This is a genomic window from Mesonia mobilis DSM 19841, from assembly GCF_000423405.1.
Classification (GTDB): Bacteria; Bacteroidota; Bacteroidia; order Flavobacteriales; family Flavobacteriaceae; genus Mesonia; species Mesonia mobilis.
This window is the reverse complement of sequence record NZ_AUHX01000008.1, coordinates 1-215,339: the sequence shown is the minus strand read 5'-3', so window position 1 is coordinate 215,339 and position 215,339 is coordinate 1. Positions and strand designations below refer to the sequence as shown.

Sequence of the window (215,339 nt, the reverse complement as noted above, 5' to 3'; positions counted from 1 at the left end):
AAAGCATATTGTTTTTACACAAATAGAGCCTCTTCTCCAAAAATATTGTATTACAAAGATTCGCATTGGGCTACTAGCTCATTAAAATCCCCAACATTTTCTAAAGTAATTCCTCCATAATATTCTTCAAATAGATCATGATAAAAAGAGAAACAGCTTTTTTCTTTCACTTTTGCATTCGCATCTAAACTAGTAAATGAAAATCCAGTTAGTAACACGGTTAAGATTAATAATTTTTTCATCATTTTAAAATTTATGACCTTATCTTTTAAGGTCGGTTGTACAAAATTATGCACATTTATAAATTTAGGTTGTGCAGCCTATTTGTGTCGTTTCTTCGGCATAAAAATTGTACATTTGTAGTGCAAGTTAAACCTACGGTTTTATGCCATGTGGTATAGAGGGCTCCAAATTTTTTGGAGCTTCTCTTTTTTCTAGTTTTAGAACATCATATATTTTTAAGTTGTTTCTCCGAAAGTAAAAAAAAAAAAAACGGTTTAGCCTAATAAAAATGTATTTTATCGATTTTTATTGATTTTGGTCGATAATTTAAATTTTTAGAAATTGGAATTGAGATTGATAGATTTAATTCTAAGACCACTATATAGCATATAGACTAAAAGTTTATCTCGCAAAAGGGATAGAAATGTACATCCTTTTTTTGCTTCGATATATGGCAAAAAAAGATGGCAATGGATAGCCCGGGCCGCAGGCTTTGCCCAAAATATTCTATTGTAAAAAGATCTATAGACGATCGCGTTCTTCTGCGTCGATGCTTCGGTTATTATCTTTTAACCCGTTATTCCCAAAGTTGTATTTAAAACCTACACGCACAAATCTGTTTTCGGGAAGGGCATAATAACCGTTGTCTTGATTAAGATAAGTTGAATTTAATTGCGGAGCGAACTCGTTAAATATGTCTGAGACAAATAATGAAATTTCTCCTTTACGATCCCAAACTTTCTTTTTAAGACCTATAGATACATTAAAACTATCTGCAACCTGATAAGAGCCTTGTATAAAATCTGACAAATAGAATAACGTAAGATTTCCTGAAAATGCTTTTTCTTTAGAGATCATAATTGAGTTAAAAAACATAGCATAAAAACCGTTTACATCGTTAGTGACTTCTGCCAAATTACTCTCTAGCGCTAAAAAAGTTTCTTCTTCGTGAAAACCTGAAAGTACGGCTTGTGCATACCACCAACTTTTTAACGATCGTCCATGAAAAAAATCGACTCCGTAAGATTTACTTTCTAACACATTGGCTTGCACCGATCGTAAAAATAAATTTTCATTATCTTGAAATACTAACTGCGCTACATTTTGCCCATTATTTCGGTAATAAAAATCGAATGAGTATTTATTTTTAAACGTGTAGTTAAGGTTAAATTGATTACTTATAGCAGCTCTTAAGGCAGGATTCCCGGATTGAAAGTTATTTTCTGTAATAAAATATCGAAACGGGTTTAAGCTTTCATACTTTGGGCGATCAATTTTTCGACCATAATCAAAACCAAAACTATGATTTTCTGAAGCTTTGTAATTGAGATATAAACTAGGGAAAAACTCAGTATAATCTCTATTATTAAATTCATTTAAACTCATCGAGCGACCTTCTCTATCGGTATGTTCTACGCGTAACCCTAATTGAGCGCTAAATTTATCCCAATCTTTATTTGCTGAAACGTAAGCCGCATAAACCATTTCGTTATATTGAAAACGATCGGAAAGGTATTGATCTGCAAAAGGAGCTGCATCACTCTCTAATTCATAAAAGTTTAGGAAGCTTTCTGAATTAATATCTGAATATTTTAATCCGGTTGAAAAATTATAGCTTCCGAAAACTGTTTCAAAATCGGCTTGGCCGGCGTAAATATTTATTTTTTGAGCTGAATTGGTAGCCAAGTTATTTTCATCTAACAATTGATCGTCTGGCGTAAAATAATCGGTAAACAACATTTGGATGGTTTGACTGTCGTAATAAGTAGAATGTAAATTGACAGATAAACTGGTGTTTGATTTAAATTGATGATTAAAGTCTAGATCGTAACCCAAATTAGTTAAATCGTTAGCTAGTCTAGCTTCTGTGGTAAATGTTGAATCGAGTATAAAGTTTGGAGAATACGCGCGAGTTCTACCTTCGTTATTGTAAGACATATCGGGAGAGTAAACTCCGTTGGCGCTAAAATTTATAGCGTTCTTCTCATCGATTTTGTAATCTAAAATCACATTTGCTTGATGACTGTTTTCTCGAGTGATTCTATCAAAATCTGTTCGCCATCGGTTAAAAACTTCATTTTCGTTATTGATGTAATTTACATAACTCTCATCTTGCTTAATTTTTTTTGAAGGAGAATAACTGTAGTTCATCAAGACATTCAACTTATCGTTTTTGTAATAATGACTCATCCCTAAATTATACTTCGCATAAATAGCTTGGGTATAACTTGCGTTTACACTTCCCTTATAACCGGGAACGAGCATTTTTGTGGTTACGATATTTATAATAGGACCATCACCGGCATCATATTTTGCTGATGGATTTCTTAAAATTTCTATTTGCTTTACATCTTCAGCAGAAAAACTTTCCAGTAATTGTTTTAATTCATCTGAAGTAAGATCTACCTTTCTTTCATTTATATAAATGGTAGCTGTTGTATTTCTTATTTTTAAGTCATCATTAATGGTGATCACTCCCGGAGCCATTCTAATGGCATCCCATGTATTTCCGCTAGAAATACTTGTGTTTTCGATATCGAAAATTATTCGATCTGAAGCTCTTCTAATTTCAGGTTTTCTGCTCGTTAGGGTAACTTCATCTAAATATTCTGAATTCACCTTTAAAATAATGGCAGGAAGATGAAGGTCTTTGTTTACGTTTAATTTTTCTCGCTGTTTTTGGTAACCCATAAAGGAAGCCTCTAGAAAGTAGTTGCCTTTATTAATTTTAGAAAAACTAAAATCACCTTTTTCATCACTAATTGTTCCTTCAACAAAAGTTGAGTCTTGCTGTTGGTAAAGCGCAATATTTGCATAAGCGATTGCATCACTATCTTTATTAAGAATAGTGCCGTTTATTTCAAATTGAGCTGAAGAAACTAAAGGAAATAGAAATAAAATTGGTAAAAAAAACGCTGACTTCAAATAAGCTAAATTTTATGATAATTATTGATTTTGCCTATAAAATACATATAGCTATTACATGCTTCTGTTTTCGATTTCAAAAAAGCTATATTTGCAAAAATGTATTGATGTCCAAAGCTAATAAAATTTCTTTTTATAAAAGCTTTAATTTGTTAAATATCAATACCAACTATTGAAATTGATTTATGAAGCACATTAGAAATTTTTGCATCATCGCTCACATTGATCACGGTAAAAGTACGCTGGCAGATAGACTTTTAGACTTTACCGGTTCTGTGACAGAAAGAGAAAAACAAGAGCAACTTTTAGATAGTATGGATTTGGAACGTGAACGTGGAATCACCATTAAGAGTCACGCTATTCAGATGAATTATATCCATAACGGCGAGGAGTATGTGTTAAATTTAATCGATACTCCGGGACACGTAGATTTTTCTTACGAAGTTTCTAGATCGATCGCAGCTTGTGAAGGTGCTTTATTGGTGGTCGATGCTGCGCAAAGTATACAAGCACAAACTATTTCTAATCTATATTTAGCACTAGAGAACGATTTAGAAATTATTCCGGTGCTTAACAAAGTAGACTTGCCAAGTGCTAATCCAGAAGAAGTAACCGATGATATTGTCGATCTTTTAGGTTGTGATCCTTCGGAAGTAATTCCTGCCAGTGCAAAAACCGGTCTTGGTATTGAAGAAATTCTTACCGCGATTATTGATCGTGTTCCGGCTCCTGTCGGAAAAGTAGATGCGCCGCTTCGTGCCCTTATTTTCGATTCGGTTTACAATCCGTTTCGTGGAGTTGAAACCTTCTTTCGTGTAATCAACGGAAGCATCAAAAAAGGACAACAAATTAAATTCGTAAATACGAATAAGAACTATTCTGCAGATGAAGTAGGTACGTTAAAACTGAAACAATTTCCGCAGAAAGAAATAAAAACCGGTGACGTTGGTTATTTGATCACCGGTATTAAAGATGCTCGAGAAGTAAAAGTAGGAGATACGATTACCGATGCTGCTAACCCTACCACAGAAGCCGTTGCCGGTTTCGAAGATGTAAAACCTATGGTTTTTGCCGGTATTTATCCGGTAGATACCGAAGATTACGAAGAACTGCGTTCTTGTATGGAGAAGCTTCAACTAAATGATGCTTCATTGGTATTTCAACCGGAAAGTTCTGCCGCTTTAGGTTTTGGTTTTCGTTGCGGTTTCTTAGGAATGCTTCACTTAGAAATTATTCAAGAACGATTAGAGCGTGAATTTGATATGACGGTAATTACCACCGTGCCTAACGTATCTTACCACGCGTATACCAATAAAGAACCCGATGAAGTTATTTTAGTGAATAACCCATCCGATTTACCGGAGCCTTCTAAATTAGATCGTGTAGAAGAGCCTTTTATAAAAGCAACGATTATTACCAAAGCAGACTTTGTTGGTCCGGTGATGTCGCTTTGTATTGAAAAACGAGGTGAAATCGTTAACCAAACTTACTTAACGCCAGAGCGTGTTGAATTAACTTTTAATATGCCTTTAGCTGAAATTGTTTTCGATTTTTACGATCGTTTAAAAACGGTTTCAAAAGGTTACGCTTCATTCGATTATACGCCTATTGGTTTAAAAGCTTCTAAACTGGTAAAAGTAGATGTTTTACTTAACGGAAGTACCGTAGATGCGCTTTCTGCTTTATTACACGTAGATAATGCGTATGATATTGGGAAGAAAATGTGTGAAAAACTGAAAGAATTAATTCCGCGTCAACAATTCGATATTCCTATTCAAGCGGCGATCGGAGCCAAAATTATTGCTCGTGAAACCGTAAAAGCTTTACGTAAAGACGTAACTGCAAAATGTTATGGAGGAGATATCTCTCGTAAACGTAAATTATTAGAAAAACAGAAAAAAGGAAAAAAACGAATGCGTGCCGTTGGTAATGTAGAAATCCCACAAGAAGCCTTTATGGCCGTTCTTAAATTGAACGATTAAAAAACAAAAAGCCTCTGAAATTTCAGAGGCTTTTTTTATATGGAGTAAAGCTATTTTGAAATTTCCATAATTTTTTTAAGTTATAGTTAGAATTTTAAATGAAAAGGAAAAATGGCAGGACATAGCAAATGGGCAAATATAAAACACCGTAAAGGCGCCCAAGACAAAAAAAGAGCAAAACAGTTTACCCGAGCAATTAAAGACATTACTGTTGCGGTAAAAGAAGGTGGTGGGCCAGATCCGGAAGCTAATCCCGGTTTAAGAAACGCTATTGCCAATGCAAAAGGGGTGAATATGCCTAAAGACACCATCGAGCGAGCGGTAAAAAAAGCAAGTGGTGCCGATGCAGATAATTATGAGACCGTAACTTTTGAAGGTTATGGACCTAACGGAATTGCATTCTTTATAGAATGTACAACCGATAATACCAACAGAACCGTCGCTTCGGTACGATCTATATTTTCTAAAAACGGCGGAAGTTTAGGAACCAATGGTTCGTTAGAATTTTTATTTGATAGAAAAGGAGTGTTTACCATCGAAAGAGAAAAGTTTGAAATGCCTTTAGAAGAACTAGAACTTCAACTTATTGAAGGTGGCGCAGAAGATTTTGAAGAAAGTGATGAGTTTATTACGATTTACACCGACTTTACCAACTTCGGAAAAATGGCAGAAACCTTAGAAAACCTCAACATCGAAGTAAAAAATTCAGAATTGCAGCGCATTCCTACCAACACTAATGAATTGCCTTTGGAAGACGCTAAAAAGATTATGAAACTTGTCGATAAATTTGAAGAAGACGATGATGTACAAAACGTTTTCTACAATTTAGAAATCACCGATGAATTAGCAGAAGCTTTAGATGAAGAAGATTAATTTTTCTCTTCTTCATCTTTAGAAACCGTTTCTTCTAGATCTGTGCTGTCTTTCATTTTTTCAGTTTCAATGGTTTTTCCTAAATAAACCAACATATTTCCTTCTTCAATAGAAACCTCTTGACTGTTTGATGGGATAATGCTCAAATCGCCTTCATTATCTTTTACAAATAGCGGAATAATATCGTCATCGGTCTTTGTGATTTCAATTAAACCACTATAATGCTCTTGAGAATTTAATTCGATCTCCTGGATTTTCGGGTATTTACGAGCAACTTCTGTTAGCTTTATAAAGTCGTCGGTGTGTGAGAATAAGCCTTCTTGCGGATTGTTTTCCGGGTCAGACATTTCATCTGCAGAAACGACTCTAAACGAACCGTTTTCTCCAAAGTGTTTCTGAAATTTAGAGATCGCAGTTCTGTTAATTTCAGAGTTTCCGGTTAATGCCATTAAATATCCCACATCGTTCAATTCAATATTATTTCCTAGATCATCAGAATATACACTTCCTTCAATAGCTTCTAAACCTAATTCTTTTGCTTTTCGAATATTGGTTCGGTTATTATCAACCAACACTACGTGACGGTTATTTTTCTTTAAATAAGTTCCTATTAAACGTGAAATCGAGGAAGCACCAATAATTAAAATTCCTTCAGAATTGGTTAAAAATACACCGACGAGTTGTGCAAAACCTCTTGCGGTAGTTGCATTTAATAAAACCGTACCCAATACGATCATAAATACAAGCGGAGTAATATATTCTGCGCCTTCAATGCCTTGACTCGCTAATTTTAATCCAAAAAGGGAAGCAATACCGGCTGCCACAATACCGCGCGGACCTACCCAACTTATAAATAATTTTTCATTAAATTTTAAAGATGAATTAATACTACTTATAAAAACGCCCAACGGTCTTACTAAGAAAACTACTGCTGCAAAAAGCAATAAAGCATTCCAATTATAGATTAATAAAAGATCTTCAATATTAATATTAGCTGAAAGTAAGATGAATAAAATCGAAATTAATAAAACACTCAGCGATTCTTTAAAATAGAGTAGTTCTTTAATATTCGGAAGGTTAATATTCCCCAAAACCATTCCCATTACCACGACGGCTAATAAGCCACTTTCATGCGCAAATAAATCGGCCAACACAAAAACACCTAACACCGTCGCTAGTGTAAAAACGTTTAATAAATAATGCGGAATAATATTTTTCTTAATACAAAAACCCAGTGCGTGAGCAAACGTAAAACCAAACGTAAAACCGAATAATACGATTTTTCCAAATTCTGCTAAGGCGGTTTGTGTAAATTCGTGTCCTTCACCGGCGCTAATAAATTCAAAAACCAAAACGGCTACTAAGGCACCGATAGGATCAATTAAAATACCTTCCCATTTCAGAATAGCTGAAACATCTTTCTTCAGTGGAATGTTTCTTAAGATCGGAGTAATTACGGTTGGTCCGGTCACAATAATTAATGCCGCAAATAAAAATGAAATTTGCCAAGAAAGATCGAAGATAAAATGTGCTGCGATTCCTGCTCCAAAAAAGGTAACGACTACTGCAATGGTAATTAACTTCACAATTACCGGCCCAACATTTAAAACTTCTCCTCGTCGTAAGGTTAAACCTCCTTCAAATAAAATAATACTAATGGCCAGCGATACAAAATAGAATAAACTTTCCCCGGGAAATAAACCGGAGCTTCCATCCCAAATAGGCTCGATAAGTTTCGTGCCATCTTCTGTATAAAAAGTAGCTAAGGGTCCTACGGCAAGACCAATTAAAATTAATGGTAAAATTGCAGGGATTTTAAATTTCCAAGCAACCCATTGAGCTAAGATTCCTAATATTATAATACCTGCTAATTCTAACATTCAATCAATTTTTCTGCAAAATAAGATTTTTAATGATAAAAAACACTTCTTCCAAATTTAGTTTTTTGAAGTTCTCTTATTTATGAAATTCGTTAAAAGCAATGCAATACTTAGCTTAGAAACTAGTAATTTCTTATTTTGCGAGTTATTTTTATAAAAAATCATCATATTATGAAATTATATCCTGTTGAAGCCGGAAATTTTAAGTTAGATGGCGGAGCTATGTTTGGCGTTGTTCCTAAAACTTTATGGAGCAGAACCAATCCTGCCGATCAAAATAATATGATCGATATTGGTGCACGATGCCTACTTATTGAAGACGGTAACCAGCTCACACTCATCGATAATGGGTTGGGAGATAAGCAAAGTGAAAAGTTTTTTAGTCACTATCATCAATGGGGCGATTTCAATTTAGATTCATCGTTAAAAAAATTAGGTTTTCATACAGACGACATTACCGATGTTTTTTTAACGCATCTTCATTTTGATCATTGCGGCGGAAGCATAAAATGGAATAAAGACAGAACCGGTTACGAACCGGCCTTTAAAAATGCAAAATTTTGGACTAACAAAGAACATTGGGATTGGGCTATAAACCCAAACCCGCGAGAAAAAGCTTCTTTCTTAAAAGAAAATTTGTTACCGATGGAAGAAAGCGGTCAACTACACTTTTTAGACCGCGATAAAGGTTCACATTTTTACGAGCATTTAAATTTTGGCGTTTTATTTGTAGATGGTCATACCGATAAACAAATGATACCACATATTACCTATCGAGACAAAACCTTAGTGTTTATGGCAGACTTGCTGCCAACCGTTGGTCACATTCCATTACCTTATGTGATGGGTTACGATACCCGACCGCTATTAACCTTAGGCGAAAAAGAAGCCTTTTTAGAAAAAGCAGCCGATGAAGGTTTTTATCTGTTTTTAGAACACGACGCACATCACGAAATTATTACGGTTAAAAGAACCGAAAAAGGAGTTCGATTAGACCAAACCTATACTTTTAACGAATTATTTAATTCATAATTAATCCTAAATGAAAAGAGCATTTATTAAACCTACTTTAGCAGCAGCTCTAGCTGCAGTATTTGCCGCAAGTTGTGGTACTACAGGGCCAACAATTACTTCAACCCCTATAGAAAATATAGATCAGCAACCCCTAAAAACTTCAGATTTAAATGAAGATCAATTAAAAGCTTGGGCAGGTGCAGATTTAGTGACCGATACCATTCCTGGTATGAGCGTACAAAAAGCTTACGATGAAATTATTAAAGATTTTCAAGGTAAAACGGTAATCGTTGGTGTGGTCGATAGTGGTGTAGATATTGAACACGAAGACCTTAAAAACGTAATTTGGACCAACGAAGATGAAATTCCGGGTAACGGAATCGACGACGATAAAAATGGTTATGTAGACGATATTCACGGTTGGAATTTCTTAGGAAATACCATCGAAGAAAATTTAGAATACGTTAGAATTCTGAAAAATCTAAAACCTAAATACGATGGTAAAGATGCTTCAGATATTGCTGAAGCCAATAAAGAAGAATTCGCACTTTACGAAAAAGCTCAAAAAGAGTATGATGAAGAGTATAGCGAAATCTCTAGAAACGTAAACTATTACAATCAGCTTAGTCAACAAATAGCTTCAGCGAGAGCAGCTGTTTCAGAAAAACTAGGAAAAGAAGATTTCACTAAGCAAGAATTAATGGCAATGGAAGCTGAAGAAACTTCTCTTCAGCAACAAAAAGGGTTACTTCTAAACATTATGAATAACGGTGGGGAAGATTTAGATGATGTTGCTTCTCAAATTCAAGGTGGTATCGATTATTACCAAGGAAGATTAGATTCTCACCTTAATTTAGAATTAGAAGGAAGAAAAACAGGAGACAACCCAGACGATCTTACCGATACTAATTATGGTAATAACGATGTAGACGGTCCAGATCCTAAAAAAGCAGATGCTAAACACGGTACACACGTTGCCGGGATTATTGCAGCAGAACGCAACAACGGTATCGGGATGAATGGTGTTGCTAGAAATATAAAAATTATGGCAGTTCGTGCAGTACCTGATGGTGATGAGTACGATAAAGACATCGCTTTAGGTATTCGCTATGCAGTAGATAACGGAGCAAAAGTAATTAACACGAGCTTTGGTAAATACTATTCTACACATCCGGAATGGGTAATCGATGCCATAAAATATGCCGCTAAAAAAGATGTTTTAATCGTAAATGCAGCCGGTAACGATGCTTTAGATATGGATGCAACTCGTATCTATCCTAACGATCAAACACCAGATAATAACGAAGAAATTGCAGATAACTTCTTAACGGTTGGTGCATCTAATTTCGATTATGGTTCAGATTTAGTAGCGAGATTTTCTAACTACGGGCAAACCAATGTAGATGTTTTTGCACCAGGTACTAAAATTTGGTCAACTACGCCAAACGACGAATACGAATTTTTACAAGGAACATCGATGGCTTCTCCGGCGGTTGCAGGAGTTGCAGCTATGATTCGTTCTTTATACCCAAAACTAAGTGCTGCAGAAGTAAAAGATGTATTAATGAAGAGTGGTTTAGCTTCACCACAAGAAGTAATGGTGGGTGGTAACTCAGACGATATTCGACCATTTGCAGAGCTTTCTGTTTCAGGAAGAATGGTAAATATGTATAACGCCTTAATTATGGCGAGCAAAATGTAATCCTTTTTTAGGATGAATTTTTTAATATCAATTTTTCTTTGAGATGTTGAATTGGATTTATTTTAAATTTTTTGAGTTTTTAGGCAAAAAACGTAGCTATAGCATTAGCTACAGCGAGGCTTTTTAACGCAGAAAATGGGAAAATTTATATAATTATAGATAACATCTTAAGGTGAAATTGGTATAAGGGCGTGAACTGGCTTATCTTAGCAAAGTGAACGCCCTTTATTTTTAACTTAAAATTTAAAATTTAAAATTCTATGAAATTTAAACTTCAAAGTTTATTGTTTTCTCTTTTAGTGACGGGAGCAATTACCGCACAACAACGATCTGGCTATTGGCAACAAAAGGTAGATTACAAAATGGAGGTAGCCATGAATGTAAAAAACTACCAATACGATGGGGAGCAAGAACTTACTTATACCAATAATTCTCCAGATACCTTAACCAAAGTATTTTATCATTTGTTTTTTAATGCTTTTCAGCCGGGAAGCCAAATGGACGCTCGTTTGCAAAGCATTCAAGATCCCGATGGCAGAATGGTGAATAATTTAGGAACGCGTGAAAATCCTGAATTCGAAAGTAGAATTAGCAAGCTTAACGAAGATGAAATTGGCTATTTAAAGGTGAAATCGTTAGAACAAGACGGTAATAAATTAAACTATGAAACCGTAGGAACGATTTTAGAAGTTGAATTACACGAAGCTTTACTTCCGGGAGAAGCTACCACTTTCGAAATGGAGTTTGAAGGTCAAGTACCTGTACAAATAAGACGTTCGGGTAGAAATAATGCGGAAGGCGTAGCACTTTCAATGACGCAATGGTACCCAAAATTAGCGGAATACGATTTTGAAGGTTGGCATGCAGATCCTTACATCGGACGCGAATTTCACGGCGTTTGGGGAGATTTTGATGTAAAAATCACCATCGATAAAGATTATATTCTTGGCGGAACCGGTTATTTACAAAATCCACAAGAAATTGGTTACGGTTACCAAGAAGAAGGTCAAAAAGTAAAACGTAAAGGCAAAAAGATCACTTGGCATTTTAACGCACCAAACGTACACGATTTTACGTGGGCTGCCGATCCAGATTTTATTCACGATAAATTAAAGGCAGAAGACGGTACAATGCTTCATTTCTTATACAAAGATAATGATGAAATTAAAGAGAACTGGAAGAAACTTCAGCCAAAAACTGCTGAATTATTAGCGTATTACAATGAGCATATTGGCCCATATCCTTACGATCAATATTCTGTGATCCAAGGTGGTGACGGTGGTATGGAATATGGTATGTGTACCTTAATTACCGGTGAAAGAAGCTACGAAAGTTTAGTAGGCGTTACCGCTCACGAATTTGCACATTCTTGGTTTCAGTTTATTTTGGCGACCAACGAATCTCAGCACGAATGGATGGATGAAGGTTTTACCACTTACATTTCTAGTTTAGCTGAAAATGAAATTTTAAATAAAAACAACGACAACCCGTTAAGCGGTTCTTACCGCGGTTATAATTATTTAGCCAACTCTGGGCAAGAACAACCGCTTTCTACGCACGCTGATCGTTACCAAACCAATATGAATTACGGGATCGGCGCTTATAGCAAAGGTTCTGTTTTCTTAGCGCAATTAGGTTATGTAATTGGTGAAGAAAACCTGGCAAAAACCTTAAAGCGTTATTACCAAGAGTGGAAATTTAAACACCCAACGCCAAACGATTTTATTCGCGTAGCTGAAAAAGTAAGCGGAGCAGAATTAAGCTGGTACCTCAATGATTGGACGAGAACAACCAACACCGTAGATTACGGCATTAAATCTGTTGAAGCAGCCGGAAATGGATCAGAAATAGTTTTAGAAAGAATCGGACAAATGCCAATGCCCATTGAAGTGGAAGTAACTTTCGACGATAATTCTACACAAAACTATTACATCCCGTTAGCGTTAATGCGTTGGGAACAAAAAAATAACGGCAACCAATTGGAAGATTGGGATTGGGGACACCCAACCTATTCATTTGAAATTGAAAAAACCGGAATTAAAAAAATAGAGATCGATGCGAGTCAGCATATGGCAGATGTTGATCGTAGCAATAATGTTTGGGAAAAGTAATTTTGTGTTAGGGATAGCAGTGAAAATCCCGCAATGGAGCAAAGCGAAATGAGGAATTGAAACGAATAGCCCGACCCGAAGGGAAACACCCAAAAAACATGACAAAAACCTTTCAATTGTAAGTTGAAAGGTTTTTTTTTGATTATTAATTAATCAGGAATATTTTTTGCAAGCGTCATGCTGAAGTTGATTCAGCATCACATGAAGCTATGAAATTGAATACTGAAAATTGAAAACACATCGACAAGCTCAGTGTAAGAACTATTCTAAATTTCGGAGATTGAATATTAAACAATGAAGCAAACCTTAGGAAAAACCGAAAAGCTCAAAAGCAAAATCGTTATTTCAACCTTGTTTGAAGAGGGCAGAAGCATAAAAAGTTTTCCGTTTAAATTGGTTTATTTACGCTTAACCAATAACGCTACGCAGCATCAAGCGGCATTTTCGGTACCTAAACGCAGCTTTAAATTAGCGGTAGATCGCAATCGTTTAAAGCGATTAATGCGCGAAGCTTACCGAAAAAATAAAACGATCTTGGCCGAAGAAGAACATCGCTATGCACTAATGTTTATTTACTTAGGTCGAAAGAAATTCAGTTTACCGGAGCTGGAAAATTCCATTCAAAAAATATTGACTAAATTTAGGGAGCAAGAACAAACCGAATGAAGATGAAGAAACGAATTATATTACCGATCACTGCCGTGGTTATTTTTTTAACGACCACTTCTTATAAATCAGATTTTTTTGAGATCGCGAAGCAAATAGAAATTTTCACGACGCTTTTCAAAGAAATCAATATGAATTATGTCGATGAAACCAATCCGGCAGATTTGATGGATACGGCGATCACGGCAATGTTGGCAGATCTAGATCCTTACACGGTTTATTGGAACGAGCGGGAAGTGGAGCAGGCGAGAATTCAAAATTCGGGAGAATACACCGGTATTGGTGCTTCGGTACAAACCAAAGACCATAAAATTACCATTATCGAGCCTTACAAAGGTTATCCGGCCGATAAAGCCGGTTTAAAAGCCGGAGATGAAATTATAAAAATTGGTGATGTAGATTTATCACAATTTGAAAATGATGCGGGAGAATTGCTAAAAGGTTCTGCAGGAACTTCAGTTCAACTTACTTTTAAACGCCAAGGCAAAACTAAAACCACACAATTAAAAAGAGAATCGGTAGAGTTGCACGCCGTTCCTTATTCAAAATTAATCGATGGTGATATTGGGTACATCGTGCTTTCTAAATTCAACAGAAAAGCTTCATCAGAAGTCGCTACCGCTTTAAAAGAATTAAAAGAACAAGGCGCAAAAAAAATTATTTTAGACCTGCGTGGTAATCCCGGTGGTTTATTAACCGAAGCCGTAAATACCACCAATATTTTTGTCGATAAAGATGAGGTGATCACCACTACAAAATCAGTGATCGAAAAGTACAACAAAACCTATAAAACTCAGCGTGACCCGATGGATAAAGAAATTCCGTTAGCGGTGTTGATCAATGGTAGAAGTGCTTCTGCCAGCGAGATCGTTTCCGGTGGTTTACAAGATCTAGATCGCGGTGTGGTGATTGGTGCCAGAAGTTTTGGAAAAGGTTTGGTACAACGTCCAAAAAAACTCACCTATAACACACAGATGAAAGTGACCATTTCTCGTTATTACACGCCTAGCGGAAGATGTATACAAGCTTTGGATTATTGGAATCGTGATGAAGAAGGCAAAGCGGTAAGAACGAAAGCTGAAGATTATAACGAATTTACCACACGTAACGGAAGAAAAGTGTACGACGGTGGCGGAATTTTACCAGATGTGCAATTAGAAACTTCTAAATATAGCGGTGTGACGCAAGCCTTAATGGAGAAAAATGCCATTTTCGATTATGCGACCAATTACTATTACAACCATCAATTACCGCAACCGGAAGCCTTTGAGTTTACCGATGCCGATTACGAAGATTTTAAAAAATACTTGAGTTCTTCAGATTTTGATTATACCACCAAAACTGAAAAAGAACTAAAAGAGACGTTTAAAATAGCTAAAGAAGAAGGTTTTAATGATGAAATTAAAAGTCAATACGAGCGACTGCTTAAAGAGATCGAAAAAGCAAAAACGCAAGATCTAGACGAAAAGAAACCGGAAATCGTGAGTTTATTAACCGATGAAATTATCAAGCGTTATTTCTACCAAGAAGGTTTATACGATTACTATATTGAAGAAAATCCGGAGATCATTAAAGCGAAAGAAATTTTAAATAACTCGAACGAATACAATAAGATTTTAGGGAGATCTTAATTTGAAACTTATCGTCATGCTGAACTTGATTCAGCATCGCATTAACAAGATTTACTCGCTTACTAAGATGAGATTCCGTGTTAAGCACGGAATGACGACGACTTTAGAATGTCACTTCGAGCGTAGTCGAGAGGTCTTTATAAATAACAAAAACTAAAATTCTATTTCATCACTCCAACTTCAATACCAAGGTTTTTTAAACACTTTTCCGCTTTGGGAAGGGAAAGACCTATTCGATTTACAGCAATTTGAAATTCCTAAAACCTCAACCACTTTACTTCAAACTGACTTAGAAATTTCGCCCAATTTAGTATTGGGAAAACGTGCGGAAGTTTTTTTTGCGGAAGCGATTAAACAATCTTCTCAGTATGAAGTCATCGCTCAAAATTTGCAACTCATTCACAAAAAGCAAACCTTGGGTGAATTCGATTTTTTTCTGAAAGAAAACTCGACGCAACAACTTATTCATACAGAATTAGTCTATAAATTTTACGTCTACGATCCTCGTTTTGAAAATGAACTTGACCGCTGGATCGGGCCCAACCGTAAAGACACGTTGCTCAAAAAAGTTGAACATTTAAAATCGCATCAATTTCCGTTATTATATCGAGAAGAAAGCACAACATTACTTCAACAACAAGAAATTGAATTAGAAAAAATTGAGCAGCAAGTCTGTTTTCTAGCAAATTTATTTGTGCCAAAATCTTTACTTCAGCAGCAATTTGAATTCATCAATAACGATTGCATCTTAGGCTATTGGTTGCACGAACACGAATTTACCGAAGCCGAATATGGCGAATTTCAATTTTACACTCCTAAAAAGCCTGATTGGCCGGTAGAACCTCAACATCACCAAGATTGGAAACCGTTTCAAGAAATTTTAAAAGAGGTAAATTATTTACTTCAGCATCAAAAAGCAGCTTTGATCTGGATGAAAAAAGACGAATATACTTTTGAACGCTTTTTTGTGGTTTGGTGGTAATTTTAAAAATTAAAACTAGCGTTTATCGGTCACCACGCGGTAGGTAGGATCTTCGATAATATTTACATCGATCACGGCTTCTGCGTTACTTAATAGCTTTCTACAATCGCCACTCAAGTGTTTTAAATGTACTTTTTTGTTCTGCTTAGCGTAAAGCTCGGTAAGTTTATTTAAAGTTTCGATCGCCGACATATCTACGATTCTACTTTCGCTGAAATTGACAATAATTTCTTCAGGATCTTTAACCGCATCAAACTTCGTCATAAATGTGGTGGTTGAACCGAAAAATAATGGTCCGTAGATCTCATAATGTTTTACGCCGTTTTCATCGATATGTTTTCTGGCACGAATACGTTTAGCGTTATCCCAAGCGAAAACCAAGGCTGAAATAATTACTCCGATCAATACGGCTAAAGCCAAGTTATGTAAGAATACAGTAATTAAAGTAACCAATAACATTACAAAAATATCGTGTTTTGGCATTTTGGTAAAGACTCTAAAACTCGCCCATTCAAACGTACCAAACGCCACCATAATCATTACTCCAACTAAGGCTGCCATCGGTAATAATTCGATCACCGGAGCGCCCACAAGAATAATGGTTAAAATGGTAATTGCAGCAATAATCCCTGAAAGTCGAGCACGAGAACCCGAAGATAAATTCACTAAAGTTTGTGCGATCATTGGGCAACCACCCATTCCGAAGAAAAAGCCGTTAGCTATATTTGCCGTTCCTTGCGCTACACATTCTCGGTTACTTTGTCCTTTTGTACCGGTAATTTCATCTACCAAATTCAAGGTTAATAAACCTTCCGTTAAACCAACGGCTGCCATAATTAAACCATAAGGCAAAATAGTTTTAAATGCTTCATACGTAAAAGGAATATCCGGAATATGAAATGGAGGTAACGTACCACTTACAGATGCAATATCTACCACTTGTTTAGTATCAATTCCGAAGAAATAAACAATCGCAAAAACCACAATGATAGCCACTAACGAAGAAGGAATCGCTTTAGTGAATTTTGGTAAAATCACGATAATAGCAATCGTTAAAGCAACTAAACCGGCCATAATTAGAAATGGCGTTCCCGTGATCCATTCTACATTATCGCCGACTCTCACTTTGAACTGTTCGAGTTGAGACATAAAAATAATAATGGCCAAACCGTTCACAAAACCAAACATTACGGGTTGTGGTACAAGTCGAATAAATTTTCCTAATTTGAATAATCCCACAATGATCTGAATGATCCCGGCAATGATCACCGCTCCAAATACGTATTCTAATCCGTGAGAAACCATTAAGGCAATAAGTACGACTGTTGTTGCGCCGGCACCACCAGAAATTAATCCCGGACGACCGCCTAAAACCGCAGTAATTAGGCCCATTATAAACGAAGCATATAAACCAACTAGCGGAGGAAAGCCGGCTAAAATGGCGAACGATAATGATTCTGGGATCATCGTCATCGCTACCGTTAATCCTGCTAAAATTTCGGTTTTATAATCTACTTTTTGTTTAAAGTCGAAAAGATTGAGAACTTTTTTCATGCTTCGCTAAAATTTTAAGCGTGCAAAAGTAATTATAAATGGCGCTTTAGCCAAAAGCTAGGCCTTTAACTTTGTGTGAATTAATTTTTTAGCATCGCAATATGCGGAATTCCATCTTCTAAATAACCTTCACCTATTTGTTTAAAGTTGTGAGTTTCATAAAAATGAGTGAGGTATTGTTGTGCAGAAAGTTTGATGGTGGTTGTTTGATAACGCTGCTGAATTTCTTCTACAGAAGCTTTTAAAATTTGATGACCGTAACCAAATTTTCGTTCGGTTTCTTTCACTACAACACGACCAATAGCGGCTTCTTCAAAATAAATATTAGGAGCAAAACAACGGGTGTAAGCCACGATTTTCCCTTCTTTTTTGCCAAGAATATGAAGTGCTTTTTCATCTTTACCATCAATATCTTGATACACGCAATCTTGCTCGACTACAAAAACTTCAGAACGAAGTTGAAGGATTTGATATAATTCTGAAATTGTTAATTCTTGAAAGGTTTTAGTTTCGAGTTGCAGCATAAATTAATCTTGAACGATGATCGATTTGTTATCGGGTTTATCGAATTCCGGTTGAATATTGATATGGTTAATTCCGTAGGCGTGAATTTCTTTCTCAATTTTCACTAATATTTCATCAAATTCTGAAAGTGTGATGTCTTTATTAAAATCGACGTGCGCTTCAAGATGAACTTCATTCTCATTGAGTTGCCAAACATGAATGTGGTGCATATTTTTTACTTCTTCAATTTCGCAAACTTTAGAAGCAATGGCCTTTAACGGAATTTCGGTAGGAGTAAATAACATTAACACCTTAAAACTATCGCGCAGCAGGTCCCAACCCACAAATATTAAGTACAAAGCAATAATGGCGGTAAGTAAACTATCGACCCAAAAAACTTGGTAAAACTTCATGAGAAGTCCGCCGATTAACACCGCGACAGAAGCTAACATATCGGTTAATAAGTGTAAATATGCCGAGCGCATATTCATATTGGTTTTGCTGTCTTTTTTCATTAATAAGACACTTAAACCGTTACCGGCGATAGCAAGAATTGCTAACCAGATCACCATATTCGATTCGATAGGTTCGGGATGAAAAAACCGAACTACCGCTTCTTTTATTAAAATAATAGCGATCACAATTAAAGAAAGTGCATTAACAAAAGCGGCAATAATTTCTGCACGCTTATAACCAAAGGTTTTATTGTAGGATGCTTCTTTGCCGGCAATTTTATTAGCGATGTAGCTAATGATTAGAGAAACTACATCGCTAAAATTATGTAATGCATCAGATAGTAAAGACAAACTTCCGCTAATAATCCCACCTATAATTTGGGCAACGGTGATCCCGATATTCAACAATATTGAATACCAAAGATTTTTACCTTTTACGGCATGATGCGTATGTCCTGAATGTTGATGCATAGATTTATTGGCAAGCAATTTTATCTACCCGACGTTGGTGTCTTCCACCTTCAAATGGCGTATCTAAAAATGTTTTTACCATTTCTACCGCTTGAGGTAACGAAGTAAATCTAGCCGGTATACTTAATATATTCGCATCATTATGTTCTCTGGCCAATTGTGCTAATTCTTTGGTCCAACATAAAGCAGCTCGAACTCCTTGATGTTTATTAGCCGTCATAGCTGCACCGTTACCGCTTCCGCAGATAATAATACCAAGATTTACTTTTTCTCCTTCTACATCGTTCGCAACAGGATGAACAAAATCTGGGTAATCTACACTGTCGGCCTCATTAGTACCGTAATTTACCACTTCTATATCTCTGTTTTCCAGATACTTTACAATTTGATTTTTGTAGTCTGTACCAGCGTGATCGTTACCGATAGCAATTTTCATGAGATTGGATTTTAAGTTAGGCTGCAAAGGTAAATAATCGCTTATTAACGGGAAGAATTATGCTTGTTAATTAAAATTTTTAAAGTGCTTGTTTTCAAATTTTTAAAAATTAACAGCAAATGTGAATAACTATAAATGAAATCTGACAAAGTTTTTTTGATTATCTCAGAAAAAATTCAATCAGAACAATTTTTCGTATTTACCAAATAAGTTTTTCAGTTTCTAATAAAAAGTTATTCATAGTCGATAACAGGTTATCAACATCAATTTTTCAACTAAACAATTCACTTTTCCAATATCAACAACACATTTCAGAATTGTTAATAACGTGTAAAGACAATTTCATTTACAGCGATTTAAAATTAACAATCACTGTGAATAGCTGTTGAATTTCGTTCGATAATCATAAATCAAAATATTATTTCAACAAATTTTACCGCTATTCACAGACAATCATATATCATCATTTAGATTTTAAAATTTTTAAAAAAAGAATATTTATTATGTATACTGTTAATAACAACTAAGCTTAGGTAATTTTTAAATGAGAGTTGTATTTAAATTCTTCGAAAAGTAGCTTTGCGTTCTCAAATTCTTCGAAAAGTAGCTTTGCGTTCTCAAAGTCTTCGGGATGAACTTTTAGATGAATACCTCCCGAAGGTGAAGAATAAAAAGGAAGTAGACCTATAACTGTTTCGTTCTGAAAAAAGAAACGAATAGCTTCGCGTTCTAAAATAGATTTTAAAATCGCATACTGAAAGGGATTGCTAAACGTAGCTAAATATAAATAGTTGCTCATACCTAATTTGTAAGAATAAAAATACTATTTAATTGCTTAATTACTAGTGACTAACGTGAATGGCAGAAGTTCTAGAAATTAAAATAGGTGAAGTAGTAGATTCTAGTAAACTATTGATTATTAGAAATATAGAAGCGATCCCTAATAGGAAAATACAGATAAATAGAAAGTATAAACGCTTCTGTTTGTACATTTTAGCTTCGAATTATAACTCTAATTTAAGAAATTTTAGGTTTTAATTAACACTTAAAGATGAAGAAAATTTAAATTGTATGTAAAGTTTTTGTAAGCGCTACTTAACAAAACTTTAATCGAAAAGAAATATATTCTAATTATTTAAACGTACTTTTAGAAACAATTGAGAAAAGAATAAATGGCAAAAAGAAGAAGTAAGAGTAAGAAAAAAAGAACTCATAAAATACCAGGTCTTTCTAAAAAAATCTTAGATATACTCAGAAGCAATGCTAACCAAAGCATTAATTACAAACAAATTGCTGCTAAACTTGATGTAAACGATGCCAATAGCAGAAATCAAATTATTAAAGAATTAGCAAAGCTTTCTAAAGGCAAACAAATTATACAAGTAGAATCCGGTAAATTCCAGATCAACGAACGCGTAAATTATTTTACAGGAATCTTAGATATGACCACCCGAAAAGATGGTTATGTTGTGGTTGAAGATCAAGAACAAGATATTTATGTACCCGGTAACAATTTAAATCGGGCGTTAGACGGCGATGAAGTAAAAGTTTACGTGTATAGAAGCCGAAGAGGAAGAAAACCCGAAGGTGAAGTTGTTGAAATTTTAAAACGAAAAAAAGAGAATTTCGTAGGTGTTTTGCACCTCAACGACAATTTTGGATTTGTAGAAATACAGAATCCAAAAATGTATACCGATATTTTTATTCCGAAAGAAAACTTAACGAAAGACGCTAAAAACGGACTCGTAGTTTTAGTAAAAATGGAAGGTTGGCCCGAGAAAAAAGATTCGCCAACCGGTAAGATTTTAGAAGTTTTAGGTGAAGCGGGTGAACACGAAACCGAGATGCAATCGATTTTAGCATCGAATGGTTTACCCACAGATTTCCCAAAAGAAGTGGAAGAATTTGCGAATAAATTAGATACTTCTATTCAAGAAAAAGAAATTAAAAAGCGTCGCGATATGCGAGATACGCTTACGTTCACGATCGATCCAAAAGATGCGAAAGATTTTGATGATGCGCTGAGTTTTAAAATTTTAGAAAACGGTAATTACGAAATTGGTATTCATATTGCCGATGTTTCGCATTACCTGCAACCCGGTACTATTTTAGATGAAGAAGCTTACGAACGTGGTACTTCTATTTATTTAGTAGATCGTGTCGTGCCGATGCTTCCGGAAGTTTTATCAAACAACGCTTGTTCGTTACGACCACACGAAGAAAAATATACCTTTTCTGCAGTTTTTGAAATTAACAAAAAAGCTGAAGTAGTGAATAACTGGTTCGGAAGAACGGTAACTTATAGCGATGCCCGTTTTGCTTACGAAGAAGCTCAACATATTATCGAAACCAAAAGAGGCGAGATCCCAAATAAAATATCCCTTACCGGTAAGCTTTACGAAACTACGCCAGAGATTGTAGATGCAGTACTAACTTTAGATCGATTAGCTAAAAAAATGCGAACCAAACGGATGGCTAGCGGAGCAATTTCTTTTGATAAGGTTGAAGTAAAATTTAATTTAGATGAAGATAACGAACCGATCGGTGTGTATTTTAAAACTTCACAAGATGCAAATAAACTTATCGAAGAGTTTATGTTGTTAGCCAATAAAAAAGTTTCAGAATTTATAGGAAAACAAGAACCACAAAAAACCTTTGTGTATCGTTGCCACGACGAACCGAACGACGAAAAATTAGCAGCGCTAGAGAACGTTGTCGGTAAATTTGGGTATAAGCTTAACCTAAAAGATCGAAAAGCCGTAAGCAAGTCTTTAAACGGACTTTTAAAAGATGTTCAAGGGAAGAAAGAACAAAACATGGTCGATACCTTAACCATTCGTACGATGAGCAAAGCCTATTACAGTACGCAAAATATTGGTCATTACGGGTTGGCTTTCGATTATTATTCGCATTTCACTTCACCTATTCGTCGTTATCCCGATGTGATGGCGCACCGTTTATTGCAGCGCTATTTAGACGGAAAAAATTCTGCCAACGAAGAAGATTACGAACAGCGTTGTAACCATTGTAGCGATATGGAAATGTTTGCGACCAATGCAGAACGTGATTCGATCAAGTATATGCAAGTGAAGTTTATGCAAGATCACCAAAACGAACAATTTTTGGGTGTAATTTCCGGCGTGACCGAATGGGGAATTTACGTAGAGATCGAGCAAAATAAATGTGAAGGAATGGTGCGTTTACGAGATATAAAAGAAGATCATTTTGAGTTCGATCAAGAGAATTTTGCAATCGTAGGTCGAAACTCCAAGAAAGTTTATCAATTAGGAGATGAAGTTTACGTCACGGTAAAAAACGCCGATCTCGTAAAACGTCATTTAGATTTTAACCTGATTGGTGCAAGAGAAGAAGTAGAGGTTTAGGGCGTTACCCTTTGGGTCGGGCTTTCGGCAGTCGCTTTTTAGATAATTAGTTTTATTAACACTAATTATCTAAAAGAGCTCCAACAAAGCCTCAATCCCTAACGCATTAGTCTGTTTTATCTTATCTCTTTTAGTTAAAATGTATTTATTGTAAATATTTAATAATTAGTTTTTTAGATGAGGTATTAAATTTTAATTTTATTTCTTTTTACCGGTTTATTTTGTAGCTCTCAAATTATAAATTGTGAAGAAATAGAGTATTCTAATAAATATGAAAATAAGAAGTATTCAACTTATCATTATGTGAAAAGTAGTTTCAGTAGAAGAAATTTTCAAGTATTTATTTTAAATGATACTATTTTTTCTAAGGTAATTAAAAAAATACCAAAAATCTTTAATGAAAATCCAAGCAGGATGTTACCGATTTTATGTTTTGGGTATTTCAGAATTTAATATTGAAAATATTTCCAAAATCGAAAAAGACTTAATTATCAATTTCATCATTGAGATCAATCAATACAGAAGTTCTAAAAATCTTTTTACGGTAAGTGAAAATTTAAGTGAAATAAAACAAATTCATTATTTTAAATCTTCTGAAGATTTATGTGATTATATGATCTGTAAATAAAATATTGTATTATGAAACAGCTTTTTACCGATGTATGGGGAATCTTAGGACCAATTCTTATCATATTGGTCCTAATAATGTTTATTAGATTTTATTTTCTGTTGACCAAATACCTAAAATTGAAAATTAAAGAATTAGAGAAGAACAGTGAGAAATAAAATTTTTAAGAAACAGTAATCCAATTAGAAATAGCGATGTTTTCACTACCCATTCTAATAGTGCTGAGTAAATTATGTGACATGAAAAACTTAATATTTTATTTAAAAATATCGACAATACTTATTTTATTATTATTTCCTATTCCTGCTGGTAAAGGTATAATTTTACCTTTAGGAGGTATGATGTTTACTTTTATTTATTATCCGGTAATTGATCTTTCAATACTTAAACAAGAATATTTATTTTCAATCGATTTTTTAATATTTTTTTTCTACGTTATTTCAATAGCATTAATTTTTAGTAAAAAAATAATACCATTAATAGGCTATTTATTAAGTATAATACTAATTTTTTATTTGTTATTTAATAGTAAAGTAGACTCTTCAATTACAATTGTTGCATTAATAGCTTTTACAGGAACTAGTTTATTAAATATGTTTTTATTACTTAAAAAGCATAGGTCTATTTTTAATAATTGATTTAATAATAAGTCTATTGATAATCAAAAAGGAACTGTTTCAATTCAGTTCCTTTTTTCGTTTAAAAAATTTGCATTAACACGTTTTTAGAACAAAACCATCATTAAGATTGTATTTTTGTAATAGAAAATAGTCAATTCAACACCTTATGAAAAAGTTATTGTTTTTGTTCTTGCTAAGTTTAAGCGCTTCTGTATTTGCACAAGAAACAGAAATAGCGATTAACGAAGAATTTTCAGAAATCAAGATTTACAGTAAAATTCAGGCGACTTTAATTCCTTCCACAGAAAATAAAATTGTAGCAACCGGTTTCGATAAAGACGAAATTGAAGCGAAAGTAAAAGGCAATACCTTAAAAATTAGGTTAGGCTTAGGGAATATCTGGAGCGAGACCGATACCAAGATCAAAGTATATTATAAAACTGCAGAGGTTGTCGATGCTAACGAAGGCGCTTACGTAGAAATCGCAGAACATGTAGAACAGCCTTTACTTACGTTAAACTCACAAGAAGGAGCGCAAATTATTGCCGGCTATTTAAATGTTGAAAAATTAGAAGTTAAAAGTGTAACCGGTGGTTACGTGCAAACGCGTGGCAATGCAAAAGAGCAAATTATAGAAGTTAAAACCGGCGGCCAATACGATGGCGAAGATCTAGAAACTAAAACTACCGAGGTAAAAGTGCAAGCAGGCGGAAATGCTGAGATAAAAACTTCAGCGTATTGTAAAGCTAAAGTACAAGCCGGTGGTAATATTAATATTTATGGCGATCCTGAAAAAGTAGATCAAAAAGTGACTTTAGGCGGAAATATTAACCTAAGGTAAATTTCAATGATCTATTGCTTACCTTTGTGTAATCAAGATTAGAACACCCTATTTATGCTACAAGACATTTTTGCCGGAATTCCGTTAGGCTTCTTTTTGGCCTTTTTACTGGGTCCTGTATTTTTTGTTTTGCTAGAAACTGCTGCTATTAAAGGTTTTAAGGCGGCTGTTTTTTTTGATATCGGTGTAATTTTAGCCGATATTTTCTTCTTATCGATCGCTTATTTAGGGACTAGCAAACTTCTAAATAGCATAAAAGACGATCCTGCACTTTTTATATTTGGTGGTTGTGTAATGGCAACTTATGGCGTAATAACCTTTGTAAAAGAAAAGAAAGCGATTCCGCATCCCGATGATGAAGATGGTATTCGAAAGTTGAAGAAAGGTGCTTTATTTCAGCTCATGTTCAAAGGTTTTCTACTGAATTTTGTAAATATTGGCGTGCTAGGTTTCTGGTTAGGATTAATCATTGTTTTTGGTCCGCAGTTAGAAATGGATCCAAATCGATTGTTGGTATTTTTTACAACGGTGATCAGTACTTATTTCATCATCGATCTATTGAAAATTTTATTAGCAAAACGTTTAAATCATAAATTAACACCTACCCGAATTTATCGTTTAAAACGAGGGATAAGTATTGTAATTATCGTTTTTGGATTGGTCTTGGTTTCTAGAGGAATTTTCCCTTCAGAATTAGAAGAGTTAGAAAGTAAAGTGGAGCATGTGATCCCGAAGAGTGATAACGACGAATCATAAAAAAAGCCTTTCCATTTGGAAAGGCTTTTTTGTTGAGGTGCCGAGCGGATTCGAACCGCTGTACATGGTTTTGCAGACCACTGCCTAGCCACTCGGCCACGGCACCCTTTATAATTAAGGACTGCAAATGTAATAATTTTTAGCTAAAAGCAAACATTTATCTTGCTTTTGATAATACAATCGTTACATTTTCTACATCGCCTCCCAATGGCGGATTTATTTTAGAAACGGCCACTTCAGCTTGTTCAACCATTTCTAACTCCTCAAAGATGCGATCGATAATACGTTTGGCAACGTGCTCTAAAAGTTTAGCGCGTATAGCCATTTCTTCTTTTACAATTCGGTTAAGATGCACGTAATCAACGGTATCTTTTAATTCATCTGAAATAGATGAAGCTTCCAAAGAGGCGTGAATTTCTAGATCTACGCGGTAATCACTTCCTATTTTTCCTTCTTCAGTTAGACAACCGTGATTGGTGTACACACGTATATTATTCAGCTTTATAATTCCCACAATATTATTTTTTTACGAATATACTATCTAAATTTTGAATTTGCTTAAATTAACAAATGCCCAATAATGCCTACTAAAAATCCTAAATTAGCTCCTAAAGCAGGTACCCAAGTATGATTAAGTTTGGCTTGCGGTGCGATATCTTCAAAAATTAAATATAAAATACCACCACTGGCAAATAACATTAAAGCTGAAGTAATTTCTGGTTGATCTTGTAAAAAATTATAGCCAATTAACGAACCTACAATTCCGCTAAAACTTAAAATGAATAAAAGCGTAAGAGTTTTTTTAGCTGAAAAACCCGTGGATCGTAAATCTTTATAGGAATTGAAACTTTCAGGTAAATTCTGTAAACCAATGAAAACAGCCAGTAAAATTCCTGTTTTGTTATCGGTAGCAAAAACAGCACCCAGCGCAATGGCTTCGGGAATAAAATCCATCAACATCGCTAAAAGTTGAGCAATTTTTCCTCCTTTTTTGGCAATTAATCGATCGAGCATAAAAAAGCAAATAGAACCTAAACTAAACCAAAGAACAACGGGGAAAACAGCTAATTTTTCAATGCCTTTTGGGATCAAGACTAAAGCTAACGCAGAAACAATAATACCGCCACCAAAAGCAGAAATACCGTGGTTAATTTCTTTCATCAATAAACTAGTTGATGAAGATTTTTTTTCAACGAGTTGAGCAATTATTCCGCCAATAAACACAGTAATTCCCGATAAACCTGAATACAGAATTATTTTTTGAAGTTCAGTCATCATTTAGTTTTAGATTATAAAATTATAAAACCTTTTGAAGTTATTCACTACATTTTAATTTTTGATAACTTTGCGGCTTTACAAGAAAAAATTATGGCAGAAGAAAAGAAGTCACTCAATTTTATAGAACAAATTATAGAAGACGATCTAGCGACGGGAGGTTATCAAAAGGAAGATCTAAAATTTAGATTTCCGCCAGAACCTAATGGCTATTTACATATTGGTCACGCCTCGTCGATCAACTTAAATTTTGGTTTAGGTTTACGCTACAATGCGCCGGTAAATCTTCGTTTTGATGATACCAATCCTATTAAAGAAGAAAAAGAATTTGTCGATTCGATCAAGCGTGATGTAGAATGGTTAGGATTTAAATGGGCAAAAGAGTGTTACGCATCAGACTACTTTCAGCAATTGTATGATTGGGCAGTAGAGATGATTAAAAATGGCGATGCTTATGTAGACAGCCAAACTTCTGAAGCGATTGCCAACCAAAAAGGAACACCAACCGAACCTGGTAAAGAAAGTCCGTATCGTGAGCGTTCTGTAGAAGAAAACCTAGAACTTTTTGAAGCGATGAAGAACGGCGATACTCCGGAAGGAGCGCATGTACTTCGTGCTAAGATCGATATGACTTCTTCTAATATGTTAATGCGCGATCCAATTATGTATCGTTGTGTACATAAAGCGCATCACAGAACTAATGACAAGTGGAAAATTTACCCGATGTACGATTGGGCACACGGAGAAAGTGATTTTATCGAATCGATCTCTCATTCATTTTGTACCTTAGAATTTCTTCCGCATAGAGAATTATATAATTGGTTTGTAAATAAAGTAAGCAAACCGGAAGAATTTCAACCTAAACAGCGAGAGTTCGCACGTCGTAATTTAAGTCATACGATAGTTAGTAAACGTAAATTAGCGCAATTGGTAGAAAAAGGATTGGTAGAATCTTGGGATGATCCGCGAATGCCTACTATTTCAGGTTTACGAAGAAGAGGTTACACACCAAATTCTATTAGAAAATTTGCTGAATCGATTGGAGTAGGAAAGCGTGAAAATATCATCGATCTTTCTCATTTAGAATTCTGCGCTCGAGAAGATTTAAATAAAACTGCACCACGAGTAATGGGTGTTTTAGATCCGGTAAAATTAGTCATTACCAATTACGAGAAAGAAGAAGAATGGCTAGAGGCAGAAAACAATCCTGAAGATGAAAATGCAGGAAGCAGACAAGTACCTTTTTCAAAAGAATTATATATTGAAAGAGAAGACTTTAAAGAAAGTGCGAACCGTAAATTTTTCAGATTAACTTTAGGAAAAGAAGTACGTTTAAAGAATGCTTACATCATCAAAGGAGAAGATGTAGTTAAAGATGAAGAAGGAAATATCACCGAAATACATTGTACCTACGATCCGTTAAGTAAAAGCGGTAGTGGTACAGAAGAGTCTAAACGTAAAGTAAAAGGAACCTTACATTGGGTTTCTATTAAACATGCGGTTGCCGCAGAAGTACGTTTATACGATCGTTTATTTACAGTGGAAGCTCCAGATGCAGATAAAGAAAAAGATTACTTAGAATTTGTAAATCCTAATTCGTTAGAAGTCATTACCGGTTATGTAGAACCAAGTTTAAAAGAGGCAAAGGAATTAGAACAATTTCAGTTTCAACGAATCGGTTATTTCTGTGTAGATCAAAGTAGTACTTCAGAAAAATTAGTCTTCAACAGAACCGTAACGCTAAGAGATTCTTGGGCTAAGAAAAAATAAGTTTTTTCAATTTAGCTGATCAAAGCGCATTCAATAATTAAGATGAATGCGCTTTTTTTATGTGGAAATAATTCAGATTTCATTAAGATAATTTTAGCATTGAATTTCAGGATATTAACCGGTTATTAACAACAAGCAAGACCGATAAATGTTAAATTTGAAGGAACTAATCATTAACCTTTAAAAACAAGAATTATGGCAAATAATACAGGAACAACCATCTTAGCTTTACTAACCGGTGCTGCAATTGGTGCAGGAGTAGGTTTACTTTACGCTCCAGATAAAGGAGAAAATACACGTAAGAAACTTAATAAAGAAGCTAAAAAAGCGAAGAAGAGATTAGATGAGCAAGTTAAAGAAACCTCTTCTAACTTATCTGAATCTGCTAAGAGCGCAAAACTTAATTTCGAATCTAAATTAGAAGAAACACTTTCTTCAGCAAGCTATAAAGCAGACGATATTCTTTCTGCAATGGAAGAAAAATTAGAAGCCTTAAGAGAGAAAAACGCAAAATTTCAAAAAGAAGTTAAAAAAGAAGAAGTAAAGACCAATGTTAAAAACGCAACAGCGTAGTCTATGCCTTTAAATAAAGTAACCAACCACATAGACGAGCTTTATAAAAATACCCAAGCGTATATCGAAAGTACGATGGAGTATTACAAGTTGTTCGCTTTTAAAAAGCTTACGGAGAGTTCGTCTATGTTGGTCACTATGCTTGTGGCCGGAAGCATATTTTTAATATTTCTCGGCTTTTTATCTTTTGGGGCAGCATTTTTAATTGGTGATGCTTTAGATAGTTATGCTGCAGGATTTTTTATAGTAGCTGGTTTTTATCTAGTAGTATTCATTCTGTTCCTTCTCTTCGGAAGAAATGTTTTCGACTCATTTATACTTACTAAATTTTCGAAAATGTTCTTTAATGAAAGTACGATCGATGAAGTTTTAGATGAACCTTTACAAACAGAAGTTGACAGCCAATGAAAATTTACGAATCATACGAAGAAATAAACAACGATCTTAAAGTTTTAAAGCTACAAAATCATATCGATAAAGAGCGCATAAAACTTTCTGTAAATAATATTAAAGAAGATTTATCACCCATTAGTGTAGCTACTGGTATTGCTACAAAAATTGCTAAACGAGCTTTTATATTAAAAGCCGTTTCTAAGCTTATCGGTATTCAAAAAGCTAAGATTGTGAATAAATAAAAATTGCTAAGAAGAAGAATTTCAAAAAAGCTCACTGTTAAAGTGAGCTTTTTTGTGTTTATAAACTATACGTTTTGTTATATAATTTATATTTTTAAGTTCTAACATTAACTTATTCAAATGAAATATTCAAACCTTACTGCGCTTTTTGTAGGAGCTTTTCTTGCATTTACGCCCTTTCAGCAAACAAAAGCGCAAAGCAATCAAGATCTTTCGGAAGAAATTCCTTTTAATCCAGAAGTAAAAAAAGGAGTTTTAGAAAACGGACTAACTTACTACATTAAAAACAACGGTAAACCCGAAGACAAAGTAGAATTAAGACTTGTGGTAAATGCAGGTTCAATTTTAGAAGATGAAGACCAAAGAGGTTTAGCTCACTTTATGGAGCATATGAATTTTAATGGTACCAAAAACTTCAAAAAGAACGAACTAGTAGATTACTTACAAAGTATTGGAGTAAAATTTGGGGCGCATTTAAACGCATATACCAGTTTCGATGAGACGGTTTACATTCTTCCTATCCCGAGTGACGATCCAGAAAAACTTGAAAAAGGATTTCAGATTATTGAAGATTGGGCGCACAACGCATTACTAGAAGATAAAGATATCGACGAAGAGCGTGGTGTGGTTTTAGAAGAATACCGTTTAGGCCAAGGTGCCGAGCAGCGCATGCGTCAAGAATATTTACCGAAGATCTTACACGGTTCAAAATACGCAGATCGACTTCCTATTGGTACAAAAGAAAACCTTGAAACTTTTGATTACGAAAGCATTCGTAGTTTTTACAACGACTGGTATCGTCCAGATCTAATGTCTGTAATGGCAGTAGGAGATGTAGATGTAGAAGTTTTAGAACAAAAAATAAAAGATCATTTCGCTCACATTAAAAACCCGAAAGACGAAAGAAAAAGAGAATCTTTCGAGCTCCCTAATCACGAAGAAACTTTAATTGCGATCGAGTCTGATGAAGAAGCAACTTTTGCCAACGTACAAGTTTTATTTAAAGACAAAGGTAATGTTGAAGCAGAAGAAACTTTAGAAGACTATAGAAATTCGATGGTAGAGTCACTATTTGCGCAAATGATCAATAATCGTTTTGATGAATTGAGAAATAGCAATAATCCGCCATTCGTTTACGGTTACAGTTATCACGGTGGTACTTGGTCTAGAACAAAAGAAGCTTACCAATCTTTTGCCATGTGTGACGCCAGTAAGCAGCTTACCGCTTTACGTGCTTTATTAGAAGAGAACGAAAGAGTAAAACAACACGGTTTCACTCAAAGTGAGCTAGAACGCGCTAAAAAAGACATTTTAGCAAGATTAGAACAATCTTTCAAGAATAAAGGTAAAAACGAATCTTCACGTGTTGTTGGAGAATATATTAGAAACTTTCTTGAAAACGAACCAATGCCGGGTATCGATTGGGAGTATAAATTTCATCAAGAACAATTACCTACGATTAATTTAAAAGAGATCAATAGCTTAATTTCAGGTTATATTAAAGATGAAAATAGAGTAGTAGTACTTACCGGTCCAGAGAAAGATGGAGTAGAGCAACCTACAGAAGAACAAGTAAGAGCTTTATTTAAAGAAATTGAAAACAAAGAATTAGAGCCTTACGAAGAAACTGAAGTTGCCGAATCGCTAATGGCAAAAACTCCTAAAAAAGGAAGTATCACTAAAACTGAAACCAATAAAGAATTAGGTACTACAACACTAACCTTAAGCAACGGTGCAACGGTAACTTACAAGAAAACCGATTTTAAAAATGATGAGGTTTTATTTGAAGCATTTAGTTACGGAGGTACATCTTTATATTCTATTGAAGATTATAAAGCTACCACCTTTGCAAATGGTGGTTTAACAGAAGCAGGTGTAAACGATTTTAGCAAAACAGATTTAAGTAAAATGATGTCTGGTAAAATTGTTTCGGTTAATCCTTACATTTCAACGTATAGCGAAGGATTTAGAGGGAATGCAGCACCTAAAAACTTAGAAGAATTATTTCAGTTAACGCATTTATATTTTACCGAATTAAATAAGGATGAAGAAGCTTTTGATTCTTATGTTAATAAGCAAAAAGCATTTTTAGGAAATTTGTTGGCAAGTCCTCAATTTTATTTTCAAAAAGAGTTAGGAGAGTTTATCTATGGTGATAGTCCTCGTTATACAGGATTCCCAACTCCAGAGAAAATGGATGCTGCAGATTACGATTTAGCCTACAAAAAATATCAAGAACGTTTTGCAGATGCAGGCGATTTCCATTTCTATTTTGTAGGTAACATAGATGAAGCAAAGCTTAAAGATTATGCAGCAACTTATTTAGCAAGTTTACCTTCTAAAAATTCAGATGAATCTTATGAAGTTCCAGACTTTAGACCTAAATCTGGATCTCACGAAAAGATTGTAGAAAAAGGTAAAGACCCTAAAAGTTCAGTAAGAATTACTTATCAAGGTGGAGCCAAATACAATAAAAAAGATGCTTACGCTTTAAAAACCTTAGGTGAAATTTTAACCATTAAGCTAGTTGAAAAACTGCGTGAAGAAGAAGGTGGTGTTTATGGTGTTGGTGCAAGAGGTAACATTAGTAAAACTCCTTACGGTTGGTATAATTTTACCATTAGCTTCCCGTGCGGACCAGAAAACGTAGATAAACTTAAAAATGCGGCAATTAAAGAAGTTGAAAAATTAGTTGCAGAAGGTCCTACAGAAAAAGACCTTCAGAAAGTAAAAGAAACGCAATTATTAGAACATAAAGAATCTTTAAAAGAGAACAGATTTTGGTTATCACTCTTAAAGGATGCCGATTATCAGAATGAAGATGCTACTAAAGTATTCGATTATGAAAAGAATGTAGAAAAGATGGATACTTCTTACCTACAGAAAGTAGCTAAAAAATACCTAACCGATGGTTATATTTTAGCGATCCATAATCCGGAAGAAGCTGAATAATTTATCAATTTCAATACAAAAAAAACCCGCTAGATCTTAGCGGGTTTTTTATTTGAATTCAATAAAAATTTTACTCTTCACTTCTATATTCATCGTCATCCATTGGTGGATTTTGTCTCTTTGGTTTCGCTTTTTTAGCAGTTGAAGCAATTCCTTTTACCTTGTTTTGCTCTTTCATTTTCTCACCAATTTGGTTAGAAGCTACAAAAGAAGCGATCATATTATTCAGCATATCACTTCCCGCTTGTGGCGAATTTGGCAATAAAATTAAGTTGGTATCGGTTTCTTCTCCTAAAGATTGTAACGTATCGTAATGCTGGGTAACCACAATTAATGCTGAAGCTTCTTGTGAGTTAATCCCAACATTATTCAAAACATCTACAGATTCTTCTAAACCACGAGCAATTTCTCGACGTTGATCGGCAATACCTTGACCTTGTAAACGTTTACTTTCTGCTTCGGCTCTCGCTTTTGCCACAATTTTAATACGTTCTGCTTCCGCTTCATATTCGGCAGCAACTTTTTCACGTTCAGAAGCGTTAATACGGTTCATCGCTGCTTTTACTTGTACATCAGGATCAATATCGGTCACTAAGGTTTTAATAATATCGTAACCATAATCGACCATCGCATCATTCAATTCTAGTTTTACTGCATTAGCAATATCGTCTTTACGCTCAAAAACGTCGTCTAACTTCATTTTAGGCACTTCTGCACGAACTACATCAAAAACATAAGAAGTTATCTGATCGTGCGGATTTTCAAGCTTATAAAAAGCATCGTAAACCTTCATTTTAATCACTTGAAATTGAACCGAAATCTTTAAACGAACAAATACATCATCTTTCGTTTTAGTTTCAACGATCACATCTAATTGCTGAATTTTTAAATTTAACCTTCCTGCAATTTTATCGAACACCGGAATTTTAAATTGAAGTCCGGAATTTCGAATACTGTTGAATTTTCCAAAGCGCTCAACTACTGCTGCAGTTTGTTGTTTTACGGTAAATATACCGGTGATTAGGATGATTAATCCTAAGAAAATAATAAATCCTGTAAAGAATACTCCCATAACATTTTAATTGATTAATGCTCTAAATATACATGATTAACCGTTAGTTTTTAGATTTCGTTAACAAAAAAAGCAGCTTGAGATCTCAAACTGCTTTTTATGAACTGTTATATTTTTTTATGCTGAATTTATTTCAGCATCTCATCGTATATCTATCCTAATTTTTCAATAGCAAAATCGATACGTTTTAGGGTTTCTTCTTTTCCAATTGAAGTCATAATATGAAATAGATCGGGACCTTTCATTTCTCCAACTAGTGATAAACGGAGTGGTTGCATTACTTTCCCGAAGCCAATTCCTTCATTGGTGATCCATCCTTTTACGTTTTCCTGAAGATTTTCTTGGTTGTAATCTTCTACTTCAGCAATTATATTTTTTACGTTTTGCATAATTTCAGCAGTTCCTTCTTTCCAAGCTTTTTTGGCAGCTTTCGCATCAAAATCTGTAGGAGCTTCAAAATAAAAAGAAGAAAGTTCCCAGAAATCACTTACAAACGTTGCACGTTCTTTAATGGTTTTTACAATTTCTTCGACATAGGTTAGGGCAGGATCAATATTTTTTTCTTTTAAAATTGGTAAAAATTGCTCCGCTAAAACTACATTATCTTGTTCTTGTAAATAATGATGCTGAAACCATTTTGTTTTTTCAGGATCAAATTTAGAACCGCCTTTAGAAACGTGCGCTAAACTAAAAGCTTGGGTTAATTCTTCAAGTGTATAAATTTCTTTTTCTGAACCTTCACCTTCGTTCCAACCTAAGAAAACTAACATATTTAGAACGGTTTGTGGCAAATAACCATCTTCACGGTAACCGGAAGCGATATCTCTGGTTTTAGGATCTTTCCACTCTAGAGGGAATACCGGGAATCCCATTTTATCGCCATCACGTTTACTTAATTTTCCTTTTCCGGTAGGTTTTAAAATTAACGGTAAATGCGCAAATTTAGGAGCTTCCCAACCAAAAGCACGATATAACAAAACGTGTAAAGCTAAAGAGGGTAACCATTCTTCCCCACGAATTACGTGGGTGATTTTCATCAAATGATCATCCACAATATTCGCTAAGTGATAGGTAGGCATTCCGTCACTTTTAAATAAAACTTTATCGTCAAGTACTTTAGTGTTTACTTGTATATCGCCACGAATTTCGTCCTGTAAATCAAGCTCTTCATTTTCTGGAGCTTTAAATCTGATCACATAAGGCTCGCCACTTTCAATTTTTTGCTTGGTTTCTTCCTCAGAAAGCGCTAATGAGTTGTTTAACTCTTCACGATTGTGCCAATTATAGATAAAGGTTTCTTTTTGCGCTTCGTGTTCGGCTCTTTTTTCAGCTAATTCTTCCGCAGTATCAAACGCATAATAAGCATTTCCACTCGCTAATAATTTATCGGCATATTCTCGGTACAAGCCTTTGCGTTCACTTTGGCGGTATGGGCCTGCATCACCTTCTTTTCCCGGGCCTTCATCGTAAGGAATATTTAACCAGTTTAAAGCTTCAACAATATAATCTTCGGCGCCTTCTACATAACGAGTTTGATCGGTATCTTCTATACGTAATACAAAATCACCTTCGTGTTTTTTTGCAAAAAGATAATTGAATAATGCGGTTCTTACTCCGCCAATATGTAAAGGTCCGGTTGGGCTTGGTGCAAAACGCACACGTACTTTCTGAGACATTTTCTTCTGTTTTTTGACAAAGATACAATCTTATCTGTCGAATATTCAACCAAAACGAGAAGATAAAATTGGTAAGAAATTTGTTGAGGTCTTGATGTTAAACTACTTAAGCCATTTAGATAGCTTAAATTTTTATTGTAGTTTTAGAAGTTAACGATTCAGCAAACCTGTTCTCGATGAATAATTACCAACTTATCAAGCATAAGTTAGAAGCTTTTATTAGAAAATATTACTTAAACGAATTGGTAAAAGGAGCAATTTTATTTTTTGCCATTGGTTTTTTATATTTTCTGATCACGGTTTCTTTTGAATATTTTTTCTGGTTAAATTCCCTCGGAAGAAAAATTTTATTCTGGCTTTTTATTGGAGTAGAGGTAGCTTTATTCGGAAGGTTTATTTTGTACCCGCTCGCTAAACTATTTAAACTTTCTAAAGGAATTAATTACGAGCAAGCATCTAAAATTATTGGTGAACATTTCCCGGAAGTAAATGATAAATTGCTGAATATTCTTCAGCTGCATAAAAACGCAAAAAGTAATGATTCTGAATTGTTACTGGCAAGTATCGATCAAAAATCTCTAGAACTACAACCTATTCCATTTCAAATTGCGGTAAATTTTAAATCGAATCTTAGGTATGTAAAGTACGCGATAATTCCCGTGTTTATTTTTTTAGCGATCTATATTTCCGGGAATAGTAATTTATTCTCCGAAAGCTACACACGGGTTGTCAATTACGATCAAGCTTACGAACCACCGGATCCGTTTTCATTTCAACTTAATCAAGAACAACTTCAGGTAAAAGAAAATGAAAGTTTGACCTTAAGAATTTTTACCGATGGTAGTGTAATTCCTGATAATGCTAGTATTCATTACGATGGTGAAACTTATTTTTTAAAGAAGGTAAATCCCGGTGTTTTCGAATATACTTTTGATCGTGTTTCAAAGAATACTGAATTTTATTTTAGTTCGAATGAGGTGACTTCCAAACCTTACCAATTACAAGTGATTAACGTTCCTACCTTGGTAAATTTTGAAATGCAGCTCGATTATCCTGCATATATCGGTAAACAAGACGAAGTTTTAAAAGGAACCGGAAATGCCACCATTCCTGAAGGTACCAGGGTTTCTTGGAATCTTACCGCAAAAGCCACGAACCAAATTCAGTTGAATTTACCCGATACTTTAGAAACGTTTCATCGATCAGAAGATCAGTTTTCGCTTCAACAGCAAATTTTCAGAAACACTTCGTATCAAATTTCAACTTCTAACGAGCAATTAAAAAATTACGAACAGTTGTCGTACCAATTGAAAGTCGTTCGAGATGAATTTCCTGAGCTTGATGTAGAAATGAAACGTGATTCTTTAGATCGTCAAGTAATGTATTTTTATGGTAAAGTAGCCGACGATTACGGTTTAACCAGTTTACAGTTGGTGTATTTTGCCAGTAAAAATCCGAAGGAAACTAAAAAAGTAAACTTACCGGTAAGCACTTCAACATTTGATGATTTTGTGTATTCTTTCCCCGGTGATTTACAATTAGATCGAGGTAAAGCTTACGAATTTTATTTTCAGGTTTTCGATAATGATCAAGTAAATGGAAAAAAGCGAACCAAGAGTGAAACTTTTTCTTTTCGCAAGTTTACCGAAGATGAAGAAACACAAGAACAACTCAACAATCAAGAAGAGACTATAAAAGATATGGATAATTCGTTGCAAAAAATGAAAGAAAGCAACAAAGAATTACAAGAGCTCGATCAATTACAGAAAGAAAAAAAGCAGCTGAATTATAACGACCGAAAAAAATTAGAAAATTACATCGAGCGTCAACAGCAGCAAGAAAAAATGATGAAAGAATACTCTAAGCAGATGAAGGAGAACTTAGAGCAATTTCAGCCAGAAAAAAGTGATCAGTTTAAAGAACAACTACAAGAGCGTTTAGAAAAAAATGAAGAACGTATTGAGCAAAATGAAGAATTGCTGAAAGAATTAGAAAAATATCAAGACAAAATAAACAAAGAAGAGCTTAACCAAAAGATCGAGAAATTAAGCAAACAGAACCAAAATGAACAGAAAAGTTTAGAGCAACTCCTAAAGTTAACGAAGCGTTATTACGTTCAGAAAAAAGCAGAGCAAATTTCTAAAGAGATCAATAAACTTGGAAAAAAACAAGAACAATTAGCTGAGAATGATTCTTTAAATTCTGCGGAAGAACAAGAAAAAATGAATAAAGCTTTTGAAGAATTACAAAAGCAAATGGATGAGTTAGAGGAAGAAAATAATAAACTAAAAAATCCTTTAAAAACTCATCGTGATGAAATAGAGGAAGCATCTATTAAAAATGATCAAAAAGAAGCAAGCGAAGAATTAAAAGGTTCTGAAGAAAAAGAGTCGGAAAATTCTGAACAAAAATCTGGTTCTGAAGAAGAAAATAATGAATCTGGAGACGAACCTTCAGATAAAGAGAATTCAGAAAATTCTGAGCAAAGCCAAGAAGAACAGAATTCTCAACAGCAAAAATCTTCACCTTCTCAAAAAGCCAAACAAAAGCAAAAATCTGCCGGACAGAAAATGCAACAAATGGGGCAAAAGATGATGAATATAATGATGCAAGGAAGCTCAGAGCAAAATCAAGAAGATGCAGAAATGCTTCGGCAAATTTTAGATAATCTAATTACGTTTTCATTTCAGCAAGAAGACTTAATGGAAGATTTTAATGCCATTGAAGAAAACAGTCCGCAATACGCAAAGAAACTGCGTTATCAATATGTTTTAAAAGAGAACTTTCAACACGTAGATGATAGTTTGTATGCTTTAGCTCTGCGAAATCCGATGATTGGCGATCAAATTACTTCGCAACTCACCGACATAGAATTTAATATCGATAAATCTTTAGAAAGATTATCAGAAAATCAAATTAGAACCGGAGTTGCGAGTCAGCAATATGTATTTAAAGGTGCGAATGATTTGGCAAATATGCTTAATGAATCTTTGCAGCAAATGCAGGCGATGTCTATGGGTTCTGGCCAAGGACAGGGTGAAGGTCAACCAAGTCCGGGACAAGGACAAGGGCAGGGAAGAGGTTTTCAATTGCAAGATATTATTCAAAAACAAGGAGAACTTGGGGAACAAATAGGGCAAGGTAAAGGTAAAAAGCAAGGAGAGTCTGGTTCTCCGGGTGAAGGTCAACAAGGTCAATCTGGTCAAGGACAACAATCAGGACAAGATGGTCATTCTGGTTCTCAAGGTGAAAACGAAAGAAACGGTGATGGCGGTCAATCTGGAAGCAATGATAAAGACGGCAACGGTAACCAACAAGGTAAAAACGGACAAAAATCTGCAGAACAATTAAGTGGTGAAATTTATGAGATCTATCAACGTCAGCAAGAATTGCGTAATCAACTAGAAGATATGATTCGTAAAGAAGGTCTAGATGAAAAAGCTAAAAATTTAGTTCGGCAAATGAAGCAAGTAGAAGATGAATTATTGCGTGGCGGAGTTACCGAGCGTACCGAATCTCAAATGAAGAATATTCAGCATCAATTATTAAAGTTAGAAGAAGCTTCCTTACAACAGGGTCAAGATAATAAACGTGAATCTGAAACGAATAGAAAGACGTATCAGAATCCAACTCAACTTCAATTAGATAAGGCGAAAGAATATTTCAACACCACTGAAATTTTAAACAGACAAAGCTTACCTTTGCAACAAAATTTCAAAATAAAAGTTCAAGAATATTTTAAAGCGAATGATTAATTTTTTCAGTGAAAACAATTTTGAATTAGAAGACAATGCAGCTTACGAAAAGTGGTTACAACAAGTCATTATTTCAGAAGAAAAAAAAGAAGGTGATATCAATTATATTTTTTGTGATGATGAATATTTACACGAGATAAATGTAAAGTATTTAAATCATGACGACTATACCGACATCATCAGTTTTGATAATGCGGTAGGAACTATTCTGCACGGTGATATATTTATTAGTACAGAACGTGTGGCTGAAAATGCTGAAAAATTTCAGGTTACTTTTCAGGATGAATTAAAACGAGTCATCGCACACGGATTATTACATTTCTGTGGTTATAAAGATAAAACAGATGATGAAGCGCAACTTATGCGTGAAAAAGAAGATGAAAAAATTAAAATGTTCCACGTGGAACAATAGAAATTTATAAGGTAATGTTTGAGAAAGAATACGATGTGATTGTAGTAGGTGGCGGGCACGCAGGAAGTGAAGCTGCTGCCGCTGCTGCGAATATGGGAAGTAAAACCTTATTAGTAACCATGAACTTGCAAAATATAGCGCAAATGTCTTGTAATCCTGCGATGGGAGGTATTGCAAAAGGGCAAATTGTACGTGAAATCGATGCTATGGGTGGTTACAGCGGTATTGTAAGTGATACCAGCGCTATTCAATTTAAAATGCTGAATAAATCTAAAGGTCCCGCCATGTGGAGTCCGCGTGTGCAAAGTGATCGTATGCGTTTTGCTGAAGATTGGCGAATGATGTTGGAGCAAACTGAAAATTTAGATTTTTATCAAGAAATGGTTTCAGGTATTTTATCTGAGAACGGAAAAATTACCGGAGTACGAACTTCACTTGGTCTAGAAATTAAAGGGAAAAGTGTAGTTCTTACAAACGGAACTTTTCTTAATGGTTTAATTCATATTGGTGAAAAGAATTTTGGCGGAGGAAGATCTGGTGAAAGAGCTGCGACAGGAATTACCGCAGATTTAGTAAATCTAGGTTTTGAATCGGGTAGAATGAAAACAGGAACCCCACCAAGAGTCGATGGACGTTCGTTGGATTTTTCTAAAATGGTAGAACAACCTGGTGATGATATTCCTGCTAAATTTTCTTATTTAGATGTGACCAAGCCGTTAACAAAACAACGCTCTTGCCATATGACGTACACTTCTCCTGAAGTGCATAATTTATTAAAAGAAGGTTTTGATCGCTCTCCCATGTTTAACGGAAGAATCGAAAGTGTAGGGCCGAGGTATTGCCCGAGTATCGAAGATAAAATTAACCGTTTTGCCGATAAAGATCGTCATCAACTTTTTGTAGAACCAGAAGGGTGGAATACGGTCGAGTATTATGTAAATGGTTTTTCAACTTCGTTACCGGAAGATGTTCAATACCGTGCTTTAAAATCTGTTGCCGGTTTTGAAAACGTAAAATTCTTTAGGCCAGGTTATGCAATCGAATATGATTATTTTCCGCCAACACAATTACAACATACCTTAGAAACTAAGTTAGTTGAAGGTTTATATTTTGCCGGTCAAATTAACGGAACCACCGGTTATGAAGAGGCAGCTTGCCAAGGATTAATGGCAGGCATTAATGCTGCGCTTAAAGTTCAAGAGAAAGAAGAATTTGTGTTAAGTCGAGATGAAGCTTATATAGGCGTTTTAATAGATGATCTTATTACTAAAGGTACAGAAGAGCCCTATCGTATGTTTACTTCGCGTGCGGAGTACAGAACCTTGCTTAGACAAGATAATGCCGACTTTAGATTAACAGAGAAATCTTATCAACTTGGTTTAGCATCTGCTAAACGAATGGCGAGAATGGAATCTAAAAAAGATTCTGCAGATGCATTTGTTTCTTTCTTTAGAGAAACGAGTGTGAATCCAGAAGAGATCAATCCGGTCTTAGAAGCTAACAATTCTGCGAGTGTAAAACAAAGTGGTAAAATGTTCAAGATTTTTGCACGACCAAATATGACGATGGAAGATATGCGCAAAATTGAGTCTGTTGAAAAATATATTCAAGAACATCAATTGGATCATGAGGTTTTAGAACAAACTGAAATTCAGGTGAAATATGCTGGTTATATCGAAAAAGAAAAGAACAACGCAGATAAACTTCATCGTTTAGAAAATTTAAAAATTCCATCAGATTTTGATTATATGAAGTTGAAATCAATGTCGATGGAAGCACGTGAAAAATTGAATAAGATTCAACCTAAAACCGTATCGCAAGCTTCAAGAGTGAGCGGAGTAAGTCCGGCAGATATATCGGTTCTTTTGGTTTATATGGGAAGATAATTTTAATGTTCCACGTGGAACAATCCGTATTTTGAAAAAAATAACTTTACTCTTTATAATTGTATTTAGCTTTCAATCTTGTATTCGAGTGCATAAAGCGCCGCGGATTGAAAGCTATAAATTAATTCCTTCGAAGCTAAAAAATGGAAGTACTTCTTACGCATTTCATCTAGATGCAAGCCGAATTTCATTTTATCCAAGAGCCCAGCGATTTTTTGAAATTAAAGAAGATTATTTGCCAGAATCTTTTACTACAAGACTACTTTATCCTGAAGAAGAATTAGAAGTTACTTTTTATTTAAGTACAGATCAAGACAAAAAGCTAGATCTTTTTACAGCAACTTTTAATAGTATCATAGGCTTTGAAAATGGAATTAAGGGAAAAGATATTTCAAGAAAAGGAGAAGATGTTTTTAATTATGTTTATGTTAAAGTAAAAGATTTAGAAGGTAATGATGTTTTTACCGAAGATGATGAACGTAGAAAATCTGTGATTAACATGCTTAATAGTTTTAGAAATTATCTCAATTAAGGTTGAATGTTATAATGGTGAGAATAAAAGTTTTCTTTTTTATAATGATAGTTTCGCTTTCATTTCAATCTTGTTTTTCGGTAAAAAAAGCAAGAGCAGTCGATATTCATGAAATCGATGCTCCGGGAAATGGCGGAGATCTATCGTTTACTTTCGAGTTTAACGGAAATATTGAACTATTTGAGAAACGATCCAGATCATATTTCAATTTAAAAGAAAAGTATTTTCCGTACAGTTTTACTACAAAAGCTTTGTATCCCGATGAAGAATTAACCGTATTTATTTCTATTTTTGAAGACGACGATAAATTTGTACAGTTAGTAACTTTATCAGGTCTGCTCGGTACAAGAGATAAAGAAAAAGAACCGACAGTTAAAAAAACCATGCATCATTATATTTCTATTCAGGTTACCGATGCAGAAGGAAATGATATTTTACAAGAAAAAAGTTTACGCCAACAAACCGTGATGGAGCGTTTACGATTTTACCAAAGAATTATAGATTAATGAAAACCTCTCAAAAAAAACCTTTTTTAACTTGTAAAGATTATACAGTTAGTGGTGAAAGTTTTGAATTGATCTATAACGATCATCAAGATATTTTAATTACGCAACCCCAGCCTTCATCAGAAGATCTTCCTAAGTATTATCAAAGTGAAGATTATATTTCGCATACCGATGCGAGTAAAAAATTTTCAGATAAACTTTATCAAGGTGTAAAAAATGTGATGCTTCAGAAAAAAGTGAAGTTGATCGATTCTTTAGTGAATTCAGAAAATAAAACCTTACTAGATATTGGCGCAGGAACCGGAGATTTTTTAAAAACAGCCAAACAAAGCAATTGGAAGGTTAGGGGAGTGGAGCCAAATTCTGCAGCTAGAAAATTAGCGGAGCAAAAAGAGATTCATTTAATTGAAGATATTTCTTTAATTTCTTCGGAAGAAAAATTTGATCTAATTAGTCTTTGGCATGTGTTAGAACATATTCCCGACTTAGATCTTCAAATAGAAAAATTTCATTCATTATTAAATAGAAATGGATATTTAATTATTGCAGTGCCTAATTTTAAAAGTTACGATGCTAGTTATTACCAAGAGTTTTGGGCAGCTTACGACGTGCCTCGACATTTATGGCATTTTTCAAAAGAAGGAATGGTTAGATTATTGGAATCTCATCAATTTCAATTTCAAAAGACTTTACCTTTAGTTTTTGATTCTTTTTATGTGAGTTTACTTTCTGAAAAATATAAAACCGGAAAATCTAATTTTCTAAAAGCTTTTCGATTAGGAATGAAGAGTAATTTGAAAGCAAAACGCACAAATGAGTATTCCAGCTTAATATATGTCTTCAAAAAGGCTTAAAATCAATTCTAAGCTCTTTTTAGCTTGTTTAACTGTTTGAGTTAATAAATTAGTAGTCTAAAATTTATTTCGCGCTTAAAACTTCTAAAATTAATTCTGTTTTAATAGATTTATTCTATTGAAAATAATAAAATATAGATTTATCTAATTAATAGAGAATTAACCTATTTTTTGAAAATACTTCTTACTTTCGCAACTCTAATTTAAATAAGAAAGAAAAATGAAAAAAATTGCTTTAGTAATTTTTGGTGCAGCAATACTTACTTCTTGTAATCAAAATCAAGAAAAAACAGCTTATGTTGATAATACAGTTTTGATTCAGGATTTTAAAGAAATGAAAGAAACAGAAACTCGTTTCAACAAACGTTCAGAAAAGCTTCAAAAAAGTTTAGATTCTGTAGCAAGAGCATTTCAGGCAGAAGTTCAGGATTACCAAAGTCAATCAGCATCGATGTCTGATGCACAACGTCAAGAAAAAGAACAACAGCTAATGCAAAAACAGCAAATGTTGTCGAGACAGCAACAAATGCAAAGCGGACAGTTAAGAGAAGAAAGCGATAAAATTATCGATTCTTTAATTACAAAGGTGAAAGATTTTGTTGGCGATTACGGAAAAGAAAATGGTTATACTTACATTTTTGGTTCTAACGAATCTGCTAATATTATGTACGCAAAAGAAGGTAAAGATATTACCGATGAGGTTTTAAAAGCCTTAAATGAAGAATATGCTGGAGCTGAAACCACTGCCGAAGAAACTTCAACAGAAGAATAAAAAGTCTTACATATAGATTAAAAAAGCCTCTGAAATTTCAGAGGCTTTTTTTATGCTTTTTTATGTAATAAACGAGTTAGTTTTATCGAGAGATCGGTAAGAACCAATTTAGCATTTACATTACGTTCGATGTGGTAAATAGCTTTTTCTAACTCTTCAGTAATTTCAAGAATATTATTTCCGTGAACAAAAGGAGCAAATTTTTCTAATTGAAATCCTTTCGTAGCCGGTTCAAGATACACCAATTTTCCTTGAGTATAATTTTGCATTAAGGCTTGTCTGAAGAAATTTTGACAATACAACAAAAAGCGTTTTTGCGATTCTCGTCCGACACCGGCAATTTCTTCACTCCAACTAATCAATTCTCGAATCGAAGCTTTGTTGCCTTTTGCTTTAAAAGCGGTTCTTACCCAAGCAATAAACCATTCTTCAAATTGATGATCGTCATCATCGTTATGTAAAAAATGAAGTGCCGTGTTGTAACTACCTTGCGCGCGATTGGCAATTTTTAATGCCTCTGCAGGAGCACAATCGTGATATTTGGTTAATGCATCAGCAATTACTTGCTCTCCCAACGGCGGAAAATGTAAAACTTGACAACGAGAACGGATGGTTTGTAGAATATCTTCTTCATTTTCAGCAATTAAAATAAGAAGCGTTTTATTGGGTGGCTCCTCAATTAGCTTAAGCAACTTATTGGCACATTCGGTATTCATTTTATCGGCGCCCCAAATAATCGAAACTTTAAAACCACCTTCGTACGATTTTAAAGAAAGCGTTTTTAAGATTTCAGCAGCTTCCTGTACGCGAATTTCTCCTTGCTGATTTTTTACGCCCAGCGATTGATACCAATCATATAAACTTCCGTAAGGATTTTCTTTGACAAATGTTCGCCACTCGGTAATAAAATCGGTCGATTTAGGCTTCTTAACGCCGCCCTTTCCCGTAATTACCGGATAAGCAAAATGCAAATCGGGATGCGTGATCGAGTTGAACTTTAAATTACAAGCTTGATTGCCGTTATCATTTTCACCATTACTGTTTTTACACAACACATATTGTGCATAAGCGATCGCCATCGATAACGTACCATAACCGGGAGCTCCCACAAACAATTGCGCGTGAGGTATTCTACCATTATCGGCAGTTCCCGTAAGGTGCTTTTTGATATGTTCTAAGCCAAGAATTTCTGTAAATAACATACCGGGCGAAAATAGTTATTTTAGATTTATTTTGGTTGAATTTACTTCACAAAGCAATAAATAATTAAATTTGAAAAAAACATATTTATGAAAACCATTGAAGACTATAATTTTAAAGATAAGAAAGCTTTAATACGTGTAGATTTTAACGTGCCTCTTAACGAAAAACACGAGGTGACCGATGCTACAAGAATCGAAGCTGCTAAACCGAGTATTACAAAAGTTTTGGAAGACGGCGGCGCAGTAGTTTTAATGTCGCATTTAGGAAGACCAAGCGGCGTTCAAGAAGAATTTTCTTTAAAACATATCGTCAACAAAGTTTCTGAAGTAATTGGCGTACAAGTAAAATTTGCCGGCGATTGCGTAAGTGAAGAAGCTTTTGAAATGTCTAGCAATTTAAAAAGCGGAGAAGTTTTAGTACTTGAAAATCTTCGTTTTTATGAAGAAGAGAAAAAAGGAGATCAAGCTTTTGCTGAAAAATTAGCTAAACACGGTGATGTTTACATTAACGATGCATTTGGTACGGCGCACAGAGCGCACGCTTCAACAACGATCGTAGCACAATTTTTTGAAGAAAAATGTTTCGGTTATTTATTAGCTAAAGAAATTAAGAGCTTAGATAAAGTTTTACATTCAGAAGAAAAACCGGTAACTGCAATTTTAGGAGGAGCAAAAGTTTCTTCAAAAATTACAGTGATCGAAAATATTTTACCAAAAGTAGATAACCTAATTATCGGCGGAGGTATGGCTTATACGTTTATAAAAGCCCAAGGCGGAAGTATTGGAGATTCTTTAGTAGAAGACGATAAGCAAGAATTGGCACTTTCAATTTTAAAGAAAGCAAAAGAGCAAAATACCAATATCGTACTTCCGGTAGATTGTGTAATTGCCGATAAATTTGATGCTAATGCCAATAAAGATACTTCAGCGATCGATAGTATTCCAGAGGGTTGGATGGGCTTAGATGCCGGGCCTAAATCTTTAGAAAACTTAAAGCAAGTAATTTTAGATTCAAAAATTATTCTTTGGAACGGACCTTTAGGAGTTTTCGAAATGGATGCTTTTGCTAAAGGAACCATTGCTGTAGGTAATTTTGTTGCTGAAGCTACTAAAAACGGAGCTTTTTCTCTTGTAGGAGGTGGCGACAGTGTTGCTGCGGTAAAACAATTTGGTTTTGAAGATAAAGTAAGTTACGTATCTACCGGTGGTGGAGCGATGTTAGAATTACTAGAAGGTAAATCTTTACCGGGTATTGCCGCAATAGAAGAAGCTTAGGCATAATTCTTGTTTCAATTTAATAAATCACCTATACTAATATTCTGCAAATTGAGTTTTAGTATAGGTGTTGTTATACCCCATTTTTAACGGGAAAATTAGCTATATGAAGATAAAAAATGTTGTTTTAGGAATCACATTTTGCTCAGGGATCGTTTTTGCACAAACCCCAAAGCAAGAAAAAGATTCTATTGCGGTAGAAGTTGAAGAAACCCAAGAAGAAATAGATTTTACCAAAAAAGCTGAAAGACATCCCGGTTTCGACCGAGTGATCGAGCCTCAATTTACGGCATTTTCACGCTCTTCGAGTTTTTTAAATGAAGAGGTGCTGTTTGGTTTACGCGATTATCATCAACCCGCTTTAATCGATTCTATTTGGCAGCAAACACTCTTAGATTCTCGTTTATACGACGAGATGCAAGAAAGCATTGAAAATATTCCTTATAACGATACGGTTAACAAAGCTATTTCAACAGAAGTTTTAAAAGAACGTCTAGCGCTTTTAAATGCAAAAACTCCTTTTAATGTTACTTATAACGAGTCTTTAGAAAGCGTTATCCAATATTATTTAAAGCGCGATAAAGAAGTGATGGAGCGTTTAATGTCGTTAGGGCATTATTATTTTCCGTTATTTGAAGAGAAACTCGATAAATACGATATTCCTCTAGAAATAAAATATTTAGCGATTGTAGAATCAGCTTTAAATCCGCGTGCTAAATCTAGAGTAGGAGCGACCGGTCTTTGGCAATTTATGTTTGCCACCGGTAAAATGCACGGTTTAGACGTGAGTAGTTACGTAGATGAACGTATGGATCCGGTTTTAGCTACCGAAGCTGCTTGTCAATACTTATCTAATTTATACAAAACTTTTGGCGATTGGGATCTGGTGTTGGCTTCTTACAATTCTGGACCCGGTAACGTTTCTAAAGCCATTCGTAGAAGCGGCGGAAACACCGATTATTGGGAACTTCGCAATTATTTACCAAGAGAAACCGCAGGTTATGTGCCGGCATTTTTAGCTACGATGTATTTATTTGAATACGCCGATGAGCATGGTTATCAACCTTACCAACCGGAGATCACTTATTTTGAAACCGATACCGTGAAGGTAAAACAGCTCATTAAATTTGATCAAATTACGCGTGTTACCAATATTGATACCGAATTATTAGAGTTCTTAAATCCGAGTTATAAGCTTAATATTGTTCCGTTTATTAAAGATGAAGAATACTATATTCGGTTGCCTTTAGTGGAGACCGGTATTTTTGTGGCCAATGAAAATTTGATTTACAATTATGCTGAAGAAGCCATTTTAGCTACTGCGGAAGAAAAACCACTACCAAAATACTACGAAGCCGACGATAAAATTAGATACCGCGTAAGATCTGGAGATTACTTAGGAAGAATTGCTGAAAAATTTGGTGTTGGTGTAAGTAAAATCAGACGTTGGAATAATTTACGAAGCAATAATATTCGCGTGGGGCAATATTTAACCATTTACCCCAGAAAGCCGGTCGCGAGCAATCCGGTGAATATTCAGAAGCCCACTTCAACAAAAAACACTTCTGTAAAAACTTCAGAAAAGTATTATATTGTAAGAAAAGGAGACTCGCTGTGGAGCATCTCTAAAAAATTTCCTGGGATTACGGTGCAAAACATTCAAAAGTGGAATGATATTAGCGGGAACAAGTTAAAACCGGGAATGAAATTAAAAGTTTCTAACGGTTAAGCACTAATCAAAAGTCAAACAAATGAAAAAAATTGCCGTTTTATTCTTCAGCATCGTGTTACTCATCGGGTGTAAAGAATCTAATAATAAAAACGAAAAAATACTTTCAGAGTCATCCGGAAGATTAAATAGTCTTTCTATCGTGATCGATAACGAATTATGGGAAGGCCAAGTAGGGGAGAATTTAAGAGAAAAACTTGCCGCTCCGGTAGATGGTTTACCACAGCAAGAACCTTTATTTTCGCTTAATCAAATTCCGCCGAAAGCATTTTCTGGTTTTGCCGCAAGAAACCGAACGTTTTTATACATTAAAAACAGTCAGTCGGCTAATTTTGAAGTTGTAAAAGACACGATGGCGAAACCACAAACCGGTATTTATATTTCTGGAGCAACACCTTCAGAAATTAATAAAGTAATTAATGAAAATACCGAAAAGATCATTCAGACCTATATAAAAGCTGAATTAAAAGAGCAACAACGCAGAATTTCAAAATCTTTAAAAAGCGATCAAAAACTAGAAGAATCTTTAGGCGTGAGTATGAAGTTTCCTACAGCATATCGTTATGCGAAGACCGAAGACGATTTTTTCTGGATTAGAAAAGACATTAAACACGGTAGTATGGAAATTCTGGTTTATGAAGTACCTATGCAAGTGATCGATAAAGACACGAATGTAATTGGTAATATTATTAAAATGCGTGACTCCATTGGTGAGCAACACGTGCCGGGACCAAATGAAGGTTCTTTTATGATTACCGAAGAAGCTTATGCGCCATATTTATTTGAAACTAAAATAGATGGTAAATTTGCTTACGAAACCAAAGGAACTTGGGAAGTAAAAGGCGCTTTTATGGCGGGACCTTTTATTAATTATGCGGTAAGAGATGAAGAGAATGACCGCTATTTAGTGCTAGAAGGCTTTGTATTTAAACCTTCAAATACCAAACGAGATAATATTTTTGAGCTCGAATCCATCTTAAGATCTGTCAAGTTTCAATAATAAAAAAGCCCGATGAAAATTTCATCGGGCTTTTTTATTTCAAATGGTTTTTGTCGAATAAACTTTTATGATTGTTTATTGTCTTCAACTTTTTTGTCAGTAGTTGGTTCATCTTCTTTTGAAGCATCTTTAAATTCTTTTATTCCGCTTCCTAATCCCTTCATTAATTCAGGAATCTTTTTTCCGCCAAATAAAAGTAAAACAACTACACCAATGATAATGTATTGCCAGGCTCCAATTACTAAAAAAATACCTAATGACATAATTTAATGTTTTAATGTACTACAAACATAATAATTAATATTTAATGTTTGCGTTAACATCTTAATAAATAAGCTCACAATAATAGATTATTCTATATTTGTATTGTAATTCGCTTGTATGGCAAAGAAGAAAAATAAAGAAAAAAAACTTGCAAAAAAGCTACTTCATAAATACCGTTTAGTGGTATTAAATGAAGATACTTTTGAAGAAAAATTTGCATTTAAACTCACCCGACTTAATGTATTTGTAACTGTGGGAGTTTCGATGTTGGTACTAATTATTTTAACTACCTTATTCATTGCATTTACGCCGTTAAGAGAATACATACCGGGTTATTCTTCAGCAAAATTAAATCATCAAGCCACACAACTCGTCTTAAAAACAGATTCGTTACAACAAGTTATCCATAAACAAAATCAATATTTCAAATCGATTAGCAATGTATTAAGCGGAAAGGTTTCTGTAGAGAATTTTAATAAAGATTCTATACTTAATACTAATGAAAATATTGCTGAAGTTACTTTAAACCCTTCCAAAGAAGATTCGCTACTTCGAGAACAAGTAGAACAAGAAGACAAATATAACGTGATCGATGTTGCGGTGGATCGTACCGATTTTAAATTATTTCCGCCGGTAAAAGGGCAAATTTCTGAAGCTTATAATGCAGAAGAAAATCATTTTGCAGTCGATATTGTGACTACAAAAAATACACCTGTTAAAGCCACCGCAGAAGGAACCGTAGTTTTTTCTGAATGGACGGCAGAAACAGGATATGTAATTATCATCGAACATCGTTACGGTTTAATTTCGGTTTACAAGCACAATTCCTCTTTAGCAAAAGAGCAAGGAGAATTGGTAAAAAAGGGAGAAGTGATTGGGATGGTTGGTTCTACGGGAGAATTAAGTACCGGACCGCATTTACATTTTGAATTGTGGAGTAACGGTAGACCGGTAAATCCAACAGATTTTTTAGAATTCGAATAGTATGAGTTTAAAGTCTTTTGCTGCAAAAATTTTTGCTAACTATATCAAACATCAAACGCAAAGTTGGGCTTCAAAACCGGTTGAAACTCAGCAAAAAGTATTTCAGCAGCTTATTCAGCAAGCTAAAAATACAAGCTTTGGTAAAGATCACAGCTTCGATAAGATTCAATCTACGCAAGATTTTGCTCAGCAAGTTCCTATTCGTGATTATGAAGAGTTAAAACCTTACGTAAATCAAGTAGTTGAAGGAAAAGAAAATATTTTATGGCCGGGTAAACCGCTCTATTTTGCTAAAACTTCAGGGACGACAAGCGGAGCAAAATACATTCCGCTTACCAAAGAATCGATGCCAACGCACATTAACGGAGCGAGAAACGCTATTCTTAATTATATTGCTGAAACCGGAAATGCCGATTTTGTTGATGGTAAGATGATCTTTTTGCAAGGGAGTCCGAAATTAGACAGCAAAAACGGAATACAATTAGGTCGACTTTCTGGGATCGTGGCGCATTTTGTGCCTTCCTATTTGCAGAAAAACAGATTGCCCAGTTGGGATACCAATTGCATTGAAGATTGGGAAGATAAAATTGAAGCGATCATAGAAGAAACGCTAGCGGAAAATATGACCGTAATTAGCGGAATTCCTTCTTGGGTGCAAATGTATTTTGAAAAGATCTATCAAAAAACAGGAAAGAAAGTAGGCGAAGTTTTCCCTGAGTTTGATCTGTTTATTTACGGTGGCGTTAATTTTGAACCTTACCGAGCAAAATTTGAAAATCTCATCGGTAGAAAAGTACCAAGTATCGAGCTTTTTCCCGCTTCTGAAGGGTTTTTTGCTTACCAAGATAAGCAAGACGAGAAAGGAATGCTCTTGCGTTTAAATTCCGGTATTTTTTATGAGTTTATAAAAGCAGAGGATTTTTTTTCTGAAAATCCGCAACGATTAACCATTGGTGAAGTAGAAACTAATGTGAATTACGTGATGGTAATTTCTACCAACGCCGGTTTATGGGCTTATAATTTGGGAGATACCGTTATGTTTACCAACACAAAACCTTATCGGGTTATTGTTTCAGGTAGAATAAAACATTTTACTTCAGCTTTTGGAGAACATGTGATTGCTAAAGAAGTGGAAGCTGCGATGAGTGAAGCAACCAAGGAGTTTAACTTTCAGATCGCAGAATTTACCGTGGCGCCACAAATTAACCCAAAAGAAGGTTTGCCGTATCACGAATGGTTTATTGAGTTTGAAAAAGAACCGGAGTCATTACCAAAACTTTCCGCCTTTTTAGATCGACGTTTACAAGAGCAAAATTCGTATTATAAAGATTTAATTGAAGGAAATATTTTAAAACCTTTGGTGATTTCAACCGTAAAAAAAGAAGGTTTTCAACAGTATATGAAATCGATCGGAAAATTGGGCGGGCAAAATAAAATTCCGCGTTTAGCCAATGACCGAAAAATAGCCGATGAGCTTGAAAAACTTCAGCAATAAAAATTATTATATATTTATCACTTCATGAGTAACCTTATAAATACAGGAAGAAACCGAGCCCAAGAAAGCTCTAATGCGATCGAACGAATGTACATCACGATGCGTCACCTTTTTAATCGTGGGTTTTATAAACCTATGGGCGTTTCCGGAGAAACTTTAAGAGAAGCTTTACTTATTTTAAGACCCGAAATTTATGGTTCTGTTGCTGATGAAAAATTAGAACTTCACGGGTTATTATACGTAATCGATCGTTTACCTATTGGTATTGAAGAATGCCGATACATCAACTTAACCAGCGATGAAGGTTATGGCGATTCTCATTTTACACCCATCGTGCCGCCAAAAAGAAGAAGAAATTGCTATCGTATAGACGAAGAGCAAATGAATATTGAAATTACTCGCGGGCGATCTGAAATTTACGATATTCTAACGCATCTTACCTTTTTATTTATCGAGTCTCATAAGATTATGAAACGCGTAATTATCGATGAAGAAGGAAGCGTAAACAGAGATTGGCAAAAGTTAGAAGCTGCCGTACAACAAAAAGAACTGAGTAAAGCCGAGCGTGAGATCGCACTTACGCATACCGCAAATATTTTAGGAAGAACGTTTAAAGAAGTTTCTCAAGTACATCCGTTATTTAGTACCTCGAACAAGCCCGAACGTTTTTTACATATTATTTACAATTTAGGTCGTCTAGCGATCGATGAAGCGCTGAGCAATAACAAACGTATTGTCACATTTACGCCGGTGTTACGAGAACGGTTAGGACATCATATTCACGGTGAAGTTTGGGCAGATAAAATAAAACAAACCTTATCTGAGAATGGTTTGCTGCAACGGCAACTTCATATTATTAGCGCCAATATGCATAGTGTGATGAATACACTTTATGCGCCAATCGCTTTAAAAACGGAGCTAAAAAAGAAACCTATTAATGCTATTTATGAAGATTTAAGTAATAGCGCTAACGGTAAACTTCGTCAAAAAGTAACGAAAACTGCTTTAGATAACGGAATGATTTATATTGAAGATAAAAGCGGAGCAAATATTAATGTGCAGCTCTTCGATACTTCAAAAATAGATCATCCGGACGAGAAATTTTCAACTTCAAAAGATGAAAATGCTCCTGTAATTATTGTGATGGATTATGCGTTTGGAGAGCAAGCTTATGAAACGATTGATGAGCTGCTGAAGCCTTTTCAATTAGGAGAAACAAAAATTCATTTAGATGTTGATTCTATTTCAATTATGGGAAAGGCAGGAATTTTAGAAGGAAAAAAAGGAGATATTATGATCCCAACTGCTCATTTGTTTGAAGGAACAGCAGATAATTATCCTTTTAAAAATAAGTTGAAGAAAAAGCACCTAGAAGGTCACGGGATCGATATTTATGATGGAGCGATGATCACGGTTTTAGGAACTTCACTTCAGAATAAAGATATACTTTCGTTCTTTCACGATTCGACTTGGAATGTGATCGGCTTAGAAATGGAAGGTGCGCACTATCAAAAAGCAATTCAAGCAGCTTCTAAATTGCGAGGCAGCATCAAACCAAAAGTAAAAGTGAGGTATGCTTATTATGCAAGTGATAATCCGCTCGAAACCGGAAGCACCTTAGCATCAGGAGGTTTAGGAACGACAGGAGTAAAACCTACTTATTTAATAACTGAAAAAATTTTAGAACAAATACTAAACGATTAATGAGTCAGCATCAAAAAAATAACAATGAAGAAATAGATTTAGGCGATTTATTTCGATTACTTAAAAAAGGAGTTCAATATATATTGAATCTATTTTTAAGGTTTATCGCTTTTATATTAAAGCATGCAATTGTTTTGGCAGTATTAATTATTATTGGAGCTATCGTGGGGTATTTTCTTCAAAAGAAATCTGGAGAATTGGTGAAAACTGAAATGATTATTGCTTCTAATTTTGGAAGTTCTGAATATGTTTTTAATTCAATAAATCAAATCTCGTATCAAATTGGTCATAAAGATACGTTAGCCTTGGAAAAGTTAGGAATTCCTCTAGATGCAGGAGCTTTAAAACTAGAAATTAAACCAATTGTAAATATTTCTAGATTTTCTCAAGAAGAAGAGACTTTTTTAGAACTTGTTTCAGAATCAAACTTTATCAATGAAGAGGAAAAAGCTAAAATGTTTGCTAGGTATTTTAGGTATTATAAAGTAATTCTTTCACATCCAAAAAAAATAAATTCAGCAAAAATATTAAACAGTATTCTTCAGCAGCTTAGAGACAATCCTTATTACCAAGAATATAATAATGTTAATCTTAGTTTCTTAAATAATCAAATTAAGGCAAACGAAAAATTAATTTCAGAAATAGATAGTTTAGTAGGTAATTACTCTAAGGCAATAAATAAACAACAACAAGCCTCTTCAACATTCTATAACTCTGCGAATAACTTAGATCTAGGTGTGGTTATACAAAACAGGAATCAGGTTCAAGATCAACTACAATATCTTTATAGAGAAAAAGTAGCTAACGCTGAGTTTTTGAGATTAGTAGATTTAGGAACTCCCACTGAAATAAAAGAAAAAGGAATTACATATTATAAAGTTATCTTAATTCCATTATTATTGGTCTTAGGTTATTTTGGATTAATCATATTTGTAAAAGTGGTGCAAAAGGCACGAAAATTAGATTAAATAATGAAAAAAATATTAGTTACCGGTGGTGCTGGTTTTATAGGAAGTAATTACGTTAACTATCAAGTCGAAAAAGGTGAATATCATATTATCAATTTAGATAAGTTAACCTATGCAGGTAACTTAGAAAACATCAAAAATCCTGAAGCTGAAAACTATACATTTATTCAGGGAGATATTTGCGATCTAAAATTTATTCAAGATTTATTTGCAGAATATCAATTTGATGAGGTCATTCATTTTGCGGCAGAGTCTCATGTAGATAATTCGATTTCAGATCCTTCAGCGTTTATAGAAACCAACATTAACGGAACCTTCAATCTTTTACAAACCGCTTATAAACTTTGGATGAATGAGCCATTCAGCATCAAAGAAGAATTTAAGAATTCTCGTTTTCTACACGTTTCTACCGATGAAGTTTATGGCACCTTAGGCGATGAAGGTTTATTTACAGAAGAAACACCATATGCGCCAAATAGCCCGTATAGCGCATCGAAAGCATCTTCAGATTTATTAGTCAGAAGTTACTTTCATACTTACGGAATGCCGGTAGTAACAACGAATTGTTCTAATAATTACGGTCCGCATCAACACGATGAAAAATTAATTCCGACCATTATAAGAAAAGCGATCCACGAAGAAAATATCCCTATTTATGGCGAAGGGACTAATATTAGAGATTGGTTGTATGTTCTTGATCATTGTAAAGGTATTGAGTTGGCAGTAGCAAAAGGTAATTTAGGAGAAACTTACAATATTGGCGGACGCAACGAGCGTAAAAACCTATACATTGCCGAAAAAATCTGTTCCATTCTAGATGAAGAAAAACCAAGGGCAAATCAAAAAAGTTATAGTGAATTAATCACATTCGTAAAAGACCGTCCGGGGCACGATTTCAGATATGCGATCGACGCCACTAAAATTGAAGATAACTTAGGCTGGAAAGCAGAAGAAACTTTTGAGACCGGTATCAAGAAGACCATTAAATGGTATTTAGAAAAATACAGTAAATAAAATCAACCAAAAAAAAGATTTGTTATGAAAGGTATTATTCTCGCAGGAGGATCTGGCACAAGATTACATCCGTTAACCATCGCGGTAAGTAAACAGCTTATGCCGGTTTACGATAAACCTATGATCTATTATCCGTTAGCTACGTTAATGTCTGCCGGAATAAAAGAAATCTTGATCATTTCAACTCCAAAAGACTTACCATTATTCGAGCAATTGCTAGGCGATGGGAAGAATTTAGGTTGTCATTTTCAATACGCAGTTCAAGAAAACCCAAATGGTTTAGCAGAAGCATTTATTATCGGAGAAGAATTTATAAGCGACGATAAAGTAGCGCTTATTTTAGGCGATAATATCTTTTACGGTTCAGGGATGGATGAACTTTTGCAAAGCAACAACGATCCTGATGGCGGAGTTATTTACGCTTATCACGTTCACGATCCCGAACGTTACGGAGTGGTAGAGTTTGACGATGAAGGAAAAGCTATTTCTATTGAAGAAAAACCAAAACAACCTAAATCCCGTTATGCTGTTCCCGGAATTTATTTTTACGATAATGAAGTGGTTGAAATCGCTAAAAATATCAAACCGAGCGATCGTGGTGAGTTAGAAATTACCGATGTGAATAATGCTTACCTAAAAAAAGGAAAACTTAGCGTAAGTATTCTCGATAAAGGAACCGCTTGGTTAGATACCGGTACTTTTAAATCGTTGATGCAAGCTTCAAATTTTGTTGAAGCGATCGAAGAGCGTCAAGGACTAAAAGTAGGTTCTATAGAAGAAGTAGCTTATAAAATGGGTTACATCACCAAAGAAGAAATGAAAAAGCAAGTAGCCTCCTTATTAAAAAGTGGTTACGCAAAAAATTTACAATATTAAGATGCAGATAGAAAAGACACCTTTAAAAGACTGCTTAATTATAAAACCACGCGTTTTCGAAGACGATCGTGGTTCTTTTTTTGAAAGCTTTAATAAAGAAACTTTCCAAAAAGAAACCGGTTTAGAAGTTAACTTTGTGCAAGACAATCAATCCATTTCTAAAAAAGGAACTTTACGAGGTTTTCATTTGCAAAAAGGAGAGCACGCGCAAGCAAAATTAGTGCGAGTGATTAAAGGTGAAGTGATGGATGTTGTGGTCGATCTTCGAGAAGATTCAGAAACTTTCGGTGAAACCTTCAGCATTATTCTAAATGAACAAAACAACCATCAACTTTTTGTTCCCAGAGGGTTTGGTCACGCTTTTATCACCATTTCAGACGAAGCTATTTTTGCTTACAAATGCGATAATTACTACAATAAAGCTTCAGAAGCAGGAATTATTTATAGCGATGAAACTTTAAATATTGATTGGCACTTGCCTAAAGAGCAATTAATTCTTTCAGAAAAAGATCAAGAATTACCAACCTTCGAAGAATTCAAAAAGTCATGAAAGTTTTAGTAACCGGTGCCAACGGACAATTAGGACAATGCATTAAAAAGCAAGCTTCCAACTTTTCAGAATTAGAACTTCACTATTTTTCTTCTGTCAATTTAAATATCACTGATGCTGAAAAAGTAACCGAAGCTTTTAAAGAAGGAAATTACGATTGGTGTATAAATTGTGCTGCCTATACAAATGTTGAAAAAGCCGAATCTGAAGAAAAGAAATCTTTTTCTGTTAATGCTGAAGGTGCCAAAAACATAGCTAAAGCTTGTGCAGAATTCGGCGTAAAGCTTATTCATATCAGCACAGATTATGTGTTTGATGGCGAAAAAAATTCAGCTTATGTGGAAGAAGATCAAGTGAATCCCATCAATGTTTATGGAGCGTCAAAGTTGAAAGGAGAAGAATACATTCAGCAGAATTTAGCTGAATATTTCATTTTAAGAACCTCTTGGTTGTATTCAGAATTTGGTCATAACTTTTTCAATACCATGCTTCGAAAAGCAAATGAAGAAAACTGTGTGTTAAAAATTACCACAGAACAAAAAGGAACACCCACTAACGCAAACGATTTGGCATTTGCAGCACTGCAAATAGTTTCTGAACAAAAAACCGCTTATGGAGTGTATCATTTCAGTAATGAAGGCGAAGCCACTTGGTACGATTTTGCAAAAGCGATCTTTACCAATGCTAATAAACTGAATGATGTTGAATTAATAGCTTCCAACGAATATAAAACCATCGCCAAAAGACCAAATAACAGTGTCTTATCAAAAGAAAGAGTGAAGCATAAATTACAGCTCGATATTCCTTCTTGGGAAGAGAGTTTAGCGAATCTTCAAAATAATTTATAAATGAAGAAAAATTTAATCGTATTTGGCACGCGCCCGGAAGCTATTAAAATGGCTCCATTAGTAAAGGCTTTTCAAAAACATCAAGATATTTTCGAAACGAAAGTTTGTATCACGGCTCAGCATCGAGAAATGCTCGATCAGGTGTTAGATTTTTTTGAAATTACACCCGATTACGATTTAGATTTGATGAAACCTAACCAAAACCTCTATTCATTAACCGCAGGAATCATAGAAAATATGAAACCGGTGTTGGAAGACTTTCAGCCGGATTATGTTTACGTTCACGGAGATACCACAACTACAATGGCTGCTGCTTTAGCGGCTTTTTATAGTGGTGCAGAAGTTTGCCACGTTGAGGCAGGACTTCGAACTTTTAATAAACGAGCTCCTTTCCCTGAAGAAATTAATAGATCGATAGCCGGCAGGTTGGCCGATTATCATTTTCCACCCACAGATCGTTCAAAAGAAAACTTAGTTAACGAAGCAGTTTCTGAAGAAAACATTACTATTACCGGAAATACGGTGATCGATGCTTTATTGTTTAGTGTCGATAAACTTCAACAGCAAAATTACACAGATCAAGAGATTGAAATGGTTCAACAAGAAGTTGATACCACAAAGAAAATAATTTTAGTTACCGGTCATCGTCGTGAAAATCACGGTGACGGGTTTATTAATATCTGTAAAGCCTTAAAAGAAATAGCAGAAAAGAATCCCGATTGTCAGTTGGTCTATCCGGTGCATTTAAATCCGAATGTGCAAAAACCGGTGTACGATTTACTTTCAGAGATTGAAAATATAAAGTTGATCGCTCCGCTTAATTATCCGGCATTTGTTTGGTTAATGGAAAAATCTTACCTCATTATTACCGATAGCGGTGGCGTTCAAGAAGAAGCCCCAAGTTTAGGAAAACCGGTTTTGGTGATGCGAGAAATTACCGAACGTCCCGAAGCCGTAAAAGCAGGAACGGTAATTTTAGTAGGTACAGATGCTGAAAAGATCACCACAGAAACTCAAAGATTATTAGACGATTCTAGCTATTACCAAATGCTAAGTAAGCTTCATAATCCTTATGGCGATGGTAAAGCGAGCGAACGAATAATTTCTTTTATGAAGGCTAAGGCTTAGTCGTTGAAAATCTTATTTTTGCAGATTGCTTAAAGAAATAAATGTATGACACCAAAAGTAACCACCGTAGGTTTAGGATATATAGGTTTACCCACTTCAGCGTTAATTGCCAGTAATGGCGTTAAGGTTTTTGGCGTAGATATTAATCCGGAAGTTGTTGAAACCATCAACCAAGGAAAAATTCATATCGTAGAACCCGATTTAGGAGATGCCGTTGCGCAAGCTGTAGAAAAAGGTTACTTAAAAGCCGGAACTAAAATTGAAGCAGCATCAACTTATTTGGTGGTGGTTCCCACACCTTTTAAAGGGAATCATGAACCCGATATTTCTTATGTAGAAGCTGCTACCAAAGAAATTATTCCGCATTTAAAAGAAGATGATCTATACATTATTGAGTCGACTTCCCCGGTAGGGACGACAGAGAAAATGCGTGATTATATTTATACTGAAAGACCAGAATTAGAAAATAAAATACATATTGCTTATTGCCCGGAGCGAGTTTTACCGGGTAATGTGATGTACGAATTGGTGCATAACGATCGCGTAATCGGCGGAGTAGATGAAGCGTCGACCCAAAAAGCAATAACCTTTTATAAAGATTTCGTAAAAGGTGAATTACACGCTACCAATGCGCGTACGGCAGAAATGTGTAAGCTCACTGAAAATTCATCAAGAGATGTACAGATCGCTTTTGCAAACGAGCTTTCGCTTATTTGTGATAAAGCAGGAATTAATGTTTGGGAACTGATCGATTTAGCCAACAAACACCCGAGAGTAAATATTTTGCAACCCGGTTGTGGAGTAGGAGGGCATTGTATTGCGGTAGATCCCTATTTTATTACGTCAGAATTTCCGATGGAATCTCAAATCATAGGGAAGGCAAGAGAAATTAATAATTATAAATCGTTTTGGTGTGCCGAGCAGGTCGTAAAAGCTAAACAAGAGTTTGAATTAAAGCATCATCGTAAGCCTTCAATTGCATTAATGGGCTTGGCGTTTAAACCGAATATTGATGATTTAAGAGAATCTCCGGCCAAGTATATCGTTCAGCGTGTTCTTCAAAATGCACAAGACGAAGATTATTATATTGTAGAGCCTAATGTAGAAAGTCATCAGGTTTTTAAACTTACCCATTATGAAGAAGCAACTAAGAAAGCAGACATTATTGTATTTTTAGTAGCTCACAATGAATTTAAAAGTTTAGAGATTTCAGATGAAAAAGTAGTGTTAGATTTCTGCGGAATCTATACATAGTTCTTTGTTTAAGGATAGATGGAAGAGAAGAATAGGAAGGTAAAAATAGCACAAAAGCGTCATATTGCGAAGGCCGTCACTTGGCGGACTTTAGGGACGTTGGATACTATTTTCTTAGGTTCGGTGATCGATAATTCTGAAACCGGAATGATGTTAGGTACGGCGGAATTGATCACCAAACCGGTACTGTATTATTTTCATGAACGCATTTGGGCAAAAGCAGATCTTAACAAGAAAAAAGAACTCTTAAATAGTAGAAAACGCCACATAGCCAAAACTATTACTTGGAGAATTATAGGCACTTTAGATACCACTTTGTTAGGTTGGGCAATTTCAGGTGATCCTTATATCGGTATGAAAATAGGAGTAACTGAAGTAATAACTAAGATGATTTTATATTACGTTCACGAACGTTTGTGGTATAAAACTAATTTCGGGATTACGTATTATGAAGAAGTTAAAACTTCAGCAAAAAATAAAGAAAATGAATAAGAACGTTATTCAGCAAGATTATAATGTAAGCGTTGAGCATCGTAGAAAACAAAATAAACATAACAGTTTATTAATTTGGTTTACAGGGCTTAGCGGTTCAGGAAAATCTACTTTAGCCAATCAGGTAGAAGTGGCGCTGCACGAGCAAGGTTTACGAACCTATGTTTTAGATGGCGATAATATTAGAAGAGGTTTAAATACCGATCTAGATTTTACGCCGGAAGGTAGAAAAGAAAACCTTAGACGAATCGCAGAAGCTGCAAAGTTGTTTATCGATGCAGGAGTTGTTACCTTAGCGGCTTTCATTTCTCCCTTACAAAAAGACCGAGAAAAGATCAAGCAAATTGTTGGTAAAGAGAACTTTATCGAAATTTATGTAAAAGCAAGTGTAGAAGCTTGTGAAAAGCGTGATGTAAAAGGACTTTACCAAAAAGCCAGAAACGGAGAAATAAAGAATTTTACAGGAATTAGCGCTCCCTACGAAGAGCCTGAAAATCCTGATGTAATTGTAAATTCTGAAAAAGAAACCATAGCAGAATCCATACAAATTATTATGGATCAAATTAAAACAAAACTAGAATTGCCAAGTCATGAGTAAATATTATTTAAATTATTTAGACGAATTAGAATCGGAAGCAATTTACATATTGCGAGAAGTTTACGCACAATTTCAAAATCCGGTGATCCTTTTTTCCGGAGGAAAAGATTCCATTTTAGTAACTCATTTGGCAAAAAAAGCATTTTACCCGTGTAAAATTCCATTTGCGTTAATGCACGTAGATACCGGCCATAACTTCCCGGAAACCATCAAATTTAGAGATGATCTTATTGAAAGTTTAGGCGCAAGATTAATCGTAGGTTCGGTTCAAGAATCGATCGATAAAGGTCGCGTTCAGGAAGAAAAAGGAAAAAATGCAACGCGTAACGCTTTACAGATCACCACGCTTTTAGATGCGATTGAAGAGAACAAAATAGATTGTGCGATTGGTGGTGGGCGTCGTGATGAAGAGAAAGCACGAGCAAAAGAACGCTTCTTCTCACATCGTGACGATTTCGGGCAATGGGATCCTAAAAACCAGCGTCCGGAACTTTGGAACTTACTCAACGGAAAACATTTTGAAGGTGAACACTTTAGAGCTTTCCCAATTAGTAACTGGACCGAGATGGATGTTTGGAATTACATTCAGCGTGAAAACATTCAAATTCCTTCTTTGTATTTAGCACACGAAAGAGAAGTGGTGATGAGAAACGGTTCTTGGATTCCGAATTCAGAATTCTTGAAGTTAGAAGAACACGAAGAGATCGTTACTAAGAAAATTAGATTTAGAACTTTAGGAGATATTACCATTACCGGTGGTATTGAAAGTGATGCCGATACGTTAGAGAAAGTTGCGTTAGAAGTTTCAACGATGCGTCAAACCGAGCGTGGAAATCGTTCTGATGATAAACGTTCTGAAACCGCAATGGAAGACAGAAAAAGAGAAGGTTATTTCTAGAAAATTGCCTTTTTTGTTTTGTGAATATATTATGATTAATTGATAAAGTTTTTCAAAAAAAACACCTTTTTACCAATAGCTTGTAGAGAAACAATAATTTCGAGATCACTGCAAAATTGGTAAGCTTAAAATTTAAACCAATGCAAATAGATAAAAACCAATTACTAAGATTTACAACTGCCGGGAGTGTAGACGACGGAAAAAGTACCTTAATCGGTAGACTTTTATACGATTCAAAATCTATTTTTGAAGATCAGATCGAAGCAGTAGAAAACTCTAGTAAGAAAAAAGGTCACGAAGGCGTCGATTTAGCCATGTTTACCGATGGTTTAAAAGATGAACGTGAACAAGGGATCACCATCGATGTAGCCTACCGCTATTTTACGACTCCTAAACGTAAGTTTATCATTGCAGATACTCCGGGACACATTCAGTATACCAGAAATATGGTGACTGGAGCTTCAACAGCAAATGCAGCGATTATTTTAATCGATGCGCGTCACGGTGTTATAGAACAAACTAAGCGTCATACATTTATCGCTTCTTTACTTCAAATTCCGCACATTATTGTATGTATCAATAAAATGGATTTGGTAGATTATTCAGAAGAAGTATATAATGATATCGTTGGTCAGTTCGAAGAGTTTTCATCTAAATTATTGATTAAAGACGTACGCTACATACCGATTAGTGCGTTGCTAGGAGATAATGTGGTGAATCGTTCAGAAAATATGAAATGGTACCAAGGTTCACCTTTATTGCACGAACTAGAAACCCTTCATATTAGCAGTGATATCAATAAAGTAGATGCGCGTTTTCCTGTACAAACCGTATTAAGGCCACAACGCGAAGGTTTTATCGATTTTAGAGGTTATGCCGGAAGAGTTGCCAGTGGAATTTTTAGACCAAAAGATGAGGTAACTATTTTACCTTCAGGATTTACTTCAACCATCAAAGCAGTACATTCAGACGAAGGTGAATTAGAAGAAGCATTTGCACCAATGTCTGTGGCTATTACGTTGGAAGATGATATTGACATTAGCCGTGGAGATATGATCGTGAAAACGAATAACCAACCGGAACCTAAACAAGATATCGATGCGATGTTATGTTGGTTAAATACAGATGAAGCGAAGCCGAGAGCAAAATATACGGTCATGCATACTTCTAACGAGCAACGAGCGATGATTAAAGAAGTAGTGTATAAAATCGATATCAATACCTATAATAGAAATACAGAAGACAAGTCATTAAAAATGAATGATATTAGTAGAGTGAAATTAAGAACTACTAAGCCATTAATGACCGACGATTACCGAGAAAACAGAAATACCGGAAGCATCATTTTAATTGATGAAAGCACCAATGAAACGGTTGCTGCCGGGATGATTATATAAGAAGAAAAAAAAAGCTATGGAACTAAAAGAATATCTCCCAATTATAATAGATGCAGCGAGGGATGCAGGAATAGAAATCTTAGAAGTATATAACTCTGATGATTTTAATGTGGAAAAAAAGGGAGATGATAGTCCGTTGACTAAAGCAGATCGCTTAGCACACGAGGTGATTGTCAAAAAATTAGAAGAACATACCGATTTTCCTATTTTATCTGAAGAAGGAAAAGACATTCCTTACGAAGAGCGAAAAGACTGGGAATATTTCTGGATGGTCGATCCTTTAGACGGTACTAAAGAATTTATCAAACAAAATGGTGAGTTTACTGTAAACATTGCGTTAATACATAAAAATGAACCTATTTTAGGAGTCGTTTATGCACCGGTTTTAGATAAACTTTATTTCGGCGGAAAAGATCTTGGAGCCTATATGGGTGAAAATATGGATCCGCAGCATAAATTAGAGCTTATAGAGAACGAAACAGACACAGTTCGTATAGTTGCGTCAAGATCACACTTAAATGACGAGACAGCTAATTATATTGATAAATTTGATAATGCGCAGACCGTATCGATGGGAAGCTCTTTAAAATTTATGTTGATCGCAGATAGTGAAGCCGATATTTACCCACGCTTCGCTCCAACTATGGAATGGGATACTGCAGCAGCTCATGCGGTTTTAAAAGGTTTAGACTTAGAAGTGATCAATATGGAAGACGATAAACCGCTTCGTTACAATAAAGAAAATTTACTGAATCCACACTTTTTGGTGAAGCGATAAGATTAAAAAATATAGATTGATAAGTGTAGTAATAAAAAAAGTAGAAAAGAATTTAAGTATAGTTGATCAAGGTCTACTATCATTACTTAATTTTGGATCTATCTTTGTTTTGTCATCTGTTTTAGAAAAATCACTATTTAGTGATTTTGTAATATTATATAGTTACAGTGTGTTTTTAACATTGTTTACTTCAATTACAATTTCCTCACCAATATTAATTTATTATTCAAAAAAATGGTCAGGTCTCGCTAGAAGTTATAGTTCAATATGCCTAATTTTAAATATAATTATAGTTGTTCTATTATCTACAATTATATATTTTTTTATTGAAAAACAAGTAACAGCAACAAAACTTTATAGCTTTATTTTTTTGAGTTTTGGGGTATCTTCTTATGATATCTTGAGGAGATTTTGTTATTCTATAAAAAATGGATTAATTTTTAGAAGTTTTTTATCAACAATAATTTTAAACCTATTTTTCTTTAGTTTAATATTTATTTGTAGGCCGCTAAATATTAATATTATTTGTAATATTTATGGAGTTTCGTTCATTATTCCTGCAATTTATTTGTTTTTTAACGTTTATTATTACAAATCAAATTCAATAAAACCTAAGCAAAAAAGTATTTCCATTCGTTTAGTATCAGATATTCACTTTCAATATTCAAAATGGTTAGTTATTGGAGGAATATCATTTTGGGCATATAATCAAGGGATTTATTTATATGCAAAATTTCTAAATTTTTCAGATTTAGCTATTGGAAAAGTAAGGATATTACAAAACCTCATGGGAGTTTTTACAATCTTAACTATAACCTTAGAAAACTATTTTAAGCCTATATTCTCAACATCAAATGACGTGACAGAATTAGTAAGAAAAATTTACAAGAAAAAATTTCCAATAATTTTGTTTTTGTTTATTGCGGCATTTCCAATAGGTTTATTCTCTTACAACTATATTTATGCATCTAAATATGGTAGTGGTTTATACGTATATATTTTTATGTTTGCTGTGCAGATAATTTTAGTATCCACTAAGCTTTTTTCTGTGGCTTTAAAGTCTAGAGAAATAACAAAAACTATATTTGTTGGTCATATTTTAGCATCTTTAGTGATGTTGATATCAATTACAATTTTAAAAAGCTTTAATAATCAAGATCTAATTATAGCTATGTCAAACTTTTTTTCAACTCTTATCTTTTGTATATATATATTCTATAATTATAAAAAACTAAAAAGATAGTGGCAGTTTTAGAAAAATTAAATAAATATTTATTTTTATTAGGTCTTTTTTTTATTCCCTTTAATTCTTTCGAAGGAGTCAATTATTTAGGTGAATTTAGAAATGAATCTGCAGCTTATTTTTTTTTTAGTGGTTTCATCTTATGTATTCTGAAGGTTCTTTTAACATTCAAAATTTCAATTCCATATAAAAATTTCATTTTTCAAATTATCATTTTTTTTCTTTTTTGGTGTTTATTAGGAACTGTATTAAATATTCCTAGCGTTTTAGAAAACTATTTTAAAAAGACATCTGGAAGTAATCGATTTATAAGGCAATATGGTTCTATTATAATATCTTCTTTTTTCTTTCTCTTATTTTATTGGGCAGTTTTATCTAAGATGACAATAGAATCTATTTTGAAATCTATAAGAAAAGTTTTTACTATTTCATTAATATTTGTTTCTATCTATGGGTTTCTCGAAATTCTATTAGTGGTTTTTAAAATTTCACAAGTTAGACCGGTTTTAAATTTATTCAGTTATTTCCCATTTTTAGAAGTAAAAGTTGTTTCAGAACGAATTTCTGCCGTATCTTATGAGCCACCTTTTTTAGCAATTTATCTTATTAGTATAGCGGGTTGGATGTTTAGCTATATAATCACATCTAAAGGTCTACTTAAATACTTACCTACAGCTTTAATTTTAGTTTTAACCTTTTATTCAGGTTCTAGAACAGCATTGGCCGTAGTTAGTTTTCAATTTATATGCTTTTTATTTTTTTTATTTTCTAACCTGAAAAATATAAAATATGCAATCGCAATATTACTTGGTATATTTCTAACTTCATTTTCATTGATAATTATTTACCCTAATAGGGTATTAGATTCTGTTGAGGAAAAAATAAATTCCTTAGACTTTAAACAAAATCTTACCGAATCGGTCTCAAATAAATCTAGATTAGGTATTCAGTACGCTTCATTACAAGTTGCAAAAAGAAACCCTATTTTAGGAGTAGGTTTTGGACAACAGGCTTATCATAATAGGTTTTTTTATCCTAATTGGGCAACTAAAGATAATTACGAGTTTGAGTTAATGTATAAGAATGAAAAATTAGAGTCTTTTCCTCCAGGTTACAACTTATATATCAGAATATACACAGAATTAGGTTTAGTTGGTGCATTGATTTTCTTGTTATTAATTGTATCCATTTTCTATTCGCTGTTTAAAATTTATAATAGTACTGAAGGTATTTATAAAGATTTATCTATTATTCTAATAATATCTTTCATAGGACTTTGCATTAATTTTCTACAGATAGATACTTTTAGAATATATGCTTTTTGGATAAACATTGTTATCTTAATGTGTATAATAAACAATTTAAAAGAGAGAAGTAAATCTGTAAAGTTTATTAAAAAATAAATTATATACTTTTATTAATCAAAAAGAGTTTCTGTAAAATTTTTTTTAGCTAAATCCATAGTTAGTTTTATATTTTTCGGGTAAATATAATTTTCAAAGATGGCTCTTGAAATTATACTAAAGGCTTCATTAGGAGAAATATCAGCATCGTATAATCTATATTTTTTCGTTTGACCTACATCATCTAAAAAATCAGCACATTTCCGGTGGTATTCTATCAAAAAAAAAGGAATTTTTGCATAACATGCAAAAATGCTGGCGTGCAATCTAGTAGAAATCATGCAATCACAAGAGGATATTTCTAACCAAGTTTTTTTTAAATTTTTTTTGTAGTTAACGATGGTAACTCTTTCTGATGGAATATTTCTAATTAATTCATTACTGATTTTTCGGTCTCCAAGAGTAGGGTGGTCGTTTATAATAAAAACCTTAAAAATTATATTTGTTTTGTGTGAAAAGAGCATTATAAGTTCCTCAAAAAAAAGGTTTCTTTTTTGTTCTTTGTTAATATCTCCCATACTATAACTTTCATAATTGCAGATACTAATTCCTAAAACTTTTTTTTCACTGAATTCATTATTTTTTGGTTCATTGTAATTGTAAACTAATGGCAATAATGCAGCTAAGTCGAAAGCTTTAATTGGGACGTATGGTAGATTATCAATACTTTTAGCATAATTGTAAGAAACTGTATCTCTTAATGACAAAAAAGAAAGCGACCTAAGATAGTCTTTTACAATGTTTTCCTCTTTAGAGTTTTTGAATGGTCCTAAAGAAACACCCATTGCCCCTAATTTAGTTTTAGAAAAATCCGAATAAAATTTCGCTAATGATTTATTAGAATGATATGGTATTTTTGAAAATGTAGATCCTCCTGCAGAAATTATAAAGTTTGCTTTGTTGAATGCTAAAAACATTTTTAACCTATCTAAACCTTTAAGGTATGGAATTTTATTTTCTGTTTTTATATTATTTAAAGTTTGCGGAAGGTCTTTACCTACAAAAAAATTATTTTCACAAGACCAATATTTTTTTGCCCCCCACGCACAAACTTCTACAAAGGAATCATCCCCCGCATTTTTATATCCATAATAACCTTCATATACTATTTTCATCAAAAAACTTTAAGATAATTTCACGCAAAATAAATTAAAAACTATACAATCTGAAAATTAATAGTTTTAAATCTAACTACGAATAATATATTTGTTAAAAAAAGATCTATGAATGAATTTGTAAGTGTTATTTTGCCAGTGCATAATGCTCAAAACACAATTAACGCTACGTTAAATTCTATTGCTATTCAATTATATAAAAATTTTGAAATAATTATAGTTAATGATGGATCTTTTGATAAATCAGAAGAAAAAATTTTAGAATTTAAAAAACTACATCCAAATTTAGATATAAATTATTTCAAACAATCTAACCAAGGAGTTTCTAGCGCGAGAAATTTTGGATTAAAAAGAGCTAAGGGTGATTATATAGCTTTTATAGACAGTGATGATGTTTGGAAAAGAGAAAAACTTCTGCGACAGATGGAAGTAATGAATAAATCAACATCAATTTATATGCTTGCTTGTAATCGAAATAATGAAAAATTTAATTATTTTTTTAAATACAAATTCGAGAGATTAAATAAAATTTCTATAAAATTATTTTTACTAAAAAACTTCATGATAACTCCAACTGTAGTTTTTAGAAAAGAAATAATTAATAAAGTAGGATATTTTAATGAAAATTTAAAATATTCTGAGGATTTTGAATATTTCATGAGAATTATTGCAAACTATAATGCATATTTATTGAATGAAAGTTTAGTAATAACAGGTGGTGGAAAGCCAACATTCGGACACTCAGGCTTGAGCTCTAATCTGTTTAAAATGGAACAGGGTGAATTGAAAACTATCTATTTTGCGTATAAGAAAAAATTCATAAATGAATTTGAATTTGTTAGTATTTACTTTTTTTCTTTATTAAAATTTTTAAGAAGATGTTTTTTAACGTACACAAATTTTCAACGATAACTAACAAAAAAAAATTGTTTAAAAAAAAACAAAATTTTTACGATTTTTTGTGTGGTTTATTTTTGTTTTTTATTCCAATCTCAGTAGCACTACCTAATATATTATTGCCATTTCTTGGAGTTTTATTTATTCTAAATTTTAGAAATATAAATAAGATTATACCAAGATATTTATTAATGTTTTTTTTTACAATAATGATCATTTTTTTAAGGTCATATTTTTTCAGTAATAATATAGATTCCAGTATTTTTTTAAAATTTTCAATGATATTTGTGATTTTTATATTTTTTACTCAAGCTAAAAATATAAAATACCTAGAATATGCTTTTTTAGGTGGCATTTTTACTGCCGTAATAGGTTCTTCATTAGAAATATGGTTATATATTTTAGAACATCCAGACTTTTTATTAGCAAACGGAAGTTTGGTAAATGAGTTATTGTGGTTAGAGAGACCTTATTTTGGTTTTTTGAATACATTGGGATTGTATATATGTTTAAATAATGCTAGAAAATCTAAAGGGCGTTATGACTATTATATTTTGGCTATTATTTTATTAGCATTTAACATATATATATCGGCGAGGCTTGGTATTCTGCTATGCGCCTTAATAATGTTTGTTTTTTTAATTAAAAACCATAACATAAAAAAATATCATAAACTCGGTTTCGGAATTGCTGCAATAGTAACAATTTTTATTGCAATGGGCTTAAGCGATAATCTTTTAGAGAGAATGAAAATCACTAATGATATTGATAAAACTAAACATCTATTAAAAGTTTATGAGCCTAGATTTGTAATATGGCCATGTTCATATGAGATAGTTTCAAATAAAATGAATCTTTTTATAGGATTAGGGAATTATAAAAATGTTGAAAGTGAGTTGGCTAATTGTTATTCCTCAACAATTAAAAACCCTAGTAAAAAAGAATATTACCTACTTAAAAGATTTAATACACATAATCAATTTTTAGATTTTTTGTTAGTGGGAGGTATTATTCCATTTATACTTTTATTAAGTGTCTTTTGGATTGGTTGGTTTTCTAATGGAACCTTCGAAGTAAAAGTTATATTAATTCTTTTCTTTGCATTTTTTATGGTAGAAAATGTTTTACACAGGCAGCTTGGCTGTTATTTGTTTGGTATTTTTACAGCTTTATATAGCAGAAGAACATTAAATGGAAAAAACTAAAATTGTTCACATATTACACGCCGTTGGAGGTGTAGATGTATCTTTACGATTAATCCTAGAAAGTATTAACCCCGATAAGTTTGAAAATGTTATCATACATGGTATAGAAGATACAGATAAGCCATATTCCGATAAAAATAATAAGACAATAAAAACCTATCGACTTCCTATTTTAAGAAATATATCTTTGATTAAAGATTTTAAATCTTTAAGAAGAATAAAAAAAATTCTAAGTTTAGAACAACCAGATCTAATTCACGCTCATAGTGCAAAGGGTGGTGTTTTAGGCAAAATTTCGGGTTTTATGGTAGGAATACCAGTTTTACATACCCCACAAGCTTATTCATATTTAAGCGCACAAAATGGTTTCAAAAAGGGAATATTTCTTTCAATAGAAAAATTAGCCGCGAAGCTTAATAATAAAATACTTGCTTCATCATATTCAGAAAAGAACCGGGCAATTGATGAGGTTGGTTATCCTGAAAATAGAGTAGAAGTTTTCAGTAATTCAATTAAACCAATAAATTCTGTACAAGATTTAACAATAGAAGAAACTTGGCCTAAAAATTATATTTGTTCTGTAGGGCGCCCTTCGTATCAAAAGAATATTGAGTTCATGGTAGAGGTGATTGCAGAAGTAAAAAAAAGCATAAAAGATATTCATCTTGTTTTAATGGGAGTGGGCTTCCATTCCCCAAACTTAGAAGCTGTAAAGCAAAAGATAGAAAGTTATCAACTTAAAGACAATATCACTTTGTTAGAATGGACAAAAAGGGAAGATATTTTTCATATTATTAAAAATTCAAGTCTATATATTTCAACAGCTAGGTATGAAGGATTACCTTATTCAATTATAGAGAGTTTAGCTTTAAGTAAAGCTTGTGTGGTTACCGATGCAGATGGAAATAGAGATTTAATCGAGCACAATCAAAATGGTTTTGTTATTTTTGAAAATAACGTTCAAGATTTTAAAGAAAAAATTATAACAATTCTCGAAAATGATGATTTAAGAAAAACTTTTGAGAAAAACTCATTCCAAAAGTTTAATCAATTCTTTAATATTGAAGTAACTATAAAAAAATTAGAAAAAATTTATATTAATAATAGAAAAAGATAAATGGAAGTTAAAAATATTTGCTGTATCGGTGCAGGTTATGTAGGAGGTCCAACCATGGCTGTAATTGCTCAAAAATGTCCGCACATCAACGTAACTGTGGTCGATATTAATGAAAAAAGAATAGCCGCTTGGAATGACAAGGACCTAAGTAAACTTCCGGTTTACGAGCCTGGTTTAGATAAAGTGGTAGAAGAAGCACGTGGTAGAAACCTATTTTTCTCTACAGCAGTAGATGAAGCCATCGATAAAGCAGATATGATTTTCATTTCGGTAAACACACCCACCAAAACCTACGGAAAAGGTAAAGGGATGGCAGCCGACTTAAAATACATCGAACTTTGTGCAAGACAAATTGCACGTGTTTCAAAAAGCGATAAAATTGTAGTTGAAAAATCTACACTTCCTGTGAGAACCGCTTCAGCGATAAAAAGTATTTTAGACAATACAGGAAACGGAAGTGATGTAAAGTTCCAAATTCTTTCAAATCCAGAATTTTTAGCTGAAGGTACCGCTGTTGAAGATTTATTAGCTCCAGACCGTGTTTTAGTAGGTGGCGACACTTCTACTGAAGAAGGAAAAGAAGCTATGGAAGCACTGGTGAGTGTTTATGCTAATTGGGTATCAAGAGATCATATTTTAACTACGAACGTTTGGTCTTCAGAATTATCAAAACTAACTGCCAATGCATTTTTAGCACAACGTGTATCTTCAATTAATGCGCTTTCAGAATTATGTGAAAAAACCGGAGCCGATGTAAATGAAGTTGCCAGAGCAATTGGTATGGATTCTCGTATCGGACCTAAATTCTTAAAATCATCGGTTGGTTTTGGAGGTTCTTGCTTCCAAAAAGATATTTTAAACCTTGTTTATATTGCTAAAACGTATGGTTTAAATGAAGTTGCCGATTATTGGGAGCAAGTCATCACGATGAATGATCATCAAAAAAGACGTTTTGCTCATAATATCATAAGCACTCTTTTCAATACAGTTTCAGGTAAAAAAATTGCATTTTTAGGATGGGCATTCAAAAAAGATACTAACGACACTAGAGAATCAGCTGCTATTTATGTGGCAGATGAATTATTAAGTGAGCAATCTAATGTAGCAGTTTACGATCCTAAAGTTTCAGAAGAACAAATCTATGCCGATGTAGATTATTTAAATACACGTTCTTCTGAAGAAAATAGAGAAGGGATTACTGTTTATGAAGACGCATACGAAGCTTGTAAAGATGCTCACGCCATTGCTATTCTTACCGAGTGGGATGAATTTAAAACCTACGATTGGAAAAAACTTTACGACCAAATGCAAAAACCTGCATTTTTATTTGACGGAAGAGGTTTACTAAATATTGAAGAGTTAGAAGAAATTGGTTTTGTTTGTTATAAAATAGGAAGCGGTAAAGAATAATAGTTAAGCAAGCAGAAAAGAAAGTTCATTTAAAAACAAGAAGTATGTCTAAACGAATTTTAATTACGGGAGCTGCAGGATTTTTAGGTTCACATCTTTGTGATAAGTTTATTGCTGAAGGTTACGAAGTCTTAGGGATGGATAATCTTATTACCGGCGACTTAAAAAATATCGAGCATCTTTTTGGCAACGAAAATTTCGTTTTTCATCACCACGATGTCACCAACTTTGTGCACGTTCCCGGTCAATTAGATTACATACTTCATTTTGCTTCTCCTGCGAGTCCTATCGATTATTTAAAAATTCCTATTCAAACCTTGAAAGTAGGCTCCTTAGGAACACACAATCTTTTAGGTTTAGCAAAAGAGAAAAATGCAAGAATACTTATTGCAAGTACTTCCGAAGTTTATGGAGATCCTTTAGTGCATCCTCAAACCGAAGAGTATTATGGTAATGTAAACACCATTGGTCCGCGTGGAGTTTACGATGAAGCTAAACGTTTTCAAGAATCTATCACGATGGCTTACCATCGCTTTCACGGTTTAGAAACCAGAATCGTACGTATATTTAATACTTACGGACCAAGAATGCGATTAAACGATGGTCGTGTAATTCCTGCATTTATCGGGCAAGCACTTCGAGGTGAAGATTTAACTGTTTTTGGCGATGGTTCGCAAACACGTTCATTTTGTTATGTAGACGATCAAGTAGATGGGATTTACAGACTGCTTTTAAGTGATTATTCAGATCCGGTAAATATTGGTAATCCACACGAAATCACTATCAAAGATTTTGCTGAAGAAATTATTAAACTCACGGCGACCGATCAAAAGGTGATTTACAAACCATTACCAAAAGACGATCCTATGCAAAGGCAGCCAAATATCACAAGAGCAAAAGAAATTCTAGGATGGGAACCAAAAGTAGATCGCGCAGAAGGGATGAAGATAACTTACGAGTACTTTAAAAGCTTAACTCCAGAAGAGCTTAATAAAAAAGATCACAAAGATTTTTCAAAACATATTAGAAAGTAGCAATGCTCATTAAGCAAGGTCGGTATTCCGGTTACTTAAGGCCGTTGGCTTATCTTATTGATTTAGCCATTATACTTTTATTTGCAGTTCAATTTAAATTTGGGGTAATTGATTATTTCAATTATGCTATATTTATTTCAACAGGTTGGTTAATACTTTCAATTAAATCTCAGTTTTACGAAATTTATAGATTTACGAAAGTTATTAAAATAGTATCGCTTAGTTTTTTGCAAGCAGCACTTTTTTCTTTACTGGTTTTTGCTTTCTTTGGGATTTTTGAAGAGCTAAGCCGTCCAGCTTATCGTGTTTTAATTTATCTAGTAAAATCATTCACGCTTATTATCGCAGCTAAGCTCACCGTTTTTTATCTTTTGAAAAGATACAGAAAATGGTTAGGCGGTAATTATAGAAGAACCGTAATTTTCGGAAATAACAAAAGGTCCAAAGAACTATTCAACTTTTTCAAAAACAATCCTGAATACGGTTATCAATGTAAAGCAGTATTTAAATTAAATCACGAAGAATCCTTAGAAGATTGTTTTCAGTTTATTATAAATGAAAATATTGATGAAATATATTGTTCGGTATCTTCACTAAAAAATAATGAAATTAACCAGCTAGTAGATTTTTCAGATAATAACCTTAAAGTACTCAAATTTCTTCCCGATAATAAAGAAATATATACGCGGAAGTTAAAAATGGAATATTACGGTTATTTACCCATATTATCATTACGAGATATTCCTATTGAAGATCCTTTAAATCAGTTCGTAAAGAGAATCTTTGATATCATTCTATCTCTTATCGTAATTATAGGTTTACTTTCTTGGTTATCTCCGATCTTAGCGCTTTTAATTCGATTAGAGTCCAAAGGACCGGTATTTTTCCGTCAAAAAAGAAATGGATTAGATTATCAAGAGTTTTATTGCTATAAATACCGATCGATGCGAGTAAACTCTAATGCCCACATAAACCAAGTTAGAAGAAATGATGTTAGAATAACAAAAATCGGTAAATTCTTAAGAAAAACCAGTATCGATGAGTTGCCTCAGTTTATTAATGTACTGTTCGGAGAAATGTCTGTTGTCGGGCCAAGACCTCATATGGTGAGCCATACACACATGTATGCCGAACGTATCGATAAATTTATGGTTCGCCATTTTGTGAAACCTGGTATTACGGGTCTAGCACAAACCAGTGGTTATCGCGGAGAAGTTGAAACAGAAAATGATATTATAAACCGTGTAAAGTATGATATTTTTTATATAGAAAACTGGTCTTTACTTTTAGACATTAAGATTATCTTTCAAACGGTATTTAACGCCTTAAAAGGAGAAGATAAAGCGTATTAAATTTCAGCTAAATTCAGGCTTAATTCATCTAGTTGAGTTTCAATATTAAAATTTTTGGTAGCGGTTTCTTTAAGGTGTTGTTTCAGTTGAAAAATTTCAACTAACTCTAAATTTTTGATTAATTCATTTAAGGCTGAAAAGTCTCCCGGTGTTACCACATATCCTAAATTATTATCTTGTATAACTCCTTCACCTTCGCCACCGGCAAAGTAAATTATAGGCAAGTTGTTATGTGCCATTTCATAAATTTTTGAAGGTGTCGAGCCATAAATACTTCTCACTAAAGGCACGATCGCAAGATCAAAATCGTTGAGCAAAATAAGGAGTTCATCACGTTTTACTTCGCCGTGATAGATAATTGGTTTTTTAGAAGAAGCTAAAAAAACTTCTAGTTTTTCTTTTTCTGCTCCGGCACCATAAATATGTAATTCTGCTCCGTCAAGTTCAATTTCTTCACAAAGTTTTAAAATACCCTGAGCGATACCTAAAAGTCCAGCATAAATGATCTTAACAGGTTTTTCTGCTGAAACTTTTGCCGGTTGAGGTTCTTTCGGAGGTTGTGGAAAGTTTCGATAAAGAAAAGTTTCTTGCTGCGGAACCACGCTTTTTACACGTTCTAAAATTTCTTTAGATTGCCCTAAAACTAGTTGAGGTTTTTGGTAATTATATTTTTCAATTTTTTCTAAAATATCGTAAGCTCTACCTTTTTGGATGGCGCCGAGTTCATAACCTGCAGAAGGCCATATATCGGAAACATTTAAAATCAGGTTTCTTTTCTTTTTAGAGAGAAAACGTAAGGCTGCGTGCGCTATAATTAATGGCGGACTTTGAATTACCACCGTTTTTGCAATCTTTCTATTTTTAAATAAGCCGAAGATAAAGAAACTTATTGAGAAAGAAACCATTCCCAATAAACGCTTAAACTTATTTTCAGAATTATTGGCATAAACCCAAAGTCGAATCACTTCAATACCTTGATAATTTTCTGTTACAGAAGTTTTTCCTTGATAACCTTCAAAAATTTTCCCTTTAGGGTAATTGGGTAAAGGGCAAATTACCGAAACTTTAAAGCCACGTTCTTGTAAACCTAATGCTAATTTCGCAATTCGGTTAGAGGCGGCACCGGTTTCTGGAGGAAAATAATTGGTAATGATGGTAATTTTTTTCATACTAAAGATTCAAATTGCTTCAATTTGCCACTTTTTTTACGTTGTAAAACATCAACTCTTTTCAATTGAAGACTTAAGCCTTTTTCAAGATATTTTTCAATAGCAGTCTTTATTTCATTTTCTTTTTCTACTGAAATAGTAGCTGAAGCCACATAGGTGATTTCAAACGAATTGGCTTCGGTTTGTTTAATCACAAACTCTTTTACTTCACCACTATCTTCAATAATACTTTTGGTGACGTAATAAAAGGTAAGTCCGGGAACTACTTTTCCGCTAGGTAAGGTGGCGACGTCATTGGTTCTTCCGGTAAGTTTTTGTAAGAATTGTTGCTTGGCAGTACTTTTGGCATCGATAATTCCAATATCTCCCAAATCATACCGAATAAAAGGATGCGCTTTATTGTAAAGAGATGTGACTACTATTTTCCCTTCTTCTCCATGTGGTAAAACTTCACCTTCTTCATTTACAATTTCAATAAATAAGGTTTCGGTGTTGAGCACCCATTGATCCTGCGGATTCTGAAAAGCCAATAGATCGAGTTCGCTTGCTCCATATTCATTCACTACAGGAATTCCGAATTGTTTTTCTAAAAGCGCCTTGGTATCGGGAAAAAGCATTTCACTCGTAACGATGCAGACTTTTAGAGTCGGACAAATATCTTTCAAAATAATATTTTTCTTCTGAAGAAATTTAGCGAATAATTCTATAGAACTTGTGTAACCATTAATATAGTCGAATTTCTTTTTGTAAAATTCAGCTAAAAAACTTTCGAGTTTTTCGTCACTTAAATTAAAAATAGGAAAGCGATAGCGAGTCGCCATTTTATCTTTTAAACGCTCTTTATAATATCCGATTTTATCAAGTGGAATGCCATAAAAACGTGCCTGAAATGACGAGTTAAAATCTAACCCAAACCAACCAAATCGATCAAATATTACCGACCAGGTAAGTGCGTGACAGAATTTATCTTTGGCAAATACAAATGGATGCCCACTTGAGCCTGAAGTCTTATTTACGTAAACATTTTTTTCTGTATAACCTTCACTTAAACGGTTTTTAAGCGGTTGCTGAAGATCTTTTTTGGTAAGAATCGGTAAATCTTCCCACTTTTCAACTTTCTTGTTTTTTAATAAGTCTTTGTAAAATGAATTATGCTGAAGATGAAAATCTAAAATCTCCTGTTTCTTCTCTTCAATATAATTAGCATATTCAGCTTCAGGAATGGCTTGGATTTTCTCTAAATGCTTTTTGGCTTCTTCAATAGGAAAACCTTTTAATTTCAATGTAAAATCAAACCAATTCAATCTACTTATTTTTTATAAAAACATTAGGGCGTCAATTTACAAACATTTATTTTTGGAGCTCCTAATAAAATTTTAAAATATGAATATTCTTGTCTTAGGTTCCGGTGGTAGAGAGCATACTTTTGCTTATAAGATCGCACAAAGTGAACAATGTGAAAAACTTTATGTAGCTCCCGGTAATGCAGGAACAAGCGAAATTGCAGAAAATATTTCGTTAAGCGTAACCGATTTTGAAGCGATTAAAAAAACGGTGCTTGAGAAAGATATTCAGATGGTGGTTGTAGGACCAGAAGATCCTTTAGTACAAGGTATTTACGATTTCTTTCAGCAAGATTCAGCTTTAAAGAATATTAAAATTATTGGTCCTTCTAAAAAAGGAGCTTTGTTAGAAGGCAGTAAAGAACGCGCCAAAGAATTTATGGCGATGCACAACATACCGACGGCAGCATACGAAAGCTTTACCAAAGAAAGCGTAGAAGCCGGTAAAAAGTTTTTAGAATCCTTAAAAGCGCCCTATGTTTTAAAAGCCGACGGTTTAGCTGCCGGAAAAGGAGTTTTAATTCTAGAAGATCTAGCGGAAGCAAAAACAGAATTAGAAAATATGCTTACCAACGAAAAATTTGGAGATGCCAGCAAAACAGTGGTGATCGAAGAATTTTTAGACGGAATAGAATTGAGCGTTTTTGTACTCACCGATGGTAAAAATTATAAGATATTACCAACCGCAAAAGATTATAAGCGAATTGGTGAAGGCGATACCGGTTTAAATACTGGTGGAATGGGAGCAATTTCTCCGGTTCCGTTTGCAGATGAAGCTTTGATGCAAAAAATAGAAGAGCGTATTGTAAAACCAACGATCAATGGTTTACAAGAAGAAAAGATCGAGTACAAAGGTTTTGTATTTATTGGTTTAATTAAGGTGGAAGACAATCCGTATGTGATTGAGTACAACGTACGAATGGGCGACCCGGAAACGGAAGTGGTTTTACCAAGAATAAAATCTGATTTAGTAGAATTATTATCGAAAGTGGCCGATGAAAAATTAGATGAAGCTACGTTAGAAATAGATGAAAGAGCCGCAACGACGGTAATGACAGTTTCTGGTGGTTATCCTGAAGCTTACGAAAAAGGAAAAGAAATTACCGGAATAGATACGATTGAAGACTCCATCGTTTTTCACGCCGGAACAAAAGAAGAAAACGGAAAAGTAGTTACCAATGGAGGCCGCGTAATTGCGATCACTTCATTTGGAGAAGATTACACTAAGGCACTAAAAAAATCTTACCAAAATGTAGAAAAACTTCATTTTGATAAGATGTATTATCGTAAAGACTTAGGAAAAGACCTGAATTAAACTTCAGCGTTTTTTCCTAAAAATCCGTGTGCTTTAGCGTCTCTGTTCTCTTCGTTGTTGTCGTTAAATTTCTTTAACTGCTTCATCCAGAAGATAAAAGCTACAAAAGCGATAAGCATAAACACCCAGTTTAAGGCGTTAGCTGCAAACCAGCTTTCTAATTCTAATTCTCTTAACGCGTGAAACGGTACGAATAAAACGTCTTCAAATAAAGATTGTATAAGTTCTAAAAAGTCTTTCATTAGAGTGAACTTTAATATATTTAGATTACAAAAGTAAAAAATTAGTCAATGCTAGCAAGCTTTTTTAAGAAATCTAAGCCTATCAATTTCGTTTTAGTAGGGCTTTTTATGTCTTTTTATTTTTTGGTAGCCAACTTTTTTATTGCTGAAGCTTTCTATTCGCTTGCAGAAATATTTTTAAAAATAGGTTTATTAGTAGCCTATTTGTTTTTAATGGAACTCATTAATTTTATTGTAAAAAGAAACGAAGTCACCAAAAAAAACACCTTCACTATTTTTCTTTTTGCCGTATTTACAGTCATATTTCTTCCCATTTTACAAGCTGGAGAAATTATCATTGCAAGTGTTTTTATACTCCTGGCTTTACGTAGAATTGTAAGTTTACGCTCAGGTCTTTATATAAAACGAAAAATTTTTGATGCTTCTTTTTGGATCGGGATCGCCTTTCTTTTCTATCCGGAAAGTATCTGGTTTTTGATTCTCCCGTTTATTGGGATTTTATTTTACGCGCTGCAAGATTTCAAAAATTGGCTCATTCCTTTTTTTGCATTGATGAGTGTTTTTATCCTGAAAACGAGTTTTAATTTGCTGGTTTTTGATCAGTTTTTTAACCCGATTTCGTATTTCAGTTATCCTTCTTTAGATTTTACAAGTTATCATCAATTTTCTATTTTAATTCCGTTAAGTGTCTTGTTGGCTTTTACCTTATGGTCGCTTTTCACTTACTTTAAAACTATTCAAAAAGCCACCCGAAAAACAAAATATACGCTTTACATCATCACGATCACCTGGTTGCTTTCGATATTTGTAGTGATTTTTTCAAATGAAAAAAACGGAGCAGAATTACTGTTTTTCATTCTTCCGGTTTGTGTAATCGGCGCTAATTATTTTGAGCAGAAAGGCGAAAAATGGCTGAAAGAAATTTTATTAATATCTTTATTGGTATTAACGCTTATCGTACCGTTTATCGCTTCGTGAATTTAGATCTAGAAAATCTTCAGCATCAATTACAACAACGTTTAGCTTACCCTTACCAATGGGGTAAAAAGCAAAATGATGAATGGGATGCCTATACCAATTTTATCTATAGATTTTCTGACTGGAATGTGGTGGTAGAAGCCATGAAAGCTACTGTTGAAGCTTACCAACTTGATAAACGAGAATTATTTAATTATGCGGCCAATCGCTGGTTTAACTTTTGGAGCGCGATGGCTGTTGAACAAATTTTTACAGAAATTGAAGGCGTAACGCCATCGATAAATCATAAAGATCGACTGGTCGATTTTAATTTACGCGGAATCGATTTTGACCATAAAACCTCGGTTTTTCCTTCAGGTTTTCAGCAAACTTTATACTACGCACAAAACCATCACGAAGAGCTTTTGTATTGGTTGTATAAAAACCAAAGCAAACAACAACGTGAACATTACGAAAATCGTTTGTTTATCATGGTTTATGCAGATGATGGCGAACATTGGAAATTAAAAGCAGAAATCGACCTGTTAAAACAATGCATTCAAAAATATGTTTCTACCTTTGACGCTTCAAAATTACAGCAACTTCAATTCAACGGAAACACTATTGTTTCTGATATAATTTGGGCGATTAAATGAATTACATAGGCTCTAAAAACAAACTTTCTTCTTGGATTGTAGAAGTCGTGCAAAACACGGTAAAGTCGCCATTACAAGAACTTTCGTTTTGCGATCTTTTTGCCGGAACCGGTATTGTTGGCAGAACATTTAAGCCGTTCGTGAAGCAAGTAATGGCAAACGATGTAGAGTTTTACAGTTTTGTATTGCTGAAGAATTATATTGAAAATCATCAAGAAATTGCTTCCGCAGAAAATTATATTCAGCAATTGAATGAATTAGACGGTACAAAGGGATTTATTGCTGAAGAATACGGAGAAAATGGTAAAGCCGAACGTCTTTTTTTCTCACAAGCCAATGCTGAAAAAATCAATGCTTGTCGCCAACAAATTGAACGTTGGAAGACTTCCGAAGAAATTTCAGCAGAACTGTATTACTTTCTGTTAGCCTCCTTATTAGAAAGTGCCGATAAAGTGGCAAATACCGCTTCAGTTTACGGAGCTTTTTTAAAGAAAATAAAAACTTCCGCAGCAAAACCATTAGTCATTCAGCCGGCAGAATTTGTAAAAACGAGTCAGCAAAATCAGGTTTTTCAGGAAGATGCTAATCAACTTATTCAGCAGATAGAAGGCGATATTTTATATTTAGATCCGCCGTATAATGCGCGTCAATACGGAGCTAACTATCATTTGCTTACTACTATCGCAAAATATGATACCTTTGCACCTAAAGGCAAAACCGGATTACGCGATTATTACCGATCGACCTATTGCAAAAAGAGAGAAGTGGCTGCCGAGTTTGAAGATTTGATCAAACAGGCAAAATTTTCTTATATCTTTTTGAGTTATAATAATGAAGGTTTAATGCCGCCCGAAGAAATTAAGGCAATTATGAGCAAGTATGGGAAGTATAGTTTGGCAACCAAAAACTACCAACGTTTTAAAGCCGATAAAACCGAAAACCGAAATCATAAAGCCAACCAAACGATAGAATATTTACACATTTTAGAAAAATAAAAAAATATGTTTTCAGATAAAGCGAATAAAATATTTCAAGAAGTTATAGAAAAATATCATGTGATCAATACGGTAGAGCAGCCGTTCGAAAATCCTTATGATAACGAAACACAACTTTTAGAACATTTGTTATACAGAAAATGTTGGATAGATACCGTGCAGTGGCATTACGAAGATATTATTCGTGATCCTGAAATTGATCCTGTTTCTGCTTTAAAACTGAAGCGCCAAATCGATGCTTCTAATCAAGATCGTACCGATATGGTGGAATATATCGACAGCTATTTTCTTGAAAAATATAAAGCGGTAACGCCAAAAGAAACGGCGACGATCAACACCGAAAGTCCTGCGTGGGGCGTAGACAGGCTTTCTATTCTTGCGTTGAAAATTTATCATATGAATGAAGAGGCTACAAGAGAGGATGCCTCGCAAGAGCACCAAATGGCTTGTAAAGCAAAGTTAGATGTGTTGTTAGAACAACGTGTAGATTTATCGACAGCTATTAATCAGCTTTTACAAGATATTGAAAACGGCGATAAATACATGAAAGTCTATAAGCAGATGAAAATGTATAACGACGACGAGTTAAACCCGGTACTTCGCGGTAAAAAGTAATTTTGCGTCATTCTGTGTTTGACACGGAAGCTCATTTTTGATTTGTGAAAATTAGGCTGAAAATGAGATGCTTGAATCAAACTTTTTCAATCTTCAGGTTTTATAGCAAGATGATTAATTTGATACTATGATAATTTCAAGTGAAATGGGAAATACTTCAAAAAAAAGAAACGCTTCTTCTTTACTGAACGATAAGGAAGAAGCTTCTTTTCATTTATTAGTCATTCGATTTTCTGCCATGGGTGATGTGGCGATGACAGTTCCTGTTTTGCAGCGGTTGGTAAAAACTTATCCCGATTTAAAGATAACGGTATTAACCAAACCTTTTTTTAAACCCATTTTTGAAGAAGTTCCCGGTGTAAAAATTGTTACTGCCAATGTAAAGCAAAAATATAAAAGCATTTTTGGTCTATTTAAATTGGCAAATGAATTGAGTTCACTTCAGCTTGATGCCGTGGCCGATCTTCACAATGTATTACGCACTAAAATTCTGCGTTTATTCTTCTTTTTCTTCGGAATAAAATCTGCAGTAATTCATAAAGGTAGAGCAGAGAAGAAGGAGCTTACTAAACTTCAGCCAAAGACAATTCGACCATTAAAAAGCACGCATCAGCGTTACGCCGATGTATTTGCAGAGTTAAATTTTCCAGTCGATTTAAACCATTCGGTTGTCGTAAATAAGCATCCGCTTCCGCAGGTAATAAAAGAAAAGCTAAAGCAACCTCGAAAATGGATCGGGATTGCACCTTTTGCAGCACACGAGCCTAAAATGTATCCGCTTACTCAAATGGAAAAAGTGATTGCTCGTTTAGATGAAACGAATCTATACGATATTTTACTTTTTGGCGGAGGCAAAAATGAACAAGAACAATTAGAAAAGCTTGCCGAGAACTATACAAATGTTTTTTGTGTGATTGGAAAACTGAGCTTTAAAGAAGAGCTGCAAACCGTTTCGAATTTAGACTTGATGCTTTCGATGGATAGTGGTAACGGACATTTAGCAGCGATATATAATGTACCGGTAATTACGATTTGGGGAGCAACGCATCCGTTTGCGGGATTTGCACCATTTCAGCAAAAACCGGAACAACAGATCTTACCTGATCTAAAAAAACACCCACTTTTACCTACTTCTATTTACGGTAATAAACAAGTAGATGGTTACGATGAGGTGATGAAAAGTATTGAGGTAGAAAGGGTTTTAAAAGTTATTCTGGAAGTTTTATAAAAAAAATCGCCAATCAATTAAGAAAGGCGATTTTCTATAAATTATATGTCTTTAAGCTTTTCGCTACTTACACATCATCATAATCAATTCTAATTGTTGGAGTAGTAGGGTGCGCTTGGCAAGTTAAGGTTAAGCCTTCTTCAACTTCATCATCAGTTAAAATTTGATTTTTTGCCATTTCTGCTTTTCCTTCGGTAATTCTCGCAATACAAGAACTGCAAATACCACCTTGACAAGAATATGGCGCGTCTAGATCTTGATTGAGTACTGCGTCGAGAATTCTTGTTTTTTGATCCATCACGAAGGTGGTTTCTTCATCATCAACCATCACGGTGATCTGCGTTTTTCCTTCGAGAACCGTTTCTACTTCACCTTCTTCGCTAGAGCTAAATAATTCAAAATGAATATTTTCTTTAGGAAGGTTGTTTTCCTGTAAAACTTCAGAAACAAGATCGATCATCTCTTCAGGCCCGCAAAGATAAACGTCGCTAAAATTATGACCTTTAAACTTGTTTTTCATCACAAAATTTACCGTGCTGCGCTCGATTCTTCCGAAGAAAGAATTTTCATTTTGGGTACGACTATAAACAAACTCTACAAAAAAACGATCTGGGTAGCTGGCTTGTAATTCTAAAAGTTCTTTAAAAAAGATGGTTTCTTCCGGAGTTCTATTACCGTAAACCAACACAAATTTGCTGTGTTCTTCTTCGGTTAAAGCCGTTTTTATGATTGACATTACCGGGGTAATTCCGCTACCGGCAGCAAATGCAGCGTATGTTCTGTGACCGGCATCTGCAGATGGAGTAAAGGTGAACTTCCCTTCTGGCAAGTATACTTCTAGGCTATCTCCGGCTTTTAGCTCATTGTTCGCGTAGGATGAAAATCGACCATCGGCCACTTCTTTTACACTAACTTTTAACTCTCCGCTGTTGGGCGTAGAACAAATAGAATACGAACGTCTTAATTCTTCGCCGTCGATTTCTTTTTTAATGGTAATGTATTGACCGGCTGTAAATTTAAAAGTGTCTTTTAAATCTTCCGGTACATTAAAAACGATACTAACCGATTTTGGCGTTTCTCGAACGACCTCTTTTATAGTTAAGGAATGAAAGTTCTTCATGTAAAATTTTTCAGCAAAAATACAAAGTCAGGTGCTTTTTAAAACATTTTACTTAAAAATATAATACCTAAGTTTTTTATGCATAAGAAAATTATGTATGTTTGGGTTGAAATTAAATCGGCAAAATGTCTAATTCAAAATTATATAAAGGGAGTCTTTCAACTATTATTCTGAAGCTGTTAGCAGAAACTCATAAAATGTATGGTTACGAGATTACCCAAAAAGTAAAAGAGCTTACACAAGGCGAATTAACCATTACAGAAGGCGCGCTTTACCCGGCTTTGCACAAGTTAGAAGCCAATGGTTTTTTAGAAGTTGAAATGCAACGAGTAGATAACCGATTACGAAAATACTACAAACTCACGCAAGCCGGAAACCAAGAAAAAGTAAGCCGGATTGAAGAATTAGAGCGTTTTATTGAAACCATACAAGGTATTGTGAACCCAAAACCAAGTTTAGGATGAAAAATCTTTCAGCTGAACAAGTAGTGCGTTTGTACGAGTTTACGCGCCAACATTATGTTGAATATTACGACGTGCAAACCGAGTTGGTCGATCATTTAGCTTCTGCGATCGAAAAACATTGGCAAAAAGATCCTCATCAAAATTTTGAGACACTATTGCAAAAAGAATTCAAGAAATTCGGAATTTTTGGTTTCTCAGATGTGGTAGAAGAACGCCAACAAGCTATGCAAAAGCGCTATTTTCAACTGGTGAAAAAAGAGGCACTTCAGTTTTTAAAGCTTCCGAAGGTAATTATCGTAGCTTTTTCGATTTGGTTGTTTTCTTTTTTACTACTTCAAAAGGAAATAGGGTTTGTTATTGTGGCAAGTATTCTTGTGTTAGAAATAATCTATGTTTTTTACAGGTTGATACAATTACAGAAGATATCGAAACAAAGAAGGAAACAACGTGAAGGGAAATACTATCTTTTAGAACACGTATTTTTAAATATGGGAAGAGGTGTTGGTGGTTTTGTTATTTCACCTTGGCAATGGTATTGGGTAGCAGAGAAGACGCTGCCATATCAATATTTTGCAGTCGTTTTTGCGTTACTCATCACCTTCAGCTTTATTTTACATTATATTGTCTTTAGAATTTTACCGGCGAAAAAAGAAGAAATTTTACATCGCGTTTACCCGGAAATGAAACTAGAAAAAGTGTAACATTTTTGGTTACATTTATACTTATCTATAAACAAACCAATTTTTTATGTTTAAACGCTTTATCGCTCTCGAGTGGAAACAGTTTTCGCGTTCTTCCTATTTTCAAAAAGGAATCGCGATAAAAATTTTACTCGCATTAGGAGCTTTATATTTTATTGGGATGGCGGCCTTTATGGGAGTTGCCGGTTATTTCGGGATTCAAAAATTTATGCCCGATAAAGATCCGATTACCGTGGTAAATAACTTTGTGATCTATTGGTTTTTAGCCGATATGGTTTTTCGCTATTTCTTGCAACAATTACCGGTGCTCAATATTAAACCATATATGGTGATCCCGATTAAACGCAGTACGGTTATTCACTTTTTATTAGGGAAAACCTCGGTATCGTTTTTCAATTTTCTACCCATGTTTTTCTTTTTACCATTTTCTATAACGTCTTTGGTAAATGGAGACTATGCGGTAATCAATGTGGTAGCTTGGTTCTTTTCGATGTTGTTTTTCACCTTATCGATTAACTACCTTAATTTTTTACTGAATAAAAACAATAAGGTTTTTTACGGAATCCTAACCGTATTAGTCGCAGCAGGCTTGCTTCAGTATTACCAGGTGTATTCGATTACAGAACCGGCAGGTTATTTTTTCAATACAATTTATGAAAAGCCTTATGCAGTGATTATTCCGTTATTGTTAATGGTGATGTTGTATCGCTTCAACTTCAAATTTGTTCGAAAAGATTTTTACCTCGATGGCGCTATTTCAAAAGAAACAAAAGAAGTACATACACAAGAGTTAACCTGGTTAAATCGTTTTGGGAAAGTAGCTCCTTTCTTAAAAAATGACGTCCGAATGATCATTAGAAACAAGCGACCCAAGCAAGTTCTGTTTATGTCGTTTCTGTTTCTGTTTTACGGACTCATTTTTTACCCACAAGAATCTTATCAAGATATGCCGGCATTTTTAGCTTTTGCTTCTATGTTTGTGACCGGCGGTTTTTTAATGTCTTTTGGGCAATTGGTACCTTCTTGGGATAGTGAATATTATAAATTATTAATGAGTCAGAATATTCCGTATCGAGAATATTTAAAGTCAAAATGGTCGTTAATGGTGGTTGCCGTTGTCATTTCTTTCATCTTAAGTACGCCTTATATTTATTTTGGTTGGGATATTTTTGGGATGATCGCTGCCGGAGCATTATTTAATATGGGGCTTAACTCGTTTATCACATTGTATGGCGGTGTTTTAAATCAAGTGCCGATGGAGTTAAACGTAAAAGCAAAAGCCTTTAGCAATACGCAGGGTTTTAATCCAACGCAATTGCTTATTGCGCTGCCAAAAATTTTTGGGCCAATGCTCATTTTCTATTTGCCTTATAAGTTTATCAATTTTGAAACGGGAATTATTTGTTTGGCCGTTTCCGGAGTTTTAGGCTTGGCGTTTACTAATTTCTTCCTGAATCAAATTGAAAAAGTGTACCAAAAACAGAAATACAAAACCATCGCTGCTTTTAGCGAGAAAAAATAAATCACGATGATAAGTGTAAGTAATTTAAGTAAAAGTTATAACGGCGTGACCGTTTTAAATATAGAGAATTTAGATATTCCTGCAGGTGAAAGTTTTGGCTTAGTAGGAAATAACGGAGCGGGAAAAACCACATTTTTTAGTTTGTTGCTTGATCTAATTCAGCCTTCAAGCGGTTACATTAAGAACAAGAATATTATTGTTAGTGAAAGTGAAGAGTGGAAACCCTTTACCTCTTCTTTTATTGATGAAAGTTTTCTAATCGGTTACCTTACTGCAGAAGAATATTTTTACTTTATTGGCGATCTGCGCGGCCAAACCAAAGCCGATGTTGATGAATTTCTAAAACAATATGAAGATTTTTTTAATGATGAAATTCTTCAGAAAAAGAAATACTTACGAGATCTCTCGAAAGGAAATCAGAAAAAAGCCGGCATCATCGCTGCACTCATCGGGAAACCGGATGTAGTAATTTTAGATGAACCTTTTGCTAATTTAGACCCGACTACCCAAATTCGGTTAAAGAAGATCATTAAAGATCTAGATGAAAATACCGGAACTACCATTTTAATTTCGAGTCACGATCTTATTCACGTCACCGAAGTTTGTAAGCGAATCGTGGTTTTAGATAAAGGTGAAACGGTAAAAGACATCCAAACCAGTCAAGCCACTTTAGAAGAATTAGAAGCGTATTTTAACAAGTAGAATTCAAAAATCTCTACGATATTCTTTAAATTCTTCTAAAGAAACGTATTTTTACGCACTACCATACTAAAATGGTGATTTCTTAGTTATTCAAATAGCTAATACTTAATGAATTTGAAGAATAACAACTTTTCTACAGCCGTTCATTTTTGCTTGGCCGTTTTGGCTATAGCCATTCTTGCGTCTTGTTCTAGAAAGAAAGATAAATGGCTAAATCGCAATTTTCATGCGATGGGTGCTTATTACAATATTATTTATAACGGTAATTTAGCATTAGCTGCCGGCAAAGCAGAACTTGCTCAGAATTATAAAGATAATTATTGGGAAATTTTACCGATCGAGCGCATGCAGGTAGAAGAAGAAACCAATAAACCGGGCGAAACTAAAAACGCGAACTTTCAAAGAGCAGAAGATAAAGCGACCAAAGCTATCCAAAAACACAATATGCGTATTGCGGGAGAAGAATACAATCCGCAAATGGATGAAGCTTTTCTACTTTTAGGGAAAGCGCGATATTTCGATCAGCGATTTTTTCCGGCCTTAGAAGCTTTCAACTATATTCTTACCGATTATCCTGAAAGTGATCGTATAGTTACCGCAAAAGTTTGGCGAGAAAAAACTTACATGCGAATGGGCAATAGCGAATTGGCGCTACAAAACCTTAAAAAATTATTTGATGAGCATATAGAATTTGAAGATGAAGATCTAGCCGATGCTTCTGCCGCTATGGCGCAAGCCTATTTAAATTTAGATGAAAAAGAAAATGCCATTGCTCCTTTAAACAACGCGATTGAGTTTACCGATTCTAACGAAGAAAAAGGAAGGTATTTGTTTATCAAAGGTCAAATTTACGATCGTTTAGGGCAAAGAGATAGTGCAAACAAAGCTTTCGATCAAGTAATTGCTTTAAATAGAAAATCACCACGATCGTATATGATCAACGCTTATATGGAAAAAGCTAAAAACTTCGATTACGATGAAGGTGATCGTTTGGCTTTTATGGAGTTGATGAATGATATGCTTGAAAACAGAGAAAATCGACCTTTTTTAGATATCATCAACTATCAGGTGGGTGAATATTATAAAAACACAGACTCTATCGATGGCGCGGTAGAATTTTATAATTACAGTTTGCGAGCACAAGTTCCGCAGCAAAACAATTATTTAAAATCTCGCGATTATTTAAATTTAGGAAACATCAATTTCGATGCGGCAGCATATAAAGAGGCCGGCGCGTATTACGATAGCGTGATGATGAACATTCCTGAAAGTACTCGAGAATTTAGAAGCATTCGTAGAAAACGAGAAAATTTAGACGATGTCATTTTATACGAAGACATTGCTAATACCAACGACAGTATTTTAAGTTTGGTAAATATGTCTGAAGCAGAACAACTTTCTTATTTTGAAAAAGTAACTTCAGAAATGAAAGAAAAAGCCATTGCTGAAGCTAAACGAGAATTTCAGAATAAAGCCAACAATCCCGGTAATTTATTCGGAAGACAAGCCAGCAACGCCGGTGGCGGAAGCAGAAGTAGTAATTCTAGTTTCTATTTTTACAACAACACACAAGTTGCTCGAGGTTTACAAAAATTCTATAGAACTTGGGGAGAAATTGAATTAAAAGATAATTGGCGTTACGCTTCTGAAGCGGCTAATAATGCAAAAGTTGAAGAAGTAGATGAAGAAGAAGTTTATTTAGCTGAAATTGAAAACGATCCGGCTTTTGATCCTCAAAACTATATTTCAGAAATACCATCAGATGTTGAGGTGATCGATAGTTTAAAGAAAGACAGAAACTTTGCGTACTACCAACTTGGGGTAATTTATAAAGAGAAATTCAAAGAGTACGATTTGGCTTCAGATAAACTAGAAGCTTTATTGCAAAACAATCCGCAGGAACGTTTAATACTTCCTTCAAAATACAACTTATATAAGATTTACGAAGCGACCGGCAATACGGCGATGATGGAAAAATGGAAGCAGAACATCCTTTCAGAACACCCAGATTCTCGTTACGCAAGTATTCTACGCAATCCGCGTTCGTTGAGAGACGATAATAATAGTCCTGAAGCAGTGTATACTTCAGTTTACAGAAAATATAAAGACGAGAAGTATAAAGAAGTGATCGATGACACCAAAAAGTATATCGATCTCTTTACCGGTGAAGATATTGTGCCAAAATTTGAATTACTCAAAGCATTTGCCAGAGGTCGTTACGAAGGTTTTAAAGCGTACGAAGAATCGTTAAATTACGTAGCGTTAACCTATCCGCAGAGTGAAGAAGGTAAAAAAGCCGAGCAAATTGTAAAGCAATCGTTGCCGGCATTAAAAAATACCACATTTACAGAAAATGAGAATGAAGCTGTTTTTTACTTAGTTTATCCTTTCGAAGTTGGTAAGGAAGAAATGGCGTTAGAGCTTCAGCAAAAATTAGACGCGGCTATTGCCGATAAAGGTTATGAAAATCAATTTTATTCTTCGGTCGATTTTTATACGCCGCAACAGTTTTTTGTAATTGTGCACGGTTTGCAAAGTAAATTAGGGGCAGAAGGTTTTGGGAAGATTTTAGAGAAGGAAGAAGATTATCAAATCGAACATACCAACTTTAGTATATCAGATAGTAACTATCAAATTATACAAGTACATAAAAATTTAGATGCTTATTTAACGAAGCAATCTCAATAAAATATTGAATTATGTTTTCAGAAAACAAAAAAAATAGAGGCGTGTCTTCAGATGCAGTAAAAGAACAAAACAAAATCGCTCAAGGAACCACCATTACCGGAAATATTGAAGGTAAAGGTAGTTTTAGAATAGAAGGTAAAGTAGAAGGAACCTTAAGAACCGCAGGGAAAATCGTGGTCGGAAAAACCGGTTATATCGACGGAGAAATTGAATGTGAAAATGCAGATTTCGAAGGTAAATTCACCGGTAAAATTGTGGTAAAAGACACTTTGACCTTAAAATCTTCAGCACATATAGAAGGAGAAGTAATTACCGGTAAGCTCGATGTAGATCCGGGAGCAACTTTTAATGCAACTTGCTCGATGAAAGGTGCGGTGAAAAGCTTAAATGATGAAAGAAAATCAGGAAAAGGAAAAGGAGAAAAAACCGCTTAATACCTACGTAAAATTTGCAGGTATCGGTATTCAAATGGTCATCACAATTTTGGTGACCACTTTTATTGGAGTTTGGTTAGATGGTAAATTCGAGTCTATTTCACCCTTCGCTACCATTGCCGGATCTCTTATTGGAGTTTTTGTAGCGCTTTATGTCGTTTACAAAGAAGTAAAAAACATGTAATTTTTTAAGTTGAATGAAAGCTAACTTTTTAAAGCTTACCACATATTTAGTGATTTTCACCTTGGTGTTAATGGCTATTCAATACGGAGTTCTTTTTTCTTTTGAAGTTGAATTGTTCTATGCCGTTTGGCAAATTTATTTATTCCATTTTTCGCTAGCATTTATTACGTGTAGTTTGCTGCTTTATTTTTCTTTTTTAGATAAATCGAAAGCAGGATTTGTTTTTATTGCTTGTAGTCTTTTAAAAATGTTAGCTACGGTCGTCTTCTTGCTGCCTATGATGTTGCGGTTAAAAACAGATATGTTTGCTAACATCATGATGGTTCTTCTTCCTTATTTGGTTTATCTTATCTTCGAAACCATATATGTTAATAAACTTTTGAACTCTAAATAACGCTATGTTTTTCAAGGGTTTGAAGCTTCTTTTTGAATCTTTGTAAAAAATATTTCCACAGGCTTTCAGATAAAAATTAAAAAAGTATCTTTGCAGCAAATTTTAAGCCCTTAGTTTAAGAATAAAAGGTATTTATGAGAGCCAGTAATTTATTTAAAAACCTTGTTTGTCTAGTTTTAGTAGCCTTACTTGGTGGTGTTGCAAGTTACGCTTCAGAAAAGTCTTTAGAAGAGGCAGAAAAAGACTTTAATCCAACAGATATGATCATGCATCATATTGGCGATTCGCACGGTTGGCATTTCTTTGGTGAGAACGAAGATGCAGTAACTTTACCTTTGCCGGTAATTCTTTATACAGATGCTGGTTTAGTCACTTTTATGTCTAGTGAATTTCATCACGATACTTCAGGGCATCATATTGTAGAAAAGAACGGAATGCGTTTTGTAAATCTTCACGAGAAGATTTATATGCTAGACCAAGGAGCAGAAGCGGTAGAATTTGACGCAGATCATCATCCTTTAAATGCTTCAAAACCATTAGATTTTTCGATTACCAAAAACGTTGCTGCAATGTTTTTAACGGTAATTATTATGTTGGTTCTTTTCTTAAGTATGTCTAAAAAACTTAAAAAGAGTGAAAGAGCGCCAAAAGGAGTTCATAACGCACTAGAAGCATTAGTACTTTTTGTAAGAGACGAAATTGCAAGACCTCAGATCGGTGAAAAGAAATATATGAAGTTTATGCCGTTTCTATTAACTGTATTCTTCTTTATCTGGATCACTAACTTGTTAGGTTTGTTTCCGGGTGCGGCTAACGTTACCGGTAATATCTCAGTAACCGTGTCATTAGGTTTAGTGACCTTAGTATTAATGATCGTTAATGGGAATAAAGATTTTTGGCAACACACTTTATGGATGCCGGGAATTCCAGGTTTTGTAAAACCTATTTTAGCGGTAGTTGAATTGTTAGGATTGTTTATTAAACCAATCGCATTAATGATTCGTTTGTTTGCGAACATTACTGCAGGTCACATTATTATTTTAAGTTTATTAGGCTTAATCTTTATTTTAGAAAGCGTAGGAGTTGCCGGAGTTTCTGTTCCTTTTGCGTTATTCATTTCAGTTTTAGAATTACTTGTAGCATTTTTACAAGCATTTATATTTACTATGCTGTCTGCCTTATTTATTGGTATGTCAGTTGCAGAACACGAACATCATTAATTTTTAATTTTTAATTTTTTTACTATGGAGTTATTATATGTTGGTTTAGCAGCTTTAGGAGCTGGTTTAGCAGTTATCGGAGCCGGAATCGGTGTAGGTAAGATCGGTGGTTCAGCTATGGAGGCGATTGCTCGTCAGCCAGAAGCGGCTAGTAAGATCCAAACTGCAATGATTATTGCTGCTGCACTTATTGAAGGTGTTGCTCTTTTTGGAGTAGTTGCTGCCTTATTAGGTGTATTAAAGTAAAAATTCTTTAATCTAATTCGTGACGGTTGGTCACGAATTAGATTATTTACTAATTAGAAATTATTATTAAATAATATTATGGAATTAATCAAGCCAGAGATTGGATTAATAGTTTGGCAAACCGTAGTGTTTGTAATTCTAGTCTTTTTATTAGCAAAATTCGCTTGGAGACCTATTTTAGGTTTAATAAAAGAAAGAGAAAGCTCGATCAACGACGCTTTAGATTCTGCTGAAAAAGCTCGTTTGGAGATGAAAAATCTTCAGGCAAGTAACGAGAAACTTATCAAGAAAGCACGTGAAGAGCGTGATGAGATGTTAAAAGAAGCTCGTACGATTAAAGAAAAAATGATTTCAGAAGCTTCAACAGAAGCAGAAGAAAAAGCAAGTAAAATTCTTGCAAACGCTCAAGAAACTATTATTGCTGAAAAGCAAGCTGCCTTAGCAGAAATTAAAGCGCAAGTTGCTAGCCTTTCTATAGAAATTGCAGAAAAAGTAGTAAAAAAAGAGCTTGATAGTAAAGAAGACCAAATGAAGTTGGTCGACAGTATGCTTGATGATGTTAAGTTAAACTAGAATTATGGCAAGTAGTAGAGCAGCACAACGTTACGCAAAAGCTTTATTAGATTTAGCTGAAGAGAAAAACACTCAAGACGCGATCAATAAAGAAATTCGAGATATTCATTCTACTCTAATGAATAGTCAAGAATTACGTAATGTTATAAAAAGTCCGGTAGTAAATCCGTCAGCAAAAGTAAATGCATTAAATGCTATTTTTAAAGATGCTTCGGTTACCATCAAAAATCTTTTTAGAGTTTTAGCAACCAACAACAGAATTTCAGAATTAGCGGTGGTTACTAAAAAGTTTACAGAGCTTTACGATGAAAGAAATAACATTAAAGTTGCTACTGTAACTACAGCAGAAACTTTAACTCCAGAAATGGAAACAAAAATACTTTCTAAAGTAAAATCTTTAACAGGAAGTCAAGTAACTTTAAAATGTAAAATAGATAAAGAAATTTTAGGAGGCTTTATCTTAAGAATCGGAGACCAGCAATACGATGCAAGTGTTCGAGGAAAATTAAACGCTCTTAAAACAAGATTTAAAAATAACGCACACGTTTAAAATTAAATAAAAACAGTATAAGTATTTATACTATTTATAATAATTAATTATGGCAGAAGTGAATCCTGCTGAAGTATCAGCAATATTAAAAGAACAACTATCAGGTTTTGAAGCAGAAGCTTCTTTAGACGAGGTAGGAACGGTATTGACTGTTGGTGATGGTATCGCTAACATTTATGGTCTTGCTAACGCACAATACGGAGAACTTGTAGAGTTTGAAGGTGGTTTAGAAGGAATGGTACTTAACCTTGAAGAAGATAATGTTGGGGTTGTATTATTAGGGCCATCTAAAGCGATTAAAGAAGGAGATACAGTAAAGCGTACACAACGTATTGCCTCTGTAAATGTAGGAGAAGGTATTGTTGGTCGTGTAGTAGATACCTTAGGGATGCCTATCGATGGTAAAGGTCCTATTTCTGGTGAAACTTTTCAAATGCCATTAGAGCGTAAAGCTCCTGGGGTTATTTATCGTGAGCCGGTAACTGAGCCAATGCAAACGGGTATTAAATCTATCGATGCGCTTGTACCGGTAGGTAGAGGACAACGTGAGTTGGTAATTGGTGACCGTCAAACAGGTAAAACTACGGTTTGTATCGATACGATTCTTAACCAAAAAGAATTTTATGATAAAGGTGAACCGGTATACTGTATTTATGTAGCAGTTGGTCAAAAAGCTTCTACCGTTGCAGGTATCGCAAAAACCTTAGAAGATAGAGGTGCTTTAGCTTATACAACTATCGTTGCTGCAAATGCATCGGATCCTGCGCCAATGCAGGTTTATGCACCATTTACCGGAGCTGCTATCGGTGAGTACTTTAGAGATACAGGTCGTCCTGCTCTAATTATTTATGACGATTTATCTAAGCAAGCGGTAGCATACCGTGAGGTGTCTTTATTATTACGTCGTCCACCGGGACGTGAGGCGTATCCTGGAGACGTTTTCTACCTTCACTCAAGATTATTAGAGCGTGCTGCAAAAGTGATTAACGATGATGATATCGCAAAAACAATGAACGATCTTCCAGACTCTTTAAAAGAGAAAGTAAAAGGAGGAGGTTCGTTAACTGCTTTACCAATTATCGAAACACAAGCAGGAGACGTTTCAGCATATATCCCTACCAACGTAATTTCGATTACAGATGGTCAGATCTTCTTAACATCAGATTTATTTAACTCGGGTGTTCGTCCGGCAATTAACGTAGGTATTTCTGTATCGCGTGTTGGAGGTTCTGCACAGATTAAATCGATGAAGAAAGTTGCAGGTACTTTAAAATTAGACCAAGCACAATACCGTGAGTTAGAAGCTTTCGCTAAGTTTGGTTCAGATTTAGATGCTTCAACATTAAGTACGATCGAAAAAGGTAAGCGTAACGTAGAGATCTTAAAGCAAGCGCAAAACGATCCTTACCCGGTAGAAGATCAAATCGCTATCGTTTATGCAGGTTCTAAGAACTTATTAAGAGAAGTTCCTGTAGAAAAGGTAAAAGAATTTGAAGCAGATTATTTAGAATATTTAAAAGCGAAGCATAGAGATACGCTAGATACGCTTAAAGCAGGAAAATTAACTGATGAGTCTTTAGAAGTGTTGAGAAACGCAGCATCAGAAATTTCAGCAAAATATAAAAATTAGATTGGAGAGGTGAGTATAGAGAAATTCATTCTTTATACTCACCACTACTAACTCATTACTAACAATATGGCTAATTTAAAAGAATTACGTAGTAGGATTACCTCGGTTTCTTCAACCATGCAAATAACCAGTGCCATGAAAATGGTTTCTGCTGCAAAGTTGAGCAAAGCGCAAGATGCTATTACTGCCATGCGTCCTTATTCAGATAAACTTACAGAGCTTTTACAAAGTCTTAGCGCTAGCTTAGATGCAGGAAGCGAAAGTAAATTTTCTGAGCAACGTGAGGTGAAAAAAGTTTTAGTAGTGGCAATTTCTTCTAATCGTGGTTTAGCAGGTGCATTTAACTCTAATATTATTAAAGGAGTTAAAAATTTAACTGAAGAAAACTTTAGCGATAAAGAAGTAGAATTGTACACTATTGGTAAAAAGGCAAACGATGTTCTTAAGAAGACATTTACCATTAGTAATCATAACGTAGATATTTTTGATCATTTAGAGTTTGATGACGTAGCAGAAATTGCTGAAGATATCATGAATTCTTTTGTTGAAGGAGATTACGATAAGGTAATGTTGGTTTATAACAGTTTTAGAAATGCAGCGACGCAAATCGTTACCAAAGAGCAATTTTTACCAATTAAGCCTATCGAAAATGTAGAGGAAGTAAATAATACTTCTGAATATATTTTTGAGCCGGAAAAAGATCAAATCGTTAAAGAATTAATTCCGAAGTCTTTAAAAATTCAGTTATATAAAGCCTTAAGAGACTCTTTTGCTTCTGAACACGGAGCGCGTATGACGGCGATGCACAAAGCAACCGATAATGCGACAGAGTTAAGAGATTCTTTAAAGCTTTCTTACAACAAAGCACGTCAAGCATCTATTACCAACGAAATCTTAGAAATTGTTGGTGGAGCGGAAGCGTTGAACAATTAGCGACTGTAAAGGAGCAAATTTTTTCTCAAGCGGAAGCGTTGAACAATTAGCGACCGTAAAGGAGCAAATTTTTTCTCAAGCGGAAGCCTTGAACAATTAGCGACTGTAAAGGAGCAAATTCTTTAAAGCGGAAGCCTTGAACAATTAGAAATATTAATTTTTCTTGAATTAATATTCAGAAATATGATAAAAACCTCGAAGCGATTCGGGGTTTTCTTTTTCTATAAAAACATTGAAATCTGTTTTTAAAAGCTATACATTTAAAACTTATTAAGCAGTAATTAATTTGAGTACGTTAAAGCGTTTTTTTCAAGACACATTTATTTATGGTTTGGCAACAGTTTTGCCACGATTAATGAATTTTTTATTAGTGCGTTTGCATACCAATACCTTAGAAAATGCTAGTTATTCCGATAATACTACCTTCTATATTTACGCAGCTTTTTTCAATGTGCTATTAACTTACGGGATGGAGACTTCCTTCTTTCGTTTTTTCAATAATGAGAAATATAAAGCAAATCGAGTTTTTTCAACAGCTTTAATCAGTCTTACGTTTACCACAATCATATTCTTTAGCTTGGTTTGGTATTATAATGATTCGTTAGCTGCATTCGTTCATCTCAAACTGTCTTATTTCAATTTCTTAGTAGGCGTTTTAGCGCTCGATACGCTTGTAGTAGTGCCTTTTGCTTATTTAAGAGCTTCGGGTAGACCCATAAAGTTTTCTATTATTAAACTTATTAGCGTGTTTACTTATGTATTGCTGAATCTATTCTTTTTATGGGCGATGCCTAAATACAATATTCAGTTTTTAGAATCTTATCAAGACGATCCTGTTCAATATGTATTTATTGCAAACTTAGCAGCCAGTGTCCTTACATTCTTATTGTTATTTCCATATTTTTTTAAAGCCAAGCTTGAATTTGATTTTTCAATCTTAAAGAAGTTATTAGCTTATGGTTGGCCAATTATGATAGCCGGAATGGCGTATATCATTAATGAGAATTTTGATAAGTGGTTACTTCCGCAGGTATTAGGAAAAGATATTAATGGAGCTTATAGCGCTTGTTATAAAATAGCAGTGTTTATGACCATTTTTATTCAAGGCTTTAGGTTGGGAGCAGAGCCGTTCTTTTTTAGTCACGCCAAAGAAGAAAATGCAAAAAACACCTATGCAATGGTGATGAAGTATTTTGTGATCTTAGGAAGTTTAATGCTGGTTTTTGTAACAGTTTATCTCGATTTCTTTAAACAAATGTTAGTAGCAGATGAGTCGTATTGGGTTGCCATTGATATTGTACCGGTAGTTTTATTGGCAAATCTATTTTTAGGAATGTATTTTAATCTTTCTATTTGGTACAAGCTTACCGATAAAACTAGATTCGGAATGTATTTATCACTTATTGGAGCGGTTGTGACTATTGCTTTAAATTATGTGTTTATCCCGAAAATAGGTTTTATGGCTTCAGCTTGGACGACATTAGCTGCTTACTCGATTATGGTTATTATTTCTTATATTTTGAGCCGAAAGCATTACAAAGTTCCTTATAATTTACAGAGTATTGGCATATATTTAATCATATCGACAAGCTTTGCATTTGCATCATTTTATATATTTGATGGCCATTTGCTCATAGGAACATTATTACTTTTCTTATTTTTGGGAATCGTGTATATAAAAGAGAAAAAAGAATTACTAAAAATTTTACAAGCATAAAAAATGACGGTAAAAATCATTAATAAATCCAATCATCAACTTCCTGCTTACGAAACCATCGCTTCTGCAGGGATGGATCTTCGAGCAAACCTAGAAGATAAAGTCGTATTAAGTCCGTTGGATCGTGTGATCGTTAAAACCGGGTTGTTTATAGAACTTCCGGTGGGCTACGAAGCGCAAGTTCGCCCAAGAAGTGGTTTAGCTGCCAAAAAAGGAATTACGGTACTTAACGCTCCCGGAACTATCGATGCTGATTATCGCGGAGAAATAGGCGTAATTTTAGTAAATCTTTCAAAAGAAGCATTCGTAATTAACGATGGTGAGCGTATTGCGCAATTAGTGATCGCTAAACATGAACGTGCAGAATGGCAAGAAGTAGAAGTGCTGGAAGAATCTGATCGAGGTGAAGGTGGTTTCGGAAGTACCGGCGTTTAAAATTTCTGCGAAGGCAGAAATCTAATAAGCATTCAACAGATAATTAATAAATTGTTTAATTGAAAAAGATACCCGCCTACGCGGGCATAACTATGAATATAATCGTACCCATGGCGGGAAGAGGTTCTCGTCTTCGTCCACATACTTTAACAGTTCCTAAACCATTAATTCCGGTGGCAGGAGAACCAATCGTTCATCGTTTGGTAAAAGATATTGCCAAAGTACTCAACCAACCTATCGATGAAGTTGCTTTTATTTTAGGCGACCCGGCTTTCTTTGGGCAAGATATTGTCGAGAGTTTAGAGCGTCTTGCAGAAAGTCTAGGAGCCAAGGCATCTATTTATCGCCAAGATCAACCTTTGGGTACCGGTCACGCGATTATGAGTGCTAAAGAATCACTTTCGGGTCCGGCAGTTGTGGCGTATGCCGATACATTAATTAAAGCCGACTTTAAATTAGATGAAAAAGCCGATGCGGTAATTTGGACAAAAAAAGTAGCCAATCCAGAAGCTTACGGAGTGGTAAACTTGAATGAAAATGAAGAAATTATCGAGTTGGTCGAAAAACCACAAGAATTTGTGAGCGACCAAGCGGTGATCGGTATTTATTACTTTAAAGATATTGAAGTTTTAAAAGGAAAGCTACAAGAGGTTTTAGAAGAAAATTTAATGCACGGCGGTGAATACCAAATTAACGATGGTATTAAAAAGATGATGGCTGAAGGTAAAATTTTTAAAACCGGAACCGTAGATGAATGGATGGACTGCGGAAACAAAAACGTAACCGTAGAAACCAACGGGAAAATGCTGAATTTCTTGAAGTCTGATGGTGAAAAAACTGTTTCAGATTCAGTGAAATTAGAAAATTCAGAAATTATAGAGCCTTGTTATATTGGTGAAAATGTGGTGTTAAAGAATTCAACGATCGGTCCTAACGTATCTATTGGCGACGATTGTGTGGTTGAAAACAGTGAAATTAAAAATAGCTTGATTCAAACCAATTCGAGTATTAAAAACGCAACTTTAGATAACTCGATGATCGGGAATCACGCCAAATACGACGGTAACTATACGCAAATTAGTATAGGCGATTATTCGGTATTGGAATAATAATTGATTCTATGCTGAAAAGTTTTCTGGTTAATTTGAATTTTAAAGCTTATTAGTTCCGTCACCCTAAACTAGATTTAGGGTCTCATCCTGATTAGTTTGCTTTTCAGAAATGATGAGATTCCGGATCAAGTCCGGAATGACGAAAAAAAATTTTACTAATTATGAATAATCAATTATTTAAGTTCAAAAATGAATTTCTAGAAGAAAACTTTTCAGCATATTCAACAAAACTTGTTCAGTAAAACATTGAAATTTTTTAGATCACATATCTTATTCTTCTCTTTCGTTATTTACTTCGGAAGTAATTTCTGTGCACAAGCACAAACCGACTCGTTAGCAATTGCCAAGCAAGAAATTAATCAGGATAATTTAGGAAATGTGACCGATAAATTTCAGGAATATTTCTTTCAGGCATTATCGCAACGCGGTATCGAGAATTATGAAAAAGCCATTTCAGCTTTAAAAAAATGTGCAGAAATTCAGCCGGATAATGTAGCCGTTTTTTACGAGTTAGGTAAAAATTACAAAGCTTTAGAAGAGTTTGATCTGGCAGAGAAAAACTTAAACAAAGCACTTTCAGAAAAGAAAGATAATATCGATATTCTTACCGAGCTTTACGATGTTTATTACCTCACGCAGAATTATACAAAAGCCATTGAGGTTGCGACCAAGTTAAGTCAATACAATATCGATTATTACGAAGATTTGGCAAATCTTTACGTTCGAGTAGAAGATTATCAAAAAGCATTAGCAGCCTTAGATTATATCGATGCGCGAGAAGGTGAAAGTGATTATCGAGATGCACTCCGCGGAAAGATTTTTGCAGAAAACCCCGATAAATCTTTAGAAGAAAACTATTTATTAGAGCAATTAGAAAACAACCCATCGGCGACGAACAGTTATTTGGCGCTAATGTATTTTTACGCGACGCAAAATAAGTTAGAAAGAACTTACCAGATCGCAGAGCAACTACTTGAAAAATACCCTGACTCTAAAGAGGCACATTATGCCTTGTATAAAAAGTATTTAGCTGAATATAAAGATGATGAAGCGGTAAAGTCGATGAAAACTGTTTTAGAAAGTGATCTTGGGCTTACGATGAAGAAAGAAGTGGTAAAAGACTTTGTGCAATTGGTCAATCAAAAACCTAAGTACGAGCAAGATCTTATTGAAAGTTTAGATAAGCAGTTAGCAAACGGAGAAAGTAATGCCGATTTAGCTGAATTTTACAAAGGGCGCGATAATAACAAAGCCATTCAGAATTTAGAAAAAGTCGTAAAGCAAAACCCGAACGATTTTGCTTCTGCTAAAGATTTAATGTTATTGTATTTACAAGAAAAAATGCCTTCAAAATCTATTCTGTTGGCAGAAGAATATATGGCGAGTTACCCATCACAACCTATTTTATACTTAGTGACCGGCGTGGCAAATAATACCTTGGGTAATTTTGGAAAAGCGGAAGAAAACCTGTTGATGGGCGTAGATTTTTTAATCGACAATCCACAAATGGAAAGCGATTTTTACCAACAATTAGCGATCGCTTATCAAGGTTTAGGAAAGCCAAAAGAAGCTGAAAAATTTCAGCAAAAATTTGAACAACTTAAAAAAACACTATAAACATAATGCAGCATTTTCAAAAAGCACTTTTACTCGTTTTTGGACTGTTAGTCATTTCTTGCGGACCTAAAAAAACCGCTGCAGAACGTAAAGCAGATGCTACTAAAGAAAACGTTATTCAACAAAATTTAGCAGCAGCTCCTTCATTTAAAACCATGCAAGGTAGGTTAAGAGGAAGTTACGACGATGGTGAAGACAGTCAATCGATATCGGTAAGCATTCGCATGGAAAAAGACAAAGCCATTTGGTTAAGTGCAAAGTTGGGAGGTCTTATTACAGTTGCAAAAGTAATGGTAACCCCACAACGAGTTCAGTTTTACGAAAAGATCAATGGTTCTTATTTTGATGGAGATTTTAGTTTGTTAAGCCAATGGTTAGGTACTGAGTTAGACTTCAATAAAGTTCAAAATTTATTGATCGGCCAACCTATTTACGAGCTAAATTCAAAAGAATACAGACTTACTTCAACCCAAAATGGTTATCAATTAGCTTCGTTAGAAGAAAGCCCAATTGCAAAATCTTTTTTAATCGATTTGCTAAGTTTTAAAACCAAAGCACAACAATTGGTTCGCGCCGAAGAAAATGAAGGCGTAACGATTACTTACGACGATTTTTACGGTCAAGAAAATTATGGAATGCCACAAAATATTACTATTATCGCTAATCAAGGCGATGGCACAACTAAAATAAATATCGACTATCGTTCGTTAGAATTTAATGAGTCGGTCACATTTCCGTTTAGCATCCCTTCAGGTTATGAAGAAATTGTAATTGAATGAAGCATTTTCAACTAAAATATATCGCGTTTCTATTACTTTTTATAAGTTTTAGTGCTATAGGTTTTGCGCAAAGTACAGAACGTAAAAAACTAGAGCAAAAACGTATCGCTTTACGTAAAGAAATTAGCCAGATAAGTAATTTATTAGCGAGTAATAAAGTAAAGCAACAATCGGTTTTAACGCAGGTTGAAGATCTAGATAAACGCATTAGAGCGACCGAAAATTTAATTCGCGTCACCAATCAAGAAGCGAATCTGTTAACCAAAGAGATCAATACCAATCTTAATAAAATAGATAAGCTGCGTAAAGATCTAGAGAAGCTGAAAGAAGATTACGCAAAAATGATCAAGAAATCTTACAAGAGTAAGTCTAACCAAAGCAGGATCATGTTTTTATTTTCTTCGGAAGATTTTCTGCAAGCCTACAAGCGTTTGCAGTATATGAAACAATATACAGAATACAGAAAAGAGCAAGGCTTAGAAATACAACGACAAACGCAATTATTACAGCAATTAAATACCGATTTAGTTGAACAGCGTAAAGCCAAAGAAGAGCTTTTATCACAAAACCGAATTACCCAAAGCAAATTGCAACAAGATAAAAAGCAACAGCAAGAATTAGTAGCTTCGATCCGTAAAAAAGCTGGTAATTTTGAAAAAGAGCTGAAGCAAAAACAAGAAGAAGTTTCTAGAATAGATAGAGAGATCGATCGATTAATTCGTGAAGCGATCGCGGCAGAAAATAAAAAGAAAGGTTCAAGTTCAACGAGCAAGTTCGAGCTTACGCCGGAAGCTAAAGAACTCGCTGCGAGTTTTACTTCAAATAAAGGAAAATTGCCTTGGCCGGTAAAATCTGGCGTTGTGGCGATGAAGTTTGGTACGCATCCGCATCCGGTTGTAAAATCTGTAAAAGTAAAGAGTGACGGAGTTCGAATTGAAACTAACGAAAACGAATCGGTAAGAACTGTTTTTAAAGGCAAGGTTTTTAAAATACAAGCCATTAAAGGAGCCAATAAAGCAGTTTTTGTGATTCACGGTGATTATTTAAGTGTTTATAATAACCTTTCTTCTATTAATGTTGAAGTAGGAGATGAGTTAACTACGAATCAAGTAATCGGTAAAGTAGGAAAGAGTACCGCTACAGGAAGACCAACGTTAAGTTTCTTAATTTATAAAAACACCCAAGCGCTCAATCCCGCCCATTGGATTTATAAAATGTAAACTTCAGAAAGGATACGTAAAAGGATACATAAATAAAAAAGCCGAAGAAAATGTCTTCGGCTTTTTTGTGGAGAATATCGGATTCGAACCGATGGCCTTTTGGCTGCCAGCCAAACGCTCTAGCCAACTGAGCTAATCCCCCAAAAATGTTCGACTAAAATAAGCAAAAAAGTAATTCAACTTTACAATTAACCTACATTTTCTACTACCCAATCTAAATCTTGTTTTTTCGCTGAAATAAGCTGCAAAGTATCGCCTGCTTCGAGTTGTGTAGAACCTTCAGGAACAAAATAATTATCGTCTCTTATAATCATCACCACCAAGGTGTTTTTTGGTAATTTCAGCTGGTAAAGTTTTTGTCCGACACCTTGGCTATTTTCATGCAGATGTATTTCAGCAGATTCGGTTTTCGATTCATCAGAAAATTCAATAGCGCGTGCTTTAGTGAGCATTTTTACCGTAGTATCTTCAACTCCTAACCATTTCGCCATTTTACTAATGGTGGTGCCTTGTAACATAATAGAAACAAGCGTAACCATAAAAACAATATTAAAAATAAGGTCTGCCTTTTCTAAACCGGCAACCATCGGGAAGGTTGCAAAAACAATAGGAACCGCGCCACGTAAACCAACCCAAGAGATAAAAACTTTGCTCTTAAATTTTACCTTGAAAAAAGCCAAGCTTATAAAAACACTAAGTGGTCGTGCCACGAAGATCAAAAACAAAGCAATCGCTAAACCGGTTAAAATTACCGGCACGATATGCGTTGGGAAAACTAGCAAACCCAAAGTTAAGAATAAGATGATCTGCATCAACCAAGCAAATCCGTCAAAAAACTGACGTAAAGAGTTTTTCCTGATCAATTTGCTGTTTCCTAAAATTACTGAAGAAATATACACGGCTAAAAATCCGTTACCGCCAATTACCTCTGTAAGTGAATAGGCAATAAAACTAAGCGCTAAACCTAAAACCGGGTAAAGTCCTTCAAAATCTAATTCAATTTTATTAATGAGTAGTTTGCTAAGTTTACCAATAGCAAAACCGGAAGCTGCTCCAATACTTATTTGAAATAAAAGCTGAAAAATAGAATCCCAACCATTAAAATCTTGTGCTACGATGATCCCGGTAAAAAGTGTGGTTAAAAAGTACGCCATGGGGTCGTTACTTCCACTTTCTAGCTCTAGCATAGGTCTTATGCCATCACGCAGATTAATGTTGTTAGAACGCAGAATAGAGAATACTGCAGCCGCATCTGTAGAAGAAATAATAGCGCCAAGTAATAAAGCTTCGATAAGGGTAAAATCGAGTAAATAATAAGTAAATAAACCAACGGAACCTGCGGTAATAAATACGCCGAGTGTAGCCAGGAGACCGCCTTTGTACATAATAGGTTTTACCGCATCCCAACGGGTATCGAGCCCGCCCGAAAATAAAATTACATTTAAAGCAACGATCCCGATAAATTGCGCAATTAGCGGATTGTCGAAATTAATGCCCAACAACCCTTCAGAACCGGCTAACATCCCAACGGCTAAGAAAAGGACTAGTGTTGGTACGCCAAACCGATAGGAGGTTTTACCCGCTAAAATACTAACGAGTAGCAATAACGCGCCGACTAAAATAATTTGAGCTATCATGTATGTTCGCTATTTTACTGCTGAATAAATTGAATTGTTTTTTCAGTAACTTTTTCTAAATCGGAAGATAGACTTTCCTGCTTCCACGGATGTTTGGTTTTAAAAACGTGATCACTTCCCGGTAACTTATAAAGTTCACTTCGTTTATTCCATTGTTGAAGTTGCTTTGCTTCCGTGATATTTACTGTAGGATCTTCTTCAGCGTGAATAATCAAATACGGCTTTTTTAAATTCTTTACCGCTCTTTCTATCGTAAAGCGTTCTTCATGGGCTAGAAAATCTTCATAAAACTGAATATGATGCGGCATTTCTTGTTTGGTGCGACCGTTGGTAACGTAATAGAATTTATCGTCTTTCCACTTTTGAAGCTCGTCACCTTTAGGGAATCTGCTTCCAAAATCTGAAACACCATTCCAGGTAATTACTTTTTTAATCTGTGGTTCTTCTTCGGCTTTAATTGTTACAATACCGCCGCCACGACTGTGACCAATTAGATTAAGGTTTTGCACATCGGCATTGGCATGAAATTGTTTGGTCGTCGTGATCCAATCGATCACCGATTGCAAATCGTCAAGTTGCTTGTTAAAATTATCTTGCGCAAACGCGTCTAGATCTGGAAAATCGATCGGGTCTTCTGCGGTCCCGCCATTATGAGAAAAATTGAATTTAATAAAGAAGAATCCCGCTTCAGCAAATTTTTCAGCCACCAGATCCCACGCGCCCCAATCTTTAAAACCTTTGTAACCGTGACAAAAAATAACGATAGGTTTGGGTTGTTGGGTAGGTTGAAAATAAACATCGGTAACAATGGGTTTTTGGTGTTTGCCTTCTAGTAAAAAATTCTTCTCTCTAATCATACTAAACTTCTTTCTCTTCAAATGGAATTTCTGGATTGAATAGCTCTAAAATTAAGCTTTTCAACTCGGTTTCAAATTGGTTTAACGTGTCTTTATCAATTACGGTATTTTTAATTTGTTTAAACGGCATAAAACCGGCTTTCAGGTTTTTGAATGAAATAATTCCCGCTTCGGCATTTTCAAAAGGAGTTTCAGCATAAATCATTCGAGCATAACAAAGTACCTGAAAAGCTTTTGAATATTTATAATCTTGGGTAAGCTCGCTCCAATCTTTTAAATTGAGATCGCCGGCTTGTACTTTTCCTGTTTTATAATCTACAATGCGAAGCTGACCGTTTTTGTAATCTACACGATCTACTTTACCACCAATTTTTACCGGAAAATCAAGCTCAGGAATCAAAATATCACAAGTAAGCTTATTTTCAACCTCTTTAATAATTAATTCATCATTTTCGATCTCTTTCATTTCTTTTGCTAAGAAATTGAAAATGTAGCGTTTGGCAATTTCAAAAATAATAAGGTTTTTGCCTTTGTTGATGGGCGCTTGCTTATAGGTTTTTTCAAATTCAAACTTTACCTGTTGCTCGATTTCAGTTTTCATCTTCAGCAAATCTGCTTTTACAATATTTTTGTTTTCAAAAGGTTTGTAAAAATGTTCTAAGGCATCGTGAACCACCGTTCCTAAAGTATTGGCAGCAACGGTTTCTTCAACTTCATCGGTATCTCTAATGCCAAGCACGTAGTTTTTATAAAAATCTAACGGATTTCGAATATAAGTGGTTAACGCCGATGGAGAAAATCCGTGAGCTGCCAGCGCTTTAAGCTTTTCTAAAACTTCTGGAGTTTTCTTAATTTTCTTTAATTCATTTTTTCGAGCAGGAACTAACGGATTTAAAAATTGATGTTTAGGTTCGTTACCTACCGGAGATTCAATTTCTAACTGCGTAATAAACCTACTTTTTTCGCCTCCGTTTAAACTGCCGGGTTCGGTGTTGTATAAAATATGAACGTTTTTGGCTCTTTGCAATAATCGATAAAAGTGATAGGTATAGATAGCGTCTTTTTCTTTATAAGTTGGTAAACCGTATTCTTTTTTGAGGTCGAACGGAATAAAAGAGTTGCTACTTTTACCTGCCGGAAGTACGCCTTCGTTGACAGAGGTGATGATAATATTTTCGAAATCGAGCACGCGGCTTTCGAGCATTCCCATTAATTGCAAGCCGTCGAAAGGCGAACCGCTAAAATCTAACGATTCTGTTTCTAAAGTATCTCGGTAAATTCTGTGTAACGATTTTATGCTTTGAATAGGGCTTTGCTCGGCGATCAAATTCTGAATTTTCACAAATAGTTGGTGAAAATGGTACAGGTATTCTGTCTCCAAGGGTTTATCGAGCGCATCTTCTAAACGTAGTTTTTGGCATAAATTTGTAAAGGCTTTTAATAAGCTTTGCGGAGTTTTATGCTGAAGTAAAATTTCACCCAAAAGATGCTTCGTTGATTCGCTAGAAAGCTCTAAAATTTGAGTTCTGCTAAGGTAAACCAGGTTTTCCTGATGTATTTGCTGCTGAAGTTGTTGTGAACTTTCGCCTAACTTCATCAAAATAAACGGATGGTTGAGAATATCGATAATTGGTTTGTAGTAAAAATTCTGATTTTCTGTCTGCTGAATTTCAAAAATCACTTCAAACAAAGATGCGAGCGGAGTTTCTTTTAATGGAAGTCCCATCGTAATATTCAGTTTTTTAATATTCTGCGGAAGCGAGTTAAGAATAGGGTTTAGCAAACCTTCATCGTTCAATACGATTGCCGTTTTGCTTAAATCTTCTTCTGAAATTTCACTTAATAATTGCGCAGTATATTTAGCCTGACCAATATTTTTAGGAACTCCGTAAACGTTTATGTTTTTAGCAGAAGAATAATTGCTGGAAGTTGTTATTGTATTATTTTCATCTTGATAAAACTCCCAATTCTTCTTGTAATTTCTAATAAATAAAGAAGCTTCGTGATAATTATCGTTATAAAAAGCCTCATCGATATCCCAGAAAATTTGTCCTTTATTCTGTTCTAAAATGGTTTGAAACAGTTTTTGTTCAGCATTATTCAACGCATTGAAACCGAGTAAAATATGTTGTTCTTGATTACTGGCTAAATAACTTGAAATCTTTTCTGAAGCAATCCTGTACATCAAACCTTGATAGGCTTCGTTATTTTCTAACAGTTGTTGTTGAAATAATTGATAATACTTCGGGATGAGGTTCCAAAATGTAAGGTATTTTTCAATTAAATTAGTTTGAGGATCACTCAACGCCCAATGATTGATGTCTTGAATTCTAGAAAGGTAAGAGAAGAAGTGTTCAGCATCGATCAAATAACGATCGATCTCATTAAAATCGTAAACTAGTGTTTGTGCCCAGCCGTAAAATGTTTCAAAATCTTCCTGTTCTTCTTTTGGAGTAATTTTTTTATAAACCTGATAAAACTTGAATAAACTCTCGGTATTATCGATGGTTTGTAGCGAGGTTATTTTTTCTATAAATTCTTCTGTACTTAAAACTTGCGGTGCAAATGCGCTACCAGAAATTTTCTGTTTTAGGATGTGTTTTAAAAAACTACCGGCTCTTTTACTCGGGAGAATAAAAGTAGTTTTAGAAAGGTTAAACGTTGGTTGACTAAGGAGTTGGTCTAAGGTTTCTTCTATAAAGCTTTTCATACTTTAAAAATAAAAAAACGCCTCAGATAACTGAGGCGTTTTGAGTATTTATAAGAATTTATTTTCTTCTTACTCTTCTCTGTTTTTCTCTAGAGAAACTTCAACACGTCTGTTTTGTTGTCTTCCTGCAGCAGTTTTATTTGTTGCGATTGGACGACTTTCACCGTATCCTTCAGAAGTAATTCTACTTGCATCGATACCATCTTCTTCTACTAAGTAATTTCTTACAGAAGCAGCTCTTTCTTTAGAAAGTTTTAAGTTGAATGCATCACTACCTTGACTATCTGTGTGCCCTTCAATATGGAAAACAGTTTGTGGGTACTCATTCATAATTTCTGAGATAGAATCTAAAGCATCGTAAGATTCTTTTCTGATTGAAGATTTACCTAAATCGAATAAGATTGTTTTAGAATACTCGTTTAATTCGTTGATCACTTCAACAGTAACTTCAGGACAACCATTGTTCGCAGCAGTACCTGCAACATCTGGACACTGATCATCTTTATCTAATACTCCGTCACCATCGCTATCTGGCCAAGGGCATCCATTGTTAGCAGCAGGACCAGCTTCGTTAGGACACTCGTCTTCGCTATCTTTGATACCATCACCATCTGCATCTGGACAACCGTTTAAAGATTCTAAACCAGCAACATTAGGACACTCATCTTGAGGATCTGCAACACCGTCACCATCAGAATCAGGACAACCGTTAAATTCAGCAGGACCAGCTAATTCTGGACAAGCATCATCTTTATCTGGGATACCATCACCATCAGAATCAGGACATCCGTTAAATTCTTCTAAACCTGGAGTTTCAGGACATTCGTCTTCATCATCATAGATTCCGTCACCATCAGTATCAGTTCCTCCGAAGGCAATCTTGAATCCAGCAGAATGTTGAAAATGTTTATTAAGTTCGTTATCAAATGCATGCTTATATTTAGATTCAACATTAAAAGCAATATTGTCAGTTAACCAAAAGTTGAAACCTAAACCTCCATTAGCTGTACCAAAACCTTCTTCGTCAACCCAAGTGTAACCACCGCCAAGAGATAAATAAGGATCAAACCAACCTTCAGGGTTAATTAATTCTTTGAAGCTATAATTAACGCCCCCGTCAATTCCATAATAAGTTAAATCGTCTGTTGAAGCGTCACCAAATTTATCGATTCGGTTTAATGATCCGGCTAATTCAGCAGAAAATCCTGCACCAATATATCTTCCAACTGTTAGTTTAGATACAGACGGAATGATATTCCAATGATCTTCCACATTAAAATATTCGTTAAACATATCTCCTTGTGGCATATCTTCACCAACAGGATAAAAATCGATAGCGTTTACGCCAATTCCAATTGCCCAAGGGTTATCTTCTGATTGAGCTTGCATGTTTGTGCAACCCAAAACAACCATGGCTACTAATAAAAATCTGCTAAGATGTTTCATATTAAAAGTGTTTAATTTTAAATGTTAATGTAAGCAAAAGTAAGTGCTTATAGGGTATTCCCAAAAATAATAGTAATAAAATTTTCTTAACATAATTAAGAAATAACTACATTATACTATTCAATTACGTTTAATTCTTTTCCGATTTTGATAAATGCTTGAATAGCTTTATCTAAATGTTCTTGGTCGTGTGCCGCAGAAAGCTGTACTCGAATTCTTGCTTTTTCTTTAGGAACAACGGGATAGAAAAAACCAATTACATAAATTCCTTCTTCTAAAAGCTTATCGGCCATTTTTTGTGATAATTTAGCATCATAAAGCATCACGGGAACAATCGCAGAATCTCCATCAACGATATCAAAACCGGCTTCTTTCATCGCTTTTTTAAAGTAATTGGTATTCCACTCTAATTTATCTCTTAGTTTGGTGTCGTTCTCAAGCATATCAAACACTTTGATAGATGCTCCAACAATTGCAGGCGCCAATGAGTTTGAAAATAAATAAGGTCGAGAACGTTGTCTTAAGATCTCGATAATTTCTTTTTTAGCCGTGGTGTAACCTCCCATTGCGCCACCAAGCGCTTTTCCTAAAGTTCCTGTAATAATGTCGATTCGGTCTAAAACGCCTTTTTCTTCTAAAGTTCCTCTTCCTGTTTCACCAATAAATCCGGCAGCGTGACATTCATCGATCATGACCATTGCGTCATATTTATCTGCTAAATCACAGATTTGATCTAAGGGAGCCAATAAACCATCCATCGAGAAAACTCCGTCAGTAACGATAATTTTGAAACGAGCTCCATTTTCGTTGGCTGCAATAAGCTGCTTTTCTAAATCTTCCATATTGTTATTCTCATAACGATATCTTGCAGCTTTACAAAGACGAACTCCATCAATAATCGAAGCGTGATTTAACGAGTCTGAAATAATCGCATCTTCCTTCGTTAATAATGGCTCAAAAACTCCACCGTTTGCATCAAATGCTGCGGCGTATAAAATGGTATCTTCAGTTCCGTAGAAAGACGCGATTTTTTGCTCTAGTTCTTTATGAATGTCTTGCGTACCACAAATAAATCTTACGCTAGACATCCCAAAACCATGAGAATCTAAAGTGTCTTTTGCGGCTTTTACAACATCGGGATGATTAGAAAGTCCTAGGTAATTATTGGCACAAAAGTTAATAACTTCTTGCCCGGTACTAATCTTGATGACCGCATCTTGCGGAGTAGTAATAATTCGTTCTTTTTTGAAAAGTCCGCTGTCTTGAATTTCGGAAATCTCATTTTGAAGGTATTTTTTTAAATCTGGACTATACATATCTTATTTTTTTTCAATTTTTAGCAAAATTATAGAATCTTAACCGTAACTGAAGGATACAGGTAAACTATTATTTTTTGTTTTACTTGATATCCTATTTCAGTAACATAGTTTGCGTATTCGTTTAATTGGTTGGTGTAAATCGCTTTTTCATCTCCGGTTTTATAGTCGATGATGACGGCTTCATTATTTTTTAAGCAAAGACGGTCAATACGTTTAAAACCATTTTCGGTAATTAATTCTTTTTCATTATAGATTTGATATTCATTGGTAAAGTATGTTTGTAAATCTGGGTGTTGAATGAATTCTTCTACCTTCATTTTATATTCTTCGGTATCTTCAGCATTCATTTCTCCGGCTTTGATCGATTTTTTTAAGGCTGGAGCAATATCTTTTTCAGTATAAATATTCATTAATAAATTATGAATAAGATTTCCCTTATCGATGGCTTCTTGTTGTTCAGAATCCCATAATAAACCAGATTTGGTGACTAAAGTAATATCGTGATTCGAAGGTGGCGAAGAAATAAATGGCATTGGTTGTAAAGAAATCTCTTCTGTTTTTGTTGAATTTTCCGGTAGATCGCCAAAACTATATTCCAATTGATTTTCGTTCCAAAGTTGTAAGGATTGTAAATAACCTTTTAATAATCCCGGATAATCATTTTTTACTTCTTCCGGTTTTTTAGGATCAACTTCAGAAATAATATAGAGTTGCTGTTCTGGTCGGGTTAATGCGACGTAAAGAATATTGAGCGCGTCAAATTCATTTTCGATCAGCAGTTTTTGGTAAAGCGCAGAAGGCACTTCGCCAAAATCGTTCATTTTTTTGTTCGCACTTAAATACGCGTATGGGATTTGATTCGGCGCTTCTAATAGCGGAACCCAAATATCATCAAACCTAGTGTCTTCTAGAGATTCGTTAGCGTAAGGGTAAATCACGATAGGAAATTCTAATCCTTTCGAAGTATGAATCGTCATAATTTGCACGGCATCTTCACCTTCTGGAGCAATCACGCTTAACTTGTCTTTGTTAAGTTCCCAATGGTCAATAAAACCGGCGATGTTGCCGATATTTTTCTGAGCAAATTCGTACACAAAATCTAAGAAAAACTGTAAATACGCATCTGCTTTTTGCTCTAAATGAAAACTTCGAATTATATATTCAACACTTTCATATAATGTAGATCGCTGTAAAACGTTAAGGTTAAAAAAATAGTCAAACTCAGTTAACGACTCAAAAAATTCTTGATGATCTTTTTGAAGACGATCGTAAATTGTATGGAAATAATCATCACTTTCTTTTTTAGATTGAAATAAATAATCTAAAATTTCAAACTTTAAGTTCTTATCGCTTGGGTTCAAAGAAAATTGTAAAATCGCTACCAAAAATCGTACTTCTTCAGAATTTTTAACCAATAAAGTTTCGGTAGAAATAATCGGGATGCCATTTTCATTTAGAAAATTAGCGACTTGATAACCGTGATTTTTCTTCCGAACTAAAATACAAATGTCTCTTTTTGCATAGCCTTTTTGGGTCAGCTCGTTAATGGTTGCAAGCACTTTTTTCGGGTAAGCCTCATTTTTTTCTTCAGCATTCGTAGCTTCTAAAAAACTGATGTTTACATAACCGCCGTTTTGATGATGCGGTTCTTGATGCGCGCTTTCAAACAAAGTTCTGTATTGCTCCCAGCTTAGTCGCTCGGCACAAAACTTAAAAAAATTATTGTTGAAGTTGACAATCTCCGGTTGACTGCGGAAGTTTTTAGGCAAAGTGATGGTTTGTTTTTCTGCACTAAACGGATTCGCATTTTCACTCAAGTTAATAAACTGTTCGGCCTCGCCACCGCGCCAACGATAGATCGATTGTTTGGCATCGCCTACTAAAAACAGATTTCCTTTTTGTTTGCCGGTTTCATCTTGCGTAGATAGGTTATTTTCAATGAGCGGAATTAAATTGTTCCATTGTAACGAAGAAGTGTCTTGAAATTCGTCGATAAAAAACTCTTGATAGCGTTCGCCCAAACGTTCATAAATAAATGGCGCCGGTTGTTCTTTTATGCTTTCGCTAATCTTTCTGTTAAATTCAGAAATGAGCAACAGATTTTTTTCGGTCTTGATCGCTTCAACCTCTTTATGAATAAGATTGAGCAATGAAAGTGAAGTGAGCTTTTTGAGAATACTTTTATAAAACTCTATTTTGTTGATTTGCTCTTCGGAAGAAAAATAAAGCTCGGCCACTTGCGGCTGAATGGCATCCATCACCGATTTCTTCTCGTCGGTTTGTTTTTTAGCATAATGTGGCGCAGAATCGATTTCTTGCTCCCATTTCGTTTTTTTATCTGAAGTTTTTACCGTATACGATAAATCTTGAATTTTCTTAAAATGTGAAGGTATAGAACCTCTATTATAATCTTTATCCTCTAAACCATTTTGCTGAAGTAGATTAAAAAATGATGCAGCATTTTGCTTGAGCTTATCTTCAGAAATTTTAAGGTAAGCGCGTAATTCTTCATCAAACTTCTGAAAATCTTCCAGCTCTTTCTGTTCTAATTCTTTTAAAGGTAGAATATGATTTTCATTCACCAACAACAGCGCAATTTCATAAAGATCTTTTGTGATATCCCAACTTTTATCGTCATCGGCTTTCGAGATTGCAAAATCGATTAATACTTTGGTAAGTCTTTTATCGCTTCCGGCTTTTGAGATTAGTTTGTCAACGGCTTCAGTGAGAATATCGACCGTATTTAATTCGACTTCAAAATTGATGGGCAAACCTAGATCTTTGGCAAATGTTCTTAGTACGCGATGTGTAAAACCATCTATGGTCGATACATCAAAAGCCGCATAATTGTGCAAAATACTTCGTAAAATGAGATGGGATTTCTTTTTAATTTCTTCTTTAGAAAGTCCGGTTTCTTTTTGTACTTCAGCAAAAAGTGCTAAAGATTTTGTGGGTGTTTCTTCTTCAGCAAAATCTTTTAAACTCTTCACGATCCTGCTTTTCATTTCGCCCACCGCTTTGTTTGTAAACGTAATGGCTAAAATGTTTTTATAGTAATCTAATCGGTTAGCTTTTAAAAGTATCGATAAATATTGTTTAACGATGGTAAAAGTTTTTCCAGATCCTGCGGAAGCGTTATAAACCTGAAAAGGCGAAGAAGTCGTATTCAAAATATGCGGTTATTTTAGAAGAAGTAATATAAGCAAAAACGATAAGGTATAATGCGTTTCTATGAAAAACAAAAGGTTTAAGTATTTTATAACATATTTTTATTTCTATTGAATAGTTTAATAATTAATTTTGATAGCGAATTTGATTATTAACAACTAAAAAATAACAATTATGGCTTTTGAACAACCAAAATTAAAATATGCATTTGATGCTTTAGAACCTAGTATAGATAAAGAAACTATGGAAATTCACTACGGTAAGCATCACGCAGGATATACTAAAAAATTAAATGCTGCTGTAGAAGGAACAGATTTAGAAGGTAAAAACATTGAAAACATTTTAATGAACCTAGATAAATCTAACTCGGCAGTAAGAAATAATGGAGGTGGTTTTTTTAATCACAACTTATTTTGGGAAGTAATGTCGCCAAACGGTGGCGGAAAACCAAGCGGAGATATAGAAAGTGCTATTGAAGACAAGTTTGGATCTTTTGAAGCTTTTAAAGAAGAGTTCTCTAAAGCTGCAGCAGGGCAATTTGGTTCTGGATGGGCTTGGCTTTGCGTACACGAAGGTGGTAAAGTAGAAGTTTGCTCTACTCCTAACCAAGATAACCCATTAATGCCAGGAATTGGCTGTGGCGGAACTCCAATTTTAGGATTAGATGTTTGGGAACACGCTTATTACTTAAAATATCAAAATAAGCGTCCGGAATATATCGATGCATTTTTCGACGTAGTAGATTGGGAAGAAGTTGCTTCTAAATATGCAAAAGGAAAATAAGCTATTTTTAAAATAGTGGAGTAATAAAAAAGGTGGTTGAAAAACCACCTTTTTTTGCCCCAAATTTTACCATAAACTTAACCTACTTTGTTATGGAAGTATAAATATATTATATTTTCATGTATTTATGAAAATAAATGTAGTTTTTTTATAGTATTTATAAATTATCTACGATTAATTACAAATATGCTCTCTCTTTATTGCCTTCAAAGAAATTGATGAAAGCGCGATTTACCACTCGATTTCCTCCCGGGGTTGGGTAATCTCCGGTAAAATACCAATCACCTAAATTTTTAGGGCAAGCTTCATGAAGCTTATCTACTTTTTGATAGATCACTTCAACATCTGCCTCGATCGTTTCATCACAAAGTAATTCTGCAATTTTATTAGAAACTTGCTCGTAGGTAAATGGTTCGTAAACTTCTTTTACAAAATTCTTTACTTCGTGATCTTCTAGATCTACTTGCTGCTTACATTTCTCGTAAACCTTCTCGATTAGATCGTATTGGTTGGTTTCTTTTAATAGCGTTAAAGCCGCTTTAAAAGCTACAAAATCTTCTAAGCGAGCCATATCGATACCATAGCAATCCGGGTAACGAATTTGTGGAGCCGAAGAAACGACAATGATTTTTTTAGGACCTAAACGATCCATCATTTTAATAATACTTTTCTTTAGCGTTGTACCACGAACAATACTATCGTCGATGATCACTAAATTATCTTGTGGTTTAACCACACCGTAAGTCACATCGTAAACGTGCGCAACTAAATCGTCACGGCTACTATCTTCTGTGATAAAGGTTCTAAGCTTAGCGTCTTTAATTGCAATTTTTTCAGTACGTAAACGATGAGATAAGATCTCTTTTAAACGCTCATCGGTAAGCGAATCTTTTTCATTTAAGATCGCTTCATTTTTCTGTCTGTTCAATTCATCTTGAGCGGCTTCAACCATTCCGTAGAAAGAAGTTTCAGCAGTGTTTGGTATAAATGAAAAAACAGAGTTGATCGTATCGTAATCAATGGCTTTTAAAACATCAGGCATAATAAAACGCCCTAAGTTTTTACGCTCTTGGTAAATTTCAGCATCGCTTCCTCTCGAAAAATAAATACGCTCAAAAGAACAAGCTTTACGAGGTAATGGCTCTATGATTTTTTTGATAGAAGTTTCACCGCTTTTCTTCGTAATTAAAGCGTGTCCCGGTTCTAATTCTTTTACATCATCAAAATCTACGTTAAATGCAGTTTGAATTACCGGTCTTTCTGAAGCAGTAACCACAACTTCATCATCCATATAATAATATACCGGTCTAATTCCTGCAGGATCTCTTAATACAAAAGAATCTCCGTGACCCATTAAACCTGCCATCGCATAACCACCATCCCAATCTTTAGAAGATTTCTTCAGGATTTTAGCAACATTAATTTTATTGGCAATATGTGGAGAAGCATCTTTTTTGCTGTAACCCTCTTTCTTTAATTTTTTATATACTTTTTGCACTTCAGAATCTAAGAAATGTCCGATCTTTTCCATTACGGTTACGGTATCGGCTTTTTCTTTTGGGTGCTGACCTAATTCAACTAAATTATCGAAAAGTTTAAAAACGTTGGTCATATTAAAGTTACCGGCAACAATTAGATTACGATGCATCCAGTTGTTTTGGCGTAAAAACGGGTGAACGCTCTCGATACTATTTTTACCGAAAGTACCATAGCGAACGTGACCTAAAAATAATTCACCTATATAAGGAAGGTTTTTCTTTTGCGCGGCAACATCTTCTGCATATTCGGGATGTTTTTGCAGCTCGTCGTTAATACGATCGTTAATTTGTGCAAAAATATCTTGTATAGGTTGCGGTTGGTTAGAACGTACACGACTAATATAGCGCTCACCGGGAGAAGTATCTAGTTTGATGCTGGCTAAACCGGCGCCATCTTGCCCGCGGTTGTGTTGCTTTTCCATCATTAAATACATCTTATTAAGACCGTAAAAAGATGTACCGTACTTTTCTTTATAAAATTCTAAAGGTTTTAATAACCTAACTAGTGCAATACCGCACTCGTGTTTAATAGCATCACTCATATTGTGTTGTCGAGAGATTTAGGGTTGTGTTGTTGCTTTGTTGGGTTTAGTCTAAGCTAATTTTAAATTGCGTTAGCGCTTTAAATGTCTTTAAGCGTTCGTCAATTTCTTTGTCGGTTAAATTCAGCATCCTTTCAGTTCCAAATTTTTCGACACAGAAAGAAGCTAAGTTAGAGCCATAAATAATGGCGTTTTTCATGTTTTTAAATGAAGTATCTCCGGTTTTTGCAATATAACCTACAAAACCACCGGCAAAAGTATCTCCGGCTCCGGTTGGATCAAAAACTTCTTCTAAAGGTAAGGCCGGCGCAAAGAACATTTCGTTTTGATGAAATAATAAAGCCCCGTGTTCTCCTTTTTTGATCACTACATATTTAGGTCCCATTTTTTCGATCTCACGAGCAGCTTTTACTAACGAATATTCTCCTGAAAGTTGTCTGGCCTCTTCATCGTTAATCGTAATTACATCTACTTTAGCAATTACTTTTTTAAGGTCTTCTAACGCGTTATCCATCCAGAAATTCATCGTGTCTAACACAACAAGATCCGGATTTTCCATTTGCTCGATCACACTTAATTGAACTAATGGGTGCAAATTACCTAGCATCACAATTTTTGCATCTTTGTAAGAAGCGGGTACGACCGGCTGAAAATCTGCTAATACATTTAATTGTGTATCTAACGTATCACGAGAATTCATATCGTTATGGTAGCGGCCACTCCAAAAGAAAGTTTTACCGTCTTTAACCATTTTTAATCCTTCGATATTAATGTCTCTTTCTTTAAAGATATTGATGTATTCTTCCGGGAAATCACCACCAATTACCGAAACAATTGCGGTATCTACTCCAAATTTTTTAGCGGCAAGACCAATATAAGTTCCTGCTCCACCTAAAATTTTATCGGTTTTACCAAAAGGAGTTTCAATTTTATCGAAGGCAACTGTACCTACTACAACTAATTTGCTCATGTGTTTTGCTTAGAATTTGGTGCAAATATAAGGCGTTTCTCAAGAAATTTTAAAACTATGCGGTTTTATTAAAAATTTCTGAAAATGAATACGTTTTTATTTGAAAGTCAATGGTTTACTTCCTCCCAAAATCAGCAGGAATTTCTCCCCACTCTTTAGTGTTCCATTTTAAAATAGGGTTGGAGTAGGAGTTGTTATGCAACCAAGCTTCTGCTCTTTTAATAAGTTGAAACAAATCTGCATTTTTTGCATTGGGTTGTAGTTTGGTATTGCAACGTTTCTTTTTTACCCAACCAATAGCAATTTTAGAGTCTGAATAAATAGGCAGATTGCTTTTTTTTTGCTGAAGAAAAGCCAGCCCATGCACGAGTGCTAAAAATTCACCTATATTATTGGTACCTTCTTGAAAAGGCCCTTGTTTAAATATTTCCTTTCCGGTTTTGGTGTAAACACCGCGGTATTCCATCTTGCCGGGATTTCCGCTAGAAGCTGCATCGACGTTGATCGAGTCGAAATTAACTTCTTTTGCTCTTTTTTCAAGCTGAAATAAAGGAACACCATTTTGATTGTTCTCTTTGTATTCAAAATAAGAAACTTTAAAAGCTTCTTCTGCTTCAGCTAAACTTTTAAACGATTTGTATTGCGCTCCTTTAAAACCGGCGACTGCTTTTTTGCAAGCATCCCAAGAAGTGAAAATTCCGGTTTTGTTTCCTTTCCAGACAACGTAGTACTTTTTTTTCGCCATTAAGCTTTTTTCGATAGAAGTTGGTCAATCACTTTAGGAAAATGCTCGTGCTCTAATTGCTGAATTTTTTTCTTCAACGTTTCCATAGAATCATCTGGAGTAATTTTTGTTTCAAATTGAGCGATCACTTCACCTTCATCATATTTTTCATTTACATAATGTATGGTTATTCCAGATTCAGTCTCTTTATTTTCTAAAACCGCTTGATGTACGTGGTTACCGTACATTCCTTTTCCGCCATATTTAGGAAGCAGTGCTGGGTGAATATTGATGATCTTATTTTCGAATTCGTTAATAATTTCTGTGGGCATCATCCATAAAAAGCCGGCTAAAACAATTAGATCGGGTTCTGCATCTTTTAAAACATGAAGTACTTCGTGCGTATCATAAAACGCAGTTCTATCAAAATGCAATGCGCTAATCTCAAAATCGTGTGCCATTTTTAAAACATTTGCTCGAATGTTATTAGAAAGTACATGCGCGATTTTAACATCGTTTCTATCTTGAAAATATTCAATAATCTTCTTAGCGTTAGAGCCTTGCCCGGAAGCGAATATGATAATTTTTTTAGTAGAATTTGCAGAGTTCATAGCTTAAAGCTGCGTTTTTTTAGAAATTATTAAAGTATAAAAATAGTTACTTACTTTAAAAATATGTAAATTGAGGGCACATTTTTTAAAGTAAAACTTGTTTTAAACTAAAGTTTTTTATTTTTGCCACTTATTAAAAATCTAAAAAGATAAAATTATGTCAGACATTGCATCAAGAGTAAAAGCAATAATCGTTGATAAATTAGGAGTTGACGAGAACGAAGTTGTAAACGACGCAAGCTTCACTAACGATTTAGGTGCGGATTCTTTAGATACCGTAGAATTAATTATGGAATTCGAAAAAGAATTCGATATTCAAATTCCAGACGACCAAGCAGAAAACATTGCAACTGTAGGTCAAGCGATTTCTTACATCGAAGAAGCAAAAAAATAAGAAAACCATACGTATGGAGTTAAAGCGAGTAGTAGTAACAGGGCTAGGTGCCTTAACACCTATAGGTAACAATATTGAAGAATATTGGGACGCATTGGTGAGTGGTAAAAGCGGTAGTGCGCCTATCACCTATTTTGATACTGAAAAGTTTAAAACCAAATTCGCTTGCGAGATCAAAAACTTCGACTTTAATGAATATTTTGGCCGCAAAGAAATTCGTAGGCTCGATAGATTTGCACAATATGCTTTAGTAGCTTCAGATGAAGCTATCGCAGATTCTGGTATCGATCTAGAAACTGTAGATAAATATCGTGTAGGTGTAATTTGGGGAGCCGGGATTGGTGGTTTAGAAACTTTCCAGGAAGAAGTTAAAAATTTCGCAAACGGTGACGGTACACCTCGTTTTAATCCATTCTTTATCCCTAAAATGATAGCCGATATTGCTCCGGGTAATATTTCTATCAAACATGGGTTTATGGGTCCAAATTATACTACGGTATCTGCTTGTGCCTCTTCTGCAAATGCTTTGATCGATGCCCTAAATTACATTCGTCTAGGTTATAGTGATGTAATTGTTACCGGCGGAAGCGAAGCAGCAGTAACGCAAGCAGGTATGGGTGGTTTTAATGCGATGCATGCCTTATCTACAAGAAATGACGATCCAGAAAAAGCTTCTAGACCTTTTGATGCAAATCGAGATGGTTTTGTTTTAGGAGAAGGTTCTGGGGCATTAATTCTTGAAGAATACGAACATGCAAAAGCACGTGGAGCTAAAATTTATGCTGAAGTTTTAGGAGGCGGAATGTCTTCTGATGCTTACCATATGACGGCTCCGCATCCCGATGGTACAGGAGTAGTTGCTGTAATGGAAAACTGTTTGCGTAATGCAGGTTTAAACCCTGAAGACGTAGATGCAATTAACACGCACGGTACTTCAACCCCATTAGGAGATGTCGCAGAACTTAAAGCCATCACCAAAGTTTTTGGAGACCACGCAAAGACCCTCAATATCAATTCAACCAAATCAATGACCGGTCACCTTTTAGGAGCTGCCGGAGCTATTGAAGCTATTGCCTCTATCTTAGCGATGAAGCATAGTTTGGTGCCGCCGACCATTAATCATGAAACGGCAGATGAAAATATTGATGCGGAGTTAAATTTAACTTTAAATAAAGCACAAGAAAGAGAAGTGAACGTAGCTATGAGTAATACTTTTGGTTTCGGAGGTCACAATGCTTGTGTTTTATTCAAAAAAATAGCAGAGTAAGCGTTTAATGAACGTTATTCGCAACATATTAAGTTCCCGTTCTGGTAAGGACGGGAATTTTTTTGATGCTATCCAAAACATCATCGGCTTTAAGCCTAAAGTAATCAAACATTACAAACGGGCATTTATACATCGATCATTAAATAAAAAAGACGCTTTAGGGAATGATTTAAACTACGAGCGGTTAGAATTTTTAGGAGATGCGATGTTAAGCTCAATTATTGCTGCTTATCTTTATAATGAAGTTCCCGGTGGTGATGAAGGCTATTTGACCAAAATGAGGTCGAAAGTAGTAAGTCGAAAACATTTAAATGAATTAGGTAGAGATCTAGGCTTGATCAAGTTTGTAGAATCTAACGTACCTAAAGATCATTTTGGGCAAAACATTCACGGGAATTTGTTCGAAGCCTTGGTAGGAGCTATTTATTTAGATCGTGGTTATAAATATTGTGAAAAATTTATTTACCAACGCGTCGTCGCTCCTTATGTCGATATTGAGCAATTAGAAGGAAAAGTAATTAGCTACAAAAGCCTTTTAATTGAATGGTGTCAAAAACAAAAACATAAGTTCAACTACGAGGTTTATGAAGATACCGGCAAAGATGAGCTTAAACATTTTGCGGTAAAACTTTGGATCGACGGTAAAGTCGTGGCTAAAGCACGAGCAACTTCAAAGAAAAAAGCAGAAGAAAAAGCATCGAAGCGTGCTTATTATGCTTTTCAGAATAAAATAAGCCCAAAATAAGGAGGGAGAAGAGATAAACTTCAAGATTATTTAACTTTATCCTCTGCTAAAAGTTGCAATTTTGTTATAAATTTATAAATTAGAAACGTATGGCTATAAATAAACTTGTGCTGGATGATTTAGTAGAAGAAAATTTTAGCTTAATCGCCATACACTGTTCTGCAGAAGTTTATCGAATAGTATTTTATTTGAATAAACTTTTAGGGCTCAGTCTAAAAAGAGAACCTCAAGATGTAGACTATAACTATCCTGAAGGTTTAGCTTTTTACGAACTATATAAATTTTATAATCAGCGAGAAGGTTGTAATTACTATGTAGTTTCAAATAAATATAAAATAAAAGCAAATCATCTACAGAGTAATGGTTTTTTGTTTGAAGAAGAAACAAAAAGAGTTGCTAACCTGTTACCCGAATACAAAAATGTAGACTGTTTTTTTAAAATAGAAAGTAGCAATGAAGATGTAAATATTAAAAAGCTACTTTCAGAAATTAACCAAATAAACCAAATTGTAACCGCATATCAAATTGAGGTTACACAAATCAAATCAATAGAAAATTTAATTTTTAGCTAATGCATAAATCAAAGAACACCAAGATTGTAGCAACTTTAGGCCCTGCTACGAGCTCTAAGAAAGTTTTAAAAGCGATGTTAGAGAGTGGGGTAAACATTTTTAGAATCAACTTTTCCCACGCCAATTATAAAGATGTAGAAGAGCGCATACAAATGATTAGGGAGCTTAACGAAAAATACGGTTACAATGCCGGTATTTTAGCAGATTTACAAGGCCCTAAACTTCGCGTTGGTGTGATGAAGGAAGAAGTAATCGTTAACAAAGGCGATATTATCACTTTTGCTACCGGAAAAGAGTTTCAAGGAACAGCAGAACGTGTTTATATGAACTACGAGAGCTTCCCTAGAGATGTTAAAGCTAAAGAACGAATCTTATTAGACGATGGTAAACTTATTTTTGAAGTGGTAAAAACCAACGGAAAAAATGAAGTAGAAGCCAAAGTAATTCAAGGCGGACCTTTACGTTCTAGAAAAGGAGTTAACCTGCCAAATACCAACATTTCTTTACCGGCATTAACCGAGAAAGATGTGAAAGATGCAGAGTTTGCAGTAAAGAAACAAGTAGACTGGATGGCACTTTCATTTGTGCGTCACGCACAAGATATAAAGAAGCTTCAAGATTTGATTAACAAGCATGGTGATTATAAAATCCCAATCGTTGCAAAGATTGAAAAGCCAGAAGGCGTTAAAAATATCGATGAGATCGTACAAGCGTGTGACGGTTTAATGGTAGCACGTGGAGATTTAGGTGTAGAAATCCCGGCTCACGAAGTACCATTAATTCAAAAAGAATTAGTACTTAAAGCCAAGAAAGCACGAATTCCCGTAATTATCGCTACGCAAATGATGGAAACGATGATTTCTAGCCTTACCCCAACCAGAGCAGAAGTAAACGATGTTGCTAACTCTGTGATGGATGGTGCCGATGCGGTAATGCTAAGTGGTGAAACTTCTGTAGGTAAATATCCGGTAGAGGTAATCCAGAAAATGTCTGAAATTATTAGAAGCGTAGAGCACTCAAAACTAATTACCGTACCTCACGACCCACCACATATTAAAACTAAAAGATACATTACCAAATCGGTATGTTATCACGCAGCTTTAATGGCAAATGAGATCGACGCAAAAGCAATTTGTACGTTAACCAATAGTGGTTACACAGCATTCCAAATTTCAGCTTGGCGACCAGATGCAAAAATTTTAGCCTTCACTTCTAACAAAAGAATTTTAACTCAGTTAAGCTTGCTTTGGGGAGTTAATGCTTACTATTACGATAAATTTGTAAGTACAGACGATACGGTAGAAGATGTAAACCAAATCGCAAAAGATAAAAAAGTAGTGAAAAAAGGAGATTTCGTCGTGAACCTTGCTGCAATGCCAATTGGTAATAAAGGTATGGTGAACACTTTACGTGTTTCAGAGATCGAATAATACAAAAGCACATATAATTTGGGCGTTGCGGGTTGCTTTTTTAAGCAACCCGCCGTGCTTTCAGGACTCGCTTTTCTAAATTTTTGTTCGCACAAAATTTAGAAAGAGCTCAAACAAATCCTTCAAATGTGAAACATTCACGAACTCCACAAAATAAAATTTCGTGAGTAATCATTTACTCATTTATTCGCCTTAAAAATTCAGAGAGATCAATTTTGATTATAGTCACTTGATTATAAATCTTACTAATTAAAATGATTTTTAAACTTTGACGGGAATCTAGGAATTAGTTATATTGCTAATTCATATACTATAGAAACTGTCTATTAATGAAAAGTAAAATCATTTTTGTATATCTAATTCAAGTATTTGTATTTGTAATCGTCTTTTTCTGTCTCTTTTATTTTATTCAAGGTGGGGAGTTTAAAGAAGTTTTAATTGAAATAATATTTTACTTATCATTCACCATTGTAGGAACATCACTATGGCATAAATTATACTTCCGTTTTAAAAAGCCTGATCTGTATCAAATAAAAGAAGAAGAAACAGTTTATGTAGAAGAAGAAGTGATAATGCTTTTTAATTTTTACTTACAGAAAGTTAAATTACAAGTTACCAATCAAAATTTAATTTGGACACATAGCAATCAAAGTAAAGTTCACGCTCTAACAGATTTAAAAGATGTGCGCGTTAAAAAAGGAACAATCAATTTTTATTTCAAACATCAAAAACTAGGCTTCTTTACAGAAAACGCACAAGCTATTTTAGATACTTTAGAAATTGAGCGTCAAAACTCAAACTTAAGCTGTACGTAAACTTCTTTTTCATTTTCATCGATTTTCTCTTTTTTATCGGTGTTGAGGTTCGAAAGAGAAATTCCTAATAAACGTACCGAGTCTTTCATTCGTTCTTGGTATAACAGCTCTTTAGCAACCTCGAGAATCAATTCTTTAGTAGAGATGTAATACGAGATCGTTTTACTTCGAGTTTGTAGTGTGAAATCGCTATATTTTATTTTTAAGGTCACGGTTTTTCCGGCAACTTTACTTTTTGCGAGACGTCTCTCGATCTCTTCAGCAATATGTTCTAAACGTTCGAGCATAAATATTTCCGAAGTAATATTTTCAGAAAAGGTACGCTCGGCACCCAAAGATTTTCGAATGCGGTTAGGTTTAACTTCACTTAAATGAATCCCGCGAACTACATTGTAGTAATAAGGACCGCTTTTTCCGAATTTCTCTGCTAAAAACTCTTCCGATTTCGCTTTTAGATCTTTTCCGGTAAAAATCCCTAGCTGATACATTTTTTCAGCCGTTACCTTTCCCACACCATGAAATTTTCTAATTTCAAGATTTTCTAAAAATTCTTCCACCTCGTCGGGCATCACTGTTTTTTGTCCGTTCGGCTTGTTGTAATCGCTTGCAATTTTAGCCACGAATTTATTGATCGAAATTCCTGCGGAAGCATTTAAACCGGTTTTTTCTTTGATCTTAGCCCGAATTTCTTTTGCGATTAAGGTCGCGCTGGGATTTCCTTTTTTATTCTCAGTAACATCTAAATAAGCTTCATCTAACGAAAGGGGTTCGACCAGATCGGTATATTCAAAAAAAATACGCCGAATACGTTGTGAAAGCTCACGGTAACGATCAAAATTAGATTTTACAAAAATAAGATGCGGACAAAGTTTTTTGGCTATCGAACCGCTCATCGCACTTCTTACACCAAATTTTCTGGCTTCATAACTTGCCGCACTTACCACACCACGCTTCGAGCCGCCACCAACAGCAATCGCTTTTCCGCGCAAATCGGGATTGTCCAATTGCTCGACAGAGGCATAAAAAGCATCCATATCGATATGTATAATTTTGCGTTGCGGCTTCACAATACAAAGTTAACGATTCTTCTTATTTGCGCTGCGTTTTATAACTTCCTGTTATGAAATCGAAAACTGCAATTTTACTTGGCGCTACCGGATTAACCGGTAATTTGTTGCTTCAGCAATTACTAAAAGATGATGATTTTCAAAAGATCATTCTCTTTTCCAGAAGTAGCGTGAAACTTCAACATTCAAAATTAGAAGAACATTTAATTGATTTATTTCAACTTGAAAACTATAAAGATCAATTTCATGCCGATGTAGTTTTTTGCTGCGTAGGAACCACACAAAAGAAAACTCCAGATAATGAAACCTACAGAAAAGTAGATTTTGGTATTCCGGTCACTGCCGCAAAACTAGCCAAGCAAAACAACATCCCGAAAATGATCGTAGTCTCTGCGATTGGAGCCGATAAAAACAGCCAATTTTTCTATAACAAGACAAAAGGTGAAATGGAAGAAGCAGTTTTAGCAGAACAAATTTCGGAAACTTATATTTTACGTCCGTCGTTGATTGACGGCAATCGAGAAGAGAGTCGTCCTTTCGAATTAGCCTGGAAAAAAGTAATGCGACTTGCTAACTTTATAATGATCGGTCCGTTGAAAAAATACCGCTCTATCCAAGCAGAAACTATTGCAAGCGCAATGCTGTTTTTAAGCAAAAATAATTATCCTAAAAATATTATTGAATCTGAAGAAATTAAAGAAATCGTAAGTAAAACTTAAGCTGAAAAATCTTCCACATTAAAGGTTTGTTAAGAATTTTGTATCTTACAGAAAATCAAACTTTTAATGTTTAGGCGAAAAATTACTCGATATTTACTTTTATGCACCTTTATAATTTGCTCTTACAATTGCCAAGAGGAAGCAAATCCTGCAACAGAAACTTCAGCACTTATTTCTGAAAATACGATTGCCTCAAAAGACCTTTCAGAAATCAAAAAAGACGGAAAACTTACCGTTATTACCATTTATAATTCTACCAGTTACTTTTTATATCGCGGGAAACCGATGGGTTTTGAATATGAATTGGTAAAAAAACTTGCCGATCATTTAGAACTCGAACTCGATATTAAAGTTGCAAAAGATATCGATCATTTATTCGATATGCTGAATGCCGGTGTGGGCGATCTTATTGCATTTGGACTCTCGGTTACCGAAGACCGAAAAAAACTCGTCAATTTTACCGAATATCACTATTTAACGCATCAGGTTTTAGTGCAACGTCGCCCGGAAAACTGGCGAAAGTTACCAATGTACAAGATCAAAAAGCACACGCTAAACGATCCTATCGAGATGATTGGCAAGACCGTTCACGTACGTAAAAACTCTTCTTATTTTGAGCGTTTAGAAAATCTGGAAGACGAGATTGGCGGGCAGATTGATATTCAACTGGTTTCTGGAGATAAAACTACTGAAGATATTATTAAAATGGTGGTCGATGGTGAGATCGATTATACCATTTCAGATTATAATATCGCCGCGATCAATCAAACCTACAACCCGATTCTGGATATTGATACCGAGATCAGTTTCTCGCAACGTATCGCCTGGGCAGTGCGTAAAAATTCTCCGGAGCTTTTAGCTGAAATCAATTCGTGGCTAAAAAATATCAAGAAAAAAGACTTTTATTATGTGGTGTACAACAAGTATTTCAAAAATAAGAAATCCTATCGCCGCCGAATTAAAAGTGAATTTTACAGTAAAAACCAGGGTAAAATTAGTCAATACGACGCGATCGTAAAAAACAATGTAGGACGTTTAGGTTGGGATTGGCGATTGCTGAGTTCGCAGATCTTCCAAGAATCACGTTTTCAGCCGAATGAAAATTCGTGGGCAGGCGCTGGCGGATTAATGCAAATTATGCCGGCAACCGCAAAAGATTTGGGTGTAAACGATATTACTAATCCTTCAGAAAATATTCGTGGTGGCACCAAATACCTGGCACAATTACGAGAGAATTTTAGTAATGTGGAAGATAGCATTCAGCGTATCAAGTTCACCCTGGCAGCGTACAATTGTGGCTTAGGTCACGTTCGTGATGCGCAACGACTTACCAAAGCCTTTGGCGAAGATCCTAATGTTTGGGACGATAATGTTGAAGATTATTTACTGAAGTTAAGTTCGCGTGAATTCTTTAATCGACCGGAAGTAAAATATGGCTTTGTTCGCGGTCGTGAGCCGTATTTGTACGTGAAAGAAATATTCTTGCGCTACGAACATTATAAAAAATTAATTCCGTTTGAAACTCCCGAAACCGAATAGCAGGTCGCTTCAAATTAACTAGAGTTTAACGCGAGAAGTCCGTTTTTTACTACTTAATAGCCTTTTTTTACAGGAAGGTTCAGACTGTTTTTTGTGAAATTTGAGCTTCAATAAAAACCAAAAATATGGCTAATAGAAGAGACTTTTTATACAAATCTATTTTAGGAACTGCAGGGATGGTTGCGGCTCCTTCAATTATAAATGCCGCAAATTCTACGGAAACTGCAATTCCTTCAGCAAAAATTAAAAACAATTTTTTACGCGATAAATTTAAACCCGAATGGAAATTTGGGATGGGTGGTGTTGCCGCCGGTAATGGTTTTCACGTAAATAGTGACGAAGAAATTCGTGGCGCAATGGATGCCGCGTGGAATAACGGCGTTCGTTATTTTGATACTTCGCCTTGGTACGGTTTAGGAATTAGCGAACGTAGAATGGGAAGTTACCTTTTCAATAAGAAGCGTGAAGATTTTGTGTTGTCTACCAAAGTGGGAAGAGTCTTAACGCCAGATCCAGATTTTGAATTGCCGGGTGCACTTTGGAAAGGGAAATTGAATATGAATTACGAATACGATTATTCGGCTGAAGGAGTTAGAAAATCGGTAGAACAAAGTCTGCATCGTTTAGGTTTAGCCTATATCGACATCGTTTTTATTCACGATCTATCACCGGATAATCCAGATTTTAAGGAAGGAGATTATGAAAAATACTTTGAGCAGGCTAAAAACGGAGCGATGCCAGAGCTTACCAAAATGCGTGAGGAAGGTTTAATTAAAGGCTGGGGATTAGGCGTAAATACGACCAGACCAATTTTAGAAACCATCGAAGTTGCCGATCCAGATATTTTTCTTTCAGCAAAACAATATTCGTTGTTGGTGCACGAAGACGATCTAAACAATGTCTTCCCGGTTTGTGAAAAAGAAGGAATTAGTTTAGTGATCGGTGCCGCTTTAAATGCTGGGTTTTTAGCTGGAAAAGAGCGTTATAATTATGGCGGAACTATTCCTGAAGAGATGAAAGAAAAACGTGCAAAATTGCAAAAAGTAGCCGATAAACATAATGTCGATCTAAGAACGGCGGCACTTCAGTTCTCGGCAGCGCCAGATGTGGTAGCTAGTGTGATTCCGGGAGCGAGTAATGGAGAGCAATCTGAAGCAAATGCAAAATCGATGGATGTAAAAATTCCGAAGGCATTTTGGAAAGAGCTAAAATCGAAAGGACTAATTGCTGAAAACGCTCCGGAACCTAAATAATTTCAACTAAAAACAAACCTATAAAAACTTTCAGAGAAGCTTAACAGGATCGTTAAGCTTCTTTTTTATATATTTGTATCGTAAACGATTTAATCGTAAAAGATTTTAAAATTTATTATTATGAAAACAAAATATCAAACAACAGTTTCTGCCACAGGAGGAAGAAACGGACACGTAAAAAGTGAAGACGGATTTGTAGATTTTGACGTTTTGATGCCGAAAGAATTAGGCGGAAAAGGCGGAGCGACCAATCCTGAGCAATTATTTGCAGCAGGTTATGCGGCTTGTTTTGATAGCGCTTTGAATCTGGTAATCGGGAAAGCTAAAATAAAACCAGAAGGCGAAACTACCGTAAAAGCAACCGTAGGAATTGGACCTAACGATGCTGGCGGTTTTCAGTTAGCCGTAAAACTTTCTGTAGAAATTCCCGGAGTAGAGAAGGAGAAAGCGCAGGAATTGGTAGAACAGGCGCATCAGGTTTGCCCTTATTCTAACGCGACTCGCGGAAATATAGATGTAGAATTAGAAGTGATCTAATTCTTTTTTCGTCACCCTGAACTGGATTCAGGGTCTCGACCTGAAAAAATATTGTTCAAACTTCTTCAATTTAAGTGTGAACTGGATATAAAACCAATATTTAAAATTCCCTTTTGGCTTGCGGCGAAAAGAGATTTTTTTTATTACTTTCAGGATCGAAAATTACTTCTGAAAACCTCGAAAATCACTGAAAAATGAGTGAAAAATACGAAGCTTTAAAACTGGATCATCAACTTTGCTTTCCGTTGTATACGGCTTCACGATTGGTTATTCAGCGTTACCAGCCAATGCTGAAGGAGTTGGATATTACCTATCCGCAATATTTGGTTTTGATGGTGCTTTGGGAAAAAGATGAGGTGAATTTAAGTACGATTGCTGAAAAACTTCAGCTACAATCCAACACGCTTACCCCGCTTTTAAAACGGCTACAACAACGCGAACTTTTGGAGCGTAAACGTTCTGAAACTGACGAGCGAAATATCGTAATCACGCTTACTGAAAAAGGAAAAGCTTTAAAAGACCAAGCTTGCGATGTACCGGCATTGTTGGCCGAGCAACTTCCGTTGGAAGAAGAGGAAGCCAAAGAATTGTACCGATTATTATATAAAATGATCGGGAAAATGAGCGAAAAGTAATTTCAGCAAAAAAATCATTTTACTTCAAAAAGAAGTTGAAGATGAAATTCAATTTTTTCTTCCGCAGAAAACTTATCTAATCTTCAGATTTTCGAGTTTTCACATTGAAACTGGGCGCTTCGTAATCTTTCGGTAAATAATCTTTGGGGATGGTCGTCATATTGCCATCACGTTGAGCACGATAATGCGGCGACAAAATCTCAATATCCATCTCGTTGCAACAATCCTGAATGTTTTGATGCAAATCTGAATAGATGAGCGCCTGTTTATTGGCGTGTTTCGTGTAGGCATTTAATTGATACGACACATAAAAATCGTCTAAGCTGGTTTGCAACACAAAAGGTTTAGGCTGTTTTTCGATAAGATTGGTGCGCAAAGCCGCTTCGATCAAAGCAGCATAAACAGTTTTATACGGAATATCGTAACCTAAAGTCACCGTCGTGTTGATAATTAAGCCTTCGCCTTTTTCTTTAGTGAAGGTGGAATAATTCACGGTATTTCCGCTTAAAACTGCCGAATTTGGGATGGTAATTTCTTCGTTTTTGATGGTTTTAAGTCGGGTGACCAAAAGTGTTTTTTCGATCACATTTCCGGTGGTATTTCCAATATTAATTCGGTCTCCAATTTTAAAAGGTCGCATATAGGTAATCACCAATCCGGCTACCATATTGGCGATGGCAGAAGACGACCCCAGTGAAAGCAACACCCCAAGAAATACAGAAACGCCTTTAAAAATCGTCGAATCTGAACCCGGTAAAAGCGGGAAGATGAGAACAAACATAAACGCGTACAGCAAAAACCGAATAATGGTAAAAGTTGGCATCGCCCAATCTGGGTGAAAACCTGAAATTTGAAGCTTTTCGTCTTCAATTTCAGCAAAAATGTATTTTACCGCTTTTACAAAATAACGCATTACGATGATGATCGCAGTGATCTTGATAATATTGGGAAAATAGTGCCAAATACCGGTAAAAATTTGTCCGAATGAAGAGAAAATCAGATCGAAAAGGTAATTAGACCAACCTTGTGTAAATTCGAAAACGCTAAAAATGAGCGGGAAGAAAATATAAACCACCAACAGAATTAAAAACCACTTTAGGATCTTTAAAATGAATAAAATCACATTGAGTTCCTGCTCTGGCGTGATAAACGTGTAATTATTGTAGGTAAGACTTTTTAACCATTTGTCTTTTTTACTTTCTATAAAACGGATGCTTCTTTTGTTTAAAAATGCGATCAATTTTAAGGCCAGCCAAAGTCCCAAAAGGATAAGCGCAACAAAACCAATTTTTAGAAAGACGTTTTTCGGGATGTATTTACTTTCAGCAATATCGAGGTTTGCAGAAATCACTTCAGCATAAAAATTTGCTAATTCCTGCTTTGATTTTTTAGAGCCGATCGTATCAAGATTAGTAATGTTGAGCAGAATTTGACTTCCGTAGATTACCTCTAAACGCTCCTGATCCTTTAAAATCTGTAGTGAATCTTTAGAAAATGTATTGGCATCGATACGCTGAATTCTTTCAGAAATAATACTCGCACGTTCTGCCGCAGATAGATCGCCCGACTTTTGATAGATCGAAAATAATTCTTCTTTGGCTTTCCCGATCACCGGAAAACCTTCTTGAACCGCAATCGAATCTTGAACTTGAGATACAAAAGAGGTTGCTGAAGTTAGATGAAAATTCAGCAGTAATAAAATACTTAATAACAACTTAAACGGCATAAAATCGTAATTGTGGTTGGCATTAACTAACCGGTAACGAAGTTAAAAGTAAGCAAATAAATGATATTTAAGAGGAATTTAATTTTTCTGTGAATTAATTTCGTTTTGCTTTTTTAATGTTTTTATCAAGTGACTTTCATCGGTAAACCCAAACTCGCTGGCAATTTCTTTTTTAGTATAACTTCCTGTTTTTAAACGAGAATCAATAAGGTTGAGTTTGTATTGCCGCACATAACTGCGAAGTGAAATTTTCATATTTCTTTTGAAGAATTTACCGATGTAATTTTTAGTAGTATGAAATTCTTCTGCCAAGTGTTGCGCGCGTAATTTTTTAGGGTAATAAATATTTTGATGAATATAACTCAGCAAAGGTTCAACTCCCTGTGAAATGCTTTTTTGTTGTTGAATTACCGAAGAAGAAGGAATCACTTCAATATACCTGCCCATAATTTCAAAAATGCTAATCAGCTGAAAAATTATCGCCTTTTCGTAGGTGTAAACATCGTTAGCCAAAGACGAAATAATTGCAATTATTTGTGAGATTAAGTCTCGATCTTGAGTATTAAACCGAAAAACAGAATTTCTAATTTCTCGATGATTAATTAGTAAATCGATTTTTTTTAAAGTGCTTTTATGAAACAACCCCAGCTCTTTTTCAAAAATAGAAGCCGTAAATTTTATATAAATAAAATGTGTTTTTTCTTCAATATAAAACTCGTGAGAATCGTCGGGACCTAATAAAAACAGGTCTCCGCTTTTGTAATTTACCTTAGTTTTATTCAGTAAATGTGAGCCTTTTCCGTGTTTAATATAAATAAGCTCATAGTAATTATGATTATGGCGAGGGTGATGCCAATCTGTAACTTCAAATTCTGAAATGATAAAAGGCTTAAATTGAGTATATCGCTTCATAAGTTAATTGCAGAGTCTAAAAATACGTAAGCAATTGCTTCTCTTAGAAAAATTGAATTTTTCTTAACACTTTAAGCTGAAGAATTAATTTATGCTTAAATGTTTACTTTTACAAGAAAACCATGCTCGAAATAGAACGTAAATTTTTAGTGAAAAATGAAGATTTTAAAAAGGAAGCCTACCAATCTTTTCATATCAAGCAAGGCTATTTAAACTCTCATCCAGAAAGAACAACACGCATTCGAATAAAAGAAAATAAAGCGTTTATGACCGTAAAAGGGAAATCTTCTGAAAGTGGTTTATCTCGTTTTGAGTGGGAAAAAGAAATTGATTTAAAAGATGCTGAAGCTTTACTGCAATTATGTGAACCGGGAAAAATTGAAAAAACCCGTTTCTTGGTAAAATCTGGAAATCATATTTTTGAAGTTGATGAGTTTTATGGTGAAAATGAAGGTTTGATCGTCGCTGAAGTTGAAATGAACTCTGAAAGTGATCAGGTTTTATTACCCGATTGGTTAGCTAATGAAGTTACCGGCGAACAGAAATATTACAATTCTGCATTAACACAAAAGCCTTTTAAAACTTGGTAAGATGAAGAAACTAATTTTAGCCACATGCGTTTTGGCTTTTTTAAATAGTTGTGAAAATAAAGAAACTAAAACTTCAGAAGAAGTTAAAGAACAAGATAGCTTACAACAAGCCAATATAAAATTGGGTGTAGAAGAGCGATCAAAACAATTGCAAGAGCAAGGTTATGAGACCTTTCATTACAGAGAAGGTGATACCACTTATTTAATGCAAAAGTATTTTATGGTTTTTCTAAAATCGGGAAAGAACAGAAGTCAAGATTCTACCGAGGCAGCAAATTTGCAAAGAAAGCATTTAGCACACTTAGAACGGATGGTGCAGGAAGGTTACACCAGTTTAACAGGTCCGTTTGGTGATGACGGTGAGATTAGAGGAATCGTAGTTTACAATACGCCAACACTAAAAATGGCCGATAGCTTGGCCAATTTAGACCCTATGGTAGAAGCCGGAAGATTAGCAGTAGAAGTTCACCCGTGGTGGACTTCGAAAGGAGGAAAGCTGAAATAAAAAAATCGCCCTGCAAAACAAAGGTTTTACAAGGCGATTACTACTAACCAAAAATTACAAACTATAAATGCTTATTGCCATCCGCCGCCTAAAGCTTCATATAAATTCACCATCGAATTTAATTGTGAATACTTAGCGTTGATCAAGTCTAATCTAGAGTTTAACGCATTTTCTCTTGCCGTTAAAACTTCTAAATAATTGGCTAAACCATTATCTAACAATTCTTGCGAATAATTAGTTGCGGTTTCATAAGCACTATATTCTTTTTCTTTTATTTCAATTTTATCGCTTGCCGCTTCATAATTATATAAAGCATCGGCCACTTCTTTTGTAGCCGTTAAGAAAGCTTGTCTAAACTGAAGTCTAGCTTGTTCTTGTTGCGCTTGTGAAGCTTCGTATTGCGTTTTTATTTGTCTACGCTGAAAAATGGGTTGCGTAATACCTCCTACAATCGTGGCAAATAATGAATTGGTATCTATAAGCTCTCCCAAATCTAAAGATTGAAAACCTCCTGTTGCTGTTAATGTTAATGAAGGATAGAAATTAGCTCGGGCAACATTGGTCATTTCAAAAGCATTTACCAAGCCATATTCTGCCTGAATTACATCGGGTCTGTTTCTCAATAATTGTGCAGGAACTCCGGTTTTTAATTCGGTTTCAATTGTTTGATCGGCTAAAACACTTCGGTTAATGTCTTGTGGTTCTTTACCTAATAAAATAGACATCGTGTTTTCTAATAATCGAATTTGATTATTAATATCTACCAATAAAGCTTGGGCAGTATAAAGCTGCGCTTCGGTTTGTTTTACACCAACTTCAGTAATGTTTCCGGCTTCTTTTAAAGCTTTGTTGGTTTCTAAACTTTTTTCTCGGTTTTCAATTGTTCTCTCGGTGACTTTACGTTGCTCGTCTAACGAAAGCAATTGATAATACGTAGAAGCAATGTTAGAAATAAGCGTAGTTTTTACCGCTTGGTGTGCGGCCACGCTTTGTAAATAAGAAGCTTCGTAAGCTCTTTTTTGACTTCTAATTTTCCCCCAAATATCAGCTTCCCAAGAAAGATCTGCACTAATTTCATATTGATCTAACGAAGAGAAGAAACCTCCAAACTGGCTATTTGATGAAAGCTCTTGGTGAGTTACCGACGCATTTCCTGTAATTGAAGGAAAATAACCGGCTTTTCCTTGCTTCAAGTAAGCTTCAGCATATAGTATTTGCTGAAGCGCTACTCGAATATCAATATTGTTTTGAAGGCCTTCTTCAATATGATTTTGCAAAATAGGATCGGTAAACATATCTCGCCAAGAAACATTTGCCATTGTTAGGCTGTCTTGCGGAATGTTATCGGTTCTAAAGTTTTCTTCTTCAATAATATCCGGCTGTTCATAATCTTTAGCTACAAAACAAGATTGTAAGCTTAAGACGACTAACGATAGCCCGATAAATTTATATTTTATTAAAAATTTCATAGCAATTTTATTCTTGGTTATTAGTGTTAACAGCCTTTGGTTTTTTACCTACTTTCTCTTGCAACCATTGGAAAAGGATAAAGAGAATTGGAATTACAAAAACTCCTAAAATAGTACCAATTAACAATCCTCCTGCTGCTCCTGTACCAATAGAACGGTTACCTGCGGCACCAACACCACTTGCTAATACCAATGGCATTAATCCTAAGATAAAGGCAAAAGAGGTCATTAAAATTGGTCGAAGTCTCGCTTTTGCTCCATCGATGGCGGCATCTACAATACTTTCTCCATTTTTTCTTCGCTGTATCGCAAACTCTACAATTAAAATTGCGTTTTTAGCCAAGAGCCCGATTAACATAATTAATGCAATTTGAAAATAGATGTTATTCTGTAATCCGGCCATTTTTGTAGTAAAATAAGCTCCAAATACTCCTAACGGAAGTGATAAGAGCACCGAAAGCGGTAATAAGTAACTTTCGTATTGCGCTGCCAATAAGAAGTACACAAAAACGATCGATAAAATAAAGATGGTAGTGGTTTGGTTACCGGCACTAATTTCTTCACGTGTTAGACCAGAATAAGCCGTACCATAATTACCGGCTAATTTTTCAGCTTCTTCATTTACAATTCTAATCCCGTCACCAGAACTAAAACCAGGATTCATCGCTACGTTTAATTTAGTTGAATTAAATAGGTTGAATCTTGTTACTGATTGCGGACCATAAACACGATCTAAAGTTACATATTCACTAAGCGGAGACATCGCACCAGATTCTGTTCTCACAAACATTTGGTTAAGGTCATCTTTATCTGCACGATCTTCAGGATAAGATTGAATATATACACGGTATTGCTTACCAAATCTAGAGAAGTCTGCTGCGTAAATACCACCAATATAACCTTGAAGTGTCGCAAAAATATCACTTACCGTAACTCCATTTTGTTTAGCTAATGGCACATCAATATCCATTTGATATTGTGGATAACTTGTGTTGAATGAAGATTGCGCGTATTGAACTTCAGGATGTTTCGTTAAATTCTGAATAAACTCTTGGTTAGCTTGGTCAAGATCTTTAAAACTACCTCCAGAACGGTCTAAAAGGTTTACTTCAACTCCAGAAGAAGCACTAAACCCAGGAATACTCGGTGGCGAGAAGAAAATAATATTCGCATCTGGGATGGTTGCTGCAATACCAAATAATTTTCCGGTAATCGCTTCTGCAGAAAGAGAATCTTCTTCACGTTCAGACCAATCTTTCAGTTTAATGAAACCAAGTGCGTAGTTACTACCTTGCCCGTTTAATAAACTAAAACCATCTACCATGTTTAAACCATCAACACCCGGTAAATCTTTAATTTTATTATAAAGTTCACCTGTAATTTGATTGGTTTTATCTAAAGAAGAACCTGCTGGTAATTCTACATTGGCAAATACAATACCACGGTCTTCGTTAGGTACAAATCCTGTTGGTGTAGTTGATGCAGACCACCAGATACCTACTACCGCTAAAATTAAGATAACAGCGGTGATCCATTTGTTTTTGTATAAAAAGCCAAGTGATTTACCATAGCGATTAATCGTTGCATTAAAGCCTCGGTTAAATGCTGCATAAAAACGTTGTAAAAAGTTTTTCTTTTTTCCTTCTTCGTCGTGATGAGGTTTTAAGAACAACGCACAAAGAGCAGGGCTTAAGGTTAATGCGTTTACTGCAGAAATAAAGATAGATACAATTAAGGTGATCCCGAATTGCTCATAAAATACTCCCGTAGGACCTTGTATAAAAGTCACCGGAATAAATACTGCTGCCATTACTAAGGTAATCGATATAATTGCCCCAGATATTTCGTGCATTGCATCGACGGTTGCTTTTTTAGCATCGTTAGCACCTTCATCTATTTTGGCGTGAACCGCTTCAACCACAACAATCGCGTCATCTACTACAATACCAATGGCGAGCACGAGGGCAAACAGCGTTAATAAGTTAATCGAATAGCCAAACAGACTTAAGAAAAAGAATGTACCGACGATCGAAACGGGAACTGCAATCGCAGGAATTAACGTAGATCTAAAATCTTGAAGGAAAATAAATACTACGATAAAAACTAAGATAAAAGCTTCAATTAAGGTGTGAACTACTTTGTCGATCGAAGCATTTAAGAATTCGTTCGTGTCGAATGGAATAAAAACATCGATACCTTCTGGGAAGTCTTTTTTCAATACTTCCATTCTGGCTTTAATGTTTTCAATAATTTCTTGAGCGTTAGATCCTTTGGTTTGGTAAATTGCCATACTCACACTAGGATTTCCTTTGGTTTGTGAGTTTACGCTATAGTTTTGTGCATCTAACTGAATTTCAGCTACATCTTTCAGCCTTAAAAATTCACCGTTTCCTAAAGATTTAACGATAATATCTTCATATTGACTTTCTTCTTTATAACGACCGCTATACTTGATGGTGTAAGAAAAAGTTTCACCGTTATTTTGACCTAAAGTACCGGCGGCTGCTTCTAAACTTTGCTCATTTAAAGCTGCAGTTACATCAGAAGGTACTAAATCGTAAGCAGCAAGTTTGTCTGGTTTTAACCAAACACGCATCGCGTAATCTTGACGTGAAAATACATTCACATCACCAACCCCAGAAACCCTTTTAAATTCTGGAACTACATTAATATTTAAGTAGTTATTTAAGAAGGTCGCATCATAATCTGGGTTTGTGCTGTAAAAAGACAAGAACATTAATGAACTGGTTTGCCTTTTTTGTGTAGTTACCCCGGCTTGTGTTACCTCTTGTGGTAAAAGTGGGTTGGCTAAAGCTACTCGGTTTTGTACGTTTACCGCATCGATATCGGGATCGGTATCTTGTTCAAAATAAACCGTAATTTCTGCCGTACCGTTATTTGTAGCGGTTGAAGTAATGTAAGTCATTCCTTCAACACCGTTAATTTGTTCTTCAATCGGGATAATTACACTTTCTAAAACCGTTTCTGCACTTGCTCCGGTATAGTTAGCGGTTACCTGAACCGTTGGTGGAGCAATATCTGGGTATTGCTCGATTGGTAAAGTGGTAAGACCTAAGACTCCCAGAATTACAATGATTATAGAGATCACTGTAGAAAGAACCGGTCTTTCTATAAATGTTTTTAACATAACTCTTTTCTAAATATTATTGAAACAATTGATCTACTGGTTTTGCAATACTGTCAAAAGGAACTTCTTGCGGCTTAATTTCTGCCCCAGGTCTTAATTTACCTGCTCCTTTTGCTACAATCACATCTCCTTCTTTTAAACCAGATTCGACAATGTATAAATTGCCTACTGTTGCTTTGGTGCCAATTTTTACAGTAGAAACCTTGTTTTCATTATTTACTTTGTAAGCCAAGATATTCCCTTGTTGTTCGAAAGTTGAATTTTGAGGAACTACCGGCATATTTTCGTAGGTCACCGGTATTTTTACTTTACCGCTGTTACCGTTAGTAATTAACTGTTTTGGGTTATCAAATACAGCTCTAAAACTTACCGTTCCTGTATTTCTATCTATTTGTCCGGTTACGGTTTGTATTTTTCCTTTCTGCTCGTAAGTAGATCCGTTTGCTAGAACAAGTGAAATTTCTGGGAAGTTATCTACTTTATCTTGTAAAGTTTCGCCTTCTGTATTCTGTAGAAAGCTTAAGTAATCGGCTTCGTTCATCGAGAAATAAGCGTAAACTTTTTCGATGTTAGAAACGGTAGTAAGTCCTGTTTGATCGGTAGGACCAACTAAGGCTCCTTCACGTAGATCGATCGCGCCTACATAACCATCTACCGGGCTCTTTACCGTGGCATAACCAATATTTGCGTTAATACTTTGGTAACTGCTTTTTGCTTGTTGCAATTGTGCTTTTGCAGTTTCTAATTGTACTTCGCTAATAATATCTTTTTCTACTAGCGGTTTTAGTTTATCAACTTCTACCTGTGCTGCGTTAACATTGGCTTTTGCCGCTGCTGCATCTTGTGTTAACGATTGAGTTTCTAGCTTAAACAAAGGTTGCCCTTTACTCACTTTTTGCCCTTCATCAACCAATACGCGATCTATATATCCTTGTACTTTTGCACGTACATCACTATTTACAATCCCTTCAATACGTGTTGGGTAAGAATTATAACCGGTAATAGTTTTTGTAGGAATATTAATTACAGGAAAAGGCATTGCCTGTTGTGCTTGTGCTTGACCTTGCTGTTGAGCCGCTTTGTCATCTCCGCAGGAAATCAGTAAAAATACGCCTGCAATAACTCCAATATGTTTAAAAAATCTATTCATTTTATTTCTATGTAGGTTAATTTATTTCTCAGTTAATTTTGACATTTTTTCGATGGTATCCATCATATTCTTTTTTTGATTGATGAGGTATTCTTTAAATAAAATGGAAAACTGACCGTGCTCTTCATACTTATGTTTGTTGAATTCAGCATTAAATTCAGCAATTTTATTCACCATTTTAATTTCTTGATTAATCGTTTGTACGTGTTCTTCTAGCGTATTTACCAAGTATTTTTTACTAGCTCTAAAGTATCTTTTGCGATCGCCGGGCTTCGTAAAATACTCTACTTTTTTAAGCTGAACTAAAAGGTTAAGTTGCGTAGAAACAGAACTTTTACTGGCTTGAGTGATCTCTAAAATCTCATCGAAAGTATGCCCATCGTACGGAGATAAAATCATGATCGCATAAATTCTTGCCGCTAATGGAGAAATTTGATGCGTCTGCTCAAAATGCAATCCAATCTCTTCAATAAGCTTTTTTTTATATTCAGAACAAACCATATTCGTTTATTTTAGTTTGCAAATATATGATTGGTTCGGAACTAACCGAACTAAGAGAACTTAAAAATATGTTAAAAAATTATTGGTTACGGACTATCGTTTGACTATGAAGCAATAAAAAGGTTTAATCTATTTTAAATCTTTTTCGATTTTAATTTTTCTGGAGATCGAATTTCCTTCTTGATCGGTAACCGTAAGTAGGTGTTCGCCAGGTTCTGGTTCGTAAGTAAGCTCGTGAAAAGTTTCAGTCACCTCAATAAACTGCTTATCGATGTACCAATAAACTTTCGTATCGGGATTGCGATGTGCTAATTTAAAAACCACCGGATTGGTTTGTTCTTTAAAATTCTTTGGAAGCAAGATCGCTTCATTTTTCTTCGGAAAGATAAACTGCATCAATTTTTCTCCTTCTTTGAGACAGCCCGACTTAAATGGAGGGAGACTCTTATATTCCGGATGTTTGGGAGCATAATAATATTCCATCACCGGCGGAAGCGAAAACCAGTTGTTCACCTTCATTTCTGCCAATTCGTAACAAGAAGAATTCACCTGAAATTGCTCTGATTCATCTAAAAATACTTGCTGATGATAAGGACAAGAAGTGGTTCGAGTTCCATATTTCGGAATTAATTCTTGTGCTGTTTCTTGACAATAAATTCCGGCTAAATGACCGCTTTTCGAGCAAATTTCAGCTTCAACCAATTCATCATAAGGAATTTGAAATACATCAGCTTTAGGTAATTTATCAAAACTTTCAAATAAAATAGGAGCAGCAGCTTGTAAACCTGTTAATCCCGGTCGGCCTTCGCCATCGGCATTCCCGACCCAAACCCCAACCGCATAACGAGCATTAACTCCTACCGCCCAAGCATCTTTAAAACCGTAGCTCGTACCGGTTTTCCAAGAAATGGCTTGTGAGTGTGAAAAGAAATTCCAGTTTTCTTCTCCGCTTGGGCGATTGACTTCTTCCAGAGTTTTCAACGTATGATAAATAGCTCCGGCATGAAATACTTCCGGCTGAAATTGATTTGTTCCGAAGTCAGCTTTTTTATTCAACTTATAAATCGGTTCTAAAAATTCTTTCGGTTTATATTCACTAGAAGAAGAATTAAAATGATTTAAAGTTGAAGCCATTCCGGCATAAGCATTTGTGATACCCCAAAGAGAACTTTCTGCGCCGCCTAGAATTAGTGAAAGCCCATAATAACCTGCAGACTTGTTAATATTTTTTTGCTGAAGTTTTTCGAGCTGATGATAAAATTTTTGCAAACCATAATCCTGAAGCATACGAACCGCCGGCACGTTTAGCGATTTTGCCAAAGCGACACTTGCAGGAACAGCGCCATGAAATTCTTTATCAAAATTTTGCGGACTATAACCGTTCACCGAAGTAGGAACATCGGCAACGAGCGTATGCGGAAGCAAACTTCCTTCATCAAGCATTGCAGCATATAAAAATGGTTTTAAAATACTGCCCGTGCTTCGCGGCCGCTGAATAATATCTACATAATGATCGTGTTCAGCACTGGTAGGCGAATTTCCCACATACGCTAAAACTTCTCGCGTATTCACATCAAGTATTAAAATCGCAAGGTTATGAATTTCATTTTGTCGTAAAGCTTCGTAATTTTTACGAGCGATCTCATTAATTTGTTGCTGAAGCGAATAGTTGATCGTTGAGGTTAACTGTGTTCCTTTATGATCATTTCTTAATTTTTCAGTGAGGTGCGGAGTAATTTCCGGAAGCGGAAAAGGTTTTCCCGGAAGTTTCTCAGCTAAAGCTAATTCGTAAGTAGTTTGGTCGATCACTTCATTTTCAAAAAGCTTTCGTAATAATCGGTCGCGCTTTTGTTGGAAAATTTTCTCATTCTTCCCGGGGAATATTAATGACGGTGCGTTAGGTAAAACTGCCAAAGCTGCGGCTTGCCCCCAACTTAAATCTTGCGAAGAAAGACCAAAATAGCGCCAAGATGCAGTTTCTAAACCAACTACATTTCCACCGAAAGGAGCATAAGTTGCGTAAAGGTTGAGGATTTCTTTTTTACTGAAACGAAGTTCTAATCGCGTAGCTTGAAAAATTTCAATCACTTTTTCCCAGTAAGTCCGCTCTTGATTTTTACGTGATAGTCGAATCACTTGTTGCGTAAGTGTGCTTCCGCCACGACGATCTTCTGTGGTGAGGTTTTCCCAAAGCGCCTTGGTGATCGCTACCGGATTAAAACCGGGATGATAGTAGAAATATTCATCTTCAAAATTCAGAATACATTGCTCAAACCGATACGGAATACTGTCTTGCTCAGGAAATCGCCATTGCCCGTCATCGGCAATGCGCGCTCCCAACATCAAACCCTCTCGACTTTTTAGAACCGTAGAAGTAGGTTCGTTAAAAAGCTGTTTAGGTAAACAAAAAAGCCACACCATTCCTACAATAAATAGTAAACCTATTTTGATAGGATGTTTTTTAAGAAAGTGAAGCATTTTTGATTTTATTCTGAATTTATTGTAAAAATTAGTTATGTGTCACACTGAGCCTGTCGAAGTGTTTATCAACCCGATGATTACTCAGGCTTTCCAAATTGAGTATGGTTTTTTGAAAATCGAACAAGGTCTTGCCAATTTTCTTTAATTAGAGCTTCTTTCTTTTTTCTAGACCAACCTTTAAGTTGTTTTTCAATTTTAATTGCCTCTTCTGGGTTAGTACACTGAATATTCCATTTTAAAGTTACTGGTCTTCTCTTAAAAGTATAACTCCTTCTATTTATTCCTTCATTATGCTGTTCAATTCTTTTTCTTAAGTTATTTGTAATCCCGATATAGTAGGAATTATCTGCACATAATACAATATAGGTATAATAAAACTTCATTACTTTATTCATAAAATTGCTTCGACAAGCTCAGCATGACAAAACTCAAAATCACTGCACCACTTTAATCCATTGGCCTTTGGTTCTTGCAAAATAGGTATTGTCGTACATCGCTTCGGCTTGTGTGCCCGGCAAATAATACGTGCCTAAATAAGAAGCGTTCAATTTCACCGAGAAGGTTTTGGTTTTCTTACTGTCTAATTCAAAATAGAAATTTACCCGATCGTCTCGAATATCTTTATAATCGGCTTCACCATCGGCGCCACCATTTAAATCGGTAAAACTAGTATTTACCACTTCCCAACCACTTGGGAAAATTTGCGAAAGCGCAATATTATCTACGTTATCCATCGAAATATTGGTGACGCTCACTTTTGCGGTAACCTCTGTTCCTTGTCTTAATTCAGAAACATCGATGCTGTTGCCGGCGCCATCTACAAATCTAGTTTTTACAGCAAGTTTACTTTGGCTGATTAACTCTTCACCTAACGGAAGTTTTCCGCTTTGCGAAACTGTTACATACAAAATATTGTCTTTCTGGTTTTTTAAACTCAATTGGTTACTACCCATTTTTACCTTCAAATCTCGTTTAGCTAATGCCTTTGTGGTTTGAATGTTTTCGCTATTTCCATTGAGTTCATAGTTTACTTCAACAGACTTTCCGCCATTTTTATTGGCCATTTTTGCTAAAGCTAATAAGGCATAAGAAGTTTCTTGCGTGCTGTACCAACGAGAAGAAGATAAATTTTTCGCTAATGAAATCGCTAGTTCTCGTTGTTGGTTATCCTCTAAAACAACCATGGTTTCTAAGGCCATCGCTTTGTTTCTAAATGGCGATCCATAGGTGTAATAATTGTAATCTTTGCTTTCAAAATTAATAGTGGCGGTTGCGGCAATTTGTTTTGCTATACGATCTTTTCCTGCTAGCGCGTAAGCGGCAGCCAATCGCCATTTGGCATCATTACTCATTTCTCCCGATTCACGTAAACGGTTCATCGCAGCTAATTCCGGTTGTCCTGCTAAGGCTAAAGTATAAAGACGGTAAGCCTGAGTTAAACTTGAATTGTAGCGAGTTCTCGAATTTCGCCATTGTCTGGCTTCATTTCTTTGGTAACGCATCCAATTGCTTAAGAAAGTAATCGGTAAAGCGTAACCTTTTTTCTTAGCTTCTAACATAAAATGACCGGCATAATTGGTGCCCCATTCGTTAGCATTGCCACTTCCGGGCCAGTAACTTAAACCGCCGCTTGCCGTTTGGAAATTGTTTAAACGGTTAATGGCGTGTTTAATATTCTCTTCTATTTCTTGTTTTTTGTTGAATGAAAGATCAAAAATATCTCCCATAAATAACTGCGGAAATGCTCCGGAAGTCGTTTGTTCCACGCAACCGTGTGGATATCGAATTAAATACTCAATTCGTTTGCTGAAATCCATCGGAGGAAGTGTTGAAAATTCTACGGAAGCAGCATTACTTCCTTCAACCCCAAAAGTAGTTAAGTCAATTTCTTGGTTTTGCTTATTTTCTAAAGTGTAGGTTGTCGATTTTTGAGTAATCGGATTCGGATTTTCAACATCAATCTCGACCAATGTTTTCGCTTTTTCTCCGTTTCCGGAAGCGTAGATCTGAAAGGTTTGTGGTTGATCGGTCGCGGTTACTTCAAATTCAAAATTCACGATTTGTTCGCCTATTTCGTTAAAAGAAATACTTTTGGAAGTTTCTCCAACAGCTGAGAAAGCTTCATCGGCTTTTACTTCAACCTTTACATTTTTCACTTGCTTTTCCATCGCAAAAACAGTTACCGGTAAAGTCACTTTTTCTCCCGGAGAAAGTTTTCTAGGCAAAGAAGCCAAGACCATTAAAGGTTTTCTTACCGGAGTTACTTTTTCAGCATTTCCGTAAGCAGAAGTTGAATGATTTCCGGCAACGACCATGGTTTTTACCGAACCCACATAATTAGGCATAAACAATTGATGCGTTTTTGATTCGCCTGCTTTTAAATGAAACGGACCTAAATACGTGACTACAGGTTTAAAACGATCGGCTTTTCTGTTTTTTGCTCCGGCTGCGGCATCGCCACCACCGATTTCATAAATATTCTCCACGCTACCGGAATAAGCTCCGATCACATCATCAAAAATATCGTAGGTTTTAACGCCCAAAGCTTCGCGAGCATAAAAAGCACCGTGAATATTTGGTGTAGAAAATCTGGTTAAATCGAGTAAACCTTCATCGACCACAGCAAGAGTGTAAGTCATTTCTCGATCTTGAGTTTCAGAAACTTTTACGTTATAATTTTCTTCCGGTTTAAGCACTTCCGGCATTTCAATTTTAGGTTGAAGTTTTGTTTTTGGGTTTTCAACCATGAGCGGAATTACTCCGTATAACCGAATAGGTAAATCATTTTTGGTTTGTGCGTGAGCTTGTAATAAAGAAATATTCACATAAACATTCGGCGCCATTTCTTTGGTAAGCGGAATTTTAACCTGCGTTTCGCCTTTTTGCGTAGCTACCCATTGTTTAGAAAGTACTTCGGTACCGTTTTCAATACTAATAAAAGCGCTTCCTTTACTTCCGGAAGGGAACGTGATCACAGCTTCTTCACCAACTTTATAGTTTTCTTTATCGGCAGAAAAAACAAGCATTTTAGAACTTTCTGCATTGGCTCCGATAGGTCGTTTCCACCAATTTCTATAGAAATAAACGGTTTTACCGGTTGCGTGGCCAGAAGCTTTATCGATCACTCGAATTAAATAACGACCACCATTTCGTTCAGGAATATTCAAGGTAAACTGACCTCTACCGTTGTTGCCTGTAGAAACGGTAAAATCTTTTACAGGTCGGTACGTATTGGTATTCTCATAACGAGAAAGGTTATCGCGACCGCGGCTCCACCACCAACGCCATTCGATCTCAAACACTTTTACTTCTAATTCGCGATTGCCCGAAACTTCACCTTGCGCATCAACGCTTACTACATCGAAAACAGTATTTTCGTCGGTATAATAAGAACCGTAGCGATGAGGTTCTGGTGCGAGTAAACCAACAAAATAATCGTAAGGCGCCAAGTTTTTAGAAAATACATCGATCGAGAAATCGCCGCCACCTTCAAAAACTTTGGTTAAAAAGGTTGCTTTCAGCATTCCCGGAGATTTTTCATTCAGCTCAATTTTTTTACTGAAATAAGCTTCGCCTTCAGAAGAGAGTTGTGTCTCTAACATGGGTTGCTCGATCTTCTCAAAACTACGAACAGGATCGATAAAATCGTAGTTCGGAAATTTGTCGAAAGCACTTGAAGTTGAAGTGAGCGTTACTTCCATTTCAGCTTTTAAATTTCTTGCCGGCGCGCCGTGTAACCAAGTAGAACTTAAATTACCCGAAATAGGTTGAGTGGCATCGAGAATTTCATCATCAAAATCGATCTTAATTTTTAATCGGTTAGGTTTTACGGTAGCGACTTTTAGGTTTTTAGAAAAGCTGGCGCCGCCTACGTGAACCGTCGCATTCCAGTTTCCGGTAGGATCGGTATCTTGTGTAGCGATAGGAAAATAGTAAAAACCATTTTTAGCTTGTTGCGGATTCACATTTTCACTTACGATCTCTTGTTTAACCAATTTTCCGCGAGCATCGGTCACTTCTAACTTGATCGGATGGTTTTTAGGCAAGGGGTTGGCTTTGTCATTCAAGGCGAAGGTTAAATGAATCGTATCTCCCGGCCGATGAACACCACGTTCAGTATATAAAAATCCTTTTAAGCCTTTTTCTAAAATTTTACCGGAAACATCAAACTTACTTAACGAAAGAGCATTCCCGTCATCCAGTTTTGCATAGGCGTAATTTTTTCCTTTATGCGCAATGGCAAAAGCGGCACGTTTATCACTATCGATAATGGCAAAGCCTTCTTCATCTGTAGTCATCGAAGCGATAAGTTGTTGCTGGTAATTATAAATTTCTACCGTCACACCGGGTTCTGCTGTTGCATTTAACAAGTTGGTCGTAGCAAAATGATAAGAACGATTATTACTTTCTTTAATGATAAAACCAAGATCAGAACCTAGTACATTGGTGACAGCAAAACGATTTTCTTGATAATAAGAAATGTGACAAGGGTTGTCGCGTTCTTGCCAATTGTAAGGGGAATTTCGCCAGTCGTAAATTTCGTTGTCCCAATATTGCTCTTCGCGTTCTTCTTCATCGCTAATGCTGGCGTTTTGGTAACGCTCATTTTGCTCTGTTTGGGTTTCTTCGGTTTCACTTCCGCAGTCAAAAGTGCTATAAGCTTTTTTAAAACTTATTTCTACCTGATACATCGCTCCGGGATCGGCTTTAATGAAATCTGAAATATTAAGCGCGTGCGCCTTCCAAGAACTCAGTTCAAATTCGTTATTGGTTTTTAATGAAATTGTTTTTTTAGCAACGCGTCTTCCTACACGACGAAGGTTGTAAGAATTTTCTTCGTGCAATTCGGCGTTTTGTAAAAACTGAAGCATATTGTCTTCATAAATTTTAATCACACGAACATCGACTGCAGAAAGATTAACGCTTTCAAAATAAATAGGGGTTTGTTCAGAATTGGGTAAAATAACGCCTTGGGAAAGCAAACGTACAGCCGGTTTGAGTTGCTGAAAGGAAAGCGTCTCAGAAAAATCTTTTTTAAGGTGATAACCGTAGCTGTTTTTAATTCCTTTAAAAATATCGATTTTAATTGCGCCGGTAATTCGGTTAGAAGGGTAAACATGCAGCACATTTCCGTCAACTTCAAAGCGGAGTTTATTTTGATTTTGAATATTTACTAAACCGTCAAAGTTTTGATCTTCCTGTAGCGGGTCTGAAAAATTGATCGAAACCGAACTTTGTTCACCACGAGACGAGCGTAAATCGATCACGGTAAAATTGTTTTTTCCGGGGATTGGGAAAGTATTTTTACCTTCATTTTCTGCTTTGATCGGTTTACCATCCCAAGAAATTTCTACTTGAGAATCATCAATTTTTCGTTGAATGCTATCGATGGTAAACGTGAAATAATTAGCATCGGCAGCTTCTTCCGGCCAAGTGATCTTTAGATTTTTTCCTTCTTGATCTGCTTCAATAATTTTTTTAGCATTTTTTAGCTGAATCACATCGGATGCTTCTAAGGTTCCCGTTACATATTGCCATTCTTTATCGTAAGACTGTAAATTATCAAGGTTAATTTTGAAGTTGGGCTGAATGGTTTTAAAACTGAAGGTGAAACTCTCGAATCCATCTTTTACGTCTTCGTATAATTCATCTAGATCTAGCCGAACCGAATATTCGGTATCGGGTTCTAAATAGTTTTCCGGTTTAAACAATAAGGTAGTACTGTTTTCTATAAGTAACTTTCCTTTAGTAGGAGGCGTAACTTTTACATATTCTGAAGGAATTTCTTGTGTCATTTCAAACTGCTCCAGCGCTTGCGCCAAATCTATACGAATAGGTTCGGCAATAGAAGACCTGCCTTGTGTATGAAAAGAAATATATTCTTTAAACCTAAACAGGTTGTCGGTAGTTTCTGTGGTTGCATCTTTGTCTTTACAAGCGGAAATAAGGCATAAGCATAGCAGGGCAAATGCTCGATAAATGTTTTTCATGAAGCAGGAGTTTGTATGTCTCTAAAGTTAGAGAATTGCTTAGAAAAAAACACGCCGATGATCACCTAATTTTAGAAAAATTTTGGAATATAATTTTTAAGTCACTTGATGTTAAAAAACTTATTCTTTTGCATACATTTTAATGGTCAATTCATCATTCAAATAACTCGCTCTAAACATTCCGGGAGTGTTGAATTCCATCGCGATGTTTCCCAGATGATCGATCGCGATAATGCCACCATTTCCGCCTAAATCGGGTTGTTTTTCGTAAATCACTTTTTTAACGGCTTCAGCTAAGCTTAAACCTTTATATTCCATCAACGCAGAAATATCGTAAGCCACAACGCCGCGAATATAATATTCGCCCCAACCCGTTCCCGAAACCGCACAGGTTTTATTATTCGCATAAGTTCCCGCACCGATGATGGGCGAATCGCCAATGCGTCCCCATTTTTTGTTGGCCATCCCGCCGGTAGAGGTTCCGGCAGCAAGATTTCCGTTTTTATCTAAAGCCACACAACCTACCGTTCCAAATTTAGTTCCGTTAATATCGGAGTTATAAAATGTAGCTTGCTTATTTTTACTTTCTCTTTTTATACGCTGAATATTTTGAAGTTGTTTATTGGTAATAAAATATTCGGGATCGACGATCTCTAAATTTCGGGTTTTCGCAAAAGCTTCAGCGCCTTCGCGAGCGAGCAATACGTGATCTGAATTTTCCATTACTTCGTAAGCTAAATTAATGGGGTTTTTTACGGTTGAAATTCCGGCAACCCCACCGGCATTAAGGCTTTTACCATCCATAATCGAAGCATCCAATTCCGGCAACTCTTCGTTGGTAAGCACGGCGCCTTTCCCAGAGTTGAATAAAGGTGAATCTTCCATCACATTAATTGTGCGTTGCACGGCTTCGACGGCAGAACCTCCGTTTTTTAAAATTTCATTTCCGGTGGTGATGGCTTCTTGCAATTTATCGTGGTAAGCTTGCTCTAACGAATCTGATAAATTTCCTTTTTTAATATATCCTGCGCCACCGTGAATGACGATCCCAAACGGAGCTTTGTGCTTTGCGATCGTATCTGTGGAAGTTTTTTTGGTTGCATTAGTATCATTGTTTTTTGTTGAAGTTTCGCAACTTAAAGTGAGTGCCAAAAAACTTAAGAGGAAGAAGTATTTTTTCATGAGAACTAGAATTTTTAACTAAGATATAAATTTTGCAGTTTTCCTCGCGTGAGGGATGGAGGCTTTGTTGGAGCTCTTTTTGTTTTGTTTCTCGACTCCGCTCGACATGACAAAACAAAAAAGCGACTGCCGAGAGCCCGACCCAAAGGGTCACGCCCAAAAAAGAATTAGAATACTGAAGAGATAGCGCTAAAATATGTAACTTTAAGTGTTTAAAAATTTAAAATTATGGCTATCCAAAAACCATTTAATCTTCACCAATGGGTTGAAGAAAACAGAGATACGTTAAAGCCGCCTGTTGGCAATAAAAATTTATACAAAGATGCCGGTGATTATATTGTGATGATCGTTGCCGGTCCCAATGCCAGAAAGGATTACCATTACAATGAAACGGAAGAATTGTTTTATCAGTTAGAAGGTAATATTGAAGTGCATATTCAGGAAGATGGAGAAAAGAAAACGATGAAATTAGGTCCGGGAGATATGTATTTGCATCCGGCGAGCGTTCCGCATTCTCCGGCAAGACAAGAAGGATCGATCGGTTTGGTGGTCGAGCGTAAACGTGCGCATCTTGAAGGTAAAGATGGTTTACTGTGGTTCTGCGACAATTGCAACCATAAATTGTATGAAGTTTACTTCCCGTTACACGATATTGAAAAAGATTTCTTAAAACATTTTAAATACTTTTATGCAAGTGAAGAGTTAAGAACGTGTGATCATTGCGGAGAAGTAATGCCTGTTGATAAACGTTTTGTTGCTGAAGAGGAGTAATTTCAACAAGATCAATTATTTAGCGGAAGATGAGCGTCTGTTTTCTGCTAAATAATCTAGATACTGTTCGTATTTAATCTTTTCATCTTTAGAAGACTTATCTAAAAATGATATCATTTCTTCGAGTAAATGAGAAAGGGAATAAATAGTATTTCTTTTTCTATTATTTAGTTTTAATAAGTAAGAGACAAAGTATAGTACAACAGCTGTTGAAAAGAATACATACCTTAAAGCTTTAAAAACTAACACGATAATATTTTTTTCTTCTGAATTAAATGATTCGCCATTCTCTTCCATTAATAAAATGAATTCTCCTGGGAAAAAACAGTATACCCCGAGAGCAAATAAAAATAGAGATAGCAATATGAATACAACCCTAAATAAATTAAAGGTTGCATTTTTAGAGATTTTTATAGCTATATTTTCATTTATTTCCTGATAGGCATTCTGAAATTGTTCTAGTTTTAATTCGGTTTCAGCGATCTTGGCAATTTTAAATTGCTCGACTTCCTCCTCGATATGATTTACCATTGATAAATAAAGTTTATGTAATTACAAACATATATAATTCCGTTATAATTTAAAATGAAGTTATATATCTATTTAACGATATCTTTGAATCAAGAAATCTTTTATTTGATATAAAATTTTTATTTTAGGCAAAATATTGTGAAATATTCATATTTCACTTTTAGTAGACTTTAAAAATTACCATAAAACTAAAATTTATTATATTAATGAGTCAAATCGCAAAAGATTTTGGAATCGATAAAGCCTTAGAAGAATTAGGGCTTCAAGATATAAACAATGGAACTTCGACCGGGAAAGATTTCTTTTCTGGCGGAGAAATTATCGAATCTTATTCTCCGGTTGATGGTGCTTTGATAGGAAAAGTAAAAGCCACCACACCTGAGGATTACGAAAAAGTGATCAATACGGCAGAAAATGGCTTTAAGGAATGGCGAACAATGCCGGCTCCACAACGAGGTGAAATTGTTAGAAAATTTAATGACGAATTACGTCGATTGAAAGAACCATTGGGAAAACTGGTTTCTTACGAAATGGGAAAATCGTACCAGGAAGGTTTAGGCGAAGTTCAGGAGATGATCGATATCTGTGATTTTGCAGTAGGATTATCACGACAATTACACGGTTTAACAATGCATTCTGAACGTCCCGGACACAGAATGTACGAGCAGTATCATCCGCTTGGCGTGGTTGGGATCATTTCAGCTTTTAACTTTCCGGTGGCAGTTTGGTCTTGGAATACGGCTCTAGCCTGGGTTTGTGGTGACGCTTGTATCTGGAAAGGATCAGAGAAAACTCCGCTTACCTCGGTAGCTTGCCAAAATATCGCTGCTCGCGTGTTTTCTGATAACGGAGTGCCAGAAGGTATTTCCTGTTTGATCACCGGTGATTATAAAGTAGGCGAGTTGATGACGAAAGATGAGCGAATTCCGCTAATTTCTGCAACAGGTTCTACTCGAATGGGAAAAACCGTAGCGAAAGAAGTTGCCGGCCGTTTAGGGAAATCGCTTTTAGAGTTAGGAGGAAACAATGCGATTATCGTTACGCCAGATGCGAATATTAAAAATACCGTGATCGGTGCGGTTTTTGGCGCTGTAGGAACTTGCGGACAGCGTTGTACTTCTACGCGAAGATTAATTGTGCACGAAGATGTCTACGATAAAGTGAAAAATGCGATCGTAGATGCTTACCAGCAAATTAAGATCGGGAATCCGTTAGATGAAAATAATCACGTTGGACCGTTAATCGATAAAGATGCGGTAAAAAAATACCAGGCTGCTTTAGAGAAAGTGGTTGAAGAAGGCGGAAAAGTTTTAGTAGAAGGTGGCGTTTTAGAGGGCGAAGGTTACGAGAGCGGTTGCTATGTAAAACCTGCAATTGCTGAAGCTGAGAATCATTTTGAAATCGTACAACACGAAACTTTTGCACCGGTACTTTATATTATGAAGTACAAAGGCGATGTGAGTAACGCGCTAGAATTACAAAACGGCGTTCGTCAGGGACTTTCTTCAGCAATTATGACGAATAATTTACGAGAAGCCGAACGTTTCTTATCGGTTGAAGGTTCAGATTGTGGAATTGCGAATGTAAATATTGGAACGTCCGGAGCAGAAATTGGTGGTGCTTTTGGTGGTGAGAAAGAAACCGGTGGCGGTCGTGAATCTGGCTCTGATGCCTGGAAAGTCTATATGCGTAGACAAACCAATACAATTAATTACACCACAGAATTACCTTTAGCACAAGGAATCAAATTCGATTTATAGTATTTAGATCTGAGATTTTAGAAGTTAGAAATAAGATAAAACCTCACAAGTTTTTAAAACTTGTGAGGTTTTTTAGTGTGGAGGTGTTGTGATTTTTTTAAAAATCATCATCCTCATCAAAATCATCAAAGAAGTTATCGCCAAATTCATCTTCTAAGTCTTTAAACTCATTTTCAAGAAACTCCTCGTAGTCTTTTTTCCAGATTTCATATTTTTTATAAATTGATCCTTTTGGAAGGCTGTAATCTTTTTGATCGAGATCGGGGTCGCTAAAAATATCTTCTTCTACTTCTTCAATAGTTCCGCAAACATCTTCGGCAACTAAATCGAGTTGGTAAAGTTTTTTGATTTCAGGATATAAAGCGTTCATCCGTAATTCTACGATGTCTGAAATTATGAGTCCGTAAGCCAATTGATCTACCAAAGTTTTATCATCTTTCTTTTCAATCAATGTTTCTAAAAGACTTTTATAATGAGCTTGAACTTTTTCTTCGAGGTTTGGTTTTTCTTTCAGTAATAAAAGCATTGCTTCAGAAATGTAAGACTTGGAAAAAGTGTAAATACTAGGCTGTTCTAAGAAACTAAAAAATTGGTCTAGATGATGCTCTCCAAAACTGTAGACGATAGAATTTACGATTTCATTGATAAAATCGCCAAATATAATTTCATAATATTCTTCATTTTGTGCTAATACTTCTAAAATTTCTGGGAGTGCTTCTTCGGCTTCCAATTCCTCTAAAAAAAAGATGGCGTGTATGGGAAATAAAAGAAAATCGATCTCGTCTTCTTCTGAAAAATAATTAAAGCGGAGAATGCTGTCTTGAAGTACTTTTTTTAAATCTTCTATAAGCGGTTTTCGATCTAAGCGTAAAATAGTAGCTATTTTATTTTTAGGGAAGTCGTAATCTTCTTCGTACAACCATTGCATTTGTAATGGAAAATTAAATTTTGGGGCTTGATGAGCTTGCATTTTATCTTGATTCTCGGGATTTTTATTTTCCGAATGTTCGGTTAATTTAAACTGTTGTATTCGTTCCTGTAAATAGTTTGTTTTGGGATGCTCAGGAGCAATGCCTTGCATCATTTCTAAACGTATTTGAGCTTGAGGGAAATCGTTGGTTGCTAAAAAATATAAAGCTGCAATTTGATTGAATGCGATAAATTCTTCAATATGAAATTCTTCTCGGTTTGGGTAAAGCGCTTTCAACTCCATTGATTCTCCTAAAATTGACGGGATTTTTTCTGGTGCTGTATCAAGATATTCTACCGCTAAATTAAGTCGACCAAAAAGATAATTAGGATGTTCTTTTACGAGCCAACGATTAGCCTTAAAAGCCTGTTCTTTTTCTCCACGTTCATTATGCAAAGTTGCCAATAGGTTTTTAAATACAGGAACTCGAGGATTTTGCTTAATGAGTCTTGGTAGTCTTTTTAATAGATGACTTTTGCCTTTTAAAACATCGGGTTGAATTTCTTCCAAAATTTTTCGTACTTCGAACGTAATATGATTTTCTTTATCTAAGAGTTCGTGATCGGTACTTATTTTGTATGAGCTGAGCTGATATTGTAACATTTATTTTTAAAAATTTGCTTAATCTTAAAGTAATAAAAGTTCTTTTGGTTAATTGTTGAAAGCTAAAAAATATTAGAATTATATAGTACCCTATTTTTCTAAATTATGAAATTTGATGTTTTCTTCACTTTTAACTGAAAAATTCTGTAATTCCTACTTATTCTGTTTTTTTAATTGTTATTAACAGCTTCAACCTTAAAAATGAAAATTTAAAAAATGCAATCGCAGGACATAAAGAGTTTCTTGGGAGATATTATTATCCTGAGCTTGATTAACTCTAACTCTGTTGCATCTTCGATTACAAGGTGTAATCTTCAAGATTTTGCTTTTCTATGTGGAAAGAGGTTTGGTACTTGTACTTGATCTAGAACTGCGAAAAATATTCCTATTTATAAAGTGTTTGTAATCAAATAGTTTTTGGCTACTTAGTTTTCTTTACGTATTGCGTAAGGATCACAATCTGCTGTCCTTCAACACGACCTTCAATTTGTTCAGCATTATCCCAAACCAGTGAAATACGATGAACGGCAGTACCACGTTTTGCCGTAAAATTTGCGCCTTTTACATCCAAATCTTTGATAAGTACAACCGAGTCGCCATCTGCCAGAATGTTTCCGTTGCTGTCTTTATGGATAATTTTTTCAGCTTCATCTTCGGTTTCTTCGGTAGATTTTGCCCAGGCTAAAGCTTCTTCATCCAGATACATCATATCTAATAAATCCTGCGGCCAGCCTTCGCTGCGTAAGCGATTCAGCATTCGCCAGGCCACGATTTGCACCGGTAAATGTTCGCTCCACATACTTTCGTTTAAACAACGCCAGTGATTAGGATCTACTTTTTCTGGATCTTCGATTTGCGCTACACAATTCTTACAAGCATAGATCGAATCGTCTAAAGTACCTTCAGAAGTTGGCGGTACCTGATAGATCTGTAAGTCGTGTTCGTAACCACATAATTCACATTTGTTACCACTACGGTCTGTTAATCGTTTTTCAAGTACGCTCATTTTCTAAAAATTTCAGCAAAAATAATTCTTTACTTGAGAAACAGAAGCAATTTCAGTGATTAAAAACGATAACCTACATTAAAACCCGCATTAAATTCGATCGCAGAAAAACGTTCTTTTACTTCTTCGCTAAAATTACGTGCAATATTTACAAATGGTCCAAGCACAAATTTGTTACCGAAGTTCCATTTATAACCGGCTCCGAGACCAACCATAAATGTATTCATATCGGTTTCGATAGTAACGGTTTGCCCTTCGATTGTTCGGTCTTGAGTAAAATCACCAAAGCGGTATTTTACAAAAGGATTGGCGTAAATGCCCGCACCTGCTTTCTCTTGGTCAAAATAGTAGTTGTAACCGAGTTTGATGCTATTGGTGTTGAAATCTCTAGAGCCGCTTTCACTATGGTAATTAATGCGGTCGTTAATAAGTCCTTTTACTTCTACCGATTGGTTAAAACCGATAAAACGTTCGTAACCAAATTCTACTGAAGCTATCGCAATCGTGTTGGCGATATTTAGTTTTACTTCGTTTTTAGGATATTCTTCAGTTTGAGCTTTTGCAAATGTTGTAGCTAAAATAAGGCTGAATAATAGGTATACTTTTTTCATGATAATTTAATTTCTTCCAGATTCGTTAGGGTAAAGTTCGTGAACGGGATCACTTTGTATAATTTCTTTAGTGTCGACATTCAACATCGTTAGCGGTCCTTTAAAAGCGGCGCCGGTATCTACATTCCAAATATTGGCGGCGTTTACCGGTTTGGTTTTGTTAATTCTGGTCACCGGTGTGTGACCGATAAAAATTTCATTAAATAATTTTAAACGCTTCGGGTAAAAAAGATCGTCAGGTTTTAGGTTTTTGTCTAAAGAAAGCGCCATTTCCCAAAGGGTTCGATCCCAATAAACCATATAAGGTTCATATTCATTTTGAGGTCCGTGAATATTAGCAAAACCTGCGTGCACAAAAAGATTGTTGCTTTGGTCGATGTAATAATTTTCAAGATTACTAAAGAAACTTTTATGTTCTTCAATTTCAGTGTTAGTTAATCGAGAATACGCATCTTTACTCGATTGCCCGCCGTGCTTAAGCCAATTTTCGTTTTGTTCGTCGTTTTTTAACCAATGATGAACTAGATCGTCGTGGTTCCCTCGTATAAAAATACAATTGTGTGTCTGAGAAAGTTCAATTAAAAATGAAATAACGTTGGCAGAATCACTCCACCCATCCACATAATCGCCCAAGAAAATGAGTTGATCTTGCGGGGTGATTTTTGCTCGTTCTAATACTTGTTGCAGCGCTTTGAGTCCGCCGTGAATATCTCCTATTGCAAATCTTTTCATTGGAGTAAAATTACAACATCCAAGTTAAGTTTACTCATAAGGGATTCAGATTAACATAGATTTAAATACTTAATTATACCTCACTTTTCGTAAGATACGTAAGTTATCTTTTAAGCGTTGATAGGTTTGCGGATATTTTTTTAAATATACTTTGGCGCCTTCAAGCTTGTCGTGAGCTTTTTCGATACCGTTGAGGTAACATAAGAGTAAGGTGTCTGGTAAACGCTTGATGTCTTTTTCTTCGGAAGGTTTTAAGGTGAGATTTTTTGAAAGCTTATTTATTAAAGCTGAATTACTGTTGTAAATATGATATAAAGTTTTCTTTGGGAACTGTGGCGCTTCAAATAAAATCTTACTTTCAATCTCGTAACTCATATTATTTTTGAAGCGGATTTTTACTTCTTCCAGCGGATAATAATGGTAGTTTTCATACAAACCGAGATACACATATTCAATAATTTTAAATTCATCGGGAGCAAAAAAGATACTTATTTCATCTAGATCTGAATAAAATAATTTTACCTGCTCGTTGATCAATTCAATATTAACGCGGCTGTAATATTTTTGATCTTTGACTACCTTTTCTTTGCCGGCCCAACAGACCACAAAATACTCTTGAAAAACTTTATACGTAGGATGATAATCCCTGTTTTTCTGCATAAAATCGAAAACACCATCAAGCGTATACTCAATGGTGTTTTGTGAATGACTTTCAATAGAAGCTACGATTTTAGAATTTCTATCGGTTAGATCGATGCCGAAATCTTTAGGCATACTAATGCTGCCGTCTCTAAAAAATACTGCGCCGCCATAGTATTTCCAAATGTTTTTCCGAAGGCTACAAACGCGTCCGTGATTTGCTCTAATAATTACTAAGCCAACTACTTGATCGTTTGGTAAATGCGGAAAAAGAATATTTTCGTAAGTGATATTAGGCGGATTCTTAAGATAAGCATTCACTAGATTCTGAATTTTACTATCATCAAAAAAATCGACACCAACAATACTATTGTCACGATCTTCAACACCAACCACAATGTAGCTGTTGTTAAACGGATTACTGTTGGCAAGTGCACAAACGTGTTTTAGAAACTTTGCTTTTCCTTCTTTTTCGCCAAGATTTAACCTGCGCTTTTTGTCATAAAAACTATTCTCATCGTTATGAGCTAAAAGATTTTTAATGAGCAAGCGCTTGTTAATCATATCATTTTTTATCTACGATGGTTGAAGAAGCTTGCGCAGTACACATCACGATGAGGTCGGCAATATTTACGTGGTAAGGTCTGGTCACCACAAATTTGATAATGTCTGCAATATCTTCCGGTTTTAACGGCTCAAAACCTTGATAAACTTTTGTAGCTTTTTCAGAGTTGCCTTTAAAACGCACTTCGCTAAACTCGGTTTCTACCAATCCGGGATTAATGCCGCCAACTTTCACGCCGGTTCCGTTAAGGTCTATTCGCATTCCTTGTGTAATCGCATCGACAGCGTGTTTGCTGGCGCAATACACATTTCCTTTAGGGTAAACTTCTTTTCCGGCGGTAGAGCCAATGTTAATTATATGTCCGTTACCGCGCTCGATCATCTGTGGCATAATCTGCTTGCTCACGTACAATAAGCCTTTTACGTTAATATCGAGCATCGCGTCCCAATCTTCTGTACTTCCATCTTGTATCGGGTCTAAACCGTGAGCGTTACCTGCATTGTTGATCAGAATATCGATTTGCTGAAATGCTTCCGGAAGCGATTCCAAAGCTTGTTTTACTTCATCTTTATGGCGAACATCAAAAGTTAAGGTATGAACATCTGTAATTTTAGAAAGTTCTGTTTTTAAATCGTCTAAACGTTGTTGTCTTCTTCCGCAGAGAATTAAATTGAAATTTTCTTTAGCAAGTTCTATAGCCGTAGCTTTTCCTATTCCACTGGTAGCTCCGGTAATCAAGGCAGTTTTATTCATTACAATATACTTTTTGCTTAAAAGTAATTCAATTTAGACAGGAATGAAAACGAGCATAATTAAATTAATTTAAAGATATGAACACATGAAGTACTAAATCTGAATAGTTTACGTTATAAAGAGAGTTCGCAACCAACTTCAGCGAAAAAAATCAAAAAAATTGCAACACTAACTCATTTGTTAAGTCTTTTGAACAAAAGACTTAAAAATTGCTTCATTTTAGCGAATCGATTATATTTGAAGCATTCGGTATTTTAACCAAATATTAACAGTATTAAATGAATATTTTGGGACTTTGCCAAGTCTTATAAACAGAAAAGAAAGAATTTAACTTTAGTTATAAATTATGGAAGAAAACACATCCGTAGATATTGCAGGTTTAAATGAAAAAATACAACGTGAAAGTGCGTTTGTAGATTTGCTAACTAATGAGATGAACAAAGTGATCATCGGTCAAAAACACATGATCGAACGCTTGCTTATTGGTTTATTAGGGCAAGGTCATATTTTACTAGAAGGTGTTCCCGGTTTGGCAAAAACCTTAGCCATTAACACCCTTTCTAAAGCAGTGAAAGGAAGTTTCAGCAGAATTCAGTTTACGCCAGATTTACTTCCTGCCGATGTTGTGGGTACGATGATTTATAATATGAAGGACAATGACTTCAGCATTAAGAAAGGACCAATTTTTGCAAATTTCGTACTGGCAGATGAGATCAACCGTGCGCCGGCAAAAGTACAATCGGCGTTACTGGAAGCGATGCAAGAAAAGCAAGTAACCATTGGTGAACAAACCTTTGTGTTAGACAAACCTTTCTTAGTAATGGCAACGCAAAACCCGGTCGAGCAAGAAGGTACTTACCCATTGCCAGAAGCACAAGTTGACCGTTTTATGCTAAAAACGGTAATCGATTATCCTAAACTAGAAGAAGAACAATTAGTCGTAAGAGCCAATTTAAAAGGATCTTTCGAGAAAGTGAATCCGGTAGTTTCGTTAGAGCAAATTTTAACTGCTCAACAAGCCGTCCGTGAAGTTTATATGGATGAAAAAATTGAGAAATATATTCTCGATATCATTTTTGCGACCCGTTACCCGGAGAAATATAAATTAGAATCCTTAAAACCTTTAATCTCTTTTGGAGCTTCACCAAGAGGAAGTATTAACTTAGCGACAGCCGCCAAGTGTTATGCGTTTATTAAAAGAAGAGGTTACGTAATTCCGGAAGATGTAAGAGCCGTAGTACTCGATATTTTACGCCACAGAATAGGGATTACTTATGAAGCTGAAGCAGAAAATATTACTTCAGAAGATATTGTAGGTAAGATCGTAAATGAAATTGAAGTGCCATAGAATAGACAAAACTGGTTAATTTTTTTCAGTTGAAATCTAATCTGATGCAGAATAATGAACACGAAAGAACTCCTTAAAAAAGTACGAAAAATAGAAATTAAAACACGGCGGTTAAGCAATCACGTGTTTGGTGGTGAATATCATTCAACCTTTAAAGGTCGTGGGATGACCTTTAGCGAAGTGCGTCAATACCAATTTGGCGACGATGTGCGAAGCATCGATTGGAATGTGACTGCGCGTTACAACGAACCTTTTGTAAAAGTTTTTGAAGAAGAGCGCGAACTCACCATGATGTTAGTAGCCGATGTTTCGGGCTCCGAGTTTTTTGGTTCAACCGAAACCTTTAAAAAAGATATTATCACCGAAATTGCTGCAACTTTGGCTTTTTCAGCAACACAGAACAACGATAAAATTGGTTTGTTGCTATTTTCAGATGAGGTAGAATTATACATTCCGCCTAAAAAAGGGCGTTCACACGTGTTACGAATTATTCGTGAGTTACTAGAATTTCAGCCAAAAAGTAAACAAACAGACTTGTCGAAAGCACTCAAATTTCTTCAGAATATGATGAAGAAAAAAGCCATTGTGTTTATTCTTTCCGACTTTTTAACCGACGAATATCAGCATACGCTCAAAATTATGGGTAACAAACACGACGTTACCGGTATTCGTGTTTACGATAAGCGAGAAGAAGAAATGCCAAATGTAGGAATGGTGCAAATGCAAGATGAAGAAACCGGTGAGCTTATTTGGGTAAATACGGGGTCTAAATCGGTAAGAACGAGTTACGCCAAATATTTTAGAGAACGAGCAGATTATTTTCAGCAAAGTTTTCGAGTAAGCGGTTCTGGTAGTATCGATACAAGAACCGACGAAAGTTATGTGAAAAAATTGTTGGGTTATTTTAAACAAAGAGGGTAAAATGAAGCAGTTAGTAACAAAAATAGCTAAGAGCAAAAGCTTGTTTTTTGCGGTATTGGCAGTGCTATTTCTTCAGCAAACTTACGCGCAAGAAGTTATATCTTCTATCGATACGACTCAGCTAAAGATCGGTGAGCAATTTCGTTATCAAATAAAAGTTGAAGCCAATAAAGATTTTCCGGTAGTTTTTCCTGAAGGGCAAACGTTTATGCCGCTAGAAATGGTCGAGGCTTACCAAATAGATACCACTCGGCTAAAAGATAATAAAACCTGGCAGTTAACGCGAGAATATGCATTAACGCAATGGGATTCGGGTTCTTATGTGATTCCGAAGCAAAAAATAATCGTAAACGACCAAAGTTTATTTACCGATTCAATTAAAGTTGAAGTTGCCACGGTCGTGGTCGATACGACTAAACAAGCCTTATTTCCTATAAAACCAACGATCGAGATAGAAGAACCTTCTTCGTTCCCGTGGTGGATTCTTTGGTTAATTTTGGTGATTGCCGCAGTAGCCGGTTTAGTGTTGTTGTTCTTAAAATTGCGTCAGCGTAAGATTGAAAGAGAACAGCAAATTCCGCCCTACGAGAAAGCGATCGATACGCTTAAAAAATTAGATGAAAGTCAGGCGTTGGAGCGTGGTGAAATGAAGGAATATTATTCAACCTTAACTTTAGCGGTAAAAAGATATATCGATGAAAAAATAGACGAACGCGCTTTAGAAAGTACCACAGAAGAGCTTATTCAACATTTAAATGAATTAAAAGCGAATAAATCTATACTCGTTAAACATAAGGTAATAAACGATCTGCAAGATATTCTACGCCGAGCCGATTTAATTAAGTTCGCCGGCGGCGGAATGGATAAACTCACAGCAAAAGCCGACCGTCAATTAATCGAAGAAGATATTAATAGTATTAAAGATTCGATCCCAGAACCTACAGAAGAAGAATTGCTTAAAGACGAAGCCTACGCTGAAGAAAAACGAAGAAAAAAGAAAAAGCGAACGATAATCATTTCAGTAGCTCTTGGATTTGCTATTGGTTTTATCGGCATTTTTACGTTTATCGGCATTAAAGGCTATAATGCTGTAAAAGATCAGTTGCTTGGTACTCCTACTAAAGAACTATTAGAAGGCGATTGGGTAAAAAGCGAATATGGTTTTCCATCAGTAACCGTAAGTACACCAGCGGTGCTAACAAGAATTAAAGAGCCTGTGAAAATGACTTTTGGTAAACAAACTTTAGAAATGGAAGTCTTTAATTACGGGCCAGAATTAGGGGATTTTCACATTATGCTAAGTACAATGCCGATACCATCTGGTATAGACTTTAATTTGAATGGAACGGTTGATGGTATCCTTAATGAGATGGAAAAAAATGGAGCTAGGAATATTATCATGAAAGATGAAAAATTTACTACAGCAACCGGGCAGGAGGGAATTAAAGTTTTTGGAAGTGCCGTCTATAAAAATCCTTTATTAGATAGAGATCAAACTAAAGAATATTTGATTCTAAATCTTTTTGAAAATGGAGGTTTTGAGCAAGTTACTGTTATCTACAATAAAGGAGATGAGTACGCTGAAGAAATAGCTAATCGTATTATTAATTCAATAGAATTTAACAGAGAAAACTAATGTTCGATTTTAATAACATCACTTTCGAAAATCCGCAATGGTTTTGGTTATTTCTATTATTTCCAATACTAATTGCTTGGTATATCTGGAAGCGAAACCTACAAACCCCGGAAGTTAAAATTTCCAGCATCAAAGGTTTCAAAATAAAACAAGGTATTTTACCTAAACTAAGACCGGTTCTATTTGTGCTGAGGTTGCTTTGTCTTGCCTTATTAATTACCGCAATGGCAAGACCAAGAACGGTCGATGTTACTTCGAGAACCAAAAAAACGCAAGGGATCGATATTGTAATGGCTATCGATGTTTCGCCTAGTATGTTGGCAAGAGATTTAAAACCTAATCGTTTAGAAGCTTTAAAAGAAGTAGCTGCAGAGTTTATCGAAGGTCGCCCAAACGATCGTATTGGTTTGGTGGCTTACGCCGGTGAAAGTTTTACAAAAACCCCGATCACTAGCGACAAAGCCATTGTGCAAAGTGCCTTAGAAGATATTCAGTATAGCGATTTGTTAGAAAATGGTACTGCAATTGGGATGGGATTAGCAACCTCAGTAAACCGTTTAAAAGATAGTAAAGCAAAAAGTAAAGTGATCATTTTACTTTCTGACGGAGTGAATAATACGGGTTTCATCGATCCTAAAATTGCGGGAGAATTAGCCGTAGAATACGACATAAAAGTGTACACTATTGGTTTAGGTTCTAACGGAACCGCTTTGGGGCCAATTGGTATCGATCGCAGCGGGCAATTTAGATACGGCCCAACAAAGGTTGAAATTGACGAAGATTTAATGAAACAGATCTCTAACCAAACCAACGGGAAGTATTTTAGAGCGACTAATAACGAAAAGTTGGAAGAGATCTACGAAGAGATCAATAAACTGGAAAAAACAGAAATAGAAGAATCTAAATTTTATAATTACGAAGAAAAATATAGACCGTTAGTCATCTTAGCCGGCTTACTTTTTTTAATTGAAATTATACTTAGAAACACAATATTTAGAAGTTTTGTATAAATGGTAGTTTTAGAAGAGAAAATATATTTTTGGTTTTTACTGGCAATTGCCGTGGTGATTGTTATTTATTTTCTTCAACTTATTTGGAAGAAAAAAGCCCAGCAAAAATTCGCAACTCCGGTTTCTTTAGAAAAATTAAGTCCGAATAAATCGAGGTTTAAACCGATATTAAAAGTTTTGTTTTGGAGTTTAGCGATCGCTTTTTTAACGATGGCGCTTGTTAACCCAAAGATCGGTTCTAAAATGGAAACCGTTAAACGTGAAGGTGTCGATATTGTTTTTGCGATCGATGTGAGTAAAAGTATGCTTGCAGAAGATATTGCACCCAACCGTTTAGAAAAATCGAAGCAGCTGGTTACGCAGATCATTAATAATCTAACTAGCGATCGCGTAGGGATCATTGCTTATGCAGGTTCGGCATTTCCGCAGTTGCCAATTACAACCGATTACGGTTCTGCCAAGTTGTTTTTACAAGCGATGAATACCGATATGGTTTCTAGCCAAGGTACGGCGATTAACGAAGCTATCGAACTTGCACAAACCTATTACAATGATGAGTCTGAAACCAATCGTGTTCTATTTTTAATTAGCGATGGTGAAGATCACGGTGGTAATATTGAAGATATTGCAGAGCAAGCTGCCGAAAAAGGAATACGCATTTTCACCATCGGCGTTGGTTCAGCTAAAGGCGGACCTATTCCCATCAAAAGAAATAACGTCACGCAATCGTATAAAAAAGATAGTAGTGGTGAAACGGTGATCACGAAGTTAGACGAAAGTACACTTCAGCAAATTTCAGAAGAAACCAACGGCGAGTATATTAGCGGGAATAACACAAGCCAAGTGATCGATAAGGTGAATGACATTTTAGCCAATATTGAAAAAACCGAATTCGAAAGTCAGCAATTTGCAGATTATAAAGATCAGTTTCAATGGTTTTTAGGCTTTGGCATACTTTTTATAGTTTTAGATGTATTGGTGTTAGAACGTAAAACCTCTTGGATAAGAAGGCTGAATTTATTTAATGAAAAGAAAGAAGATGAAGCATAAACTAATTGTACTTATAGGTTTAGTTTTTTCAGTAGCTTTTCAGGCAAAAGCGCAAGATGAAGAAGCCAAACAACGACAAACTGAAGCTAAAACCTTAGCTTTTGAAGCGCAAAACGCGATGGCGAATAACGAGTTTGCAAAAGCTGAAGCCAAATACCGCGAGGCGATCTCTAAAGATCCCGATAATGCTGAACTAAGGTATAATTTGGGGACGGTTTATCACAATAAAGAAAAAAACTTAGAATCGGTTTCGAGACTTAATCAATCTGCCAAAGTTTCAGAAAGTAAATCGACTAAACACAAAGCATTTCACAACCAAGGAAATGTTTTTATGAAAGAAGAAAAATATGGCGAAGCGGTCGAAGCTTATAAAAATGCTTTAAGAAACGACCCGACCGATGAAGAAACGCGTTATAATTTAGCGATCGCCAAAAAGAAAGCTGAGCAAATGCAGCAAGATCAAGATAAGAGCAAAGATCAAGAAGAGCAGAATAAAAAGAATAAAGACGAAGAAGGAGAAAACAAAGAAGACCAGCAGAAAAACCAAGATAAAAAAGATAACCAAGAAGGCGATCAAGGCAAAAATCAAGAGCAGGGAAGCGAAGAAAATAAGCAAGAGAAAAAAGAAGGCGAGGGCGATAAAGAAAAACCGCAACCCGATAAGCAACAACAAAAAGATAGCGGTAAAGAAGGAAAAGAGCAAAGCCAGCAGCCGGTAAAAGGACAAATGTCGCCGCAACAAATGAAGAATTTGTTAGAAGCTATGGAGAATCAAGAAAAAGAAATTCAAGATAAAATTAACGCTCGAAGAGCAAAAGGTCAGCCTAAAAGCACAGATAAAGATTGGTAATGAAGATGAAGCAGTTTATTTTTTACATCCTGTTGTTTGTTTCGGTTTCCGGTTGGGCACAAGTAAAATTTGAAGCCGAAGCCAGCCGAGAAAAGCTAGGCGTTAACGAACGTTTACGTGTCGATTTTACAATGAATCAAGACGGAGATAATTTTAATCCGCCAGATTTTAAAGGCTTTACGGTAATTGGTGGTCCCAACCAGTCGATCAGTCAGAGTTTTACCAATGGTAGAATGTCTTTTCAAAAAAAGTATAGTTATTTTCTACAACCTAACGGAAGAGGAAACTTTAAAATTGGTCAAGCTGAAGTAGAAATAGAGGGGCAAACCTACAAAACACCTTTTATCGATATTGAAGTAACCGCCGCTGTCGATACACCAACCGAAGGAAGAAACCCAGAAATTATTGCGGCCGATAATATTCATTTAGTAGCTGAAATTTCTAACCGAAACCCGTATTTAAATGAAGGTATTTCGGTACGATACAAACTCTATTTTAGTCCGGAAATTACCGTTAGACAATGGTACCCAAAAGACAACCCGACGTATGCCGATTTTTGGAGTCAAGATATCGATATTAAACATTTAAGCGTAAAAGAAGATCTCTATCGTGGCGATCCTTACCAATATGTAGTGATTCGAGAAACGGTACTTTATCCGCAGAAAACCGGAAAGTTAAAAATAGAACCTCTTTCGCTTACCGTTCCTGTAAATGTACCTTCAGACCGTCGAGATATTTTTGGAAGACGTTTATATGAAACCATTGAACGCACCGTTTCTTCTAACAATCAAACCATCGATGTAAAAGCGTTGCCTAGCGAAGGCAAACCGGCTAATTTTACGGGAGCTGTTGGGAGTTTCAACTTTAAAGTGACCAATACAAAAGACGTGTTGGATGCTACAGAATCTTTGCAAATTAAGCTTCAGGTTTCGGGGAATGGGAATTTAAAATTATTTCAGCTTCCGAAGTTAAATTTACCGTCTTCTTTAGAAGTTTACGAACCGGAACATCTAGAAAATGTAAATACCAATTTAAATGGAATGTACGGGAACATTTCTGATAACTACACGGTTGTTCCGCAGTTAAAAGGAAAATACCCTATAAATCCGGTAAGTTTTAGTTATTTCGACCCAAGAACAGAAACCTATAAAACGCTTACTTCCGAAGAGATTTTATTAAATGTTGAAAACGGCCCGATCAATAATGCGGCTCAGGTAACTTCGACAACTTCTGATGGAAACACCAAACAAGCGGTAGCTTCAGCGCCAAGTCAATTTAAATATATTCAGCTAGACGCTAATTTAAAACCGATTGATCGTTCTCCGTTTTTTAAAAGTGTTGGTTTTTGGACAGGAGTAGTGATGCCGTTATTATTAATTCCGATAGGGATTGTTACCGGAAAAAAACGTAAAAGCTATTTGGCAGATGCAGCCAATAATACGTCTAAAAAAGCCGATAAACTTGCTCGTAAATATTTATCTGAAGCAAAGAAAAATTTAGGCGACCAAAAGCAGTTTTACGAAGCTTTAGAACGCGCGTTGCATAATTATTTAAAGGCGAAACTTTCTATTAAAACGGGAGAAATGAGCAAAGATAAGATCAAAGCTTTATTGGCAGAGCGTGGCGTAGAGCAAGAAACGATTTCAGCATTTATCGGTATTTTAGAAAGTTGTGAGTTTGCTCGCTATACGCCAACTTCTAATGTTGGGATGCAACAAGATTACAATAAAGCCAAAACAACAATTTCAGAATTAGATAAGCAGTGGTAAGATGAAAAAGTTATTGATTGTTTTTTTATTGCTAAGTACAAGTTTGTTTGCTCAAGATAACGAAGCTTTGTTTGAGCAAGCTTCTCAAGATTATGCAAATGGTAATTATAATAATGCCATCGATAAATATGAACAGATTTTAGCGAATGGTGAGACTTCTGCTAATCTCTACTACAATCTGGCAAATGCACATTACAAACTAGATCACATCGCGCCAAGTGTTTATAATTACGAAAAAGCATTGTTGCTCGATCCTAATCATAAAGATGCGCAAAACAATCTGGTTTTTGCACAGAATATGACTTTAGATGCTATTGAAACTTTGCCTAAAGGAAGTCTTTCTAAAATCGTAGACGGTATTATTTCTAAATTGAGTTACAACGGCTGGGCTTGGTTGGCAGTTGTGGCTTCTGTAATTTTAGTCGTGTTCTTTTTCTTGTATTATTTTTCTGCAACGACCACCAAAAAAAGAGCCTTTTTTACGCTTTTTGTGGTAAGTACTTTGGTAATGATCTCTTCTGTAGTATTTGCTTATTTACAATTCGATATTCAGCAGAAAAGAAGTTTGCAATAGTTTTTGCTGAAGAATCTACGGTTTTATCTGAACCTAACCCAAGTTCTTCAAACGCATTTATTCTACACGAAGGCACTAAAATTAAATTGTTAGATGAATTTAATAACTTCTATAAAATTGAATTAGCCGATGGCCGACAAGGCTGGATCAAAGAAAATGATTTAAAAGTCCTCTAATGGGCATAATAAGCTATAATTTTCTTACTTTAGTCTTGTTTTCTAAAACAATACACTATTGAAATCACTGGCATCTATATTTCTCTTTTTATTTATTGCTTTTACAGTAACGCCAACGGTAGTTACGCTAATTAAGCATAATGCCGATATTTCTTATGTTTATAATTATAGTGAAGAAGAAGAAAACCATCGCGGTTATGGCAAAAAGAAAAGTGATGATTTTCAATTTAAACTCATTCCAGAATCTAACCTAACTTCTTTTATTTTAGAAGAAAATATCACTTCATTTGGTGACTATTATGTAATGCCTTTACCGGTTATTTACTTTGATTTACTTTCCCCTCCACCAGAATTAGCTTAAACGTTCTAGTAGTATTTTATAAAAATTTCATTTAAAAAAACTAAACAATGTTGCTTTTGTAAATTATACAATAGCTAAGCATTGTAAAATTTAATAGTTATGTTTAAGCATTTAAATAAGGATATTCCTGCAAGTATTGTTGTTTTTTTTGTAGCCTTGCCTTTGTGTTTAGGTATTGCATTAGCGAGTGGAGCACCGGCTTTTTCAGGATTAATTGCTGGGATTATTGGCGGCGTTGTGGTAGGAGCTATTAGTGGTTCTCAGTTAGGAGTAAGCGGTCCCGCAGCAGGTTTGGCGGTAATTGTTTTGGGAGCGATCGCGAATTTAGGTTTTGAGCAGTTTTTAGTGGCTGTAGTAATTGGCGGAGTTCTACAAATTTTATTAGGTGTTTTAAAAGCCGGAGTCATTGGATATTACTTTCCTTCATCTGTGATTAAAGGAATGCTCGCCGGTATCGGAATTATTATTTTTCTTAAACAAATTCCGCACGCATTTGGTTACGATAAAGATTATGAAGGTGAACTTCAATTTTTACAAGCCGATGGTGAAAATACTTTTACAGAACTCTTCAATATGCTTGATTATATTTCTGTAGGTGCGGTAATTGTAACTTTAATTTCACTTGCAATTCTACTGTTATGGGAATTTGTTTTAGCAAAAAAATCTAAAATCTTTACGATCATTCCGGGACCTTTAGTTGCTGTCGTGGCGGGTGTTGTTTATTATGTAACGATGCAAGGAAGTAATTTAGGTATTGCTGAAGAGCATTTAGTAAATGTTCCTGTACCGGAAAGTTTTGATGATTTTACTTCGCAATTTACATTTCCTAATTTTAGTTTTAGCGTGATCACAAATTACAGTGTTTTATTAACCGGAGCTACGATCGCAATTGTGGCAAGTTTAGAAACATTGCTATGTGTAGAAGCTGCAGATAAATTAGATCCACAAAAACGAGTAACACCAACAAATCGAGAATTACTAGCGCAAGGAACAGGTAATATTATTTCAGGATTAATCGGAGGTTTACCTATTACGCAGGTTATTGTAAGAAGTTCTGCAAACGTGCAATCGGGCGCAAAAACAAAAGTTTCAGCAATTTTACATGGTTTCTTTTTGCTTATTTCTGTAGTAACGATTCCGGTATTGCTTAATATGATTCCGCTAGCTGTTTTGGCTGCTATTTTATTAGTTGTGGGTTATAAATTGGCAAAACCATCACTTTTCAAGAAAATGTGGAGTCTAGGTTTAACTCAATTTGTCCCTTTTATTGTTACCATACTTGGTATTGTTTTTACCGATTTGCTTATTGGTATTGGTCTGGGCTTAGCGGTCGGCATTATTGTAATTTTACTGAATAGTTATAAAAATTCACATTTTTTACATCAAGAAAAAGTAGCTGCTAATAGCAAGAACTATCAATTAGAATTAGCAGAAGAAGTGACCTTCTTAAATAAAGGAGCAATTAATAGAGAACTTCAGCAATTACCAAACGGAGCGATCTTAGAAATCAATGCTCAAAAAGTAAAATCTATTGATTATGATGTGATTGAAATTTTAGATGAATTTTCTGTTCAAGCTAAAGAAAGAAATATAACCATTACCTTTGTCTCCAAGAAAGGGAAATTTGAAAACCCTGAAAGTTATAAGAAATTTTTTGAAAAAGAGAAAAAACAAATTGCTTAAATCTTTACATTATGGGACAACAGTTTTATAAAAAAATTCTTGATAATAATAAAAACTGGGTAAACGAAAAGTTAGCCAGTGATCCAGAATTTTTTAAACGCTTAGAAAATGGACAGCAGCCACCACTTTTATGGATTGGTTGTGCAGATAGTCGTGTGCCGGCAAATGAAATTATCGGAGCGCCTCCGGGAGAAGTTTTCGTACATCGTAATATTGCTAATATGGTCGTACATACCGATATGAATATGTTGAGCGTTTTAGATTACGCGGTAAATGCTCTTAAAATTGAACATATTATTGTTTGTGGTCACTATGGTTGTGGTGGTGTAAAAGCAGCGATGGAGCATAAATCTATCGGTTTAATCGATAACTGGATTCGACATATTAAAGACGTTTACAGAAAACATCAAGCAGAATTAGAAAAGATTGAAGATGAAAAAGAACGTTGGGATAAGTTTGTTGAACTAAATGTGGTAGAGCAAGTTTTTGATCTTGCTGAAACTTCTATCGTGCAAAACGCTTGGAAAAATGACCAAAAACTTACCGTTCACGGTTGGGCTTACGGCGTTGGTACCGGTTTAGTTAACGATCTTGGCGTGAATTTAAGTAATAACGATGAGTTAGATGAAGTATATAAATTAGATTTCTAAGAATTTACTTCAACTTAAAATAAATTAAAGAGTCGAATAATTTTTCGGCTCTTTTTTTATACGTTTAATTTATCGTTGGTTTCTTCAAAACCTTCTAAAATCGGTGGCAAAACGATCGGTGCTACTTTTTTGATAGGTTTTAATAAGATTGAAGTCTTAAAATGACCTTCTTCTAAAAAAGTAATGCTTTTGTTGAGGTTGGTTAAAAACATAACGATCACGCTAAGAACGAAAGCAAACTTTATAAGTCCGAAAATTCCGCCTAAAATTCGATTTACAATTCCGAGAGCGATCATTCCGGCGAGTTTGGTAAGGAGTTTTCCGATGAGTAAAATAAGTAAAACAATGAGTAAGAAGGTAAGCGCAAAGCCTGCGATCTTAATATACTCTTCATCCCAAGAAAGCCTTTCACCCAGAAAATCGATGGCGAAGTAAGAAAAATGTATGGCACCGTAAATCCCTGCAATGAGTGCGACTAAAGAAGCCAGTTCAACAATTAAGCCTCGCATAGCTCCGCGTACAAACCCTAAGATTAGGATGATTACGATAACAACATCAACTAAATTCATAAAAGCAAATATAATTATTTTGGCAAAAGAAGTTGCTTATCTTTGCACCTATGGCAAGAGATGAAGAATTAAAACAAAATTGGGAGAGAGTTCAGCAAAAACTATCTCAGCAATTTGCAGATGGAGATGTGTTAGAATTAGATGCAATTATTTACCTAATTGGCGTGCAAGAATTAGGGCAACTGCACCAACGGTTTAAGAAAGATCAAAAGTTAGATCTAATGCATATTGCTATTTGCAGACTTTTAGAACCTTATGGGTATTACGAGTTTGATTATATCGATGAAGACGGCTGGCCGCATTATAAAGTTTTAGAGCAACTGCCCAACTTAAAAGCAGGAGAACAAGCCATTATGATGAAAGAAGCGATCGTGCAATATTTTTTAGAAAAAGAATATATTTTATAGATGATATTTTTTCTAAACGCTATAAATTTTCCCAACGATAGCGGACCAATTTATCGGGAAACCATTGAAGGTCGATTTCCGGTAGAGCCATTTAATACGTTTAGTAACTTATTGTTTTTAGCGATCGTCATTTATTTTTCGGTACGCGTTTATAAAAATGCAAAACAGCAAGCATTTTTGGTGTATGCATTACCCATTTTATTTGTAGGTTTTGTAGGTGGTACAATCTATCATGGTACGCGAAGTCACGAGATTTGGTTGTTGATGGATTGGGTGCCTATTGTAATTTTATGTCTTTCAGCTTCGATCTATTTTACCTTTAAAGACGGCGAAAATTCGTTGCAAAAATACGGTTTGCTCGCCATTGTTCTGCTTTTGCTTTTTGCTCCCAAATTTATCAAATGGCCTTATAAATTGGGCAATTCTATCGACTATATTTCTACAGCTATCGGGTTGTTATTACCGATGTGTATTTACTTGGTAAAAACGAAATTCAAATTCGGTGAGAATATTTTATTCGCCTTATTATCGTTTAGTAGTGCGATTACGTTCAGAATTTTAGATATAAGAGCCGATATTTTTGAAGTAGGTACGCATTGGCTTTGGCATAGTTTCGGAGCAATTTCGGTCTTCTTTTTAATGCGCTATATTTATAAAGATCGGTTAAGAATTTCTTCTGAAAATATACCCCGTTAAAAAGCTTCCATTAGTTTTCTATTTTCTTAACTTTGCGCCTTTATAAGTTGAAGAAAAATGATAGATAAGATTAAAAATTACATTGCTGAAGTAGAAAAATTTTCAGCCTCGACACAAGAGGAAGTAGAAAACTTCAGAATTAAATTTTTAGGACAAAAAGGGATCTTAAAAGAGTTTTTTGCAGAATTTAAAAACGTGCCTAACGAATCTAAAAAAGAGTTTGGGCAAACGATTAATGAGCTTAAAACTGCCGCGCAAGATAAAGTAAACCAGCTAAAAGACGAGTTAGAAAGTAAGCTGGAAGAAAAAGGCGTTTATGGCGATTTAACACGTCCCGGTGAGCCTATCGAAATTGGTTCACGTCATCCTATTTCTATCGTTAAAAATCAGATCATCGACATCTTCTCAAACATTGGTTTTAATGTTTCTGAAGGTCCGGAGATGGAAGACGACTGGCACAACTTTACGGCCTTAAACCTTCCGGAATATCATCCTGCCAGAGATATGCAGGATACGTTTTTCATTCAAACCGATCCTGAAGAGATTTTGCTAAGAACGCACACATCTAGTGTTCAGGTGAGGTATATGGAAAATAATCAGCCGCCAATTCGTACGATTTCTCCGGGAAGAGTATTTAGAAATGAAGCAATTTCTGCGCGTTCACACTGTATTTTTCATCAGGTAGAAGGTTTATATATCGACAAAGGCGTTTCATTTGCAGATCTAAAGCAAACTTTACTATATTTTACTAAGCAATTATTCGGAAAGTCTAAAATTAGATTACGCCCTTCATATTTCCCATTTACAGAGCCAAGTGCCGAAGTAGATATTTATTGGGGCTTAGAAACCGAAACCGATTACAGAATCACTAAAGGAACCGGTTGGTTAGAAATTATGGGTTGCGGTATGGTAGATCCTAACGTACTTAAAAACTGTAACATCGATCCAACAGAATATTCTGGTTTTGCTTTTGGGATGGGTATCGAGCGTATTGCGATGTTACTGTATCAAATTGGTGATATTCGAATGTTTTATGAGAACGATGTTCGTTTCTTAGATCAGTTTAAATCTGTTTTATAATATGAAGAGGATAGGCTTTTTTGCATTGGTAATCATTGTGTTAGGTGTTATTTTATACGTCACCTTTATCATCGCACTTTTAAAAATTACCATTGGTTTAATCTTGTTAGCGGTTGCCGTGATCTTATTTGCGATTGCCTATCAAAAAATTAAACATCGACTTAACGATTAGTAGTTGTGAAGAAAGATATTGAAATTCCTGTAATAGAAGGCGTTTATTTAGTAGCGGTTAACGAGTTTAATAAAGACCACCGTACGCACGATTGGTATGCATATTTAATTAATGAAAACAACTATCCGTTAGAAACTGTACTCATCGTTTCTAGTGGTTATGATAAGAAAGACAAAACATCGACTATGCGTCACACGTTAAAAGTTTTGGGTGCGAAGTCTTTTGCAAAAGTTGAATATCTAGAACCAAATGTTTTAAAGCTGAATAACGAATTTTCAGTTAGCTTTTTTGCTGAAGGAAAAATGCTTCATAAGAATTTCATTTTCAAAAAGCATACAATTGCTGAAGCTAACGCTAAGAAAGTTCCTTTAATGAAGGAAGAAGGTATTTTAGCGAGTTAAATTTTATTGCTGAAGTTTTCTCAAATTCATCACCACAATTGCGGTTAAGATGAATAAAATACCCAACCATTGATACAAATTTACTTCTTCATTTAAAATGAAATAAGCCGCAATCACGGCGACTGGTAATTCTATTGAAGTAATTATTACACCTAAACCCACATTCAATTTCGGCATTCCCTGTGTCATTAATAGAGGTGGAAGAATGGTGCCGAACAATGCTAAAATGGGTCCCCATTTCGTAAACACATTCCAGTTGAAGCTTTCATTCAAATAAGGAATAGCGAGAAGAGCAACAATTATAAATCCGCCTAGCATCATCCATTTACTTCGAGTGATGGCAGGTAAATGTTTGGCAACGGTATTTGAGGTGTAAATCGTAACTGTGTAAGACAAAGCAGCTAATAACCCAAACAAAACTCCTAGAGGACTAATAGTAAACTCATCGAAAAAGACATTGGTGGCTAAGAACGTTCCTGTTAAAATAAGCACAACAGCTAAAATTTTTAATAAGGTAGGTCGCTCTTTTGATTTTATGGCGTTAAAAACCACGCCCATCCAAACACTTTGCATCAATAAAACAATACCAATCGATACCGAAACATATTGAACCGCTAAGTAGTAAAAAATACTCGTAAAGCCTAAAGAAGTTCCTGCCAGCGCTAAGTGAATTATATTTTTAGAAGAAGCTTTGGTAACTGGCTTTGTCTGCTTTTTTCCTTTATAAAAGAAGTTGATCACTAACAAAGCAAGAAAACCTAACAACATCTGCGAGAAGGTCACCTCGTAGGTATTATAACCTTCAGCGTATGCTAATTTTACGAAGGTGGTTAGAATACCATAGCTTGCCGCGCCAAGCGCTACTAAAAGTGCGCTAAAAAAATGATTGTTTTTCAAGTCGGTTGAAGTTAATTAAGCTTTTCGCTTAATTTAATGAAAGTCTTTTTAGGGTTTTTCTGCTCGTAAAGAATTTGATAAACCGCATTAATTATCGGTGTACGCGCTTTCTTAGCTTTTTCTTTATTGATCTGGTAAGCACTTTTGGTGGCATAATAACCTTCCGCAACCATATTCATTTCCATTTGAGCGCTTTTTACCGTGTAACCTTTCCCAATCATATTCCCGAACATTCTGTTTCTACTAAAAACCGAATAACCGGTCACTAATAGATCTCCTAAATAGGCAGAATCATTGATATTACGTTTCATCTTATAGGTTTTTTTAATGAAACGCTTCATCTCACGAATCGCATTACTCATTAAAACACTCTGAAAGTTATCGCCGTAACCTAAACCGTGTGCAATTCCTGCTGCGATCGCATAAATATTCTTCAGCATAGCGGCATATTCTGTACCGACCACATCTTCACTTGTCGTACATTTTATGTATTCGCTGCTTAAATGCTCTGCTAAGAAATTAGCGTGATCTTCGTTAGCACAAGCAATGGTAAGATAGGAGAGACGTTCTAAAGCAACCTCTTCAGCGTGACAAGGTCCGGTAATTACTCCGATATTTTCAAAAGGGATATCATAGGTTTTGTGAAAATGTTCACCAACGATCAAGCTGGTTTCCGGTACGATACCTTTAATAGCGCTAAAAATCACTTTATTTTGAAGCGAGGCAGAAAGAGCGTCTAATTCTGTTTTTAAAAAAGCAGAAGGAATTACAAAAACCAAATAATCTGCATTTTCTACCGCTTCATTAATATCGCTGGTAAGCTGTAGTTGGTTATTGTCAAATTCAACAGAGCTTAAATAATTTGGGTTATGGTCTTCTTTGCGAATGTGCTCGATCGCAGCTTCATTACGCATGTACCAATAGATCTTATCTACATTTTCACATAGCATTTTCGCAATCGCGGTTGCCCAGCTACCGCCACCTAAAACTGCAAATTTTGCATCTCTATTCATAACCCTTTTTAATTTATTTCAAAGTTAAAACCTCTAACCGATTTTTAATGGTAAGATTCGATATTTTTAACATTCATTTTCTAGGTTTTATGCAATTAACTAGAAAAGCTTCCGTTATTAAAATAGATTTTTTGGTTGGTTATTTAGTAAAGCCGTTTTGTAAGATTTTGCAGAGCGGCTTTACGATTTATAAAAATTCATCTCATCAATATATTCCCAAACTTTCTGCGGAAGTAAAGGCGTAATTCTCTTACCTTCTTTCACGGCATTTCGTACAAAAGTGCTTGAAATTTCCATAATAGGAGCATCAACTTTTGTGATTTTCGGATGATTTTTAAACTCTTCTTTGATGGTTGTTGAAGTAACTCGCGGATATACAAAAACTTCGAAACGCTCTAAGATCACTTCGTTGTTTTTCCATTTATGAAGAGTGTTTAGATTATCTTCTCCCATAATGAGGGCGAATTGATAATCGGGATATTTTTCTTCTAAATGCGCTAAGGTATTTACCGTATAATTGGGTTGCGGTAAACCAAATTCAATATTACTGGGCTTGATGTTATCGTAAGCTTCTGTAGCGCGATATACCATTTCTAACCGATGATGATCTGCTAAAAGTGTGCTTTTTTTCTTGTGTGGATTATGCGGAGTGACCACCATCCAGACTTCATCTAGATCTGAAAATTCAACCATATGGTTGGCAATTGCCAAATGACCCATATGAATAGGATTAAACGTACCAAAATATAAGCCTACTTTCTTTTGCAAAACTTCTTAGTTGTTAATGAAATTTTTAACCAAGCTATACGATTCGTTTAGCGCGGTTTGCAAATCGTTATTTACAATAATAAAGTCGAATTGCGGCGCTGTTGCCATCTCGATAGAGGCTTTTGCTACGCGCATATTAATACGATCTTCGGTTTCGGTTTTGCGCTTTTTAAGTCTAATTTTTAACTCTTCGATACTTGGCGGCTCTACAAATACAGCCAAAGTGCGCTCTGGGTAAATATGTTTAATATCTAAACCGCCTACCACATCGATATCAAAAACGACGTGTTTGCCTTGTTCCCAAATACGTTCGACTTCTTTTTTTAACGTACCGTAAAAATTATCGCGATAAACCTCTTCCCACTCTAAAAAATCGTCGTTTTTGATATGGGTTTTAAATTCATCTAACGACATAAAATAGTAATCTTTACCGTTTTCTTCATTTTCTCTCGGAGCTCTAGAAGTAGCCGAGATCGAAAAATCCAGGTTAAGATCTTCTTGCTTTAGTAGGTGTTGAACGATAGTCGTTTTACCTGAACCCGAAGGCGCGGAAAAGACAATAAGTTTACCTTCTATCATTTAAAGTACGTTTAAAAGTTGTTCTTTTATTTTTTCTAACTCGTCTTTCATCTGCACTACGAGTTTTTGCATGGGTGCAAAATTAGATTTACTACCAATGGTATTTATTTCTCGACCAATTTCTTGACCAATAAACCCAAGTTTTTTACCGTTAGAATCGCTAGAATTTAGCGTTTCTGTAAAATAGCTTAAATGGTTTTCTAATCGAGTTTTTTCTTCGGTGATGTCGTATTTTTCAATGTAATACACAAGCTCTTGTTCAAAGCGGTTCTCATCAACATTTTCTTTTAGCTCTTCGATCCCTTTTTGTAAACGCTCTTTTACCGCATCGATTCGTTGCGGATCTATTTCGATCACTTCTTGTAATAGTTGCTGAAGTGTTTCTATTCTTAAAACAAAATCTTTTTCTAAAGCTTTTCCTTCTGCATCTCTAAAATCGTTGATCTCTGTTAAGGCTTCTTCTAAACCTTGATCGATGGCATTAAATTCAGATTCGTCAATTTCTTCTCGTTCTGTTTTTAAGGTATCGGGTAAACGCATCGCAATTTCTAATAAAGAAGCTTCGTCTGCTCTTCCTGTAGACGGAATTTCTTTTAATTGCTGAATGTATTTTTTTACGACTGCTGCATTAACGGAAGCGGTGGTGGCCTCGCCGGTAATTTCAACATATAACGAGAAATCTACTTTGCCACGAGATAGTGATTTAGCAATTTTGCCTCGTAGATCTAATTCTCTTTCTCGGTATTGAGAAGGCATACGAGCGTTAAGGTCTAAATTTTTACTGTTTAAAGACTTAAGTTCGATAGTGATTTTTTTGCCGGGAAGCGCTACAATGCTTTTCCCAAAACCCGTCATAGATTGAATCATGCGTTTATTTTAAAAGTTGCGCAAAGGTAATAAAAACAATAATGTATACCTTGATTTACGGGCATTTGATTTTTTTTGCAATAGGGATAGCAGTGGTATCCTTTTTTAGTGAAGTTCTGGTTTTTTGATTTTATGAATTAGTTGAATCACTAAAAAAGATACAAACGAATAGCCCGGCCCGATAGGGATTGCCCAAGTCTTATAAATTTTATTTAAAAACTATGCTTGCATAACAGATTTTAGTAGTTTTGCTCAAAATTATAGAATATGTACCATAAAGAATTTGAAATTAGATGGAGTGATATTGATGCGAATCGTCATTTGGCGAACTCTGCTTATATGAATTTTATGAGCCACACGCGTATGGCTTTTCTAATGGAAAATGGTTTTGGACAAAAGCAGCTGGCCGAGTTAAATATTGGTCCGGTGGTTTTTTACGAGCATATCTATTATTTTAAAGAAGTTTTTGCAGGAAAACCGGTAACCGTGACGCTTCAGTTAAAAGGATTATCAGAAGACGGTATGTTTTTTGAATTTCTACACAACATTTACAACCATAAAGGGGAGCATTGCGCAAGTTGTGAAATGTTAGGTTCTTGGATAGATTTAAAAGAACGTAGCTTAACGATTTTGCCTGATTATTTAATTGAAAATTTAGAGCATCTCGATAAAACCGAAGACTTTAAAGTGCTAACTAAAGAAGATACGCGACGCTTTGGTAAAAAGCCTCAAGCTATTGATCTTTCTGAACTTTCGTAGTCGGGTTTTTAGATACCATATAAACGCCAACAAACACCAAAATTGCAGCTACCACTTTAATGGTGTTTAACGTATCTACTCCCGTAGTGATCGAATAGAAAATCGCAATAAGCGGCTGTAAATAAATAAAAGCACTTAAGGTTGAAGCCGATAAATATTTGAGAGCGTATAAATTGAGTAAGTAAGTAAAAAAAGTGGTGCCAATCACTACAAAACTCATTTTCCAAACTGCATCAAAAGATAAACTTTCCCATTCTACCGCTTGAAATTCTGAAAAAGTAATAGGTAGATTAATGATCACAGCGATGCTGAAGATCCATTTCATTAGCGTGATCGTATCGTATTTTTTGGCTAAGGGTTTTACAATGATTAGGTAAACTCCAAATGAAAGTGCATTGACAATAAAAAATAAATTTCCCAATGGAATATTCGACGCTGTTTGATTACTGCTTTTACTAAAAAATACCAGAAATAAAGCTCCCGCCAAACCGATAATAATTCCCGTGATTTTTAGTAAAGTTATTCTTTCTTTGAGTAAAAATGCCGAAAGAATAATGACCATTACCGGAGATAAAGTGGTAATTACCGAACTGTTAATGGGTGTTGACATATTTAAGCCTTTAAAGAAAAAGAGCATATTGATCACCATCCCGAATAGCGCACACGCAACAAGTCGTGGCCAGTCTTTTCGTTCGATTTTTTCCCAAGGTGTAAAAAAACTTACTAGCCAAAACAAAACAGCTGCTCCGGTAACGCGAAGCAAAATAAAACCAAAAGGTTCGATATAAGTTGGCATTACGCCTTTGGCAACCGTATGGTTAATTCCGTAAATAGTACTGGCGCCGATAGCGGCTAAAATGGCTAGAATACGTTTATCCATGAAGTTGCTGCTTCACAGCTTCAACAGTTTTTTTGCTGTTGCCAATAAAAATTTTTCCGTCTAACATAAAAACCGGTCATTTTAAAAAGGTGTAATGTTCTAAAATTAAATTTTTAAAATCTTCTTCTTTTAAGTCTTTATTTTTTAAGTCGCGTTTGCGATAGAGTTGCGCTCGTTTACTAAATAAACTTTCATAACTTCCCGATAGCGATTGCATTTCTTCTAGTTGAGTAGAAGTGATGGGCTCGGTTTTGATGTCTTGTTGTTCTACATCATCGGGGAGGTTTACTTCTTTTAAAATTCGTTTGCAAGTGTCGCAAGTCGATAGGTGATAAACTTTTTTCAAGGTGTAGGTTTTAATAGTTTAAAAATTGCTCAACTTCAGTTTTATTAATTACTAATTCTAATTGTCCTTGAGCGTAACTCGCCGCTTCATAAGGGTTGTAAATTAAAATAACTTCATCGTTAGTGATCGCAATATTTTCTGGTAATTTATAGACGTCATCTTCAAAAAAGAATCCTTTAGAATTGATACTTTCTGAAGTGATCTCATATTGTACTCTAAATTTTTGTTCGGCAAACTCGGTAAAAGCAGTTTCATCTGAAAACAACTGAGCATTTGTTAATCGGTTTCCTGTTTTCGGGTTGAAGTTTAAAAAACGGGTAGCACCGTAACCGTGCGCGCCACCGGTAAATAAATAAAATTTAGTTTTGTAAGTAAGCAGGCTGTCGTTTTTCACTAATTCTTCTTGAGTAACTTCTGCTTCGTAGGTTGCGGGAGATTCCGGAAACTCATTTTTGAAATTAAAATATTCTTTGATAAACTTTTTAGCAGCTTCATCTAATGTTTCTGCAGAAGAAGAATCTGGAGTTGAATTGAATATTTCTATTAAATAAGCTTCATTTTGCTGATTGATTCTTTCTGAATGTTCGCCTTCAGCCACTAAATACTTCAGCTCTACTTTCGGGCAATCATTTTCTTGGCAAATTTCGAATTGATTTGCTTCAATAGTTCCCGTAGTTAATTGAAGCGTTTTTATTTCTGAAGTTTTTGAATCTTCAGAAGTTTCTATTTTTTTCTCGGTATCATTTTTACAGGCGGTGACCAGTAAAAGTAATAAAATACTGAAGCTGAAGAGTTTTTTCATAGTCAATTTAAATTAGTCATCAAAATTAAAGATAATGCCTTTTTGTTTAAACACAAACGGATTGGTACATTTGCTAAGACAAGACAAAAATAAAAATAGATTATGAAATTTAACACGAAAACAATACACGGCGGACAAGAAAATACCGATCCTGCATACGGTTCTGTGATGCCGCCTATATATCAAACGTCAACGTATTCTCAAAATACGCCTGGCGGTCATAAAGGTTTTGAATATTCTAGAAGTGGTAACCCAACGCGTACTGCTTTAGAAAATTCTTTAGCAAGTATTGAGAATGGTAAATATGGTTTAGCTTTTGGTTCTGGTTTAGCAGCAATCGATGCTGTTTTAAAATTATTGAAACCTGGTGACGAAGTTGTTTCTACCAACGATTTATACGGAGGTTCTTACCGTTTATTTACAAGTATTTTTAAAGATTTCGGAATTAAGTTCAACTTCATCGGAATGCAAAATGCAGCCGATATCGAACAGCATATTACTGAAAACACAAAATTAATTTGGGTTGAAACACCAACGAACCCAATGATGAATATTATTGATATTGAAGCTGCTGCTAAAATCGCTAAAAAGCATAATGTGCTTTTAGGAGTAGATAATACTTTTGCTACGCCATATTTACAGCAACCGCTAGATTTAGGAGCAGATTTAGTAATGCATAGCGCTACCAAATATTTAGGTGGTCATAGTGATGTTGTGATGGGAGCTTTAGTAGTAAAAGATAAAGAATTGGCTGATAAGTTATATTTTATTCAAAATGCGAGTGGAGCAGTAGTCGGTCCGCAAGATAGTTTCTTAGTGTTGCGAGGTATTAAAACGCTTCATTTAAGAGTTCAGCGTCATTGTGAAAACGGAAAAGCAGTTGCAGAATATTTAAGCAATCACCCGAAAGTAGATAAAGTATATTGGCCGGGATTAGAAAATCATCCTAACCATGATATTGCTAAAAAGCAAATGAAAGATTTTGGCGGAATGGTTTCTTTCACTACGAAAGGAAATGAATTGGAAGACGCTGTAAGTTTTGTTGAAAAGCTAAAAGTTTTCACCCTTGCTGAATCTTTAGGAGGAGTTGAATCTTTAGCAGGTCATCCGGCGAGTATGACGCACGCTTCTATCCCTAAAGAAGAACGAGAAAAAACCGGAGTGGTAGATTCTTTAATTCGTTTAAGTGTTGGGATTGAAGATGAAGAAGATCTAATTAACGATCTTAAACAAGCTTTAGGCTAGTTAACTATCTTTTAACCATAAAAAAAACCTCGCATTTTAAATGCGAGGTTTTTTTATGGTTGCTAAGTTTTTGCTTAATCAGCAAGAACGATAGCTTTATTATTTTTCATCTCTAGAACGCCTCCTTTAATAGGGAAATGCCATTTCCCGTCTTGAGCTTTAGTAACTTCAGCTTTTAAATTCTTAGGGATCTCGAAGTTTCCATCTACTTTCACAAAGCCTTTTTCTAATACAGAAACGATTGGCGCGTGATTGTTAAGCATCTGAAATTCTCCTTCAACACCAGGAACTGTAACTGAATTTACTTCAGCACTTAAAAGAACTTTTTCTGGAGATACAATTTCTAAATACATAGTTTTAAGTTAAGAATCGATAATCTAAATTATCAATTTGATTAAGCTTCAGCTAACATTTTCTCACCAGCTTCGATGGCTTCATCGATGGTTCCTTTAAGGTTAAAAGCAGCTTCCGGAATGTGATCTAACTCACCATCCATAATCATATTAAAGCCTTTAATAGTTTCTTTAATATCTACTAACACTCCTTTTAAACCTGTAAACTGTTCTGCTACGTGGAAAGGCTGAGATAAGAAACGTTGTACACGTCTAGCACGAGATACTGCTAATTTATCTTCTTCAGAAAGCTCTTCCATACCAAGAATTGCAATAATATCTTGTAATTCTTTATAACGTTGTAAAAGCTCTTTTACGCGTTGTGCACAGTTATAATGATCGTCACCTAAAATATCTGCTGTTAAAATTCTTGAAGTAGAATCTAACGGATCTACCGCCGGATAAATACCAAGCTCAGCAATTTTACGAGAAAGTACTGTGGTTGCATCTAAGTGAGCAAAGGTTGTTGCCGGTGCCGGATCGGTTAAATCATCTGCAGGTACGTAAACCGCTTGTACAGAAGTAATCGAACCTTTTTTAGTTGAAGTAATACGTTCTTGCATCGCACCCATTTCTGTTGCTAAGGTTGGTTGGTAACCTACGGCAGAAGGCATACGACCTAAAAGTGCAGATACCTCAGATCCTGCTTGTGTAAAACGGAAAATGTTATCTACGAAGAAAAGAACGTCTTTACCTTGACCGTCTCCTGCACCATCACGGAAATATTCTGCAATAGTTAATCCAGATAAGGCTACACGAGCACGTGCTCCCGGTGGTTCGTTCATTTGTCCGAATACGAAAGTTGCTTTAGAATCTTTCATCGCAGACTTGTCTACTTTTTTAAGATCCCATCCGCCATCTTCCATAGAGTGCATAAAGTCATCTCCGTATTTAATAATACCTGACTCTAACATCTCTCTCAAAAGGTCGTTACCCTCACGAGTACGTTCTCCAACTCCTGCGAAAACAGAAAGTCCTCCGTGACCTTTTGCAATATTATTAATAAGTTCCTGAATAAGTACTGTTTTACCTACACCGGCACCACCAAAAAGACCGATTTTACCACCTTTTGCGTAAGGCTCAATAAGGTCGATTACTTTGATACCTGTAAAAAGTACTTCAGTAGAAACTGATAAGTCTTCAAATTTTGGTGCTTCTCTGTGAATAGGAAGCCCACTATCTCCAGATTTGGCTAAATCGCCAAGCCCGTCGATCGCATCTCCAGTTACATTAAATAAACGTCCGTAAACATCATCTCCAATAGGCATTTGTATTGGTGCTCCGGTCGCTATTACTTCTGTTCCTCGGCTTAATCCATCTGCGGAATCCATCGCAATTGTTCTAACGGTATTCTCTCCAATATGAGATTGAACCTCGAGAACAAGCTTTGATCCATCTTTTCTGTTAATTTCTAATGAATCGTAAATCTTTGGTAATTCAGCATTCTCTGTGTTAAACTCAACGTCAACAACAGGGCCAATAATTTGTGCAACTTTACCTGTAACTTTAGACATTATCTAATTGTTTAATTTATAGTTTGTAATGTTGAAAAAAAGGCTTGCTTTTTTCGGCTGCAAAGATAGGTTATTTTTATTAAATAATTTCCTCTTAATTTTGAAAAATATTATTTGCCTAAAAATACTACTCAACAGTTACCGATTTAGCAAGGTTTCTTGGTTGATCAACATTTTTTCCTAGCATTAATGCGATGTGATAAGAAAGCAATTGTAATGGGATTGTTGTAAGTAAAGGCGTAAATGCTTCTACTGTTTCTGGCACTTCAATCACGTAATCTGCTAATTCTCTAACTTCTTGATCGCCTTCAGTAACAATTCCTATAATCTTACCGTTTCTTGATTTAATTTCCTGAATATTGCTAATTACCTTTTCATAATGCCCTTTTCTTGTAGCAATAACCACAACCGGCATCATTTCATCAATTAAAGCGATCGGACCGTGTTTCATTTCGGCAGCAGGATAACCTTCTGCGTGGATATAAGAAATCTCTTTCAACTTTAAAGCTCCTTCTAAAGCGACCGGGAAGTTAAAACCTCTACCTAAATACAAGAAGTTCGATGCGTCTTTATATTCTGAAGCAACTCCGGTAATATGCTCGTTAGATTTTAAAGCTTCTTCAATTTTAGATGGAATTAAATCTAATTCTCTTAAATATAAATGGAAGTCTGAATTGCTGATGCTTCCTTTTTCTTTGGCTAATTTTAAAGCAATTAAGCTTAAAACGGTAATTTGTGTGGTAAATGCTTTTGTTGAAGCTACTCCTATTTCTGGTCCTGCGTGCGTATAAGCTCCTGCGTGCGTTTCTCTAGAAATTGAAGAACCTACTACATTACAAACTCCAAATACAAAAGCGCCTTTTTCTTTGGCTAGCTTGATCGCTGCCATCGTATCTGCCGTTTCTCCAGATTGTGAAATAGCGATAACAATATCGTCTTGATTGATCACCGGATTTCTATACCTAAATTCTGATGCGTATTCTACTTCAACAGGAATTCTGGCAAAATCTTCAAAGATATATTCGGCAACTAATCCGGCGTGCCAAGAAGTACCACAGGCAACAATAATGATACGTTTTGCGTTTAAGAATTTAGTAAGGTTATCATCTACTCCGGCCATTCTAATTAGGCCTTGATCTACCAACATTCTGCCTCTATACGTATCTACGATCGCGCTTGGTTGTTCGTAAATCTCTTTCAGCATAAAATGATCGTAACCATTTTTCTCGATCTGCTCTAAATTGATCTGAAGTTTTTGAATGTATGGATCCACCAAAGAATCGTTAGCAATTTTTCTAATCTTAATGCCTTTTCCTCTTCTTACTACAGCCATTTCGCCATCTTCTAAATAAATAGCAGAACTGGTATATTCAATAAACGGCGAAGCATCTGAAGCAATAAAAAACTCATCTTCTCCTACACCAATCGCTAGTGGGCTTCCTAATCTTGCCACTACGATTTCGTCTGGTTTCTTTTTATCAAACACTGCAATAGCATAAGCGCCTACCGTTTGGTTTAATGCAATCTGAACCGCTTTTCCTAATTTAACGCCTTCTTTTAATTGAACATCTTCAATAAGATTAACTAAAACCTCAGTATCGGTATCTGAATGAAACTGATAACCTCTTTTGATTAATTCTTTTTTTATGGTATCGTAATTTTCGATAATACCATTATGTATGATCACTAAATCACCGGAATTAGAATAATGCGGGTGAGAATTGACATCGTTTGGAACTCCGTGAGTTGCCCAACGCGTATGGCCAATCCCTACAGAACCATCGGTAGAAATTTCATCTTCAAGTTTCTCTTTTAAATCGGCAACTTTACCTTTGGTTTTACTAAGCTTTAATTGCTCTCCGTCATAAAGTGCAATTCCTGCACTATCGTAACCTCTATATTCTAGTCTTTGTAGACCTTTTAATATAATTGGGTAAGCTTTTCTATGACCGATATATCCTACAATTCCGCACATAATTGGCTAGTTTTATTCTGGTTGAGTGTAAAAAATGTTTAGTTTAAGTCGCTTAGAAGATTCATTTGCAGGCGGATTAGTACCGTGCAAAATAGTACCTTCTGGAGTAATTACTTGCATTTGAGGTATATTCTCTAATTGCTCTGGTGCATTAGCACCAAATCTACCACTTGTGACCTGAGTGTTATTAACGTTCGTCGAAACTGAGAGACCTAACCTCGTATTGGTAGAGTCATTATTAATGATATTATTCACCAATCCTGTTACTCTGATTTTATAAAATCTATCTCCGTTATCATCTGTTTGTAGTGGACCTAAATGAATTTCTCTCGATCGGAAAGGAAAATTATCGATAGCACTAATGTCTGAAGTATAATCGGAAAGAACTTGATTATTGTTAATATCATAGATAAATAAACGATCTGGTTGATTTTCGTTATCTTCAACCTGATCACCTACGTAAAAAGTAAGATTTGCTTCATTAACTAACCAATTTAAGTCTCGAATAGAATCTAATTGGTTTTGGTCGGTAAAAAGATCAATTACCGCCATTGATCCGGCTCCACCTTTTAAATATAAATTGTTTTGATCTGGTATTTGCTCGTATTCACTATCGAAAACATTAAAGTTTTCAGAAAAATTTAAAACAAATTCTTCACGATCTACCACGGTAACTTCAGTTTCATTTCCATTTTCGTTTACTTCAGTCGTTTCGTAAGTATCTGTATAATAAATAGTAATATTACCTTGGCTGAAATTTAGTAAAGACATATTTCCTGCGTCATTTATACTTTCAGATTTAAAATATAAGCCTCTAAAATAGTTTTGGAAATTCGCATTACTAATTAATTCTGAAGAACCTTCTTGATCGAAAATCAGCTGCTGAAAATCTTCAACATCTAAATGAAAACGAAATCTTGGTGCAGACCTATTTAAATCGAAAACATCTTCATCATCAGTGCTTGCTGTTTCGTTGTATTCTAAAGTTTTAATTTCTTCAGCAGAAGGTGTGAAATTAGAAACTTCTAAAAGAGGCTCAGCATCATAGTTTTGTTCGAAAGTACTAAATTGATCGGTATAATACTCCTGCGCTTCATAATCATTATCTGGATCTAAACTTCTGATGTAATAATTATTTCGATGAATAGAAAGGTTTATTGGTTCGTTCCCGTAAACACTATCTAATTCATAAATCGTGGTTTCTCCGTCAATATCGATTGCGGTGCTGAAATAAGGTATAGAAATCACAACACTGTCGATCTCAGGATCTGTACCAAAATCAGGTCCTGTTGTACCTAAACTCAACTGGCTAACCACATTAGCGGTTAACATTCCGTAATTCGGATCGTTATAAACGCCTAGTAATAAGTTGTTGAAATTGTTGGTTTGAGCACCGGTGATCTTTACGCTATAAGCATCTAAACTGGAACTGTCGTAAAGTAAAGCGTTAAAGTTATTATTGTTTACTAAATCAGATCCTACTTCACTAAAATCATCTTCACAGGCAGCAAAAAAAGAAACGGCAATTATTAAAATTGCCAGATAATTATATTTTTTTGCAACTTTCCATTCTTTTCTCATATAAACTAATCTTCTTTTTTTTCTTTTAAAACTTCGTATGTATAAAAGTCTTGATAAGCTTGCCCAAATTCTTCTTTCGATTTAAATTCTAATTTAGGCTTTTCTACGCTTTCTAGATATGTTTTTAATTCTTCAGGAATTTCTGCGCTTCCTTGTATAACTGCATCAGAATTATCGATCGCAGTTTTCATGATGTTTACATAATCTGGTGTTTCTAAATGCGCCACCGTATCATCTTCTAAACCATCGAACAATACTTTTTTCTGCATTTCTTCATCTAAATTACCATCAAAACCTTTACCGTAAACAGAAGTAACGATTTTTGAGGTTTTAAATAAAGGCTCGTTACCATAATAATTTCTTAAGTATAACGGTAACAATGATGCTAACCAACCATGTACGTGAATAATATCTGGAGCCCAGTTTAACTTCTTAACAGTTTCAATCACGCCTTTAGCAAAGAAGATCGCACGTTCATCATTATCTTCAAAAAGATTGCCATCTTCATCGGTAAACGTAGCTTTTCTTTTAAAGTAATCTTCATTATCTATAAAATAAACCTGCATACGCTCTTTTGGGATAGAAGCAACCTTAATAATTAACGGCATATCTAAATCATTAATTACCAAATTCATTCCAGAAAGGCGAATTACTTCGTGCAATTGATGGCGTCTCTCGTTAATATTACCAAACCTTGGCATAAAGATACGTATTTGGCCGCCTTGATTGTTTACCATCCGAGGTGCCTCAAAAGACATTGACGAAATTTCTGTTTCTGGTAAATAGGGGATTACTTCTGACGATACGTACAAAATGCGCTTATCTTTCATAAATAGTTGTACTCTTAGTATTAATATTAACGATAAAAAACAGGCAAAATTACAAAATTTTATGCAGTTTGCCACTATTGTATTAATTTTGCGCCGATTAAAATTAAGCGTTTTGCAAGTATATCAAGATAAGCAGGCTATTCTAGACACTGTTCAAAAAATTAAAAAAAACTCTCAAACGGTAGGCTTAGTGCCCACTATGGGAGCTTTGCATGAAGGACATTTGTCTTTAATTAGGAAAGCTGAAGAGCATTGCGACCGAGTAGTGATTAGCATTTTTGTGAACCCAACTCAGTTCAATAACGCTTCAGATTTGGAGAAATACCCAAGAACTTTAGAAGAAGATATTCAACTTTTAGAGCAAAACTTTAACGATTTAATCATATTTACACCTACCGAAAAAGAAATTTACGGAGAAAATATTGAGTCTGAAAAATTTGAATTTGGTCCGCTGGCAAAACAAATGGAAGGCAAATACAGAGATGGTCATTTTGATGGAGTAGGTACTATTTTAAAACGCTTATTTGATGTCGTACAACCCGACAAAGCTTTTTTTGGCGAAAAAGATTACCAACAACTACTCATTGTAAAAAAGTTGGTTGAATTAACTCAGCAAGAAGTTGAAATTATTGGCTGCCCAATTAGTCGCGAAGAAAATGGTTTGGCCAGAAGTTCTAGAAACAAAAGGCTCAACGCTGAAGAAATAGACAAAGCTTCATTTATCTATAAAACACTACAAGAAGCAAAAGGTCAATTTGGCACAGATAATGCTTTACTATTAAAAGAGAAAATAGAAAATAGCTTTAAAGAAAATCAAGACTTTTTAGAGCTTGAATATTTTGAGATTTCTGAAGCCAACACCCTCGAGCCGATTTCAGAATTTAATAAAAATACAAAATACCGAGCTTTCGTTGCAGCTTTTGCAAATGATGTAAGGTTAATTGATAATATCGCACTAAACTAAAAACTTTAAAAAGTTCTAATAAAAAGAAAAATGCAAGTACACGTTGTAAAGTCTAAAATTCATCGCGTAAAAGTTACCGGAGCCGATTTAAATTATATTGGAAGTATCACGATCGATGAAGATTTAATGGATGCTGCTAATATTATTGAAGGCGAAAAAGTTCAGATCGTAAATAATAATAACGGAGAACGTTTAGAAACTTACGCCATTCCCGGGCCAAGAAATAGCGGAGAAATTACCTTGAATGGTGCTGCCGCAAGAAAAGTAGCTAAAGGAGATGTACTTATTTTAATTACTTACGCTATGATGCCTATTGAAGAGGCAAAACAATTTAAACCGGCAATTTTATTTCCGAATGAAGAAAATAACTTATTGAATTAATTGAATAAGAAAAACCGCATAAAACTTTTAAAAACGATACTCCCATTACTTTTGGGAGTATTTTTTGTGTATTACTCGATCACAAGTGCCACACCAGAAGAACGAGCAACGCTTTGGCAAAACATTACTAAAGCCAACCCATTATATTTATTACTCTCCATAAGTTTTGGTATACTTTCTCATCTTTCTCGCGCTTATCGATGGAAGTTTTTACTTCGTCCGTTGGGTTATCGAGTAAAATTTACGAATAGTTTTATGGCAATTATGGCTGGTTATTTGGCCAATTTAGGGATTCCACGTTCGGGTGAAGTTTTACGAGGCGCAAGCGTTTCTACGTATGAGAATATTCCGTTTCAAAAAGTTTTTGGGACAATTATCTCAGAACGTGTCGCAGATTTGATCATGCTTTTATTAGTTATAGGCGTTGCATTGTTGCTTCAGTTTGAAAGCCTTTTCTATTTTTTTGAAGAATACAACATTAATCCTATCTGGAGTATTTTCATTTTAATTTTGCTTGTATTAATTGGTTTTGGTGTACTCAAATTTATTCTGAGATCAACTTCAGCTAAACTCGATAAACTTCGAACATTTATAAAAGGGATTTTAGAAGGAATGGTGAGTATTTTTAAGATGAAAAAATTCTTTGCCTTTATCTTCCACACGTTCTTTATCTGGGTAATGTATATCGCCATGTTTTGGATTATTCAATATGCGGTGCCGGGAACTAAAAATCTAGATTTTTCAGTAATTTTAGTCGCATTTATTGTCGGCTCTTTCGCCATAACCGTTACCAATGGTGGTGTTGGGATTTTCCCGGTGGTCATTGGTGCCGTTCTACTTTTCTTTGAGGTTCCACAGCAAGATGGTGAAGCTTTTGGTTGGCTGGTTTGGGGTACGCAAACCGTACTTAACATTGTTTTAGGAGGTTTATCTTTATTGTTTTTGCCTATTCTTAACAAAACAAGTTGATTTTTTTCATAACTTGCTTGATAATCAACCATCAAACTCATGAAAACAAATCTTTTGCTGCTGTTTTTGGTTTTGCCATTTATAGCCTTCTCACAACCAGAATATAAGACCGTAGAATCTAAAATTCTTCGTCAAAAAAGAGATATTAAAATTCAGCTTCCTCGAAATTACAATTCTAATTCAGAAAAAACTTATCCCGTAATTTACGTTTTAGACGGCGATTATTTATTTGAACCCGTTGCCGGTAATGTAGATTATTTTAGTTATTGGGAAGATATGCCGGAAGCTATTGTTGTTGGTATTAATCAAATCGGAGCAAGAGAAGGCGATACTTCTTACGACCAATCTAATTATTTTCCGGTCGATGGTGGTGCCGATTTTTTCGAATTCTTAGGTATGGAACTCATGCCGCTTATCGATGAACAATATAGAACTGCAAGATTTTCTATTGCAATAGGTCACGATATCACTGCAAACTTCATCAATTACTATCTTTTTAAAGAGAATCCGCTATTTAAAGGTTACATTAATTTGAGTCCCGATTATGCACCAGAAATGCACGATCGCATCTTTAATGCTTTAGAGTTTTCTGAACAAAAACTTTGGTATTATACTGCTACAGGTTCTCAAGACATAGAAAAACTGCATTCAGACATCACTACTTTTAATAACCAGATGAAAGAATTGTCTAATGAATTAGTGCATTATTATTATAACGATTTTAAAGGGCAGAATCATTACAATCTGGTGGGGAAAGCTATTCCTTCAGCCTTAGAAAAAATGTTCGCTATTTACAGACCAATAACGCAATACGATTACCAGCAATTAATCGATGATGAAGAAACTACAGAATACTTTCAATATTTAGAAGATAAATACGAGCAAATTGAAGAGTTGTATGAGTTAGAAATAAATGTAAGAACCAATGATATTTTAGCAATTTCTAATGCAATAATTGCCAAAGAAAAATGGGATCAATTAAAAGATTTAGCTAAACTTGCAGAAGATGAACATCCCAACAAAATGATCGGTAATTATTTGATGGGGGTTTACTACGAGAAAGAAGGAAAACCTAAAAGAGCTTTAAAAGAATACCAAGCAGCTTATACCAAAGAAAAAGTTGCCTTTTTGAACCAAGATTACATCATTCAAAAAATGGATCAAATTAAAGCAGATTTCGGAGAGTAAATATTTATGGCAAAAACAAAAACCACATTTTATTGTCAAAATTGTGGCGCACAATACGCAAAATGGCAAGGCCAATGTTCTTCTTGCAAACAGTGGAATACGATTGCAGAAGAAGTTATTCAAAAAGAAGATAAAAAAGATTGGAAAACTCCTAATCATGCAACAAAAAAACGCGTCCCTAAACCTACTTTGGTTAATGAAATTCAATACGAACAGGAAGCGCGTTACAACACCAATAATCAAGAATTAAATCGAGTTTTAGGTGGTGGTTTAGTGCCGGGATCGTTAACGCTTTTGGGTGGAGAACCCGGTATTGGTAAAAGTACATTGCTACTTCAAATTTCATTGAATTTAAGCTACAAAACGCTATATGTTTCTGGGGAAGAAAGCGCGCAACAAATTAAAATGCGTGCCGAACGTATTAATCCAAACCCTGCCAATTGCTATATTTTAACTGAAACGAAAACACAAAATATCTTTCGACAAGTTGAAGCAATCGAGCCTGAAGTGGTGATTATCGATTCTATTCAAACTTTACATAGCGATTTTATCGAAAGTTCTCCCGGAAGTATTTCTCAAATTCGAGAATGCACCACCGAGCTTATAAAATTTGCTAAAGAAACGCATACTCCGGTTTTATTAATTGGCCACATTACCAAAGAAGGGAGCATCGCCGGACCCAAAATTTTAGAACACATGGTCGATACCGTTCTTCAGTTTGAAGGCGATCGCAACCACGTTTATCGAATTTTGCGTGCCCATAAAAACCGTTTTGGTTCCACTAACGAGCTTGGTATTTACGAAATGCTAGGCGAAGGTTTACGAGAAGTAAGCAATCCTTCAGAAATTCTCATTTCTAAAACCGATCAAGACCTTAGCGGAACTTCTATCGCAGCAACTTTAGAAGGAATGCGACCGCTGATGATCGAAATTCAGGCGCTGGTAAGTACGGCCGTTTACGGTACGCCGCAGCGATCTGCTACCGGTTACAATGTAAAGCGTTTAAATATGTTGTTAGCCGTTTTAGAAAAACGTGCCGGTTTTAGATTAGGAGCAAAAGATGTGTTTCTCAATATTACCGGCGGAATTTCTGTAGACGATCCTGCTATCGATCTAGCAGTTATCGCTGCTATTCTTTCTTCTAACGAAGATATTTCGATAGCGCGTGATGTTTGTTTTGCTGCTGAAGTTGGTTTGGCCGGAGAAATTAGACCGGTAACCCGCGCCGATCAACGCATTATGGAAGCAGAAAAATTAGGTTTCGCTACTATTTTGGTTTCTAAACAAGTAAAACTTCCGAAGAAAAACTTCAACATTCATATTCAAAAAGTATCGAGAATCGAAGAAGTGGTTGAATATCTGTTTGGCTAAGTTGGCATAATTCGTGACTTTATCTATCTGTGAAGAAGAAAAATCATTTTAAAATAACACTACTTATACTTGTATTGAGTAGTGTTTTTGCCTGTTCTAAACTGAATAAAGTGACCGATGTGATCACCAAACCTTCTGCAAGAGAAGTTTATGAAAGGGAGTTTGAAGAACGCCCCGCTGTTTTTTCTCGATGGAATGCTGAATTTATTCAAGCTCAAAACGATAGTCTTCAAGTAAATTTACCTTATGCTGAAGTTGGTCATTTCACTTCGCAGCTAAGTCAGATTTATACTTATGAAGTAACCCTTCAAAACGGAACAATTTTTACTGCGGAAGTAGAAAAAGACTCTCTCGATCATCGTGTTTTTATCGATATTTTTCAGCAGCAAGGTTCAGCTTTGAAGCATTTAGAAAGCAATCAACCGGAAGAAAACACAATCGGTTTTCAACCCAAGCAAACCGGAAGTTATAAAATAATTATTCAGCCTGAAATTGCAGCGCAAACGCCCTTTTTTATTTCATTATCAGAACAGCCTGCTTATCATTTTCCCGTCGCAGGAAAAGGAAACGCAGCTATACAAAGTTTTTGGGGAAATGCTCGAGATGGCGGTAAACGCAGCCATGAAGGGATCGATATTTTCGCCAAACGTGGTACTCCGGTCGTTGCCGCTGTCGATGGGCGAGTTAGCAGAACAGGAAATCGCGGTTTGGGCGGCAAACAAGTTTGGTTAAGAGAAGGTATGTTTGGTAATTCTCTTTACTACGCGCATTTAGATAGTATTATTGCGCAACAAGGGCAGCAAGTAAAAGTTGGCGACACTTTAGGTTTGGTAGGAAATACGGGAAATGCAAGAACAACTCCGCCACATTTACATTTCGGTATTTATCGTGGTGGCGCAATTAATCCGTTACCATTTGTGTTTAATACTGAAAAAATTAAGCGAGAAAATCTTACTTCAGCATTTGCAGATAATTTTTTAATCATAAAAAGTGCTAAAGCAAACTTGCGTCAAGGTCCGGATACTTCTTATGATAAAATTGAAGAATTAAAAAAGAACCATACGCTTCAGCTTTTAGGAAGTCATCACAATTGGTTACACGTTCAAACTTCAGCAAATAAAAAAGCTTATGTTCATTCTTCTTTGGTAGCGCCGTTAAATTAAAAAAGCCACTCTTTTCAGAATGGCTTTAATTTTTACATCTCATTAAGTAGTTGAGAGACTTCATCTAATTTAGGAGTGAGAATCACTTCAATTCTTCTGTTTTTGGCTTTTCCTTCAGCAGTTTCATTAGTGGCAATAGGGAAATGTTCTCCACGTCCTGCAGCCGTTAAGCGCTCAGGGTCTATTTCTTTATTTTCTTGTAAAATATGAACGATGGCTGTTGCACGTTTGGTAGAAAGATCCCAGTTGTCTTCTAAAGCTCCACTGCCACCGTAAGGCACATTGTCGGTATGACCTTCGATGAGCACATTAATGTCAGGGTTGTCGGCCAGAACCGTCCCTAATTGTTTTACAGCTTGGCGACCTTGACTTCCTACAGCCCAACTTCCTGAAGAAAAAAGTAATTTATTTTCCATTGAAACATAAACTTTCCCATCACGTTCTTCAACAGTTAGTCCTTTACCTTCAAAAGCAGTTAAAGCTTTAGAGATACTATTTTTAAGTTCTTGCATTTTAGCATCTTTAGCGGCGATAACGCCTTCTAGCTCATCGATTCTTCGAGAACGTTCTTGTAAATCTTTTTCAAGTTTCTCAAGACGATCTTTTTCTGCTGCTAAGGCTTTTTCTTTTGCTTCTAATTCTGCTAATAATTCTCTATTTCTCTTAGAATTTTCGGCTAAAGCAGAAGAGCTGTTTTTTTCTAAAGCATTGTAAGAATTTTGTAAGTTTTCTTGTTTACTTAATAATTGCCTATGCTCATCTTGTAGTTTTCGCTGTTCTTCTTTTAACTCTTCTAATTGCTTTTCTGCGATTTTCAATTCTTCATCCCGAAGACTATTTAAGTCTTCACAATCTGAAAGTTGATTATTTAAATTTTCGTTCTTTTGCTCTAACTCGGCAAAACGATCTTCTAATTCTTTAAACTTTTTTGCAGGTACGCAAGCGGTTGCTAAAGCGAAAGCGACTGCAGGAATAATAAACACTTTTTTCATACTCACTTTTTATAGATCAGTTAATTCTACTAAAATTGGGCAGTGATCGCTATGATATGCCTCTGGTAATATAACGGCTCTTTTTATTTTTTCTTGTAATGGTTTTGCGACCATGTTGTAATCGATTCTCCAACCTTTATTGTTGGCGCGCGCATTAGCACGATAACTCCACCAAGAATATTGTACTTTTTCATCGTTTAAGTAACGAAAAGAATCTACAAAACCACTATCGATAAAATTACCGATCCATTTGCGTTCTACCGGTAAAAATCCTGAAACATTTTTAAGTCGAACAGGATCGTGAATATCGATGGCTTCGTGACAAATATTATAATCGCCGCAAATCACTAAATTAGGGTAATCTTGTTTTATTTGATCGATATATTGCTGAAAATCTGCCATATATTCTAATTTAAACTCTAAGCGGTTTATGTTTGTGCCCGATGGTAAATACAAACTCATTACGGAAACTCCATCAAAATCGGCTCGAATGTTTCTTCCTTCAGCATCCATATAATCGATACCTGTACCGTAAGAAACTTGATTAGGTTCTATTTTGCTTAAAATTGCGACACCGCTATAACCCTTTTTTTCAGCAGGATACCAATAGCAATATTTATAGCCTAATTCGTGAAAAACGCTTTCATCAAATTGATCGGGATTGGCTTTAATTTCTTGTAAGCAAACCACATCGGGTTGTGCTTGTGAAAGCCAAGTGGTAAATTCTTTTCGAAGTGCAGCTCTAATTCCGTTAACGTTATAAGAGATAATAACCATGAATTCTGTTTTTCAACAAAAATAGAATTTTTTAATCAGCTAAACTTTCTTGAGCGTTTAATCGTAAAATTAAATAGAATATTCGCTGTAAATCATAACAAGTAGCCGTCACCCTGAACTTGATTCAGGGTCTCATTTTAAATGTTTTGTTTTCAATTCAGGATGAGATTCCGGATAATCAAAAATTAAATAGAGAATAGCGTTAAAAACCTTCAAAATAAAATATTTTTGAAAAGCTTTAGTTGTAAACTTAATGCGAATACTTACGTTTCTATTTTTCTTACTGTGTATGGGTATTGTTGCTCAAGCACAAGAATTTAAAGCTGACTTTCAGACCAAGAGAGTTGCGGCTCGCGATACGATACGTATTGATAGTGTAAGTATAAATCCTTCACATTTTAAAGTTTTCAACCTAAAAAATGAAGAAATCGATTCTACTTTATATCAAATCGATTTTCCTACTTCTACTTTAGTTTTAAAAGACAGCCTGGTTGCGCAACAAGATTCGTTACAAATTGAATACCGAGAATATCCCGAATTTTTGACCAAACGCTACTATCAATTTGATCCTAAAAGAATCGTTGAAGGCGGACTCAATCAACGGATGTACACGATGGGTGAAAAATCGAGAAACAGAAATTTTACGCCTTTTGAAGGTTTAAATACCAGCGGAAGTATTTCTCGCGGAATTACCACCGGGACCAACCAAAACACCGTTTTAGATTCTGAATTAGATCTACAGATCACCGGAAAGATCGCTCCCAATGTAAGTTTACGCGCTTCGATACAAGATTCGAACATCCCAATTCAGGAAAGTGGTTATTCGCAAAATTTAGATGAATTTGATCAGATCTTTATTGAACTCTACGGCAAAAACTGGAATATTCGAGCAGGAGATGTAGATCTCGTGCAAGACGATTCTTATTTTGCCAGCTTTACGAAAAAGGTTCAAGGTTTATCGGTGGGCGCAAAAATTAATCCGAAAGGCAATAGTACCGATGTTTATGCCGCCGGAGCTTTGGTGAGGGGAGTTTTTACTAGAAATCAATTTCAGGGGCAAGAAGGTAATCAAGGTCCGTATAAATTAACCGGGCCAAATGGTGAGTTGTACACGCTTATTGTTTCTGGCAGTGAAGCGGTTTTTGTAAATGGTATTCAATTGCAGCGCGGGGAAAATGAAGATTATATTATCGATTATAATGCCGGTGAAATAATTTTTAATGCTACATTTCCTATCACTTCAGAAATGCGAATTACGGTAGAGTTTCAATATTCAGATCGAAATTTCTCTAGAGTAGTTGCCATGGGCGGCGGAAAACATTACAGCGAAAAATTAACGATCGGCGGATTTCTTTATTCTGAAAATGACTTAAGAAACCAACCGCTTCAGCAAAACTTAAGCAATGAGCAAGAGCAAGTTTTAGCTGCTGCCGGTGATGATCAAGATGAAATGGTTGCGCCAAGCGCCGTGCCCGATACCTTTGATGAAAATAAAGTGCTTTACCGCCGAGAGATCATTAATGGAGAAGAAGTCTACATTTATTCTAACAATCCTGAAGACGAATTGTTTAATGTGCGTTTTAGTTTGGTTGGCGCCAATCAAGGTGATTATGTGTTAACGAATGCTTCTTCGGTGAGCAGGATTTATGAATATGTGCCACCGGTTAACGGAATTCCGCAAGGTAATTATGCGCCGGTTACTCAGCTTTTTGCCCCGACTCGGCTGCAAATTGGTGTGGTGAACGGAACGTATGATCCTTCAGCAAAAACAAGTGTTGGGTTTGAGTTGGCAGGAAGCAAGAACGACGAGAATTTATTTTCAGATCTGGATGATGATGATAACGATGGCTTTGCGGGAAGGTTGCAGGCGAAACAAAACGTGATCACTTCAGAAATAAATACGTTAGATGCTTTTGGAACGGTAAATTTTATTCAGCAAAACTATCAAAGTGTCGAGCGTTTATATAATGTTGAATTTACCAGAGATTGGAATTTGCCGACTTTAGTAGAAGGTAATCAAAGTTACGTTGATACGGGTTTAGAATTTAACAGTAAAAACCACGGAACAGCGCGATATAGCTTTCAGAAATTAGATTATTCTGAAAATTATAGCGGAGCGCGACAATTACTTCAGTCTAATTTAAAATTCGGGAAACTTCGACTGCAGGCGAGCGGAAGTTATTTATCAAGTAAAGGTGAACTTTACGATTCTGAATTTTTACGTGCTTATACCAATGCTATTTACGACTTCAGAAAAGTTTGGACGGGATCTCGAATTTCTTTGGAAGACAACCAACAAACCGATAAGGAAACGGAAGAATTAACAGGAATAAGTCAGAAATTTAATAGTTATGAAGTTTATACCGGTGTGGGCGATAGCACCAATATTTATGCGGAAGTCGGTTACAGATATCGGGTAAACGATAGTTTAAGAAACGGAAGTTTAGAGCGCGTAAATACTTCGAATAACTACTATTTAAAATCGCGATTAATTAATTCTGAAAAAACAAAACTTGCAGTATTTGCCAATTTTAGAACATTGAAAAATGAATTGGAGGATGTTCCCGATGAACAATCGCTCAATTCTCGTGTGCAATACACGCAATTTTTATTCAACCGAATTGTAAATTTAAATACCCTTTACGAAACCAATAGCGGAACGCTTCCGCAGCAAGAATTTACTTACGTTGAAGTAAACGCGGGCGAAGGGCAATACACCTGGATCGATTATAACGAGAATGGCGTGCAAGAATTAGAAGAGTTTGAAACGGCTGCTTATCCGGACGAAGCGACGTATATTCGAGTTTTATTGCCTAATCAAATTTTTATACGAACGCACCAAAATAAATTTAGTCAAATCGTGACGCTTAACTTTCAGCAATGGAGTAATGAAGAAAAAACGAAAAAATTTCTTTCTCATTTTTACAATCAAACCTCTTATTTGATCGATCGAAAAATTGAACGAAATGGCGATAATTTTGATTTGAATCCGTTTAACGAAACCGACGATGAGTTGGCGGTAAATCTAAACTTTAGAAACACGATTTTCTTTAATCGCGGCCGGCAACATTACACGACTTCTTACAGTTATATTTCAACAAGAAATAAAAATCTACTTTCAACCGGTTTACAGGAGAATAAAATTGAAAGTCATCAATTAAATTTTAATCATAAATTTCAGGAAAGTTGGTTGGTCTCGCTTCAAAATAAATGGAACCAAACCAAAAGCACGGCAGAAAATTTTGAGAATAGAAATTACAACATCGACGGACTCACTTTAAACCCTGAACTTTCGTATTTGCTTTCACAAAATACGAGGTTTAGCGTTTTTTATGAATTTCAGCAGCAAAAAAATCAACTAGGCGATTTAGAAGAATTGCATCAGAATAAACTTGGGGCGTCGTTTACCTTCACTAACGCACAGAAATATTCCCTCAACGGAGAGTTTAATTATATTTATAATGAATTTGATGGCAGTGCATTCTCGCCGGTAGCTTACCAAATGCTACAAGGTTTACAACCCGATAAAAACTACACATGGTCGCTTTTAGCGCAAAAGAAAATCACCGATTATTTAGATTTAAATTTTTCTTATTTTGGAAGAAAAAGTGAAAGCTCGAACACAATTCATACCGGGACGGTTCAATTAAGAGCTTACTTTTAGGCCTAAATTTTGAGTTACTATTTTTAAAAGCAATAACTTTCAGCAAAAAATAACTTTTATGAAATCTTCAATAAAACTATTAGCGCTCTTGTTTGTATTTCAATTTGGGTGTAAAAGCAGTGAAAAAACTTCCGCAGAAAAAGAAAATAAAATTAATATTTCTGAAGTAACTATTGAAGCTATTACGAGAGGAAAGCGAGAAAATTATTCGATCAATCCAAAACAGTTTAGTTATAAAAGCACTTCAAAAGGAGAGACAAACGTAGAAAAAGTAAAAATGACTATCGATGAAGATCAATGGGAGCAACTTGAAGGTTTGGTCGCGGCGATTAATTTAGCGAGAATAAATACCTTAGAAGTACCATCGAAAAAATTTCAGTTTGATGGCGATTTGGCAACTACGCTCAATGTTAATGTGAATGATACAGTTTATACATCTTCAACTTTCGATAAAAAGAATCCGCCTGAAGAAATTGTCGAGTTGGTAAATTATATTTATTCCTTGAAAAAAGAGTAATAAAAAAGGCTTCAATTTATGTTGAAGCCTTTTTTAATTTTATGATGTTGAAATTATTTTCTTACTTCTTTAACCAAGTAAACATAAACCGGGAAGTGGTCACTATAACCTCCTGAAAAACCTCCGTCAGAAAAACTTCTGTAAGGATAACCTTTGTAGCGTCCTCTTGGGTTTGCTAAATATTGTGGGTTGTAAACTCCGGCTTTATAATATCTATACGAACTATAATCGTCGTCTAATAAAGGTTGAGACAAGATCATTTGGTCGAAAAGATCCCAGCTGTCACGGTAAGCAATGGTGCCAATCCCTTTTTTCTGCATATTTTCCATCGGGTTGTAAAGACCTTTAAGTTTTACCTCTTCTTTCTCGGCTTTAGCTCCTAAAACTTCTTTTACACTCGTATTGTAAGGACCATCGTTTAAATCGCCCATCGTAATGATTTTTGCGTAAGGATCTTCAGCTTGTAAAGAATCGATGATTTTCTTATTCAATGCAGCTGCTTTTTCTCTTTTAAATCTACTTCTTGCTTCGCCGCCACTTCTAGAAGGCCAGTGATTGACAATAAAATGAATTTTGTCGCCATCTAATAAACCGGTTACTAACAACTGATCTCTCGTGTAAACTCTTTTTTCAGGATCATCTTGATCGTAGATTAATAGCTCGTGTGAGGAAGTATTAATAGGTCTAAAAATTGATTTTTTATAAAGAAGCGCGACATCGATACCACGTTTATCGGGAGAGTCGAAATGTACAATCCCGTAATCTTCGTTAACCAACGTAGATTCGTTTAATAGATCTTCTAGCACTCTACGATTTTCAACCTCACAAACTCCTAAAACCGCCGGCGGATGACCGGTAACATCGGCTCCAATTTTAGCGATCACTTTAGCCATATTTGTTAATTTTTTGGCATAAACTTCTTCGCGAAGACTTTCGGCCATTTCCATAATTGGGCTAGCTTCATCATATTTTTCGGGATCGTTTACCGGATCAAAAAGGTTCTCTAAATTGTAGAAAGCAACGGTATTTACTCGATATGTTTTCTCGTTCTGTGCATTCGACATAAAAAATGCGAATAGACAAATCGTTAAAATTGAGTATCTTAGCTTAGTCATATTTATTAATATTATGTTAATGTAAACTTTTAGACAAATCGGGTACCAAAAGTAGGTAATGCAGATAAAACATGTACATTTGCAGCCCGAAAATAATATTTTCTTAACTCAAACAATTATTAATGAAGGATTTTAGAATGAAAAAAGTTTATTTCTTTTTAACATTTTTATGTTTTTCGATTACGGCTTTTGCACAACAAACTACGGTTAAGGGAAGAGTTGTCGATGCCAGTAATAATGAAGCATTACCAGATGTTGAAGTGACCATTGAAAACTCTGCCTTTACGGTAACTACAGATGCTGAAGGTAATTTTAACTTCGACACATTTGATGTTCCACTAGGGGAACAAATTATTTCTTTAGAAAAACAAGGCTATTCGCAGAGACGATATCCTGTTGTTATTAACGAAGGAGAAGTTTTAGATTTAGATCTAATTGAAATGGAAGTTGATATTAACGAAGAGAACTTTCAAATCGGTACAATTAGTTTATCTGATAACGAATTAAATAACGACGAAAGTACTGCAGACAATTTATCCGGTTTGTTACAAGCGTCTAAAGATGTATTTCTAAACGCGGCGTCTTTCGATTTTAGTGCTACTTTCTTTCGTCCTAGAGGTTACGATTCTGAAAACGGTAAGGTTTTAATTAACGGTATCGAAATGAATAAACAGTATGACGGCAGACCACAATGGAGTAGTTGGGGAGGATTAAATGATGCGCAGCGTAATCAAATCTTCACGATGGGGCTTAAAGCAAATGAGTACACTTTTGGAGGTTTAGCCGGTACAAATAATATTGTAATGAGAGCTTCTCAATATAGAGAAGGTGGTCGTGTATCTTATGCGTCTTCGAATAGAAGTTACAGAGGTCGTGTAATGGCTTCATACAATACCGGATTAATGAAAGGTGGTTGGTCTTTTAGCTTTTTAGCTTCTAGAAGATTTGCCGATGAAGGTTTTGTTGAAGGAACTTCTTACGATGCAAATTCTTTCTTTGCTTCTGCTGAAAAGAAAATTTCAGAAAAACATAGCTTGAACTTTACTGGTTTTTTTACTCCAAACCGAAGAGGAAAATCTACTGCTATCACAGAAGAAGTTGAAAACTTAAGAGGTATTCAATATAATCCTAACTGGGGTTACCAAGATGGAGAGATGAGAAACTCTAGAGTTAAAGAAATTGCAGAGCCGGTTTTAATGTTGAACCATTACTGGACAATTTCAGATAAAACAAAATTAAATACCAATGTTGCTTATCAATTTGGTAAGATTGGTAATACGAGAATCGATAATGGTGGTACTAAATTAGTAAATGGCCCTGACGGTCAAGTTTATTATGAGGGTGGAGCAAGTAACCCAAGTCCTATGTATTATCAAAACTTACCTAGTTATCATTTAAGATTTCCAAATCTAAGTGCTTCTAATTATCAAGCTGCCTATTTAGCAAGAGAAGAGTTTATGAATGACGGTCAATTAGACTGGAATTCTCTTTATGAGGCCAATGCGATTTCAGTAAGAAATGGTGGGAATTCAATTTATGCAATTCAAGAAGATCGTCAAGACGATACACAATTTACAGCGAATACTATTTTAACTTCAGATCTTAATGAGCACATTACTTTAAATGGTTCTTTAAACTATAGAAACTTAAAAAGTGAGTATTTCGCAGAGATGAACGACCTTTTAGGAGGTAATGGTTATTTAGATGTAGATTTCTTTGCTGAAGAAACTCAGAACATTGAAGCAGGTTTAGGAGATATCGCTCAAAGTGATGTTAATAATCCTAACCGTATTGTTAGAGAAGGTGAACGATACAAATATAATTATGAAATAGATGCTAATGTGGCTACTGCTTTTGCACAGGCTCAGTTTAAATATAATAAGGTAGACTTTTATTTAGCAGGAAATGTTTCTAACACAACCTATCAACGTACAGGTTTATATCAAAACGGATATTTCTTAAATTATAGCTTTGGTGAAGGTGAAAAATTAGACTTTACAAATTATGGTGCTAAAGCAGGAGCAACTTATAAAGTAACCGGTCGTCATTTAATCGATTTGAATGCGGGTTATTATACCACTGCGCCAAGTATTAGAAATACTTATAGTAACGCTAGACAAAACCATAATGTTGTTAGCGGTTTAGAATCTGAAAAAGTTCAGTCGGTAGATTTAAGTTATATTTTTAGATCACCAACAGTAAAAGCAAGATTAACCGGTTTTTACACTCAATTTCAAGACGGTACCGATATTGGTTTCTATTTCACTCAAGATCTTTCTGGTTTTGGTATTGATGAAGGTGATGCATTTGTGCAAGAAGTGGTTAATGGTATCGATAGAAGAAATATTGGAGCAGAATTTGGTATTGAAGCGCAAGTGACTCCAACCATTAAATTAAAAGCTGCTGGTTCAATTGGTCAATATGTTTACACCAACAATCCAGATATTTACTTAACAAGTGATGATTTTGTACCAAATACAAACCAAGTAAATTCATTAGGAGAAGTAAGATTCGGAAATGGCAAAACAAACCTTAAAGATTACCATGTTGCCGGAGGACCGGAGAAAGCGTTACAATTAGGTTTTGAATATAGAGATCCTGATTACTGGTGGTTTGGTATGACATCTAATTATTTCTCTAATGCCTATATTGATGTTTCAGCATTAAATAGATCTGATAATTTCTCTAGAGATTATGATGGTTTATCAATAAATGATTACGACCCAAATGTAGCTAGAGAGTTATTAAGACAAGAACAGTTTGATGACTATATGTTGTTCAATGCTGTGGGAGGTAAGTCTTGGAAAATAGACGATTATTTCATTGGTTTCTTTGCGACGATTAATAATATATTTGATCAAAAGTATAAAACCGGAGGTTTTGAGCAGTCAAGAAATTCAAACTACCGAAACTTAAATGAAGATCAATCTCGTGAAAACGGGCAACTCTTCGGAAATAGATATTTTTACGGATACGGTACAACGTATTATTTAAACTTATATGTTAGATTTTAAAAAAAGTTATTGAAATGAAAACAATTAATATGTACAAAAAATTAATCTTAATGGTTCTTGCAGTAGGCTTTTTAGCTTCTTGTGTGCAAGACGATGACTTTGACACGCCAAACACTTCGATCTCTGAGCCAGAATTAGAAGGTAATGTAGTTTCTATTTCTACAGTATTAGGTGATGCAGCTCAAAACGAAGGAGAGCTTTATACTTATGAAGATACCGATGATTATGTAGAAGGATATGTGATATCTTCAGATGAAGGAGGGAACTTTTTTAGAGAAATCATTATTCAAGATGCTCCAGAAAACCCAACGGCAGGTTTAAAAATCGCTTTATTTGTAAATCCATTATTTACAAAGTATGAAGTAGGTCGTAAAATCTATGTTTCTTTAGAAGGATTTACAGTAGGAACTTCTAACGGAGTAGTTACTTTAGGTATTCCTGACGGTCAATATATTGATCCGGCTCCTGCTCAGTTTGAAAGTAAAATCGTAAGAAGTGCAGAAGTTGCAGAGATTGTTCCTTTAGAAGTGAATATTAATGATTTTTCTGATGATCTTGAAAATATATTTGTTCAACTTAGCAATGTTCAGTTTTTAAGAGCAGATGTAGAAAACAATTTGTCTTTTGCTGGTGAAGCAACAGATGAGTTTGATGGAGAAAGAACTATTGAAAGTTGTGAAACCGGAGCTTCAACAATATTTAGTACGAGTACTTTTGCAGATTTCTCTTCTTTAGAACTTCCTAATGGTAGTGGTAGCATTGCAGGTGTTTTGTCTAGAACTTATGAGGGAGATGTTTTTGTAATTGCAGTAAATACACTTGAAGACGTAACTATGGAAGGTGAAAGATGTGATCCTTTGGTATATGATTGTGGTCTTGCTTCAGTTCAGGGAACTAATAACCTAATTAGTGAAGATTTTGAAAGTTCTTCTAACGGAACTTATTCAGGAGCGGGATGGACTAATTTTATCGAAGCAGGTAGTCAGTCTTGGCAGGTGTTTAACGATTCTGATAACGAGCCATCAATGGGTAAAGGTATAATGATAGATTCTTATCAGTCTGGAGATAGTAGTAGTATTGCTTGGTTAATTTTACCAGAGGTAGATTTTGATGCTCAAGAAGGTGAAACCTTAAATTTCAAAAGCTCTAATAGTTTCTCTGATGGTAGTAACTTGCAACTTTTATTCTCTAATGATTGGGATGGAGATACTAGTACTATTAATTCTGCAACTTGGGGTGAATTATCTGCAGCTACAATCGTTAATGATGACGATTTCTATAGAGATGTTATAGATTCAGGAAATGTAGATTTATCTTGTTTGGAAGGAACAGGTTATATAGCTTTTAAATATACAGGAAGCGGTCAAGCTCCTCAAGATGGTACTTATGAGTTAGACGAAATTAGCGTAGATTACTAATAATATAGCTAAGCTAGCGCTTGAAACAAAAAAAAGCCACTTCAAATGAAGTGGCTTTTTTTATGATTTATACTGAAGAAAAACTATTCTTCGTCTTTTAATTCACCGGTATATTTATCGTATTCCGGGTAAAGAAAGTTGTTGTAAGGAAATCTGGTGATATGAATTTTTCTTACTTCCTCATAAACTTTTCTTCTAAAATCTTCGATATTTTCTTTATTAATTGCTGAAATAAATAAAGCATTATCGCCAATTCTATTCATCCAGGTTCGTTCCCATTCTTCTAACGTGTAATGCGCCGAAGTTCTTTCGGTAACCAGATCGTCTTCTTCAATTTCTTCCGGTTGGTAAGCGTCAATTTTATTAAATACCATCACCGTTGGTTTATCTGCGGCGCCAATTTCATCTAAAATTTGATTAACCGAAGCGATATGTTCTTCAAAATTTGGGTGAGAAATATCTACGATATGTAAAACCAAATCTGATTCTCGCACTTCATCTAAAGTAGATTTAAAAGATTCTACCAATTGTGTTGGTAGTTTTCTAATAAAACCAACTGTGTCGGTTAATAGAAATGGTAAATTTCTAATCACCACTTTTCGTACGGTCGTGTCTAGTGTAGCAAAGAGCTTATTTTCAGCAAAAACATCACTTTTACTAATCACATTCATTAATGTAGATTTCCCAACGTTGGTATAACCTACCAGGGAAACTCTTACCAGTTGACCGCGATTACCGCGTTGCACGGCCATCTGTTTATCGATAATTTTTAATTTATCTTTTAACTGTTTGATTTTATCTCTAACAATACGACGATCGGTTTCAATTTCGGTTTCTCCAGGACCACGCATTCCAATACCTCCTCGCTGGCGTTCTAAGTGGGTCCATAATCCGGCTAGTCTTGGCAATAAATATTCGTATTGAGCAAGTTCAACTTGTGTTCTTGCGTAACTAGTTTGTGCGCGTTGAGCAAATATGTCAAGAATAAGATAGGTTCGATCGACTACCTTACACTTTAAGATCTTCTCAATATTTTTTTGTTGTGCCGGGCTTAATTCATCGTCAAAAATTGCCGTTCCTACATCATTCTCTGTAATAAAGGTACGCACATCTTCCATTTTACCCGTTCCGATAAAGGTTTTAGGGTTAGGAGTATCTAATTTTTGAGTAAATCTTTTGGCAACTTCTCCACCGGCAGTATAGGTGAGAAATTCTAATTCGTCTAAGTATTCTTTAGATTTTTCTTCATCTTGTTGCTGATTAATGATACCAATTAAAACAGACTTTTCATATTCTATATTTTCTTTTTCGAGCATATTTTAATTTTCGATTATTCATTCAAAGTTAAGAAAAGTATTCTAAGGTATTACTTAAGTATTTAGCCATATGTTATTCTAATATTAATTTAACAGTGTGAAAAATTTTTTCAAAATGCTAAAAAATTAACAATCGGCTTCAACCCTTGTGAATGCTGATGGTTTTTGTGATATTTTAAGATTGAAGATTTAAAAAAACAAAACTTCAGTTAAGAAATAATTAATAATTTTTATATCTTCAAAGCCTTAACTCAAAAACCCATCCTTAATGAAAAAAATTACCTTTTTATTAATTTTACTAATGACATTTTTGGTTTGTCCGAATGTGATGGCTCAGTTTGGCTGTGATTCTGCTGTGGTCATTACCGATGGGTATACCGAAGATAATATCAACACTCCGGGTTCGGGTGGTGTAGAAGATTGGAATGATAATCCCGATGCAAGCTGCGGTGTTGATGGCTTATATTGGGATGATGATGTTTATCTTTTTGAATATACAGCAGGAGCTGTAGATGAAGAAATTTCGATGACTGTTTACACGAGAAACACCTATACTGGTTTAGGTGTTTTTACTGATTGTGACGGCACATCGTTTTCAAATTGTTTAGGAGCTGTAGGAGCTGGCTTTACTTCTGATTTTGAGCAATCGGTAGATGCTGTAGTTGGTGCAAATGAAACTGTTTACATAGCAGTAGGTCAATGGGGTTCTCCTAACGACTTAGATTTTGATGTTACAGATTTTACGGCAACACCTTTAGTTAACCCGCCTAATTGTGATGCAGTTTTAACCTTGCCGGCAGACGGTGCTACCGGAGTGCTGGTTGAAGATGTTACATTAGAATGGGATGCTGCTACTGGAGGTGCTAGTTCTTACTTGCTTTCTGTAGGGACTTCGCCTGGAGGTGTAGATATATTAGATAACTTCGAAAATGGATCTTCTACATCTTATGATTTAGGAGCTTTAGATTTCGAGACTACATATTATGTTACGATTACTCCACAAAATTCAAATGGAGACGCTTCAGGTTGTGTAGAGTATAGTTTTACAACAGAAGACAGTCCGATGGTTACGGTAGACTGTTCTGCAGGTCCAACTGAAGTGAATTTCTGTTATGTAAGCGGGACAGTTACAGAATATATTTTTACTTCTACTGATGGTTCTGCTTTAAACCTAGTGGTGAATGAAGGTCAAGTAGAGAGTGGCTGGGACGAGTTTGTTGTATTAGATTCAGACGGTACAGAGCTTTATAATGGTTATGGTGCTGCCGGAGATATATCTGGTCTTTCATTTCAGACCTCTGGAGATCAAATTACTATTCAGGTGAATGCTGATGGTGTCTTTGATTGCGCTTCTCAAGGTTATACGCCAATCGATGTCTCAGTTACTTGTGCAACTTGTATAATGCCTCAAGCTACTTTTGAAGTAGTGAGTGATTGTTTGAACGGGTCGCAATTTTTAGTTGATGTAGATTTAGCAAGTATTGGTGATGCTACAGATTTAGATATTTCAGACAATCAGGGGAATACTCAGACTGTTAATGCGGCAGGAGTGTATACTTTTGGTCCATATGCTAATGGTACAGATGTAGATTTTACAGTTGAAAATAATCAAGATGCTAACTGTGTGGTTGCGAGTAATACGCTTACGCAAGAAGAATGTCTGGAGACTTATGTAGATTGTGCTGCAGGAACACCAGAAGTAGTGAATTTTTGTTATGATAGTGGAGAAACAACTGAGTACATTTTTGCATCGACAGATGGTTCGGGAATTACTATTAATGTTACCGAAGGTCAAGTGGAGAATAATTTTGATGAGTTTATAGTTTTAGATTCAGATGGTACAGAGCTCTATAATGGTTATGGTGTTGCTGGAGATATTTCAGGTTTAGTTTTTCAGTCAAGTGGAGATGAGATTACAGTGCAGGTAGCTGCAGATGGTGTTTTTGATTGTGGTTCTCAGGGCTACACGCCAATTAATATCGAAGCAACCTGCTCAACTTGTTTGAATCCTCAGGCAAATTATACGGTAGTGAGCGATTGTGTGAATGGAGCGCAGTTCTTAATTGATGTTGAAATTACAAGTTTAGGAGACGCTACAGATTTAGATATTTCAGACAACCAAGGGAATACGCAAACTGCTTCTGCGGTAGGGGTGTATACTTTTGGTCCTTATACTAACGGTACTTTAGTGGATTTTACGGTTGAAAATAATCAAGATTCAAGCTGTATTATTTCTAGCGATGAGTTAACACAAGAGTTTTGTTTAGATAATTATGTTGAGTGCGGTACGCCTATAAATACTTCTTTTTGTTATGAAAATAGTGAGCCTTTAACTTTTATATATACAAGTGATGATGGCTCTCCTCTTACTGTTGAAGTAAATAGTGGCTTTGTTCAGAATAACATTGATGAATTTATTGTTTATGATACTGGTGGAACAGAATTATACAATGGTTACGGAAATGAAGGAGATTTAACAGGCTTAGAATTTCAATCTACAGGAGATGAAATTTCTGTAATGATTGATCCTAGTGCGTTTACTAGTTGTGCTTCTAATGGTTATGATCCGATAGATTTAACTGTTTTTTGTGCGACCTGTATTAATCCGGCGGCAGATTTTACAGTTGTTGAAGATTGTTTGAATGGGCCGCAATTTAATGTTGAGGTAGATCTAACAAGCTTAGGAGATGCTACAGATGTAGATATAACCGATAACCAAGGAAATACACAAACGGCTTCTTCAACAGGAGTTTATACATTTGGTCCTTATACAAATGGAACTTTAGTAGATTTTACAGTTGTAAATAATCAAGACGCTACTTGTGATATTTCAGTTGCAGGCTTAACGCAAGCAGAATGTCTTAATAATTATGTTGATTGTTCTGCTGGTCCTATAAATACAAATTTCTGTTATGAAAACGGAGAAACAACAGAGTTTATTTATACAAGTACAGATGGTTCACCTTTAAATTTAACTGTAAATGAAGGTCAAGTAGAAAGTGGCTGGGATGAGTTTATAGTTTTAGATAGTGATGGTACAGAGCTTTATAACGGGTATGGAACATCAGGTGATATTTCAGGATTAACTTTCCAGTCTTCTGGTGATACAATAACTATTCAAGTAGCTGCAGATGGTGTTATAGGATGTCAGTCTAATGGTTATACGCCTATAGATGTTACCGTTTCTTGTGCGACATGTGTTAATCCTCAAGCAACATACACGGTAGTTGAAGATTGTTTAAATGGAGCGCAGTTTTTAGTAGATGTGGATATTACAAGTTTAGGAGATGCTACAGATTTAGATATTTCAGACAACCAAGGGGATACGCAAACAGTTTCAGCTACTGGTGTTTATACCTTTGGACCCTATGCAAACGGAACATTAGTGGATTTTACAGTTGAAAATAATCAAGATATTAATTGTGTGATTACAAGTTCTACATTAACTCAGGAATATTGTCCTGTGAATTATTTTGATTGTGCAGATGGTGTATTTGATTCAAGCTTCTGTTATGAAGATTATGAAACAGTGCAATTGTCTTATGTGAGTGACGATGGGTCTAACATTAACTTGACGGTGAACTCCGGTTTAATTTACACTTTTGGAGGTGATTTCCAAGTGCTAGATACCGATGGTACAGTGCTATACTCAGGTACAGGAGATGGTGGTGACTTAAGTGGTATCGAAGTCCAGTCTACAGGAGATACAATTACTGTAGTGTATACGGCAGGTTTCTACGCTTGTGGAGAATCTGGTTATACCGGTATCGATTTATCTGTAGAATGTTCAACTTGTTTAAATCCTTCGCTTTCTTATGAGGTGATCAGTGATTGCGCAAGTGGTACAGATCAATTTTTTATAGATGTAACTGTAGATGATTTAGGTTCTGCAACTTCTTTAACACTTACCGATAACCAAGGTAGTGCAGCAATAGATGTTACTGCTACAGATACTTTTAACTTTGGGCCTTTTGCTAATAATACAGAAGTGATTTTTACAGCTGTTAACGATCAGGATAATAGCTGTTCTATAGAGAGTCCTATTCAGACGCAAACTTACTGTCCGCAACCTCCAATTATTATTGATGAAACGACCTATACAATAGAAGAACTTGTGATCGATGTTTTAATAGATAACCCTTGTGCGCAAGTATCTAATGTAACTTCATCAACAGGATCAGATTTTGGAAGCGTAAATGGTATTAGTTACTTTGATTATAATGATTCAAATTTCCCATTAGAAAATGGTATTGTGTTGTCTAGTGGCGATGTAAATGATTTACCTGGACCAGCAGGAGCTGGAGGATTTAATACGGCTTGGCCTGGTGATCCAGATTTGGATGATTTGATCGATCAGATTGAAGGCGCGGGAGCTCTTAGTTCTAATGATGCAAGTGTAATAGAATTTGATTTTGTGCCATTTATTGAGCAAATTTCATTCGATTTCTTATTTGCTTCTAATGAATATGGAACTTATCAGTGTACTTTCTCAGATCCTTTTGGTTTTTTCTTAACCGATGAAGACGGGAATACAGTGAATATTGCTATAGTTCCGGGTACTACAGATCCGATTGCGGTGACTACGGTTCGTGATAATACACATAATGGAAGTTGTGCTTCAGTGAATCCGTCTTATTTTGATGTGTTTTATGGAACTACAGGGATGAATCCTTTAGCATCGCCGGTAAATATGTTAGGAAGAACTGTGGTGATGACGGCTAGTGCGCAAGTTACACCTGGCGCACAATACCATATTAAATTAGCAGTTGGTGATCGATCAGATTCTTCTTTTAATTCAAGTACTTTTTTGGCTGCTGGTTCATTTGAGTTAGGAGACTTTACGTTAGGGGAAGATATTACGATCGATGATGGTACTGCAGATACTTGTTCTGGAGATGCAATCACTTTAGATATTGGTTTAGAAAATACTAACGGAGCAGATATTACTTGGTATCAAGATGGTAGTTTAGTTGAAGATGCGAATGGTGATCCGGTTAATACTCCTACGATAGATGTTACTGAGGGAGGAGAGTATGCAGTTTCGGTTATTTACTTTGGTTCTTGTGCATTGTCAGATGTGATAAATGTAGAATTTTTACCAAACCCTGAAGTAGATTTAGGTAACGACATAATTACGATTTGTGAAGCTGGTGCCACTGTAATTGATGGTACTCCAACTAACCTTTCAGAGTTAGATGATGTGACTTATGCTTGGTATTTAGATGGAAACGAAATCGCAGGAGAAACAAACGCAACAATTAACGTGACTGAAGCTGGTGAATATACGGTTGAAGTTACAGGTTATCAATGTACAGTTTCAGATTCTGTAGTTGTTGAGCAAGTGAATTATCAGGTAGATTTCTCTAATGTTTCTATAGGTTGTACAGAAGAAGGAGATACTAATAGTTTTGTTTTAGAGCCAAATATTATTGGTGTTCCTGCAGATGAAATGAATGACTTAACCTATACTTGGGCTCCAGGAGGAGAGCAAACTTCATCTATCACGATTACTGAAGATGGTCAATATACTGTAACTGTTAGTTATTTAGGTTGTTTTGAAACTGCAACTTATAATGCAGAATTTACCGAAGCACCTCAAGTAGATTTAGGAGCAGACGCAATAGTATGTAGTGGTGCAACTTATAGTTTAGACGCTACGCCATTAAATGCTTCAGATTTTGATAGTTTAACTTACTCTTGGTTAGATGCAGACGGGTTAGAAGTTTCAACCGATGCGATGCCATCTTTACCTGGCGGTGTATATACTGTTTTAGTTGAAGGAGAATTCACTAATAACGGGATGACTTTTAGTTGTGTAGGAACCGATGAGATCGTTATCGATGATGTAACTTATAACATCGATCTAGGAGGAGATCAAGAATTCTGCGGAATGGATCCTTACACGATCACAGCTACTGTAATTGATGAAGATACAACTAACGCGACATATCAGTGGAGTGATAGTTCAGGTCCTATAGCAGGAGAGACTGGTTCAACTCTAACAGTGATGGATAGTGATACTTATACAGTTGAAGTTACCATTAATGGTTGTGCAGATACAGCTTCAGTAAATCTGTTGTTTGATTTATCGCCACAGATAGATCTAGGTTCAGATGTTACAACTTGTGATCTTACGCCTTATACAATCGATGCGACTCCAATAAATATGCCTGCATCAGATGTAGTTTATACTTGGTCTTTAGATGGAACAGAGTTAACTTCTGAAACAGGTGCAACTTTAGATCCTTCAAGCTATGGCTTTGGTACTTATACGGTGACCGCAGTATCAGTAAACGATTCTGATGGAAGTTGTGAGGTAAGTGCAAGTGTAGTTTATACAGAAGCAGCTATCGACTTAACGATAACAGCAACCCAAGGAGAGACAGCGATCACAATCCCTTATTGTTCAGATAGTGAGCCTGTGCCAAGTCATACAATTACTTTTACAGCCTCAGCAGACGGAGCTCCTGCAGGAGTAAACTATCAGTGGTACTTAGATGGTACAGCTATAGCTGGAGC

187 protein-coding genes, 2 tRNA genes and 1 pseudogene are annotated in these 215,339 nt (G+C 35.3%); 123 read left to right on the top strand and 67 right to left on the bottom strand.

Features of this window, described 5'->3' with window-relative positions; all coding sequences use genetic code 11:
- Positions 1-50: 50 nt before the first annotated feature.
- A complete protein-coding gene (locus G551_RS0109065; RefSeq protein ID WP_027885281.1) occupies positions 51-242 on the bottom strand; it encodes a hypothetical protein in 192 nt (63 codons plus the stop codon).
- A gap of 502 nt (positions 243-744) precedes the next feature.
- Entirely contained in the window at positions 745-3,147 is a 2,403-nt protein-coding gene (locus G551_RS0109060; RefSeq protein WP_051191344.1) for an outer membrane beta-barrel family protein, read from the bottom strand.
- A gap of 185 nt (positions 3,148-3,332) precedes the next feature.
- On the opposite strand from G551_RS0109060, the gene lepA reads away from it, so the two are divergent.
- Together lepA and G551_RS0109050 are read left to right on the top strand one after the other, a co-directional pair.
- Positions 3,333-5,129, top strand: a complete 1,797-nt coding sequence (gene lepA / locus G551_RS0109055; RefSeq protein ID WP_027885279.1) for a translation elongation factor 4 — start codon at positions 3,333-3,335, stop codon at positions 5,127-5,129.
- 111 nt (positions 5,130-5,240) lie between these two features.
- Entirely contained in the window at positions 5,241-6,002 is a 762-nt protein-coding gene (locus tag G551_RS0109050) for a YebC/PmpR family DNA-binding transcriptional regulator (RefSeq protein WP_027885278.1), read from the top strand.
- Here the strand turns inward: G551_RS0109050 and G551_RS0109045 are convergent.
- Positions 5,999-7,882: a cation:proton antiporter gene (locus tag G551_RS0109045; protein ID WP_027885277.1), complete on the bottom strand. Its 1,884-nt coding sequence runs from the start codon at positions 7,880-7,882 to the stop codon at positions 5,999-6,001. The two genes, G551_RS0109050 and G551_RS0109045, sit on opposite strands and share 4 nt — an antisense overlap.
- 171 nt (positions 7,883-8,053) lie before the next feature.
- On the opposite strand from G551_RS0109045, the gene G551_RS0109040 reads away from it, so the two are divergent.
- The 6 genes from G551_RS0109040 (at position 8,054) to G551_RS0109015 (ending at position 15,988) form a co-directional block, all read left to right on the top strand.
- Positions 8,054-8,914, top strand: coding sequence for an MBL fold metallo-hydrolase (locus tag G551_RS0109040; protein WP_027885276.1), 861 nt, complete (start codon positions 8,054-8,056; stop codon positions 8,912-8,914).
- Between the two features lie 10 nt (positions 8,915-8,924).
- Positions 8,925-10,598 carry a S8 family peptidase gene (locus G551_RS0109035; RefSeq protein ID WP_027885275.1) on the top strand — a complete coding sequence of 558 codons (1,674 nt, stop codon included), beginning with the start codon at positions 8,925-8,927 and terminating at the stop codon, positions 10,596-10,598.
- Positions 10,599-10,858: 260 nt separating this feature from the next.
- Entirely contained in the window at positions 10,859-12,709 is a 1,851-nt protein-coding gene (locus tag G551_RS0109030) for a M1 family metallopeptidase (RefSeq protein WP_036243582.1), read from the top strand.
- A 294-nt stretch (positions 12,710-13,003) separates the two neighbouring features.
- Positions 13,004-13,375 (top strand): ribonuclease P protein component, encoded by a 372-nt coding sequence (gene rnpA, locus G551_RS0109025; protein ID WP_027885273.1) that lies wholly within the window; start codon positions 13,004-13,006, stop codon positions 13,373-13,375.
- A 2-nt stretch (positions 13,376-13,377) separates the two neighbouring features.
- Positions 13,378-15,006, top strand: coding sequence for a S41 family peptidase (locus G551_RS0109020; protein WP_027885272.1), 1,629 nt, complete (start codon positions 13,378-13,380; stop codon positions 15,004-15,006).
- A gap of 163 nt (positions 15,007-15,169) precedes the next feature.
- Positions 15,170-15,988 (top strand): DUF1853 family protein, encoded by an 819-nt coding sequence (locus G551_RS0109015; protein WP_084626391.1) that lies wholly within the window; start codon positions 15,170-15,172, stop codon positions 15,986-15,988.
- Positions 15,989-16,003: 15 nt separating this feature from the next.
- Here G551_RS0109015 and G551_RS0109010 read toward each other — a convergent pair whose 3' ends face one another.
- The 5 genes from G551_RS0109010 to G551_RS0108990 all read right to left on the bottom strand — a co-directional run bounded on the left by G551_RS0109010 (position 16,004) and on the right by G551_RS0108990 (position 20,207).
- On the bottom strand, positions 16,004-17,542 hold the full coding sequence (locus G551_RS0109010) for a SulP family inorganic anion transporter (RefSeq protein WP_027885270.1): 1,539 nt from the start codon (positions 17,540-17,542) through the stop codon (positions 16,004-16,006).
- 80 nt (positions 17,543-17,622) lie between these two features.
- A complete protein-coding gene (locus G551_RS0109005) occupies positions 17,623-18,066 on the bottom strand; it encodes a GNAT family N-acetyltransferase (protein ID WP_027885269.1) in 444 nt (147 codons plus the stop codon).
- Positions 18,067-18,069: 3 nt separating this feature from the next.
- Positions 18,070-18,972: a cation diffusion facilitator family transporter gene (locus tag G551_RS0109000; RefSeq protein ID WP_027885268.1), complete on the bottom strand. Its 903-nt coding sequence runs from the start codon at positions 18,970-18,972 to the stop codon at positions 18,070-18,072.
- 4 nt (positions 18,973-18,976) lie between these two features.
- A complete protein-coding gene (rpiB, locus tag G551_RS0108995) occupies positions 18,977-19,408 on the bottom strand; it encodes a ribose 5-phosphate isomerase B (RefSeq protein ID WP_027885267.1) in 432 nt (143 codons plus the stop codon).
- 529 nt (positions 19,409-19,937) lie between these two features.
- Entirely contained in the window at positions 19,938-20,207 is a 270-nt protein-coding gene (locus tag G551_RS0108990; RefSeq protein ID WP_027885266.1) for a putative signal transducing protein, read from the bottom strand.
- Between the two features lie 373 nt (positions 20,208-20,580).
- On the opposite strand from G551_RS0108990, the gene rnr reads away from it, so the two are divergent.
- The 5 genes from rnr (at position 20,581) to G551_RS0108965 (ending at position 25,636) form a co-directional block, all read left to right on the top strand.
- Positions 20,581-22,791 carry a ribonuclease R gene (gene rnr / locus G551_RS0108985; protein ID WP_027885265.1) on the top strand — a complete coding sequence of 737 codons (2,211 nt, stop codon included), beginning with the start codon at positions 20,581-20,583 and terminating at the stop codon, positions 22,789-22,791.
- Positions 22,792-23,188: 397 nt separating this feature from the next.
- Positions 23,189-23,419: a hypothetical protein gene (locus tag G551_RS0108980; RefSeq protein ID WP_027885264.1), complete on the top strand. Its 231-nt coding sequence runs from the start codon at positions 23,189-23,191 to the stop codon at positions 23,417-23,419.
- A 239-nt stretch (positions 23,420-23,658) separates the two neighbouring features.
- Positions 23,659-24,057, top strand: a complete 399-nt coding sequence (locus tag G551_RS0108975) for a hypothetical protein (RefSeq protein WP_156876773.1) — start codon at positions 23,659-23,661, stop codon at positions 24,055-24,057.
- 148 nt (positions 24,058-24,205) lie between these two features.
- On the top strand, positions 24,206-24,880 hold the full coding sequence (locus G551_RS0108970) for a head GIN domain-containing protein (RefSeq protein WP_027885262.1): 675 nt from the start codon (positions 24,206-24,208) through the stop codon (positions 24,878-24,880).
- A gap of 54 nt (positions 24,881-24,934) precedes the next feature.
- The gene (locus G551_RS0108965; protein WP_027885261.1) at positions 24,935-25,636 is read left to right on the top strand and encodes a LysE family translocator; all 702 of its coding nucleotides are present in this window, start codon (positions 24,935-24,937) and stop codon (positions 25,634-25,636) included.
- A 35-nt stretch (positions 25,637-25,671) separates the two neighbouring features.
- Here G551_RS0108965 and G551_RS0108960 read toward each other — a convergent pair.
- From G551_RS0108960 to G551_RS0108950, 3 genes are all read right to left on the bottom strand, one after another.
- Positions 25,672-25,742 (bottom strand) — tRNA-Cys (locus G551_RS0108960).
- A 51-nt stretch (positions 25,743-25,793) separates the two neighbouring features.
- Positions 25,794-26,150 carry a dihydroneopterin aldolase gene (gene folB, locus G551_RS0108955; RefSeq protein ID WP_027885260.1) on the bottom strand — a complete coding sequence of 119 codons (357 nt, stop codon included), beginning with the start codon at positions 26,148-26,150 and terminating at the stop codon, positions 25,794-25,796.
- A gap of 44 nt (positions 26,151-26,194) precedes the next feature.
- The gene (locus G551_RS0108950; RefSeq protein ID WP_027885259.1) at positions 26,195-26,911 is read right to left on the bottom strand and encodes a ZIP family metal transporter; all 717 of its coding nucleotides are present in this window, start codon (positions 26,909-26,911) and stop codon (positions 26,195-26,197) included.
- A gap of 93 nt (positions 26,912-27,004) precedes the next feature.
- Here G551_RS0108950 and G551_RS0108945 point away from each other — a divergent pair, with 93 nt between their 5' ends.
- The 5 genes from G551_RS0108945 (at position 27,005) to G551_RS0108925 (ending at position 32,841) form a co-directional block, all read left to right on the top strand.
- Positions 27,005-28,681: a glutamine--tRNA ligase/YqeY domain fusion protein gene (locus G551_RS0108945; RefSeq protein ID WP_027885258.1), complete on the top strand. Its 1,677-nt coding sequence runs from the start codon at positions 27,005-27,007 to the stop codon at positions 28,679-28,681.
- A 195-nt stretch (positions 28,682-28,876) separates the two neighbouring features.
- Entirely contained in the window at positions 28,877-29,254 is a 378-nt protein-coding gene (locus tag G551_RS0108940; RefSeq protein WP_027885257.1) for a YtxH domain-containing protein, read from the top strand.
- A 3-nt stretch (positions 29,255-29,257) separates the two neighbouring features.
- Positions 29,258-29,662, top strand: coding sequence for a phage holin family protein (locus tag G551_RS15625; RefSeq protein ID WP_051191343.1), 405 nt, complete (start codon positions 29,258-29,260; stop codon positions 29,660-29,662).
- A complete protein-coding gene (locus G551_RS0108930; protein WP_027885256.1) occupies positions 29,659-29,889 on the top strand; it encodes a DUF6327 family protein in 231 nt (76 codons plus the stop codon). Before G551_RS15625 ends, G551_RS0108930 begins: the two co-directional genes overlap by 4 nt.
- Before the next feature lie 120 nt (positions 29,890-30,009).
- Positions 30,010-32,841: a M16 family metallopeptidase gene (locus tag G551_RS0108925; protein WP_027885255.1), complete on the top strand. Its 2,832-nt coding sequence runs from the start codon at positions 30,010-30,012 to the stop codon at positions 32,839-32,841.
- Positions 32,842-32,911: 70 nt separating this feature from the next.
- Here the strand turns inward: G551_RS0108925 and G551_RS0108920 are convergent, their stop codons facing one another.
- Together G551_RS0108920 and gltX are read right to left on the bottom strand one after the other, a co-directional pair.
- On the bottom strand, positions 32,912-33,913 hold the full coding sequence (locus G551_RS0108920; RefSeq protein WP_027885254.1) for an SPFH domain-containing protein: 1,002 nt from the start codon (positions 33,911-33,913) through the stop codon (positions 32,912-32,914).
- Between the two features lie 152 nt (positions 33,914-34,065).
- Positions 34,066-35,589 carry a glutamate--tRNA ligase gene (gltX, locus tag G551_RS0108915; RefSeq protein WP_027885253.1) on the bottom strand — a complete coding sequence of 508 codons (1,524 nt, stop codon included), beginning with the start codon at positions 35,587-35,589 and terminating at the stop codon, positions 34,066-34,068.
- Between the two features lie 176 nt (positions 35,590-35,765).
- Between gltX and G551_RS0108910 the strand changes: the two genes are divergently transcribed.
- The 7 genes from G551_RS0108910 to G551_RS0108880 all read left to right on the top strand — a co-directional run bounded on the left by G551_RS0108910 (position 35,766) and on the right by G551_RS0108880 (position 44,306).
- Positions 35,766-39,344 (top strand): DUF4175 family protein, encoded by a 3,579-nt coding sequence (locus G551_RS0108910; RefSeq protein WP_027885252.1) that lies wholly within the window; start codon positions 35,766-35,768, stop codon positions 39,342-39,344.
- Positions 39,337-39,756, top strand: a complete 420-nt coding sequence (ybeY, locus tag G551_RS0108905; protein WP_027885251.1) for an rRNA maturation RNase YbeY — start codon at positions 39,337-39,339, stop codon at positions 39,754-39,756. The genes G551_RS0108910 and ybeY overlap by 8 nt, the downstream gene beginning before the upstream one ends.
- A 14-nt stretch (positions 39,757-39,770) precedes the next feature.
- Complete coding sequence (mnmG, locus tag G551_RS0108900) at positions 39,771-41,642, top strand: tRNA uridine-5-carboxymethylaminomethyl(34) synthesis enzyme MnmG (RefSeq protein WP_027885250.1); 1,872 nt, start codon at positions 39,771-39,773, stop codon at positions 41,640-41,642.
- Between the two features lie 31 nt (positions 41,643-41,673).
- Positions 41,674-42,174: a hypothetical protein gene (locus G551_RS0108895; RefSeq protein ID WP_156876772.1), complete on the top strand. Its 501-nt coding sequence runs from the start codon at positions 41,674-41,676 to the stop codon at positions 42,172-42,174.
- A gap of 44 nt (positions 42,175-42,218) precedes the next feature.
- On the top strand, positions 42,219-42,680 hold the full coding sequence (locus G551_RS0108890; RefSeq protein ID WP_027885248.1) for a hypothetical protein: 462 nt from the start codon (positions 42,219-42,221) through the stop codon (positions 42,678-42,680).
- On the top strand, positions 42,680-43,534 hold the full coding sequence (locus G551_RS0108885) for a class I SAM-dependent methyltransferase (RefSeq protein WP_027885247.1): 855 nt from the start codon (positions 42,680-42,682) through the stop codon (positions 43,532-43,534). Before G551_RS0108890 ends, G551_RS0108885 begins: the two co-directional genes overlap by 1 nt.
- Before the next feature lie 220 nt (positions 43,535-43,754).
- Positions 43,755-44,306 (top strand): OmpH family outer membrane protein, encoded by a 552-nt coding sequence (locus tag G551_RS0108880; protein ID WP_027885246.1) that lies wholly within the window; start codon positions 43,755-43,757, stop codon positions 44,304-44,306.
- 50 nt (positions 44,307-44,356) lie between these two features.
- Here the strand turns inward: G551_RS0108880 and G551_RS0108875 are convergent, their stop codons facing one another.
- Positions 44,357-45,508, bottom strand: coding sequence for a DNA polymerase III subunit (locus tag G551_RS0108875; RefSeq protein WP_027885245.1), 1,152 nt, complete (start codon positions 45,506-45,508; stop codon positions 44,357-44,359).
- 87 nt (positions 45,509-45,595) lie between these two features.
- Here G551_RS0108875 and G551_RS0108870 point away from each other — a divergent pair, with 87 nt between their 5' ends.
- The 3 genes from G551_RS0108870 to G551_RS0108860 all read left to right on the top strand — a co-directional run bounded on the left by G551_RS0108870 (position 45,596) and on the right by G551_RS0108860 (position 49,512).
- The gene (locus tag G551_RS0108870; protein ID WP_027885244.1) at positions 45,596-46,783 is read left to right on the top strand and encodes a phosphoglycerate kinase; all 1,188 of its coding nucleotides are present in this window, start codon (positions 45,596-45,598) and stop codon (positions 46,781-46,783) included.
- 106 nt (positions 46,784-46,889) lie between these two features.
- Positions 46,890-48,512 carry a LysM peptidoglycan-binding domain-containing protein gene (locus G551_RS0108865; RefSeq protein ID WP_027885243.1) on the top strand — a complete coding sequence of 541 codons (1,623 nt, stop codon included), beginning with the start codon at positions 46,890-46,892 and terminating at the stop codon, positions 48,510-48,512.
- Positions 48,513-48,534: 22 nt separating this feature from the next.
- On the top strand, positions 48,535-49,512 hold the full coding sequence (locus tag G551_RS0108860; RefSeq protein ID WP_027885242.1) for a DUF4837 family protein: 978 nt from the start codon (positions 48,535-48,537) through the stop codon (positions 49,510-49,512).
- Between the two features lie 65 nt (positions 49,513-49,577).
- Here G551_RS0108860 and G551_RS0108855 read toward each other — a convergent pair whose 3' ends face one another.
- Positions 49,578-49,775, bottom strand: a complete 198-nt coding sequence (locus tag G551_RS0108855) for a twin-arginine translocase TatA/TatE family subunit (protein ID WP_036243578.1) — start codon at positions 49,773-49,775, stop codon at positions 49,578-49,580.
- A 118-nt stretch (positions 49,776-49,893) separates the two neighbouring features.
- On the opposite strand from G551_RS0108855, the gene G551_RS0108850 reads away from it, so the two are divergent.
- The 17 genes from G551_RS0108850 (at position 49,894) to G551_RS0108770 (ending at position 67,406) form a co-directional block, all read left to right on the top strand.
- Positions 49,894-50,760 carry a M23 family metallopeptidase gene (locus tag G551_RS0108850; RefSeq protein WP_027885240.1) on the top strand — a complete coding sequence of 289 codons (867 nt, stop codon included), beginning with the start codon at positions 49,894-49,896 and terminating at the stop codon, positions 50,758-50,760.
- 1 nt (position 50,761) lies between these two features.
- Complete coding sequence (locus G551_RS0108845) at positions 50,762-52,255, top strand: GH3 auxin-responsive promoter family protein (protein WP_027885239.1); 1,494 nt, start codon at positions 50,762-50,764, stop codon at positions 52,253-52,255.
- A 24-nt stretch (positions 52,256-52,279) separates the two neighbouring features.
- Positions 52,280-53,959 carry a DUF6909 family protein gene (locus tag G551_RS0108840; RefSeq protein WP_027885238.1) on the top strand — a complete coding sequence of 560 codons (1,680 nt, stop codon included), beginning with the start codon at positions 52,280-52,282 and terminating at the stop codon, positions 53,957-53,959.
- Positions 53,959-54,927 carry a hypothetical protein gene (locus tag G551_RS0108835; protein ID WP_027885237.1) on the top strand — a complete coding sequence of 323 codons (969 nt, stop codon included), beginning with the start codon at positions 53,959-53,961 and terminating at the stop codon, positions 54,925-54,927. The genes G551_RS0108840 and G551_RS0108835 overlap by 1 nt, the downstream gene beginning before the upstream one ends.
- Positions 54,928-54,930: 3 nt before the next feature.
- A complete protein-coding gene (gene rfbB / locus G551_RS0108830) occupies positions 54,931-55,941 on the top strand; it encodes a dTDP-glucose 4,6-dehydratase (RefSeq protein WP_027885236.1) in 1,011 nt (336 codons plus the stop codon).
- A 24-nt stretch (positions 55,942-55,965) separates the two neighbouring features.
- A complete protein-coding gene (gene rfbA, locus G551_RS0108825) occupies positions 55,966-56,817 on the top strand; it encodes a glucose-1-phosphate thymidylyltransferase RfbA (protein ID WP_027885235.1) in 852 nt (283 codons plus the stop codon).
- Between the two features lies 1 nt (position 56,818).
- A complete protein-coding gene (gene rfbC, locus G551_RS0108820) occupies positions 56,819-57,367 on the top strand; it encodes a dTDP-4-dehydrorhamnose 3,5-epimerase (protein WP_027885234.1) in 549 nt (182 codons plus the stop codon).
- Positions 57,364-58,215 (top strand): dTDP-4-dehydrorhamnose reductase, encoded by an 852-nt coding sequence (gene rfbD / locus G551_RS0108815; RefSeq protein ID WP_027885233.1) that lies wholly within the window; start codon positions 57,364-57,366, stop codon positions 58,213-58,215. The genes rfbC and rfbD overlap by 4 nt, the downstream gene beginning before the upstream one ends.
- Positions 58,216-59,343, top strand: a complete 1,128-nt coding sequence (wecB, locus tag G551_RS0108810) for a non-hydrolyzing UDP-N-acetylglucosamine 2-epimerase (RefSeq protein WP_027885232.1) — start codon at positions 58,216-58,218, stop codon at positions 59,341-59,343.
- Between the two features lie 45 nt (positions 59,344-59,388).
- On the top strand, positions 59,389-60,597 hold the full coding sequence (gene wecC, locus G551_RS0108805) for a UDP-N-acetyl-D-mannosamine dehydrogenase (protein WP_027885231.1): 1,209 nt from the start codon (positions 59,389-59,391) through the stop codon (positions 60,595-60,597).
- 18 nt (positions 60,598-60,615) lie between these two features.
- Positions 60,616-61,089 (top strand): DUF2061 domain-containing protein, encoded by a 474-nt coding sequence (locus tag G551_RS0108800; RefSeq protein ID WP_027885230.1) that lies wholly within the window; start codon positions 60,616-60,618, stop codon positions 61,087-61,089.
- Positions 61,082-61,687, top strand: a complete 606-nt coding sequence (cysC, locus tag G551_RS0108795) for an adenylyl-sulfate kinase (protein WP_027885229.1) — start codon at positions 61,082-61,084, stop codon at positions 61,685-61,687. The genes G551_RS0108800 and cysC overlap by 8 nt, the downstream gene beginning before the upstream one ends.
- On the top strand, positions 61,680-62,585 hold the full coding sequence (gene cysD, locus G551_RS0108790) for a sulfate adenylyltransferase subunit CysD (RefSeq protein ID WP_027885228.1): 906 nt from the start codon (positions 61,680-61,682) through the stop codon (positions 62,583-62,585). Before cysC ends, cysD begins: the two co-directional genes overlap by 8 nt.
- Before the next feature lie 140 nt (positions 62,586-62,725).
- Positions 62,726-63,982: a sulfate adenylyltransferase subunit 1 gene (locus G551_RS0108785; RefSeq protein WP_027885227.1), complete on the top strand. Its 1,257-nt coding sequence runs from the start codon at positions 62,726-62,728 to the stop codon at positions 63,980-63,982.
- Between the two features lie 16 nt (positions 63,983-63,998).
- A complete protein-coding gene (gene cysQ / locus G551_RS0108780) occupies positions 63,999-64,760 on the top strand; it encodes a 3'(2'),5'-bisphosphate nucleotidase CysQ (protein ID WP_027885226.1) in 762 nt (253 codons plus the stop codon).
- Positions 64,761-64,776: 16 nt separating this feature from the next.
- Positions 64,777-66,003, top strand: coding sequence for a hypothetical protein (locus G551_RS0108775; RefSeq protein WP_027885225.1), 1,227 nt, complete (start codon positions 64,777-64,779; stop codon positions 66,001-66,003).
- Entirely contained in the window at positions 66,003-67,406 is a 1,404-nt protein-coding gene (locus G551_RS0108770; protein ID WP_027885224.1) for an O-antigen ligase family protein, read from the top strand. Before G551_RS0108775 ends, G551_RS0108770 begins: the two co-directional genes overlap by 1 nt.
- Before the next feature lie 14 nt (positions 67,407-67,420).
- On the opposite strand, the gene G551_RS0108765 is transcribed toward G551_RS0108770, so the two are convergent.
- Positions 67,421-68,521 (bottom strand): polysaccharide pyruvyl transferase family protein, encoded by a 1,101-nt coding sequence (locus G551_RS0108765; protein WP_036243575.1) that lies wholly within the window; start codon positions 68,519-68,521, stop codon positions 67,421-67,423.
- A gap of 108 nt (positions 68,522-68,629) precedes the next feature.
- Here G551_RS0108765 and G551_RS0108760 point away from each other — a divergent pair, with 108 nt between their 5' ends.
- Genes G551_RS0108760 through G551_RS0108735 form a run of 6 tightly spaced genes read left to right on the top strand, consistent with a single transcriptional unit; the run spans position 68,630 to position 75,536 of the window.
- Positions 68,630-69,433, top strand: coding sequence for a glycosyltransferase family 2 protein (locus G551_RS0108760; RefSeq protein WP_027885222.1), 804 nt, complete (start codon positions 68,630-68,632; stop codon positions 69,431-69,433).
- Positions 69,400-70,623 carry an O-antigen ligase family protein gene (locus G551_RS0108755; RefSeq protein WP_027885221.1) on the top strand — a complete coding sequence of 408 codons (1,224 nt, stop codon included), beginning with the start codon at positions 69,400-69,402 and terminating at the stop codon, positions 70,621-70,623. Before G551_RS0108760 ends, G551_RS0108755 begins: the two co-directional genes overlap by 34 nt.
- Complete coding sequence (locus tag G551_RS0108750) at positions 70,610-71,740, top strand: glycosyltransferase (RefSeq protein ID WP_027885220.1); 1,131 nt, start codon at positions 70,610-70,612, stop codon at positions 71,738-71,740. Before G551_RS0108755 ends, G551_RS0108750 begins: the two co-directional genes overlap by 14 nt.
- Positions 71,741-73,150, top strand: coding sequence for a UDP-glucose 6-dehydrogenase (locus G551_RS0108745; RefSeq protein ID WP_027885219.1), 1,410 nt, complete (start codon positions 71,741-71,743; stop codon positions 73,148-73,150).
- A 44-nt stretch (positions 73,151-73,194) separates the two neighbouring features.
- On the top strand, positions 73,195-74,184 hold the full coding sequence (locus tag G551_RS0108740; RefSeq protein ID WP_027885218.1) for a UDP-glucuronic acid decarboxylase family protein: 990 nt from the start codon (positions 73,195-73,197) through the stop codon (positions 74,182-74,184).
- Between the two features lie 2 nt (positions 74,185-74,186).
- Positions 74,187-75,536, top strand: a complete 1,350-nt coding sequence (locus tag G551_RS0108735) for an undecaprenyl-phosphate glucose phosphotransferase (protein ID WP_027885217.1) — start codon at positions 74,187-74,189, stop codon at positions 75,534-75,536.
- Here G551_RS0108735 and G551_RS0108730 read toward each other — a convergent pair.
- Together G551_RS0108730 and G551_RS0108725 are read right to left on the bottom strand one after the other, a co-directional pair.
- On the bottom strand, positions 75,533-76,705 hold the full coding sequence (locus G551_RS0108730) for a glycosyltransferase family 4 protein (protein WP_027885216.1): 1,173 nt from the start codon (positions 76,703-76,705) through the stop codon (positions 75,533-75,535). The genes G551_RS0108735 and G551_RS0108730 overlap by 4 nt on opposite strands.
- The gene (locus G551_RS0108725) at positions 76,702-78,009 is read right to left on the bottom strand and encodes a phenylacetate--CoA ligase family protein (RefSeq protein ID WP_027885215.1); all 1,308 of its coding nucleotides are present in this window, start codon (positions 78,007-78,009) and stop codon (positions 76,702-76,704) included. The genes G551_RS0108730 and G551_RS0108725 overlap by 4 nt, the downstream gene beginning before the upstream one ends.
- Positions 78,010-78,088: 79 nt before the next feature.
- Between G551_RS0108725 and purD the strand changes: the two genes are divergently transcribed.
- A complete protein-coding gene (purD, locus tag G551_RS0108720; protein ID WP_027885214.1) occupies positions 78,089-79,363 on the top strand; it encodes a phosphoribosylamine--glycine ligase in 1,275 nt (424 codons plus the stop codon).
- Here purD and G551_RS0108715 read toward each other — a convergent pair.
- Positions 79,360-79,605 (bottom strand): DUF6341 family protein, encoded by a 246-nt coding sequence (locus G551_RS0108715; protein WP_027885213.1) that lies wholly within the window; start codon positions 79,603-79,605, stop codon positions 79,360-79,362. The genes purD and G551_RS0108715 overlap by 4 nt on opposite strands.
- A gap of 108 nt (positions 79,606-79,713) precedes the next feature.
- Here G551_RS0108715 and G551_RS0108710 point away from each other — a divergent pair, with 108 nt between their 5' ends.
- From G551_RS0108710 to G551_RS0108690, 5 genes are all read left to right on the top strand, one after another.
- Entirely contained in the window at positions 79,714-80,583 is an 870-nt protein-coding gene (locus tag G551_RS0108710; RefSeq protein ID WP_156876771.1) for a DUF6427 family protein, read from the top strand.
- Positions 80,514-81,218: a hypothetical protein gene (locus tag G551_RS0108705; protein WP_229797321.1), complete on the top strand. Its 705-nt coding sequence runs from the start codon at positions 80,514-80,516 to the stop codon at positions 81,216-81,218. The genes G551_RS0108710 and G551_RS0108705 overlap by 70 nt, the downstream gene beginning before the upstream one ends.
- Positions 81,215-82,213 (top strand): DNA adenine methylase, encoded by a 999-nt coding sequence (locus G551_RS0108700; protein ID WP_027885210.1) that lies wholly within the window; start codon positions 81,215-81,217, stop codon positions 82,211-82,213. Before G551_RS0108705 ends, G551_RS0108700 begins: the two co-directional genes overlap by 4 nt.
- Before the next feature lie 6 nt (positions 82,214-82,219).
- Positions 82,220-82,828 (top strand): DUF4254 domain-containing protein, encoded by a 609-nt coding sequence (locus G551_RS0108695; protein ID WP_027885209.1) that lies wholly within the window; start codon positions 82,220-82,222, stop codon positions 82,826-82,828.
- Between the two features lie 127 nt (positions 82,829-82,955).
- Complete coding sequence (locus G551_RS0108690; protein ID WP_229797322.1) at positions 82,956-84,056, top strand: glycosyltransferase family 9 protein; 1,101 nt, start codon at positions 82,956-82,958, stop codon at positions 84,054-84,056.
- A gap of 67 nt (positions 84,057-84,123) precedes the next feature.
- On the opposite strand, the gene G551_RS0108685 is transcribed toward G551_RS0108690, so the two are convergent.
- Positions 84,124-85,176, bottom strand: a complete 1,053-nt coding sequence (locus tag G551_RS0108685) for a ferredoxin--NADP reductase (protein WP_027885207.1) — start codon at positions 85,174-85,176, stop codon at positions 84,124-84,126.
- A 125-nt stretch (positions 85,177-85,301) separates the two neighbouring features.
- On the opposite strand from G551_RS0108685, the gene G551_RS0108680 reads away from it, so the two are divergent.
- The 20 genes from G551_RS0108680 (at position 85,302) to G551_RS0108585 (ending at position 104,297) form a co-directional block, all read left to right on the top strand.
- On the top strand, positions 85,302-85,640 hold the full coding sequence (locus G551_RS0108680) for a PadR family transcriptional regulator (protein WP_027885206.1): 339 nt from the start codon (positions 85,302-85,304) through the stop codon (positions 85,638-85,640).
- Positions 85,637-86,341, top strand: a complete 705-nt coding sequence (locus G551_RS0108675; RefSeq protein ID WP_027885205.1) for a hypothetical protein — start codon at positions 85,637-85,639, stop codon at positions 86,339-86,341. Before G551_RS0108680 ends, G551_RS0108675 begins: the two co-directional genes overlap by 4 nt.
- Before the next feature lie 46 nt (positions 86,342-86,387).
- Positions 86,388-87,863 (top strand): DUF5687 family protein, encoded by a 1,476-nt coding sequence (locus tag G551_RS0108670; RefSeq protein WP_027885204.1) that lies wholly within the window; start codon positions 86,388-86,390, stop codon positions 87,861-87,863.
- Positions 87,864-87,869: 6 nt separating this feature from the next.
- Positions 87,870-88,565: an ABC transporter ATP-binding protein gene (locus tag G551_RS0108665; RefSeq protein WP_027885203.1), complete on the top strand. Its 696-nt coding sequence runs from the start codon at positions 87,870-87,872 to the stop codon at positions 88,563-88,565.
- 108 nt (positions 88,566-88,673) lie between these two features.
- Entirely contained in the window at positions 88,674-91,253 is a 2,580-nt protein-coding gene (porW, locus tag G551_RS0108660; RefSeq protein WP_051191342.1) for a type IX secretion system periplasmic lipoprotein PorW/SprE, read from the top strand.
- 11 nt (positions 91,254-91,264) lie between these two features.
- Positions 91,265-91,687: a bactofilin family protein gene (locus tag G551_RS0108655; RefSeq protein WP_027885201.1), complete on the top strand. Its 423-nt coding sequence runs from the start codon at positions 91,265-91,267 to the stop codon at positions 91,685-91,687.
- Positions 91,644-91,871, top strand: a complete 228-nt coding sequence (locus tag G551_RS0108650; protein ID WP_051191341.1) for an AtpZ/AtpI family protein — start codon at positions 91,644-91,646, stop codon at positions 91,869-91,871. Before G551_RS0108655 ends, G551_RS0108650 begins: the two co-directional genes overlap by 44 nt.
- 13 nt (positions 91,872-91,884) lie before the next feature.
- The gene (locus tag G551_RS15620) at positions 91,885-92,265 is read left to right on the top strand and encodes a DUF6168 family protein (protein ID WP_051191340.1); all 381 of its coding nucleotides are present in this window, start codon (positions 91,885-91,887) and stop codon (positions 92,263-92,265) included.
- A gap of 134 nt (positions 92,266-92,399) precedes the next feature.
- Complete coding sequence (gene atpB / locus G551_RS0108640; protein WP_027885199.1) at positions 92,400-93,485, top strand: F0F1 ATP synthase subunit A; 1,086 nt, start codon at positions 92,400-92,402, stop codon at positions 93,483-93,485.
- Positions 93,486-93,509: 24 nt separating this feature from the next.
- On the top strand, positions 93,510-93,731 hold the full coding sequence (gene atpE, locus G551_RS0108635) for an ATP synthase F0 subunit C (RefSeq protein ID WP_027885198.1): 222 nt from the start codon (positions 93,510-93,512) through the stop codon (positions 93,729-93,731).
- 78 nt (positions 93,732-93,809) lie between these two features.
- Positions 93,810-94,304 (top strand): F0F1 ATP synthase subunit B, encoded by a 495-nt coding sequence (locus tag G551_RS0108630; RefSeq protein WP_027885197.1) that lies wholly within the window; start codon positions 93,810-93,812, stop codon positions 94,302-94,304.
- A 4-nt stretch (positions 94,305-94,308) separates the two neighbouring features.
- Positions 94,309-94,854 (top strand): ATP synthase F1 subunit delta, encoded by a 546-nt coding sequence (gene atpH / locus G551_RS0108625; protein WP_027885196.1) that lies wholly within the window; start codon positions 94,309-94,311, stop codon positions 94,852-94,854.
- Between the two features lie 49 nt (positions 94,855-94,903).
- Positions 94,904-96,484: a F0F1 ATP synthase subunit alpha gene (atpA, locus tag G551_RS0108620; protein WP_027885195.1), complete on the top strand. Its 1,581-nt coding sequence runs from the start codon at positions 94,904-94,906 to the stop codon at positions 96,482-96,484.
- A gap of 66 nt (positions 96,485-96,550) precedes the next feature.
- Positions 96,551-97,417, top strand: coding sequence for an ATP synthase F1 subunit gamma (gene atpG / locus G551_RS0108615; protein ID WP_027885194.1), 867 nt, complete (start codon positions 96,551-96,553; stop codon positions 97,415-97,417).
- Between the two features lie 286 nt (positions 97,418-97,703).
- Positions 97,704-99,134 (top strand): lipopolysaccharide biosynthesis protein, encoded by a 1,431-nt coding sequence (locus tag G551_RS0108610; protein ID WP_027885193.1) that lies wholly within the window; start codon positions 97,704-97,706, stop codon positions 99,132-99,134.
- A 3-nt stretch (positions 99,135-99,137) separates the two neighbouring features.
- Positions 99,138-99,569: a dUTP diphosphatase gene (gene dut, locus G551_RS0108605; RefSeq protein ID WP_027885192.1), complete on the top strand. Its 432-nt coding sequence runs from the start codon at positions 99,138-99,140 to the stop codon at positions 99,567-99,569.
- Positions 99,570-99,661: 92 nt separating this feature from the next.
- A complete protein-coding gene (locus G551_RS0108600; RefSeq protein WP_027885191.1) occupies positions 99,662-100,678 on the top strand; it encodes a sugar phosphate nucleotidyltransferase in 1,017 nt (338 codons plus the stop codon).
- Between the two features lie 249 nt (positions 100,679-100,927).
- Entirely contained in the window at positions 100,928-102,298 is a 1,371-nt protein-coding gene (locus tag G551_RS15615) for a tetratricopeptide repeat protein (protein WP_051191339.1), read from the top strand.
- A 5-nt stretch (positions 102,299-102,303) separates the two neighbouring features.
- The gene (locus G551_RS0108590) at positions 102,304-103,077 is read left to right on the top strand and encodes a DUF4292 domain-containing protein (RefSeq protein WP_036243571.1); all 774 of its coding nucleotides are present in this window, start codon (positions 102,304-102,306) and stop codon (positions 103,075-103,077) included.
- Positions 103,074-104,297, top strand: coding sequence for a murein hydrolase activator EnvC family protein (locus tag G551_RS0108585; RefSeq protein ID WP_027885189.1), 1,224 nt, complete (start codon positions 103,074-103,076; stop codon positions 104,295-104,297). The genes G551_RS0108590 and G551_RS0108585 overlap by 4 nt, the downstream gene beginning before the upstream one ends.
- A 68-nt stretch (positions 104,298-104,365) precedes the next feature.
- On the opposite strand, the gene G551_RS0108580 is transcribed toward G551_RS0108585, so the two are convergent.
- From G551_RS0108580 to G551_RS0108550, 7 genes are all read right to left on the bottom strand, one after another.
- Positions 104,366-104,439: transfer RNA gene (locus G551_RS0108580), tRNA-Ala, on the bottom strand.
- Positions 104,440-104,485: 46 nt separating this feature from the next.
- Positions 104,486-105,934, bottom strand: coding sequence for a potassium/proton antiporter (locus tag G551_RS0108575; RefSeq protein WP_027885188.1), 1,449 nt, complete (start codon positions 105,932-105,934; stop codon positions 104,486-104,488).
- Positions 105,935-105,948: 14 nt separating this feature from the next.
- Entirely contained in the window at positions 105,949-106,791 is an 843-nt protein-coding gene (locus G551_RS0108570; protein WP_027885187.1) for an alpha/beta hydrolase family protein, read from the bottom strand.
- A 1-nt stretch (position 106,792) separates the two neighbouring features.
- On the bottom strand, positions 106,793-109,501 hold the full coding sequence (locus G551_RS0108565) for a PD-(D/E)XK nuclease family protein (RefSeq protein ID WP_027885186.1): 2,709 nt from the start codon (positions 109,499-109,501) through the stop codon (positions 106,793-106,795).
- Between the two features lie 69 nt (positions 109,502-109,570).
- The gene (locus G551_RS0108560) at positions 109,571-110,947 is read right to left on the bottom strand and encodes an OmpA family protein (RefSeq protein WP_027885185.1); all 1,377 of its coding nucleotides are present in this window, start codon (positions 110,945-110,947) and stop codon (positions 109,571-109,573) included.
- 116 nt (positions 110,948-111,063) lie between these two features.
- On the bottom strand, positions 111,064-112,263 hold the full coding sequence (kbl, locus tag G551_RS0108555; RefSeq protein ID WP_027885184.1) for a glycine C-acetyltransferase: 1,200 nt from the start codon (positions 112,261-112,263) through the stop codon (positions 111,064-111,066).
- Between the two features lie 29 nt (positions 112,264-112,292).
- Entirely contained in the window at positions 112,293-115,436 is a 3,144-nt protein-coding gene (locus G551_RS0108550) for a UvrD-helicase domain-containing protein (protein ID WP_051191338.1), read from the bottom strand.
- A gap of 172 nt (positions 115,437-115,608) precedes the next feature.
- Between G551_RS0108550 and G551_RS0108545 the strand changes: the two genes are divergently transcribed.
- On the top strand, positions 115,609-116,217 hold the full coding sequence (locus G551_RS0108545) for a superoxide dismutase (protein ID WP_027885182.1): 609 nt from the start codon (positions 115,609-115,611) through the stop codon (positions 116,215-116,217).
- Between the two features lie 178 nt (positions 116,218-116,395).
- Here G551_RS0108545 and G551_RS0108540 read toward each other — a convergent pair whose 3' ends face one another.
- The 4 genes from G551_RS0108540 to purN form a co-directional block, all read right to left on the bottom strand.
- The gene (locus G551_RS0108540; RefSeq protein WP_027885181.1) at positions 116,396-118,297 is read right to left on the bottom strand and encodes an amidophosphoribosyltransferase; all 1,902 of its coding nucleotides are present in this window, start codon (positions 118,295-118,297) and stop codon (positions 116,396-116,398) included.
- Between the two features lie 46 nt (positions 118,298-118,343).
- Entirely contained in the window at positions 118,344-119,267 is a 924-nt protein-coding gene (locus G551_RS0108535; RefSeq protein ID WP_027885180.1) for a PfkB family carbohydrate kinase, read from the bottom strand.
- Positions 119,268-119,382: 115 nt separating this feature from the next.
- Entirely contained in the window at positions 119,383-120,012 is a 630-nt protein-coding gene (locus tag G551_RS0108530; protein WP_027885179.1) for a ribonuclease H1 domain-containing protein, read from the bottom strand.
- Complete coding sequence (purN, locus tag G551_RS0108525; RefSeq protein ID WP_027885178.1) at positions 120,012-120,602, bottom strand: phosphoribosylglycinamide formyltransferase; 591 nt, start codon at positions 120,600-120,602, stop codon at positions 120,012-120,014. Before purN ends, G551_RS0108530 begins: the two co-directional genes overlap by 1 nt.
- Positions 120,603-120,759: 157 nt before the next feature.
- Here purN and G551_RS0108520 point away from each other — a divergent pair, with 157 nt between their 5' ends.
- From G551_RS0108520 to G551_RS0108495, 6 genes are all read left to right on the top strand, one after another.
- On the top strand, positions 120,760-120,996 hold the full coding sequence (locus tag G551_RS0108520; protein WP_027885177.1) for an acyl carrier protein: 237 nt from the start codon (positions 120,760-120,762) through the stop codon (positions 120,994-120,996).
- Positions 120,997-121,009: 13 nt separating this feature from the next.
- Positions 121,010-122,263, top strand: a complete 1,254-nt coding sequence (gene fabF, locus G551_RS0108515; RefSeq protein WP_027885176.1) for a beta-ketoacyl-ACP synthase II — start codon at positions 121,010-121,012, stop codon at positions 122,261-122,263.
- Positions 122,264-122,270: 7 nt separating this feature from the next.
- Positions 122,271-123,008 carry a ribonuclease III gene (rnc, locus tag G551_RS0108510; protein WP_027885175.1) on the top strand — a complete coding sequence of 246 codons (738 nt, stop codon included), beginning with the start codon at positions 122,271-122,273 and terminating at the stop codon, positions 123,006-123,008.
- An 89-nt stretch (positions 123,009-123,097) separates the two neighbouring features.
- Positions 123,098-123,580 (top strand): IPExxxVDY family protein, encoded by a 483-nt coding sequence (locus tag G551_RS0108505; protein WP_027885174.1) that lies wholly within the window; start codon positions 123,098-123,100, stop codon positions 123,578-123,580.
- Positions 123,580-125,010, top strand: a complete 1,431-nt coding sequence (gene pyk, locus G551_RS0108500) for a pyruvate kinase (protein ID WP_027885173.1) — start codon at positions 123,580-123,582, stop codon at positions 125,008-125,010. Before G551_RS0108505 ends, pyk begins: the two co-directional genes overlap by 1 nt.
- A 329-nt stretch (positions 125,011-125,339) precedes the next feature.
- Positions 125,340-125,825, top strand: coding sequence for a hypothetical protein (locus tag G551_RS0108495; RefSeq protein ID WP_027885172.1), 486 nt, complete (start codon positions 125,340-125,342; stop codon positions 125,823-125,825).
- On the opposite strand, the gene dinB is transcribed toward G551_RS0108495, so the two are convergent.
- Positions 125,798-126,892: a DNA polymerase IV gene (gene dinB / locus G551_RS0108490; RefSeq protein WP_027885171.1), complete on the bottom strand. Its 1,095-nt coding sequence runs from the start codon at positions 126,890-126,892 to the stop codon at positions 125,798-125,800. The two genes, G551_RS0108495 and dinB, sit on opposite strands and share 28 nt — an antisense overlap.
- A 53-nt stretch (positions 126,893-126,945) precedes the next feature.
- Between dinB and G551_RS0108485 the strand changes: the two genes are divergently transcribed.
- The 5 genes from G551_RS0108485 to G551_RS0108465 all read left to right on the top strand — a co-directional run bounded on the left by G551_RS0108485 (position 126,946) and on the right by G551_RS0108465 (position 131,575).
- Entirely contained in the window at positions 126,946-127,611 is a 666-nt protein-coding gene (locus tag G551_RS0108485; RefSeq protein ID WP_027885170.1) for an NAD(P)H-binding protein, read from the top strand.
- A gap of 66 nt (positions 127,612-127,677) precedes the next feature.
- Entirely contained in the window at positions 127,678-129,150 is a 1,473-nt protein-coding gene (locus tag G551_RS15610) for an MltF family protein (protein WP_036243568.1), read from the top strand.
- A gap of 125 nt (positions 129,151-129,275) precedes the next feature.
- Positions 129,276-130,403 carry an aldo/keto reductase gene (locus G551_RS0108475; protein ID WP_027885169.1) on the top strand — a complete coding sequence of 376 codons (1,128 nt, stop codon included), beginning with the start codon at positions 129,276-129,278 and terminating at the stop codon, positions 130,401-130,403.
- Positions 130,404-130,523: 120 nt separating this feature from the next.
- Positions 130,524-130,940: an organic hydroperoxide resistance protein gene (locus G551_RS0108470; protein ID WP_027885168.1), complete on the top strand. Its 417-nt coding sequence runs from the start codon at positions 130,524-130,526 to the stop codon at positions 130,938-130,940.
- Positions 130,941-131,134: 194 nt separating this feature from the next.
- Positions 131,135-131,575, top strand: a complete 441-nt coding sequence (locus tag G551_RS0108465; RefSeq protein WP_027885167.1) for a MarR family winged helix-turn-helix transcriptional regulator — start codon at positions 131,135-131,137, stop codon at positions 131,573-131,575.
- Positions 131,576-131,651: 76 nt separating this feature from the next.
- Here the strand turns inward: G551_RS0108465 and G551_RS15605 are convergent, their stop codons facing one another.
- Both G551_RS15605 and G551_RS16225 read right to left on the bottom strand, forming a co-directional pair.
- A complete protein-coding gene (locus G551_RS15605; RefSeq protein ID WP_051191337.1) occupies positions 131,652-133,301 on the bottom strand; it encodes a mechanosensitive ion channel family protein in 1,650 nt (549 codons plus the stop codon).
- Positions 133,302-133,379: 78 nt separating this feature from the next.
- Complete coding sequence (locus tag G551_RS16225; RefSeq protein ID WP_027885166.1) at positions 133,380-134,213, bottom strand: AraC family transcriptional regulator; 834 nt, start codon at positions 134,211-134,213, stop codon at positions 133,380-133,382.
- A 122-nt stretch (positions 134,214-134,335) separates the two neighbouring features.
- Between G551_RS16225 and G551_RS0108450 the strand changes: the two genes are divergently transcribed.
- Positions 134,336-134,803, top strand: a complete 468-nt coding sequence (locus G551_RS0108450; protein WP_027885165.1) for a CYTH domain-containing protein — start codon at positions 134,336-134,338, stop codon at positions 134,801-134,803.
- A gap of 1 nt (position 134,804) precedes the next feature.
- Positions 134,805-135,308 (top strand): YciI family protein, encoded by a 504-nt coding sequence (locus G551_RS0108445; protein ID WP_027885164.1) that lies wholly within the window; start codon positions 134,805-134,807, stop codon positions 135,306-135,308.
- Positions 135,309-135,379: 71 nt separating this feature from the next.
- On the opposite strand, the gene G551_RS0108440 is transcribed toward G551_RS0108445, so the two are convergent.
- From G551_RS0108440 to G551_RS0108405, 8 genes are all read right to left on the bottom strand, one after another.
- Positions 135,380-136,777: an efflux transporter outer membrane subunit gene (locus G551_RS0108440; protein WP_027885163.1), complete on the bottom strand. Its 1,398-nt coding sequence runs from the start codon at positions 136,775-136,777 to the stop codon at positions 135,380-135,382.
- 7 nt (positions 136,778-136,784) lie between these two features.
- Positions 136,785-139,925, bottom strand: coding sequence for an efflux RND transporter permease subunit (locus tag G551_RS0108435; RefSeq protein WP_027885162.1), 3,141 nt, complete (start codon positions 139,923-139,925; stop codon positions 136,785-136,787).
- 16 nt (positions 139,926-139,941) lie between these two features.
- Entirely contained in the window at positions 139,942-141,075 is a 1,134-nt protein-coding gene (locus G551_RS0108430; protein WP_027885161.1) for an efflux RND transporter periplasmic adaptor subunit, read from the bottom strand.
- A gap of 21 nt (positions 141,076-141,096) precedes the next feature.
- Positions 141,097-141,576 carry a GbsR/MarR family transcriptional regulator gene (locus G551_RS0108425; RefSeq protein WP_027885160.1) on the bottom strand — a complete coding sequence of 160 codons (480 nt, stop codon included), beginning with the start codon at positions 141,574-141,576 and terminating at the stop codon, positions 141,097-141,099.
- 129 nt (positions 141,577-141,705) lie between these two features.
- Positions 141,706-144,054 (bottom strand): penicillin-binding protein 1C, encoded by a 2,349-nt coding sequence (gene pbpC, locus G551_RS0108420; protein ID WP_036243566.1) that lies wholly within the window; start codon positions 144,052-144,054, stop codon positions 141,706-141,708.
- 80 nt (positions 144,055-144,134) lie between these two features.
- A complete protein-coding gene (locus G551_RS0108415; protein ID WP_308426755.1) occupies positions 144,135-144,452 on the bottom strand; it encodes a GIY-YIG nuclease family protein in 318 nt (105 codons plus the stop codon).
- A gap of 39 nt (positions 144,453-144,491) precedes the next feature.
- The gene (locus G551_RS0108410; RefSeq protein WP_027885157.1) at positions 144,492-150,047 is read right to left on the bottom strand and encodes an alpha-2-macroglobulin family protein; all 5,556 of its coding nucleotides are present in this window, start codon (positions 150,045-150,047) and stop codon (positions 144,492-144,494) included.
- A 120-nt stretch (positions 150,048-150,167) separates the two neighbouring features.
- Complete coding sequence (locus G551_RS0108405) at positions 150,168-151,229, bottom strand: isoaspartyl peptidase/L-asparaginase family protein (RefSeq protein WP_027885156.1); 1,062 nt, start codon at positions 151,227-151,229, stop codon at positions 150,168-150,170.
- Positions 151,230-151,457: 228 nt separating this feature from the next.
- Between G551_RS0108405 and G551_RS0108400 the strand changes: the two genes are divergently transcribed.
- Positions 151,458-152,000 carry a 3-hydroxyanthranilate 3,4-dioxygenase gene (locus tag G551_RS0108400; RefSeq protein WP_027885155.1) on the top strand — a complete coding sequence of 181 codons (543 nt, stop codon included), beginning with the start codon at positions 151,458-151,460 and terminating at the stop codon, positions 151,998-152,000.
- A gap of 15 nt (positions 152,001-152,015) precedes the next feature.
- Here the strand turns inward: G551_RS0108400 and G551_RS0108395 are convergent, their stop codons facing one another.
- Entirely contained in the window at positions 152,016-152,531 is a 516-nt protein-coding gene (locus G551_RS0108395; protein ID WP_027885154.1) for a hypothetical protein, read from the bottom strand.
- Between the two features lie 206 nt (positions 152,532-152,737).
- Here G551_RS0108395 and amaB point away from each other — a divergent pair, with 206 nt between their 5' ends.
- Complete coding sequence (gene amaB, locus G551_RS0108390) at positions 152,738-154,291, top strand: L-piperidine-6-carboxylate dehydrogenase (RefSeq protein WP_027885153.1); 1,554 nt, start codon at positions 152,738-152,740, stop codon at positions 154,289-154,291.
- A gap of 97 nt (positions 154,292-154,388) precedes the next feature.
- Here the strand turns inward: amaB and G551_RS0108385 are convergent, their stop codons facing one another.
- The 6 genes from G551_RS0108385 to G551_RS0108360 form a co-directional block, all read right to left on the bottom strand.
- Complete coding sequence (locus tag G551_RS0108385) at positions 154,389-155,864, bottom strand: DUF1186 domain-containing protein (RefSeq protein WP_027885152.1); 1,476 nt, start codon at positions 155,862-155,864, stop codon at positions 154,389-154,391.
- A 421-nt stretch (positions 155,865-156,285) separates the two neighbouring features.
- The gene (locus G551_RS0108380; RefSeq protein WP_027885151.1) at positions 156,286-156,870 is read right to left on the bottom strand and encodes a PhnA domain-containing protein; all 585 of its coding nucleotides are present in this window, start codon (positions 156,868-156,870) and stop codon (positions 156,286-156,288) included.
- Between the two features lie 59 nt (positions 156,871-156,929).
- Positions 156,930-157,481, bottom strand: coding sequence for an autotransporter domain-containing protein (locus G551_RS0108375; protein WP_027885150.1), 552 nt, complete (start codon positions 157,479-157,481; stop codon positions 156,930-156,932).
- A 6-nt stretch (positions 157,482-157,487) separates the two neighbouring features.
- The gene (locus tag G551_RS0108370) at positions 157,488-158,213 is read right to left on the bottom strand and encodes a metallophosphoesterase family protein (RefSeq protein WP_027885149.1); all 726 of its coding nucleotides are present in this window, start codon (positions 158,211-158,213) and stop codon (positions 157,488-157,490) included.
- Positions 158,214-158,282: 69 nt separating this feature from the next.
- Complete coding sequence (locus tag G551_RS0108365; RefSeq protein WP_027885148.1) at positions 158,283-159,416, bottom strand: ATP-binding protein; 1,134 nt, start codon at positions 159,414-159,416, stop codon at positions 158,283-158,285.
- A gap of 1 nt (position 159,417) precedes the next feature.
- Positions 159,418-160,170, bottom strand: a complete 753-nt coding sequence (locus G551_RS0108360) for an SDR family NAD(P)-dependent oxidoreductase (RefSeq protein ID WP_027885147.1) — start codon at positions 160,168-160,170, stop codon at positions 159,418-159,420.
- A 346-nt stretch (positions 160,171-160,516) separates the two neighbouring features.
- Between G551_RS0108360 and G551_RS0108355 the strand changes: the two genes are divergently transcribed.
- The 12 genes from G551_RS0108355 to can all read left to right on the top strand — a co-directional run bounded on the left by G551_RS0108355 (position 160,517) and on the right by can (position 172,198).
- Complete coding sequence (locus tag G551_RS0108355) at positions 160,517-161,518, top strand: AAA family ATPase (RefSeq protein ID WP_027885146.1); 1,002 nt, start codon at positions 160,517-160,519, stop codon at positions 161,516-161,518.
- A 54-nt stretch (positions 161,519-161,572) separates the two neighbouring features.
- A complete protein-coding gene (locus tag G551_RS0108350) occupies positions 161,573-162,439 on the top strand; it encodes a DUF58 domain-containing protein (RefSeq protein ID WP_027885145.1) in 867 nt (288 codons plus the stop codon).
- Between the two features lies 1 nt (position 162,440).
- Positions 162,441-164,075: a BatD family protein gene (locus G551_RS0108345; protein WP_036243563.1), complete on the top strand. Its 1,635-nt coding sequence runs from the start codon at positions 162,441-162,443 to the stop codon at positions 164,073-164,075.
- Positions 164,075-165,085, top strand: coding sequence for a vWA domain-containing protein (locus G551_RS0108340; protein WP_027885143.1), 1,011 nt, complete (start codon positions 164,075-164,077; stop codon positions 165,083-165,085). Before G551_RS0108345 ends, G551_RS0108340 begins: the two co-directional genes overlap by 1 nt.
- Positions 165,086-166,135, top strand: coding sequence for a vWA domain-containing protein (locus G551_RS0108335; RefSeq protein WP_027885142.1), 1,050 nt, complete (start codon positions 165,086-165,088; stop codon positions 166,133-166,135).
- On the top strand, positions 166,125-166,985 hold the full coding sequence (locus G551_RS0108330; protein WP_027885141.1) for a tetratricopeptide repeat protein: 861 nt from the start codon (positions 166,125-166,127) through the stop codon (positions 166,983-166,985). Before G551_RS0108335 ends, G551_RS0108330 begins: the two co-directional genes overlap by 11 nt.
- 5 nt (positions 166,986-166,990) lie before the next feature.
- Positions 166,991-168,754: a BatD family protein gene (locus G551_RS0108325; RefSeq protein WP_308426756.1), complete on the top strand. Its 1,764-nt coding sequence runs from the start codon at positions 166,991-166,993 to the stop codon at positions 168,752-168,754.
- Position 168,755: 1 nt separating this feature from the next.
- Complete coding sequence (locus tag G551_RS15595) at positions 168,756-169,328, top strand: tetratricopeptide repeat protein (protein WP_240470476.1); 573 nt, start codon at positions 168,756-168,758, stop codon at positions 169,326-169,328.
- Positions 169,280-169,504 (top strand): SH3 domain-containing protein, encoded by a 225-nt coding sequence (locus tag G551_RS16960; protein ID WP_394359138.1) that lies wholly within the window; start codon positions 169,280-169,282, stop codon positions 169,502-169,504. The genes G551_RS15595 and G551_RS16960 overlap by 49 nt, the downstream gene beginning before the upstream one ends.
- A 58-nt stretch (positions 169,505-169,562) precedes the next feature.
- Positions 169,563-169,865, top strand: coding sequence for a hypothetical protein (locus G551_RS15590; protein WP_036243562.1), 303 nt, complete (start codon positions 169,563-169,565; stop codon positions 169,863-169,865).
- Positions 169,866-169,964: 99 nt separating this feature from the next.
- Positions 169,965-171,548: a SulP family inorganic anion transporter gene (locus tag G551_RS0108310; protein WP_036243560.1), complete on the top strand. Its 1,584-nt coding sequence runs from the start codon at positions 169,965-169,967 to the stop codon at positions 171,546-171,548.
- Positions 171,549-171,559: 11 nt separating this feature from the next.
- A complete protein-coding gene (gene can / locus G551_RS0108305; protein ID WP_027885138.1) occupies positions 171,560-172,198 on the top strand; it encodes a carbonate dehydratase in 639 nt (212 codons plus the stop codon).
- Positions 172,199-172,254: 56 nt separating this feature from the next.
- Here can and G551_RS0108300 read toward each other — a convergent pair whose 3' ends face one another.
- Positions 172,255-172,767, bottom strand: coding sequence for a CvpA family protein (locus G551_RS0108300; protein WP_027885137.1), 513 nt, complete (start codon positions 172,765-172,767; stop codon positions 172,255-172,257).
- Between the two features lie 50 nt (positions 172,768-172,817).
- On the opposite strand from G551_RS0108300, the gene G551_RS0108295 reads away from it, so the two are divergent.
- Genes G551_RS0108295 through G551_RS0108275 form a run of 5 tightly spaced genes read left to right on the top strand, consistent with a single transcriptional unit; the run spans position 172,818 to position 175,523 of the window.
- Positions 172,818-173,174 carry a hypothetical protein gene (locus G551_RS0108295; RefSeq protein WP_027885136.1) on the top strand — a complete coding sequence of 119 codons (357 nt, stop codon included), beginning with the start codon at positions 172,818-172,820 and terminating at the stop codon, positions 173,172-173,174.
- Positions 173,175-173,870, top strand: a complete 696-nt coding sequence (locus tag G551_RS0108290) for a membrane protein (RefSeq protein WP_027885135.1) — start codon at positions 173,175-173,177, stop codon at positions 173,868-173,870.
- 57 nt (positions 173,871-173,927) lie between these two features.
- Complete coding sequence (gene pheS / locus G551_RS0108285) at positions 173,928-174,950, top strand: phenylalanine--tRNA ligase subunit alpha (RefSeq protein WP_027885134.1); 1,023 nt, start codon at positions 173,928-173,930, stop codon at positions 174,948-174,950.
- Position 174,951: 1 nt separating this feature from the next.
- Positions 174,952-175,122, top strand: coding sequence for a hypothetical protein (locus tag G551_RS16660; RefSeq protein ID WP_169558813.1), 171 nt, complete (start codon positions 174,952-174,954; stop codon positions 175,120-175,122).
- Between the two features lie 5 nt (positions 175,123-175,127).
- Positions 175,128-175,523, top strand: coding sequence for a hypothetical protein (locus G551_RS0108275; RefSeq protein WP_027885133.1), 396 nt, complete (start codon positions 175,128-175,130; stop codon positions 175,521-175,523).
- Between the two features lie 3 nt (positions 175,524-175,526).
- On the opposite strand, the gene G551_RS0108270 is transcribed toward G551_RS0108275, so the two are convergent.
- From G551_RS0108270 to G551_RS0108250, 5 genes are all read right to left on the bottom strand, one after another.
- Positions 175,527-176,420 (bottom strand): EamA family transporter, encoded by an 894-nt coding sequence (locus tag G551_RS0108270; RefSeq protein ID WP_027885132.1) that lies wholly within the window; start codon positions 176,418-176,420, stop codon positions 175,527-175,529.
- Positions 176,421-176,431: 11 nt separating this feature from the next.
- Positions 176,432-177,433, bottom strand: a complete 1,002-nt coding sequence (locus G551_RS0108265; protein WP_027885131.1) for an NAD(P)H-dependent glycerol-3-phosphate dehydrogenase — start codon at positions 177,431-177,433, stop codon at positions 176,432-176,434.
- A 180-nt stretch (positions 177,434-177,613) separates the two neighbouring features.
- Positions 177,614-178,201 (bottom strand): nicotinate (nicotinamide) nucleotide adenylyltransferase, encoded by a 588-nt coding sequence (gene nadD, locus G551_RS0108260; protein ID WP_027885130.1) that lies wholly within the window; start codon positions 178,199-178,201, stop codon positions 177,614-177,616.
- Positions 178,202-178,207: 6 nt separating this feature from the next.
- On the bottom strand, positions 178,208-178,780 hold the full coding sequence (gene gmk / locus G551_RS0108255; protein WP_027885129.1) for a guanylate kinase: 573 nt from the start codon (positions 178,778-178,780) through the stop codon (positions 178,208-178,210).
- Positions 178,781-179,647 (bottom strand): YicC/YloC family endoribonuclease, encoded by an 867-nt coding sequence (locus G551_RS0108250; protein ID WP_027885128.1) that lies wholly within the window; start codon positions 179,645-179,647, stop codon positions 178,781-178,783.
- Positions 179,648-179,914: 267 nt separating this feature from the next.
- On the opposite strand from G551_RS0108250, the gene G551_RS0108245 reads away from it, so the two are divergent.
- Positions 179,915-180,406 (top strand): acyl-CoA thioesterase, encoded by a 492-nt coding sequence (locus tag G551_RS0108245; protein WP_027885127.1) that lies wholly within the window; start codon positions 179,915-179,917, stop codon positions 180,404-180,406.
- Here G551_RS0108245 and G551_RS0108240 read toward each other — a convergent pair.
- The 3 genes and pseudogenes from G551_RS0108240 to G551_RS16220 form a co-directional block, all read right to left on the bottom strand.
- Positions 180,381-181,286 (bottom strand): DMT family transporter, encoded by a 906-nt coding sequence (locus G551_RS0108240; protein ID WP_027885126.1) that lies wholly within the window; start codon positions 181,284-181,286, stop codon positions 180,381-180,383. The genes G551_RS0108245 and G551_RS0108240 overlap by 26 nt on opposite strands.
- Positions 181,279-181,632 (bottom strand): annotated as a pseudogene (locus G551_RS15585) (arsenate reductase family protein). Before G551_RS15585 ends, G551_RS0108240 begins: the two are co-directional and overlap by 8 nt.
- Positions 181,633-181,642: 10 nt before the next feature.
- A complete protein-coding gene (locus G551_RS16220; protein WP_027885125.1) occupies positions 181,643-182,434 on the bottom strand; it encodes a DUF3298 and DUF4163 domain-containing protein in 792 nt (263 codons plus the stop codon).
- 102 nt (positions 182,435-182,536) lie between these two features.
- On the opposite strand from G551_RS16220, the gene G551_RS0108225 reads away from it, so the two are divergent.
- On the top strand, positions 182,537-183,679 hold the full coding sequence (locus G551_RS0108225) for a cystathionine gamma-synthase (RefSeq protein WP_027885124.1): 1,143 nt from the start codon (positions 182,537-182,539) through the stop codon (positions 183,677-183,679).
- Between the two features lie 74 nt (positions 183,680-183,753).
- On the opposite strand, the gene G551_RS0108220 is transcribed toward G551_RS0108225, so the two are convergent.
- The 5 genes from G551_RS0108220 to G551_RS0108200 form a co-directional block, all read right to left on the bottom strand.
- The gene (locus G551_RS0108220) at positions 183,754-184,032 is read right to left on the bottom strand and encodes a F0F1 ATP synthase subunit epsilon (RefSeq protein WP_027885123.1); all 279 of its coding nucleotides are present in this window, start codon (positions 184,030-184,032) and stop codon (positions 183,754-183,756) included.
- A 41-nt stretch (positions 184,033-184,073) separates the two neighbouring features.
- Positions 184,074-185,585: a F0F1 ATP synthase subunit beta gene (atpD, locus tag G551_RS0108215; RefSeq protein WP_027885122.1), complete on the bottom strand. Its 1,512-nt coding sequence runs from the start codon at positions 185,583-185,585 to the stop codon at positions 184,074-184,076.
- A gap of 127 nt (positions 185,586-185,712) precedes the next feature.
- Positions 185,713-187,560, bottom strand: coding sequence for a glutamine--fructose-6-phosphate transaminase (isomerizing) (glmS, locus tag G551_RS0108210; RefSeq protein ID WP_027885121.1), 1,848 nt, complete (start codon positions 187,558-187,560; stop codon positions 185,713-185,715).
- Positions 187,561-187,572: 12 nt separating this feature from the next.
- Positions 187,573-189,141: a DUF4270 domain-containing protein gene (locus tag G551_RS0108205; protein ID WP_051191334.1), complete on the bottom strand. Its 1,569-nt coding sequence runs from the start codon at positions 189,139-189,141 to the stop codon at positions 187,573-187,575.
- A 5-nt stretch (positions 189,142-189,146) separates the two neighbouring features.
- The gene (locus G551_RS0108200; RefSeq protein ID WP_027885119.1) at positions 189,147-189,971 is read right to left on the bottom strand and encodes a glycogen/starch synthase; all 825 of its coding nucleotides are present in this window, start codon (positions 189,969-189,971) and stop codon (positions 189,147-189,149) included.
- A gap of 61 nt (positions 189,972-190,032) precedes the next feature.
- Here G551_RS0108200 and panC point away from each other — a divergent pair, with 61 nt between their 5' ends.
- The 6 genes from panC to G551_RS0108170 are packed head-to-tail and all read left to right on the top strand — an operon-like array spanning position 190,033 to position 196,007.
- Positions 190,033-190,935 carry a pantoate--beta-alanine ligase gene (gene panC / locus G551_RS0108195; RefSeq protein WP_229797323.1) on the top strand — a complete coding sequence of 301 codons (903 nt, stop codon included), beginning with the start codon at positions 190,033-190,035 and terminating at the stop codon, positions 190,933-190,935.
- Positions 190,936-190,965: 30 nt separating this feature from the next.
- A complete protein-coding gene (gene panD, locus G551_RS0108190) occupies positions 190,966-191,316 on the top strand; it encodes an aspartate 1-decarboxylase (protein WP_027885117.1) in 351 nt (116 codons plus the stop codon).
- Positions 191,317-192,285, top strand: a complete 969-nt coding sequence (locus G551_RS0108185; protein WP_027885116.1) for a lysylphosphatidylglycerol synthase transmembrane domain-containing protein — start codon at positions 191,317-191,319, stop codon at positions 192,283-192,285. It abuts the gene before it with no gap.
- Positions 192,286-192,324: 39 nt separating this feature from the next.
- Positions 192,325-193,473: an alpha/beta hydrolase-fold protein gene (locus tag G551_RS0108180; RefSeq protein WP_036243557.1), complete on the top strand. Its 1,149-nt coding sequence runs from the start codon at positions 192,325-192,327 to the stop codon at positions 193,471-193,473.
- Positions 193,474-193,479: 6 nt separating this feature from the next.
- Positions 193,480-194,844 (top strand): DNA repair protein RadA, encoded by a 1,365-nt coding sequence (gene radA, locus G551_RS0108175; RefSeq protein ID WP_027885114.1) that lies wholly within the window; start codon positions 193,480-193,482, stop codon positions 194,842-194,844.
- 29 nt (positions 194,845-194,873) lie between these two features.
- A complete protein-coding gene (locus G551_RS0108170; protein ID WP_027885113.1) occupies positions 194,874-196,007 on the top strand; it encodes a M23 family metallopeptidase in 1,134 nt (377 codons plus the stop codon).
- A gap of 32 nt (positions 196,008-196,039) precedes the next feature.
- Here G551_RS0108170 and G551_RS0108165 read toward each other — a convergent pair whose 3' ends face one another.
- Together G551_RS0108165 and G551_RS0108160 are read right to left on the bottom strand one after the other, a co-directional pair.
- A complete protein-coding gene (locus G551_RS0108165) occupies positions 196,040-196,999 on the bottom strand; it encodes an OmpA family protein (RefSeq protein ID WP_027885112.1) in 960 nt (319 codons plus the stop codon).
- A gap of 9 nt (positions 197,000-197,008) precedes the next feature.
- Complete coding sequence (locus G551_RS0108160; protein WP_027885111.1) at positions 197,009-197,776, bottom strand: exodeoxyribonuclease III; 768 nt, start codon at positions 197,774-197,776, stop codon at positions 197,009-197,011.
- 253 nt (positions 197,777-198,029) lie between these two features.
- On the opposite strand from G551_RS0108160, the gene G551_RS0108155 reads away from it, so the two are divergent.
- Positions 198,030-201,440 (top strand): hypothetical protein, encoded by a 3,411-nt coding sequence (locus tag G551_RS0108155; RefSeq protein WP_027885110.1) that lies wholly within the window; start codon positions 198,030-198,032, stop codon positions 201,438-201,440.
- A gap of 58 nt (positions 201,441-201,498) precedes the next feature.
- Positions 201,499-201,957, top strand: a complete 459-nt coding sequence (locus G551_RS0108150) for a hypothetical protein (protein ID WP_027885109.1) — start codon at positions 201,499-201,501, stop codon at positions 201,955-201,957.
- A 53-nt stretch (positions 201,958-202,010) separates the two neighbouring features.
- Here G551_RS0108150 and G551_RS0108145 read toward each other — a convergent pair whose 3' ends face one another.
- Positions 202,011-203,021, bottom strand: coding sequence for an endonuclease/exonuclease/phosphatase family protein (locus tag G551_RS0108145; protein ID WP_229797324.1), 1,011 nt, complete (start codon positions 203,019-203,021; stop codon positions 202,011-202,013).
- 173 nt (positions 203,022-203,194) lie between these two features.
- Here G551_RS0108145 and G551_RS0108140 point away from each other — a divergent pair, with 173 nt between their 5' ends.
- Together G551_RS0108140 and G551_RS0108135 are read left to right on the top strand one after the other, a co-directional pair.
- A complete protein-coding gene (locus G551_RS0108140; RefSeq protein ID WP_229797325.1) occupies positions 203,195-206,086 on the top strand; it encodes a carboxypeptidase regulatory-like domain-containing protein in 2,892 nt (963 codons plus the stop codon).
- Positions 206,087-206,100: 14 nt separating this feature from the next.
- Entirely contained in the window at positions 206,101-207,504 is a 1,404-nt protein-coding gene (locus tag G551_RS0108135; RefSeq protein ID WP_027885106.1) for a DUF5689 domain-containing protein, read from the top strand.
- Positions 207,505-207,587: 83 nt separating this feature from the next.
- On the opposite strand, the gene hflX is transcribed toward G551_RS0108135, so the two are convergent.
- On the bottom strand, positions 207,588-208,820 hold the full coding sequence (hflX, locus tag G551_RS0108130) for a GTPase HflX (RefSeq protein WP_027885105.1): 1,233 nt from the start codon (positions 208,818-208,820) through the stop codon (positions 207,588-207,590).
- A gap of 268 nt (positions 208,821-209,088) precedes the next feature.
- Between hflX and G551_RS15575 the strand changes: the two genes are divergently transcribed.
- Positions 209,089-215,339, top strand: a 6,251-nt coding sequence (locus G551_RS15575) for a choice-of-anchor L domain-containing protein (RefSeq protein WP_036243555.1), incomplete at its 3' end; no start/stop codon positions are given.

What these genes read in the sequence shown, in the direction of transcription:
- G551_RS0109065 (WP_027885281.1), bottom strand. Translation starts at nt 242, where the DNA reads ATGAAAAAATTATTAATCTTAACCGTGTTACTAACTGGATTTTCATTT.
- lepA (WP_027885279.1), top strand. Translation starts at nt 3,333, where the DNA reads ATGAAGCACATTAGAAATTTTTGCATCATCGCTCACATTGATCACGGT.
- G551_RS0109050 (WP_027885278.1), top strand. Translation starts at nt 5,241, where the DNA reads ATGGCAGGACATAGCAAATGGGCAAATATAAAACACCGTAAAGGCGCC.
- G551_RS0109045 (WP_027885277.1), bottom strand. Translation starts at nt 7,882, where the DNA reads ATGTTAGAATTAGCAGGTATTATAATATTAGGAATCTTAGCTCAATGG.
- G551_RS0109040 (WP_027885276.1), top strand. Translation starts at nt 8,054, where the DNA reads ATGAAATTATATCCTGTTGAAGCCGGAAATTTTAAGTTAGATGGCGGA.
- G551_RS0109035 (WP_027885275.1), top strand. Translation starts at nt 8,925, where the DNA reads ATGAAAAGAGCATTTATTAAACCTACTTTAGCAGCAGCTCTAGCTGCA.
- G551_RS0109030 (WP_036243582.1), top strand. Translation starts at nt 10,859, where the DNA reads ATGAAATTTAAACTTCAAAGTTTATTGTTTTCTCTTTTAGTGACGGGA.
- rnpA (WP_027885273.1), top strand. Translation starts at nt 13,004, where the DNA reads ATGAAGCAAACCTTAGGAAAAACCGAAAAGCTCAAAAGCAAAATCGTT.
- G551_RS0109020 (WP_027885272.1), top strand. Translation starts at nt 13,378, where the DNA reads ATGAAGAAACGAATTATATTACCGATCACTGCCGTGGTTATTTTTTTA.
- G551_RS0109010 (WP_027885270.1), bottom strand. Translation starts at nt 17,542, where the DNA reads ATGAAAAAAGTTCTCAATCTTTTCGACTTTAAACAAAAAGTAGATTAT.
- G551_RS0109005 (WP_027885269.1), bottom strand. Translation starts at nt 18,066, where the DNA reads ATGCTGCAACTCGAAACTAAAACCTTTCAAGAATTAACAATTTCAGAA.
- G551_RS0109000 (WP_027885268.1), bottom strand. Translation starts at nt 18,972, where the DNA reads ATGCATCAACATTCAGGACATACGCATCATGCCGTAAAAGGTAAAAAT.
- rpiB (WP_027885267.1), bottom strand. Translation starts at nt 19,408, where the DNA reads ATGAAAATTGCTATCGGTAACGATCACGCTGGTACAGACTACAAAAAT.
- G551_RS0108990 (WP_027885266.1), bottom strand. Translation starts at nt 20,207, where the DNA reads ATGAGCAACTATTTATATTTAGCTACGTTTAGCAATCCCTTTCAGTAT.
- rnr (WP_027885265.1), top strand. Translation starts at nt 20,581, where the DNA reads ATGGCAAAAAGAAGAAGTAAGAGTAAGAAAAAAAGAACTCATAAAATA.
- G551_RS0108980 (WP_027885264.1), top strand. Translation starts at nt 23,189, where the DNA reads ATGAAAATCCAAGCAGGATGTTACCGATTTTATGTTTTGGGTATTTCA.
- G551_RS0108975 (WP_156876773.1), top strand. Translation starts at nt 23,659, where the DNA reads ATGAAAAACTTAATATTTTATTTAAAAATATCGACAATACTTATTTTA.
- G551_RS0108970 (WP_027885262.1), top strand. Translation starts at nt 24,206, where the DNA reads ATGAAAAAGTTATTGTTTTTGTTCTTGCTAAGTTTAAGCGCTTCTGTA.
- G551_RS0108965 (WP_027885261.1), top strand. Translation starts at nt 24,935, where the DNA reads ATGCTACAAGACATTTTTGCCGGAATTCCGTTAGGCTTCTTTTTGGCC.
- G551_RS0108950 (WP_027885259.1), bottom strand. Translation starts at nt 26,911, where the DNA reads ATGACTGAACTTCAAAAAATAATTCTGTATTCAGGTTTATCGGGAATT.
- G551_RS0108945 (WP_027885258.1), top strand. Translation starts at nt 27,005, where the DNA reads ATGGCAGAAGAAAAGAAGTCACTCAATTTTATAGAACAAATTATAGAA.
- G551_RS0108940 (WP_027885257.1), top strand. Translation starts at nt 28,877, where the DNA reads ATGGCAAATAATACAGGAACAACCATCTTAGCTTTACTAACCGGTGCT.
- G551_RS15625 (WP_051191343.1), top strand. Translation starts at nt 29,258, where the DNA reads ATGCCTTTAAATAAAGTAACCAACCACATAGACGAGCTTTATAAAAAT.
- G551_RS0108930 (WP_027885256.1), top strand. Translation starts at nt 29,659, where the DNA reads ATGAAAATTTACGAATCATACGAAGAAATAAACAACGATCTTAAAGTT.
- G551_RS0108925 (WP_027885255.1), top strand. Translation starts at nt 30,010, where the DNA reads ATGAAATATTCAAACCTTACTGCGCTTTTTGTAGGAGCTTTTCTTGCA.
- G551_RS0108920 (WP_027885254.1), bottom strand. Translation starts at nt 33,913, where the DNA reads ATGGGAGTATTCTTTACAGGATTTATTATTTTCTTAGGATTAATCATC.
- gltX (WP_027885253.1), bottom strand. Translation starts at nt 35,589, where the DNA reads ATGTCTCAGAAAGTACGTGTGCGTTTTGCACCAAGCCCAACCGGACCT.
- G551_RS0108910 (WP_027885252.1), top strand. Translation starts at nt 35,766, where the DNA reads ATGAATAATTACCAACTTATCAAGCATAAGTTAGAAGCTTTTATTAGA.
- ybeY (WP_027885251.1), top strand. Translation starts at nt 39,337, where the DNA reads ATGATTAATTTTTTCAGTGAAAACAATTTTGAATTAGAAGACAATGCA.
- mnmG (WP_027885250.1), top strand. Translation starts at nt 39,771, where the DNA reads ATGTTTGAGAAAGAATACGATGTGATTGTAGTAGGTGGCGGGCACGCA.
- G551_RS0108890 (WP_027885248.1), top strand. Translation starts at nt 42,219, where the DNA reads ATGATAGTTTCGCTTTCATTTCAATCTTGTTTTTCGGTAAAAAAAGCA.
- G551_RS0108885 (WP_027885247.1), top strand. Translation starts at nt 42,680, where the DNA reads ATGAAAACCTCTCAAAAAAAACCTTTTTTAACTTGTAAAGATTATACA.
- G551_RS0108880 (WP_027885246.1), top strand. Translation starts at nt 43,755, where the DNA reads ATGAAAAAAATTGCTTTAGTAATTTTTGGTGCAGCAATACTTACTTCT.
- G551_RS0108875 (WP_027885245.1), bottom strand. Translation starts at nt 45,508, where the DNA reads ATGTTATTTACAGAAATTCTTGGCTTAGAACATATCAAAAAGCACCTT.
- G551_RS0108870 (WP_027885244.1), top strand. Translation starts at nt 45,596, where the DNA reads ATGAAAACCATTGAAGACTATAATTTTAAAGATAAGAAAGCTTTAATA.
- G551_RS0108865 (WP_027885243.1), top strand. Translation starts at nt 46,890, where the DNA reads ATGAAGATAAAAAATGTTGTTTTAGGAATCACATTTTGCTCAGGGATC.
- G551_RS0108860 (WP_027885242.1), top strand. Translation starts at nt 48,535, where the DNA reads ATGAAAAAAATTGCCGTTTTATTCTTCAGCATCGTGTTACTCATCGGG.
- G551_RS0108855 (WP_036243578.1), bottom strand. Translation starts at nt 49,775, where the DNA reads ATGTCATTAGGTATTTTTTTAGTAATTGGAGCCTGGCAATACATTATC.
- G551_RS0108850 (WP_027885240.1), top strand. Translation starts at nt 49,894, where the DNA reads ATGGCAAAGAAGAAAAATAAAGAAAAAAAACTTGCAAAAAAGCTACTT.
- G551_RS0108845 (WP_027885239.1), top strand. Translation starts at nt 50,762, where the DNA reads ATGAGTTTAAAGTCTTTTGCTGCAAAAATTTTTGCTAACTATATCAAA.
- G551_RS0108840 (WP_027885238.1), top strand. Translation starts at nt 52,280, where the DNA reads ATGAGTAACCTTATAAATACAGGAAGAAACCGAGCCCAAGAAAGCTCT.
- G551_RS0108835 (WP_027885237.1), top strand. Translation starts at nt 53,959, where the DNA reads ATGAGTCAGCATCAAAAAAATAACAATGAAGAAATAGATTTAGGCGAT.
- rfbB (WP_027885236.1), top strand. Translation starts at nt 54,931, where the DNA reads ATGAAAAAAATATTAGTTACCGGTGGTGCTGGTTTTATAGGAAGTAAT.
- rfbA (WP_027885235.1), top strand. Translation starts at nt 55,966, where the DNA reads ATGAAAGGTATTATTCTCGCAGGAGGATCTGGCACAAGATTACATCCG.
- rfbC (WP_027885234.1), top strand. Translation starts at nt 56,819, where the DNA reads ATGCAGATAGAAAAGACACCTTTAAAAGACTGCTTAATTATAAAACCA.
- rfbD (WP_027885233.1), top strand. Translation starts at nt 57,364, where the DNA reads ATGAAAGTTTTAGTAACCGGTGCCAACGGACAATTAGGACAATGCATT.
- wecB (WP_027885232.1), top strand. Translation starts at nt 58,216, where the DNA reads ATGAAGAAAAATTTAATCGTATTTGGCACGCGCCCGGAAGCTATTAAA.
- wecC (WP_027885231.1), top strand. Translation starts at nt 59,389, where the DNA reads ATGACACCAAAAGTAACCACCGTAGGTTTAGGATATATAGGTTTACCC.
- G551_RS0108800 (WP_027885230.1), top strand. Translation starts at nt 60,616, where the DNA reads ATGGAAGAGAAGAATAGGAAGGTAAAAATAGCACAAAAGCGTCATATT.
- cysC (WP_027885229.1), top strand. Translation starts at nt 61,082, where the DNA reads ATGAATAAGAACGTTATTCAGCAAGATTATAATGTAAGCGTTGAGCAT.
- cysD (WP_027885228.1), top strand. Translation starts at nt 61,680, where the DNA reads ATGAGTAAATATTATTTAAATTATTTAGACGAATTAGAATCGGAAGCA.
- G551_RS0108785 (WP_027885227.1), top strand. Translation starts at nt 62,726, where the DNA reads ATGCAAATAGATAAAAACCAATTACTAAGATTTACAACTGCCGGGAGT.
- cysQ (WP_027885226.1), top strand. Translation starts at nt 63,999, where the DNA reads ATGGAACTAAAAGAATATCTCCCAATTATAATAGATGCAGCGAGGGAT.
- G551_RS0108765 (WP_036243575.1), bottom strand. Translation starts at nt 68,521, where the DNA reads ATGAAAATAGTATATGAAGGTTATTATGGATATAAAAATGCGGGGGAT.
- G551_RS0108760 (WP_027885222.1), top strand. Translation starts at nt 68,630, where the DNA reads ATGAATGAATTTGTAAGTGTTATTTTGCCAGTGCATAATGCTCAAAAC.
- G551_RS0108755 (WP_027885221.1), top strand. Translation starts at nt 69,400, where the DNA reads ATGTTTTTTAACGTACACAAATTTTCAACGATAACTAACAAAAAAAAA.
- G551_RS0108750 (WP_027885220.1), top strand. Translation starts at nt 70,610, where the DNA reads ATGGAAAAAACTAAAATTGTTCACATATTACACGCCGTTGGAGGTGTA.
- G551_RS0108745 (WP_027885219.1), top strand. Translation starts at nt 71,741, where the DNA reads ATGGAAGTTAAAAATATTTGCTGTATCGGTGCAGGTTATGTAGGAGGT.
- G551_RS0108740 (WP_027885218.1), top strand. Translation starts at nt 73,195, where the DNA reads ATGTCTAAACGAATTTTAATTACGGGAGCTGCAGGATTTTTAGGTTCA.
- G551_RS0108735 (WP_027885217.1), top strand. Translation starts at nt 74,187, where the DNA reads ATGCTCATTAAGCAAGGTCGGTATTCCGGTTACTTAAGGCCGTTGGCT.
- G551_RS0108730 (WP_027885216.1), bottom strand. Translation starts at nt 76,705, where the DNA reads ATGAAAAAAATTACCATCATTACCAATTATTTTCCTCCAGAAACCGGT.
- purD (WP_027885214.1), top strand. Translation starts at nt 78,089, where the DNA reads ATGAATATTCTTGTCTTAGGTTCCGGTGGTAGAGAGCATACTTTTGCT.
- G551_RS0108715 (WP_027885213.1), bottom strand. Translation starts at nt 79,605, where the DNA reads ATGAAAGACTTTTTAGAACTTATACAATCTTTATTTGAAGACGTTTTA.
- G551_RS0108710 (WP_156876771.1), top strand. Translation starts at nt 79,714, where the DNA reads ATGTCTTTTTATTTTTTGGTAGCCAACTTTTTTATTGCTGAAGCTTTC.
- G551_RS0108705 (WP_229797321.1), top strand. Translation starts at nt 80,514, where the DNA reads ATGGCTGAAAGAAATTTTATTAATATCTTTATTGGTATTAACGCTTAT.
- G551_RS0108700 (WP_027885210.1), top strand. Translation starts at nt 81,215, where the DNA reads ATGAATTACATAGGCTCTAAAAACAAACTTTCTTCTTGGATTGTAGAA.
- G551_RS0108695 (WP_027885209.1), top strand. Translation starts at nt 82,220, where the DNA reads ATGTTTTCAGATAAAGCGAATAAAATATTTCAAGAAGTTATAGAAAAA.
- G551_RS0108690 (WP_229797322.1), top strand. Translation starts at nt 82,956, where the DNA reads ATGATAATTTCAAGTGAAATGGGAAATACTTCAAAAAAAAGAAACGCT.
- G551_RS0108685 (WP_027885207.1), bottom strand. Translation starts at nt 85,176, where the DNA reads ATGAAGAACTTTCATTCCTTAACTATAAAAGAGGTCGTTCGAGAAACG.
- G551_RS0108680 (WP_027885206.1), top strand. Translation starts at nt 85,302, where the DNA reads ATGTCTAATTCAAAATTATATAAAGGGAGTCTTTCAACTATTATTCTG.
- G551_RS0108675 (WP_027885205.1), top strand. Translation starts at nt 85,637, where the DNA reads ATGAAAAATCTTTCAGCTGAACAAGTAGTGCGTTTGTACGAGTTTACG.
- G551_RS0108670 (WP_027885204.1), top strand. Translation starts at nt 86,388, where the DNA reads ATGTTTAAACGCTTTATCGCTCTCGAGTGGAAACAGTTTTCGCGTTCT.
- G551_RS0108665 (WP_027885203.1), top strand. Translation starts at nt 87,870, where the DNA reads ATGATAAGTGTAAGTAATTTAAGTAAAAGTTATAACGGCGTGACCGTT.
- porW (WP_051191342.1), top strand. Translation starts at nt 88,674, where the DNA reads ATGAATTTGAAGAATAACAACTTTTCTACAGCCGTTCATTTTTGCTTG.
- G551_RS0108655 (WP_027885201.1), top strand. Translation starts at nt 91,265, where the DNA reads ATGTTTTCAGAAAACAAAAAAAATAGAGGCGTGTCTTCAGATGCAGTA.
- G551_RS0108650 (WP_051191341.1), top strand. Translation starts at nt 91,644, where the DNA reads ATGAAAGAAAATCAGGAAAAGGAAAAGGAGAAAAAACCGCTTAATACC.
- G551_RS15620 (WP_051191340.1), top strand. Translation starts at nt 91,885, where the DNA reads ATGAAAGCTAACTTTTTAAAGCTTACCACATATTTAGTGATTTTCACC.
- atpB (WP_027885199.1), top strand. Translation starts at nt 92,400, where the DNA reads ATGAGAGCCAGTAATTTATTTAAAAACCTTGTTTGTCTAGTTTTAGTA.
- atpE (WP_027885198.1), top strand. Translation starts at nt 93,510, where the DNA reads ATGGAGTTATTATATGTTGGTTTAGCAGCTTTAGGAGCTGGTTTAGCA.
- G551_RS0108630 (WP_027885197.1), top strand. Translation starts at nt 93,810, where the DNA reads ATGGAATTAATCAAGCCAGAGATTGGATTAATAGTTTGGCAAACCGTA.
- atpH (WP_027885196.1), top strand. Translation starts at nt 94,309, where the DNA reads ATGGCAAGTAGTAGAGCAGCACAACGTTACGCAAAAGCTTTATTAGAT.
- atpA (WP_027885195.1), top strand. Translation starts at nt 94,904, where the DNA reads ATGGCAGAAGTGAATCCTGCTGAAGTATCAGCAATATTAAAAGAACAA.
- atpG (WP_027885194.1), top strand. Translation starts at nt 96,551, where the DNA reads ATGGCTAATTTAAAAGAATTACGTAGTAGGATTACCTCGGTTTCTTCA.
- dut (WP_027885192.1), top strand. Translation starts at nt 99,138, where the DNA reads ATGACGGTAAAAATCATTAATAAATCCAATCATCAACTTCCTGCTTAC.
- G551_RS0108600 (WP_027885191.1), top strand. Translation starts at nt 99,662, where the DNA reads ATGAATATAATCGTACCCATGGCGGGAAGAGGTTCTCGTCTTCGTCCA.
- G551_RS0108590 (WP_036243571.1), top strand. Translation starts at nt 102,304, where the DNA reads ATGCAGCATTTTCAAAAAGCACTTTTACTCGTTTTTGGACTGTTAGTC.
- G551_RS0108585 (WP_027885189.1), top strand. Translation starts at nt 103,074, where the DNA reads ATGAAGCATTTTCAACTAAAATATATCGCGTTTCTATTACTTTTTATA.
- G551_RS0108575 (WP_027885188.1), bottom strand. Translation starts at nt 105,934, where the DNA reads ATGATAGCTCAAATTATTTTAGTCGGCGCGTTATTGCTACTCGTTAGT.
- G551_RS0108570 (WP_027885187.1), bottom strand. Translation starts at nt 106,791, where the DNA reads ATGATTAGAGAGAAGAATTTTTTACTAGAAGGCAAACACCAAAAACCC.
- G551_RS0108565 (WP_027885186.1), bottom strand. Translation starts at nt 109,501, where the DNA reads ATGAAAAGCTTTATAGAAGAAACCTTAGACCAACTCCTTAGTCAACCA.
- G551_RS0108560 (WP_027885185.1), bottom strand. Translation starts at nt 110,947, where the DNA reads ATGAAACATCTTAGCAGATTTTTATTAGTAGCCATGGTTGTTTTGGGT.
- kbl (WP_027885184.1), bottom strand. Translation starts at nt 112,263, where the DNA reads ATGTATAGTCCAGATTTAAAAAAATACCTTCAAAATGAGATTTCCGAA.
- G551_RS0108545 (WP_027885182.1), top strand. Translation starts at nt 115,609, where the DNA reads ATGGCTTTTGAACAACCAAAATTAAAATATGCATTTGATGCTTTAGAA.
- G551_RS0108540 (WP_027885181.1), bottom strand. Translation starts at nt 118,297, where the DNA reads ATGAGTGATGCTATTAAACACGAGTGCGGTATTGCACTAGTTAGGTTA.
- G551_RS0108535 (WP_027885180.1), bottom strand. Translation starts at nt 119,267, where the DNA reads ATGAGCAAATTAGTTGTAGTAGGTACAGTTGCCTTCGATAAAATTGAA.
- G551_RS0108530 (WP_027885179.1), bottom strand. Translation starts at nt 120,012, where the DNA reads ATGGCGAAAAAAAAGTACTACGTTGTCTGGAAAGGAAACAAAACCGGA.
- purN (WP_027885178.1), bottom strand. Translation starts at nt 120,602, where the DNA reads ATGAACTCTGCAAATTCTACTAAAAAAATTATCATATTCGCTTCCGGG.
- G551_RS0108520 (WP_027885177.1), top strand. Translation starts at nt 120,760, where the DNA reads ATGTCAGACATTGCATCAAGAGTAAAAGCAATAATCGTTGATAAATTA.
- fabF (WP_027885176.1), top strand. Translation starts at nt 121,010, where the DNA reads ATGGAGTTAAAGCGAGTAGTAGTAACAGGGCTAGGTGCCTTAACACCT.
- rnc (WP_027885175.1), top strand. Translation starts at nt 122,271, where the DNA reads ATGAACGTTATTCGCAACATATTAAGTTCCCGTTCTGGTAAGGACGGG.
- G551_RS0108505 (WP_027885174.1), top strand. Translation starts at nt 123,098, where the DNA reads ATGGCTATAAATAAACTTGTGCTGGATGATTTAGTAGAAGAAAATTTT.
- pyk (WP_027885173.1), top strand. Translation starts at nt 123,580, where the DNA reads ATGCATAAATCAAAGAACACCAAGATTGTAGCAACTTTAGGCCCTGCT.
- G551_RS0108495 (WP_027885172.1), top strand. Translation starts at nt 125,340, where the DNA reads ATGAAAAGTAAAATCATTTTTGTATATCTAATTCAAGTATTTGTATTT.
- G551_RS0108485 (WP_027885170.1), top strand. Translation starts at nt 126,946, where the DNA reads ATGAAATCGAAAACTGCAATTTTACTTGGCGCTACCGGATTAACCGGT.
- G551_RS15610 (WP_036243568.1), top strand. Translation starts at nt 127,678, where the DNA reads ATGTTTAGGCGAAAAATTACTCGATATTTACTTTTATGCACCTTTATA.
- G551_RS0108475 (WP_027885169.1), top strand. Translation starts at nt 129,276, where the DNA reads ATGGCTAATAGAAGAGACTTTTTATACAAATCTATTTTAGGAACTGCA.
- G551_RS0108470 (WP_027885168.1), top strand. Translation starts at nt 130,524, where the DNA reads ATGAAAACAAAATATCAAACAACAGTTTCTGCCACAGGAGGAAGAAAC.
- G551_RS0108465 (WP_027885167.1), top strand. Translation starts at nt 131,135, where the DNA reads ATGAGTGAAAAATACGAAGCTTTAAAACTGGATCATCAACTTTGCTTT.
- G551_RS15605 (WP_051191337.1), bottom strand. Translation starts at nt 133,301, where the DNA reads ATGCCGTTTAAGTTGTTATTAAGTATTTTATTACTGCTGAATTTTCAT.
- G551_RS16225 (WP_027885166.1), bottom strand. Translation starts at nt 134,213, where the DNA reads ATGAAGCGATATACTCAATTTAAGCCTTTTATCATTTCAGAATTTGAA.
- G551_RS0108450 (WP_027885165.1), top strand. Translation starts at nt 134,336, where the DNA reads ATGCTCGAAATAGAACGTAAATTTTTAGTGAAAAATGAAGATTTTAAA.
- G551_RS0108445 (WP_027885164.1), top strand. Translation starts at nt 134,805, where the DNA reads ATGAAGAAACTAATTTTAGCCACATGCGTTTTGGCTTTTTTAAATAGT.
- G551_RS0108440 (WP_027885163.1), bottom strand. Translation starts at nt 136,777, where the DNA reads ATGAAATTTTTAATAAAATATAAATTTATCGGGCTATCGTTAGTCGTC.
- G551_RS0108435 (WP_027885162.1), bottom strand. Translation starts at nt 139,925, where the DNA reads ATGTTAAAAACATTTATAGAAAGACCGGTTCTTTCTACAGTGATCTCT.
- G551_RS0108430 (WP_027885161.1), bottom strand. Translation starts at nt 141,075, where the DNA reads ATGAATAGATTTTTTAAACATATTGGAGTTATTGCAGGCGTATTTTTA.
- G551_RS0108425 (WP_027885160.1), bottom strand. Translation starts at nt 141,576, where the DNA reads ATGGTTTGTTCTGAATATAAAAAAAAGCTTATTGAAGAGATTGGATTG.
- pbpC (WP_036243566.1), bottom strand. Translation starts at nt 144,054, where the DNA reads ATGCTTCACTTTCTTAAAAAACATCCTATCAAAATAGGTTTACTATTT.
- G551_RS0108415 (WP_308426755.1), bottom strand. Translation starts at nt 144,452, where the DNA reads ATGAATAAAGTAATGAAGTTTTATTATACCTATATTGTATTATGTGCA.
- G551_RS0108410 (WP_027885157.1), bottom strand. Translation starts at nt 150,047, where the DNA reads ATGAAAAACATTTATCGAGCATTTGCCCTGCTATGCTTATGCCTTATT.
- G551_RS0108405 (WP_027885156.1), bottom strand. Translation starts at nt 151,229, where the DNA reads ATGAAAAAATACTTCTTCCTCTTAAGTTTTTTGGCACTCACTTTAAGT.
- G551_RS0108400 (WP_027885155.1), top strand. Translation starts at nt 151,458, where the DNA reads ATGGCTATCCAAAAACCATTTAATCTTCACCAATGGGTTGAAGAAAAC.
- G551_RS0108395 (WP_027885154.1), bottom strand. Translation starts at nt 152,531, where the DNA reads ATGGTAAATCATATCGAGGAGGAAGTCGAGCAATTTAAAATTGCCAAG.
- amaB (WP_027885153.1), top strand. Translation starts at nt 152,738, where the DNA reads ATGAGTCAAATCGCAAAAGATTTTGGAATCGATAAAGCCTTAGAAGAA.
- G551_RS0108385 (WP_027885152.1), bottom strand. Translation starts at nt 155,864, where the DNA reads ATGTTACAATATCAGCTCAGCTCATACAAAATAAGTACCGATCACGAA.
- G551_RS0108380 (WP_027885151.1), bottom strand. Translation starts at nt 156,870, where the DNA reads ATGAGCGTACTTGAAAAACGATTAACAGACCGTAGTGGTAACAAATGT.
- G551_RS0108375 (WP_027885150.1), bottom strand. Translation starts at nt 157,481, where the DNA reads ATGAAAAAAGTATACCTATTATTCAGCCTTATTTTAGCTACAACATTT.
- G551_RS0108370 (WP_027885149.1), bottom strand. Translation starts at nt 158,213, where the DNA reads ATGAAAAGATTTGCAATAGGAGATATTCACGGCGGACTCAAAGCGCTG.
- G551_RS0108365 (WP_027885148.1), bottom strand. Translation starts at nt 159,416, where the DNA reads ATGATTAACAAGCGCTTGCTCATTAAAAATCTTTTAGCTCATAACGAT.
- G551_RS0108360 (WP_027885147.1), bottom strand. Translation starts at nt 160,170, where the DNA reads ATGAATAAAACTGCCTTGATTACCGGAGCTACCAGTGGAATAGGAAAA.
- G551_RS0108355 (WP_027885146.1), top strand. Translation starts at nt 160,517, where the DNA reads ATGGAAGAAAACACATCCGTAGATATTGCAGGTTTAAATGAAAAAATA.
- G551_RS0108350 (WP_027885145.1), top strand. Translation starts at nt 161,573, where the DNA reads ATGAACACGAAAGAACTCCTTAAAAAAGTACGAAAAATAGAAATTAAA.
- G551_RS0108345 (WP_036243563.1), top strand. Translation starts at nt 162,441, where the DNA reads ATGAAGCAGTTAGTAACAAAAATAGCTAAGAGCAAAAGCTTGTTTTTT.
- G551_RS0108340 (WP_027885143.1), top strand. Translation starts at nt 164,075, where the DNA reads ATGTTCGATTTTAATAACATCACTTTCGAAAATCCGCAATGGTTTTGG.
- G551_RS0108335 (WP_027885142.1), top strand. Translation starts at nt 165,086, where the DNA reads ATGGTAGTTTTAGAAGAGAAAATATATTTTTGGTTTTTACTGGCAATT.
- G551_RS0108330 (WP_027885141.1), top strand. Translation starts at nt 166,125, where the DNA reads ATGAAGCATAAACTAATTGTACTTATAGGTTTAGTTTTTTCAGTAGCT.
- G551_RS0108325 (WP_308426756.1), top strand. Translation starts at nt 166,991, where the DNA reads ATGAAGCAGTTTATTTTTTACATCCTGTTGTTTGTTTCGGTTTCCGGT.
- G551_RS15595 (WP_240470476.1), top strand. Translation starts at nt 168,756, where the DNA reads ATGAAAAAGTTATTGATTGTTTTTTTATTGCTAAGTACAAGTTTGTTT.
- G551_RS0108310 (WP_036243560.1), top strand. Translation starts at nt 169,965, where the DNA reads ATGTTTAAGCATTTAAATAAGGATATTCCTGCAAGTATTGTTGTTTTT.
- can (WP_027885138.1), top strand. Translation starts at nt 171,560, where the DNA reads ATGGGACAACAGTTTTATAAAAAAATTCTTGATAATAATAAAAACTGG.
- G551_RS0108300 (WP_027885137.1), bottom strand. Translation starts at nt 172,767, where the DNA reads ATGAATTTAGTTGATGTTGTTATCGTAATCATCCTAATCTTAGGGTTT.
- G551_RS0108295 (WP_027885136.1), top strand. Translation starts at nt 172,818, where the DNA reads ATGGCAAGAGATGAAGAATTAAAACAAAATTGGGAGAGAGTTCAGCAA.
- G551_RS0108290 (WP_027885135.1), top strand. Translation starts at nt 173,175, where the DNA reads ATGATATTTTTTCTAAACGCTATAAATTTTCCCAACGATAGCGGACCA.
- pheS (WP_027885134.1), top strand. Translation starts at nt 173,928, where the DNA reads ATGATAGATAAGATTAAAAATTACATTGCTGAAGTAGAAAAATTTTCA.
- G551_RS16660 (WP_169558813.1), top strand. Translation starts at nt 174,952, where the DNA reads ATGAAGAGGATAGGCTTTTTTGCATTGGTAATCATTGTGTTAGGTGTT.
- G551_RS0108265 (WP_027885131.1), bottom strand. Translation starts at nt 177,433, where the DNA reads ATGAATAGAGATGCAAAATTTGCAGTTTTAGGTGGCGGTAGCTGGGCA.
- gmk (WP_027885129.1), bottom strand. Translation starts at nt 178,780, where the DNA reads ATGATAGAAGGTAAACTTATTGTCTTTTCCGCGCCTTCGGGTTCAGGT.
- G551_RS0108250 (WP_027885128.1), bottom strand. Translation starts at nt 179,647, where the DNA reads ATGATTCAATCTATGACGGGTTTTGGGAAAAGCATTGTAGCGCTTCCC.
- G551_RS0108245 (WP_027885127.1), top strand. Translation starts at nt 179,915, where the DNA reads ATGTACCATAAAGAATTTGAAATTAGATGGAGTGATATTGATGCGAAT.
- G551_RS0108240 (WP_027885126.1), bottom strand. Translation starts at nt 181,286, where the DNA reads ATGGATAAACGTATTCTAGCCATTTTAGCCGCTATCGGCGCCAGTACT.
- G551_RS16220 (WP_027885125.1), bottom strand. Translation starts at nt 182,434, where the DNA reads ATGAAAAAACTCTTCAGCTTCAGTATTTTATTACTTTTACTGGTCACC.
- G551_RS0108225 (WP_027885124.1), top strand. Translation starts at nt 182,537, where the DNA reads ATGAAATTTAACACGAAAACAATACACGGCGGACAAGAAAATACCGAT.
- G551_RS0108220 (WP_027885123.1), bottom strand. Translation starts at nt 184,032, where the DNA reads ATGTATTTAGAAATTGTATCTCCAGAAAAAGTTCTTTTAAGTGCTGAA.
- atpD (WP_027885122.1), bottom strand. Translation starts at nt 185,585, where the DNA reads ATGTCTAAAGTTACAGGTAAAGTTGCACAAATTATTGGCCCTGTTGTT.
- glmS (WP_027885121.1), bottom strand. Translation starts at nt 187,560, where the DNA reads ATGTGCGGAATTGTAGGATATATCGGTCATAGAAAAGCTTACCCAATT.
- G551_RS0108205 (WP_051191334.1), bottom strand. Translation starts at nt 189,141, where the DNA reads ATGAGAAAAGAATGGAAAGTTGCAAAAAAATATAATTATCTGGCAATT.
- G551_RS0108200 (WP_027885119.1), bottom strand. Translation starts at nt 189,971, where the DNA reads ATGAAAGATAAGCGCATTTTGTACGTATCGTCAGAAGTAATCCCCTAT.
- panC (WP_229797323.1), top strand. Translation starts at nt 190,033, where the DNA reads ATGCAGTTTGCCACTATTGTATTAATTTTGCGCCGATTAAAATTAAGC.
- panD (WP_027885117.1), top strand. Translation starts at nt 190,966, where the DNA reads ATGCAAGTACACGTTGTAAAGTCTAAAATTCATCGCGTAAAAGTTACC.
- G551_RS0108180 (WP_036243557.1), top strand. Translation starts at nt 192,325, where the DNA reads ATGAAAACAAATCTTTTGCTGCTGTTTTTGGTTTTGCCATTTATAGCC.
- radA (WP_027885114.1), top strand. Translation starts at nt 193,480, where the DNA reads ATGGCAAAAACAAAAACCACATTTTATTGTCAAAATTGTGGCGCACAA.
- G551_RS0108165 (WP_027885112.1), bottom strand. Translation starts at nt 196,999, where the DNA reads ATGAAAAAAGTGTTTATTATTCCTGCAGTCGCTTTCGCTTTAGCAACC.
- G551_RS0108160 (WP_027885111.1), bottom strand. Translation starts at nt 197,776, where the DNA reads ATGGTTATTATCTCTTATAACGTTAACGGAATTAGAGCTGCACTTCGA.
- G551_RS0108155 (WP_027885110.1), top strand. Translation starts at nt 198,030, where the DNA reads ATGCGAATACTTACGTTTCTATTTTTCTTACTGTGTATGGGTATTGTT.
- G551_RS0108150 (WP_027885109.1), top strand. Translation starts at nt 201,499, where the DNA reads ATGAAATCTTCAATAAAACTATTAGCGCTCTTGTTTGTATTTCAATTT.
- G551_RS0108145 (WP_229797324.1), bottom strand. Translation starts at nt 203,021, where the DNA reads ATGTCGAATGCACAGAACGAGAAAACATATCGAGTAAATACCGTTGCT.
- G551_RS0108140 (WP_229797325.1), top strand. Translation starts at nt 203,195, where the DNA reads ATGAAGGATTTTAGAATGAAAAAAGTTTATTTCTTTTTAACATTTTTA.
- G551_RS0108135 (WP_027885106.1), top strand. Translation starts at nt 206,101, where the DNA reads ATGAAAACAATTAATATGTACAAAAAATTAATCTTAATGGTTCTTGCA.
- hflX (WP_027885105.1), bottom strand. Translation starts at nt 208,820, where the DNA reads ATGCTCGAAAAAGAAAATATAGAATATGAAAAGTCTGTTTTAATTGGT.